Raw genomic sequence first — 230,686 nt, forward strand, 5'->3', positions numbered from 1 at the left:
CCGCTGATCATCACCGCGATCATGCTGCCGCAGGCCTATGCCTGGAACATGGTTATCATCACCTCCTGCGTATATACGGTGTTGATCGCCTATAACGTGCCTCTGCCGGCGATAGAGCCGCATCTCAATCACCAAGCGATGCAGGAAATGACGCCGGAAATGAGCTTGCAGATGCATTTGATGAACGACCGCCGCTATTTCAACCTGCACGTGTTCGGGATGTGGTTCGGTTTCGTGTTCAGCGCCGGATTGGTGGCGTTTTTCGTCGTCGAACTGTCGAAAACCTTGAAGGAACGCGAACGCAATCTGGCCGACGCACGCGAGAGTGCGCTACGCGACGAGCGAGTGGTGTCACTGGGCACGCTGGCGGCCAGCGCCGCGCACGACATGGGCACGCCGCTGGGTACCATCGCGATCTTGACGCACGAGATGCTGGAGGAAACCCCGGAGCATCGAAACCCGGATCTGTACCAAAAACTGATGATCGTCCAGCAGCAGATCGACCGCTGCAAGCAAGCCTTGTCGGTCATGTCGGCGTCCGCCGGCGAGATGCGCGCCGAGTCCGGCAAGGTCATGCTGGTCAGCGAGTACATCGACGAAGTGCTTAACCAATGGCGCGCCCACAAGCCGGCCACCAAACTGAAGTTGTTCGTATCGACCACCGTCGATATGGACGCCCGGATCATCGCCGAACGCACGGTGACGCATTCGGTCATCAATATTCTGAACAACGCCGCCGAGGCCTCTCCGGCCGACGCCGGCATCGAATTTCACGTAGAATGGGACGATCGGTCGCTGAGCTTGAAAATTCGCGACTTTGGACCAGGATTACCGCGCGAGTTATTGCAATTCGCCGGCCGGAAACCGGTAAAAAGCAACAAGCAGGGCATGGGCGTCGGCTTGTTTTTAACCTACACGACGATCAAGCGCCTGGGCGGCACCATCGTGTTCGACAATCCGGAAGCCGGCGGCGCCTGCGTCGAAATCAGCTTGCCATTACTAACTAAGGAGAGTACGGATGACAGATCTTACGGCTGACATACCCAATTTGCTACTGGTGGACGATGACGTCACTTTTTGTTCGGTGCTCAAGCCGGCACTGGAAAAACGCAATTTTCAGGTGACGGTGGCCAACGACGTCCAGACCGCGATGACGCTGGCCGAACAAACCGAACCGGAATACGCCGTCATCGATTTGCGGATCGGCCACGACTCCGGCTTGGAAATGGTCAAGAAGCTGATTTCGCTCGACGACAATACTCAGATCGTCATGTTGACCGGTTTTGCCAGTATTGCTACCGCCGTCGAGGCCATCAAGCTTGGCGCCATTCATTACTTGACCAAGCCGGCCAATGCCGACGAGATCGTCAATGCCCTGTACAAGGACAAAGGCGACGCCTCGGTGGCGATCAGCGACAATCCGCTGTCGATCAAGCGTCTGGAATGGGAGCACTTGCAAAAGGTGTTGATGCAGCACGACGGCAATATTTCCGCCGCCGCCAGAGCCTTGAACATGCACCGCCGTACCTTGCAGCGCAAGCTGGAGAAAAAGCCGGTCAAGGAATAGCCGGAAACGCCGGGGTTTCTTGGCTTTTGGCGGCGAAGACTGTAGACTAGTCAGAGTCCTTGAACGGTGAAACGTCTAAAGTGACGGTCAAACGGGTGCCGCGACGGCGGCGCTCCGAAAGTGACGGTCGCTTGGTCGGCGGTTCGAGCCCGTCCAGGGAAACAATGAATCAGGGCTTTGCAGCGATGCAAAGCCTTTTTTTTGGCTGGTGTTCGGTCGGCACGCGATCGGACATCATTGCAGTTCCGCCGGTTTTTCTGCTTTAGTGTTTTACCCGACTCTGAAAGACGCCGCCGCCGCGTTCGGCCGGTCCGCCGGCCATGGGATGGTAACCAACGAATCAGGAGCGCTAGGTTCGTCGCTTACCATTGCATTTTCAAGAGGTTGTGTTTTGAGTTTATCCAGTTACCAGTCCGTCGATCGCGAGCAGTTAGCGAAAGAGTTATCCGAGCTCCATCGACAAGCCCTGGCCGACATCGGCCCGGAAGATTACCGGCATATGAAGCGCATGGAGCGCTGGGGCCAACTGAGTTCGTTGGCCGGTTACGCCACGGCCTGGTTGGCGCCGAATCCGGTATCGGCCTTGTTGATCAGCCAGGGCAGTTTCACGCGTTGGACCCAAGTGGCTCATCCGATTCAGCATCGCGGCTACGATAAAGTGGATGCCGCCCCCAAGCACTATAAGAGCCGGCATTTCGCCCAGGGCTGGCGCCGCTTTCTGGATTGGCCGGATTGGATGACGCCGGCGGGCTGGCACCACGAACACGACGTGTTGCATCACTATCGGCTGGGCGAAACCGCCGATCCCAACAACGCCGAGCACAATATGCAATGGCTCAGGCAGTCGAGACTGCCGATGTGGCTGCGATACGCGATCGTCGCGGTATTTTCCGGCATCTGGAAGCTGAGTTATTACACGCCGCGTACCCATAAGGAATTGCGCTTGCTGGCCGCCCGCCAGCAAGATCGGCCGGCCCCGCCGATGACCCGCCTCGGCGCCTGGAGCTGGTTTACGCCGCAAGGCCGGGCGCTGTGGTCGCAAAGCATTTTGCCCTACATCGCTTACCGTTTCGTGTTGCTGCCTGCCTTGTTCCTGCCGCTGGGCAGCTTTGCCGCGACCAGCGTGTTGTTGAATTCCTTGCTGGCCGAAATCTTCACCAATATGCACACCTTTCTGGTGATGATCCCCAACCACGCCGGCGACGACGTGATGGGCTTCGACGATAAAGCCAAGGGCAAGGGCGAATTTTATTTGCGGCAGATTCTGGGCTCGGTCAATTATCCGACCGGCTCCAACTTCAACGACTTTTTCTACGGTTGGCTGAATTACCAGATCGAGCATCATTTATGGCCGGACCTGCCACTCAGCCAATACCAAAAACTCCAGCCCAAGGTCAAGGCGATCTGCGACAAGCACGGCATTCCGTATTGTCAGGACTCGGTCTTCAAGCGCTTATTGAAGGCGGTGGACATCATGGTCGGCAAAACCTCGATGCTGAAACCGGCGGCGGCGTGAGACCGACCGGTCGGTCCTGAGTCATGCGCTTGACACGAAGCCGTGCTGTAATCCTACCCGAACGCGTTTTCGGGTATTCTGTGGGTAGAAGGTTGAACCCTGACCGTTCGTTAGGGTTTCAGCGGATGGTTAGGATTCCGTCGACAATCACGTCCTTGTCAGATTTCCGGTAGTGCTCGTCATTTCGGCAGGGATTGCCGAAATCCAGACTTCACGGACGGATCGAAGCTTGCCATCCATGGCACTGGATGCCCGCATCCCGGCGGGCATGATGGCGTCGCTTAAATCTGACAACGCAGAATGAGCCGTTTGCAATTCACTAAAAGGAGATCGTCCGTGCATCACTTAAAAATCATGGTCTTGCTGGGCCTGTTGTTCACGCTCGATTCCGTCGATGCCTCGACGTCAGCGACGGCGACCGCCGGCGCCAGTTCGTCCGGCAATCAAGCCTGCGGCTTGGGCGAGGAATGCAGCGAGGCGCACGCGGTGGGCGGGCCGTATGCCTCGGCCGATGCGTTGGCGTGGTCGGGGCCCGGTAGCGCGAGAGCGGTCGCGACCGCGACTTCGATCAATTTGGGCATGCAGACCGCGACAGCATCGGCCAATACCGTCGTCGACGGCGGCGCCGTCTTGGTCAGGGGCGGAGGCGGCATCGGCGACGTCGTGACGCTACGCGGCCGCTTGGTTATCGAGTCGGACTTGGACTACGGACTTTCCGGTATCGCCGGCACCGGCGGCAGCTGTTGTTCGATCAGTTCGATCTTGGCGCTGAACGTCACGGTCGAGCGCAAGGACCCCGTGCATGGTTACGTCGGCGAGTCCGATTTCGAATTCGACATTACCGATCAATTCGAGTCGGTGGCGCCGCCGATCGACCGGCCGTTTTCCAATACTCAATCGATTGCAATACTGGAAAACGGGAGCGGCGCGCTCAGCCCGCTCGCCGAGAGTGCGTATTTAAACGGCGATCCGATCAGTTTTGCCTTCCAGATGAGCTACGCGGACGAGTTTCGGGTGCGCATGAATTTGGAGGTCAGCGTCAAGGCCGATGCCAGCACCAATCCGGGTTGCGTGATGTTCAATCCCGACGGCGGTTGCGTCGTGGATTCGACGCTCGACGACAATATTGCATGGATTTCGCTCGATGCCGGTCACTCGCTGTATTGGGCCGGCTTGGAAGCCAGCGACGCGGTGGGAAATCCGGTGCAAATTTTGTCGACCAGCGGTTTCGATCTTTCACAAAATTACTTCCCGCTGGTCAGCGTCCCGGTGCCGGCTTCGGTGTTTCTGTTCCCGAGCGGCCTAGCAGGGCTTTTAGCCCTGATCCGGCGCGATAGGCTCGCGCGGCTGTAGCTTGGAGCGAGGCACACGAACCTCAACGTTTACCGGTTTGACCGTTGCCTATGAATAACTGTTTTGTGGTCCCGTTGTTCCGCTGGGTTGGTGTCTGAACGCTGATCTTGTTCGGCTTCGTGCCTCATCAACCTATGGCTTTGTCGGCATATTGGGGGAGACGCCGGGCATTTTTTTCACAGGTTTCCCGATTAGCCTGATTTGCGCGGAGCGGAACCCCTGGGGCGGTCGCTAAATTCCGTGGGCTACATAGCGCCTCATCGGAACTAAACTCTGGGTAGGGAATTCCGCTAGTCGTTAGCTCTATAGCGTTTGCGCTATTCGGTCTCAAGCCCTCCAATGTGCCAAGATCCCAACAACTTAGGTGTGTTCGACAGTCAGCTATAGGGCGGAATTTCCGGGATCAAGCTTGACAACCCTAGCATCTATGATAATCTTCAACCCGGTTTGGGTACATATGCTGCAAAATACGAATAAATTGCTTTAAATCGTGAATAACTCTTCAATGATTAACTCTCGCTGCAATATTGTTTCAACATTGCGCCATGCTCGTTTTGTGTCGATGCGATAGCGGTAAATCGAAGAAAAACTGTGCCGAAGCTTGGTTCAGATAACACCCGGCGGAACTGGCAAAGAACTGATATTTTCCGTTCGAATAGTACAATACATAATCTTAAGGTTGAGATAATGGTATATCAAGAAGATGGAACGGTAGTGCCTTCATTAAATCATGCTTATTTGAATTTTCAGAACTCTAGTACGGTGGTTGGAGCGGGTGCTAGTGTTTATCTAAAAATAGATACTACCGGTTGGCGTTATGGTTATGTGCCTTAGAGTGGAAAACCTCCGCATGGATCAAGATGCCGTGGGATTGGTTGGCGTTAGGTAAAGACAGTAAGCCTCTTTTTGGCAATACTATATACCCGTCAATAAAGGCTCGCGACTCTAAAGAATCCCGGCTGCATCGGCATTAAAAAGTATTAACCTCAAAAGTAAGAATATCTACTTATGACACCGCACGAAATCAAAGAACAGGTTGACCGCTTAGCCCGCGACGCAAGTTGGCCGAATTGCCCGAACGGAGGATGGCAATATCCCTTTGGTTTCGGCTTTGGCATCGAAGCGCCAACGTACACGCCAACCCAGCGCGAACTTCATCCTTGGCGTCGGGCGGTTACGCTTTCGGCATTGGATCGATATTTCGAAGGCCGCTACGATCGAATTTCGGTTCTCGATCTTGGCGCCGGGGAGTGTGCGTTTGCCGCCGGGCTCTGGGAGAAAGGCGTACGCGATATTACCTGCGTCGAAGCACGCGATATTAATATCGACAAGGCTTTATTCGTGCAAAATGTATTAGGCTGCGAATTTAAGATAGTCAAGGAAGATGTCAATAAGTTCTTGGAAAATGACGAGCGTACTTACGATCTCGTGCTGTTCATGGGCTTGTTATATCACCTGCAAGATCCTTTTAACGTGACGAAGAAAATAGCCGAAAAGACCAAGGAAATTAGCGTTATAGAGACCGTCTTGGCTTGTCCGTCCGAGGTTGTTTTTTCAAATAACTCGGATTATCGCCCGAAATCCGCTGCCTATTATATACGGATAGAAAATAAAGACGGTCCGACGGCCGGTTTGTCCGATATTGAGTTATGGCCTACTCAATCGGCGCTGGACTATACCTTATATAATGCCGGTTTCAAACGGCTTGAAGATATTGTGCCCGAAGACGCGAACATCAATTTTTATTCGACCAAACAACGGACCTTATTATTAGCCCACAAATAATGCCGGATGAATTCGCCACATTCCAAAACGGTTAAATTCGCGAATGACGATGCCGTAGCCGGATTAGCTGATTTGTTAGCCGGCGTCCGGCCTAAACCCACAGAAATGGAATCCGGGATGAGGCCGAAAAAACCGCATTTCGCTCTGCCTCATCCAGGTTTCACCGCCTCATTGAACTCAAGCTGCGGCTAATCTTCCGGCTAAAACTCCCAAACCTCGACGTTCAGACTATCCGAGCCGCCGCCGGCCGGTTCGCCGGGCGGGGAGATGAACCATTCCCACTGGGCCGCCAAGCTTGCCGTGGCCGGTAACCGAGCCAGCAAGGGCCGGTAGTCGTTGCCGGATAGGCGTTGGCCGGCGGCGTCGTAGGTCGTGTCGCAGACTTCGGTGATCAGACAACACGGTACTTGCCAGGCAGTCAGCCAGTCCAAATGCGCTTCGACCAAGCGCTGGCCGAAGGCTTCCAGGTCGGCTTCGCCGATGCCGTGAGTCGCCAGCCAGGCGATCGGCATCAGCGGCAATTGCATCAGGCAATTGACCGAAGCTACCCAAGCCGGTTTGGCGGATAGCTCGGGGTGGGAGGGACGGGAAACCAGCACGTCGGGCGGAATACGGCGCCGTTCGGCCAACCATTCCACCGTGCCGGTCACATCCCAATAGCAACAACCGACGCGACCCGGCCAGCGCCGAGCCAAACGGCGAGTGGCTCGGCCGAACACAATGTCCAGCAACACCACCTGTTGAAACCGGGTCAGCAAATCCGCCAGCGGCAAGTCGCGGGCGATGCCGCCGCCGACGATCAACGCGGTTCCGCCCGCCGTTTCCAGGCGATCAGCGGAGGTCAGCAACGCGGCGCGGGTGGCCTGAATATGCGGCTGCCAGGCGTCACGGCAGCGCCGATGCCGGGTTTCCAGCGCGGCGGCTTCGCGGACGTATCCCAGGCGACGGGCGGCCGGACTGGCGGCGCGCGTTCCCAGATAGTGCCAGGCTTCCTCCAGCATGGCCGGCGGGTTTACTGGCCGGACAGGTCGGCAAGTATCTTGTCTCTGACCAATTGCCCCGACAACGTCACCATCGGCATGCCGCCGCCGGGATTGACGCTGCCGCCGACGAAATACAGATTACGCAATTCGCCGCTACGTTGCGGGGCCTTGAAGCCCAGGTTCAGATTGCGGTCGGCCACCACGCCGTAGATCGAACCCCGGTTGGAATAGTAGCGGGCTTCGATGTCGGGTGGCGTCCAGTATTCCTCGCAGACGATGTGGCGGCGCAGATCGGTCAAACCCATCCGTTCCAATTTGCTCAACACCCGCTCGCGCAAGGCCCAATAATCGTCGGCGCTCAGCGGTTTTTCCGGATCGATGTGCGGGATATGCGGCAGAATCTTGATGATTTCGCAGTCGGCCGGTGCCTGGGCCGGATCGGTCTTGCACGGCGCCACCAGATAAATGGTCGGGTCTTCGGACAAGTGGTGACTTTTAAACACCGCATCGAAATGCTCGCGCGGGTGATCGGAATAAAAAAAGTTGTGATGCGCCAGTTGCGGATAAAGCCGGTCCACGCCCAGGTGCAGCACCAGGCCGGAGCAACTCGGCTGGAAGCGCTGGACTTTTTTCAGCGCCGGGGCAGGGCTGTTCAGCAGTTTTTCCAGGCACGGAATCACTTCCATGTTGGATACCACCAGATCGGCGGCCAGCCGTTCGCCGCTTTGCAGGCGGATGCCGGTGGCGCGGCCGGCTTGGTGCTCGATGGCGGCGACTTCGGCATTCAGCCGAATCGTTACGCCCAATTCCAGCGCCAGTTTTTCCAGGGCCTGAGCCATTCCGTACATGCCGCCCTTGACGTACCACAGACCGTATTGGTATTGGATGTAGGGCAGCAGATTCATCAAGGCCGGCGCGTCGTAGGGCGAGGAACCGACGTATTTGATGAAGTAATTCAGAATGTCGACCAGTTTCGGATCGGAGACGAAGCGGCGCACGCCTTGATCCATGGTGCGGAATACGTCGAATTTCAAACTGCGCAGCGGACCGTAGAATTTCAGCAAGTCCCAAAAACCGTCCAGGCCCTTGGCAAAGTAACCGGTTTCGGTTTCCCGGCCCAATTCGCCGGCATAGGCCATGAAGCGTTGGAATTCGTCGTACACCTGGGGACCGAGCTTTTCCAGCTCGCGACGCTGGTTTTCCGGGTCGGCGCATAAATCGACGACGGTGCCGTCCTCGAAAAAATTCCGCCAATGGGTTTCGACCGCCTCGATCGCCACGTAATCGGCCATGCGTTTACCGACCCTGGTAAACAAGGCTTCGAAGATGTGCGGCATGGTCAGGATGGAGGGGCCCAAATCGAAGGTGAAACCGTCTTTTTCCAGAATGTTCAGCTTGCCGCCGACCTTGTCGTTTTTTTCGACCAATTCGACTTGGAAGCCTTCGGAGGCCAGTGAAATCGCCGCCGATAGGCCGCCCAAGCCGGCGCCGATCACGACGACATTGCGGTGCTTAGTGTATTGCTGCATGGTTAGCCTCGTTTGCCTGTCAACAGTAATTTAAGATTGTGCCAGCGCTGGGTCAGGTCGAAAGCCGAATACTCCCGAAACGCCTGCAAGGCCGGCCAATTGCGTTGGATGCGTTGTTTCAGCGTGCCGGCGCCGTGCACGAAGTCGATATAACCTTTTAAGTTTTGATAGTGCTGTTCGGAATAGGGAAACCAGTTCGGTTCCTTGGGCAAGCGGCTGCGGCTGGTCAGTCCGGCCACCGGATAGCTAAAGCTCAGCAAGCCCTCGGCGCCGTGATAGCGGCCGAAGCCGCTGCGCTTGACGCCGCCGAACGGCAGGCCGGGATGGCCGATGTTTTTGATGACGTCGTTGACCGCCCAGTTGCCGACCTGCAATTGCCCGGCCACCCGCTCGGCCTTGGCGATGTCGCTACTCCAGATACTCGCGTTCAAGCCGAACTCGCCGGCGTTGGCCGCCGCGACCGCGTCGGTTTCGCTGTCGAAAGCCTGGATAGGCAACAACGGGCCGAAGGTTTCCTCGCGCATCACCCGCATATCGGGTGTGACGTTCCACAACAGCGCCGGCGACAGGAAGCGGCCGTCGAGTTGCAACGCGCCCGAGGCTTGGGCGCCTTGGGCCAACGCGTCGTCGTAATGGGCTTGGACGATGTCGATTTGCCGGTCCGAGGTCATGGCCCCCAAATCGGCGTCCGCGCCGGTGCCGACTTCCAGCTTGGCGACGCCGTCCAACAACAAGGCCAGGAATTGGTCGTGGCACTCGCGTTGCACGTATAAGCGTTCGATCGACACGCACACCTGGCCGCTGTTGCTGAACGCGCCGTACAACGCGGCGTTGGCGGCGCGCGGCAAATCGGCATCGGCGAACACGATCATCGCGTCCTTGCCGCCCAGCTCCAGCAGCACCGGGATCGGATGTTGGGCGGCGCGGCGCATCGCGGCGCGGCCGGACTGCAAGCCGCCGGTGAAGAACAGCAGGTCGGGGCCGGCGTCGATCAAGGCTTCGCCGACCGCGCCGCCGCCGATCGCCCATTGCAGCAGGCCTTCCGGCAAATCCAGGCCGGCGAACAGCTCGACTATCAGTTGGCCGACCGGCAGACTCAACTCGGACGGCTTGATGATCGCGGCATTACCGGCGATCAAAGCGGTCAGTAGCGGTGCCACGGTCAGTTGCAGCGGATAATTCCACGGCGAAATAATCGCGGCGACGCCGTAAGGGCGGCGTTGGATTTGGGCGGTGGCGCCCGGAAACGCGAACGGCGAGGTCGGCATGCCGCGGCCGGCCAGAATCCCGGCGGCGTGTTTGCGGTAATAGCCCAGCAAATCCAACAACGGATAGATTTCGCCGAGCAGGGCTTCGGTGCGCACCTTGCCGGTGGTCAGGCGCAGGCAATCGACGATGGCGTCGCTGTCCGCCAATAGCCGCTCGGTCAGCGGCGCCAGTTTCGCCAGCCGTTGTTCGACGGACAGGCTGGCCCAGGCCGCGCCGGCGGTGCGGGCGGCGGCCATTTGTTCGGCCAGCGCGGCGGCGGTCGTGGTTTGGTATTTGCCCAACAGGCGGCCGTCCAGCGGTGAAACGGCGCGAATCGGCGTGGGTTCTATAGACATGGGTTGGCTGGACTCAGGGTCGGCAAGCAGTTAGGGCGAAGGCTGTCGGCCGAAACCGCGCTGGCGCGGCAAGTGGCGTTGGCTGTCACCGGCTCGGGCTAGTTTTTCAACCAACGGCTTTGATCGATGTCGCGGAACGCCACGCCGTGTTTTTGCGAAATCAGCCGCGCCGAAATCCGTGCCGATTCGTAAATCGTCGGCAGGCCGCTGCCGGGATGGGTGCCGCCGCCGACCAGATAGCAGTTGTCCAGCTCCTCGAAGCGGTTGTGCGGCCGCCAGTACAGCATCTGGCCGAAGTGGTGGGCCAGGCTGAAGGTCGCGCCCTTGTAGACGTATTCGTCGCTTTCCCAACTGCCCGGCGTGATGATTTTTTCGCATTCGATATGCTCGCGCAGATCGGTCAAGCCCATGCGTTCGGCCAAGGTATCCAAGACTTGCTCGCGCACGGTTTGGCAATGTGCCTGCCAATCCACGCTGCTATCGTTGTTCGGCATCGGCACCAGCACGTACAGCGCCGATTTGCCGGCCGGCGCCAGCGTGGCGTCGCTGGCGGACGCGTTTTGCACGTAGAACGAAAAATCCCGGCTCAGGGTTTTGTCGGCGAAGATATTGCGGATGTTGGTGCGATAGTCCTTGGCGAAGGCGATGGTGTGGTGGGGCAGGTCGTAGACCTTGTCCAAACCCAGATACAGCATGAAGGTCGAGCAAGAGTAATCGAGTTTTTTCAGTTTTTCCGGCGCGTACTTTTTCAGTTGGCCGGGTTGCAGCAAATGGCTCATCGCGTGGGCGAAATCGGCGTTGACGATCACTTCGTCGCCGCGAACCTCGTCGCCGTTGTCCAGCTTGACGCCCTGGACCGCGCCGTTTTCGACGATGAGCGATGCAACCCCGCTATTCAGGCGAATCTCGCCGCCGCATTCGCCGACGACCTTAGCCATCGCCTCGGCGATTTGATTCAAACCGCCCTTGACGTGATAGATGCCGTATTCGTGTTCCAGATAGGGCAGCATTGTGAATAAGGCTGGACATTCCCACGGCGACATGCCCAGATATTTGGATTGAAAGCAAAACGCCAACCGCATTTTTTCCTGATTGAAGTAGCGGCCGAGATTGGCGAATACGCTTTTCGGATAGGCCAGCCAGGGCAGGGCCTTGATCAAATCCCAGGACAAAAACGAAGCCAGGTCGGAATAGTCGCGGGTGATGCAGGGATATAGGGCTTTAAAGCGTTTGCGCTCGTTGACGATGAAGTCGTCGTAGCCGGCGGTGCCTTCGTCGAACACCCGGTTCAGTTCGGCCCGCATGTTCTCGCGGTCGGAGTACACCGAAATTTCGCGGTCGGCGTATTGCAGGCGGTACATCGGCGCCAGCGGCAGGAATTCCAGGTAGTCCGCGCTTTGCCGGCCGCACAATTCGAACATTTCGTCCAACACGCCCTTCATCAGCAAAAACGTCGGTCCGGTGTCGAAGGTAAAGCCGTTCATCCGAATCGCCCGGTTGCGGCCCCCGACTTCCGGGTGTTTATCGAATATCGTAACCTTGAAACCGCGCTGGCCGAGCAGCATGCCGGCGCACAGGCCGCCCGGGCCGGCGCCGACGATGATGATGTGTTTGGGCATGAGTGACTGAGGGGGAGCGTTGAAAAAAGCCGGTAATGTAACAGTATTTTTCGGCTTTGACCCAAGCGATGATGTCGGCCGCCGCCGCCGCTGTTCGGCCGGCGATGTGCCGGCTGGTCCGCTAGGCGCCGCCGGAGGCGGGTTCGATGCCGATTCGGCTCAGTAAGGCTAGGGCCGCGTCGTAATCGTAACCGGCTACCGCTCGTTGAAAATCGGCGTGCGATTCGCCGAGCGCGGCTTGTAAAGCCGCGTCCAGCTCGCGCGCCGAGCGATTGGCCAAGGCGTTGTTTTCGGCGAGCAAATCCGCCAATTCGCTCAGGCGCCGCCGCGCTTCGGTTGGGTCGATGGCGGCGGCGACCGAAGCGACGAACGGCATGTCGCCGATGTCTTGCAACAAGGGTTGCAATTCGGCCGCGCAGGCCTCGATCAGCGGCAGGCAGAGGTCGGCGCTCAGCCGGTCTCGAAGCGCGCGATCCAGCGGGGCTATCCGCTCGGCCAGCGCGACCGCGCCCAAGGTTGCCGCGACGCCTTTCAGGGTATGGCTCAGCGCCCTGGCCGATTTGTAGTCGCCGCGCGTCAGCAGTTGGGCGATGTCGGTCGGATCGTCGCGGTTATGCTCGGCGAATTGGCGCAGCAGCTGCAGATATTTGACCGGATCGCCGCGCAGCATCGCCAAGCCCCGCTCCGCGTCGAGGCCGCGAATTCCGCGTAGGCGCTCCAGGAGCTGACTCGTGTCGTCGCCAGCACCGGCGGACTCGGCAATCGGCTGCGGCGATGTCGGTTCCGGCGTCGGTGTCAACCAGTGCAGCAATGTCGCATACAGTGCCGTCGGGTTGACCGGTTTGGCGACAAAGTCGTTCATGCCGGCTTGCAGGCAGGCGGCGCGGTCTTCGTCGAAGGCGTTGGCGGTCATCGCCAGGATAGGCAACGCCGCGAACTCCGGCAGTTCCCGAATCGCTCGAACGGCTTCCAGGCCGTCCATTTCCGGCATCTGCATGTCCATCAGGACCAAATCGTAATGACGGCTCAGAATTTTCTCGACCGCCAGCTTGCCGTTTTCGGCGGTATCGACGATCAGGCCGACACCGTGCAACAGTTCCAACGCGACTTCGCGATTGATCGGGTTATCCTCGGCCAGCAGCAATCGGGCGCCGGCATGGTTGCGACGTAGCCGATTTTCGTGGTCGGTCGTCGGCGGCGGCAACGGACCCGCCGCCACGCCGTGACCGCGTTGCAAGCGGGCGGTAAACCAGAACCGGCTGCCGGCGCCGAGTCGGCTTTCGACGCCGGCATCGCCGCCCATCATTTGCGCCAGCTTTTTGGTGATGGCCAAGCCCAGACCGGTGCCGCCGTATTTACGGGTGGTGGAGGCATCGGCCTGGGCAAAGTATTCGAACAAGGTCGGCAATTGCTCGGCGGCGATGCCGATGCCGGTGTCGCTGACCTCGAAGCGGACCAGCAATCCGTCGTGTCGGTCTTCCAATAAACGCGCCACCAGTCGCACCGTGCCGGTTTCGGTAAATTTGATGGCGTTACCGGTGTAGTTGAGCATGGCTTGGCGCAGGCGGGTGGGGTCGCCGCGCAACCAGGTCGGTACGCCGGCGTTTTCGACCTCCACCCGCAGGCCTTTATGCTTGGCTTGGTCGGCGGTGAGCGAGCGAATGTGGTCCAGAACCGCTTCCAGCGCGAAATCGGTTTGTTCCAGTTCCAGCCGGCCGGCTTCGATTTTGGACAGGTCCAGAATATCGTTAATGATGGCCAGCAAGTGTTGGGCGGCGGCGTCGATCTTGTCCAGCCTTTCGCGTTGTTCCGGCGTGGGCAGACTTTGCCGCAAGATATAGGTCAGGCCGATGATCGCGTTCATCGGCGTGCGGATCTCGTGGCTCATATTGGCCAGAAAAGCGCTTTTGGCCTGGTTGGCGGCGTCGGCTTGCGCGCGCGCCGCAGCCAATTCGGCGGTGCGACTGGCCACCAGTTCCTCGAGGTGGTGGCGATAGCGGTCCAGTTCGGCGCCGATGCGTTTTTTCTCGGTGATGTCCTCCTGGACCGATACGTAGTGGCTGACGCCGCCGTCGCTACCGCGCACCGGAATCACGATGGCGAACTCGACGTATTCGCCGCCGTCCTTGCGCCGATTGACGAATTCGCCCTTCCAGGTTTCGCCGCGCGCCAAGGCCGCGTTGAGCGCTTGGTAGGTGGTCGCCGGAGTTTTGCCGGATTTTAGCAGTCCGGGCGTACGGCCAATGACCTCGTTCCGGCCGTAACCGCTACGTTCGACGAAGGCTTGATTGACGTATTCGATGTTGCGGTCAAGGTCCGTGATCAAAATCGCGTCGGGGCTTTGTTCGACGGTTTGCGCCAGTTTGTGCAGTTGTTCGTCGGCGCGTTTGCGTTCGGTAATGTCCAGATTGATGCCGGCCAAGCGGGCCGGCTGGCCGGCGGCGTCCAATCGGGCCTGGCCCTTGCTCGCCAGCCAGCGGATTTCGCCGTTATCGAGCCTTAGGCGGAATTCGACATCGAACGGTTCTCCGATTAAAACTCGAGACTCCCATTGCCGGTCGATTTCCGCCAAATCGTTCGGATGAATCAGATTGCGCCATTCCCGGTAGCTGACTTCGGTTCGGCCCGGCATCCCGTAAAGCCGGGCGCATTCCGGAGACCAGTAGCAGCGACCGCTGGTAATGTCCAATTCCCAGATACCGACGTGAGCGCCTTCCTGGGCCATCAGCAGACGCTGTTCGCTGGCCAGCAAGGCCGCCGCCGCGGCCTCGGCGCGCTGTTGGGCGGCCAGCGCGTCCTCCATCAGATTCAGCGCGGCCTGACGGGCTTGTTGCTGCTCGAGTAATGCTTGCTCTTGGTTTTCCAACAGGCGCGCTTCCGCCTGTTTTCTTTCGGTGACGTCGAAAAACGCCATCAATAAGTCGCTGCCCATCACAATGCCGGATACCACCGCGATGCGTTGACTGCCATCCTTGCAGCCGATGCGGTATTCCAACGCTTCGATGTCGCCGCCGCCGACGGTGGCTCCCAACACGGCGTCGCTCCAAGTGTTCATGGCCCAGATGCGGTAGTGTGGGTCGGGAAAGGCCAGTGTCCACCACAGATCGATGTGAGGGATGTCGGCGCGGGCATAGCCGAACGTGGTTTCGAAGCGGAGATTGGCGTCTAACAGCGTGCCGTCGCCGCCGACCAGACACAGCGGTAGCGGCGCATTGCGGAACAGGCTGCGGAAACGTTGTTCGCTGGCGCTGACCGCCGCCTGGGCGAGTTTGTGTTCGCTAATGTCCTCGACGCTGCCGCTCAAGCCCAGCAAGCCGCCGTCGGCGTCCAACTTCGGCACGCCTCTGGAGACGATCCAGCGGCGTTCGCCGTCGGGACGGACGATTTCGGCTTCGCATTGGTAAGGTTGATGCGAGGCCAACGCTTGCGCGATCGCCGCTTCCAGCCGGCGCCAACTGGCGGGTTCGAAGCGGCCGGCGATTTCGGCGAATTTCAGCGGCGCTAGGTCTGGCGGGTGGCCGAAGATGCGATACATTTCGGCCGACCAGACCGCTTGGTCGGTATGCGGGTCCCATTGCCAGCTGCCGACTTTGGCCAGGTGTTGGGCTTCTTGCAACGAGGCTTCGCTGTCCCTTAACGCAGCCTCGATGCGTTTGCGTTCCGTGATGTCTTCCACGACGCTCACGAAACAGCCCGCGCGATGTTCGGCGGCGGCGATCGAGCCGACCGTCAGGTTGACCCAGACTGGGGTGCCGTCCTTGCGCAAATAGCGTTTTTCCAGATTGTAGCGCTCGATGTCGCCGGCCAGCATGCGTTCGATTTGCGCCATGTCGTCGCGTAAATCGTCGGGGTGGGTGATGTCTTGAAACGACATGCGCGTCAGTTCGTCCGCCGAATAGCCGACGATTTCGCATAAGCGGCGATTCACGTACAACCATTGGCCGTTCGGCGCGACCAGGGCCATGCCCGAGGCGGCGTGTTCCAACACCAGGTGCCAGTGCGACTCGGCGGCGTTCAATTGACGGGCGCGTTCGGTTTCTCCGGCGCGGGAGCGCTGCAGTTTTTCGCTCAGGCCGCTGACCAGAACGCCGTTGACTATCAACAAGGTCCATTGCATGGCTTGGTGAGGGGTGCCGAATGCAAAGGTGCCGAGCGGCGGTATCAGGTAATACGCCGTGAACAGGCCGGCCGAAGCGGTGGCCAGCACGCCGGGGCCGAAGCCGCCGAGCAAGGCGCTGAGCGCGATCGGCAGCATGAATAGAATCAAGGTCGGAGCGTCGCCGAACTCCGCGGCCAGCGATAAACGCACCGCGATCGCCAAACCGGTCAGCCATGCCGCAATCCCGTAGGCGCGTAAACGGCGGTAGCGATTCTCGGGCATTAAGCGTCTCCGCTCGCGCCGCCAACCGCACCGCCGCAGTGGATAAAGTCGGTGCGGTAGAGCGGCGCTTCGCCCAATCGCGCGCTTAACTCGTTGACTTCTTGCTTCAGTCGGATCATTTCCAGTTCCCGGCCGACCATGGCCCGATTAAAGCGTTCCAGTTCGGCGTTGCGTCGCGCCAGTTCGCCGGTTTGGCGGAGCAGCAGTGCTTCGGCATCCTTTTGGGTACTGACGTCGGACATGACGCCCACCATCCGCAGGGGCTTGCCGTCGATCGTACGTTCGACGACTCGGCCCTTGACTCGGAGCCATTGCGTCGGGCCGGCCGAGTTCGCCAAGCGATAGTCGATATCCACGTCCTGAGTTTCGCCGGCGAAGTGGGCGTTGAACGCGGTTTGAACTCGTTCCCGATCTTCGGCCAACACGCCTTGCAGGAAAAAATCGAAATAGGGCATTGTCGAATCGGGCCGGTAACCGGTCATTTCTCGATAGCGATGGGTCACGTAGGCGCCGCCGTCGACGATGTCCCAGTCCCAAAGCCCGTCTTCGCTGGCCAACAGAGCCAATTGCAAGCGTTCCTGGTTGACCAGTAAATGCCGCTCGGCCTGCCTTTTTTCGGTAATGTCGCGGGTCAGGCCGCGATAACCCAGTAGATAGCCGTCGTCCCCGCGAATCGGAACGCCATTGGCCAGGACTTGCCGGTGTTGGTCTTGGCGGTTGCGGATGGTGTATTCCAGGTCTCGAAACGGCAGACCGTGTTCGGCGATTTCGGCGAGCGTTTCGCGCGGGCCGGCGGCGTCGCCGGCCAACAGATCGAAGAAACTGGCGCCCAGCATCTCGTCGGCGCGATAGTCCAGCTGGTCTTGGATACTGTCGGACACGTAGCGGAAACGCCAGTCCGCGTCCACTTCCCAGATCCAGTCGGCGGAAGCCTTGGCAATGTCTTGAAAGCGCGCTTCGCTAAGCCGCAAGGCGCGCTCCGCCGCCTTGCGCTCGCTGATGTTCAGCGCGTAAGCCACGCGCCGGAGCGGTTTGCCGTCGGCGTCCTTGGTGACGGTGATGTCGATCATGACCGGGAAACGTCGGCCGTTTCGGTCGATGTGCTCGGTCTCGAACATACCGTGACCGTTGCGATCCAGTTGCGGAAGCAAACGCTGGATTTGCGGCCAGACTTCGGGCGGATAGACCTTGGCGATGGGCTGGCCGATCAAATCCTCCGGTGCGTAACCGCGTTCGGCCGCGAATTTCGGGTTGACGGCCAGGAAGCTGTCGTCGGTGGCATCGGCAATCGCCAGCCCGAAATCGGCTTGATCGAAGGCGCGCGCCCACAGGCGCAGACCGGCTTCGACGCGGTCCCGGCCGCGTTTGGCGCGATAGGCGACCCAGCCGATGCCGAGCAGGGCGCAAGCCATCGTGCCCAATAGCCAACCGTAGTAACGGCCGAATGTCCGCATCCTCTCACCGAGGTTGGCGGCGATCAGATTGTCCAGCGCTTGGGCTTGACGCTCCAGCTCGAAAAAACGGATGCGTAACTCGGTTTGCAAGCGGGGATTGCCGGCGATACCGTCGCCGACACCGGCCAGCGTCTCTCGAAATTGGCGCATGGTTTCGGTGTAGGCGGTCAACTTTTGGGCGGCCGGATCGGCCTCGGCGGGCTTGCCGGCAGGCGATGCCGGCGCTTCCGCCAACGCGGCGGCCAGCGCCCGACTGGCTTGGTCCAATAGCGCCAAACCTTCGCGGCGGTCGAACGGCGATTCCGGCGTCGCCGACAAAAACACGTGTAGATAGCCCTTGGCCAAGTCGACTCTGGCATTGCGTAGCCAGGCTTGCTGACTGCCTACACGATCCAGCAGGTTTTGTTGTTCGGTCTGTATCCAGCCGAAGGCCATCGAAAACAAGGCCAACACGAACAGCACCGGACCGGGCCAGGCCAACCGGTCGGCGCGCCGGTCCGCGAGGGCCGGCCAGTCGCGCTGGATCTCGGTCGGTTTCATCGCGCCATCCGGCCAAGTATTTCGGCGGTGGTGGTCGAATCGGGTAGGGCGTCGGCGCCGAAACCGAATGCTATCAGCAGTTCGCGGTGGGCTGCGCCGCCGACGAAGCCGGCCAGTTGCCGATTCCAACGCGCCAGCAGTTCGTGGTCGCCCGGCCGAAATGCCATGGCGCCAAAACCGATGTAACCCAGGCCGTTGTGGCGCGGCGCTTGAAACGGCGCGGCAATTTCCAATTTGCCCAGACGTTGATCGGCGACCATCCGGTTGACACTGGGTTGCGACAAGGCCAGCGCGGCGGTCAGACCGGTTTCGACCGCGACTCGGCCGGTCAACGCGTCCGGGACCACGATGATTTGCCGGTCGGCGACGCCGCAGGCACGCAGCAGTTCTGTTTCGACGGCACCGTGCAGGACCGCGACCTTCAGCTCGGCTTGAGCGGCGAGGTCGGCATAGCTGTTCAAACGATGAGGATTGCCGATGCCAACCAGTAAGGTTGGGCCGACGTGGAAAGTGGGTTCGGAAAATGCCAATAGCGCGGACCGTTGGGGCGTCACGAACAAGCCCGCGGCGATCATGTCGAAGCGGCCGGCCAGCAGATCGGGGATTAGCGAATCGAAGGCGGTTTGTTGCCAGTCGATTCGGGTAATGCCTAGTTCCGCGGCGATGTGTTCGACGGTTTCCACTTCCAGGCCGGTCAGACGGCCGGCGTCGTCGAGATAGACGTAGGGTGCCTCCAAGGCCGTACCGACCCGTAGCGTGCCGTCGCGGCTGATGCGCGCCCAGCTGGTATCGTCGGAGTCGGCGGTTGAGGCGAGCCACCAAGGCGCCACGAGTGCCGGGATCAGCACTAACAGCGCTATCAATCGGATGGCGTGGGGCTGATGCACGCCGGGCTCCCGGATTGATGCCGCCAAGCGAGAAGCGCGGCGGCGGAGAGTGGTTTAAGGGTTGGCATCGTCGCGGTAGGTGTCGGCGATCGCGCGGAACGCGTCGAAATCGCCGAAAAACGCCTCGACCAGATCGGGGTCGAAATGCCGGCCCTTGCCTTCTTCGATAATGCGCCGGACCTCGGTAAGGGCTAGCGCTTCCTTGTAAACCCGCCGGGAAATCAGCGCGTCGAATACGTCGGCCAAGGCCATGATCCGCGCCGACAACGGAATGGCGTCGCCGCTCAAGCCGTCAGGATAGCCGCTGCCGTCCCATTTTTCGTGGTGCCAATGCGCGATTTCCTTGGCCAGATTCAAAAAGGCCACCGGACCGGCGCCTTCGCGTTCGGCCAATTCGATCGCGTCGCTGCCCAGTTTGGCGTGGGTTTTCATGATGCGCCATTCCTGAGCGTCCAACGGACCGGGCTTGCGTAAGATCGCGTCGGGAATGCCGACCTTACCGATATCGTGCAACGGCGCGGACTGGGCCAATAGTTTGATGTAGTCGTCGGTCAACAGCGCGGAGAAGCGGGGATTGGCCGTCAGCTTTTCGGCCAGGGTCCGTACATAACATTGAGTGCGCAGGATGTGGTTGCCGGTCTCGGTGTCGCGGATTTCGGCCAATCGGGCCAGCGCGCGGATGCTGACGTCTTGAATGGCTTCGTTTTCGCTCATGCGTCTGGCGATCTCCGACTCCAGCCGATTGTTGCGGATGCGCAGCCAATCGCGGGACTGTTTCAGTTCGAGTTGGTTGCGTACTCTGGCCAGCAAGATAGGCGCGGTGATCGGTTTGGTGATGTAATCGACCGCGCCCGCGTCCAGGCCTTGCAATTCGGCTTCGGCACTATCCATCGCGGTGACGAAAATGACCGGAATGTCGGCGGTTTGCGGTTGTCCGCGTAGTTGCTCGAAGACTTGGTAACCGTCCATGTCCGGCATCATCACATCCAGCAGCACCAAATCGGGACGAGGCCGGGTGCCGGCGATGGAAAGAGCCTTTCGGCCGGAATTGGCGACGAGTACCCGGTACAACGGCGCCAGCAATTCGCTAAGGACCGTTAGGTTTTCGGGCGCGTCGTCGACGATCAATACTGTTTTTCTGAGCATCGGTTGCGGATACTCCTTAATTTTTAATGTTTGCAATCGACAATGCGTTGCGCCGTCGGTGAATCACGCTGGGAACTCTATCACGATTTTTCCGAGCCGGTCCCGGCAAAACTGTGAGCGCAATCAAACTCCTGGGCTAGGTCGCCGAATACTGGAAACCGCTTAGGTCGGCCGGGCTCGACCGCTTCGATCGCGGGATTGGATAGGCTCAGGCGGCGGCGACCAAACGCCCCAATTTCTCGACCGCGCGTTCGATGTTCCGATCCCAGTCGCAGGCACAGTTAATTCGGATGAAGTTGCGGTACTTACCGGTCGCCGAAAAGACCGGACCGGGAGCGATACTGATGCCCTCGGTCAAGGCCCGCCGCGCCAACAGTAATGCGTCGACCGCGTCGGGCAATTCCAGCCACAGCACGAAACCGCCGGCCGGTTGAGTCAGTTTGGTGGCGGCCGGAAAATATCGGACGATGGCGGCGGTCATTCTCGCGACCGCCTCGGCATAGCGGCGCCGGGATTGGCGCAGGCCGCGTTCGAAACCGCTGTCGGCCAGCAATTCGGCGACCGCCAATTGCGTCAACGACGGTGTTGCCAGATTGGCGGTGTATTTCAGGTATTCGACTGACTTTAAATAGCGTCCCGGCGCGATCCAACCAATCCTCAGGCCGGGCGACAAGGATTTGGAAAACGACGAACAATGCAGCACCCGGCCGTCGTCGTCCCAGGCCTTGATGACCGGCGGCCGCTTCGCGCCATGACCCAAATCGCCGTAGACATCGTCTTCTATCAGCGCGAACCGATGCCGCTCGGCCAGACCCAACAGTTCGCGCTTACGCGATTCGCTCATTAAAAAGCCGAGCGGGTTGCTGTAGTTGGGTACCACCAAACAGGCCTTCACCGGCCATTGCTCGCAGGCCAGTTGCAGCGCTTCCAGGGATATGCCGTCGCGCGGGTGGGTGGGAATTTCGATAGCTTTCAAACCCAGGGCTTCGATGACTTGAAATTGACCGTAAAAGGTTGGCGACTCGATCGCGACAATGTCGCCGGTTTGGGTGACGGCTCGCAAGGCCAGCGCGATGGCTTCTTGGCAGCCGTTGGTCACGACGATGTCGTCCGCCGCCAGCGCGCAGCCGGCTTCCAGCATGCGCCGGGCAATCTGTCTGCGTAGTTCCGGATTGCCTTGCGCCATTTCGTAGCCGGCGATCCGGTTGCGATGGCGGCGGGCGCAACCGGCTAGGGCGCGTTCGATTCTAAGGACCGGCAGAAAAGACGGCGCCGGGACTGCGGCGCCGAAGGGTACGGTGCGGCGCTCGGCGGCGGCTTTGGCTAAACGCAGCACCAATTCTTGGCCGCTGACCGGCGACGGCTGCAGCACCGGTCCGGACTCCGCCGGTTCCGGCAATTTGGTCGCCGGCGCGGCCGGACGCACATAATAACCGGATCTCGGTCTGGCTTCGATCCGGCCGAGGTCTTCCAAGTAACGCAAGGCCTGCACCGCCGTCGCGGCGCTAACCTGTTGGGTTTCGGCCAATTGCCGCACGCTGGGTAAGCGTTCGCCGGGTCGGTAAACCCCCAAGGCAATGGCGCTGGCGAGACGTTCGGCGATTTCCTGGTATAGCAATGACATTGGGCGACCGTTACAGTTGTGGGTGGCGGTGACGAATACAGACAAGCATTCGCGGATTCTGTACGGGTTAAATTTAACACTTTTGGGTCTGTATCGGTTTTGATTGAGTCGGCTAGCATAAGCACGTCAATTGTCGGTAGGGCTTGCGGGTCCGATTCGCCGACGATTCGACGTTTCGCCAACCTATGAGAAACCATCATGAATCTACCGAATCAACCGCGCGGTGCCGACGGGCGTGCCGCGTGCTTCGGGATGCTCGGCATCCTGGGTTTCAGTTTAACCTTGCCGGCCACCAGGCTGGCTGTCGCGGACCTGGACCCGGTCTTCGTCGGCCTGGGCCGAGCCGTGGTCGCCGCCGGGCTGGCGGCCGTCGTGCTTTGGTGGGCGAAAGCGCCCCGGCCTTCCCTACGCCAATGCGGACGATTGGCCCTGGTCGCGGCGGGCGTGGTTGTCGGTTTTCCGCTGCTCTCGACGTTGGCCTTGCATACCGCCGCCGCCGCGCATGCCGCGGTCATCGTCGGTCTGGCACCGTTGGCGACCGCGCTCTGCGCGGCTTGGCTGGCCGGCGAGCGTCCCGGCATCCTGTATTGGACGGCCACCCTGATTGGCGGCGCGACGATCGTCGGTTTTTGCTGGTGGATAGGCGGGGGCGGGCTTAGCCGGGCCGATTGGCTGCTGCTCGGGGCGGTGGCCTCGGTTGGTTTCGGCTACGCCGAGGGGGCGCGGATGTCGCGCGAGCTGGGCGCTTGGCAGACCATCAGTTGGGCTTTGCTGTTGGCGGCGCCGTGTTTGTTACCGGCGGTCTGGCTGGCCGCGCCGGCGCATTGGGCGGCGGTCGGATGGACAAGTCTGGGCGGTTTCGCTTACGTCAGTCTCGTCAGCATGTATCTGGCCTTTTTCGCGTGGTATAAAGGTTTGGCGATGGGCGGCATTGCCCGGATCGGTCAACTGCAATTGTTGCAGCCGTTCCTGACGCTGGCCGGCGCGGCGCTGATCCTGGGCGAAGCGGTGGGCCGCTCGCAAATGATCGCCGCTTCCATCGTGTTGGTTTGCGTGATCTTGGGCCGGCGCGAGCCGCGCCGCTTGCGCGTTCCGGCCCTTTCACACTCTGACGCGAGGTCGCCATGAATAAATATTCGCCGATGTTAAAACGCTTGGCTTTGTTTTTGACTTGGCTGCCGTTCGCGTCGCCGAGTTGGGCCGATCCGCCCACTCTCGGCGGTCCGGCGCCACTGTTTCGCTTGCCTACCCACGACGGCGGCGCATTCGATTTGGCGGAGCGGCGCGGTAAGGGCTGGACCGTATTGTATTTCTACCCCAAGGCCGGCACGCCTGGCTGCACCACCCAGGCCTGTGCGTTCCGAGATGCCATCGACGTCATTCGCCGCCAAAATGCCGAGGTATTTGGGATCAGTACCGATAGCGTTGCCGCTTTACAGGCGTTTCACCGCGAGCATCGCTTGAATTTCACGCTGCTTGCCGACGTCGATGCGCTGACCACCGACGCCTACGGCGTAAAAATGCCGGTGCTGACGATGGCTAAGCGGCGCACATTCATACTCGATCCGGAACTGATCGTCCGGCGCATCGACGACGATGTCGATCCGGCCTTGGACGCGCAACGGGTGGCCGATGTATTGCAAAAATTGCAAGCCGGGCCTTAAACGGCCAAATCTCACGGAGTTATCACGGAGCGGTGAGTCTTTCGTGAATGGCGTCGCGGCCTGGATTGGCCGATAATCGGCGTTTTTTAAACATCCTGCCGTCGATGCTTCAAACCAAACACCTGCTGCTGGTCGAAGACGATCCCGACATTGCCGGCCTGTTGGCCGACAATCTGCGCGACGAAGGTTATCGGGTGGATGCCGTCGGCGACGGCGATGCCGCGCTGGCCGCGATCGCCGGCAATCGCTACGACTTGCTGTTGCTGGACGTGATGCTGCCCGGCGTCGACGGCTTGGAAATTTGCCGGCGGGTGCGAGCCGGGCCGGTGTATACGCCTATCATCATCGTCAGTTCCAAATCCAGCGACATCCAACGCGTGGTCGGTCTGGAAATGGGTGCCGACGATTACATTGCCAAGCCGTTCGCGCTGGCCGAAGTCGTCGCCAGAGTCCGCGCGCTGTTGCGGCGGGTGGCGGCGTTGAGCCAACCGGCCGCCGAACCGGCCGATGCTGTTCTGATCGCCGGCGGTTTGCGGATCGATGCGCAAAGCCGCGCGGTGGCGTTGGACGGTCAACCGGTAGCCCTGACCGCGCGCGAATTCGACTTGCTGCACTTCTTCGCCCGCCATCCCGGCCGCATGTTCACCCGGCTGGAATTGCTGAACCAGGTTTGGGGTTACAACCACGACGGCTACGAACACACTGTCAACTCCCACATCAACCGCTTGCGGGCCAAAATCGAAGCTGATCCGGCCAAACCGGCGCGCATCCTGACGGTGTGGGGCGTCGGCTACAAGTTCGCCGGAGCGGACGATCCCGGCGCATGACGCTGAGTTTCCAAAGCCGCATCGCCCTGTTGTTCGCCGCGCTGTTCGTCGCGGTGCAGGCGCTGACGGTGGTCTGTATTTATCTCGCGGTACGCGACAATCTGCTGCGTCAGCTCGACCAGGACTTGCGCTACGCCGAGCAAGCCTTCCGGCAACTGCTGGTCGAACGCGCCGAACGAGTCGCCGGCGAAACCGGCTTGCTGGTCGCCGATTTTGGCTTTCGCAGTACCGTGACCGGCGGCGACCCGGCCACCATCGCCTCGGCGCTGGAAAATCTGCTGTTGCGGGTCCGCGCCCAGCGCGGCATGTTTATCGACCCGCAATTCAACGTCGTCGCCGATAGCGCCGGACTATGGCAAGGCCGAACGTTTCCGTATGCGCAAACCTTGGCGGAGGCGGACGCCGACCGCCCGCTGGTCTGGTTCGGCCTGCTGAACGACCGCTTGCAGGAATGGGCACTGGTGCCGGTCCTGGCGCCGTTGCCGATGGGCTGGGTGGCGGTGGCGCAGGCCGTCGACGAACAGCGCATCGCCCGGTTTCGGCAAAACTCGCTGTTGCCGCTGCATATCGGTCTGGCCGAACTGAATGCCAACGGCAACCGCCTGCTGGCCGGTTCGGCCCCGGAGGCGGCCCTGGCTTTGCTGAACGACGCGACCGACCGGGCGCTGACCGCCACGGTCGATACCGGTCAAGGCCGTTATCTCGGCCGGGTACTGGCTTTGCCGGCGGCCGGCCGCGCGGAAGGCATCGTCGCGTTGCTGCAAATCAAATTCACCGACGCCTTCGCCGGCTACCGCCATATGCTGTTACTGGCGGCCGGGGTGTTGTTGCTCGGCCTGTTGGCGACGCTGTTCGGCAGCGTGATCATCGCCCGTAATCTGTCGCGGCCGCTGCGCGCGCTGGCCGGCGCCGGCGAACGGGCGGTCAACGGCGATTTTGCCGTCTCTTCGCTCACCGGCCGGAGCGACGAACTGGGCCGGCTGGCCGATACCTTCGTCCGCGCCGCGCAACTGGCCGGCCAACTGGGCGAACTGCGCCAGAAAGACCAGGAGCGGCGCGAGTTGGTGGCCTCGGTGTCGCACGATTTGCGCACGCCGCTGGCCGCGTTGCGCGGCTTTCTGGAGACCATGCAGCGCAAGGCCGATACCCTGCCGTCCGACGAGCAGCAACATTTTCTGGATACCGCGTTGCGTCAGACCGAAAAAGTCAGCCGCTTGGCGCAAGAGTTGTTCGAGCTGGCCAAACTGGAATGCGATGACGCCAGTCTGAATCCCGAGTCCTTCAACTTGGCCGAATTGCTGCAGGACGTCGCCCAAAAATACCGCTTGCAAGCCGAGCAGCGCGGCGTGACCTTGCAAGCCGAACTGCGCCCGGATTTGCCTATCGTCGCCGCCGACATCGGCCTGATCGAGCGCCTGCTGACCAATCTGATCGACAACGCCTTGCGCCACACGCCGAAAGGCGGCCGAGTCCGGCTGGACGCTTGGCCGGCGCGCGGCCGGGTGGCGGTGGCGGTCGGCGATACCGGCATCGGTATCTCTCCGGAATATCTGCCAACCTTGTGCGATTGGGACTCGCCGCTGGCCCGCCGGGCCAGGGCCGACGGCGGCGGTTTTGGGTTGATCGTGGTCGGCAAGATCGCCCAGCTGCACGGCAGCCGCTTGCAAGTGGAAAGTACCCTCGGCGTCGGTAGCGAATTTCGTTTCGACTTGCCGCTGGCGGATTCGGCGCGCGCGGCCGGCGGCAGCCGGTAACCGAACCATGCTCAGCAGACCGCCAACGTCGTTCCCGTTGAGGCCGGAGTCCGCGATTTCGGTCTGCCGCGGATTTTCTCTAGCGATGCTGACTGTTTCCGGCTTGCTGTCACCCGCCCGAGGAGCCGCCGACGGCCAATTTCCGGAAGTGACTTGGCACGGCCTGCTGGACCTGCGCTACCAACACAGCGACGCCGCGCCGGGCGAGCTGGAACACGGTCTGGGCAAGCTGCGCGCCGGCGGCGAGCGCGACCGCTGGCGTGTTAACGAAGCCGCCGCGACGTTGCAGGTACGCTTGGACTGGGATTGGATGCTCAACGCCACCGTCAAATACGCCGACCGCCAATCAACGCCGTTGGATTTGACCGAAGCCTATCTGGCCTACCGGCCGGTAGGCGCCGCCGGCTGGCGTTTGGCCGGCCGCCTGGGCATGTTCTTTCCGCCGATTTCTTTAGAAAACACCGGCACCGCCTGGAGCAGCCCGTACACCTTGAGCTCGTCGACGATCAACGCCTGGGTCGGCGAGGAATTGCGCGCGTTCGGCGGCGAGCTGCGGGTGGATTACCAAACCGAAGCCGGCGACAAACTCGGCGTGTTCGGCGCCGGCCTGGCTAACAACGACACCGCAGGCTTGACGTTGGCCTGGCGCGGCTGGAGTTTGCACGACTTCGAATCGACCTTGACCGGCCGTCTGCGTCTGCCGGATGGCATAGCCATACCGGCGCTGTTTCCTAAACAGGCCAATGCCAGCCAGAGCTTCGTCGAAGTGGACGGCCGCCCCGGCTTTTACGCCGGCATCGCCGCCGAACGGCCCCAGCGTTACAGCTTGCGCGCGCTGTATTACGACAACAACGCCGATCCGGCCGCGCTGTCCGCCGGCCAATACGGCTGGCACACCCGCTTCTGGAGTTTGGGCGCCAAAGCCGAATTGCCGTGGGAAACCACTTTGATTTCGCAAGCAATGACCGGGCGAACCAGCATGGGCGAATTGCTCGGCGACTTGCGCGCGGTCGACGTCGGCTTTTGGTCGGCAAGCTGGCTGTTGAGCCGGCCGCTGGGCGACGGCCGTTTCAGCGTGCGCTACGAACGTTTCGGCAGCGACGAACGCGATTACCTGCCGCAAGACCGCAACGGCGAACACGGTCAAGCCTGGACCGTCAATTACAACCTGACCTTTGCCCAGCACCATCAATTGAATGTCGAATTCAGCCGCATTTTCAGCGCCCGCCCGGCGCGGCAGGAACGCGGCGAAGCCGCTTATCAGGAGGACACACTGTGGCAAATCGCTTACCGGCTGTTTTTTTAACGGCTTGGGCCGTGGTCGCGCCGGCCGCGGAATTGGCGGGGAAAGCCTTGGCCGGCGGCAGGCCGTTGGCCGATATGGTGGTCGCAGCCCAAGCCTTGGACGCCGCCGGCCGGGTCAACGATCCGCCCGCGCCGGCCGCGATGGCGCTGGATCAGAAAAGCCGCGAATTCGTCCCGCACGTGTTGGCGGTGCGCAGCGGCACGCCGGTGTATTTTCCTAACAGCGACGCGATCAAACACCACGTCTACTCGTTTTCCGCGGCCAAGCGTTTCGAGATCAAGCTCTATAGCGGCGTGCCGCGCGAACCGGTACTGTTCGACCGCCCCGGCATCGTCGCGCTGGGTTGCAATATTCACGACTGGATGTTGGGGTATGTCTACGTCAGCGACGCGGATTATCTGACGGTTACCGACGCCGAGGGCCGCTGGACGCTGGATTTGCCGGACGGCCGCTACCGCTTGAGCTTCTGGCACCCTGACGCGTTGGAACAAGCGGCTGAGCAAATCGTCAGCGTACCGGCCGCCGAACTGACGCTGACGGTGGAATTAAAAACCCGCTTCCCCACCGGCAAGCCGCCGGCCAGTTTGCAAAATCAAGGTTACGGCGACGGGTTTTGACGCGGTGCGAAACCGGAGTACAAATCCAGATTTGCACTCCAAACCGGACGTGGGCAGCGGCGAAATGGGTCAGGGGGAATGCGCCATTTCGCCACCGAGTCCGAAAAATTAAAGCCAGTCGCTAGACATCAGCGATAGAACGACTCGGCTAGAGCCGGGCGCCGATCGGAGTACAAATCTAGATTTGTACTCCACCGAGTTAAGCCGAGCGCCTCAAGCCGGCAAAGCCGACGCAGGCGCCCGCCGCCGCAACCAGCCGAACAACGGCAACACGCTGCCGAACAACCAAGCCGCCGCCGGTACCGGCACTTGCGACACCGCGCTGATTTGCAGCAGCGGCGTATTGGCGCCGGGCAGGTCGGTAAAGTTGTAACCGGCCGCGGTCGCCAGACCGGCGTAGACCGCAAAGTCGTGGTTGGCCTGAATCGTGCCGTTTTGTGCCGGACTGTCCAAGGCATTGGAACCGGCCAGGAAAGCCGCGCCGGTGGTGCCGTCCAGTTCGGTGCCGGCGTCCCAAATGCTGCTGCCGTTCTCGACGAAGGTGCCGCCGGTGAAATGGCCTTGGGCGTCGAACAATTCGATTTCGGTCGGCGAGTCGTTGCCGACGAAACGGTCGTTGGACGGCACCACCATCGCGAAATAACTCAGGTAGCGGTTTTTAACCGGGTCTAGGTCCAGGGTGACGCTGCCTTTGGCGCCGGGCAGGAAAATGCCTGGGCCGAAGGCGTTGACCGACGCGGTCACCGTCGCGCTGGTACCGCCGGCCGCCGCCGCGCCGCTGGCCGCGAACGCCGACGACAAGCCGGCGCCGCTGCCTAACTCGGCAATCGCTTCGATGGCCGACGACGCCGTGGTGCCGACATCGAACGCGTCGAAGGTACCGTCGTGCAAGGCGATGAAAAACGGACTCAAGGCCGGCCCGTTGGCGGCGGACAGATTGCTGAAACTCAGCGTGACTTGAGCCGCCTCGGCCGAACTCAACGGAGCGGCGCCGGCCGCCAACAACAGCGCCGACAGCGCGAAAGCATGGTTTTTCTGCATCGTGATTCTCCTTAATGTGAATGCCAAATGGCGCGGCCATTGTGCAATCGGAAACATCACGAAATCTTCACGGGGAGGTCAAATGGGCGTGAGATGTGGGGCTGTCGGTCAGCCAGTCGTAGGGTGGGCAAATTGCCCACCGTTCCATGGTGAGGCTGTCACAGCATAGCCTCCCACGGATTGAGGATAGTCACGCCCGTAGCCTGGAAGTCGGCCACGTTGCGGGTAACCAGCGCCATACCATGCACCAGCGCCGTCGCCGCGATCAGCGCATCCCGCTCGCCGCGTTTGTCGGGCACATGGAGCTTGGCGCAACGCAGTGCAACCGCTGTATCGATCGGCAGAGTCCGTTCGGAGAACTCCGGCAAGACCTGCTGTTCCAGCCATGCCCGCGACACCGCACCTTGGCTGGCGTCCTTGCGCTCGATCGACAAAACGCCCAGCTCCAATTCCATCAGGGTGATAACCGACAAGAACAAGTCGGCGGCATCAACGCTGTCGGCCCAAGCCGCCACATTCGCATTCGCCTTGCCAATCCGGACTTTCCGCAATTCGGAAACCACGTTGGTGTCGAGAACATACATCATCCGAAATCTGCCGGCCTAGCCCCCACCGTCAAAGGCTGCGGCTCGAACTCGATGTCCGCCGCATCCGGCATGGCTAGCGAATCGGCAATGTTGCGGCGCTGCCTTGTCAGCCGCTGGTATTCCTCGATGCTCAATAACACGTGTGCGGGCTTGCCCCGATCCGTGATGAATACCGGTCCATTCTTGGCCGCCTTCTTCGCGCGGGTAACATCCTGATTCAGCTCTCGGCTGGAGATGGTCGTAATAGCCATGGCGACGCCCTCTATTTACAATGTATGAACATTACTACAAGCGAACCAGCGGCACCAGCTTCTTGCCGCCGCGCGCTGGAAAATTGGGTCGGCTTAGCGGGGTGTGGCGATTCAAATTGAATTAGAAAATGGTATACAAGGTATACGTGGCTTGAAAGCATGCAACGATTGCATCACAATCCCTAGCCATGCCAGTCGTTCAACGTTTTAGTTTTTGCCGGGTTCGGGTCAACGCCAAAGACCATCCGCCGCCACATTTCCACGTCCTGATGAACGACGGGCGCGAGGCTTGGGTCAAAATCGACACTCTGGAAATCATCCACGGCAAAATTGCGCTGCGCGAATTGTCCGAAGTGCTGGTGTGGGCAAGAGCCAATCGCGACAAGCTGACCAAGCTATTTGAGGAATTGCAACGATGAGTAAAGACCATTTTCAACTGACCAAGGTCGAGCCGTTAACCGAATACAAGCTACGCTTGCGTTACGCCGACGGCCAAAGCTTCGAGGTCGATTTGAACGCCTGGATCACCGAAACCGAAGCGCTAAGTCCGCTGAAAGATCGGGACTTATTTGCGCAAGCCAAAATAGGTTTCGCGGGACGGACGGTTGATTGGATCGAAGACGAACTCGATCTGGCCGCCGACAACCTGCGTAATCTGGCGGTCGAGCAGTTCGGCGGCATCGGCCACGAACGCATCTGGCATTGGCTACACGACACCGGACTCACGCTGGAGCAAGCCGCCGAGGCTTTGGGTATTTCCCGCCGCATGCTGATTTATTACCGAGACGGCGAAAAACCGATTCCCCGCGCGATCTGGCTGGCCTGCCTGGGCTGGGAAGCCGTACGCCCAACCGGGTCAACTTTGCCGCAACATATTCCTTCGGTTAAGGAATACGCGGCGTTGCATGCTTGATCCTAAAAAGAGCAGTTTGGCGATGAAAAATTCCGTTCGTCCTGAGCTTGTCGAAGGGCGCGCGGGATTTTTCATTCACCCGTTTGGTGAGTGTATTGCGAGCCGTCCATGCTTCGACGTTGCTCAGCACGAACGGCCCGCAATACACGCCAACTGCCGTTTTTAGGTTGATTGTTTAGCAAGAAACGGGCAGGTTGGTCGAATAATTTCGAATAGGCTCCAGTGTTGCCCGCCTTTTTATGCCACGTGGGCACAAACACCGTGCCCATCCAGGTTTGCATGAATTGCGTTAACTGGGTACCTATGCGGTTTTTTGCAAATCTTCCATGTCAACGGCAAGTGGTATTTCAACTTTAATTTGCCCTGTATCCATTAGCCAAGGAAAAACCGAAAACTGCCAAAGCAATCTTTCAACATGGATATTAAGAGCGGTTAATTCCGAAATGTCAGTCCATTTGCCTTGCTTGGAAAATATCTTTTCCAAATCCCGCTGATATACATAAATCCATTTTTTCAATCCCAATTCATCAAGGATTTTTGTTACTTGTTCTTCGTCGCCAAAAAATGATTTCCCAAGACCGTCACAATGACCAATTAACGATGCCGCGCAGCTTAAAGCATCTCCAATATTTTTAATAGCAAACTCTAAAAACGAATCCAGATCACCATCATGTCTGTAGGATAAACGCGCATTTGGAATAACTTCCTTGGCGTGTCTGAATGCAATAATCACTTGATCTCTATACCAATCTTCCTTATTTGGCTTACATCCTGCGGAAGTGCGGGCACAAAAATAGGAGCTGCATGCATTATAAATATGTTTAAAAAGAATCCCGCTCCAACGATCTTCCAGTGGCTTTATAAGAGAATCTGGCAGAGTAGTGTCTACTAATTCAATGAATGAAATGCCAGCTAATAACGTTACAAGCACATGCAACGCTGTTTGGAATAAATCTTCATTTTCTGGATTAAGTAATGCTTGTCCCAGCCAAGAAGAGGAAATTATAGATGACATAACTTTTTCATCAATTATCATTACATGAGCGGTAGCCAATCCAACGCTATGCTCTTCTTCAATTGGCTCTAGTAGCTGAGATATTAAAAATCGTTTATCGATTGTTTGAATTATTTCTGGGTGGTTAGCTGTAAAAACAACTGATTCAATTCGGTTTAGTGGCATAATTTTGGCCAACTCACAGACAATAGCTTCTATAACTGACGCTATTTTCTCTGCGCTTTCACGATCAACGGAATCAGGAAAAGAAACTGGGAAGCTAATGCCAGTTTTATCTTGAATATTGGCGCTGGTGACTTTTATTTCACCAGGAATTTCTATCGTTGACTCAAGACATGAGGTTTTACCCAGTTTCTCAACTGAGTTACGGGCAATGGACAGGATATTTTGCTTAGATTCTTTACCTATATCGGCTACGTAAGACGCAATTGCCGCTGTATTAATAGGACTTACGAAAAACTCTGCACTGCAAGCAGCAGCAAACCGATTGAATTTTTCAAATTCCACCCTCCTGTTAAGATCTCGACGGCCAACTAGAAGTTGATTGGTACTTATCGGAAGAAGTACTTGTTCAATATTTTCGACTTCGCTTCCAAGGACATGAGGAATCCACCGATTTTCCGAAACGCCAACAGATATCGCTACGCAATCGGGCAATATTAAATTGGCATCAGGTACTTTAATGACAGTCCAATTTAATTGCGTCAATGTCTCAATTCTTGGTTGTGGGGCGAGACTCTTTTCAAGAGCTTGTATATGGCTACCGCGAGCCAAAGTCGGTATTTTTGAACCAAAAACATTTAAAGCGTCAGGCAACCAGGAAAGACGTTGAGCATATATTGTTTCAAATTCTTATCTTGAGTAAAAAAGCGCAATTCGTTGAAGTAGTGTCTCCGGAATTTCGCAAGATAGATTTTGACGTAAAATTCTTAAATTCTCACTAAGTTCTTTAAAAAATTCTGAGTTCGATTGATTGTCGTCCAGGCCAATCATAGACCTTAACGACTCCGGTTCCGAGACCAATGTACTTGTTGTAGTAATAATCTCCTGAAACCCTAATCCGAAGACATTTCTTAAAAAGTCTCCACGAATTGTCAGGTGAGTAACAAATTCTGCAGCAAGAACGCAATCTACTGATTCATTTGTTGCCAAATCACGAAACTGCTGTAACACTTTTGCCAAAGACTTTTCGTAATTGGTTATCAAATCATCAAGAGTTATTTCCTGGTCACCAGATGGTAATTCTGAATAGAAGTGTCTTTCGGCAGCAACATTAACTGTATTAGTCAAATAGGGGGCTTGGCCTGCTTTGAAAACCCATACCTGAACTTTGTTACCACGTCGCTCTGCTGAAAAGCCTTTCAGCAAACATTGGGGTATATAATGTTGTTTTCGGCCGGACATAATTTCTTTAAATAAATATAATCAAAAGTGTGCGGCCAAATCACGACCGTTTTGAAAACAGCGAATAGCACGTACGATGCGGTGAACAAAGCGAATCACATCGATCGCGTCATTCTCTCCCCACTATCTTCGACAAATCACTTGGCTCTTGGAGATTGAAAACGGTGCCGTTGCTATTTTGTTCTTTTCTCGATCGATGCGGTTTGCTCCTCACCGCATCTACGGGCACGCAAATGGGTTCAGGTCTTTCAATCAAGCAACACATTAACTTGGCAGAACAACCTTAATTTATAACTTCACCACTAGCGTTAGTTATGCTGGCGTTCATAGTGGGTCCAGATGTCATGCTTACCTTAGCTGACCGTTTCAAAGACCGTATCGACTTTGCCTAATGTTTGTTGGCTTTCTTCAAGCATGTGTGTCTTGTATCTTTAATATCGCTCGTCTTGACAAACAATATCAAAGTGTTACGAAAGCTTGGCTAAAAAATTATCTTGAATCAGCCGGAAGATTATCTTGAAAAACGCCATTGAACAACTTCACGCCGAACCTTTGTCGGGTGCCGTGACGAGGGCCGTAGGGTGGATAAGCGAAGCGCCATCCACCTATTTGCGTTCCTATGGCGGATGGCGCTTCGCTTATCCACCCTACAACTTTTATTATTTGAATGGCTGATTTAAATTTTAAACCGACATCCAAGATAAATACACGAACTTCCGCAGAGGGTCGAAGCCGGCCATCTCTAAATGTAGATAATTCTTTCTGAAATCACAGGTATTCTGCCTGCCGCTCAATTAACAATTCCAGACCGTAATATCTCACAACCACCTCGCCTCCCGCTTCAACCGCTCGGCAATCAAATCCACGAAACTTCTGACCTTGGCCGAGGCGTAGCGGCCTTCGCGGTGCAGGACGTGGATCGGGACCGGCGGCGGTTCGTGGCGGTTTAGCACGGTTTGTAACTGGCCGCTGGCCAGGTAGAGGGCGACTTGGTAGGACAGCAGGCGAGTCAGGCCCAAGCCCAGCACGGCAGCTTCGATGGCGGCGTCTATCGTGGTCGTGACCAGCCGGGGTTGGACCCGCACGCTGAGCGCGTCCGCGCCGCTGCCGAAGCGCCAGTCCGGACCAGCACTGAGGCCGCCGGCGGCGATTAGGGCATGGCCGGCCAGTTCGCTCGGGTGGTTGGGGGCTTCGTGGCGCTTTAAATATTCCGGCGCCGCGCACACCACCGGCCGCACTTGGCCGACGCGTAACGCCCGCAAACTGGAGTCCGGCAATTCGCCGATGCGGATGCCGACATCCATGCCTTCTTCCAACAGATTGACCACCCGGTCGACGAACATCGCCGTCACGCTCATTGCCGGGTAGCGTTGCAGGTATTCGACGATGCCGGGCATCACGTACAACTTGCCGAACTGCGCTGGCGCGGTGACGGCCAGGTGGCCGGCAGGCTCGGCGTTGATACCGGCGGCAGCTTCGTCGGCTTCGTCGACGTCGGCCAGTATCCGCTTGGCGTCTTCCAGATAGCGCTGGCCGGCATCGGTAACCCGCACCAGCCGGGTGGTGCGCTGCAGCAGCTTGACCTGCAAACGTTCTTCCAACGCGGTAATCGCTCGCGTCACCGCCGGCGGCGACATCGTCAAACGCCGGGCGGCGCCGGCAAAGCTTTGCGCTTCGGCAACCGCGACGAACACCGTCATCGCTTGCAGTTTGTCCATCTTCTACCTCCTTGAATCGGTCCGAACCGGGGTCGGTAAGCGGCGCTTGAACGCCTATTTTATTCCGATAACCGGAATAGTGAATTGTAATTTGTCCGTATTCTGTTTATTCGAAGTAGTCAATACACTGTCCCCACGGTTGGCAAAGGCCGGCCGCAACGCAAATCCACTACGCCTAACATGACAGAGGTTTTTATGAAAATATACGAATTCCGCGCCTTCCCCAATCCGCTCCGCGCCCGGATGGCCGCCGCCGAAAAAGGCTTGACCGACCGTATCGAGTTTATTCAGGTCGACGTGCCGAACGGCGAACATAAACGTCCCGAGTTTTTGCAACTGAATCCGGTCGGCAAGGTGCCGGTGTTGGTGCTGGACGACGGCACGGCGATCGCCGAGTGCACCGCGATTACCGAGTATCTGGACCATAGCGCCGGCACGTCGGTTTTGACCGGCGAAACCGCCCAACAGCGCGCGCAAATCCATATGCTGCAACGCCGCGCCGAGGCCTTGGTGCTGGACGCCGCCAGCGATTATTTCCATCACGCCACGGCCGGTTTGGGCAAGCTGGAGCCGATCCAAATTAAGGAATGGGGCGAATACCAGCGCCAGGTGGCGATCAGGGGCATGCATTATTTCGACAGCGTGCTGCGCGGTAGGCGTTATGTGATGGGCGAACAGTTGACGATGCCGGACATCACGTTGTTTGCCGGTCTGGCCTTGATCGAGCTGCTGCAAATCGGCATTCCGGAAACTTGCACGAACTTGCGCGACTGGCGGGATCGGGTCGGGCAACGGCCGAGTGCGTCGGCTTGATCGGGTTTGATCATGCCGTTTGAGTGGGCGGGAGTCTATTGCTTGGCCGCTTGAGGTTTTAAGTTCCCTTCGGCTCCGCTCAGGGAACGGACCCTTCGGCTCTGCTCAGGGAACGCCCGGTGATACATTCGACTCCGTGCAGGGTACGGCCGGCGGTCCGTTCGGTTAAATTCTACTCCGTGCAGGGAAGGCCAGAAGGCCCTTTCGGTTAGATTCGACGCCATCCGGAGACGAACCGGCGAGTTCCGCGAGCGAAGGCGAACCGGTGGGATCCCTGAACGGAGTTGAACGGGCGCGTTCCCCGAGCGGAGTCGAACGTGCGCGTTTCCTGAGCGGAGTCGAAGGGAATGGCCCGGTTGGCCGAAGCCGCGAAGCTTCAACAAAAAACATCCATTATTTTCATCTTTCCGCAATCGAGGTAGATCGCCATGTCCAGAGCCTTTGCCGACATTTGTTTTACCGATTCGGTGCGCGCGGCGCAGAACCGTTACGGCAGCCGGGACGGCAATCTCGGTTTCGAAACCGCCGCCGATCCGCGCGCCGAACTGGGCGAGACCGAGCAGGCCTTCGTCGCCGAGCGCGACGGCTTTTATCAGGCCAGCGTCGGCGAAACCGGTTGGCCTTACGTGCAGTTTCGCGGCGGCCGGCCCGGCTTTCTAAAAGTGTTGGACCCACGCACGCTGGCTTACGCCGATGTGCGCGGCAACCGCCAGTACATCAGCGTCGGCAATCTGGATGCGGACGGGCGGGTGGCGTTGATCTTGATGGATTACGCCGCGAGGCGCCGGTTGAAAATCTGGGGCGTAGCCCACATCGTCGAATTGGGCGCCGCCGATTGGCCGACGGCGTTGCCGGCCGAAACCGGCGTCGAGCGGGCCATCGTCATTGATGTAAAAGCTTACGACTGGAATTGCCCGAAGCATATCACGCCGCGTTTTACCGAAGCGCAAGTCCAGCAGCGTGTTGCCGGCCTGCTAGCAGAAATCGAAGACTTGCATGCCGAAAACCGCCGATTGCGCGAAGGTTTGGCAGCCCGCGATCGCAATTGAACAACCGGCCGACTTTGCCGCGTCGGCGCGGTTTGCGGTATGCTGCGCGCCTCGTTTATTCGAATGCCGACAGCCGTTATGAAAGCCCCACTCAAGCAACCGCAACCGGCGGAGTTGCAAGCCATTCACCAACTATTTCAAGCCGGACAAGTCGCGTTGGCCGAGGTCCGGGCGCAAGCGTTGGCCTCGGCATTTCCCAAATCGCTGCCGGCCTTGAATTTATTGGGCATGTGTCAACAGGCGCAAGGCAAATTGCGCGAGGCGGCGGCCAGCTTTCGCAAGATGATCGCACTCGATCCCAACATCGCCGAAATTCACTTTAACCTCGGCGCGATTTACACCCAGCTTAACGATGCCAAGGGCGCGATGGCCGCCTATCGCAAGGCCTTGCAAATCAAGCCGGATTTGACGGTCGCCCACTTCAACCTCGGTGCATTGCTGCAACAGCAAAGTCAGTGGCAGGAGGCGGCGACGCATTACCGGCAGGCGGTGGAACATCAGCCCGGTTACTTTCAGGCCTGGGCTAATTGGGGGGCGGTATTGCAAACGATCGGCGATCTGAAAGCCGCCGAACAGTGTTACCGTAAGGCCTTGGAAATCAACGCCGACGCGCTGGGCTATTTCAATCTCGGTACCAATCTGTACGATCAAGGCGCCCACGGCCAAGCGATCGAAGCTTTCAACCAAGCCTTACAACTGGATCCGCAATTCGCCGACGCTTGGAACGACCTGGGCGAGATTTACCGCGATCAGGCCAATATGGACGAAGCGTTGCGCTGTTACCGCGCGGCGCTGCAAGCCAACGCCGAGCACGGCCGGGCCAATTACAATCTCGGCGAAAGTTATTGTCTGGGCGGCCAGTTCGAGCAGGCGATACCGTATTTTGCCGCCTCCGATTTTGCCGATGCCCAAGAGCGGGTGCTTTTATGCCTGTATAAAACCGGCCAGTTCGAGGCCTTTAAACAGTGCTTGGACCAGTTCATTGCTGAAGATCGTCATGGCTCGGTGTTGCTGGGCAGCCTGGCGACCCATTACGCCACCAATTTTCGCCAAGTGGACGCTTACGGCTATTGTCGCGACCCGATGAGGTTTGTCCGGCATACGTTTATCGAAGAATTGGCCGACCCGAATAGCGCATTGCTGAGTCAATTGTTGGACGACGTCAAACACCTGGCCATCGCCGAGCGCAAGCAGGGCCGTTTATATTACGGCATGCAATCGGCGGGGAACTTGCTGCAGCGGCCGGAAGCGTCGTTTCAACAATTGGCGATGTTGATCCGCGCCAAAGTCAAAGCCTACCGGGACCACTTCGCCGGTAGCGACGACGCGTTGATCCGGCGCTTTCCGAAAGCTCTGGAGTTTGCCAGTTCCTGGTATTTACGGATGAATCAGGGCGGCTATCTGACTTCCCACATCCACGAGGAAGGTTGGATCAGCGGTTGCGTGTATCTGCAATTGCCGGATAAATGCGATAGCCACGAAGGCAGTTTCGAATACGGCACCGATGGCGACGATTACCCGCGCCTGCACGACGACTTCCCGACCCAAATCGTCGATCAAAAAGTCGGCGACTTGGTGTTGTTCCCATCCTCGCTGTTCCACCGCACCATTCCGTTCAATTCCGACCAGGAACGCATCTGCATTGCGTTCGATATAAAGCCGGCTTGAATCGCGCGCGGCAAACCAGGGTCGCCGGCGTCGCCGTTTGGCGAAGACAAGCAGAAGGCTAAGTGCGCGTTAGTCGTTAACCGGTTGCCGAAGCAGGCATTAGGCCGGCTCGACTTAGCGCTTATGGCTTACTTCCGTCAGGCCGAGGGCTCGCCACTCGTCGACGAGTCGTTGCCGAACTTTCGGCGTTTCAGGTATGGGCTTCCGAATTGCAATAAACCGACGCTGCAGCGCGACGGCGGGCGTCGATTGACAGGCGAAGCGGTAAACCTAAAAAGGGCAGTTGGCGTGTATTGCGGGCCGTTCGTGCTGAGCAACGTCGAAGCATGGACGGCTCGCAATACACTCACCAAACGGGTGAATGAAAAATCCCGCGCGCCCTTCGACAAGCTCAGGACGAACGGGATTTTTCATCGCCAAACTGCTCTTTTTAGGGTAAACGATCGTGAACCATACTATTTCTCAGGTATTTTCAATGAAGCCTGTTATTCAATTTGTTCGCGGCTTAACTAAAAAGCTAACGATTGAATATATGTAAAAACCTATCGCCTTAGTCTGATGCCTTCCCCGTAGCCCCGATTGTCAGAGTAGCTTCCAGGCTCATGCTGGCAGTGGCTAGTCCAAAAAACCCGGATTGACAAACAATTTCGTTATAACTTATTGTGCATAACGTCGATATATTTTGACGGATATAACAAATCGAAAAAATTCTCGTCGCCAGGGTCATCTTAAATACAGGCTTTGTTTGGGACTTGGCGGCGGAACGGCATGTGGCTTCCTGCGCTTGGTACTTGGTAGAGGACTGCTGGGGACTTGGGCTAACAGCCGCGACTTTAAAAACGCACGGACCACTTTATTTGAACCAGAGGAAGAAAACCATGCAAAACCTGAAATCGATAGCTCGTACCGTCTTGGCCGCTTCGGTCATTGCACTGTCGCTGCCGGCAAGCGCCGAGGCGGATGTCATGCTGAGCGGTTACCTGAAAAGCGGTAGCCCGGCAAGTTTCAGCATCGCCGATCTGCAAGCTTTCGGCGCCGCTACGTCGGTAACGGTCGGCGGCAATACCTATACCGGCGTGTCGCTGTATAGTTATTTGAACAGCTATGTCGCCACGCAGCCCAACAGCGCGAACGGCCCGAAAAACGATCTCTTACGTGAATTTGTGGTTGCGACCGGTAATAACGGTAGCGCCGTGTACACGATGGGCAATCAGCTCGGCGGCAACTTTGGGGGAGCCCAGGACATCATTGCCTTTCAAGACAGCAACGGCGTCTTGGCCGCGCCCAGCCTGATCGCGGCCGACGGCACCAGCGTAACCAGTCTGACCAGTTTGGATGTCGGTCATGTCGCTTGGCAGGGAACAGGGAGTGGCGGTATAGCGAATTCATTCACGGTCGGTGGTGCGGTAAGCAATCCCGGTAGCTACTCGCTGGCCAACTTACCGGGCTCGCTGACCCCGATTACGACTTTCAGCAATTTGGCGACGGGTTCGGCGACCGGATTCACCGGCGTGTCGATGTGGGATTTATTGGTGGCGTCCGGTATCTCGACCAATCCGTCATCGCTGAAAACTTCCTATGTGGTCGCGACCGCTACCGATAATTACACCGTGGTCTACTCGCTCGGCGAGATCCTGGCGCGGCAAGCTAGCGGCACGCCCGACTTGATTGCTTACGCCGACGGCATAGGCAGTGGTTTGGGCAATGCCGGGGTCTTCCGCACGATCATTCCCGGCGATACTCGAGGCGGACGCTACATGTCCAACTTGAGCAGCTTGACCGTGGTCAACGCGGTACCGTTGCCGGCCGCGGCTTGGATGATGCTGAGCGGCGTGCTGGGATTGGCATTCCAATCGCGCAAACGCGTTATAGCCGCTTAAATCCTTCGGTTCGGCGCACGCCGGACCCACGCCGATCCCTTGGTGTGCGACCGGCTACGCCGAGTCACCTGATAACTTGTAAAAACAGTCGCGAGAATTTTCCATGCGTGCCATGTATCGAATGCTTTGCGGCGGCGCTCTGCTGTCCGCCGTGATGACCTTGCAGGCCGCCGGCCCTCTACCGGTGTCGCTGCGCGGGGTGCCGACGCCACCGGTGCCCGGCCTGCTGGACGGCGCCAATCCGATCGTGGTCGATCAAACTGCCGCGATCGCCCTGGGTAAGGCGCTGTTCTGGGACCAAAACCTCGGCTCCGACGGTCAGGCCTGCGCCTCCTGTCACTTCAGCGCCGGCGCCGACGGCCGGGTCAAGAACCAGATCAATCCGGGACAAAATTCGGCGCAACCGGCCGGGCAAAGCTTCGATGCCTTGCCGTCCGGCGCCGGCGGTCCCAATCACACGCTGGTGGCCGAGGACTTTCCGTTGCAACGCTTCGGCAATGTCACCGACAACAGCACGCTGATTTATAACACCGACGACGTGGCCGGCTCGGCAGGCAGCTTCGGCGGCGAGTTTCAAGGCACTTCGACCTTCAGTGGTGCCAACGACCAATGCCGGCGCGGCGCCAACGAGGCGTTCAACGTCGGCCACGTCGGTACCCGCAAGGTCACGCCGCGCAATGCGCCAACCGTGATTAACGCGGTGTTCAACCACCGCAACTTCTGGGACGGCCGCGCCAACAACAGCTTCAACGGCAGCAGTCCGTGGGGTCCGCGCGATCCGGATGCCGGCGTGTGGATCAAGCTCAATGCCAGGACCGTCGTCAAACAACGCTTGAATCTGATCAACTCGGCGCTGGCCTCGCAAGCGGTGGCGCCGCCGATTTTCAACGACATCGAAATGGGCTGTCACGGCCGCACCTGGCCGGACATCGGCCGCAAATTGCTCAATCGCCAACCGCTGCAAAGTCAGCCGGTACATCCGCAAGACAGCGTGTTGGGCGGGTTAAGCAACAGCAGCGCCGGCAACTTGAAGCCGGGCTTGAAAACCACCTACAAAAACCTGGTCATCCAGGCTTTCAACTCCCAATATTGGGCTTACAGCGGTGTCGGCAAATTCGGCGCCCCGGCCAACGGCGGTGCGGCCTACAACCAGATGGAAGCCAACTTCGCGATGTTTTTCGGCCTGGCGATTCAAATGTACGAATCGACCTTGGTATCCGACCAATCGCCGCTGGATTTAAGCCCGCTGGATGCGGCCATGATTCCGACTTGGTCCAATGTATCCGATCCGGCGCTGGTCGCGTCGCTGAAACGCGGCGTTAGTCTTTTCGTTAACAATAACTGCTCGTTGTGCCACGCCGGACCAACGCTTAGTTTGGCGGCAGTGGCGACGAACGCCGCATTGGTTGCGCCGACGCCGGGCGCGACCTTCGGCCCGCCCGCGACCCCCATCGCCTACGGCCCCAATGCCTTTGGCCCGAATAATATTGCCGCCGGCGCCGGCATCTCCCGCTATGTCAATCCGGTCACTCGCGATAATACCGGCCAGAACTTGCCGCGTCTGATGGATTTGGGCTACACCAATGTCGGCGTGACTAAGCCGGATACCGATCCCGGCGTGGCCGGCGTCGATCCCTTCGGCCAGCCGTTATCGTTTGCGGCCCAATACGTGGAATATCTGGCCGGTAATAGCGCCGGGGTCTTCGATTTGCCGATCGACAACGTGCGTAGCTGCGACTTCCTGATTCCGCTGGCGGTCAACTTGAACGCACCGCTCAGTAATATTTTCCTGCCCGGCGACGGCATCCAGGCCGACGGCAGCCGGGAAGGGGGGGCGCGTAACCAAAACTGCCGCAACGCCAATCCGGTCACGGCCTATATCCCGACCGTCGCCGCTGCTCAGGCTAACCGGAACGGTAGCAAAATGGCGGTCGCGACCAACGCCGCGTTCAAGGTGCCGACCCTGCGCAACGTCGAATTGACCGGGCCTTACATGCACAACGGTGGCATGGCGACGCTGGTGCAAGTCATCGAGTTCTACGCCAGGCACGGCAATTTCGCCAGTCCGGAATTGCACGGCGTGATCGGCCCGATCGCGGCGAATTTGATCAACCCGCAAAACACCGACGATCTGAGTAATTTCCTGAAAGCGCTGACCGACGAACGGGTGCGCTACCAAAAAGCCCCGTTCGACCATCCGCAATTAACCATCGCGCACGGCCACGTCGGCAACGATGTGCAAGTTGAAGCCGGCAATTCACTGGGTGCCGATTTGGCCAAGGACGAAACGCTGACCTTGCCGGCGGTCGGCGCCAACGGCGCGGCCGTGCCGATTACCCCGTTTTTAGCGCCGTCGCCCTAAGGCTGGCCCGCGCGCGTATCGACTCCCACCATTCGGAAACCACTATGAAAACAGCGTTTTTTAGACCGCTAAACCTAGGCCTAGCATTGGCGCTAAGCCTGTACCGGCTAAATTCTGCCCACGCATCCGCGAGCTACGACAGCATCGTCACGCTGAGCTACTCGATCGGCATTTTAGACAGCACCAATCCCACGGCCGGCGACAGGACGGGCTTGTCCATCCTCGGAACCTACCAGCAAGCTAGCGACGACCAAAACTTTTACGCAGTCGTCGGCGGCGACGGCCAGTACCAGTCTTACAGTCCCAATCCGGCCGCCGCTACGGTTAGCGGCAAGTTCACCGGTTTGTATTCCGTCGGCGGCAACGTTAACTCAGGCAGCGTCGACAGCTTGTTGACGGGATTATTCGGCCTGGAATTGAACAACAACGGTCCGTATAGCTACAACGTGGCCGTTGATTTTCAGTACGCACTGCAAGCGGCCGCTCACGGCGAATTCGCCAGCACCAACATTTTGTTCGATTACTGGGACGAGGGCGGCTCGAATTCCGGCTTCGACTATGTCTCGGCCGACGCGTTTAGCGGCGATCCGGACGATCAGCAATCGGCGGCGGATACCGCCACGTTTCATTTTGGCTTAGCAGCCGGCGCTACTCGACAGCTCTACGCCCAAGCCGGCATTAGTTCCCATCTGGAATCGGCGGACGCATCGCCGGTACCGCTGCCCGGCGCTGTCTGGCTGTTCTTAAGCGGCGCATCGGCGAGTCTCGGGCTTGCCGGCCGGAGGCAACGCGCCGAGGGCGCCCGCAAAGCTTAACGCCATATCCGCGATGACGGCCCGGACACCGAAAAACCGGTGGTTAACCCAGCGCAAGGACGCGCGCCTTTAACCGGCGGATTGTCGGGTTTGGCTAGTCCCGCCGCGCGAATCGGCCTCATGCGGCGGCAAGCCGGTGTAAGCGCGTGAAATCTCCGGGTGGGTTTCACGGGTGAGGGTGCGTTCATACTCGGGGGTGTCCGTCGCCACGACGCGAACAACGTATGAACAGCGCGGGCTAGGACGTTCCGCGTGGCATGGTCCGGAGGGCAATGCCGAGGAGGGGGAGCGATGATGCGCTCGGCCATGGACAGGCTGGCATTGATCGAACAGGCGAGTTCGATCGATGCCGACTTTGATTGCTGAACGCTACTTATCGTTAATTCATCGGACTTGAGTGATTTATGAAATTTTTATCATTGCAACACGGCGCGGCCCTAATGGCGGTGGCACTAACTTTCGGTAACGGCGCCGCGCAAGCCGGCATCGCCTATAACACCAACGGTTGGGACAGCGGCGATTTTCCCGGTGCGTCCGGATTCGTGCCCGGCACCTGGACAGGCGGCGGCGCGCCGGCATACAGCGGTAAACTGAATGCGGTTTGGTACGCGGACTTGGCGGCCGGCACCAGCGAAACGGTTTCCAGTGCAAACGGCGTCGCGGCCGGCGCCGATCCTTTATACGAATTGGCGGTCGGGCCGATGGGCTGGCAGCGCAACCCTGCAGCGACCTGTCCGCATCAAGGCATAGGCCACGGTTCGGATATAGGCCTGATTACCTTGGATACCACAACCGATCTGACCATCACCGTCGCCGCCGATTCCGATACGCCGTTGGACCTCACCACGGTCGTCAAACCCGGCTTCTCATTGTTTCAAGGTTGGGACACTGGGACCACCGCCAATCAAGTTCAAGCCTATTACAACAACCTCAACAATCCGCTCGGTAGCGTGGGCCTGACGTATTTGAACGGTGCCGGCGCCGCTACCGGCCTCACCTCGATCAGTCTGGTGTTCAGCCATCTGGCGGCCGGTAACTATACGTTGATCCTCGGCGGCAACGCCGGCGGCGGCCACGGCGCTTACAGCGTCGCCTTCTCCGCCGCGCCGGTACCGCTGCCGGGTGCGGTGTGGCTGTTCGGCAGTGCCTTGGCAGGTTTGGTTGGCGTTGGCCGCCGTAACGGGAATGTCGAAGCATAGGTGCGATTTACCCAAGAGCATAAAAGCGCAGCGTAATCGCACGCATGTCAGACCTTCGTTCCTCCGATTACGCTGCGCCAATCGGAGGAACGCGGACTTAAACCGGGACAGTTTGAGGTTAAGCCGTTCGCCCTGAGTTTGTCGAAGGGCGAACGGTTAAGCCCGGTAGGTTAGACACATGCTGCTCGTGCGCTGGTGGGTTTGATGGTTAATGGTGGGCAACATTGCCCGCCCTACACCTTGGGCATTTTTAGGCAATTACATGAATAGAGGAGGCAACATGCAATGTCATTCAACCCGAAGGCGGGCGCCGCCCGGTTTGGCGTTCGCGGTTTTGGGTTTCGCGCTGGCCGGCTTGCCGGTGGCCGGTGTCGGGGCCGCCACCATCACCCTGGGGGCGGGCAAGGTCTCGACGATTTTCGAAAATCAGCCGACCCACAGTATCGGCAAGGGCCCGGCCGTGTTTATCGGCGGCGATGCCGACGGCTCGCCGCGGCGCGGTTTGATCGATTTCAATATCGCCGCCAATCTGCCGGCGACGGCGGTCATCACCGGTGTGGAGTTGACCTTGTATCTGGTCGATGTGGCCGGTGCCGGCGGGAGTGAAGATGCCACGCCGCGCACTATCGAACTGCATCGGTTGACCGGCAATTGGGCTCACGGTCCCACCGCTTTGGGCGTTACCCAAATCGAGGGCACCGACCAAGGGTTTCCGGCGATTCCTCCCAGCCCGACCTGGCTGGACCGGCGCTATTTACAAAACCAGCCTTGGGCCACGCCGGGCGGCGATTTCCAGCCATTGGCCAGCGCCAGCACCTTGGTCGGCCAGGCTATCGGCGCGGCCTATACCTGGGCTTCCACGCCGGAGCTGGTCGCCGATGTGCAGGCCATGCTGAACGCGCCGTCCACCAATAACGGTTGGGTATTGCTGAATGCCGACGAATGGAGTCCGGACACCTACCGGGTGTTTTACTCGCAAGCCTGGGACGACACCGCGTTGCGCCCGCGGCTAAAAATCAGCTACGAGCTGGCGGCCGTGCCGCTGCCGGCGGCAGTCTGGCTGTTCGGCGTCGGCTTGTTGGGCTTGGTCGGCACCCTGCGCCCTTCGACTAGCTCAGGGCGAACGGTATTTAAAGGCCGAGTTAATAACTCGGAGATGAAGTCATGAAGCTGCTGACACAGTTTTCCCGAACAGCGGCGGTGTGCCTGCTGCTAGCCGATTCGGCGGCGGTATCGGCGGCGGTCGTTACCCTGACGCCCAGCAAGGATGCGACGATTTTTGGTACCAGCATCAATCAAGGCCTGCCCAATTCGTCCGGCCAGGATTTGTTCAATCACAGCAATGGCGCTGGACCCGGCATGTTTGCCGGCGGTAACGGCCAATTCGCGCCGCATCGCGGGTTGATTGCCTTCGATATCGCGTCGCAAATACCGGCGGGCTCGGTGATTACCGGCGTGCAATTGACGCTGTACATCGGCATCGTCGCCGGTTCGGGCGGCGCGGCCGGACTCGGCGACCAAACGCCGCGAACCATGGATTTGTTTCGCCTGACCCGCGACTGGGGCGAAGGCATTACCGGCGGCAACGCCACGCAAATCGGCGGCACCGGCCAGGGCTTTCCGGCCAATCCCGGCGACGCCACCTGGAACGCCGCCGCTTACCGGCAAACGCCGTGGACCACGCCCGGCGGCGATTACGTCAATCGAGCCAGCGCCACGCTGGCGGTCGGCAGCGAGTTTGGTTCCGCGCAAACCTGGACGACTACACCGACCTTAGTCCAGGACGTACAAGCCTGGTTGGACGACCCTTCGAGCAATTTCGGCTGGATATTGATCAACCAGGACGAAGATCTCAAGCAAACTCATCGCGCCTTTTATACCAGCGAATGGACCGATCCGGCGCAGCGTCCGCAATTGCAGGTCAGTTATCAACCGGCGCCGGTTCCGGTACCCGCCGCCGCCTGGTTGTTCGGTACTTGCATCACCGGTTTGTTGAGCCTGACTCAGCGTAAGGCCGATGGGGCCGGCAAACCATCGGCTTTTATTTTTAATCGTTCAACTCAAACAGGAAAGAAACCATGAAAAAGCAGACAGTTTTAACGCTGACGGCGGCAATGCTGGTGTGGGGCCAAGGCGCTTGGGCGGCGATATTAACAGGGGGTACCGGCACGTTTACCGTTGCCAATGACGCGGGCAGATTCTACAGCTCCAGCGTCGATAGCAGCGGCAACGCCCTTTTAAACAGCAACCCCGGTTACCGGGATTTTACCTACAACTTTACCTTGGGCGGCGGCGGTTTGAATCAACTCAAGATCAACTCTTCCGCCACTTCGGGCCAAGCGGGACAGCTCGCGGGCACCGCCACTTCGGGCATCTACGACGGTAATTTTTGGGTCACCACCAACGGTGGTAAGGGTGGCAATGACGACATGATTCTGGCCGTGGCGCTAACGGGTCCGATTTCCAGCGATTTTGCGCTGACCATTCAGTCCAACGGTTATGTCGTCGCGCCAAACCAAACCACGAGACCGACGGTATCGGCCGGCAACTGGCAAACCAATGTCGTGAATGAAACCTTTTATGGATCGGACTTTATCTATGGCCCGATGACCAGTAGGCCCGCGTCGGTGTACCAGCCGCTCTATAACGGCCAAGATCCCGCTACCACGGGCGCGCTGATGTTCATCGATCTTGGCGTCGCCAACCGGGTCGGTAATCTGTCGGATCAAGTCGTTTTCAGCGTTACCGGTCTCTATGCCGAAAATGTGTTGGCGTTCAGCACGTATGCCTACGACCTTATCGGCGGCAACACGGTAGCCAATGCGATCGGCTGGACAACCCCCACCGCCTCAACCGGCTATACCGTCATAGGCGCCGGCGTCGCGCCCGTTCCGCTACCGGCGGCCGTTTGGTTATTCGGCGGCGCGGTGGCGGGCTTGGTCGGTTTTGGCCGCCGAAACGGGCGTCCGACGGTTTGAAGGTGGTTGTAGGATGCCGCCGAGCGCAGGCAAGGCGCATCGTTCGTGAGCGATGCGATTCCCCCGGTGCCGGCACATCCTACGAAACTGCTCAGGCTGAGCGGTCATTGCGTACCCCACCGGGCTAAAAATTCCCTCGCCTTTATGCTCGGTGGGTCTAAGGAAAAAAGGTTTTTTCAATGTTCAGAGATTCCCTTTAATAAATTAAATTTGGAATTGGCAATGCGTAAACAGCATCAATGGTACCCGTTTATTTTGGCCGGTTTGTTGGCCGCGACCGCAAGGATGGCAACGGCAGACGGCCCGCTGCCGGTGTCGCTGCGCGGCGTGCCTCTACCGCCGGTACCCGGCCTGCTGGACGGCGCTAATCCGATCGTGGTTGATAAAACTGCCGCGATCGCCTTGGGCAAGGCCTTGTTTTGGGATCGGAACGTCGGTTCCGACGGACAGGCCTGCGCCTCCTGTCACTTCAGCGCCGGCGCCGACGGCCGGCTCAAAAACCAAATCAATCCGGGACAAAATTCGGCGCAACCGGCCGGGCAAACCTTCGATGCCTTGCCGTCCGGCGCCGGCGGTCCCAATCACACGCTGGTGGCCGAGGACTTTCCGTTGCAACGCTTCGGCAATGTCACTGACAACAGCACGCTGATTTATAACACCGATGACGTGGCCGGCTCGGCCGGCAGCTTCGGCGGCGAGTTTCAAGGCACTTCGACCTTCAGTGGTGCCAACGACCAATGCCGGCGCGGCGCCAACGAGGTGTTTAACGTCGGCCACGTCGGTACCCGCAAGGTCACGCCGCGCAATGCGCCAACCGTGATTAACGCGGTGTTCAACCACCGCAACTTCTGGGACGGCCGCGCCAACAACAGCTTCAACGGCAGCAGTCCGTGGGGTCCGCGCGATCCGGATGCCGGCGTGTGGATCAAGCTCAATGCCAGGACCGTCGTCAAACAACGCTTGAATCTGATCAACTCGGCGCTGGCTTCGCAAGCGGTGGCGCCGCCGATTTTCAACGATGTGGAAATGGGCTGTCACGGCCGCACCTGGCCGGACATCGGCCGCAAATTGCTCAATCGCCAACCGCTGCAAAGTCAGCCGGTACATCCCCAAGACAGCGTGTTGGGCGGGTTAAGCAACAGCAGCGCCGGCAACTTGAAGCCGGGCTTGAAAACCACCTACAAAAACCTGGTCATCCAGGCTTTCAACTCCCAATATTGGGCTTACAGCGGTATCGGCAAATTCGGCGCCCCGGCTAACGGTGGCGTGGCCTACAACCAGATGGAAGCTAACTTCGCGATGTTTTTCGGCCTGGCGATTCAAATGTACGAATCGACCTTGGTATCCGACCAATCGCCGTTCGATATGAGCCCGCTCGACGCCAATCTAGCGCCGACCTGGAGCAATATCAGCGCCGCCACGCCGGCCGAAACCACCGCCAAGATCGCTTCGCTAAAACACGGCTTCAACCTATTCGTCAACAACCACTGCGGCCGCTGCCATATTGGCCCGACGATGAGTTTGGCGGCGGTGGCTACCAATGCCGCACTGTTGACACCGACGTCGAGCGCCAGCTTCGGTCCGCCGGCCACGCCGATAGGTTATGGTCCGGATGCGTTCGGCCCGTTCGCGGCAGCCACCTTGTCCGGCGCCACCGCGTCGGCCAGTCCGATCACCCGGGATCTAAACATTTTGATACAGCCCAGGTTGATGGACTTGGGCTTCGCCAATGTCGGTGCGACCAAGACTGATGCCGATCCCGGCCTGGCCGGCACCGATCCGTTTGGTAATCCCCTGTCTTACGCCGCGCAATACGTCGGTTATTTGCTCGCCGATACCGCGGCCGTCATCGATTTGCCTATCGAAAAAGTCCGGGCCTGCGATTTTCTGGCTCCGCTGGCGATCAATCAAGCACTGGACGACCCCGGTTACTTTTCCCAAGGCGACGGCTTGCAGGCCGACGGCAGCCGCGAGGGCGTGCTGCGTAGCTTGGGTTGCGCCAATCCGGATACCGCATTCATTCCGACACAGGCAGCCGCGCGGGCCGCCGCGAACGGCGCCAAGATGTCCGTTGCCACCGCCGGCGCGTTTAAGGTGCCGACGCTACGCAACGTCGAATTGACCGGACCTTACATGCACAACGGCGGCATGGCCACCTTGGCGCAGGTGATCGAGTTTTACGCCCGGCACGGCAATTTCGCCAACGACGCGCAGAACTTCAACTTGGGGGCCAGCTCGCGCGGCTTGGCGTCCGTCCAGAACATCGCCGACCTGAGCAATTTCCTGAAAGCGCTGACCGACGAACGGGTGCGCTACCAAAAAGCCCCGTTCGACCATCCGCAATTAACCGTCGCCCACGGCCACGTCGGCAACGATGTGCAAGTTGAAGCCGGCAATCCGCTGGGTGCCGATTTGGCCAAGGACGAAACGCTGACCTTGCCGGCGGTCGGCGCCGACGGCGCGGCCGTGCCGATTACCCCGTTTTTAGCGCCGCTGCCCTAAGGCTGGCCCGCGCGCGTATCGACTCCCAACATTCGGAAACCACTATGAAAACAGCGTTTTTTAGACCGCTAAACCTAGGCCTCGTATTGGCGCTAAGCCTGTGCCGGCTAAATTCTGCCCACGCATCCGCCAGCTACGACAGCATCGTCACGCTGAGCTACTCGATCGGCATTTTAGACAGCACCAACCCCACGGCCGGCGACAGGACGGGCTTGTCCATCCTCGGAACCTATCAGCAACCTAACGACGAATTCAGTTTTTATGCCAACGCCGCCGGCGACGGCACTTATCTGGCCAACAGCCCCAATCCGTCGGCAAGCGCCGTCGCCAGTCTATTCAACGGCTCGTTCGCGGTCAGCGGCAATGCCTACGAAGGTAGCGTCGATACCTGGCATACCGGACGGTTCGGTTTGGAGCTCAGCAATGCCGGACCTTATAGCTACGACTTGTCGATCACCCTGGATTACGCCTTGCGTGCCGCCGTCGACGGCGCGTTTGCGACCAGCGCGATCCTGTTCGACTACTGGGACGCCGCCGACCAGCTATCCGGCTCGGATTACAGCGCGGCGGCAAGCTTTGCCGGACAGCTACAGGATCAACAATCCGCCGCCGGCTCGGCTGTTTGGACATTCACGCTGGCACCGGGCGCAGCGATCGGCCTCTACGCCCAGGCCGGGATCGAATCCCACCTGACTTCCACGGTGCCGGTGCCGTTGCCGGCGGCCATCTGGTTGTTCGGCGGCACCTGCTTGGGTTGGGTTGGATTTAGCCGGGCTAGGGCGGCCTTTGCGACCGGCAAAGTCTAGCCGCGCACAGCTTTAGGCTTTCGTTACACCGATTTTTTTTAACGTTACCCAAAAAGGATGATTCATCATGAAAACTGTTAAACCCCGATCCAAAGCTTCGACCCTGGCGCTGGTTGCCGTTTTAGGCGCGGCCTCGTTCCCCGGCCAGGCCGCCATTGTCGAATATCAATTGAATTTGACCGACAAACATAACGGCGCCATCGGTAGCGGCGCCTTTATCTGGAATAGCGACAGCGAAATCATGACCTCGCTGAATTGGACCATCAACGGCCATAGCGGCTCGGTGTTGGATAGCGCCCTGGCTTCCACATACCGCAGCTACGATCCGCTGGCCAACACCTACGGCGAATTGTTCTACCGCTATTTCACCGCCCCGCAAGCCTTCCTCGTCGCCGAACTTGGCCTGACCGGCCATAGCGTCGGCATGATGCCCTACAACGTGTCCAGCGATTTCTTCGGCTTCGTCGGTTTCGGCGCGGAAAAAACCAGCAGCGCCGGCACCTATCTGTTCTACGACAAAAATTGGAGCGTCAACACCGAGGGCTATCTGACCGCCACCGTGGTACCGGTACCGGCGGCGGTTTGGTTGTTTGGTGGCGCTTTGACCGGCTGGTTTGGCTTTAGTCGGCGCAGGGCCGTGATTGCGACTAGCGAGGGCTAATCGCGCGCACGGAGGATAACCGTCTCGGCCAACGGTTGGGATAGCCAAGGTCAAGGGAAGCTGCGGCCGTGCCGCGCACAAGGAAGACGCGGGGCGGGCGGCCAGGGTAGGCCGGCCAACCCGAATCCGCCGCCGCGCTCGAACGCGGCGCGATAGGCTTTTAACCGATTCAACTTTTAATCCATAGGTCATTCATGAACACATTGCGATTCAAACAAGCCGAACTGGCGCTCGCCGTCGGGGCGGTGCTGATAGGGCACACCGGTCTGGCCGCCGCCAGCACCTTAAGTGTGGAAGCCACGGCCGACACCTTTTTGACCAACTACACCTTACAAGCCGACTCCGACATGTCCAGCTACGGCGCGATGATGATTTCCTCGCCGCAAGCCGACTTGGTACAAGGCATCTCCCAGGTCCGCACCATGGAAAATCTGGTGTCGTATAACAGCGCCTCCATCAAGTCCGGCTTCGACAGCCAATTCGGCGCCGGCAACTGGCACGTCACCGACGTGCAACTGAAGTGGTACACCAACTTCGACGTGCAAGGCGTGCCGGCCAACAACAACCAATTCAACGTCCCGCACGCCGGTTACTTCGGCGTGTCCTATTTCAGTAACGACAGCTGGTTCAATCCCGCCACCGCCGGCCCTACCGGTTTGACCGTGAGCACGCCGAAAGTGACCTGGAATTCGGTGTACAACGGCGGCGCCTGGAGCAGTCTGTTCTCCGGCCAGCAAGCCTTGGGCACCTTTTACTATCCGACCGGTAATTCCAACGGCACCACCGACTGCGTTTCCCAACAATGCGCGCCGCGCTATTGGGATCTCAGCCTGGATGCGACCATGGTTGCCGACATCATGGCCGGCGGCTATCTGTCCTTCCACGGTTACGCCGCCGACGATCAAGTGGTTTATTTGGTTAACCAGTTGACCAAGCCCGGTGCTCATCCGCAAATCTTCGTCAGCGCCGAAGCGGGTCCGGCCGCCGTGCCGCTACCCGGCGCGGCATGGTTGTTCATCGGGCCGGCGTTATCGTTCCTGGGTCTGACCAAACGCAAGTTCACCGCCGGCTCGGTTCGCGCTTAGCGCCGTCCGACCTCCCAGCCGCCGCCATGCGCACCGTTCCGGTAACGACCCAACGCTCGAGCCGCGCCAAAACCGCCCGCCGGCGGTTTTGTTCGCGGCCCCGCGCGGCGGTCCTAGCCATCGGCGGCTCGATTTTCTCCAACCTACGGCAGCGCTTGCCGCAAGCGCTGCCGAGCTATCCCGGCCTTGAGGAGCGGCGACCATGAGCCGCAATCCGGTCTTTATCGCTTGGGACGCGGCATTCGCCGACGCCTCGCTGGCGATACGCCAACAACGTTACGCCCAGGCGCTGGCAGTGTTGCGTCCGCTAATCGGAGACGCCGCGCGCAAAGCCAAGCAGTGGCCGCCGTATCGCCACGCGCTGGCCGGCTATGCCCTGGCCCTTTATCGACACGGCGAGGTTAACGAAGCCTTGCTGCAACAAAGCCGCTTGCTGCTGCTGACGCCCAACGACGCCGAAGCTCGCGGCAACTTGTTGCTGTTATTACAAACCGAAGCCATCGAATTCCCCGATTCCGCCGAATTCCGCCGGGTATTGCACGGCGTGCTCAGCCAAACCGAACTGAGCGATTACGCGGTGCCGGCCTGCCGCGCCTTGCTGGCCGACGCCGCCTTCCGCCAGGCCTTGCGACGGTTGCGCGGCGACGATGCCGAAGTCGTCACCGCCTTGCGCCAGGGCCGCTTGCGTCCGCTGCTGCAAGCGCCGTTATTGCAATTGCTGCTGCGTAACACCTTGATACCGCAGCCTGACTTCGAACTGGCCTTGCGCCGCCTGCGCAAGGCGCTGTTGATGCACTACACCGCTGACCCGCACCGCCCGCCGCAAACCGGCAAGGCCGACTGGGACTTCATCGCCGCGCTGGCGCAGTATCAATGGCTGACCGAATACGCTTTCGCCGAAGACCCGGAAGAAAGCCAACGGCTGGCCGCGCTGGCGCTGCAGCTGCAAGCCGGCCGCGATCGTCCGGCCGAACCCGCCTGGCAATCGGCGCTGACTTATTTTGCGTTGTACCGCTCCGGCCTGGATTTGGCCGATAGTCGGTCACTGTTTTGCCAATCGTCCGTCAGTTGGAAGCCCCATCTGCAAGCTCTGGTTCGCGAATGGCAAGCCTGTTTGCGCGAGCGCACATTGGCGGCAACCGTCGAACGCCTCACCGACATCGCCGACCCGGTGTCCGAACAAGTCCGCCGTCAATACGAAGAACATCCCTTTCCGCGCTGGCGGCAAGACCCGCAAGCCCGCCAAGTGCAAAGCGCCGGCCAATGGCTGCGCGGCCTTGCCCCCGATTTGGCGCTGTCCGCCGATTTCGACGGCGACATCGCGGTACTGACCGCCGGCTGCGGCACCGGCTTGGAACCGATTTCGCTAACCCGGCAAATTCGTATCGGCCGTTATCTGGCGCTGGATCTCAGCCGAGCCAGCCTGAGCTATGCCCTGCGCATGGCCGGCGAACTGGGCCTGCGAGACCGCATCGATTTCAAACAAGCCGACCTGACCCGGCTCGACGGCTACCCGGAACGTTTCGACCTGATTACCGCCAGCGGCGTGCTGCACCACCTGGCCGAACCGCTGCACGGCTGGCGCATCCTCTGCAATCTATTGAAGCCCGGCGGGGTGATGTTGGTCAGTTTATACAGCGAAGCGGCGCGGCGGCCGGTCGCCGCCGCCCGGCAACTGATCGCCGCCAACGGCTGGCAAGCCGAGCCGGATCGCATGCGCCAACTGCGCCAAGCCATACTCGCCGGCGACTACCCGGAACTCGCGCCGCTGTTGCAATGGCGCGACTTTTACAACCTCGGCATGTTCCGCGACTTGGTGTTTCACGCTTGCGAGCATCGCTTCACGCTGCCGCAAATCGCCGCGCAACTGCGACAACTCAATTTGCGCTTCATTGCCATGCGCGGCCTGCCGCCGGCCTTGAACGCCTTGTACCACGCCGACTATCCGCACGACCCTAACGGCAGCGACTTGGCCAATTGGGCTAGCTTCGAAGCCCGCCATCCAAACGCCTTTCGTTCGATGTATGGATTGTTGCTGCAAAAACCGCCGCCGTGACCAAGCGGGCCAGCTTGCGGAACCGACGCACGAGGCTCCTCGACGCGGTTTTGTCCCATCTACCTCGGGAAGAGCGCTAGGAAGATGAGGAGCCAATCGCGTTGGTGGCTGTAAACCTCGGCAGCGAAAACCGGGGCGTGGGGAGAGAAAAGGCATTTCGACCGGATCAAGGAGGGGGTTGGCGATGGTTAGTGAACCGGGAACTTGCACTGATCGGCTCTTGGTGGGTTGCAGGGTTTTGCCGCTGCTCATTGCCGTCATACCGGCGCTGACCGCCGGTATTCAGCACACATGGAGGTGAAGGGCTTGCGCTTATTGGGTTCCGGCATCCCGTTGTGCCCTATAGGTAGGCCGAACGACGTGTATTCCGTTAACTCAATGGTCGCCGTTCCGCTTTGCGATTGAAAGGCTAGATACGTTACGCGCTTGGATGATTCCGCGTTTTATGCCCGTTAGCTAATTGGCGGAAATTTTAATAAATCGATGAGGAAACTTATGCAACACAAGCTGTTTAAACAATCCGCCTCGGCAACGCTGGCGGCGTTGCTGGCCGGGCCGTTCGGCGCCGCCAGTGCCGGGACGTTGAGCCTCGATTCGGTCGCCGATACCTATCTGAACAGCGATCCCGTGCTGTCCAATCGGGATTGGTCCAATTTCGGGGCGATGGGGATTTCGGCGAATCTGGCCAATCCGGCAAAGGGCATGACCACGCCCAGAACCATGGACGCGCTGATTGCTTACGACACGGCGGCGATCAAATCCGGTTTCGATGCCGAATTCGGCGCCGGCAACTGGCACGTCACCGACGTCAAGGTGAAGTGGTATTCCAATTACGACATCCTCGGCGTGGCCCCTACCAACCCTCAGCTGAATGTACCGGCCGCCGGTGCGTTCCATATTTCGTTGTTGACCGATAACGGCTGGTTCGACGCGGCCAGTGCCGGCGACAAGGGTTTTGCCAATACCGATTTGAATTGGGATTCGGTGTTCGGTGCCGGCGGCAAGTACGGCAAATTGCTGGATGGCGCGCAAGTACTGGGCACCTACAGCTACGGCGGCGGCAATTTCAACGGCGGTAACAATTGTCTGAACGAGGTCTGCGCGCCGCGTTTCTGGGATTTGGGCGCCAATGCCGATCTGTACGACAGCATCGCCAACGGCGGCTTCGTGTCGCTGTTCGGTTCGGCGGCGGACAGCAACGTGAGCTACATCGTCAGCCAACGCAGCGCCGCCGGCGCGCATCCGCAATTGTTCGTCAGGGCGGCGGCGGGCGTTGCCGCCGTGCCGCTGCCGGCCGGGCTTAGTCTGTTTTTGAGCGGGGGCTTGTCCCTACTGGGAATCGGCCGTCGCCGTGGGCCGCTCGTGCCGAGCAAAGTCCAAGTAGGACCGGCCCACAACGCGCCCACCCTCTGGGCGAACGAAAAATCCCGCTCGCCCTTCGACAAGGCTCTCCCGAGTGCAGCCGAAGGGCTGAGGACGAACGGGGTGTTGTATAGACCAACTGCACTTTCTAGGATCATTTCAAACACGTTGGAGCGATGCTCATGAACCTACTTTCCCTTCGCCGCGCCGCGCTGGCGGCCAGCTTGGCCGTGATATTCGCCGGCCAAACCGGAACCGCCTCGGCCGCCACCACGCTGAACATCGACGCGGTCGCCGACACCTTCCTTTCCAGCGACCCGGACTATGCCAATCGCGATATGTCGGCGTTCGGGGCGATGCAGATTTCCGCCGACTTGCCGGATTACGTGCAGGGCATCATGTACCCGCGTACCTTGGATTTACTGGTGGCTTACGATACGGCGGCGATCAAGGCCGGCTTCGATAGCCAATACGGTGTCGGCAACTGGCATGTCACCGACGTGCGGGTCAAGTGGTACAGCAATTTCGACATCCTCGGCGTGCCCGCGCACAATCCGCAGTTCAACGTGCCGGCCGCCGGGGTTTTCAATATTTCGCTGCTCGCGAACAATGGCTGGTTCGATAAACAGGCGGCCGGCCCGTTGGGTTTGGCCAATAACGATTTGAATTGGAATTCGGTGTTCGGCGCCGGCGGCAAGTACGCTAACTTGCTGGACGGCATCCAAACCTTGGGCACCTACAGCTATACCGGCGGTGATTTCAACGGCACCAACAATTGCAGCAACGACGTTTGCGCACCGCGCTTCTGGGATTTGGGCGACAGCGCCGATCTGCTGAACATCGTCGCCGGCGGCGGCACCGTGTCGCTGTTCGGTTCGGCGGCGGACGCCAATGCCACCTATCTGGTCAATCAGCTCACCAAGCCGGGCGGACATTCGCAAATTTTCGTCAGCGCGGAGGCCGGCCCCGCCGCGGTGCCGTTGCCGGCCGGCGTTTGGTTGTTCCTGAGCGGCGCTTTGCCGTTAATGGCCGGTTGGCGGAGCCAATCCGCCGGCCGCGTTCTTGCGGTTCGAGACGACGATTAAAGCGAGGCGGTCATGCGAGTCATTCCTTTAGTCATGTTGGCCGGCGCTTTGTTGGCGGCACAAGCGGCGCTGGCGATAGGCCCGGTGCCGGTATCCTTGCGCAACGTGCCGATACCGCCGGTGCCGGGCCTGCTGGACGGCGCCGCGCCCATCGTCGTCGATAAAAACGCCGCGATCGCGTTGGGCAAGGCCTTGTTCTGGGATCAGGCGGTCGGCAGCGACGGTCAGGCCTGCGCGTCCTGCCATTTCCACGCCGGCGCCGACGGGCGGGTCAAAAATCAGCTCAATCCTGGTGGGAACAGTGTCCATGCTAGCGGCCGGACATTCGATACCCTGCCTTCCGGTGGCGGCGGTCCGAATCACACGCTCAGCCTGGACGACTTTCCGTTGCATCAATTCAGCAATCCGGCCGACAACACCAGCCGGGTGGTGTTCAGCAGCGACGACGTGGTCGGCTCCGCCGGCAGTTTTAGCGGGCAATATCAAAGCGTATCGCAATTCGGTTCGGCCAACGATCGATGCGCGCGCTCCGCCGATCCGCTGTTCAAGGTCGGTTCGGTCGGTACCCGGCAAACCACGGCCCGCAACGCGCCCAGCGTGATCAACGCGGTGTTCAACCACCGCAGTTTTTGGGACGGCCGCGCCAATAATATTTTCAACGGCAGCAGCCCGTGGGGCGAGCGCGATCCGGACGCCGGCGTCTGGGTGAAAATGAATGCCAAAACCGTCGCCAAGCAACGGCTGCACTTGGTCAATGCTTCGTTGGCCTCGCAGGCGGTCGCGCCGCCGACCAACAGCGCCGAAATGAGCTGCGACGGCCGACATTGGCAGGACATAGGCCGCAAGGTGTTGTCGCGGCAAGTGTTGCGCGACCAACTGGTGCATCCCCAGGATAGCGTGTTGGGCGCGATGAGTCTGGCCGCGAACCGGAAGCCGGGCTTGAATACGACTTACCGCAATCTGGTCACCCGCGCCTTTGCTTCGCGCTATTGGTCCTACAGCGGCACCGGTCCGTTCGGCGCGCCGGTCGGCGGCGGCTTGCCTTACAACCAGATCGAGGCCAATTTCGCGATGTTCTTCGGTTTGGCCATACAGTTGTACGAATCGACCTTGATCTCCGACCTGGCGCCGTTCGATCTCAGCCCGATCGACGCCAACATGAAACCGACTTGGAGCAACGTCGCCGCCGCCACGCCGGCGGAAACCCAGGCCTTGGTGGCCTCGTTAAAAAACGGCGTGGAATTGTTCGTGAACAATCATTGCAATCTGTGCCATGCCGGCCCGGCGTTTAGTTTGGCGGCGGTGGCGGCCAATGCGGCGTTGTTGACGCCGACGCCCGGCGCCAGCTTCGGTCCCCCGGATACGCCAATCGCCTTCGGTCCGAATGCCTTCGGCCCGTTCGGCGCCGCCGCCAAGGGCGGCATCAATCGCTACGGCAATATCGTCACCCGCGACACAAACATTCAGCAGTTACCGAAATTCATGGACTTGGGCTACGCCAATAACGGCGCCGTCGATGTGGAAGACGATCCCGGCGTCGGCGGCACGGACGATTTCGGTAATCCCTTGTCCTATAGCGCGCAATATGTCGAGTATTTGTTGGGCAACGCGACGGGCTTGCTCGATCCGGGCGTGAACAGCATCCGCGCCTGCGATTTTATCAGCCCGCTGGCCTATAACGTTGCGGTGAATCTGCCCAATGTATTTTTGCCTAGCGACGGCTTGCAGGCCGACGGTAGCCGCGAAGGCGTGTTGCGCAATCAAAACTGCACGAATGCGGTGACGGCTTATATCCCCACTCCGGCCGCCGCGCTAGCCAATTTGTCCGCCAGTAAAATGGCCGTGGCAACCCACGGCGCGTTCAAAGTGCCGACCTTGCGCAACGTGGAATTGACCGGCCCTTATATGCATAACGGCGGCATGGCGACTCTACGGCAAGTGATCGAGTTTTATAGCCGGCACGGCAATTTCAGCAGCGATAGCCTGCATTTTCATCTGGCCGGTTTTTCGACGTTGACGACGACGGAACAAAATGTCACCGATCTGACTAACTTTTTGCTCTCGTTGACCGACGAGCGGGTCAGATACCAAAGGGCGCCGTTCGATCATCCTCAGCTCATCGTCGCCCACGGCCACCTCGGCGGCGACCTGCAAGTCCAAGCCGGCCACGTCTTGGGCGCAAACTTGGGCAAAGACGAGCTGCTGGCGATTCCGGCGGTCGGCGCCAACGGCTCTTCGGCACTGATCGCCCCATTTTCGGATCCGCGACCATGACCGACCGGAATGAGCAAGGTAATAGAGCGAACCCTTGCCATCAACGCCGGCGCCGTTTTCAGGAGAACGGGCCGCGAGCTAGACGCTTATCCGCCTTGGGTGCCGGCGCGGAGGGTGTGAATGCAGTTACGATTATTGGGAGGAGCTTGTCATGCAAAACGAAGATTTAATCGCGACCGAGAGCCAGATCGCCGATCTGGTACGGGTGTTTTACGAGCGGGCCAGCGCCGACTCGCGCCTGAAAGGTATTTTTGACGGCGTCATTGACGATTGGGACGCCCATCACCGAGTCGTCGAGAACTTTTGGTCGCGCACCCTGCTGGCTACCGACCGTTACCACGGCAGCCCGTATCCGGTGCATGCGCGCTTACCCATACAAATCGAAGACTTCGATATTTGGCTGGCGTATTTTCGGCCCGTTGCCCGGGAAGTACTGCCGCCGGCCGCGGCCGAGCAAGCCATCGCTCGCGCCGAACACATGGCGGAGAGTTTCAAGACCGGGATGTTTTTCGACTACACCCCGGCTAAAACCACGTCATGCCTGAAACCGGGCGATTGAGGCGACGGACGATGGACGCCGTAAAGGAGCAGGCATGCGGACTGAAGACGCTTTAGGCTTTTACGCGGCCCAGGCTCAAGCCTTTGCCGAGACGCTGGCCCGCTTTCGCGGCGGCGATTTGATCGGCGCGATATTGACCCAAGCGTTTTCCAGTTTCGACGGCAACGTCGGGTTCGAGGCCGGCGATTATCCGCCGGTCGATTGCGACAAGGGCTGCGCTACCTGCTGCACGTTGCGGGTCACCGCGACCGCACCGGAAGTGCTGTTAATCGAACGCTTTATTCGCCACGGTCAAGCGCGCGGCCGGGAATTGAATTTGGCGAAACGGGTGGTCAAGGCCAATGCGGAAACCGCCGGTCTGGACGAGGCCCGGCGGGTGGCCTTGCGTCGGCGCTGCCCGTTTTTGGAACGCGGCGTGTGCATGATTTATCCGGTTCGGCCCTTGGCCTGCCGCGGCCATGCCTGCTACGACCGCAAGGCCTGCGTCGTCGCGGCGAAAGGGCGGATTACCGAAATACCTTATTCCGAGCCGCATCGTCAGTTTCGAAGTTTGATTCAAAACGCCTTGCAGTCGACGTTACGCGATGCCGGTTACGGCTGGGGTTTGTATGAGCTGAACCACGCCGTGACCCTGGCGCTGGCGGATGCCGCGAATCCGGAACGCTGGTTGGCCGGCGAAAATTTGTGGCCCGGCGCGGCGATTAGCGACGTGGCGCCGGCGGACATGGCCGCTGCCTTCGATCGCTTAAAGCGGATGACGGAGTAGTTGTTTGGCCTGGCTGCGCCGGGTGTTGAGAGGATTTATGGCGGAGAATCCTTGAGCGTCAGTTGCTGGGCCGCAGGTACCGAGCAATAGACGGCTGTCGCCGTATCAGACCTTGGCCAGGTCGAGATGCCCGGAGATCAAGCTCAATGCGGCGCGGTTGGCGAGCGGATCGTAGGAAGCGGGTTTCAAGATCAAGGTATGCGGACCCAGCGCATGGTGCAGTGCCCGGATTTTATCCAGACATTCCGCGACGTCGCCGACGATGGCGTTCGCCAGGATGCGTTCCTCGGCAAACACTTCGGCTTCGACGCCGAACGGCAGTTCCGCCGATCCGCTTTGCGCGGCGCGTTGGATTGCCGCGCCCATGTTGCGGGCGAAATCGCGGACGAAGGGCAAGGCGGCGTCGATCGCCGCGTGCCGATGTTCGGCGCAAAAAAAGTAACGCGACAATACGAAGGGCGGCGCGGTTCGCGCGGCGCGGGCGCGGTAGGCCGCCAGCGCGGTTTGTAGCTTTTCCACCGGTGCGGCCGACGCCCCCATCAGTCCGTAACCGCGCGTGGCGGCCAGCGCGATACTTTCCGGCGACAGGGCGGCCAGCCAGATTGGAATTCGGGATTGCCTTGGGCGAGGGTAGATCGACACTTGTTGGTAGCGGTAATAACGGCCGTCGAAATCGACGTTCTCTTCGGTCAGCAATTTCTCCAGCAAAAGCGCGCCCTCCAACAAGCGCTCGCGGCTCGTCGCCTGATCGACGCCGAAATGTTGAAATTGCAGCGGAAACGGTCCGCCGCGCGCGACGCCTAACAGCAAGCGGCCGCCGGAGAGCGCATCGACGGTGGCGGCGTCTTCGGCAACTTGCAAAATATCGCGCATTGGCAGCAGTACCGCCGCGCTGCCGAGCCGGATCGTCGTGGTGGCGGCCGCCAGATAGCTCAAAAGCGGAAAGATCGCCGCGCTGACGCTGAAGGGGTTGAAATGGTGCTCGGTGATCCAGGCTTCGGCGAATCCCAGGCGTTCGGCATGCTGGACCGTCAGCACGCTTTCCCGCAGGGCTTCGGCACAGAAACCGCCGCCCGGATTCTCGAAATTGGCGAACAGGCCGAAGCGCATGGCTTGTTGATCGGCGGACGTCGAAAGCGGTTCGGTGTTCACGGCCAATCCCTTAGACGGCGACGGCCGCGACCCGTCGTTGCAAAGCCAGAGCGTCGGCCAATTCGGTGGCCGCGCCGGCCAGAGGGATGCGGCGCGGTGCCGCGCGCATCGTGCGCCGGTTGATCACGCGTATCGACAACGATTCCACCCAATTCCAGTATTCCTCTCTAACCTCGTCCGGAAAACCGACGTCGTCGAAGGCCGACAACAGTTGCGCCAGCCAAATCTCGCGGGCCAGTTCGTCTATCGTAAACGGAAAATGCCGGGAGCGCATGCAGGTATGACCGTGGTTGGCGGTAAACAAGGCCGGACCGCCGGTCGCTTCGACGATGAAATCGGCGGTTTTTTCGACGCCGGCCGCGAAGCGCGCGGGATCTTTCGGAAACAAATGTCCGATCGGCGTATTCAACAAGCGTTGGTGATGGCGGCGGACCAACGCTCTGAGCAGGCTTGCGCCGGCCACTTCGAAAACCCGCCGGGACGGAAACGGCACGGCCGGAAACTCCAGGCCGGTGGAAGCCGGCTTCCAGCGCACCTCGTCACCGACCTCCATCGGGCCGGAGGCGGCATGGCAATCGGCGTTCGACTCGCCGGCGGGTGCCGGCGACGCTGAATCAAAGTCGGATGCGGTCATGGTCTGTCTCCTGGGTAAGTGGGTGCGCAGGTGCTTAGCGTTGGCGAACGCCGGTCTTCGCATGGCTTAGCCGTCGGCGGACGCTTTGGGGCGTTTCAAGAAGTTTTCCTGCGCGGTTCGAAATTGCAGATAGCGTTGCTGCCATTCCGACGGCAACGCGACTTTAACGACCTGCACCGCGGTGACCTTGAATTCCGGGCAGTTAGTGGCCCAGTCGGAGTTGTCGGTGGTGATGACGTTGGCGCCGGAAAACGGGTGGTGGAAAGTGGTGTAGACCACGCCGGGCTGCACCCGGCTCGAGACTTTGGCGTGCAATACCGTTTCGCCGGCCCGGCTTTGGATGCCGACCCAATCGCCGTCGACGATGCCGCGTTCCTCGGCGTCGTGCGGATGGATTTCCAGGATGTCTTCCGGATGCCAGGCGGTATTCTTGGTGCGCCGGGTTTGGGCGCCGACGTTGTATTGCGACAGAATCCGACCGGTGGTCAAAATCAGTGGGAAGCGGCGGGTGACTTTTTCGTCGGTGGCGACGTATTCGGTGGTCATGAAGCGGCCCTTGCCGCGCACGAAACCGTCGATGTGCATCGTCGGCGTACCGTCGGGGGCACTGTCGTTGCAGGGCCACTGAATGCTGCCCATTTCTTCCAGTTTTTGGTAGCTGACGCCGTTGAAAGTCGGCGTCAGCGCGGCGATCTCGTCCATGATTTGCGACGGATGATCGTAGTGCATCGGGTAGCCCATCGCGTTAGCCAGCATCATCGTCGCTTCCCAATCGCCGTATCCGCCCAGCGGCGCCTTGACCTTGCGTACCCTGGAAATCCGCCGTTCGGCATTGGTGAAGGTGCCGTCCTTTTCCAGGAACGACGCGCCGGGCAACAGCACGTGGGCGAATTTGGCGGTCTCGTTCAGGAACAAGTCCTGCACGACGATGCATTCCATCGCCCGCAGTGCGGCTTCGACGTGTTGGGTGTTCGGGTCGGATTGGGCGATGTCTTCGCCCTGGCAATATAGACCCTTGAAGGTGCCGTCGAACGCGGCTTCGAACATGTTCGGAATGCGCAGGCCGGGTTCGTTTTGCAGTTCCACGCCCCAGGCTTGTTCGAACGTGGCGCGCGCCGCGTCGTTGGAGACGTGGCGGTAGCCGGGCAATTCGTGCGGGAAGGCGCCCATGTCGCAGGAGCCTTGCACATTGTTCTGGCCGCGTAACGGATTCACGCCGACTCCGGGCCGGCCGATGTTGCCGGTCGCCATCGCCAGGTTGGCGATGGCGATGACCATCGTCGAACCCTGGCTGTGTTCGGTCACGCCCAAACCGTAATAAATCGCGCCGTTGCCGCCGCCGGCGAACAAGCGCGCGGCGCCGCGGACCTGTTCGGCGGGCACTCCGGTAATCGCCGCCGTTTCTTCCGGCGAGTGGCGCGGGTCCAGAATGAAGTCCTTCCATTTGGCGAATTCCTGGCTGTCGCAACGCTGGTCGATAAAAGCTTCGTCGTACAAACCTTCGCCGACAATAACGTGCGCCAGTGCATTCGCCATCGCCACGTTGGTGCCGGGGCGCAGTTTGAGATGGAAATCCGCCTTGATGTGGGCGGAGTCGACCAGATTGATTTCGCGCGGATCGACGACAACCAGTTTGGCACCTTGGCGCAGGCGGCGCTTCAATTGCGAGCCGAACACCGGATGGCCGTCGGTCGGGTTGACGCCGATCAGCATCACCACGTCGGCATCCATCACCGAATCGAAGCTCTGGGTGCCGGCCGAGGTACCGAAGGTCGCGCTCAAGCCATAACCGGTCGGCGAATGGCACACTCGCGCGCAGGTGTCGACGTTGTTATTGCCGAACGCTGCCCGCACCAGTTTCTGTACCAGATAATCCTCTTCGTTGGTACAGCGGGACGATACCAGGCCGCCAATCGCGTTTTTGCCGTATTTGGCCTGGATGGCTTTGAATTTGTCCGCCGCAAACTGAATGGCCTGTTCCCAACTGGCTTCCCGCCACGGATCAGTGATTTTCTCGCGAATCATCGGCTTGGTCAGCCGGTCGGGATGATTGGCGTAACCCCAGGCGAAGCGGCCTTTGACGCAGGCGTGGCCGTGGTTGGCGTGGCCGTTCTTATTCGGAAACAGGTTGACGACCTGGTCGCCCTTGACCTCGGCGACCAGCGAACAACCGACGCCGCAATAAGCGCAAGTCGTGACGATGTGATCGTCGGTCTGGCCGTGTTCGATCAGCGTCTTTTCCATCAAGGTCGCGGTCGGGCAGGACAATACGCAGGCGCCGCAGGATACGCATTCCGAATCCAGAAACGGTTGATTCTGTCCCGCCGATACCCGCGATTCGAAACCGCGTCCGTCTATCGTCAATGCAAATGTGCCCTGGATTTGTTCGCAGGCACGCACGCAACGGTTGCAGACGATGCATTTGGACGGGTCGTAACTGAAATAGGGGTTTGATTCGTCCTTGGTCAGCGATAAATGGTTGTGGCCTTCGTAGCCGTAACGCACTTCGCGCAAGCCGACCCGGCCGGCCATGGTTTGCAATTCGCAGTGGCCGTTGGCCGGACACATCAGGCAATCCAGCGGGTGGTCGGAAATATACAGTTCCATCACACCGCGCCGAATGTTGGCAAGCTGCGGCGTTTGGGTCTTGATCACCATGCCGGCTTCGGCCGGCGTGGTGCAAGATGCCGGATAGCCGCGCCGGCCTTCGACCTGGACCAGGCAGAGGCGGCAGGAGCCGAACGGTTCCAGGCTTTCGGTCGCGCATAACTTGGGAATTTCGATACCGGCCATCGCGGCGGCGCGCAATAGAGAGGTGCCTTGCGGCACTTGAATTTTGACCAGATCGATTTCCAGTTCCACCAGCGTGTCCGAGATTTTTGCAGGCGTGCCGAAATCGCCGCCACAGCCGCAATTGCCGCATTGATGCGTCATCGAGTGTTCTCCAAAGCGTTTTCCGGACTGAGGTCCGGGTTATGTAGATCGAAATAGGTCGTTGCCCGCCGGATTCGAAACGAGCGAGACCGGCTGGGTGGGCGCTTATCCATAGAGCAAGGTGGGATGTGTCTATGGATATATCTTTTAGTATATATCGTATGGTCGCGCTCATCTACGAATGGGCAGTTTTGTTCGCAAATCGAGCCGCTGAGCGCGGCTGCCGAGATTCACGCGGCGCCGATTAGTCCACGGAGGTGGGTGAATTCTATAAAAATGTATAAAAAATAATTATTTACGGTTGATTGTTTCCTGTTGTGAGCCTGTTTTTAGCCGACGATTTGTTGAAAGCTCGGATAGAAGTCTGTCGGGTTTCGGTCATTTTTTACTCGTTGCGAATAGTAAATTTCCTAAATGTAATGGCTGTATCCCAATGTATTCTCTGGTTCGGTTGGTCTGAAGATGCGTATAATCGTCTAACGATATATCTTAATTAATATAAAGACTTGTAGTCGCACACGCCGGGAGGATAGAAAACCATGCAACATCGCATCTACGAACGGTTGATTTCGGCGCCGGCGCCGACGAAAACGCTGGAGCAACTACTCAACAATCTGAACGACGTGGGCCGGTTTTACGAAGCCTATCCGGAAGAAGAGGCCGTTCAGGGATTGGTGTCGCACATGCGGGAATTCATGGCGCCCAGTCTGCGCCGTCAAATCGTCGCCCATCTGAGTCATGGTGGCGTCGGGATGAAAACGATCGTGCGCACGGCGGTCAGACGACTGAAGGAATTGACTTGATGCATGTGACGTACGTTTTCGATGTGAGCCCCTGCGAATCAACCGCGCGCGATCGGGTTGGCAAACTGCGACATCGATAGCGGGCAAAGCACGCAGCCGGATCGCCGACTCGAACGCCGCGAGTCGGGTTTACCCTGTCGTTTGGAAAGCGGTTCCAGGGCCAGCCTTGCTTCAAGACATCGCGTCGCGAAGCGCCCCGCCGTTACGGTTACCGTTCGAGAGCCGACGATTTTGCCGAACAGGGAATTGTCTTCTATGCTGCATGCGGAGTAATCAGTCGTTGCATTCTTCATCAGCCCACCACTCGGTGACCGGGAGTCAGTCCATGCGGAACAGAACTTATCAATTTTGGGGACGGCTGTTTGCCGTTTTGTGCTTAAGCGGCGCGTTGCAGGATGTGTTGGCGGATGCCGGCGCGACGCCGATTCCGCCGGAAATCGGCGGCAATAGAGAGCGTGGCTATTTGCCGACCAACGCGATCCCGGACAGCTTGGGTTTGTTGCCGCCACCGCCGGCGGACGGGTCGGCGAGTTTTGCGTTGGATTTGATCTACGCCCAGAAAAGCTTTGCGTTGCGTAATACGCCTGCCTGGGCGCTGGCGATACAGGATGCCGACCTGAGTTTCCCGAATGCCGCGAGCGCCTATGCCTGCGCGCTGGGCGTGCCGGTGGACGAGCAACATACCCCCCATTTGGTGAAGCTGTTGAAGAAGGTCAAGCAGGACGCGGGCGCGGCCACCGGTGCGGCAAAGGATAGATACAAACGTCCCCGGCCGTTCATGGTCAACGACGCCCGGTTTTGCACGCCGGACGATCGTGCCCGTCTGGAGGCCGGCGGTTCCTATCCGTCCGGACACAATGCCATCGGCATGGCTTGGGGCTTGATTTTGGCCGAACTGGTTCCCGCGCGGGCCGATGCGATTCTAGCCCGCGCCCAGGCTTTCGGATTAAGTCGGGTGGTCTGTAACGTACATTGGTATAGCGATACTGTATGGGGACGCTACCTGGGCGCGTATACGGTCGCTAAGCTCCATGCCGATCGTCATTTTCAGGACGATTTGAGTCAGGCGAAAGACGAATTGGACGATTTGAGCGAGGAGGCCGTGGCGCCGAACCGCGATTGCGTCGCGGAACGGGCCGGCATCGAAGCGCAGAAGCCGTTGACTCAGTAAGATTCGGACGACTTGGTTTGCGGCTCCCAGATCGGCCTATCCTTACCGTGCTGAGTTTGGATTTCGCTGCCCGGCCGGTGGCGAATCGGCCGACACTCGCCCCACCACCGGTCCGTCCGGTTTCAGCGTTACGCTAAAGGCTTCCTTGAGGGTAATGTCGGTTTCGAAGCGGAATGCCCGAAAGAAGCAGGCGATGATCAGCAACATTTCCAGTTCGGCGAAATGCTTGCCGATGCAATTGTGCAGGCCGCCGCCGAACGGAAAGAACGCAAATTTGTGGCGTTGCGCAACGCTATCGTCCAGAAATCGGTTCGGATCGAATTCGTCGGGGCGAGGCCATAGGCGCGGATTGTGGTGGGTGGCGTGCATCGTCAACAGGAGGATGGTGTCCTTGGCGATGGCGTAGTCGCCAAGCTCGATGTCCGCCAGTGCCTGCGTGGTCAGCGCCGAGGTGGGCGGATACAAGCGCAGGGTTTCGTTCAAGGCCGCCTTGGTGTAGCTCAGTTGGGCCAGATGGCCGGCCTGGAGCGGTTCGTTCGGCAAGCCGGCGATTTCGGCGGCGATTTTTTCGCGCACCGCCGGATGCTTGCCGGTCAGATAAAAAAACCATAACAGCGTGTTGATCGTGGTTTCCTGGCCGGCAAAAAACAGCGTCACCGATTCGTCGCGCAGCAAGTCGTTCGGCATCCTATAGCCGGTGCTTCGGTCCTGGGCTTGCAGCAACAGTGAAATCAGGTCTTGTCCTGGATTCGCGCGTTTTTGTTCGATTTCGGCGTAGAGAAAGGTTTTCAGATACTCGACCGCCGCGCGGTAGTTTTTGGTTCGCAGCGGTATCCAGCGCTTCAGCCGCTGGCCGAAGATCAGATGTACGCCCAGTTGCAGCGGCAATTCCCGGCTGAGTACGTCGATGACGTTGATCAGCTGCGCGCCGTTGCTGAGCTGGTCCACCGATTTGCCGAGCAGGACTTGCAGAAAGATGCGCTGAATCAGACCGCGGAGCTCGGCGCTCAAATCGACATCGCCACCCGCCGCAAGCTTCACGCGTTCGGCGGCGGCGGCAGCTTCGGCGATGATCAGTTGTTCCCAGGTTTTGACGGCATCCTTGGTGAACATCGGCTGCATCAGGCGGCGTTGCTTGCTCCAGACCTCGGATTCGCTGTTAATCAGGCCGTCGCCGAACAGCGCTTGCTTGGCGTCGTACATGAAGTCGCGGTTCAGCAAGCCCTTGCCTTCCAGATTAAAAATTTGCTCGATGTATTCCGGCGCGCGGACGAACAGAATCTTCTTTTTGAATACGGTTCCCAGCGCCAAATCGCCGTATTTGGCGTGTATGCCGGCCATCGTCGAGAGCGGCTGGACAATCAAGCGCAACATCGAAACAATCATCGAATGCTCGGGTAGGGCGGGTTTGCGGGCGGGATTGGCGATTGTCGAATGGTCCATGAGTGTTCGTCTATTCGGTTAAGTGCCGACATTATCGACCGATTGGGCCGAAACGGTATAGTCGGGCCGTCTTCGAGTCGCGGCGCGATATTGGCGCTTTTAACAGGTTGGCAAAGCGGCCGTTCGGCCGGATGACGGAATGTCGGGTTTGCGACAAATGTGGGCTAGCCTGTCCGACGACGCATTGGCCGAGCAACTCGTTGGCTGGGGAAAATCCGCCGCCGACGACGCGCGCCGGGTATGGTTCGATTTTTGCTGAACTGTAGTCAAATTCATCAGCATAGGCCTCGACATGCGCTACGATCCCCATCCCGAAGAAATCGCCGCCGTTCCGGATATGAGTGACGAAGAACGATTGGAATATTTTCTGTATCGAATCTTCGAGACCGACGAAGTCTGGGGGCTGAAGGAGGGGCCGCAGCCTTTGATTCGGGAGCTCGATGGCCGGAATACGCTGCCGGTTTGGCCTTACAAGGGCTACGCGGCCGATGCCGTCACCGGTGAATGGGCGCATCTGGCGCCGGGTGTGGAATCGGTCGATTTCTTTACCTATCAGACCTTGAACAAGCTGGCTCGCGAGGAAGTCACGGTGGAAATCATGCCCAGACCGGGAGCGGCCGGGTGTTTGATTACGCCGCAACGTCTGTTCGGCATGCTGGAAAATATGATGGAGTCCAGGGATTACACGGTCGGGGATTAACGCAGTCGCGGGTTCTCGTTGGGCGGATTGTAAACCCGGTTGGCCGAACCTTAAGATCGCGGCCAACCGTATCCGGACTTATCGGCCGTTACCGGCAATCGAACTGCTTGGGCCAATCGCGGTAGTTAAACACCTGGCCTTCCCGGCGCACGGTTTCGACGGCGGCTAGATCCAGGTCGGCGTAAACCCATTGGGCTTGGTTGTACTCGCCGATCGCCAGAATGCCGTTGTTCGGAAAGCCGCGATCGACCGGCGTGTAAATGGCTGCCGCGCCGCGATTGACATCGACCGCTTCGGACCAGGGGGCGTCGCCGACCAGCGAGGCTTGCACGACGTAGCATTGGTTTTCCAGCGCGCGGGCCTGGCAACCGATCCGCACCCGGTAATAGCCGGCTTCGGTGTCGGTGCAACTGGGCACCAAGATCAACGTGGCGCCGCGTTCGGCTTGTTGGCGGGCGTAGTGGGGAAATTCGCTGTCGTAGCAGATGTTGATCGCGATCTTGCCGAATACGGTGTCGAACACTTTGATGTCCAGACCGCGCGAGATATGCCATTGCTCGTTCTCGAAACGGGTCATGGTCAGCTTTTCCTGATAGTCCACGTCGCCCTGCGGCGTGAAGAAATAGGCGTGATTGCGGAATTCGCCGTTTTCGTGTTTGACAGGAAACGTGCCGGCCTGGATATACACCCGGTGCTCGGCGGCCTGGGTTTTGAACAAATCCAGGTATGGCGGCAGCAGGGTTTGCAATGCATCCAGTTGGCCGTTCAAGGACGAATAAACATCCTTCGGAAACAAGGATGCCAGTTCCATGCAGGCGTATTCCGGGAACAGCAGGATGTCGGCTTTGTTGTCGGCCGCGTCTTGTACCCAGCGGCGGGTTTTGGCTGCGAAGTTTTCCCAGGTTTCCAGGAAACTGATGTCGTATTGGGCGCTGGCGATTTTAGGCACGGTCTTCTCTCAACCAAAAGGTCATCGGTTTGGGGGTTTCGGTCTCGTCGTCGAGATCTTTCCAGGTATAGGTGGTTTTCAGTTCCGGATGCTTGAAATAACCGCGTTTGTTCCAGAAGGCGTCCAGCGGCACATAGTCGGCCGGCCGGCGCGGATGATCGGCGGGGCGCTCGACGCAACAGAACGTGATGTGCCTGAAGCCGCCCAAATCGGCGGCATGGGCTTCGCGTTGCTCGAAAAATTTAACGCCGATGCCCAGGCCGCGATAGGCTTTGTTCAACACCGATTCGCCGCAGTAAAACACCTGCTCCGGATCGTAACGGTGGTCCACGAACGGCTTTTGGACTTCGGCGGTTTCGTATTTCAACGGGATCGCGGTCGAGGCGCCGATGATGGCTTCGCCGTCGAAGGCCAGCACGATCACGCTGTCCGGGCAGTCGATATAGGTTTGCAGGTATTTTTTCTCGTACTCGTAATCGCCGTCGTACAAGTAGGGGAAGTCGCGGAACACCTCGATGCGCAGCCGCGCCAGTTCGGGAATGTATTGAATCAAGGCCGCGCCGCTGAGGCGCTGAATGCGGATGTCTTTGCTCATGCTGGTTGCGGATTGAATGGATAAACAAAATATCGGCCGCCGGCAGGACGGTCGGGGCCGATATTGTATTGCAGGCGCGGTGCGATTGCCTATCGGGAACGCTTGGCGCGACCGAGTGTTTGACGTAAACAGGTTTTTCGATGACGAAAGGTACGCAAGTCGCGGCCTGCCATCGACAGTCCCGCGCTGCTGCGGGGCAACCGGGAATTCGGCCTTGCTGGCCGGATTGACCAGGCTTTTAAGCAATCCCGCCTAAAAGCCGTTGATTGAAGACTAACCAAACTGGAGGAGTATTTATGGCAAAAGACTTGAACGAATTGCGCGCGGTATTGAACAAGATGGAAGAGATCGTTAACAGCATGACCGAAATGGACGCGGAAATATTGGATTTTGTCGATGCGAATTATCCCGATGCGCTGAACGAACAAAAGCTGATACAAACCTTCAAAACCGTCGGCGACGCCGAAGACGAATTGCAAAGACAGATCGGTTTGCTGCGCAAGCATCTGGCCGCCGGTATTCCGGAATTGAATGCCTAACGCTCACGAAACAGTTGCGTCGCCCCGGCAAATGAAAGTCCCTGGCGTGGGAGCGGCTTTAGCCGCGATTGACAACGCTACGACACCGAATTGAGTGACCGCGTCGGGTGACTTTCAGAGTAAGTCCGAAAAATCGGCATTTCATTTAACTCAAGCGGTCAACGGATCATGAAACCGCTGGCCGTCGCCCAGGCAAATGAAAGTCAGTGGCGGAGCGGCTTTAACCGCTATTGACAGCGTTCCGACACCGGATTGGGTGGCGGCCGTCCAGTAACTTTCATAGGAGGGTGTCGTAAAAGTCGAAACAGAACCCCCTCCTCGCGGGAGAGGGCGGGGTGAGGGGGATAAAATCAATGTCTTACCGTGTATTTCCCCTCACCCCAACCCCTCTTCCGCAAGGAGAGGGGCTTTTACGACCCCCTCATAGTAAGGATTCCCAACGAATTTTGGGAATTCGATATTCGAAGCTACCGGGTTGAGATGCGCGGATTGACCATCCGGTAGCCATTGGGTTTTCGATTGGGCACGGCTTTATACCTGCAATTCGTCGATGCCATTGGCTCGAAATGCTCGGCAAGTGCGGCGATCAATAGTTGCACAGGTTCCGTAGTTTGACGACGATGTTATTGGTCGTCATGCGTTAAGGCTTGGCAAGAATTGTTCCGCCGTCAGAATCGGGCAGATAAAGGGTTCGGAAATCGTCAATAAGTCCTGGTCGCCAGTTATCAGAGCATCGGCTTGCCCGGCTATGGCGAGCTGCAGGAAAGGCAGATCAAACGCATCGCGGCATTCGGGTGTAACGGGTGGCGGTTCCGGGATGACGATGGTTTGGCAATACGGCAAATAATCGGCCAGCAGTTCCTGTTGGTCAGCGGTACTGAGTTTAAATTTGGGATAATTCAGCACTCGGATCAATTCCGCTACGGTGATTTTGGACAGCAAGGGAAGAATCTGCTGGCTTTGCCAGGCTTGGCGCAAGGGTGTCAAACGGCTTTGGGCAAATACCAAGGCAGACAGCACCAGATTGGTGTCGATGACCACACGCGGCGCATGGGTTGTACTGCTCATTTATCGTGGGTGGATGTTGCATCGACAGCCTGTCTGGCCCAAGCCACCGCATCGTTAATATCTTGTTCCTGGAGATTTAACTCAGCTAATTTTGCGCGCACCGCATCGCCGCGCTGAATACGCACTGGAGTCAGGATGATCTGGCCGTTACGGGTTTCCACGTCAAAGTATTCCTCGGCGCCGACGGCAGAGGTAATGCTTTTGGGGAGGGTGAGTTGGTTTTTTGAGGTCATTTTGGCAAGCATGGCAACCTCCGAGCTACAAAGTAAGGATTCCTTACTTTATGCTTTTGACTAACAAATTTCAAGCCGCGGCCGCACCGGTTTGTCGGAGCGGATCGTCGAAGGTTTACAGTACTTGCCGAAACGGCCGTAACCGCCGTCGAAATAGTCCTTTTCCAAACGATATCTGCTGCTGCGACATAGCGGGTCACAAACCCCGAATGACCGAGTCCGGATATTCAACCCGGCGCTTCGCAACCCGTTCGAAGACTTGGCAAAGCCGTCCGCTTGGCGCCGGTGCCACCTACCCGGCAAATTGCCGACCGGCGTGCTCTCCGACGACCGCACGCCGAATCCCGTCGTTACGATGGCGATCCGCGCGACAACCCTATAGCAAATCACGATCGATATGCCGGTTTAACCATACGCCATACGTTTTTCTGTTCGGAGCGTCGCGTGCAAGGTTTTTAGTGTTACGGGAATCACTATTTGCCTTGCGCGCAGGGCTTTTAGCGTTGCCCGCAAGGCTCGGACCCTTGCGTTTATTGCTGGGAGAGTTGCGAGCAAGGCTTTTAGAGTTGCGAGAGTTGCTTTTTGCCTTGAGCGCAAGGCTTTTAGCGTTGCCCGCAAGGCTCGGAGCCTTGCGTCTATTGCTCGGAGAGTTGCGCGTAAGTCTTTTAGTGTTGCGAGAGTTGCTTTTTGCCTTGCGCTCAGGGTCTTTAGCGTTGCCCACAAGGCTCGGAGCCTTGCGTTGATTGCTCGGAGAGTTGCGCGCAAGGTTTTTAGTGTTGCGAGAATTGCTTTTTGCCTTGCGCTCAGGGTTTTTAGCGTTGCCCGCAAGGCTTGGAGTCTCGCGTTAATTGCTCGGAGAGTTGCGTACAAGTCTTTTAGTGCTGCGAGGATGTCTATTTGACCGGAAATCAAGACTGGGAATATCGCGAATCGGCCAATTGCGGACGGCACTATAAATTTTGATCGTTCGGTAATGTGCCTTTAGCAGACGTAGGGTGGGCAAATTTGCCCACCGTTGACCATTAAATCCGCGTGGGCACTAAATCGTGCCGACCGGGCTACGTTCGGTATGCAAGGAATAATGTTTCAGCCGTATCACCCGACGCACATCGTCCAATAAGGCTGGCGATTTGGTGCTTGACATAAAACACCTACCTGATAAAGTCAGCGGCAACATAATACGCAGGCAGGATTGCCTGATTTACCGGCTAATAGCAAGTTATCAAGGCCAAACATGCCCACTTTTCCGGATACGCAGGCAAAACTGCCTGAAAAGGCGGTTAATATCAACTTATACGGGCAGATTTGCCTGATAATCAATAGTTAAATGCGGGGCCAATCTCGAAAGGCTTGGAAAGCAATTAATTTATCGTAAAGAAATAGCAAATAATGGCTGAAGAAATCATGAAAATATGTTATTACCTGGAGGGAAAAACCTTGCAGGTTAACATGCGTTCAACCTGACAAGGTTTTTCCCTCCAGGTTAAGCCATGATTTTCAGCGTCATTCGTGTTTCTTTGCTTGAATCAAAATTATTGTTTGGAAATGTCATCAAGGCATTTAACCAGTCGTTAAACCTGACCAAAACTCCGCTTCGCTCCGTTTTGGCAGGTTAACTCTATTCGTTAGACATCGGCATCATAAAAATTGGATATTCATGAATGGACTAGAAAAGTTTGCGAGTATAGACAAGAAGTTTGCTTGGTCTTTCCTTGGTTTTGTCCTGGCCGTATTTTTTGGCGGACTCACTATTTATAACGAATTCATCAAAGTACGCGATCCACAAATGGTTGTGGAGGTTCTAAGCGACACTAACGTTCTTGACCTAAAAGAAAACGTTCCAGAATTAAAAATTCTGTATGGTGACGTAGATATTAAGAGCGTTGGAAAAGACCTTTCCGTAATAGTTTTTAGAGTTAAAAACGTGGGGGGGGCATCTATTCTCGGAGGCTTTTATGACACAAACTCGCCCCTGACAATCAACTTGTCAAACGGAGAGTTCCTTAAATATGAAAAAATTAGCGCTTCTAATGAATACCTTGAAAATTTTGCAACGGTAACAAAATCTACTGCATCAAGTATTCAAATGCCTAGCGTAATAATGGAGCCAAATGAAAGCTATACTGTAAAAGCGCTGGTTATACATGCCGCTCAATCAGGTGTACTTCTAAAATCAAGCGGAAAAATTGCAGGAATGCGAGAAATTCCAATATTAAAGATCGAACCCGATAAAGACAATGAGTCTTTTTGGTCAAAAGTATTCTCGGGCTCGATTGTGGTTCAAGCAGCCAGAGCACCGCTGTACTTCTTTGCATTTATTTTTGGACTTGCTGGTTTGCTAGTCCCACAGACTGCCATTTCAACGGCTCTACAAAAGAGAAGCAGAAAGAAGGCGATTTCTCAGTTCCGCAACCATATCAACGAACCACTACCTGAAGGGCATGAGGTAATTTTTGAATACTATACCAGAGACGGGCTTGCACCTCTGGTTCGCGCAAGAGAATTATTAGGCGACGCTGAAAAACTAAAATCCGCGTTGGAAAATATCAAGAACAATCAGAAAACTGAATCCAGAAATGAACTCATATTCATTGACGATAATGACTTTCTCGAAAACCATGGCAGAAGCCATGTAATACTGAACAGGGGAATAGCCATTTCCATCCTAAAGAAAACAGCGATTGCAAAAATTGATCAAAACGGATCAATTCAGATTGATTCACCGAAGGAAAAATTCCTTGGGAAGTTTATTGATTACATTACCATCAAAGAAAGTTAATTCACGATGAGGTCTAACATGGCGCTCAACCGGAGCGCGGTTATAATGCGGTTTTGTTTTTCAGCTTTCCGGGCCGCGCCCGGTTAGCTTTACGTTAGGCTCTTAAAATCTGCGCCAAACAAAATATTGCTATGCACACATTTACTCACCACACGATACTAATGCTGGAAGACTGCGGAATGTCATTGGGATACCCAGAAATTCAGCATTTGCATATCAACAGCGATGGCACGTTTACAAGGCATATCCAGCGTTCCTTGATGACTGGACGAAGGGTCAGCATTGAGCAGAACCAAATATCCAAATTTATCATAATGTTTTCCCTACTAGATGCCTTCATAGATGAAAAGCACCCTCATCTCGAAGGCAAAAGCTTCAAACAAAAATATAATGACCTCCCGGCAACAAATGACTACGAGAAAATTTTAAAAGAGCTTTTCAGGGTTGCAAAAGTTCTTAGAAACGCTTTGGTTCACAACCCTTCATCCTACAGCGAGTCGGCCACACATATTCAAGCGAACTACACATTTAAAGGCACGACTTTTTCTCTAGCCATATCAACCACAGCCCTAAAGCAGTTTTATACCGCTATTGTAATGTACATTAGAGGCGATATAGGTCATGGCGCATACTTTATAGCAATGACTGTGGCTATATACAAAGAAATTGTTGCGGGTATAACGACTTTTAGCGATGATGTCGCTGGAGCCTTGCATCAATCTTTAGGGACATTTTTCATTAACCCTTACCGAAGGGTTGTAGTTATGAATCCACCATTTTCAAATGAGAACACAAACATCAGAATTCTCTTTGATAAAACCAGCCAAGTCGCACCTTGTGAAGGACTCGATTTTTATATAACCCACAAGGGAGAAAACCTACTTATTCCAGCAGAATCCCTAGATGCTGGCATGAGCATAGGTGAGGTTGATGCCCTTACCCAGTGGAAATACCATGGCACTTTTCCGCCAATACTAAATCTGCCACATTGATTACTATCGTTATGAGTGGCTCAATCATAAAAGCTCGTGGCTCGTAGGATGGGTAGAGGCGTTAGCCGAAACCCATCAAACAAATGTACGTTAAGTGATGGGTTTCGCTTCGCTCTACCCATCCACATTGCATTATTGTTCTATTACCAATGTTCGAAATACGCGCTAAAGCTGTCATTCGAATTTTTAATGCAATGGCCGCAACAGGGCGTTTTCCGCCGAACGCGGATGAAGCCGGCGAGTGGTGTTCTCGGAAAACCCGAAAGGATAGTGTTGTGTCAAGGGAAATTTGTCCTTACACAGGCGGGGCTCGCGCGATGGTTTTCAGCGGACTCTTGTAAACGACAATTCGCCCGGACTTTCGCGCCGCAACGGTCGGTTTTTAGCTTCGGTCTGCTAAGGTTAAGTCGGCCGATATTTTCCGCCGGCTCCGTTCGGGGATCTCGTCAGTTGCCCCTTGTGGCCGCGAAGGAAATTTCGTCATCACCAAGCCTGTTCGACCGAACTTAATCCCAAAAAGCGCGGATGGGCGGTTTCGCGGGGGCTTATTGCTTAGATCGTTGCCGCCGCGCATCCATCGGATTTTGTTTCAGCGGCCGATAAATCTCCACCCGGTCGCCGTCGGTCAGCGTTGCGTTGGGTTTGGCGACGATGCCGAAAATGCCGAACTTTTGAACGGTCAAATCGATTTCCGGATGCCGGGCCAAGATGCCTGATGCCTGGATGGCTTGTTCGGCGGTGGCGTCCGGCGGTAGGGTTAGCGCGATCAGGGTTTGCCGCTCGGGCGTCGCGTAGGCGACTTCGATGCGGATGTCAGCCATACACCGCTTTGGCGCGTTGGGTGAAGGCGCCGACCATGGTGTTGCAGATTTGATTGAAGACCGGGCCGAAGGCCAGGCTGGCGAAGGTGCTGGCGATTTCGAACTCCAAATCCAGCGAAATCTTGCTGGCGTCTTCGCGGAGCGGCATGAAGCTCCAAAAGCCTTCCAGCGATTTGAACGGCCCGTCCAGCAGGCTGATTTGAATCTTACCGCCTTGATCGGATTTGTTGCGGGTCGTGAACGATTTATGGAAACCGGCCTTGGCGATGTCGATTTGGCCTTCGACGATGTTGCCCTCGCGTTTCAGCACCTTGCTGCCGGCGCACCAGGGCAGGAATTTGGGGTAGGACTCGATGTCGTCTACCAAATCGAACATCTGTTTGGCCGAGAATTTGACCAACGCGCTTTTTTGCACGACGGTGATCATTACAGTACCCCCAAGACATGCAGGAATACCAGGAAAACCGAAGCCGGCGCGACGTAGCGGATCAGAAATTGCCAAGCTTGAAAACCTTGCGGCGGCAGTTCCAGTTCCTGTTCGGCGTGGGCCGGTTTCATTTTCCAGCCGGCGAATACCGCGATCGCCAAACCGCCGAGCGGCAGCATCAGGTTGGCGGTCAAATAATCGAGCAGCTCGAACAGATTCTTGTCGAACCATTTATGTTCCGACCAGATATTAAACGAAAACACCACCGCCACGCCCAGCGCCCAGCAGGCGCCGCCGGCCCACAGACAGGCTTCGCGGCGTTGCAGATCCTTGTTTTCCACCAACCAGGCCACGGCGGGTTCGATGATCGAAATCGACGAGGTCAGCGCGGCGAAGAACAGCAGCACAAAAAACAACAGCCCGAACAGCCAGCCGCCGCCCATGTGGCCGAAGGCCAGCGGCAGGGTCTGGAAGATCAGGCCGGGGCCGGCGGCGGCTTCCAGGTGGTTGGCGAACACCAGCGGAAAGATGGCGATGCCTGCCAGTAGCGCGACTATGGTATCGGCGCCGGCGATATAAAAGGTGGTTTTGGCGATGGAAACATGGCCGGGCAGATAGGAACCGTAGACCATGATCGCGCCCATGCCCAAGCTCAGTGTGAAGAAGGCGTGGCCCATCGCGGTCAAGACCGCGTCGGCGTCGATTTTGCTGAAATCCGGGTTGAACAAAAATTCGATGCCTTGCTCGTAACCGCCGGAACTCATCGCATAGGCCACCAGGATCAGCAGCAGGAAAAATAAGGCCGGCATCAGAAATCGCACCGATTTCTCCAAGCCGCCTTGCACGCCGCGCATGACGACCTGCATCGTCGCCAGCATGAATACGGTGTGCCAGAAAATTTGCTGGATCGGGCTGGCCATCAAGTCGTCGAACAGGGCCTTGATGTCGCCGGCGTCCGAGCTAAAAAATTGGCCGGTGAAGGATTTGACGATGTAGGCCATGGACCAGCCGGCGATGACGCTGTAGTAACCCAGGATCAGGAATCCGCCGAGCATGCCCAGCCAGCCCATGTATTGCCAGCGCGGGTCGGCGCCGGCTTCGACGGCCAGACTCTGCATGGTGTTGATCGGGTTTTGCCGGCCGCGCCGGCCCAGCATGATTTCGGCGATCATGATCGGCACGCCGATCGCCGCCACGCAAAACAGGTAAACCATCACAAAGGCGCCGCCGCCGTTTTGGCCGGTGATGTAGGGAAATTTCCAGATGTTGCCCAAACCGACCGCCGACCCGGTGGCCGCCAAAATAAAGGCGAAGCGGGACGACCATGCGCCGTGGATGGATTGGGTTTTGTCGCTCATTGCTGCTGGCCCTGTTATTTAAAGTGTTATTTGATGGGGGTGCGGGTAAAATATCAAAATTACAGTTTACAGTCAGTTTAATCATCGTCGCTAGTCATGGCCGCCAAGAAAAAAAAGGACAATAAAGCCACCGATAACACTATCGCCGTCAATCGCCAAGCGACTCACGAGTACACGATAGAGGAGCAGTTCGAAGCCGGTTTGGTCTTGGAAGGCTGGGAGGTCAAGAGCTTGCGCGACGGTCGCATCCAGCTCAAGGAAAGCTATATCGAGATTCGCCGCGGCGAGGCTTGGTTGTGCGGCGCACACATTTCGCCGATGCTGTCGGCGTCCACTCATGTCAATCCGGATGCGGTACGCCGCAAGAAATTGCTGCTGCATGCCCGAGAATTGGCCAAATTGATCGGTTCCGTCGAGCGCAAGGGCTATACCTTGATTCCGCTGTCGATGTACTGGATACGCGGTCGCGCCAAGCTGAAATTGGGTTTGGCCAAAGGCAAGAAATTGCACGACAAGCGCGTCGCCTCCAAGGAAAAGGATTGGCAACGCGAGAAAGCCCGCATCATGAAGCACGCTTAAGCGATGGCGTCCCATCCCGATTTGGCCGATTGCGCCGATAGCGCGCTGGTCGTCGTCGATTTGCAGGGCCGCTTGAGCGCGGCCATGCCGGCCGACGAGGCCGAGAGGGTCGCTAAGGCGACGCTTCGCTTGCTAAAGGCCGCCGATTGTTTGGGCGTGCCGGTGCTGGCGACCGAACAATATCCGCAAGGTCTCGGGCCGACTCAGGCCGAAATCGCCGCTGCTTGGCCTTCCGCGACGTCGGTCTTCGCCAAGACCGGATTTTCCTGTTGCCGGGCTCCCGGTTTCGCCGAGGCACTGGCCGAGAGCGGCCGCCGACAAGTACTGCTGGTCGGGCAGGAAGCCCACGTCTGCGTCTTGCAATCGGCCTACGACTTATTGCAATTGGGTTACCGGGTGCAGGTGGTCGGCGATGCGGTCTGTTCCAGAAATCCCGAGCATAAAGCATCGGCGCTGCGGCGTTTGCAGTCTCGGCAAGTGATCGTCACCAATCATGAATCGGTCTTGTTCGAATGGTTGGGCGATGCCGCTCATCCGCAATTCAAAGCAGTGTCGGCGCTTTTGCGCGAAAAAATTTAATAATAATCGTCACGGATAAACGAAAAGGGGGATGCATGCGGTACGTGTGGATGGTGGGGCTGCTGGAAGCGTTGATGTTGGTGGGCTGCCAGGAGCCGCTACCACCAATCGAAAAATTGAGCGGCTTCGCGCAGGGCACGACCTATAACATCAGCTATTGGTCGCCCGAGCCGGTCGACTTCAAGCAAGTAGAGGCTGAGGTCAATCAAGCGTTTGCCGACCTGGATAAAGTCTTATCCAATTACCGGCCGGATTCGTCGATAGAACAATTTAACGCCAATCCCTCCACAGAAAGTCAAACGGTCGATCCGCAAGTCGTCACGCTGGTCAAAATCGCACGTACCGTCAGCGAGCTGAGTCACGGCTGTTACGACTTGACCATCAAGCCGCTGTTCGATTTATGGGGTTTTAAGGACGACAAATTGGTCATCCCCGAGGATGCCGCGATTCAAGACGCAATGGTTAACGTCGGCATGGACAAGCTTGCGGTGGTCGACGACAACCACATCCGTAAGCATTTGGCGAAGGTCAGGGTAGACTTGTCGTCGATCGCCCAAGGCTATAGCGTCGGAAAAATCAGCCAGGTCATGGAACAATTGGGCGTGGACAATTATCTGGTGGAAATCGGCGGCGAATTGAAAACCCACGGCCACAAACCGGACGGCAAATCCTGGCGCATCGCGGTGGAAAAGCCGTTGCCGGGCGAGCGCGAGTTGCACAAGGTGGTGACCTTGCCCAAGGACGAGGCGATGGCGGTAATGACCTCCGGCACTTACCGGCACTTTTTCGATGTGAAGGGCCAGAGATACAGCCATATTTTGGACGCTCGCACCGGCCGGCCGGTCAATCATGATCTGGTTGCGGTCAGCGTGTTTCACGCCGACCCGACGATCGCGGATGCCTGGTCCACCGCCTTGTTGTGCTTGGGGCACGAAGAGGGCATGAAAGTAGCCGACGAAGAAAAATTGCAAGCGCTGTTCGTGCGCCAGCAAGGCACCGAATTTACCGAAAGCAAGACTCGGGCACTCACGACATCGGCGCAAATCGCAATCAACTGACGATTCGGGCGGGAAAGCCCGGATCGATATAGGCTCAACGAAAACGGGGGACGTATGTTGGGATGGCAACAGCATTTGACGATGGCGGTGCACGGCGGCGCCGATAGTGGCGGCGGGTTTGCGGGCAGCGTGGCCGGCTGGCTGGCCGCGATTGAGAGGGCGGCGGGGCGATCGCCCGGCGAGAATTTCGCCGATTTGCTGCCTGGCATTGCCGCTATGGAGAACTGGCATCCGTTGCTGGTGCATTTTCCGATTGCGCTGTTGCTCTTGTTCGTCGCGATCGACATCGTGGCCAGTTTGGCGGGCAAGCCGGCTTGGCGCGGCGCGGCGAGCTGGTTTCTGTATGCCGGTACGCTATTCGCGGCGGCGACCGTCGCGGCGGGTCTGATCGCGGCGGCCAATGTCGCGCACGGCGGCAATGTCCATGAAATCATGGAAAAACACGAACACTTGGGAATTTCGGTATTGGTCTTGGCAGCGCTGTTGTCGGTCTGGCGTATAGCGGTTAAAGGGGTGATCGGCGGGCCGGCCAATCAAGTGTTTGGTTTATTGGCCATGCTACTTGCCGGTTTGTTGGTGTTTACCGCCGACTTGGGCGGCTTGATGGTTTATAAGTTCGGCGTTGCGGTGCGGGCCGCCGACCCAATCAACCAAGGCGCCGCCCAGCAGCACCGGCACGAGGGCGGGGCGGAGGACGCGGACGATCATTCCGCCGAAGACCACGGCGGTCATGCCCATTGACGGTACGTCGGCAAGAACGCGGGTTAGGGGCTAAGCGGCCCCGGCCTTTTTTGATTTCGCCTAGCCCGACTCGGCGGGCAGTTGTGTTATCCTACGCCGCTTTTTTTCAGAGACGTTTCGATGCGGACCCGCGTTAAAATTTGCGGATTTACCAGGGTAGACGACGCGCTTGACGCGGCTGGCTTGGGGGTCGATGCGATCGGCTTGGTGTTTTATCCACCCAGCCCTCGCCACGTCGAGATCGGGGCGGCCGCGGCGATAGCCAGAGCCTTGCCGGCCTTCGTTTCGGTGGTCGGCTTGTTTGTCGACGCGGAACCTGACTGGATTCGAAGCGTATTGGGCCAAGTTCGGATCGACTGCCTGCAATTTCACGGCGACGAAGCGCCGGAGGCTTGCCGAATCTACGACAAATCCTACATCAAGGCAGTGCGGATGAGGCCTGAAATCGATCTCGACGGCTTGCAGCGCCAATACCCGGATGCGGCCGGGCTGTTGTTGGATGCTTATCATCCGGGTTTGCCGGGCGGTAGCGGCCAGCGCTTCGATTGGGATTTGATTCCGGCCAGCCGGCATCTGCCTGTGATTCTGGCCGGCGGATTGACGCCGGACAATGCCGGCGACGCGGTGCGAGCGGTGCGGCCTTATGCGCTGGATGTCAGCAGCGGCGTCGAGGCGGGTAAGGGTGTCAAGGACGCAGCGAAAATGGCTGACTTTATAAGAACGACCAACCTAGCGACATTAGAATTATGACAGACAAGTACCAAATGCCGGACGCCCGGGGCCATTTCGGGCCTTACGGCGGTATTTTCGTGGCGGAAACGCTGATGCCGGCGATTACCGAGCTCAACGAAGCCTATCAACGCTATATTCAAGACCCCGAATTCGTTGCCGAGCTCGATGCGGACTTGCGCGATTACGTCGGCCGGCCGTCGCCGCTGTACCATGCCCAGCGCTGGAGCCAACATCTGGGCGGCGCTCAAATTTATCTGAAGCGCGAAGATCTGAACCACACCGGCGCTCATAAGGTCAACAATACCGTCGGCCAGGCCTTGCTGGCTAAGCGCATGGGCAAGACCCGTATCATCGCCGAAACCGGCGCCGGCCAGCATGGCGTGGCGACCGCGACCGTCGCGGCGCGGTTGGGTTTGGAATGCGTGGTCTATATGGGCGCCGTCGATGTCGCCCGCCAAGCCTTGAACGTGTATCGGATGAAATTGCTCGGAGCCACCGTGGTGCCGGTCGAATCAGGCTCGAAAACCCTGAAGGACGCGTTGAACGAAGCCCTGCGCGATTGGGTGACCAATATCGACAATACCTTCTATATCATCGGCACCGTGGCGGGTCCTCACCCGTATCCGGCGATGGTTAGAGACTTTCAGGCCGTGATCGGCCGCGAAGCCCGTCAACAATGTCTCGCCCAAGCCGGTAAATTGCCGGACGCCTTGGTGGCTTGCGTCGGCGGCGGTTCCAATGCGATCGGCTTGTTTTATCACTTTATCGACGATGCCGGCGTGAAAATGTACGGTGTCGAAGCGGCCGGCGACGGCATCGCCACCGGTCGCCACTCCGCGCCGTTGTCGGCCGGACGGCCCGGCGTGTTGCACGGTAACCGCACCTATCTAATGGCCGACGACGACGGCGAAATCATCGAAACCCATTCGATTTCGGCCGGTCTGGATTATCCCGGCGTCGGACCCGAGCATGCTTGGCTGAAGGACACCGGCCGCGCGGAATATCCCAACATCACCGACGACGAAGCCTTGGAGGGCTTCCACGCCTTGACCCGGATGGAAGGCATCATTCCGGCATTGGAGTCCAGCCACGCCCTGGCCTACACGATGAAATTGGCGCCGACGATGGCTAAGGACCAAGTGATCATCGTCAATTTGTCCGGCCGCGGCGACAAGGACATGCACACCATCATGCAACGCGAAGGAATTAGTCTATGAGCCGTTTAGCCGCCAAATTCGCCGAACTGAAGGCGTCCGGCCGCAAGGCCTTGATTCCGTTCATTACCGCCGGCGATCCTTATCCCGAATTCACCGTGCCCTTGCTGCACGAGATGGTCGCCGCCGGTGCCGACGTGATCGAACTCGGCGTGCCGTTTTCCGATCCGATGGCCGACGGTCCGGTGATACAGCGAGCCAGCGAACGCGCCTTGGCCCACCATGTCGGTTTACGCAAGGTATTGACGATGGCCATGGAGTTTCGCAAAACCGACCAAACCACGCCGCTGGTGTTGATGGGCTATTTGAATCCTATCGAAATCATGGGTTACGAAGGCTTTGCCAACGCGGTACAACGCGCCGACGTGGACGGCGTTTTGACCGTCGATTTGCCGCCGGAGGAGTCCGATGAGTGCGTCAAACTGTTGCGCGAGCGGGGCGTCGATCAAATCTTTTTGTTGGCGCCGAATACCACCGCCGAGCGCATTCAAAAGATGCACGCGGTCGGTAGCGGTTATTTGTATTACGTATCGTTGAAAGGCGTGACCGGCGCCGGCCATCTGGATACCGCCGACGTCGAGGATAAATTGCAATTGATCAAAGCCAACACCGACCTGCCGGTTGGCGTCGGCTTCGGCGTTAAGGATGCCGAAACCGCGAAAACCATCGCCAATATCGCCGACGGCGTGGTGGTCGGCAGCGCGTTGATCAGCAAGATCGAGGCGAATCTCGACGATCCCGAGCAGGCCCGGCGTGAAATCATCGGCTTGTTGAAGTCCATGCGCCAAGCGATGGACAGTTAAACAGTGGTTAGCGGAGTAGTTTACGCATGAGTTGGTTTGAAAAATTAGTTCCCTCGGTGATTAGGACCGAAAGTACCCCGAAACGTACCTCGGTGCCCGAAGGCTTGTGGAGTAAGTGTCCGCGTTGCGATGCAATCTTGTTCAACGCCGAGTTGGTCAAGAATTTCCATGTGTGCCCGAAATGCAGCCACCATCTGCGCATTTCGGCGCGTGCCCGCCTGGATATCTTTTTGGATGAAGGCGAGCGCGTCGAAATCGGTGCCGGCCTGAAACCCAGCGATCCTCTGAAATTCAAGGACAGCAAGAGTTACAAGGACCGCATCAAACAGGCGCAAAAACAAAGTAACGAAAACGATGCATTGGTGACGATGCGCGGCAAACTGATGGGCGAGGGCATCGTCGCGGCGGCTTTCGACTTCGGTTTCATGGGCGGCTCGATGGGTTCGGTGGTCGGCGAGCGTTTCGTGCGAGGCATTAACGAAAGCTTGCGCACCGGTTTTCCGTTCATCGTGTTTACCGCCAGCGGCGGGGCGCGGATGCAGGAGTCGCTGTATTCGTTGTTTCAGATGACTAAAACCAGCGCGGCGTTGACCAAATTGGCCGAGGCCGGGATTCCCTATATCTCGTTCATGACCGATCCGACGATGGGTGGCGTGTCGGCCAGTCTGGCCATGCTCGGTGATATCAACGCGGCCGAACCGGAAGCTTTGATCGGTTTCGCCGGTCCTCGCGTGATCGAACAGACCGTTCGGGAAAAACTGCCGGAAGGATTTCAGCGTAGCGAATTCTTGCGCGAGCACGGCGCAATCGACATGATTATCGACCGACGGGAGATGCGCGAAAAAATTGCATCGATACTGGCGATGCTATGCGTCGGCCGTTCGACTGGGGCGGCGCCGGGCGGCGAAAGTTATGCCGATTCCGGAGACGCCGGAGCGGGCCAGGGGTAGTCGCGGTCGCAATGGCGCGCTTCGAGACGCTTCAGGCATGGCTAAACTGGCAGGAACAACTACACCCCAAGTCTATCGATCTGGGACTGGCGAGAGTCGCCGGCGTGTATGCCCGGCTTCGATCAGACCGTCCGGCGCCGCTGACCGTGACCGTGGCCGGGACCAACGGCAAGGGTTCCTGCGTGGCGTTTTTGGAAGCGATCTACCGAGCGCAGGGTTATAAAGTCGGGGCCTACACCTCGCCGCACATTCTGCGGTATAACGAACGTATTCGCATCGCCGGGCGATCGGCCGGCGATGCGGAGATTTGCGATGCTTTCGCCCGCATCGATGCCGCACGGGGCGAGACCAGTCTGAGTTATTTCGAATTCGGTACGCTGGCGGCCCTGGATTTGTTTGCCCGCGCCGATGTCGATGTGCAGTTGCTGGAAGTAGGGCTTGGCGGCCGACTCGATGCGGTCAACATTGTCGACCCGGACGCGACTTTAGTGACGACGATCGCGCTGGACCATGTCGATTGGTTGGGCAACACTGTCGAAGCTATCGCTCGGGAGAAGGCCGGGATTTTTCGGCCGGGTGTTCCGGCCGTCATCGGCGACCAACAACCGCCGGCTTCGCTATTGGCGACCGCAGCGGAAATCGGCGCCGTGACCTTGCGCATCGGCGCCGCCTACCGTTATCGCAAACGGGGCGAAGTCTGGGATTGGCTGGGCGAATCCGCCGAACTGCTGGGATTGCCGGTGCCAGCCTTGCAGGGCGAACATCAGTACCGCAACGCTTCGGCGGTCATCGCCGCCGTCCAGGCGTCGAACGGGCGGCTGCCGGTCGGGGCAGAGGCGATACGGAGAGGCGTGGCCGAGGCCCGTTTGAATGGGCGGTTTCAGCTCATTGATGGCAGCCATCCGGTGTTGCTGGATGTCGGTCATAATCCGCAGGCGGTGGGGACCTTGCTGGAGTATCTCAGCGAAAGCTTCCCCAATGCCAAGATACGCGCGGTGTTCGCGATGATGAAGGACAAGGACATTGCCGGCGTGATTCGGATCATGGCCGATCGGGTCGCCGAGTGGCATCTCGCGCCGCTGGCCAATCCGCGCGCCGCGCCGCCCGAAACGATTGCGGCACTGTTTCCGCCCGAACTGCGCGACCGCGTTCGCGACGGCTATCCGGATTTTTCCGCCGCCTACCGAGCGGCCAGCGGGCAGGCCGGGCCCGGCGAACTGACGCTGATTTTCGGTTCTTTTTTTCTGGTATCCGAATATTTATCTAATTTTCCCAGAGGTGCTTGAGTATGGATCAGGAGTTAAAGCAACGATTGATTGGCGCTGCGGTAATTACCGCGTTGGCCGCCATCTTCGTGCCGATGTTGTTCGACGACCCAATCGACGAAACCGGTAAAACCATCAACGAATTGAAAATCCCGGAAGTGCCCGCCAAGACTCAGGATGTAGAATTCATGCCGCTGCCCGATAAGCCGGAAGCGGTGGCCGAAACCGCGCCGGCTGGCGAGCCGCCGGTCGGCGAAGTCCCGGCGCCGAGAGCGGTGGCGGAGGAAGGTGAAGGGGAAGCGGCGCTCGAGGCGCCGAAACCTCAATTGAAACTGGGCGCTCGGGAAACCTTGCCGCTTCCCAAGAAAGCGGCGCCGGCTCCGACGCGCGCGCCGACGCCTGTCGTGGGTGACGACGAAGAACCGGTGGTGGCCGAGGCCGAAGACGTACCGCCGCCGCGTCCGACCAAATTGCCGGCGCCGACCGCGGCACCGGCCGTACAGCCCTTGGCTCAGGTCGCGCCCAGTGCCATCGCCAAGCCGAAGCCGACAAAATTACCGGAAACCAAACCCGAGACGGTCGTTGCACCGGCGACCGCGCCGGCCGTTAAGGCGCCGGTCGGCGGAGAGGAAAGCAACCGCTGGTATCTGCAAGTCGGTACGTTTAGTCAGAAACCGAACGCGGCTGCATTGCAAGAAAGTCTGAAACAACAAGGTTTCGCCGCGTCGGTCAAGGAGTTCGCCAGCGATAAGGGGTCGGTGTTCAAAGTCCGGATCGGCCCGATCGTCGATAAGGCCAAGGCTCAAGCGATCAAGGCTAAACTGGCGCAAATCAACGTAAACAGTTTTGTTTCGCCGGACGAGTAAGCTAACGATCCCGGTTTAAGCGATGCTGGATTTTGTGCCTTGGCAGCAAATGCTATGGGTCGATTACCTGATTATCGTCATCGTCGGCGGTTCGGCCTTGATGGGTTTGTTTCGCGGCTTCGTCAAGGAGGCGTTCGCGCTGACGATATGGTCGGTCGCGGTCTGGGTCGGTGTGCACTACAGCCGCGATGTGGCGGTATTGTTGCAGTCGACGATCAGTTATCCGTCGGCTCGCGCCGCCGCGGCGTTTGCGCTGCTGTTTTTCGCGACCTTGATTCTGGGCAGTTTGATCAGCTTTTTATTGAGCCAGTTGATCGAATCCACCGGATTGACCGGTAGCGATCGCTTGTTAGGCATGCTGTTCGGCATCGTGCGCGGTTCGGTGCTGGTGGCCTTGCTGGTGATGATGGCCGGCGTGACGCCGCTGCCGGAAGACCCTTGGTGGAAACAGTCGGTTCTCATTCCGCCGTTCCAGGCGCTGGCCTTGTGGTTGAAAAACCATATGCCTGCAGGTTTGGCGGATTACATTCATTATCGTTAAATCGGATCAGCTATGTGTGGTATTGCGGCAATCGTTTCTCATCAAAGCGTTAATCAGGATCTCTACGACGCCCTGACGGTGTTGCAGCATCGCGGCCAGGATGCCGCCGGCATCGTCACCTGCGACGGCGGGCGCTTGCATTTGCGTAAGGATAACGGGCTGGCACGCGACGTGTTTTCAACCGAGCAAATGATGAAGCTGAAAGGCAATATGGGGATCGCCCACGTGCGTTACCCGACGGCCGGTTGCACCAGTTCGGCCGAAGCCCAACCGTTTTACGTCAACTCGCCGTTCGGCCTGACGCTGGCGCACAACGGCAACTTGACCAATACCGAGGAATTGAAGCGGCAGGTGTTCGTCGACGATCAGCGCCATATCAACACCGACTCGGACTCCGAGGTGTTGTTGAACGTGTTCGCTCACGAGCTGCAACAATTCGGCAAGCTGCGTTTGACCGTCGACGACGTGTTCCAGGCGGTCAGCGCGGTCCACAAACGCTGCCGAGGCGCGTATGCGGTGGTCGTGATGATCGCCGGTTTCGGCGTGTTGGGTTTTCGCGATCCGCACGGCATTCGGCCGATCGTGTATGGCGAACGCAAATCGGATGAAGGCATCGAATACATGATCGCTTCGGAAAGCGTGGCCTTGGACGTGTTGGATTTTCGCTTGATTCGCGATTTAGCGCCCGGCGAAGCGGTGTTTATCGAGGCTTCCGGCAAACTGCATACCCGGCAGTGTGCCGAAACCACCGATCATTGTCCGTGTATTTTCGAATACGTCTATTTCGCCCGGCCCGATTCCATTATCGACAACATTTCGGTGTACAAAGCCCGGATGCGGATGGGTAAGAAACTGGCCGAAAAAATTCAGCGGGAATGGCCGGATCACGATATCGATGTCGTGATTCCGATTCCGGATACCAGCCGGACCGCCGCCTCGCAGATCGCCCACGATCTGGGCGTCAAGTTTCGTGAAGGCTTCATGAAAAATCGCTATATTGGCCGGACCTTCATCATGCCCGGCCAGAAGATGCGGAAGAAGTCGGTCAAGCAAAAGTTGAATGCGATTTCGCTGGAATTCGACGGCAAGAACGTGTTGCTGGTCGACGATTCGATCGTGCGCGGCACCACCTCCGAGCAGATCATTCAAATGGCCCGCGATGCCGGCGCCAAGAAAGTCTACTTCGCATCGGCCGCGCCGCCGGTGCGCTATCCCAACGTTTACGGCATCGACATGCCGGCCGCGCGCGAGTTGATCGCCCACGACCGGAGCGAGGAGGACGTTTGCAAGGCCTTGGGCGCCGATAAATTGATATTCCAAGATCTGAGCGATTTGATCGAAGCGGTCGGCAGGGGTAATCCCAATATTAAGCATTTCGATACTTCGTGTTTTAGCAGCGAATACATCACCGGCGACATCGACATGGCGTATCTGGCCCGTATCGAGGCCCTGCGCAACGATCACGCGCAGTCGCAGCGCAATGGCAGCAACTTCATCATCGATATGCAGGTGGCGAAATAATGAGCGAATTCGATTGGCAAGACTTCGGGCCGGAGACCCAGGCGATTCGGGCCGGCCAGCGCCGAACCCACGAAGACGAACATAGCATGCCGATTTTCGCGACCTCCAGCTACGTGTTTCAGTCCGCCGAACAAGCGGCTTTGCGCTTTACCGGTCAGCAAGCGGGCAATATTTATTCGCGCTTCACCAACCCGACGGTCGCCGCCTTCCAGGCGCGTTTGGCCCTGTTGGAACAGGGCGAACGCTGCTTGGCGTTTGCATCAGGGATGGCGGCCATCATGGCGGTCGGGATGGCTTTGCTGAAGGCCGGTGACCATGTGGTTTGCTCGCGCAGCGTGTTCGGCAACACCGTGTTGGCGTTTCAAAATTACTTCGGCAAATTCGGGGTCGAAACCGACTTCGTGGCCTTGACCGATCCGGCGGCCTGGGAGGCGGCCATCAAGCCGAATACTCGGCTTTTGTTCCTGGAAACGCCATCGAATCCGCTGATCGAGATCGCCGACATTCGCGTGTTGGCCGACATCGCCCACCGCCACGGCGCCTTGTTGGTGGTGGACAACGTGTTTTGCACGCCGATCCTGCAGAAGCCGTTGTTGCTGGGTGCGGATCTGGTCGTGCATTCCGCTACCAAATACATCGACGGACAGGGCCGTTGCGTCGGCGGCGCGGTGGTCGGCAGCGAAGCCTTGATCGAAAAACAGGTCTATCCCTATCTGCGGACCGGCGGCGCGACGATGAGTCCGTTCAACGCCTGGGTGTTTTTGTCCGGTCTGGAAACCTTGGCCGTGCGAATGCAGGCGCATTGCGACCGAGCTTTCGAACTGGCTCAATGGCTGGAAAGCCAGCCGGCGGTCGCCAAGGTGCATTATCCGGGTCTTAGCTCACACGCCCAGCACGAACTGGCTAAACGCCAGCAAAGCCATTTCGGCGCGGTCGTCAGTTTCGAATTGCGCGGAGGCAAGGACGAGGCGTGGCGGCTGATCGATTCTACTCGGATGCTGTCGATTACCGCCAATCTGGGTGACGTCAAAACCACGATCACCCATCCCGCCACCACCACGCATGGCCGCCTGTCGCCGGAGGCTCGCGCCGAAGCCGGCATCAAGGACAGCTTGGTACGGATTTCGGTCGGTTTGGAGAATCTCGACGATATCAAAGCCGACTTGCTGGCGGGTTTATCGGCCGCGAACGTCGAGAACGCTGGTCGCGCGACGGTCGCCGATTCGGCGTAGTGCGAAATATCGGCTATCTTTGTCCGAACTATCACCTGGATTTTCAGTATGTTTCAAGACCGCAAGGAATACCGGAAAAACTTTAGCGCCGAAGGTTTTTTATATGTCGGCGGCGAGGTATTGAAACTCGGTTGTTACGATGTCTCGTTGAAAGGCGCGATGATCGAGGTGGAACCCGGCGAACTGCTGAGCGGTATTGCCGAGTTCGAAAGCCTGCTGGCCGAGGACCGCCGTGCCGAGATCTTCGTCGAGGCCCTGTCGCTGGCCGGCGAAGTCGATATCGTCTGGGTCAAGCGCGAACGCCAACGGATCATGATGGGCTTGGAGTTTCGCGATGTGGTCCACAACGCCCAAAAACTTTGGCGGCGGAGGCGGGGCTATCGGAAAACGGAAAGCTTCGAGGTCGATCTGTTCATCGATAAGGATCGCTACAGCGCGGAAGGTATCAACCGTTCTACCGAAGGCATGTGCTTGCGCGTCCAGGCGCCGGCTTCGGTGAAGATCGGCGCCCCGGTCAAGCTACAAGTCAATCAATTGGGTTTTAGCGCGCTCGGCAAAGTGGTTTGGGTGGAAGCCAACGATTTGGCTTGCCGATTCGGCGTGCAATTGGTGATCATTAAATAGTCGAGGCCTTCAAGCCTGCAACAAAGGGTCGAGTTCGCGGCCCACATCCAATGCATAGAGATCGTCGAAGCCGCCGATGTGGCGGTCGCCGATGTATATTTGCGGCACGGTGCGGCGGCGGGTCTTCTCCATGACTTCCTCGCGCAAACCCGGTTCGCTGTCGACGTCGATTTCGGTGTAACTCGCGCCTTTCTTGTCGAACAAACGCTTGGCCATCGTGCAATACGGGCAGAGTTTCGCGGTATAGATGATGATTTCCGGCATGATAAAATTAATAAATGCTAATGAATGCTGCATTTTAGCGGGCTGGCGGGCATTGCTCAATAGCCATCGCTCGGCTCAATTGGCAAAGCAGCTGGCAAGCGGCGTCGGCCAAGCTGGTTCCGAAGGCGACGACACCGTCGAGATGGCCCAGCATTGTAAATAACGGTAGGGCCTGCAAGTCGCCGTTGGCGAACAGTTCGGCGACAGCCTCCGCCATTCGCGGCGTGCCGTACGGAATGTCGGCGCCGGTGTGGGGCAAGGCCAGCGCGGCGGTTTGCCGCCAAATTTCCGGGCTGTGCACATGGATGACGGCTTGCGCGTCCGGGCATTCGCGGTACACGCCGGCATGGGTCAGCGCTTCCGACGACGGTTGGCAGGCGCCGCGCGAACACAGCCGATTTTGTTCGGGAACGGCCCCGACGACCCAGACGAATTGCCACGCCTCGAGTTGCGGCAAGTCACCGGTTTGGGTGCCGGAGATGATAAATTCGTCGCGGCCGGGAACCAGTCGCCGGCTGATGTTGCCGAAACCCAAGCCATCGTAACGGTCGGGGACCCGGCCGATCAGACCCAAACGATGCATGATCGATCGCCAGGCGTTCAGTTCGGCGAAGCCGAAGTCGACCGGTAAATCGGCGAGCTGATGCTCGAGCCGGTATTTGATCACGCCTTCGCGGTCGCTCATGATGTTTTTCCGTTTATTTTCACGTTTTCCCAAGCGCGCATGAAGCCACATTCGTTCAAAATCGGCCTGGTTTGGCCGCTGTTATTTTTGTTTTTCAGTGTAACGCTTGCTCATGCCGCAAATCAAAAGGCGGCGATCAAGCCGGCGTCGATCGCAGACATCAAACAGCGGATTCAGTTCGTCAAGGATAAGCAGAATCTGGGCGAGGACTTGAAAAATCGCATCTTGTCCGCTTATTACGAAAGCGAGGATAACCTTAACGAAACCGAAGCTCAGGACGCTCAAGCCGAGTCGTTCAAACAGGCTTTGAACAGCTTGCCGCTGGAAACCAAGCGCATTGCCAAGCAGATCGAAGAAGCCGAAGCCAACCTGAAGAATCGCCGGCCGGAACGTTGGTCGCTGTTTCCGACCGACGAGTTGGAGCAGCGTTTAATCATCGAGAAAACCAAACTTAGCGATTTGGATGCCGAAATCAGCCGCGTGGAAGCGCAGATCGGCGAGTTGATGAATCGGCCGCAATTGCTCAGGGAAAAGGTTTCGGAACTGAAGGGCAAGCAGGCCAGCAGCCAACAGGAACAGCAATTGCTCGCCAGCCGGGGCGGGGACAATCTTTACGAGAAAGAAGCCAGCCAAATTCAGTTGGAAACTCGCGTCAAGTTGCTGAACAGTACCTTGAAGACGCTGGAACTGGAAAACATCAGCAATCCGCTGCGCTTACAGGCGCAAAAGGACAGGATGCATTTGTTGAATTTGCAGCGAGAGCAACTGGCCATGCTGATCGCCGATCTGGACAATCACTTGCTCGACCGTCGTCAGCAATTGATCGACAAGGAGCGTGACGAGTTGTTGCAGGCGGAGAAGGACGCCGAGGGCAAGCATCCGTTGATCCGCGAAGCGACTAAGGAAAACATGCGCTACAACCGCAGTTTGCAGGCGGTCAATAAGAACATGGAGCAGTACCTGATTCAAAAAAACGAGATGGATGCCCGATACAAGCAGTTGGAAAAGGACTACCAGAGCGCCGAGCAAAAAATCTCGCTGGCCGGCTTGAGTCCGGCGCTGGGCAATCTGTTGCGCGAGCAGCGTCGTAACATTCCGCAACATAAGCAGTTCGGCGCGCTGAACGACGAGATTCAAGATCAGATCGCGCTGACCAGTCTGGAAAGCTTCAAGCTCGACGAAGCCAAGAAAAATCTGTCCGATATCAATCAGACCTTACTGAACCGGGTGGCCCAATTGCCGGCCGATACCGACGACGCCGAGAAACTCCGAATCCGTGCCGAGTTGCGCCTGTTATTGAACGACCAGAAGGATTTGGTGGTTCGCTTGGCCGGGGCTAACACCGAATACGCCCGCGTGTTGGGCGACGTCGATTTCAGTTTGCAGCAAATGCTGGGTATCGCCGATAAATTCGGCGCCTACCTCGATCAGCGTTTGCTATGGGTGCCGAGTGCGCCGGTTATCGATCAGCAGTATCTAAAGGATATTGTGCACTCGGTCTTTTGGTTTTTTGACCCCGGTAATTGGCGGCAAGTCGCTCAGGGATTTTGGGATGGCCTGGTTCATAATCCGGTATCGGTGCTGGTCGGCTTGGCGATCGTTTTGCTGCACTGGCGGTTTCGCAAGTCGGTCAAACTTCGGCTGGAAACCTTGCTGCGCGGCAATGCCGCCAACGCCAGTGTCGGTGAAACTTTGTCGGCACTGGTTTACCTGGGGCTGCTGTCCTTGTACGGTGCGTTGCTGATGGCGTGGATAGGCGGCGTGCTGGCATTGAACGCCCGTGCCGATTTTTTCAGCCGCTCGTTTGCCGAAGGATTGCTTTCCACTGCGTCGGCCTTGTGCGTGGTGCAATTTTCGTTTCGCTTGTTCAAGCCGTCCGGGGTCGCGGAAACCTTGTTTCAATGGCCCAACCAAGTCGCGCAGTTGCTGTACCGCCAGATCAAATGGTTGCGTTTTTTGCTGGTGCCCAGCGTTTTCGTGACCGCGATGACCGGTAGCGATTTGTTTTCGGAGCACAGCTATGCGTTGGGACGCACCGCGCTGATTGTGCTGATGCTGGCGTTTACCTATGTGTTTCATTGCCTGGCCCATCCGCAAACCGGTTTGGCCAAGAGTTTTTACCGGCTGTCGCACGGCTGGCTGAGCCGCTTGCGCTTCGTTTGGTACGCGATCGCGGTATTGACACCGTTGGTCATCGTCGGTTTCGCGGTGGCGGGTTATTACCAAAGCGCGCTGGAACTTTACGAAAAACTGGTTTACAGCCTGCGGTTGATGTTCGCGACCGCGTTGTTGTATGCGCTGATCTTACGCTGGTTTCGGCACACCGAGCGCCAACTGGCCTTGCGCAACGCCAAGCAAAAGCGCAAGCAGGCCGAGCAAGTGCAAACCAGTAGCGCCGCCGACGAGGCCTTCGCGCCCGACAAGGACTTATTGGACATCACCAAGATCAATCAGCAGGGACGCAAATTGCTGACAACGCTGGTCATGGCGACGATGCTGGTCGGCTTCTGGGCGATCTGGAGCGATATTTTGCCGGCCTTTTCGGTGTTCGATAACGTCGTGCTCTGGCAATACGGGCAGATGATCGACGGCAAGGACGCGCAGCAACCGGTGACGTTGATTAATTTGTTGATCTGCTTGCTCTACGGCGGTTTGGCGTTTGTGTTTGCCAGCAATTTTCCCGCTTTGGTCGATCTGCTGACAGTCGGCAAATTCGCGATGACGGCCGGCAGCCGCTACGCCTTGATTCAACTGGTGCGTTACACGTTGACCGCGATTACCTTTCTGGCCGTGGCCAATGAACTCGGCGGCAGTTGGTCGCAAGTGCAATGGCTGGTGGCGGCGCTATCGGTGGGCTTGGGTTTCGGCTTGCAGGAGATTTTCGCCAACATGGTATCGGGTATCATCTTGCTGTTCGAGCGGCCCATCCGGGTTGGCGATACCGTCACGGTTGGCGATGTGACCGGTCGGGTCAGCCGCATTCAAATGCGCGCGACCCATATCGTCGATTGGGATCGCAAGGAATTGGTGGTGCCGAACAAAACCTTCATCACCGACCGATTGATCAACTGGACTTTGTCCGATACCGTGACGCGGGTGATGGTTCCGGTCAGCGTCGCCTACGGCAGCGACATCGAGATCGTCGAGCGGATTTTGCGCGAGGCCATCAAGGCAACCGAGCTGGTGTTGCCTGAGCCGGAGCCTGCAGTGAATTTCGTCGGTTTCGGCGAAAGTTCGCTGGATTTCAAAATCCAAGTGTTTGTCAGCGAACTCGCCGAGCGGGCAACGGTGACCCATCAACTGCACGTCGGCATTTACAACGCGTTGCAATCCCATCATATCGAGATTCCTTATCCGCAACGCGACGTACATATCCGCTCGATCGCCGACGGAATTCTGCCGGATCGCGGGGTGTCTTGAGCGAACGATTTCGAGATAACCCCGTTCTGTAATAGAATGGCCGACTTTTAGCCTAGATAGTTTGCCGATATGCGTTGTCCGTTTTGTGCCGCGCAGGATACCCGCGTCATCGATACCCGCCTGGCGGACGATGGCGATCAGGTCAAGCGCCGCCGCGAGTGCGTGGCTTGCAAGGAGCGCTTTACCACCTTCGAAGTGGTTGAATTGGCGCTGCCACGCATTGTCAAGCGCAGCGGAGCTAGGCAGAGTTTCGACGAAAATAAATTGCGGGCCGGCATGCTACGCGCTTTGGAAAAGCGGCCGGTTCAAGTCGATGCGGTCGAAGCGGCGATCAGCCGGATCAAGAAAGTACTGGTTACCCGCGGCGAGCGGGAAATACCGGCGCTGGCGCTGGGCGAACTGGTGATGCAGGAACTCAGTCAGCTCGATCACGTCGCCTTCGTGCGTTTCGCCTCGGTCTATCGCAGTTTTCAGGATGTCAGCGAATTCACCCGGATGATAGAGACACTGCAGCAACATGATCCAGGCTAGTTCGGACGCCTATTTCATGGCGCGCGCGGTCAAATTGGCCGAGCGCGGGCTGTATACCACCGATCCCAATCCCCATGTCGGTTGCGTATTGGTCAAAAACGGCGAGGTTCTGAGCGAGGGCTGGACTCAGCGGGCCGGATTTGCTCATGCCGAAGTCGACGCGCTGAATAAAACCCCCGATGCGCGCGGCGCGACCGCGTACGTGACCTTGGAGCCGTGCAGCCATCACGGTAAGACCGGCCCTTGCACCGATGCCTTGCTGGCGGCCGGCATCGCCAGGGTGGTCGTGGCGATGGTGGATCCCAATCCGCTGGTGGCAGGACGCGGCTTGCAAAAATTGCGCGAAGCCGGCGTCGAAGTCGTTTGCGGCGTGCTGCAACAGGAAGCCGAAAAGCTCAATCCAGGTTTTTTCAAACGGATGCGACTCGGTTTGCCGTGGATACGCAGCAAACTGGCGATGAGTTTGGATGGTCGCACCGCGATGGCCAGCGGCGAAAGCCAGTGGATCACGTCGCCGCAAGCTCGCGCCGACGTCCAACGCTGGCGGGCCGCAAGCAGCGCGATCGTCACCGGCGTCGCGACAGTGTTGGCCGATGACCCGCGCTTGAGCGCCCGCGTCGATTTCGATGCGGAACAGCCGGTCAAGGTGGTGTTGGATTCCGGCTTGCGTTTACCGCCGACCGCCAAGCTGTTCGATGCCGGTGCCGAGGTCTGGGTATTGACTTGCAGCCAAGACACCGAGAAGGCCGATCGCCTGCGAGCCGCCGGCTGCCGGATTTTTCAGATCGGCGCCAGCGGTGGACATGTCGATTTGCCGCAAGCCTTTCGTTTGTTGGCCGAGCAGCAAATCAACAGCGTCTGGGTCGAAGCCGGCGCGACCTTGAATGGTGCCTTGCTTGACAGCGGGCTGGTCGACGAATGGTTGTTTTACATGGCGCCCTGCGTGTTGGGCAGCGAAGGATTGGGCTTGTTTCATTTACCCGGCCTGCAAGGTCTGGCGGACAAAAAGTCCTTACGTTTGCTGGAAACTCGCCAAGTGGGTCCCGATCTACGGCTGCGTTATCGCGGCGAAGCCTGATATAGTCATCTCTTAAGTTCACCGGAATTTCATCATGTTTACCGGAATCATCCTGGCGGTCGGCCGAATCTCGGCGATACAGGCCCGCGGCGGAGACTGCCGTCTGCAAATACACACCGGCAAATTGTCGCTGGCGGGTGCCGCGCTCGGCGACAGTATTGCCGTCAACGGCGTCTGCCTGACGGCGGTTGAGTTGGGCGAACACCATTTCGTCGCCGATGTGTCCAACGAAACCTTGTCGCGAACCACCTTGAAAAACGCCGTGGCCGGCACCCCGGTCAACCTGGAACTGGCGCTGATGCCGTCCAGCCGCCTCGGCGGCCACATCGTCAGCGGTCACGTGGACGGCATCGGCGGCGTCGTCGAAAAGCAGCCGGACGGCCGGTCGATCCGTTTCAAGTTCAAGGCGCCCGACGAGCTGGCCAAATATATCGCCGAGAAAGGTTCGATTTGCATCGACGGCATCAGTCTGACCGTCAACAGCGTCGACGGCGCGTTTTTTTCGGTCAACATCGTGCCGCATACCTTGGCCGAAACCACGCTCGGCCAGATTGAAGTCGGCGGCAACGTTAACCTGGAAGTCGATTTGCTGGCCCGTTACCTGGAGCGACTGATGAAAGGCGAAGCGGCCGCCCGCTGCGGCGGTGGCGTCACCGAAGCTTTGTTACATAACGCGGGATTCATGCAATGAACACAACCGAAGAGATTATCGAAGACCTGCGACGCGGCAAAATGGTCATCATCATGGACGACGAGGATAGGGAAAACGAGGGCGATTTATTGATGGCCGCCGCGTTTGCCCGCCCGGAGGACATCAATTTCATGGCCAAATACGGCCGGGGCCTGATCTGTCTGACCCTGACCCGCGAGCGCTGCCAGCAATTACGCTTGCCGCTGATGGTTAATGACAACAAAACGCCTTACACGACCAATTTCACGGTATCGATCGAGGCGGCCGAGGGCGTCACCACCGGCATATCCGCCGCAGACCGGGCCTTGACCGTGCAACGCGCCGTCGCGCCGAACGCTCAGCCCGGCGACTTGGTGCAGCCCGGCCACATTTTTCCGCTGATGGCCCAGGCCGGTGGCGTGTTGAACCGGGCTGGTCACACCGAGGCCGGTTGCGATCTGGCGCGCCTGGCCGGCGTTGAGCCGGCGGCGGTCATCGTCGAAATCCTGAATGACGACGGTTCGATGGCGCGTCGTCCCGATCTGGAAGCCTTCGCCGAGCAGCACAATCTGAAAATCGGCACGATCGCCGATTTGATCCATTACCGGATCAAGCACGAAAACACGTTGGAACGGATTGCCGAATGCGCGTATCCGACCGAGTTCGGCGATTTCCGGCTCTACGCCTATCAAGACCGTAACGACGACAATGTCCATCTGGCTCTGGTGTTGGGCGAGGTGGCTGGCGACGAACCGGTTCTGGTGAGGGTGCATGCCCGCAATGTCGTCGACGATTTGTTTTGCTCCAAGCGTAGCGATTGCAGTCTGCCGATCCGCGAGGCCATGCGGCGGATCGCCGAAGCTGGGCGCGGCGTGCTGGTGTTGATTCGCCAGAATGAGAACAACAAGGCGCTGGTCGAACTGATCCACGCTTACCAGATGCAGGACAACGGCATCAAAAGCCAAGCCAGCGCAGAAGTCGGTTGGCGCACCACCGGTACCGGTTCGCGAATCTTGGCCGATTTGGGCGTGCGTCGCCTGAAGGTGATGGGTGCCAAGAAAAATTACATCGGCTTGGCCGGCTTCGATTTGGAAATTGTCGAGCAAGTCGAGTTCGGCGTTTGATCGCGATTTTTTCGGGGCGCCGCACGCCGAAACCGCGTAAAATTAGCGGCCTTTTTATTTGCGCGGCGACCGGTGTTTCGGTGCCGGCCGCCGCGTCGTCATCGCTCAAACCCATTGGATAAGTTATGTCAGTCAGTATTGTAGAAGGTCATTTGTCGGCCCAGGGCGGCAAGTTTTGCATCGTTTCCTCGCGTTTCAACAGCTTCATCGTCGGCCAGTTGGAAGCCGGCGCCATCGACGCGTTGGTCCGCCACGGCGCCGCCGAAGCCGATATCAAGTTGATCAAAGTGCCGGGCGCTTTCGAATTGCCGGTGGCGGTGCAACGCATCGCGGCCGCGAAAAAATACGATGCGATCATCGTACTGGGCGCGGTGATTCGCGGCGGGACGCCGCATTTCGAATATGTGGCCGGCGAATGCGTCAAGGGCATCGCCCAAGTTGCGTTGCAGTACGACGTGCCGGTCAGCTTCGGCGTGTTGACGGTCGACAGCATCGAACAAGCCATCGAGCGGGCCGGCACCAAGGCCGGCAACAAGGGCGCCGAAGCGGCGATGTCCGCCATCGAAATGGTCAGCCTGTTCAACAACCTGAGCCTTTAATGAGTCAAGCCAAAACCAACGCCAGAAAATGCGCGGTTCAGGCGCTGTATCAATGGCAGATGTCGGGCGATAGCCTGAGCCGCATCGAAACCTATTTCCTGGAAGAAGAGCATCTGAAGGGTGCGCAGAAAAGCTATTTCAACGAGATTTTTCACGGCGTGCCAACACAACTGGATGTCGTCGATGCGGCGTTGGCCGGTTTTGTCGATCGGCCCATCGAAAAAATCGATCCGGTTGAGCGAGCGATATTGCGGATAGGCGCTTACGAGTTGATTTACCGGTTGGAAACGCCGTACAAAGTCATCATTAACGAAGCCGTTAACTTGGCCAAGTGTTTCGGCGCGGAAGGTAGCCACAAATACGTCAACGGCATTCTTGACAAAGTTTCCCAGACTCAGCGAGCGGTCGAAATCGCCGCTAAGCAGAAGCAAGGGTTGCCGAAAGTCTGACGACCGGTGCGATGGCGATTTCTTGGGTGGCTCATGCCTGAACGACTAGGCGAATTCGATCTGATTCGCCGTTATTTCGCGGCGGACGCGCCGCGCCATCCTCACAACAAACTCGGAATCGGCGACGACTGCGCGCTGATGAGTCTGCCGCCCGGCGAGCACTTGGCGATCACCGCCGACACCATGGTCGAAAACGTGCATTTCTTCGCCGATGCCGCGCCCGAGGATTTGGGTCACAAGTTGCTGGCCGTGAACCTCAGCGATTTGGCGGCGATGGGTGCAGAGCCGTTTGCGGTGACCTTGGCCTTAACCCTGCCCAAAGTGGAGCCGACTTGGTTGGAAGCGTTTTCGCGCGGTTTTTTGACGCTGGCTCGCCGCTTTAATGTCGATTTGATCGGCGGCGATACCACGTCGGGACCGTTGACGCTGACCGTGCAGGCGATGGGCACGGTGCCGAGCGGGGCGGCGTTGACCCGCTCGGCGGCCAACGTTGGCGATTTTGTGTATCTGAGCGGACCTGTCGGCGATGCCGGGTTGGGTTTGAAGATCAAGCAAGGTTATCGCTGCGCGTTCCCTGAAATCCCACTACGCTGTTTTCATCGGCCCGAGCCTAGAGTCGAACTGGGGTTGGCGTTGCGGGGCATCGCTCACGCCTGTATCGATATTTCCGACGGATTGGCGGCCGATTTGGGGCATATTTTGACGCAAAGCGGGGTCGGCGCCTGTCTGGACTGGTCGGCCTTGGCGTTTTCCGATGCGATGGACGCCTATTTGGCCGAAACCGGCGACTGGCGGCTACCGCTCACCGCCGGCGACGACTATCAACTTTGCTTTACGGTGCCACCGGATCGGTCCGCCGCGCTACCGGCCGGTTGCCGGAAAATCGGCGTCATCGAAGTCGAATCCGGCCTCCGTCTGCGCCGCGCCGGGTCTATCGAATTGTTGGAGTTTACCGGTTATGAGCATTTTCTTTAGAGCGTCCTACGGTAAGGCTGGCTTATCGGCAGGCGACATCTTGCGCGATGTCAGGCTATTCTTGGCGTTCGGTTTCGGCGCCGGCTTGGCCAAGCGCGCGCCGGGGACCTTCGGCACGTTGGCGGCCGTGCCGGTTTACGCGGCCTTGTTGCAAACCGGTTTTTGGGGCTACTGGTTGGCGACGGCGGTAGTCATCGCGGTCGGCATTCATTTGTGCGATTACGCCGCCGCGCGCCTGCAAGTTCACGATTTCGGCGGCATCGTTTGGGACGAAATCGCCGGCTTGTTGTTGGCGATGGCCTGGGTGCCGTTTTCGTGGCGGAACTTGGCGCTGGGTTTTGCGTTGTTCAGATTTTTCGACATCGCCAAGCCTTGGCCGATCGGCTGGCTGGACCGTCGCGTCCACGGTGGTTTGGGCATCATGTTGGACGATGTCGTCGCCGGGTTGTTCGCGGCGCTAGTATTGGTGTTGTGCGCGCCGTGGATGTCGCAATATTAGCGCCAGCTAAACCGTTAGACAGGATGGCGGGCCTTTGCTATAAATAAATTCCCGCTCAACGCGCGGGGCCATTCCAGAATAATCAAATAACGAGAGAAGCAACTATGAAAACAAAAAAACTGTTGGCCTTAAGCCTGGGTAGCGCCGCGCTGGTATTGTCCGCGCAAACCGTTTCCGCGGCTTGCAGCGATGTTTCGCGCTCGGCGTTGACCGACGCGATCAGTGCCGCGGAAGCCGCAAGCACTGGAGGTTATGGACTGAATATGTGGGTGACCGTGGTCGACGAGACCGGCAAGGTGTGCCACGTCGCCACCAGCGGCACTACCGGCTCGGCGGCAGGTAACTCCGAATGGCTCGGCAGTCGGGTCATTTCGGCTCAAAAAGCCTTTACCGCCAACGCCTTCAGTCTGGACGGCTACGCCATCTCCACCGGTAACTTGTACTCGGCGGTGCAGCCTGGCGGCAGTTTGTACGGTCTACAGCACAGCAATCCGGTTGATGCCAGCCGGGCTTACGCGGGCAGTCCGAATGCCTACGGCACTAACAGCGATCCTTTGAAAAACAAACGGGTCGGCGGGGTGAACGTATTCGGCGGCGGATTGGCTATCTATAGTGGTGGCCATAAAGTCGGCGCAATCGGCGTCTCCGGCGATACCTCCTGCCGCGATCATGCCTACGCTTGGCGGGTTCGCGAAGCATTGGGCATGCATCCGGCCGGTACCGGCATCACCACGTCCAACATGAATGCCGCCGGTACCGCACAAACGGCGTTGACCGGCGCGGCCAAGGGCGACGAATTGATTCTGACTGGAACCGGCGGCTATTGGGACGCCTGGTCGCAGCCGGCTTGCCCGAATTCCACGCCGACGGCAACGACGGCCAACGGCACTTTGCAAGCGCCTTGATTGCTTGAGGCAGGTGCCGCGCGACCTGCCGCCATCGGCGTGAGAGTGTCGCTAGTCCTGGTTGGGGCGTTGCTTATGGCGCCTTATCTCGCATTGGGCCTGTTGCCGATTTGGCAACAGGTCCGCGTCGTTCGGCCTTGCCCGGCGGCGGGAGGAGTTCCAATTCAGGCGTCCCGGTCCATGCCGGACTTGCACCAGCTTGCTTCGTCAGCCGAATCCGGCGGTGGAGCGTCTACCCCGGAGCAGATCGCCGAAGAAGAGAGTGTCGACCTCGAACAGGTGGAAACCGCCAGACAGTGGCTCGGCGATCACGATCCCGCGCAACGTATCGCAGGCGCTCAACAACTGGCGGCCTATCCGACTCCGGAGGCCGGTCGCTATCTATTGGAAGCCTTGCGGCAAGATCGAGTCGGGAAAGTTCGTGCGGCGGCGGCGGAAAGTCTGGGTTATTTCGATCAACCAGCGCTGCCGGTCTACGATGCCTTGATAGCGGCATTGAACGACCCTGACGAAGCGGTTCGATTCAATGCCTTCAGCGCCCTACAAACACTGATGGATAAGCTGGTGGACCAGCCCAGGTTGCTGGCGCGACTGCAGGCAAAATTAAAACAAACCTTGAAGTCCAAGAAACTGCCGGCCGATAGCCGTGTAGCGGTCGACAGCTATTTGCAAGATCAGTCGCCTTGACAGCCGTGTTGTCCGGCTGTCTGGCGGGGCGAGAGGTGCGAGTATTTCGGCCGAATTAGGTCAAGCAAAATACGTAGTAACTGTAGTAAAACACGATAAAAAACAACAGTACGTTCAACAGTCTCTCTACGGCCAAATGCCCGGCCGATACTTTGGATGTTTTAGTTTTCAAGACTCCCTCCCGAACTTTAGTGCCGCGAAAGCGGTTTTGATCTATCAAGGCTTAGCGGCCGATGCCGTTGCCTATCCACGCGCCGGCGGCAGCGCCCAAACCCGCGCCCAGCGGATCACCCTTGCTGATTTCGTAGCCGACCGCGCTACCGAGCGCGCCGCCAACCAAGCCTTCGGTCGAACGTCGATCATTGCTTGGATTAGTGCCGGGCATTTGCGCGTAACGCGGTTGTAATGCGGGAGCCGGGCGGTAAACGTGCTCCACGACGACCGGCTCGCGATGATGGTGACCGTGTTTGCGGTGCCCGTGCCCGTGGTCGTCGGCCATCGCAAAATTAGGAAAAACGAATCCGACGCAGACTACCAGCGTGGTTTTCAACATGATGACTCCATTTCAAGATTGTTAAGGAAAAGTCTAGTCACGCAAGCTGAATCCCGAATGAATAAACCATTAGGAATCGATTAAAACTAAAGAGGCTTGGCCGATAGGTCGGGACTGTTTACCGAATTTGGCTTCAATGTACACGAAAGTCAAAAAACGTGTTAGCATTTTTGCTCAGTTGACAGGTGGCTGTTCAACGCCATCATTTTCAGCGATGTCAAACGGTGCGACCGATTTTTTGGCGGGCTTGATGGTAGCGAATCGATTATACTGCAACTGTTCCGGTGCCTCGTTTTTTGCGGCGGCTAAGCTGCTGCGTAAACGTTTGGTTTTCAATGATTTCTAGGAGCTGTTCATGTTGATAAGTAGTCGAAATCGAGTAGTTGCAGGAATTAGCCGGGTAGTGCTAGTGGTGGCGGGTGTCTTATTGATATCACTAGGTTTGTCTCCCAGTATTCGGGCCGATAATCTATCGGAGCCGCCATTCGGCGGGGCGGGAGTCGGGTGTCCAACCAGTTTCCGGTAAGGCGATACGCTGAGCAAGGAGACTAGCGTAGTTCTTGGCTCGTAGAGGTGACTCTACTTGAACAGTTCGGCCATCGAAATCACGTTCTTCGCCATTTCGCCGATTGCCATGTTGCGGTCCATCGCCAATTTACGCAAGGCATGGTAAGCCTGTTCTTCGCTAAAGCCCTGCGATTTCATCAGGATCGCTTTTGCGCGGTCCACCAGCTTGCGATCTTCCAATTGGGTCTTGGTTTTTTTTAATTCGTCCTTGAGCGCCTGATGTTCCTTGAAACGGGCGATTGCGATATCGACGATGGATTTGATGCGTTTCGCTTCCAGGCCGTCCACAATGTAAGCGCTGACGCCGGCCTTGATGACTTTGTTGATGGTTTCGGTTTGCTGGTCCTCCGCAAACATCACCACCGGCAACGAATAGCTCTGATTGATTTCGACGATGGTTTTCAGAATCGGCTCGGTAGGGGTGTAAAGATTGAGTACCACCACGTCCGGGTGCAAGGTTTGCACGATGCGCAGCATATCCAACTCCTGCAGCTTCAACGTGGCGACTTCGCAGCCGTGTTGGCGTAGTGTGCGTTCCAGCACGCGGTCGCTGTCGAATTCGTCCACGACTAAGACATTCAACACTGTCATCGTCAATCCAGCTCGATTTGTACCAAGCTGCCGTCCGGCATGATTTCGGTGATAAAGTTTTTTGGTTCCCTTAGAAAATAAATCAACCCGAGTAGGATCGCGCACGCGCCGCCCAACATCAGAAAAAAGCTGAATGTGGAGACGAAGGTCAGCAAGATTAGAAACACGATGGCGCCGGCATTACCGTAAGCGCCGATGATACCGGCGACTTCGCCGGTGATTGAACGCTTGATCAACGGCACGAACGCAAAGATGGCGCCTTCGGCCGCTTGCATGAACACCGAACAAATCAACGTGACGGCCACGCTCAAGGCGATGGACCAGTCCGGCGAAATCCAGGCCATCGCCAGATAGCCGACCGCAAGTCCGGCCACGAACAGCGTCAACGAGAGTTTGCGGCCGATCTTGTCGCTGAGCCAGCCGCCGGCCGGCCGGGCGACGACATTGGTCACCACGAAGCTGGAGGCCAGCAGGCCGGCATCAAGCATGTCTATGCCCTGGGTCTCGTGAAAGGTATGGAAAAAAAACATCGGTAACATCGATAGCACCGCCAATTTGGACCCGAACGTGACCAGATACGCGATCGCTAGTATGAACACTTGCTGGTAGCGGTAATGGTGGATGCTGGGAATGGGGGCGCTCAGTTTGTCGGCGTTGTTGTTGACGAGTTGATGAGCGTGAGCCAGAAACAGCAGCCACACCGTCAACTGGATTCCCAGATGCCAATCCTGGCTCAACACCGGCGTTGCCGGCATCGCCAGCTTCCAGGCCAGTAGCGAAATCGTCGCGTACAACGGTATCAGGCTGAACATATACAAAAACAGATCGCGGATGCTGGAGACTTCCATCGCCAGCGGACGTCGGGTTTTCAGGCCGGCCAATTCCGGAGGCAAATTCTCCACGCTAAAGTAATAAACGATCGAGTAAAGCAGCGCGATTGCGCCGGTTAGCGCCACCGCGTAGCGCCAGCCGTGCTCTGCGCCGAAATAAAACGCCAGGCCTGGCAGAAAAATGGCCGCGAATGCCGAGCCGAAATTGCCCCAGCCGGCATAAATACCTTCGGCGGTGCCGACCTGGCTGGCCGGAAACCAGTCGCCGATGATACGCACGCCAACCACGAAACCGGCACCGATAAACCCTAGCAAGAATCGCGACCAAGCCAATTCTGCGAAATTGTCGGCGGCGGCGAACATAAAGCACGGAATGCTACAAACCGCCAACAACACGCTGTAGCTGATTTTTGCACCAAACCGGTCCACCAGCATGCCGGTCGCGACTCTGGCGGGAATCGTCAGCGCCACGTTCAGTAGCAACAAAATGTCGATTTCGGTTTGACTGATGCCCAGGTCTTGCTGAATCAAAACCAGCAGCGAAGCATGGTTAAACCAGACCACGAAGCTGATGAAAAAGGCCATCCAGCTCATGTGTAGCACTTTGGCCTTGCCTTGTAGCGACAGTAACTTGAACGGCGTAAAAGTCATGAAAGATCCGAACGATTGAATTTGGTAAGCGGAAAGCAGATTGCATGCCAGCGACTTCAACGAGTCAAGACGGTTGCGGTGTTGATACGGCCGCGCGACCGTGTGCTCAAGCGATAGACGGAGAGGGAAGCGTTGGACATTGGGCATGGGTCTTGGTCAATCGTGGGCCAGTTTGGTGCGAATATTTTGTTGGTTTGCATTGTTTGGGTGCGCTGATCGTCGCGGTCGAGCGCCGTGAATTTTATAAAATCGTTGTAAATCAATAGAAAGAGAGTTGTGGCATGGAATTTGATTGATACTAGTCAAGTCTCGTCGTTGGACTTGCCCCCGTATTAGACCTGGACAAAGGCGTCCTGCGCGAATGATGTTAATCATTCGCCAGGGCGCCTTTTTTTTGGCCTGAACAAAAGTTTCCACGACGACTGTACCCGAGTTCGTTCGCAAAGTGAGCGGATTCGGAGCAATTCAGCCCAATTAACAGGAGTCGCGGATGAGCACGCAACAAACCTTGGTCGTGATCGGTAACGGTATGGTCGGCCAGCATTTTTTAACCGGCTTGGTCGAAAGCGAAATCGCTGGCCGCTACCGTGTGGTGACGTTTTGCGAGGAGCCGAGGCCGGCTTACGATCGGGTGCATTTATCGGCCTTCTTCGCCGGTAAGACCGCCGACGATTTGTCGTTGGTCGAGACAGGCTTTTTCGAACGGCACGGTATCGAGATCCATCTGGGCGACAGAGCGATCGGTATCGATCGCCAGCGGAAACACGTGATTTCCGCAAACGGCCAGATCATCCAATACGACAAACTGGTCTTGGCGACCGGTTCCTATCCGTTCGTACCGCTGATCGCCGGCCGGGATCGCCCGCGTTGTCTGGTGTATCGCACGATAGAAGATTTGGAGGCCATCAAGGCCGCCGCCGCCGAATCCCGAATCGGTGCCGTGATCGGCGGCGGGTTGTTGGGATTGGAAGCCGCCAAGGCCTTGAAGGATTTAGGCTTGGAAACCCATGTCGTCGAATTCGCCTCGCGGCTGATGGCGGTGCAACTCGACGACGGCGGTGCCGCGATGTTGAAGCGGAAAATCGAGGCCTTGGGCGTCGTTACCCATTTGAATAAAAACACCACCGCGATCATCGACGGCGAAACGGCCTTGCACCGGATGACCTTTGTGGACGGCAGTCATCTGGAAACCGATATCGTGTTGTTTTCCGCCGGGATTCGACCGCGCGATGAACTAGCTAGCGCCAGCGGTCTGGCGGCCGGGTCGCGCGGCGGGATTGCGATAGACAATCAGTGCCGGACTTCCGATCCGGATATTTACGCGATCGGCGAATGCGCTTGCTGGAACGGCCAAATCTTCGGTTTGGTCGCGCCGGGTTACGCGATGGCCAGAACCGTGCTGGCCGACTTAGCCGAGGCCGACGCGGCCTTTACCGGCGCCGACATGAGTACCAAATTGAAGCTGATGGGGGTCGATGTCGCGAGTATCGGCGACGCTCAGGCCAGGACCCCCGGTGCGCTGGTCTACAGCTATCAGGACGGTGCCGGCGAAATCTACAAACGGCTGGTCGTCAGCGCGGATAACCGGCGCTTATTGGGGGCGGTGCTGGTCGGCGACGCGGCCGATTACGGCACCTTGCTGCAATATTGTTTGAACGGTATAGAACTGCCGGCGCAACCGGATACGCTGATTTTACCGGCGCGCGGCGATGCGCCGGCCGGACTCGGCGCGGATGCCTTGCCGGCCAGTGCCCAAATCTGTTCCTGTCACGACGTTAGCAAGGGCCAAATTTGCGATGCCGTCGCCGCCGGTTGCGTCAGCATCGGCGATTTAAAAGCCGCCACCAAGGCCGCCACCGGCTGCGGCGGTTGCAGTGCCTTGTTGAAGTCTGTGCTGGATAGCGAACTGACCAAACTCGGCGTCGCGGTCAGCACCGATCTTTGCGAGCATTTTCCGCATACCCGCCAGAACTTGTACCATTTGGTGATGGTCGGCCAGATCAAGACCTTCGACGAGTTGTTGGACCGGCACGGACACGGCTTGGGATGCGATGTCTGCAAGCAAGCGGTTGGCTCGATCTTGGCTTCGTATTGGAACGACTACATATTGGAAAAACCGCATGTGGGTTTGCAGGATACCAACGATACCTTTTTGGCCAACATCCAAAAAGACGGCACTTATTCGGTGGTTCCGCGCATCGCCGGCGGCGAAATTACCCCGGAAATGTTGATCGTGCTCGGCCAAGTCGCTAAAAAATACCGTTTGTATACCAAAATCACCGGCGGTCAGCGCGTCGATTTGTTTGGTGCCAGGGTCGAGCAATTACCGGCGATTTGGCGGGAATTGATCGCGGCCGGCTTCGAGTCCGGTCATGCTTACGGCAAATCCTTACGCACCGTGAAATCCTGCGTCGGCAGCACTTGGTGCCGCTACGGCGTCGACGACAGCGTCGGTCTGGCGATCGAATTGGAAAATCGCTACAAAGGCTTGCGGGCGCCGCATAAAATCAAAATGGCGGTGTCCGGTTGCACCCGCGAATGCGCCGAAGCGCAGGGTAAGGACATCGGCGTGATCGCCACCGAAAACGGTTGGAACTTGTATGTGTGCGGTAACGGGGGGATGAAGCCGCGCCACGCCGATCTGTTCGCGACCAATCTGGACAGGGAAACCTTGATTCGCTATATCGACCGGTTGCTGATTTTTTACGTGCGCACCGCCGCGCGTTTGCAGCGTACCTCGGTGTGGCTGGAAAACCTGGACGGCGGCTTGGCTTACTTAAAAGAGGTGGTGATGGCCGACAAGCTCGGGATCGCCGCCGATCTGGAGCGGCAAATGCAGCATGTCGTCGACACGTATCAATGCGAGTGGAAAACCACGCTGGCCGACGAAACCCGCTTGAAACGTTTCCGGCACTTCGTCAACAGTGATTTGGGCGACGACGATGTCGTGTTTGTCGAGGAACGAGGTCAAATTCGGCCGGCCGATCCTGACGAACGCAAGCATTTTAAACTGATCGAGGAGGCTGCCTGATGAGCCGTTGGACAGAAGTATGCCGAGTCGAGGATTTGCAAGCGGACTCCGGCATTTGCGCCCGCTTGGCCGACCAGCAAGTCGCGTTGTTTTTTCTGCCCCGTTTGAACGCGGTGTTCGCGATCGGCAACCGCGATCCCTTCAGCCAAGCCAACGTATTGTCGCGCGGGATGGTGGGCGACATCGGCGGTGAGCCGATGGTGGCCTCGCCGATGTACAAGCAGCATTTTAGTCTGCGGAGCGGGATTTGTTTCGAGGACGCCGCGGTGCGGGTACCGGTATTTCAGGCCCGCATCGAACAAGGCCGGGTTGAAGTCAACAGTTCGGCGGACTGACCGGGGGGAGGTCGGTCCGCCGCCGGGGTCATTCCTGCGGTTTGGCGCGTTTCGACGGCGAACCGACCCGCTTTTTGCTTTTAGCCTTCTTGATGGCTGCCGGGTCGAAGTGGGAGATATTCAGCGGCTTGCCGACGACCCGGACCTTTTTCAGTGCTTGAAACAAGTCCTTGGGCATGCCGGCCGGCAATTCGACGGTGCTATACGTTTCCTCGATTTTAATCCGGGCGATATGTTCGCCGTCGATGCCGGTTTCGTTCGCGATCGCACCGACAATATTGCCCGGTTTGACGCCGTCGTTACGGCCGATTTCAATTCGGAACAATTCCATTTCGACTTGACTGGCGCCTCGGCCGCGTTCGCGCTGCGGGCCGCGCTCGCCTCGTTCGCGCGGTTTGTCGTCGGCCGGCCGGGCCGGTTTTTTCCCCGAGTCCTTGAGTAGCAGCGGGGTGTCGCCCTGCAGCAATTGCGCCAGCGCGGCGGCAATGTCGATGGCCGGTACGTCGTGTTCGACTTGGTACTGACTGATTAGTTGGTGGAAAAAGCTCAGCTCCGCCGACGCCAGTGTGTCGGTAATCCGCTGTTTAAAGCGGATCACGCGGGCATTATTGATAAACTCGGTGGAGGGCAATTGCATTTCCGCGACTTTCTGGCGGGTGGCTTGTTCGATATTGGCCAGCAAGCGTTTTTCGCGCGGCGAAACGAACAGTATCGCGTCGCCGGTGCGGCCGGCGCGGCCGGTACGGCCGATCCGATGCACATAGGATTCGGTATCGTAGGGAATGTCATAGTTGACGACGTGAGTAATCCGGTCCACGTCCAAACCGCGCGCGGCCACGTCGGTGGCAATCAATATATCCAGTTTGCCGCTTTTCAGATGATCGATCGCCCGCTCGCGCAGGGCCTGCGACATGTCGCCATTGATCGCGGCGGCGGAAAAGCCGCGCGCTTCCAATTTTTCGGCGACTTCGACCGTGGCGGTCTTAGTTCGGACGAAGATGATCATACCGTCGAAATTCTCGGCTTCCAGAATCCGGGTCAAGGCATCCATTTTGTGTTGGCCGTTGACGAAGCAATAGCGCTGGCGGATGTTCTCGGCGGTCGTGGTTTTGACCTTGATCGTGATTTGCTCTGGCTGATTCAGGTAGCGCTGGGCGATCTTGCGGATTTCGGCCGGCATCGTCGCCGAGAACAGCGCGGTTTGCCGGGTCGGCGGGGTTTGCTCCAGAATCCATTCGACGTCGTCGATGAAGCCCATCCGCAGCATTTCGTCGGCTTCGTCGAGCACTAGCGTCGTCAATTGGTCCAGTTTCAAAGTCCCGCGCCGCATATGATCCATGACCCGGCCCGGCGTGCCGACGATGACATGCGCGCCGCGATTCAGTTGCCGCAATTGGCTGGTGTAATCCTGGCCGCCGTAAATCGGCAACACGTGAAAGCCCTTGATATGCGCCGCGTAGCTTTGAAAAGCCTCGGCGACTTGGATGGCCAGCTCCCGGGTGGGGGCTAGCACCAAGGCTTGCGGGTCTTTTTGTTTCAGATCGATTCGGGTCAGAATCGGTAAAGCGAAGGCGGCGGTCTTGCCGGTACCGGTTTGGGCCTGGCCCAACACGTCGCGGCCGGACATCACGAAGGGGATAATTTGGGCCTGAATCGGCGAGGGGGTTTCGTAACCGATGCCCTCTAGAGCTTTAAGAATGGGGTCGGATAGCGCTAGATCTTTGAAGGAAGGCGTGGCGGCGGGGGTTTCGGACATTAAATTTACCTGTGGAAAAAAAGAGATCGCCCCGGTTGATACCGGGTCACTCGACCATTGTACCTCAGTTTGCCGGGTTTATTTTTAACTTATTGATAATTTGGATAAAACGTCCACGGATTAGGCAGGGCGCCCAGATGCGTATTTCAGACAAATCCAAATGAAAAATTGAGCGCCGAAAATCAGATTCGCCATCAGCAGATGTAGCGGTTGGGCGGTGGCCGGAAAACCCAGGCGATCTAGGCTGACGCCGGCCAGAATCGCGGTCACGATCAGAACGCACAGGGCATAGGCCATGCGCCGCAACAGACTGCCGGGCGAGGTGTGCGCGACGATTTGCCAGGCCAACCACAGATTGGTGAACAGGATGATCGACGAGAACGAGCGGTGTACGTAAAAAATGATGGGAAAGCTATCCCGCCAGAATTGGCGATCGATATAGCTGTGCTGGTGAGCGATGAAATCCACCGATTCCCTGACTTGGGTTCCCATCGCAACCTGCAGCAAGGTCATGCCGATCGCGATTTTCAGCAAGAGCGCGAATCGCGGGGTTTGCCACCCGCCGTCCAATTGCGCCAACAGCGGTTGTTGCGAGCGGGCGATGGCGTAGATCAACAATGCGACAATGCCCAGCGCCAACAACATGTGCAGGGTGATCATCAACGGCTTTAAATTGCTGGCGACGACGGCCGATCCCAACCAACCCTGGAAGCCCACCAGCAGAAACACCGTCACAGCCAGATAGAAGATCCCCTTGTCGCCTTTCAGGTAAATGCGCGAAGCCCAGGCGGTCAGCAATATCAGCAGGCCGGTGCTGGCGCCGATCAAGCGATTAGTGTATTCGGTCCAGGTTTTTACCGGGTTGAAAGTGGTGTTCTCGTAGCCGCGTTGGGCGTAGATGTCGTGATAATTGGCGGGTAACTGCGCTTCGTCGGTTGGCGGTACCCATTGGCCGAAGCAGGTCGGCCAGTCCGGGCAGCCCATGCCGGCTCCCGAGGCGCGGACGATGCCGCCGACCAGAATCACGAAGTAGACGGCAAAAATGGTTAATGTGCCCAAGCGGCGAAAGCGGGCGGCGGCAAGCGGGTCTATCATCGTGATTTAAAAAAATAGGGATTGAGCTAATTCGATTTCTTCGGACACGCCTTCGATTTCGAGAATTTCGGCATCGCCGGCCAGTCCGAGCTTGGCGAAGGCCGGTACGGAATGCCAATCGACCCGGCAGGCCGGGTGGTCGGTGCCGGCCACGCTTTGCAGAAACGCGACTTGCACTAAATCGACGTAATCGGCTTTCGGACCCGCGTCGCGTTGAAAGTCGACGTATTCGGAAGGCACCGGTTTAAGTTCCTCGGGAAAATGCCAGGTGTCCATGATGATTTTGCCGACGTGCGGGTGGGCTTTTTCCAATAACTTGTCGAGGCGGGACGGACTGTCGCGAAATTCGGGGATATTCTCGACCAGGCTGAGTATCGGCAATTTGCCGATTTGGTGTATCAAGCCGGCCAGCATGGCTTCGTCGGCGTTCAGATGCGGAGCAAAACCGGCCAGTGCCCGGCAGATCGCCGACACGTTGACGCCTTGCTCCCAGATCGTTCGGAAGTAACTTTCCAGCAAGGCCGATTTGGGGGCGAACATTTGCTGCATGATCAGGCTGGTGACTAAAGTTCGGATGGTGTTGTTACCCAGGCGAGTCACCGCCATCTGGATGTTTTTGATTTCCATCGCCCCGCGATAGAGCGGGCTGTTGGCGACTTGTATCAGCCGCGCGGAAATCGCCGCGTCGGTGGCAATGATCTCGGCCAGACTTTGCGCGGTCACGTCGCCCTTGCTGACGGCGTCGCGAACCTTGATCGCCACGTCCGGCAGGGTCGGCAGCACCAAACGATTGGCGTCCAGTTCCGCTTGGACATGGGCTAAAAAGTCGTTGACGGATTTGAATTGCATGATGCTGTGCCCTATTCGGCGAGGATTAAACTAAGCGGCGTCTGATGTTCGTCGCCAAGTATAAAGCGTTTTGACTCGCCTTCAAGCGCGTGTAATACCAGCAGCAAGCGGGTGTCGCCGTTGTGAGCGGAGCTCAGCACGCTGCCGACGGTTTGACCTGTGTCGCCATCCAACACCGGTGTACCCGGTGCGATCGTCAATTCGCCGGCACAGCCGCCAACAAGCAATTGCCGTTTCACCTTACCAAGATAATGGCTTCTGGCGACGATTTCCTGGCCGGTGTAACAGCCTTTGGTGAAGCTGATGCCGCCGAGGCCGTCGATGTTGAGCATTTGCGGCAAGTGTTGTTCGGATTGAGACGCATCGAACCAAGGCAAACCGTCAAGCATATCCTGGTAGCGCCAATCGGTTTCAGGTCGGCTAATTAAGTCTGTTAGTATGGCGCTATCGTGCTTTTCCAAGATCAAAAACCGGCGGCGGCCGGGCAGTTTGACTATCGTTAGCGGTGCGTGGCCGACCGACCAATCCTTCTCCGGCAACGGAAGCGAGTGGAATTCGTGGCCGGCCGCAATCGTCAGCCCGGCGACGCTTAGACGGTCGCTGGCGTCGCCGAGAGTCACGGCGGCGCGCAACACGTATTTGCGCAGTTTTTCGATAACCGGGGTGACTAGCGAGGTTGGCATTACCAACCAATAGCCGTTGGTTTTTTTTATCACCAGCAAGGTACTGATGACCCGACCCTTCGCGTTGCAAAAAGCCGCGATACTGGCTTGGGTTTCGCTGATCTGCTGAATGTCGCACGTCAGCTGACCTTGCAAAAACCGGGCGCTGTCGGCGCCGATGACCTCGATCGCGGCTAGCCCGGTGGCCGGGTAAAGAGTGGCATGCTCGTCACGCGGATCAAGATTGTCGGGCAGTTTGTCGATCGTATCGGTGTTCATGTTTAAGTTTAAAGGTGGCATTCCGCTATTAGTTTACCGTAGCCTGATCGCGAGATCGTTTTAATGAAGCGAAATTTCGAACCTCCGTTGCAGTTTGCCGTCCGCGAGTCGCGATCGGCGCTCAAGTTGTTGTGTGGCCTGCACGCCGCGGCACTGTACGCTTGCTTTGAGAACGGCATGCCGTTGGTCTATCGGTTGGCGGCGGCCGGCTTATTGATTTTGACGGCGGTTAACAGCGGGGTGTTTCGAAAAACACGGCCATTTTTTCTGCGCTATACTCCGGGCGGCGGCTGGGAAATATCGGCGGACCTTGAAGCATTTCAGCCGATACGAATCGAATCAACTACGGTGACAACTCGGATGCTGACTATTTTGCATTATCGGACGGATGGCGGAAGTGTCGAGAGGTTGCCGATTTTTCGGGATGCACTGCCCGAGAACGACTATCGCAGATTGGTCGTCAGTCTAAAAATTTCCGGCTTTTCGCGAGATAGACGCTAGTGAATGCGATGGAAACCTTGCAGTTGCAAGTCGGGGCGCTAAAAAATTTGCCGGTATTGCCCCAAGCCAGTTTGCAAATTTTGCAGGCGATTAACACGCCGGATATTTCCATTGACCGCCTGGTCGCGGCGCTTTCGACGTCGCCGAGTTTAGTGGCCCGCCTGTTGGGATTGGCTAATTCCGCGTATTTTTCGCGAGGCAAGACGACTACCGACATTCGGAGCGCGGTGTTTCAGGTTTTGGGGCTGGATTTAGTCAAGGGCTTGGCGTTAGGGGTCATTTTTAACGTCCAGTTCGATACCGGTAAATGTCAAACTTTCGAAAGCGACTATTTTTGGATGCGTTCCCTGGTCACGGCGGTCGCCGCGCAAAAGCTGGCCTCGGAAATAGGCGCGCTGCAACATTTGGCGCCGTCTACCGTATATACCAGCGGCTTGTTATTGGACATCGGTATATTGGCCTTGGGATTTCTGGCGCCGGATCAACTTAACCAGATCTTTATCACCGCCGAGCGTGGTCCGGAACGAGTGACCGATTTGGTCAGCGGTCAGTTTGGTCTCAGTCATTTTCAAATTGGCGCGGCCTTATTAAAAAAATGGCATTTGCCGGAGTTGTATCAGTCGGTTTTGTCTCAGTATCAACGCCACGATGATGTCGGGCAGGAGCAGTCGTTGTTGGATTTGTTACGTCTTTGTCGACGGTTCAGCGCGGAGTTCGCCTCTGGCGTCGAATTCGAGCCGGCCGCTTATTTGCAGAATTGTCAGGCGTTGCGGTTGCCGATCGAGACGTTGAACGCGATAGCCGAGCAGTTGCTGGAAAGCCGGGTGGCAATGCAGCAATTGGCCTACGTGATGGGGAACTGATGGCCGACAATAGTTATGGTTCCGGGACGAACGGCGGTGCTTACGGATTCGGCATGCACGATCTGGTGGTGGACTTGTTCAACGCGCTTTCGACCGTTAAAGAACTGTCGGAAGTCAGCTATCAGGCCGACGATGAAAAACAATTGATTCGCCGGGCCTTGGCCAGTTTGATCCAAAATCAGGACATGGAACGTTGTTCTTTTTTTGCGGTGGACGGCGATGGCTGGTTAACCAATGTGGTCGGCCTGAGTTTTGTCGAACTGAACTTGCCGGAGGTGCCGGCCGGCGACACGACCCGATTCAAGGTCGGGGACGGCGTGATCGGTTTGGCCGCTTCGACCGGGCAATTGCAGTATTGTCAGAACTGCCTTGAGGACGAACGCTTCAGCTCGGAAAGCGACAGCGCCGCGATGCCGGGTTCGTTGATCAGTGTGCCGGTGTTTACTTGCGACGAGCAATTGATCGGGGTCTTGAACGTTTCGCATCCGCTGCCGTATTTCTTCACCGATTGGCATATGCGCTTACTGGAAATCTACAAGAACATGTTGGGCCAATTGATAACGACTCGGCGATTGCTGCGACAAATGGATCAGCAGATTGCGCTAAGAACCTCGCAATTGGAGTCATTGGTTGCCGAGACCAAGCAACTCAAAGACCATTTCGCCAGTATGTCGATGCTCGACCAACTGACGGGATTGCACAATCGCCGCTACTTTTACGACCAAGTGGAAATCGCAATCTCGCATCACAAGCGCTACCGGAACAGCTTCTGCCTGCTGGTAATGGATATCGATTTCTTCAAGCGCATCAACGATCTCTACGGGCACTTGTTTGGGGATGAAGTTCTGGTAGGGGTGTCCGAAGCACTCAAAAAACTGGTCAGGGCCAGCGATATCCTGGTTCGGTTTGGCGGAGAAGAGTTCGTGCTGGTATTCACCAATACTTGCTGCGAGGGCGGCTACGCGTTGGCGGAACGTATCCGGCAGGAAATCAAGACCTTGCGCTGGCATGTCGGGCTGGAATCGGTCAGCGTCACGTTGAGCGTGGGTTTGCATTGCGTCGATAGCGGTTACCACGATACCCACGAAGCCATCGATATCGACGACATCATTCATTGCGCCGACTTGGCGCTTTATCAAGCCAAAACCAGCGGCCGGGACCGTATCGTGGTGTACTCCAACGGTTTGACCAAAGACGGTTGAATTCGCCGCGGCACTCGTTAAAGGCGCCGGTTAAGCGCCTTTAACGAGTGCCGGCCTGGCGCTATTTTACTTTCAACGAACCGCCGGTACCCAAACCGTCTTGTACGTCTTGCGCTTTATAGTTGCGTACGGCGATGACCATATTGTTGTAAGCGTCGAAGAATGCCGCCGCGATGGCTTGGCCTTCCGGCGTGCGCGAGAAGGAACTGACACCGCCGCCGACCCCGCCTCCGAGCAGATAACCCCAGCCGCCGATACCGGCGGCCGCGGAAAAATTGGTATTGTTGGCGGTCGCGCTGCCAGAGGAAATCGCGACTTGTACCGTCGAACGGATATCCGTCAAGGTCAATGCCACATCCGAGGTTCTGGTCTCCACCGAGTTCGACAAGGCGCCAGCGGCCGCGCCCAGCGCGCCCAGGCCGGCCGCGCTCAGACCAATGCCGACCAGACCGGCGCCGATGTTGTTGCTATTGCCGCTCGTGGCTTCGTTGGCGACAATGACTTGCGGATCGAGCAGATAATCGGCGGCGACGCGTTGACCTTTGTGTTGCTTGGAGCCTGAGCGGTATTCGCCGGAGTCGCGCTGTTCGCCGGTAATTTCATTGATCAGCGCCCGGGTGGCGCGGTTGCCGATAGAGGTCAAAACAAAGCAATTCGATTGTTGCACCGCCAGCCGAATCAACGGTTCGACCGTAGTTACGTTGCTGGAGCCGCTGAAGCGGCCGTCGGCGACGGCCAAGGTTCCCAGCGGGGTAGTGCAACGCTCCAAGGATTTATTCGCATTCACACTGGTTGCTCCCCCCGCGGAACCGGTTACCATTTGGCTGCTGCCGCCCGTTTGCAATCCCGCTTGTTGCGTGGCGCAGCCGCTTAGGGTCGCCATGACAGCCGATAGCCAGATTTTGTTAGTGGGCCGTTTGCTCATAAAAACTCCTCAGTTGTGTGGGTCAATTCTCTTTGAAAATACACGGGGGTGAACGTGAAAACCAGTTGTCTAACGCGCCGATTAGCAAATAAGATAGGCCGGCATGATAGCTCAAGTTAGAAACTAACGCGATAACGAGACCGACAAATATGAAAGCATCGTTCTGGATAGCAATTCTATGGGAAATCGCGACTTTGCCGGGGTGTACGCAGACGCCGCCGCCGGTTGCAAACGTCAACACCGTTACCATTTGCGACGAAAGCGGTTGCGCCGACCGGCCCAGGAATTACGCAAGCTTCGACCCGGCCAAACGCAGTCCGGAGGAGGAAGCCGCCAATCAGCGGATGGTTGATCTGGAAGCTCTCGCGGAAAAAGACCCTTCCGCCGCCTACGATTTAGCATTACGGTTATTTCGCGGCGATGGCATCAAGCAAAACACGCATAAATCCGTGGAATGGATGCGCAGCGCCGGCGAGCGCGGGCATTTCGAAGCCCAGAAAGCGCTGGGACGTTTGTACTTGACCGGCTTGGGCGAAATGGGGTCGGACCCCGGCGAGGCCGAAAAATGGCTGAGCATGACCGCGAGCAAGGGCGACAAAGAGGCGCGTACGCTGCTAAAGGAAGCTACCCAAGCTCGGCAAACCTTGCAAAGCAACTACCGCTATTGGGATCGCTGGCGTTCGACCTTCTATAACTATTGGTCTAGCGGATATAACTACCACTGGCGCTGGGACACCGGGCGTTGGTATTACAACTACTAAGCGTTAGGCGGCTATTGCCGTCATTGTTTTCGTGGCGACCGCTTAAATCCAGTGGCTTTCATCCGGAGATTTGGCATCGAGATACCGCGTTTGTCCTGATGTTTGCTGGCCCATTCCTTGCTATAATTCCGGGCTTTTCGTACTCCGGCCCCGCCGGGTTTCATCGACTCTCATCACTGCTGAATTATTGCCATGGCACTTCATTGCGGAATCGTTGGCTTGCCCAACGTCGGTAAATCGACTTTATTCAATGCGTTGACCAAAGCCACGATCGCCGCCGAAAACTATCCCTTTTGCACCATCGATCCCAACGTCGGCGTGGTCCCGGTCCCCGATCCGCGCATGGATAAACTGGCGGAAATCGTCAAACCCGAGCGCATACTGCCGACGACGATAGAATTCGTCGATATTGCCGGACTGGTGGCCGGTGCGTCCAAGGGCGAAGGCTTGGGTAACCAATTTCTGGGAAATATCCGCGAAACCGATGCCATTGTTCATGTCGTCAGATGTTTTGAAGACGACAACGTTATTCACGTGGCGGGCAAGGTCGATCCGATCGGCGATATTGAGGTGATCAATACCGAATTGGCATTGGCCGATATGGCATCGGTCGAAAAGGCATTGCAGAAAGCGGCGAAAATCGCTAAGTCCGGAAACAAGGACGAATTGGCCCGAAAAGAAGTGTTGGAGCGGGTGTTGGAACAATTGAATCGGGGGGAGCCGGTCCGCACGCTCGGCTTGAGTGACGATGAAGTCAAGTTGATCAAGGAGTTATGCTTGATCACCATCAAGCCGACTCTATACATCGCCAATGTACAGGACGACGGTTTCGACGATAACCCGATGCTGGATCAAGTCAGGGCATTCGCGGAAAAGGAAGGCTCCTCGGTTGTCGCGGTCTGCGCAGCAATCGAAGCCGAGATCGCTCAGCTCGAAGACGAAGAGAAAAAGGAGTTTTTGCAGGATCTGGGTTTGGATGAACCAGGGCTGGATCGCGTCGTTCGCGCCGCCTATCAGTTGTTGAATTTGTCCACTTATTTCACAGCCGGCGTCAAGGAAGTCCGCGCTTGGACCATTCCCGTGAACGCGACCGCGCCGCAAGCCGCGGGCGTTATCCACTCCGATTTCGAAAAAGGCTTCATCCGGGCCGAAGTGATCTCTTATCAAGATTTTGTCAGCTACAATGGCGAACAGGGCGCTAAGGATGCTGGAAAATGGCGTTTGGAAGGTAAAGAGTACAAGGTGCAAGACGGCGATGTCATGCATTTCCGTTTCAACGTTTGACACAAAAACCAGCTTGTCATACACTATGCGGCTCTTGAGTTGATGTCAGTGGCGACATAGCTCAACCGGTTAGAGCGCGGGATTCATAACCCCGAGGTTCCAGGTTCGATTCCCGGTGTCGCCACCATTTCTCGATTCAGAGAAACTCAAGGAAGATCAGAAACCCGCAAGCTGTAAGGCTTGGCGGGTTTTTTATTGCGTTATCGGAAAATTACCGGCCAGTCCCAGAACTGCACCAATGGCGCGGACGGTGTATGCGCTGTTGCTAATGGGCAGATATATAAGCTCCTGTAATCTCTACCCTTGGCGCTTAAACGGTGACGATGCCGCGCACCAAGATCATTCACTGTAAGTTTGAGCGTTAACCTGAAGGAAGCGATCAAAACCGACGTCAGTTCGAAAGGGCCTTACGCCATGTCGCGGACACCAATTACGCAGATGGCAATGAATAACGCGTGGTTAATGTCGGAGGGATTAGTGTCGATCAAAGACCAGTGGGTACGTTGTCATTACCGTGTTTCATCTACTTGCACAGCGGACCCGCATAGGTCGTGTGGGGAGGATCCGAGAGAAACTCGCCCTGACTCGTTTGGGCATGGAATTACCAGCTTTCATACCAATACCACCATCGTCCATAAATATGTTTATAAGAATCTTCGCCCAGCTTCAGTGGTGGATTATTTGGTGAATTAGCAAAACCAGCTTTATCCATAACCGAATGTGAAGATGTAATCATTCTTACCGTTCCATCAGCCAGTAAATCTGTGACCGTCACCGTGTATAAGCCGACTTGACGCGGCGGGTGTTGAAACTCAAAAGCAAGATCAACTTTTCCGGCACGAACATGCTCCGCATAGTTTGTAAGAGCCTGTTCGCTTGCCATAAATCGAATATAAGAAAAAACGCCAAAATTCGATAAAACCAAAGACACTATTAGCGTGGCTGGTTCTAATGCCCAATAAATCCAAGTATATTTCGTGCCGATATTTTTATTTTTAGCCTGGTATTGGCGGGACCGATAAATCATTAATCGCACGAACCAAACCATCCACCATATACCGGCAATTGGTAAAGCAATAAGAAAAAAAATATTAAAGCCCGCATTGCTAAATGCAACAGCGCAAAGTGCAAACCAAAGTATGCAGGCTATGGCAGTTTTCTTTGAGGTACTCAAGTCTTTATCCATTTTAGCGCATGCCTAACGAATGAAATGGACTTTCCTAACCCTGCCAGAGAGAAATATGTTAGATCGAAGGTAAGTAACTCGTTCAATCAACAAACAACTCGCCAGATGAAAGTCGGCCACACTGCGGATAAAACTTCGGATCTCGCGAAATTGATTGAACTGACCCCAGTGGGTATTGGGGTCCCAGATCAGCGGTTGACCGATGTTGTTGTAGAGGATACCGTCTATGGGGATGTTAGTTTGGATTCCAATTTTTTGATTTTGGTAGGCTTGATATGTATCTATTAACTCCGGCGTATAGGCTGAATCGATATGCTGGTTGATTTGATATTCCAAGCGGAGTTGCAGGCGTTGGGCTTCGAATAGAGCGGGAGAGTCGCCTTTAGAATAAATTTTTATTGTGTTGTTAACGCTAATATAGTTCTGACGTAATTGGTTGTATTGATTTGTCCATTGTTGAACCTAAAAAGGGCAGTTGGCGTGTATTGCGGGCCGTTCGTGCTGAGCAACGTCGAAGCATGGACGGCTCGCAATACACTCACCAAACGGGTGAATGAAAAATCCCGCGCGCCCTTCGACAAGCTCAGGACGAACGGGATTTTTCATCGCCAAACTGCTCTTTTTAGGTTGAACGGTTTGACCTGTCATATCCAGTTCCTTGTATAAATATTTAATCAGTTAGTCAGTTTGGTTTCACACCATTGCTTTGGGTCGTAATGTTCCGAAATATCGATGCCTTTTCCTCGCGCCTGTTGGGTTAACCAAATCAAATTGGATTTTTCTGTCAGAGTTCCACCCGTATCTGCTTGTTCTGCCGAGCTAAGCCAACACGTTGCTTTACCAATATTTAATGGATAACCTTGAATCCCCTGTGAAAAAAACTCACCAGATATAATTGTGCTGTTTCTACCCCCATCTTTGCAGCCAATAGCTTTAATTCTCTGCCTTTGAGATCATTCTGGGGAATCGTTTGCCAATAAGGTGTTGGTATAGGCTCTTGTGGGCCAATATGTATGGTCAACAACCCACTCAATATATTGGTGCAATAAGGCTGCCCGGCATTCGCCGCCTGCACGACATAACGTTCGTAATTCCGCATGTCCAAATCCCAGCGGGCGATCACCAACGCCGCCAAACATTGCGCCGATGGGTCGCCGGCGTCGGCCAGCCTGCGCAAATGGTGGTAAGCCGAGCGCTCCCACGGCATCAGCCAATGCCGACCGGAATTAACGGTGGGGCCGATATTCAACAGTTGATACGCCAGATCGGCTACTTCGAAGCCTTGTTTGGCCATGTCCAGGATCAATTGCCGGCGCCTTTCGACCGTATAAAGCGGCGGCCTTGAACCGTTGACCGCCAGCTCGTTGAACAACTGCAAATCCATGCGTTGCCGATCGGCTTCCGCTAGCGGCGGATACTCGCGCGGTGAATGGTAAGGCGGCGTGTAGATGTACCAACCCAGTACCGACAGGGCCATAACGCTAAGAACGAGCAGTATTTTTTCGAGGGGCATGTTGGCGCGAATAAGCGAACCGAATGAAGATGTGCAAAAGAGCGTATTTTATAAAAATGACAAATCAATGACATCGGCTGAAGTCAGCTGATTCAAGCATTGGTCTATTCGCTAGTCGTTGATTTATAATTATTTTACGTCAGTGCTCGTCCCGGGGCGAATAGGATTAAATCCTTCCTGCTTACCCACGGCCGTGGCGTGAACCGAATGGTCGTGGGTATCGACGAAATGGGCGCTTTGATTGCCGATTAAATCGGGATGGTTCAAATCAGCGGCTTGCCGGCCGACGGCGAATTGGCCGCTGGGCTCCAGTACCAAGACCTTGACGCCTTGTCCGCGATTGCCGTTTATTCCAATACGCAACTGCCCGTCGGCGTCAGGATCGCGTCGTTGGGGTCCAGGTCCAGGAAGGTGGGCAGCGGGTGGTGGGAGCCGCTCGCGCCGACCGCGCCGATTCTCGCCAGCGGTTGGTAGGGGCGGCCGTCGATCGGCAGACGCAGTTCCGGATGGTCGAACGGCGCTTTTTGGTAGCGCACGCGTTGGTCGGTCAACGACACCAGAAAGGCGACCAGTTCTTCCTCTTGCCGGTCGGTCAAGCCCAACGGTTTGATGTTGGGGGCGAGGTCGGACGCATTGAAGTGGCAGAAGTTGCCGCCGCGATTGTAAAACTGCACCACCTGCCGTAACGTCGCGACGCCGCCGTTGTGAAAGTAGGGGCCGGTCAATTGGCTGTTGCGCAGGCCGGGGGTTTTGAAAGCGCCATCGACCGCCGCCCGTTTAAAGTCCCGGTTAAGGATTTCGTCGGGATCGCAGATCTGATTATGGTTGGCATCCGTGCAGACCGCGCTGTTGCCGTCTTCGCTCAGCGCTGGAATCGCATCGTTGCCCAGAATTGGGAACGGAATCGGGTCGGGTTTTCGCGGCTCGTCGGCCGGCAAGGCTTGATTGGCTTCGAAATTCCGGCGCTGCATCAGCGCCTGCCGAGCAAACGCCAGCGGCAGATTGGCATTGTCCGAGCCGCCTCGGCCCAAGTCGTCGGTGGTTGGCGTCACCGCGATATTGTAGAAGCCGCTATCGTAAAGGGCGCTGCCGTCGGCCATAGTCATCGGCCGAATCAGGTTTTTACCCTGGTTGGCGGCGCGGATGGAGGCTTTGGTCAGTTCCGGACCGGCGTGGCATTGCACGCACTGGCCCTGGTTGACGAACAGATTCAAGCCGGCCAGTTCCTTGTCGCCGAAGCCTGCATTAAATCGGCCGGTTTCCATCCAGACGTCGAAATAACTGCGGTCGGAGACCAACGTCGATTCGTACAGCGACACCGCCAGCCCGAAAAACAGGCTGAAGTTGTATTCCATTTGGTTGAAGACGATGCCGGGCGCTTCGATGGCTTCGTCGGATTCCCAATATTGGTCGTTAAACGCGGCCTTGATCAAATCGGCGTAAGTCGTATCCAGGCCGCGATAGGGCGCCTTGGCGAGGCCGCCCAGCACCGAATCCTCGGGATGCACGACTTGTTGTCCCAGCGGCGTCAAGGGTTTGCCGGACGCGGCGGACGCCGCCAACAGCTTTTTGCCGATTTCCGGAAAGCTGCGGCCGTTGGGCAGGCTGGGGTCGGACGTGGATTTTTGATGCGGGTCGCCGAACGACATTTCCGCGAAGCTGACGGTCGGGTCCATCGCCTGCGACGCCAAGCTGGCCTGGGCCAGCGAGATTTGTTCCAGGGCCAATCCGTCCGGCGTGTTGACGACGATGGCGGCGTTGGGATTTTGGTCGCCGAAACCGTCCTGGCCGTTGAAATGCGGATTGGCGCGGCCGTCCCAGAAGTTGCTGAAATTAAACACCGCGTTGATCACCGACGGCGCGTTGCGCGGGACCGAGCGGCGCACGTTCTTCTTGCCGAACAGGTTCCAGACCGGGTCCTGGACCGGCGTGCCGCTATCGACGGCGAGGCCGGGGTTTACGTGGTCGAAAAAGGTGTACAACATGCCCATCGAGCCGGCGATGTCGTTGCTGTTACCGGTGCTGGGATCGATGGCGCTATTGGCGCCTTGGACCACGCTGTCGATGGTCTTGACGAACGGGAAGTCCTGGCGGGTTAACCTGGCGTTCGGGCCCTTGATTTCGAAATCGGCGGCATTGATTTTGTTTGCGTTGGCAAAACCGTCGATCGGATTGGTTTTGGCATTGGCTACCGCGAGAAAGCCGGGGTTGAGTTGATTTTTAGCGCGACTGTCGGCACCGGCGTGAAAATGGCAACTGGCGCAGGCCTGCACGCCGTCGCTGCCGATTTGGCTGTCCCAGAACAGCGCCTTGCCCAGTTGCAGGGCCGCTTCGCGGTTCTTGACGAAGCGGTCCAGTCCTTCCGGCAGCGGCGCGCCGCCGTCTTGTCGCACGGCCAGACGCAAGGATTCCAAGCCGAACGAGCGAGCGTCGGCCGGCGCTTGCACGATGGTGGTATTGGCGGAGACGCCGGCATCGGCCAGCAGGCCGGTTATCAAGGCGGTGTTCAGAAAAATCCTGGCGGCTCGGGAATGGGCGGCCGGTTCGATGGTGCGTGCGCTAAACAGGTGGCGGTACATGACAGTCCTCTTGATGTTTATTCGATCATGTCCCGGAATGCTTGGATCGCAACCCCTGCGAGACCGGGTTGCCGTGACGAAGGATGGCTTGCAATCTCGCCGTTGATTCCGCGGTTTGGGTTTGGAGAAACCGGTCCGGGCGTTATTAGTGTTTCAAAATAAGGTTGGCTCGGCCGGCTGGTGGCCGGCCGAGCCAAGAAGCGAGGGACGTCCTTTTCCCTCTAGGGTTTTGGCTTAGGCCAGTACGATGCCGCCGCTGCAACGGCCGCCGACTGAACTGCCCAATTTGACAGCCAAACCAGCACGAATGTTGGATTTTACTTTCATGACACTCTCCTCTTTATACCCGTGCCCATCGCACGTCGATTCGCCGGCCCCATGCCGACTGATCCGGTTCGAGTTTGACCGCCCGCGATCCGCTACACCGGCGCGGTCCGACCATCCTCTAAATTCAAAATCGCTGGCGCCACGCCGGAATAGGGTTGACGCCCCGTTAAACCATCCGGCCGATCCGCCCGCGCGTCCGGCCCCAACTCGATAGGCCTGCCCGAAAGGCTATGTTCGCGTCAATCGTCGCCGCCGTCCCGGTATCGATCGCTCAGGCCCGGTAGCCGCGGATGGCGATGGCTAAGCGTCCTGCCAGCCGAGTCCTGGCTAAGCGATGCCAGAGGCGACGGTCGTGCATCCCTGCCGTGATTAACGCGAACATAATCGTTACAGGCGCTCGGCCATCCCTAGCCGAGGCCGCGTGCCGGGCTAGCCGTGCTCGCGAATGTCGATGTTGCTCTTGGTCACCCGTATCTCAACGTGGAACAATTGCTCGAAGACTTCGCCGATGTGCGGAATACGCTGGACTTCGCCGAGCAGCAGGTTGTAGATATTCAAATCCGCCGCCGAGAATTCGCGCTCGGGTTGCGGGCGGCCGAGCAGCCGATTGATCGCTTGCTGGGTTTGTTCGGCGGCGGCCAAAATGCCTTGCTCGCGGCGGAAATATTTCATCAAGCAGCGAATCAAGCGCTCGAACGCCGCCGCTTCGTAGGCCGGTCGGCCGAATTGCGTACTCAAGATGCCGCGCAATTGCGCCTCGGCGATCCGGTGATAGGCGCTAACCGCCGGCGGCGCGATGCGTTCGGCCAAGCTGTCGGCATTCGCCGTCAGTCCCAAACCTTCGCAGGTTTTTTGATACATGTCGGCGTAGACCTTTTCCCGATCGGCCCGCCATGCTTCGCTAGCGATCAGCGATTTGGATTGCAACTGTTTGATCTGAGTTTGCACTAGCGCCTTGAACGCGTTAAATCGCTCGGAATCGACGTTCGGCCAGGTATCCAAAATCGTCCACATCTCTTCGTAATGGCGGCTCATCAGCGGCCATACCGAGAAAGCGATGGCGTGGGCCTGCAAGCCGTACAGACCGTAATCCAGCGCGGCCGGCAATGCGTCCAGCGCGGCCGCGACCTCCGGGGCTTGCGGAACGTCGTCCATGCCGGCCAGCGTCGTGCCGTCGACCAGCACGCCCAAAAATTCTTCGATCATCTTGCGCGGTCCTGCGCAAACGCCGTGCGCGGACTGAAACACGTAGTTGCGTTCGGCGTAGTCGTAAATGCCTTGGGCTGTCATCGGCGCGTCCGGGGCGAGCGTGGTTTCGACGACCGGCAGGAACAGCATTTGATGGGTGGTCATCCGCACACCGTCGGTGACGCGGTACATCGACGACAACACCGGATGCAACTCGCCGTTCGCGACGCGGGGCGCGGTTTTCATCAGTTGGTAGGCCGGAACCGCCAGCACCAGCGCCGACAAGCGCTCCAAATGGCCGACGGTCCAGCCGGCGCGGGCTTCCGGAAAACGCCGCAGATAGGCTTCGCGGATTTGCAGCAAGGCGGCCATCGCCGGCAACCAATGCTGGCCCATGCTTTTCAGCGCGGTCAAATTCATCGGCCGCTCGTTTTGGTAGCGGCTGCCGGGGTAGGGGCAGGTCGTCCATTCGGTCGGCACTTCGACGCGCAACGGTTTCGGGAAGACGTTGGATTCGCCGACTTGGCGGCCTTCGTTATCCATGGCGATATGAGCCACCCGAAATACCGGGATCATCAATTCCAGATAGCCCAATTCCACCGGTCGGCCGGTCAGTTCGGCCATGATGGCCTCGCATTCGAACCAAGTGCGCGGCGATTGACCGGGAGCCGTTGGTAGTAGGTGGTTGGCGCCGGTTTGCGCCATTTTAGGGGCGGGTGCCGGGTTGGTGGTTTGCAGGATGCCTTGTAGAATCAACTCTTCGAGCAGATCCTTAACCACCGGCCAATCGTAGCCCTGGCCCCAACCGGTGGCGCTTATGGCTGGAAAGCTGGCTTGCTTGGCCAGGTTTTCGCCGAATGCGAACAACTCGGGTTCGTCGAAGCTGATTTCCTTGTCTTCGTAATACAGGCGTAGTTCGGTGGCGCCGGTCTCGTTGGTGACGTATTGGGCGATCGTGCGTTTGTGCATCGGCAGAAACAGCCAATCGTCCTGGCTCAGTTCCGCCAGTTCCGGCGTTTCGGTCAAGTCGGCGTGAAACGGGCAGCCGCCGCTGTGTTGGGTGTCGTCGGTCCGAGACCTTTCCAAAATCGGCTGGCTCATCGCGCATGTCTCCGGAATGGGTTGAGTTCGAATGGCACGCTTGGCAACGACGCGCCGGCTCTAAGGACTGGAATCCCGTGCCGCCGGTCATTTCTACTGATATCCGCAACCGTGTCGGCGTGATGAAACAATAAATCCAGCGCCGGTTGGTGTCTGTGAATAACGGCATCGGCGCGTTGCGAGATAACTCACTTGACACCGGAAAGTGGGCGTACAGTGTTCGTCAGACCGTGTGGCGTAAGTCGTTCCGCTGCTTTGCGTAGCTCGAGGGGGAGGCGACTGCTTGGGTGTGGTGAAACTGGTTCGGATCAACCAATTGCGCCGGTTGAAATCAACCAAAAGTTTCGCTGGAGCGTCGATTAAGCGCACGACGATGATGCGGTCGCTTGTTTTGTAAGGGTGTTGGCGCGATTGGCTCGGGTATTGCCTGAGCGCATCTGTCGTAACACAAGATCGGCGAGGTGTGGCAATGAGCGATTCGGTAGCGAATCCGGCTGAAAACGGAGAGATAGCCTCATGGTGTTGATATTGGCCTATGCCGCGGTGCTGTTGAGTTTTGCGTCCGGGCTGCTGGCGCTGCTGGTCAACCGCCGCGCCGGTTTGCTTCGGCTAGGCCACGCCGCGTTCCGGCGTTGGCCGGCCGGCAGGCGATGTTGGACTAGCGCCGATGCCTGGCTGGAAGAAAGCCGATACGCGGCGTTACTGAAAACCACGGTATTCAGGTTGCTGGGTGCGGCGGGCGTCGCCGCGATTCTGGCCGGTTTGTGGGTGCTGTTGGGTCAAACCTCGGTGGTCACCGACCGAATTGGCTTGGGCTTGCCGTGGTTGCCTTGGCATGTACGTTTCGACGGTCTGTCCGGTTTCTTCTACTTGATAATCGGCATCGCCGTTGGCGCGGTCAGCCTGTACGGGCCGGGTTATGTGGCGGCCTATCAAGAAGAAAAACATCCGTTCGCGGTGTTGGGCTTGTTCACCGGTCTGTTCGTTGCCGGTATGTTGTTGGTTCTACTGGCGGACGACGCCTTCTTTTTCATGATCGCCTGGGAGCTGATGTCGGTCGCCAGTTATTTCCTGGTGGCGTTTCAGCACGAACACCCGGCCAACCGCCGCGCCGCTTTTCTGTATTTGCTGATGGCCGAGGTCGGCGCGCTCGCCATCATTCTGGGATTTGGGGTGTTGGCGGCCTTTACCGACGGCTTTACCTTCGACGCCTTGCGTCAAGCGCAACTGTCCTCGAATTGGGCGACCTTGGCTTTCGTGCTGGCCTTGTTGGGTTTCGGCATGAAGGCCGGCATCGTGCCGATTCATGTTTGGTTGCCGGAAGCGCATCCGGTCGCGCCGTCGCATATTTCCGCGCTGATGAGCGGCGTCATGCTGAAGGTGGCCGTCTACGGACTGATCCGGTTTTGCTTCGATTTGCTGGGCGACGTGCATTGGCAATGGGGCGTCGTGCTGTTGGTGCTGGGCACGTTCTCGGCCTTGGGCGGCATTCTGTACGCGATGATGCAGCCTAACCTGAAACGCCTGCTGGCGTACAGTTCGGTGGAAAACATCGGCATTATCTTCATGGTGCTGGGCTTGGCGGTGATCTTCATGGCCAACGGCTTTCCGCAGCTGGCGGCCTTGGGCTTATTGGCGGCCTTATTTCACGCCTTCAATCACGCCTTGTTCAAAAACCTGCTGTTTTTAGGGGCCGGCATACTGCAGCATCAGGTTCACGATTTGAATATCGATACGATGGGTGGGCTGATCCAACGCTTGCCCAAGACCAGTTTCCTGTTCCTGATTGGCTGCATGAGTATCTCGTCGTTGCCGCTGTTCAACGGCTTTGTGTCGGAGTGGCTGGCGTTCCAGACCGCACTGCAGGTGGACGCGCTGGAAAACGGCGTGCTGCGCAGTCTGATACCGGTGTCGGCGGCGGCCCTGGCGTTGACCGCGGCCTTGGCGGCGGCTTGCTTCGTCAAAGTGTTCGGCATGATTTTCCTGGGGTTGCCGCGTTCGCGCAACGCCGAAAAAGCCCAGGAAGTGGACGATCGCGGCATGCTGTTGGCCTTGAAATTGTTGGCTGGCTTGTGTTTTTTCATCGGGATTTTTCCGGCTTTCATCATTGACTTACTCAATCAGGTGGCCAGGCAATTGTTGGGTCAAGCCTTGCCCAACGACACCGCGCTGAGCTGGTTGCGGCTGGCGCCGGTGTCGCATCAACAGGCATCCTACGCGCCGCTGTTGGTGTTGATCAGCGTTTTGTTGGCGTCCGGCGCGGCGTTCTGGTATCTGCGCCGCAACCCGGAAACTAAAACCATGCGCCGCGCGCCGGCTTGGGATTGCGGCTTCGGCGGTTTGAACGCGCGCATGCAATACAGTTGCAGCGCGTTTACGATGCCGTTCCGGCGCATTTTCGCCAAGGTCTGGTTGATCGACGAGCAAATCGATAAAGACCTGCACGGTGCCGGGGACATCGAGGTCGCGGCGATTCATTACCGCCTGCAAGTGCAGGATCACAGCTGGCCCAGGCTCTATCTACCCATTGCCCATGGCATCAATCAACTGGCCAGGCTGGTTGGCCGCATCCAGACCGGTAATATCCGGGTTTATCTCGGTTACTCGTTTGCTACGTTAATTTTGATGTTGTGGGTGGTCAGCCTATGAACTGGTTCGTTGCCGTGATTCAAACCACGCTGTTCGTGGCCTTGGCGCCGCTACTGAGCGGTTGGTTGAAATGGTGCAAATGCCATTTGCAAAATCGCCGGGCGCCGTCCTTGCTGCAACCCTATCGCGATTTGCTTAAGTTAACCCGTAAACAGCCGGTTGTGGCCGAACATGCTTCGTGGCTATTCATCTACACGCCGTATATCGTGTTTTCGGCGATGGTGCTGGCCGCATCGGTGGTGCCGTTGATAGCGGTGGACTTGCCGACCTCGGCCAGCGCCGACGTGATTGTGTTGGTCGGATTTTTTGCGTTTGCCCGGTTTTTTCTGGCGCTGGCCGCGTTGGACATAGGGACCGCGTTCGGCGGCATGGGCGCGTCGCGGGAAATGACGATTTCGTCGCTGGCCGAACCGGCAATGCTGATGGCGGTGTTTACGCTGACGATGACCGCATCGACCACCAATCTGTCGCTGGCGATCGAACATGTACTCTACGAAGGCTTGGTGTTAAGGCCGTCCTTCGTGTTCGCGATGTTCGCGCTGATGCTGGTGGCGATTGCCGAGACCGGCCGGATTCCGGTCGACAACCCGACCACTCACCTGGAGCTGACGATGATCCACGAAGCGATGATCCTGGAATACAGCGGCCGCCATTTGGCGTTGATCGAGTGGGCCAGTCAGTTGAAGTTGGCGTTGTACGGGGTGTTGCTCGCCAATATCTTCGCGCCTTGGGGTATCGCGCGGGAATTGACGTTGCCGGCGCTTGGCTACGGCTTGCTGGCGATTGCGGGCAAGTTGGCGGTGTTGGCGGTGTGCTTGGCGATTTCGGAAACCCTGGTGGCGAAGATGCGCTTGTTTCGGGTGCAGGAATATCTCAGCTTCGCCTACCTGCTGGGTTTGTTGGGCATGTTGAGTCACATCATCTTGGAGGCGGCGCGCTGATGAATCTCGAACAACAGGATTTTTACACCCAGGCGATTTTGTCGATGGCCGCGCTGGTCGGTTTGACTTCGTTTCTGATGCTGGGGCAGGGCCGTTTGTTGCGGCTGATCTTCGTGTTCGCGCTGCAAGGTTTGCTGTTGACGCTGACCACGGCCTTGGCGGCCTACAGCCTGGATAGCCATCATCTCTACATTTCCGCGCTGTTGACCTTGGTACTGAAGGTGTTGTTCATTCCGTGGATGCTGCGGCGGCAGGTGCTGTTGCTGAATTTGCACCGCGACGTGGAGGCTTTGAAGAATAACACCTTCGTGATGCTGGGCGGCGCGGCGCTGATGGTGTTCAGCTATTACGTGCTGCATCCCATCGTGCAGACCTCGTCGGCGGTGATGTTGAATGCGTTGGCGGTCAGCCTGTCGGTGGTGCTGCTGGGGATGTTGTTGATGATTTCGCATCGCCAGGCGATTGCCCACGTGGTCGGCTTCATGTCCATCGAAAACGGATTGTTTTTCGCCGCCATCGTGGCCACGCGCGGCATGCCGATGGTCGTCGAATTGGGGATAGCCTTCGACGTGCTGGTCGCGGCGGTGTTGTTCGGGATCTTTTTCTTTCATATCAGCACCAGCATCGACTCGCTGGATGTCGATCGCATGAACCGTTTGCACGAGGTGGACCGATGATCGCCGCTTATCTGGTCATGCTGATTCCGCTGATCGGCATCCTGTTTTTCGCGTTTGTCGGCCACCAGCGCGAAACCGGCCAACTCAACGTGCGCTTCAACGCCGTTACGTTGCTGGCGACGATTTGGCTGGCGGTCAATGTGTTGAACAACGGCACCATCCTGTCGGCCGGCAAGGCCTTCATCGTCGATTCGTTCAACGTGTATCTGATCGTGTTGACCGCCTTTGTCGGCTTGACCACCTCGATTTTTTCCGCGCCTTACATGGAGCACGAAAAGCACCGGGGTAAATTGACCGAGAAGCGGCTGAAGCTTTACTACTCGATGTATCAAGGCTTTATGCTGGCAATGTATCTGGTATTGACGACCAACAACATGGGGGTGATGTGGGTGGCGATGGAGGGGGCGACGCTGGCGACCGTATTATTGGTCAGCCTTTACCGCACACCGGAATCGATAGAAGCCGCCTGGAAATATTTCATTCTGTGCGGGGTCGGTATCGCTCAGGCCTTGTTCGGCACGATCTTGCTGTATTACGCGGCGGTGCAGATCGGCGACGGCGATAACGCCTTGCTGTGGTCGGTGCTGTTCGACAACGCCGCGCGTTTGAATCCGGAAATTTTGGAGTTGGCCTTCGTGTTCATGTTGATCGGTTACGGCACCAAGATTGGTTTGGTGCCCTTGCACAACTGGTTGCCGGACGCCCATTCCGAAGGCCCGACGCCGATGTCGGCGGTGTTGTCCGGATTGTTGCTCAACGACGCCTTGTACGCGGTGGTGCGCAATAAGATGCTGGTGGACGGCGCCACCCACACCAACATGGCCGGTTTGTTGATGATGGGATTCGGCTTGCTGTCGTTTTTGGTGGCCGCCTTGTTTTTGCACCGGCAAAAAGACATCAAGCGCTTGTTCAGTTACTCGTCGATAGAGCACATGGGCGTGATGACCTTTGCCTTCGGCATGGGCGGCGCATCGGCGACCTTCGCGGCGCTGCTGCACATGACGGTGCATTCGTTGACCAAATCGGCGATCTTCGTGACAGTGGGCCATGCCGCGCAACTGGCGGGCACCCAGCAGATGGAGAAAATCCGCGGGTTGATCAAAACTCAACCCGAGATCGGTTGGGGGCTGTTGATCGGTACCGTGGCGATTGCCGGCTTTCCGCCGTTCGGCGTGTTTACCAGCGAATTTTTGGTATTGGTGGCGACGATGCATAGTTATCCGTGGCTGGCGCCGGTATTGTTGCTGGGAATAGGCGTCGCCTTCGCCGGGCTGTTTCGGCACATTCAACCCATCGTCTACGGCGAGCGCCCCGAGGGCCAGCAGCCGATTAAAGCCAATCTGTGGCCGGTGATGATTCATCTGGCGCTGGTATTGTGGTTGGGTCTGGCAATTCCCGATTTTCTGGCGAATTGGTTTTCGCAAGCCACGCAGTTGATTTCCGGGAGCGTGCCGCTATGAGCAATCCGAATTGGACCGAAGCCTTGCGCTCATCCCTCTCGGCGGCCGGCGTCGCCGTCGAATCGGATGCCGCCGGCGACGCCATTTTCCGTTGGCGGGTGGCTTCCGAACATTGGCGCATGTTGGCCGAGCTGGCGCTAGCCGATAGCGTGCGCTGGTCGGCCGGCTGGGCCGAACAACGCGCGGCCAGTTTTGTCGTGCATGTATTGCTGGAAAAACACGGCGTTTATCTTTGGGCGCAAACCGAGCTGGGTCCGGCAAAGCCGGAAGTGCCCAGTCAGGCCGGCGTGTATCCGGCCGCCAATCGCAGTGAGCGCAACACCCAGGATATGTTCGGCATCCAGTTCGTCGGCCATCCGGATAACCGGCCGTGGACGCGCCACAAGGCGTGGGACAAACACCAACATCCGTTGCGCAAGGATTTTCCAGTCGAGGGCCGCCCGGAAAGCGTGACGCCGCCGGACATGGATTATGCCTTCGTGAAATCGCACGGCGCCGGCACCTACGAAATCCCGGTCGGTCCGGTCCATGCCGGCATCATCGAACCCGGCCATTTTCGGTTTCAGGCGGTCGGCGAATTGATACTGAATTTGGAAGAACGCCTGGGTTACGTGCATAAAGGCATCGAAAAAATCGCCGAGGGCCGCGATCCGCTTAGCTTGGCCAGGTTGGCCGGCCGGGTGTCCGGCGATACGACCGTCGGACACGCCTGGGCCGCCTGCATGGCGATGGAGCGGGCGGCCGGTGTTGACATTCCGCCGCGCGCGGCGCTGATACGCGGCATTCTGGCCGAACGCGAGCGGGTCGCCAATCATCTTGGCGACATCGGCGCGATCTGCAACGACGTGGCGTTTACGTTCGCGCAAATCCAATTTACCCGATTGCGCGAAGACTGGTTGCGCACCCAGGCCGCGATGTTCGGGCATCGGCTGATGATGGATTGCGTCGTTCCTGGCGGCGTGACATCGGACTTGTCGGCTGAGCAATGCCAAGCCATGCGCGTCGGTATCGTCAAGCTCAGAGACGAATTGGCCGACCTAATGACCACGCTGGATTTGAATTCGTCGCTGGAAGACCGGCTATATACCGCCGGGTTTTTGTCCGAGGACATCGCCGCCGCCTACGGCGTGGTCGGCTACGTCGGTCGGGCCAGCGGTCAGGATTTCGATGTCCGCCGCGACGCAGCCTATCCGCCCTACGACGCGGTCGGGTTCAAGGTGGCGTTGGAAAATCAGGGCGATATCGCCTCGCGCTTTTGGGTGCGTTACAAGGAAATCATCGCCTCGATGAAGCTGATCGAACAGTTTATCGACCGGCTGGCGCCGGGCGCGCTGGTCGGCGAGTGGCTCATCCCGGCCGCCGGCAGCCGGGGCCTGGGCATCGTCGACGGCTGGCGCGGCGAGATCGTCAGCTTCGTGGCTTTCGAAGCCGGCAACCGCATCGCCCGGTTCTATCCGCGCGATCCCAGTCAGTTGAACTGGCCGGCACTGGAAAGATTGGTGTTGAACAACATCGTGCCGGATTTTCCGGTGTGCAACAAATCCGTGAACGGCTCCTATTCCGGCAACGACTTATAGGTAGCGGCCATGCTGAAACAGTTTAAGAAAATCCTGACCACCGGCATCGTCACCGAGCGGGTGAGCGTGCCCAAGGACGCGGAGTTGGAGGCCCTGGGCATTGAAATCAAGCGGCACGTCGACCGCAAGTTTTCCGGCAGCATCGCGATTCGTCAGGTGGATGCCGGTTCCTGCAACGGCTGCGAGTTGGAAATTCACGCGCTGAACAACCCGTATTACGACATCGAGCGCTTCGGGATTCACTTCGTCGCTTCGCCGCGCCACGCCGATGTGTTGTTGGTGACCGGGCCGGTATCGCGGCACATGCAGACCGCGTTGATCCGGACCTACCAGGCCACGCCGGATCCTAAGTGGGTAGTGGCGGTCGGCGATTGCGCGACTTGCGGCGGCGAGTTCGGCGTGTCCTACGCCAGTTGCGGCGCGGTGGCGAATGTAATTCCGGTCGATGCGACGATTCCCGGCTGTCCGCCGACGCCGTTGGCGTTGATGCAAGGCTTGTTGGCGTTGATGACGCGCTAGTCCCGGCCTTGCAATGCCGGCCCGACCAGGGCTGTTCGCGCGGCACGGCGAAGTCCGCTCTTCGTGGCCTAACCGTCGCCCGACTTCTCGTAGCCGATCAAAATCGGCGCCGTTCAATGCCAAACTCGGGAAAATCGCCGCCTGAATAATTGACCCGGCCCGCGCCGGATGGGTTAAGCTTAACCGGTTGCCGTCCGAGTCGTCGCGGCCGTTTGGCCGCTGCTACGTCGCCGGGCAACGTTGAAGTTTGGTTAGCCATATTCCTCCCTATAACAACGACAGGAGACAACATGAGAATCGGCGTACCCAAAGAAATTCACGACGGCGAAAAACGCGTCGCTACCACGCCGGAAGCGGCGGAAAAAATTATTAAGCTGGGCTTCGAAGTCGGCGTGGAATCCGGCGCCGGCGCGGCGGCGAACATCAGCGACGAAGCCTACCAGGAAGTCGGCGTCAAGATTCTGCCGGACGCCAAGGCAGTCTGGCAGGAGTCCGATATCGTTATGAAAGTCCGGGCGCCGGAACGTCACCCGGAACTGGCGATAGACGAAGCGGAATTGCTGAAAGACGGCCAGACCCTGATCAGCTTTATTTGGCCGGCCCAAAACGACGCGCTGATGCAGCAATTGGCGGCTAAAAACGCCACAGTGTTGGCGATGGATAGCGTGCCGCGCATGTCGCGAGCCCAGAAAATGGACGCGCTCAGCTCGATGGCCAATATCGCCGGCTATCGGGCGGTGATCGAAGCCGCCCAGCATTTCGGTCGTTTTTTCACCGGTCAGATCACCGCCGCTGGCAAGATACCGCCGGCCAAGGTCTTGGTCATCGGTGCCGGCGTGGCCGGTTTGGCGGCGATCGGCGCGGCCAAGGGCATGGGCGCCATCGTCCGCGCCTTCGACACTCGCCCAGAGGTCAAGGAACAAATCGAAAGCATGGACGCCGAATTTCTGATGCTGGATTTTCATGAAGACGGTTCCGGCAGCGGCGGTTACGCCAAAACCATGTCCAAGGAGTTTATCGAAGCCGAGATGGCGCTGTTCGCCCGTCAGGCGATGGAAGTGGACATCATCATCACCACCGCGCTGATTCCCGGCAAACCCGCGCCGGAACTGATTACCGCCGGCATGGTGAAATCGATGAAGCCCGGCAGCGTCATCGTCGATTTGGCCGCCGAGCAAGGCGGCAACTGCGCGCTGACCGAAAAAGACCGGGTGGTGGTCAAGCACGACGTCACCATCATCGGCTACACCAATCTGCCCAGTAGGCTGGCCAACCAGTCCAGCCAACTGTATGCCACTAACTTGCGCCACTTGCTGACCGACTTGTGTCCGACCAAGGACGGCACGCTCAACGTCAATTTCGACGACGAAGTGATCCGTGGCGCCACCGTGATCAAGGAAGGCAAGATCACCTGGCCGCCGCCGCCGCCGAAACTCTCCGCCAGCCCGAAACCGCTGACCGAAGCGCCGGCGGTCGAGCCCAAAGTGGAGAAACCCCAATCGGCGCTGGCGCAACTGCTGCCGATTCTGCTGGCGGGCGCCGCCTTGTTCGGCATGGGCGCGGTCGCGCCGGCGTCGTTCCTGTCGCATTTCACCGTGTTCGTGCTGGCTTGCTTTGTCGGTTATCAAGTGATCTGGAACGTCACCGCTTCGCTGCATACGCCGTTGATGAGCGTGACCAACGCGATCAGCGGCATCATCGTCATCGGTGCCTTGCTGCAAGTGTCGACGCCGAATAATTTAGTGATTACGGTATTGTCCGGCGTGGCCATCTTGATCGCGTCCATCAACATCGCCGGCGGCTTTCTGGTCACCCGGCGCATGCTCGAAATGTTCAGAAAATAAGGAGTAGGCAACATGGCACAAGGTTTAGTTACGATGTCTTACATCTCGGCATCGATTCTGTTCATTTTAAGCTTGAGCGGTCTCAGCCGGCAGGACACTTCCCGGCGCGGCAACTATTTCGGCATGCTGGGCATGGCGATCGCGATTGTCGCGACGGTGTTCGGCGGTCACGTTACAGCGTTCGGCATTCTGGCCGGCGCGCTGTTGATCGGCGGCTCGATCGGCGCCTTCGCGGCGGCGCGGGTGGAAATGACGCAAATGCCGGAACTGGTCGCGCTGATGCACAGCCTGGTCGGTATGGCGGCGGTGTTGGTCGGTTACGCCAGTTTCCTCGATCATAATTCCACGTTGGTCGGCGTCGAAAAAACCATACACGAGCTGGAAATCTACATCGGCGTGTTCATCGGCGCGGTGACCTTCTCCGGTTCGGTAATCGCGTTCGGCAAACTGTGCGGCAAGGTCACCGGCAAACCGGTATTGCTGCCGGCCCGGCATTGGTTGAATCTGGCGCTGTTCGTCGCCACCTTCATTCTGGGCCGTCAGTTCTTGGTTAACGCCGAAGCCGGCGACGCGTTGACGCCGCTGCTGATCATGACCGGCATCGCGCTGGTGTTCGGCGTGCACATGGTGATGGCGATCGGCGGTGCCGACATGCCGGTGGTGGTGTCGATGCTGAACAGCTACTCGGGCTGGGCGGCGGCGGCGACCGGTTTCATGCTCAGCAACGACTTGCTGATCGTCACCGGCGCGCTGGTGGGTTCCAGCGGCGCGATTCTGAGTTACATCATGTGCCGGGCGATGAACCGCCATTTCCTCAGCGTCATCGCGGGCGGTTTCGGTACCGCCGGCGGCGGAGAGGCGGCGGAAATCGAAGGCGAAGTTCAGCCGATCGAAGCCGAGGAAACCGCGCAACTGCTGCGCGAATCCAAGAACATCGTCATCATTCCCGGTTACGGCATGGCAGTCGCTCAAGCCCAGCATACCGTCAACGAAATCACCAAGTTGCTGGTCGGACAGGGCAAGAAGGTACGCTTCGCGATCCACCCGGTCGCCGGCCGGATGCCCGGCCACATGAACGTGTTGCTGGCCGAAGCCAAGGTGCCTTACGACATCGTGCTGGAAATGGACGAAATCAACGACGACTTTCCGGACGTCGATGTGTCTATCGTCATCGGCGCCAACGACATCGTCAATCCATCGGCATTGAACGACCCGAACAGTCCCATCGCCGGCATGCCGGTGCTGGAATGCTGGAAGGGCGGCACCACCATCGTCATGAAGCGCAGCATGGCCTCCGGCTATGCCGGCGTCGGCAATCCGCTGTTCGTGCTGGAAAACACCCGCATGTTGTTCGGCGATGCCAACGACCGGTTACAAGCTTTGTTGAAAGCCTTGCAGGCTTAATCTGAACGGCCGCTGTCCGGACCGCGCTGATTGGCGGGCGGGCGCGACATTCGGTAGTAGCCCCCGACCGGCACCGTTACCGGTGCCGGTCGGGGCTATCGTCATTCCTTCTCTTCAATACGAGCCGGAACCCCTGTCAAATCCGGTCTACGGCTCACTCCCGCCTTAGTCGGCAGGCGCTGCCCCAGTCGAATGGGTTGATTTAGGGCGCGGCGGCGAGTTGTTGGTGCGGCGCGCAGGCCGGACAACTGACTTCCGCCAATTGGCCGCTATGGCGATGGCGCAAGGGCCGGGCAAGACCGTCCTCTTGGTTCATGGAGCGGTACAGCCGGTTTTCCTCGGCGATGACTTCCCGCTCGTGTTCGAAAGGGTAAAGATTTTGCGCCATGCCGCCGCCGGCGATGAAATGGCCGCTATCCAACAGCATCAGTTTGGCGTGCAGCAGTTCGTGCAGCAGCGCGTCGGCCGGCGATACGCCGCAGGCCGGGTTGGCGTCGCAGCCCGGTTCGGCCAGTAGTTGCGCGCCTAGTCGGGTATCGAAATAAATCGTCACGCTATCGACCCGGTATTGGTTGCCCCAGGCTTGCGCCTGCCAGGTGTTCTTGCGGTATTTCAGCAGCACTTTTTGTTGGTCCAGATCCCTGATTAGTGCCGCGACCGCCGGATAATGGGCGTAGTATGCCGCGATGCTCTCGAAATCGGCGGCGACGCTGGCCGGTTCGCCAAGCTCGGGTCGATAGGCGTTTTTCAGAAAATCCAGTATCGCGGCTGCCGCGTCGGCCGGCGCCGGTTGCGGATTCGCGACCTGTTGATAGGCGTTGGCGATGTCGGCGGCGCTCGGCGGTTGGGTTCTTCGCAACTTGATCAAGGTATGGTTGGCTTCGTCTCGACTGGCGATCGCCTGCATCGCGCCGGCCGGTGGCGCCACCAACTGCGCGGCGGGACTTGGCGGAGGCGTGAGCAAGTCGTCGGCGCTGACCGCCCGCGACCAACCCAGCAAGCCGATACAAAACGTCAATACCAAGCCGACGTCGCGGCGGCGGTTGCCGTGCGCCGGAGGACAGTCCGACGAACGCCGGTCTTGTCTCAGGAGTACGCCGTGCGCCTCGGCGATTGCCAGCAGTTCGCGATAAGCGTCCGCCGCCGAGACGCTCAAGTCGGCTTGACAAACCAGCGCGGCCTTGCCGTCGATGACGCAGGGATGCAGGAAATTGCGCGTCGGCCAGCGCTGGTACCAGTCGTTGAGTGCTTGGGCTAGGCGCTCGGGGTCGCGCGGCGGCTGGACGGCGGTTTGGTAGGCTTGTTGCAGCGTGCGGGTTTCGCTCATCGTGACCGTGGCATTGCTCGAATATTCAAGGGACAGCGCATTATAAAAATTTCCATAGACTCGCCACAAAATAAATGACCGTGAACGACGGCGCGGATTTGCCGTCGTTTGGCGGAGTCGTGCTTAAGGATTGCAAGTATCCGATTCGAGCCACTGCTCAGTGCCGACTTGCCAAACCCGAAAAAATATTTAGACTATACAATAATTATTGAATAGTTAAACCGATGGATAAGGAATCAGCCGCTAAATTGTTCGAATCTCTGGCTTCCGGTGTGCGTTTGGACGTGTTCCGGTTGCTGGTCAAACACGCGCCGCAGGGCTTAGTTGCCGGCGAAATCGCCGCGGAACTGGGTTTGCCGCCGACCAATCTATCGTTTCATTTAAAAGCCCTGACCCATGCCGGGCTGGTTGACGCCACCCAGGAAGGCCGCTTTCAACGCTATCGGGCTGATTTGAACCTGATCCGCGAGTTGATCGGCTATCTGACCGAGGAGTGTTGCGCCGGCAGCCCGACGGCCTGCTTCGGACCGGAGCAAATGGCGTGCGGCGACGGCGAGTCTTGAATCAAACCCATAACATGGTCATCCGTATGAACGTTTTATTTCTGTGTACAGGCAACTCCTGCCGCTCGCTGATGGGCGAAGCGATCTTCAATCACTTGGCGCCCAAGGGCTGGCACGCGATCAGCGCCGGCAGCCGGCCGATCGGCCGGCTGAACGACGGCGCGATGGCGATACTCGAAGAAAAAGGGATATCCACGGCCGGTTATTTCAGCAAATCCTGGAACGATTTGCCGGTGACCCCGGATATCGTGATCAGCGTCTGCGCCAATGCCGCCAACGAAACTTGTCCTGCTTATCTCGGCCCGGCCTTGCGTAGCCATTGGGGCGTGGACGATCCGGCGCACGCCGAAGGCAGCCCGGAACAAATCAAAGCCGCTTTCGAAACTGCCTACGGGATCGTGCGTTACCGGATCGAGCGGTTTCTGGACTTGCCGTTGAATGAATTGAAAAACGATCCCGAGCGTTTTAAGGCCGAACTGGATCGCATCGGCGCCTTGTTACCTTAACCCCTCTCGCGGAGAAAACAGCCTTATGAAACGTTTCCATATTCACCTTGCCGTCGACGATCTACAACGGAACATTGCGTTCTACAGTGCGCTGTTCCAAGCCGAACCCAGCGTCGTCCACGACGATTACGCCAAATGGATGCTGGACGATCCGCGCATCAACTTCGCGATCTCCAACCGGAGCCGAGCAGCGGGCGTGGATCATCTCGGCATTCAAGTCGAATCGGAGCAGGCCTTGACCGAAATTCAGCAGGTGCTGCAACAGGCGGCGTTGCCGATCATGGAGCAAAAACAGGCCGCCTGCTGCTACGCCGAATCGGACAAATACTGGACGGTCGATCCGCAAGGCGTCCCCTGGGAAGCTTTTCATTCGTTGAAAAGCATTCCGATATTCGGTAAAGACGCCGATTTGCCGACCGATAGCGCCGCGAGTTGCTGCGGTCCTTCGTCGAATTGCAGCCCTATCTGATCGAACAGTTCGAGGTTTTCCACGATGAATTTGCCAATCTGCCCGCAGCCGCGCTTGTCGTTTTTGGACCGCTTCCTAACCTTGTGGATATTTCTCGCGATGTTGCTGGGTGTGGGCATCGGCTTTGCGTTTCCGGAACAGGTGAATCGCCTGAACGCCCAGGCTTCGGTCGGCACCACCAACGTCCCGATTGCGATCGGTTTGATTTTGATGATGTATCCGCCGCTGGCGAAAGTGCGTTACGAGGAACTCGGCGACGTGTTTCGTAACGGCCGGGTGTTGGCGCTGTCGCTGGTGCAAAACTGGCTGATCGGTCCGCTGTTGATGTTCGGCTTGGCGATCGGATTTTTAGCCGACTATCCGGAATACATGACCGGCTTGATCCTGATTGGCCTGGCCCGTTGCATTGCGATGGTGATCGTCTGGAACGAACTGGCGCGCGGCGATAACGACTACTGCGCCGGGCTAGTGGCCTTTAACAGTGTGTTTCAAGTGCTGTTTTTCGGGGTTTATGCCTGGTTGTTCGTCACCGTGTTGCCGCCGCTGTTCGGTTTGCCGGGCAGTTTGGTGGCGGTGACGGTCGCCGATATTGCCCAAAGCGTGTTTATTTATCTGGGGATTCCGTTCATCGCCGGTTTCGCGACGCGTTGGCTGTTGGTCAGAGCCAAGGGCAAGGATTGGTACCAGCAGCGTTTCGTACCCAAAATCAGCCCGCTGACGCTGATCGCGTTACTGTTTACGATCGTGACGATGTTCTCGTTGAAGGGCGAATTGATCGTGCAATTGCCGCTCGACGTGTTGCGCATCGCGTTACCGCTGCTGATTTATTTCGTCGCGATGTTTCTGGTCAGTTTCGCGATGGGCAAACTAATCGGCGCCGACTACGGCCAAACCACGACCTTGGCCTTTACCGCCGCCAGCAACAACTTCGAATTGGCGATCGCGGTGGCGGTGGCGGTGTTCGGCATCGACAGCGGCGCGGCTTTCGCGGCGGTGATTGGGCCGCTGATCGAAGTGCCGGTCATGGTCGGCTTGGTGAACGTCGCGTTCGCGATTCAACAGCGCTGGTTTGTCGGGCGCTAGTCCCGGCAGGTTTCGGCGTTCTCGCCAGCACCGGCTTTTTCGAACGATCGATCCCCCTGTAACCTCGGTTTCGGTCAATTTCTCGCAATTCGGCGTCAGCCGCCGCATGCCCTCTACATCCGGCCCTATTTCTCACTGGTGTTTCTCGGGCTGAGCCGGTCTAAGTCCGGACCGGCGTGCCCTTCGACAGGGCGAACGGTATTTAAGAGCCGGGTTAATAGGTCCCGCTCCGGCGGGGAAGCACAAACACGCCATTCCCAATGCCACGGGCATCCTGACTTTGCAAGCTATAGTTTTCCCGTTTGGGAAACTCCGGTAGGCGGCGTTTTAGCGGCGACCGCGTGTTTAGCCGCGAATCGCCGATAACTGCGGTTAGCGCGTTTGCAACGCCGGGCAAAGTCAGTCCATCAGTGCTTGGTCCCCGCGACAGCGTCTAACGATTAGCACAGTTGCCCTCTCGCCGATATTCGTTTCCGGCCAATGTTAAGTCCTGCAATCGTTGGGCGGGCGGCCGATGCCGCACGCCAAATTCGACAGTCCATGTCGGATGCGCCCAATTTAGCCTGTTAGGTACGCGGTCCGTGGCGGCAACGATTCGCCCTTGAAAAACAACGTGCTGCGGCATTCGGCGATGTTTCGGCGTATCACGCATGTAATACATTTCACGATTCTTTAACAGAGCTGTAACGGAAACTTATTGATTTGTTTGGAATAATTCGCCGCAACTGAGATGGCAGGGAGCCGCGGGATCTTGGTTGACGCGGAATTACAGGGAACAGGGAAGACCAGCGAAGGGAGCGGCAAGAGGAAGAAGGTAGGGAGTAGGTTGCAATACGGACACATGGTAGCGGGGATAGCGACACCACTCGACGTGTTAGAAGTTTAGTGAGCAGGTAAGCGTGTAAAAGCCAAACTCGCCGCGAGGCGGGGACGGAAAGTTTCAGGTCTTGGCTTGGGTCGGTCGCCGGGGATGGCGGCGGGCGGTAGGAAGCCGACAAGCCAAGACGGCTGGGCTGTCACCTTATGTATTTTTAAATCTTAAACATAAGGAAACCATTATGAAATCTTTAAACAAAGCCTTGTTGGCGGCGGCGATGTTCGCTGCCACCGGCGCGGCGAATGCGGCGATCAACAATACTAGCGCCGCCACAGCCGAGGCCTATTTGTCGGTTTACGACAAAAGCCAAACCTTGACGTTCACGCTGGATTTGGGGTTGTTGATGAGCGATCTGATCGCCAACGTCAACAACGACAGTTATACGCTGAGCTACGATTTGAGCCTCAATGACAACTGGAATACCTTCGCCAGCGGCATGGATGCCTCTCAGACCAAGTTCGCGATTGCCGTCGGTTACGGTTCCAAGCAGTTGATCACCGGCATGACCGAGATCGCTAAATACAACAGCTTGCAACAATCCACAGTCCCTGGTACTGCGATCAAAAACCATGCAAACCAGATCACTACCGGTCAAGTCAAAGCTACCCCTGGTGCTTCCGCCAGCGACTATGCCGCGAATCTGAGTTCACTGGTGTCTGACGCAGACACCCCGAATACCGGACAACACAATGACTTCAACAGCATCTTCGGTACGGTCAGCTTGGCCCAAGCCAATATCGCCTACGGTACCTCCGGCGACTTCTGGTACTACAACGGCACTCAAGCCCATACCCTGGCCGCCGGTAAATGGACCCTGGCCGGCAATCTGCTGAGCTTCGGTCCGGCCCCGGCCAACGTGCCGCTGCCGGCCGCGGTTTGGATGTTCGGCGCCGGCCTGATGGGCATGTTGCGCGCGACTCGCCGCAAATACGCCGCCGCATAAGCGGTATTCGGAGCGGCGTTGGCGCCGCTCCGGTTTTCACGATTGATAACTCGAGGAACTACCCATGAAAAACTTAGTATTAGGCACCGCGATCAGCGCTCTGTTGGCCGCATCAGGTGTGCAAGCCGCGACCGTCAACGATCCGATTCCGGTCGACGGCAACAACCTGCCCATCATTGATGCCAGTCAAACCAACGTGTTGTATCTGTCCGGCGCCTCCGCGGCGGTCAACTTCATCGAAAAACTGATCACCGATTCATCGGTACCGGCCGCCGATAAAGTCTGCGACACCACTAAAAAAGTCTGGAAATACAAAGATAGCCTGACCGGTTCCGACCAAAACGCTTATTTGTGCACTCGCGCTACTACCAACAGCAATGTGCCGACCAACAAGCCTTACATCTTGGTCTACAAACGTAGCGCCGGCGGTTCCGCGTTCGGCGTCAGCCCTATCATCGCCGAAGCCAACGGCGACACCGCCGCCGCCACGATCGAGTATTTGAAAATCAGCTCGGCTTGCACCTCCAATACCTTGCCGGTCGCCGGTTCGACGCTGGGTTTGATCACCTGCCCTTACGACTTGGCCGACGCCAGCAAATACAGCACCCACATCTCCGACTTCGGCATTTCCGACGTCGACCCGGGGCAATTTATCGGTAACAACGCTCCGGTCGGTTATTCGGATGTAACATCCGACGATGTCGCTAAAATGACCGTGAAAAGCGCTTCGGCGGTGACCTTCGGCGTGCCCGTCACCAAAAAACTGTATTTTGCATTGCAAGCCGCCCAAATCGCCAACGGTTCCTTGGCGGGCTGCGCGGTTGGTGCCGAAACCGAGGCCTGCATGCCTAGCCTGAGCTCGGCTCAAATCGCATCGATTCATGCGGGCAGCTGGGCGGACTGGAACCAATTGAAAGTGACCGGTTCCACCGGTTTGTACGATTGGGTCCAAGCCAATGCCGCCGCTTACTTGCCGGGTTCCTCGTTGTTGCATACCTGCCGCCGCGAAAACGGTTCCGGTACCCAAGCTCAATCCAATATCAAGTTCCTGCATGATCCTTGTACTTCGGCTGCTTCCGCGACGGCTCCGGCTTCCGACGCACTGGCCTTGGGTTTCGGCGAAGGCGACGGCTATCCGATGATCCACGAGAACAACACCTCGGGTTCGGTCGGCAACTGCTTGGACGAGCTGAACGACGGCAGCAACGCCGCCAACGGTTTCGATAACACCTACGGTGTGCGCTGGGCGGTCGGTATCCAGTCTCTGGAGAAAAAGACCGCCGTATCCAGCAACTTCCGTTTTGTTAAAGTCGATGGCGTAGCGCCGACCCTGGCTAACGTAGTCAACGGCAAATACAAGGACTGGGCGGAAAACACTTTCCAATATTGGACCGACCACTTTTCCGACGCTAACCTGAAAAAACTGACCAACGCGATCATTACTTCAGCCGGCGCGCCGGAAGTGATGGCGGCGCTGAACGCCGGTTTCACCCACACCTTTACCGCTACTCCAGGTGCATTCTTGGCCGTACCGACCAGCTTCGCTCCCGAAGCCAACGGTGCGTTTAACGCCAGCCGTCCGGTCAATCCATACAGTCATGCGACAGCAGCCGCATCGACTAATGCCTGCCGCGCACCAACCATTTACAACAACGGCGATGCCAAACTGTAAGGGTTGATTAGGGGCAATCCCGAACCAGGTCAGGGACGACCGCCTTAAAAAGTGACCGGGGCAGTCGCGGCAACGCGGCTGACCCGGCCGCTTTTTCGGTTTTAACGCGATTGCCGTTTTCGGGGCGACGCGGCCGATTCGTAGTAGGCCGGTTGCCGGTGCGAATGCCCGCCGCGCGTCACCGGTTTGTCATAAAAGCTTAACCTGGGCTACCTAAAATGGCGGCTCGCAGGCCTTCATAACGAAGGCCGTTTAGGTTTCATCGGAATTCAATGAGTTTGAACACTGTCCGCTTCCGCCGGGTTTGGCGCGAAGTATTGATGGCTGCATTGCTGGCTAGCGGCTCGCTGTCCGCGCTCGCGGCCGACCAGGCCTCTACGCCTTCAAACGGCAGCCAGACCGACCAAGCCGGCGCGCCGGCCAAGTTCGATTTGCTGGAATTGCGGGTCAAGGGCAATACGCTGTTGGACAAAAAGCAGCTCGAGCGCACGGTGTATCGGTTTTTGGGGCCGGACAAAAGCATCGATAACGTCGAATTGGCCAGGGCCGCGCTGGAAAGTCTGTATCAAGCCAACGGTTTTCAAACCGTCTCGGTGGATATTCCCGAACAGGACGTTAAAAACGGCGTGGTTTATCTGCAGGTCGTCGAAGGCAAGGTGTCCAAGCTGCGGGTCAAGGATTCGCGCTATTTCGCATTGGGCAAAATCAAGGCCGGTGTGCCCGAGTTGGCCGAAGGCAACGTTCCCAACATGCCGAAAATGCAGCAGCAACTGGCCGAGTTGGCCGGCCAATCGCCGGACCGCCAGATTCAGCCGATTCTGCGGGCCGGCGAAACGCCCGGCACCTTGGAAGTGGATTTAAAGGTCAAGGACGAAATGCCTTTGCACGGCCGCGTCGAACTCAACGGCCGCAACACCTCGACCACCTCGCGGTTGCGGCTGATTTCGTCTTTGCGTTACGACAACCTATGGCAGGCCTTTCACAGTGCGTCGTTGATGTATCAAGTGTCGCCGGAAAACAACGCCGAAGTGGACGTTTGGGCCGGCACCTATGCGATGCCGCTGTTCGACTCGCCGACTCGGTTGGCTGTTTATGCGGTCAGTTCGTCGTCGAATGCCCAGATTGCCAGTGCCGGCGCCTTGTCGGTGATCGGTATCGGTAACATTTACGGCGCCCGGTTGGTGCATCCGTTTAAATCCCTACCCGACTACTACCACAGCGGTACCTTGGGCGTGGACTACAAGGACTTTAAGGAAGATTTGAATTTGATCGGCGCCGACTCGATCAAGACTCCGATCAGTTACACGCCGTTCCTGGCTCAGTACAGCGGTACGCTGAACGGCGATGGCCGTCAGACCAGCTTCGATTTGGGCGCGCACTGGTCGTTTCGCGGCTTGGGCAACAGCCAACGCGAGTTCGAGAACAAGCGCTATTTGGCCAAGGCCAGCTATCTGTATTTGACCGGCGATTTAAAACATCGGCACGATTTGCCATGGGGCATGAGCTTGGTCGGCCATTTCGCCGGTCAGGCGGCCGATAGTCCCCTGATCAGTAACGAGCAATTCTCGTTGGGCGGCGCGCAAAGCGTGCGCGGCTATTTCGAAACCCAGGCCTTGGCCGACGACGCGGTGTTCGGTTCGTTGGAATTGCATAGCCCGCATTTAGGTTTGGCCGATTGGGAAGCCGTCGATGAGTTGAAGCTGTTGGCGTTTCTCGACGCCGGCAAGGGCTGGGTCAAGAACCCTTTGAAAGGCAACGCCAAGGGCAATTTCTTGAGCAGCGCCGGCGTCGGTTTACGCTTTCAGGTGTGGAAGCATTTGAGCGGGGCTTTCGACGTAGGCATACCGTTCAGCGGGTTGGCGCCGGTCAGTAGCGGCGATCCGCGCGTGCATTTCAATATCGCCACCGATTTTTAAATGCTGTTCCGTGTTCCGCTATGCGAAGCGCGACGCTCTATTTGACGAGTCGCGGAGAAACTCGCGGATTTTTTCGATTGTTGAAGGGAGTACAAACCTAGGTTTGTACTCCGGCTGGTTTCTGGAGTCGATAAATAGATGCGTTTAAACGGTATTTAAAACATCGGCTTGAACGTATGGAAATTCGGCGTATTTATAGATTTTTTTGAACGGCGGCGCGCGAACGACGAAATCGGCAATGTTGGTTGTTACGATAATATGACCTAATTTTTATACTATTAATTTTCAAGATTATCCCGGCGATTTATTTGCTATAAACAATTAATTAATAAGGTATTTAATTGGATGTTTTTTGTTCGGCGATGAGTTTGGATTTTGGGTGTAATAGACTCGTCATGTTCCGAATGGCTAAACAATTTGATTGCTACTTTAGTACAGTTTTTGGCGACCGTTAGTCGGATAGATTAATAAATAGTCACTATTCGCCGGGCATTTGGAAAAGGGTGGTTTATTCCTTCTCCGCGGGAAAGAAATTCGTGCCGCGCGCTGAATGGTTGCAATCAATAGAACATTAATTCGGCGAAGTCGCTGTTTGCGCTAATCTGTTTGCGCTTATTTGGTTAATTCCCCGCCGGCGCGTAATTTTATTTGAAGGGCTAATTCCATGACCAACAAACCATCGGCTAAATCCCAGGACGTTCAATTTCGATTGAAACCGCTCGCGGCTCGCGTGAGCTACGCATTGGCCGGCGGCCTGTTGGTGGGTAACGGCGCCGCGTTGGCCGAATTACCGATACCGGCGGCCGCTTGGATCAGTAGCGGTAGTGCGCAAGCACCGGTCGTGGACGGGAATACGATGGTGATCAAGCAGCTTTCGGACAAAGCAGTCTTGAATTGGCAAAAATTCAACGTCGGCAAGGAAAATACCGTCAAGTTCGAGCAGCCCGGCACCTCGTCGATCGCATTGAACAAGATAAACGATCCAGATCAAGATCCCAGCAGGATCATGGGTCAGATCGTCGCCAACGGCCAAATCTATCTGTACAACAAAAACGGCTTTATCTTCGACAAAGACTCGGTGGTGAACGTCAACAGCTTCATCGCCACCACGTTGAAAGTTACCGACGAAGCCTGGGCGCGCGGCATCACCCGCGTCTACGACGAAAGCAAGGGCGCGGCCTTGGTCATCGAACCCAAATCGCCTGACGATAAGCTCGATCCGAAAACCGCCGAAATACTGATTAACGCCGGCGCCAAGATCACCACCGACAAGGCCGGCCGCATCATCATCGCCGCGCCGAAAATTACTAACGAGGGGACCGTGAGCGCCGGCGCTCAAGGCCAAATCATCATGGCGGCCAGTGAAGACAAGGTGTATCTGCAGGCCGCCGACGATAAAAGTCCGTTCGCCGGCTTGCTGGTCGAAGTCGGTACCGGCGGCAAGGTGACCAATCGCGGCGACATTTCGGTGCGGCAGGGCAATGTGACCTTGGCCGGTTTCGCGGTCAACCAGGAAGGCCGAGTCAGCGCGACGACGTCTGTCAACGTTAACGGTTCCATTCGTTTGATCGCCAGGGAGAAAATCAAGGAGAACAATCCGGTATTGCTCGCTACGCAGACCGTCCGCGACAATGCCGGCGACGGGGCCGAAACCAAGGCCAAGGTTCGCTTGGGTGACGGCAGCGTCACCGAAGTGGTGGCCGATAGCGACGGCGGTAGCGCGATCGACGAACAGACGCAACCGGCGTCTTATATCGAGATTGGTGCCCACACGGTGGCCTTGGAGTCGGGTTCGACGATACACGCGCCCGGCGCGACCGTTGCCGTTAACGCGACCGACACTCCGGAAAACGCCGGCCTTGGCAAGTCCGGCCGAATATTGATTGATAAAAACGCCAAAATCGACGTGGCCGGCTATAAAAACGTCAAGGTAGCGATGGAGCGCAATGTCGGCGAGATTTCGGTGCAGAGTTACGACTTGCGCGATTCGCCGCTGCAGCGCGGCGGGATTCTAAAAGGCAAAACAGTGTATGTCGATTTGCGCAAGGGTACCGAGCTGGTCGATGACGACGGCGCCTTGGCCAGGATCAGCCGAACGGTGGAAGAGCGATTGGGCACGGGCGGTAAAATCACGTTGACGTCCGGTGGCGACGTGATCGCCAACGACGGCTCGCAATTCGATATTTCCGGCGGCTCGCTGCAATATCAGGATGGTTACATCAAGACCACCAAGCTGCTGACCAGCTACGGTGAGGTTGTCGATATTAGCGATGCCGATCCTACGGCACAGTATGCCGGCGTTTTCGGTAGCGTCGAGGAAAATCATGCCAAATGGGGGGCCAGTAAAACGTGGAACTTGCTGGGGTCGTTCGGCAAAGGCGTTTTTGAAAAAGGCTATACCGAGGGTCTGGCCGCCGGCAGCTTGAATATCTCGGCACCTCGGCTGGCGTGGGGCGGCACTCTGACCGCTGGTTCCGAGGTCGGTGTTTACCAGCGAGCTTCGGCGAGTGCCGCCGCGAACGGCAGCTTTGAGATCGATTTGGCGACGTTTCAGGACGCTCAAAAAACTCTGCAGAACGTTCAATTCGTCGATCGCGCCGGCGCGTTGGCCTTGGCGTTGAACGACGAATTCCCCAAGAACGGCGAGACCGATATCGATTTGAAAATCGCGGCCGCCACGCTAACCCGCTCCGGCGTCGGCAACGTGTCGGTGAAGACCCGCGGCGACGCTTCCCTAGACACCGACTTGGCGATGGGGCCGGGCGGCAAATTGAGCGTCGAGGCGACCAACATCGCCGTCAACGGCGATTTCAAAGCGGCCGGCGGCGCTCTAAATTTGCAAACCGATATTTCAGCGGTGGCGGATGGCGTCGATCTAGCGCAACAGGGGCGGATAGTCGTGGCGTCCGGAGTCAAAGTGGATGTATCCGGCGCATGGGTCAACGATTTGCGTAGTGGTCTGCATGGAACCCCGACCGATCCGTTGCTGATCGACGGCGGTAAAGTGGTGTTTCGCGCCAACGGCGACGTGCTTGTAAACAAGGGTGCCAAAATTTTGGCCGACGGTGGCGCATGGTTACCGGTCAACGGCAACCTGCGGTCCGGTCGCGGCGGCGAGATTACGTTGGCGGCCGAAGGCAGCACCGGCGACTTGATTTCGACGCTGACCTTGGCTGGCGAAATCTCCGCCTACGGTTTGGAACAAAACGGCGTGCTCAATCTGACGAGCGGCAAAATCCTGGTGGGATTGCCCGACGCCGCCGCCGACGTGACCGATACGCTAGTGCTGGGTACTTCAGCCGGATCGTTCGACCTATCCAAGCAGTTGGCCTTTCGCGAAATCAATCTGAGCGCCGACTTCGGCGGATTGACGGTAAAACGCAACGTGGACTTGAACTTGAGCCAGCGCAATCTGGTATTGACTGCCGGTTACCAGAACGCGGCGACCGGCAGTTCGATACGCCGGTTTAGCCGGACCGTCGAATTGGCCGACCATTTGCGCCAGTCGGTCACGCTAACTTTAAAAGGCTATGCCGGCGTCGTGATGGAAACCGGCAGCCGCATCGTCGCCGATACCGGTTCTACGATCGGACTGACCGCGACGGCCGGCAGCGTCTTTATCGATGGTGCGTTGAAGGCGGCGGCCGGAAAAATCAATTTGATCATCGACCCGGCCGCTGGCTTGCAATACGATCCCACTCAAACCATTTGGCTGGGCAACCATGCCAGCTTGGACGCGCGCGGCGTCGCGGTGAAGGAACTGGCGGACGCTTACGGGAACCGGGGCGGTCAAGTGCTGGACGGGGGCACGATCGCTTTCGATGCCAAACGCGGCGCCGTGGTGATCGCCGAAGGGGCGGTCCTGGATGTTTCCGGTACCGTGGCGACCGTCGATGTCGAGCGTTCCGATACGGTTTCGGCGGCGGCCTTCGTCAAGCGAACCTTCGCCTCCAATGCCGGCAACATATCGATCAAAGCGGCCGACGGTATCGTTATCGATGGTGAAATGCGAGCCTATGCCGGTTCGGCCAGCATGCACGGCGGGCGATTGTCGCTGCGCCTCGATCGTTCGGAATTAAACCGTCCGGAAATTCCGGTCGTGCCGTTTCCCGACGGACCGTTGGTCATTAACGTCAGTCAGAGCGGCAAGCGCCAATCCGAAGAGGATCTGAAGTTCGGCGACGCCTACCCGGAAGACGGCATCGGCTTCGCAAGTATCGGCGCGGATCAGATTAGTGCCGGCGGTTTCACCGACCTGAGTCTGGCCGTGAACGGGACGTTAGGCGACGCGGCGGTGGCCTTCGTCGGCGACGTCAATCTGACCGCGGCGGAACGCATCCACATCGATGCCGCCGAGCTGCGCGCGGTCGGATCGAACGGCGCCGACGCCGGCTCGGTTGTGTTGAATACCACTTTTCTAGAGCTCGGTTCCGATAAGCTACGCACTATTGCCGACAGCGCCGAAACCGGTAGCGGACAGTTCGCCGGCAATGCGCAATGGATACAACTGACCGGCGCTAGTCTCTGGAACGGCTTCCAGAAGGTCACGCTAAACAGCGCCCACGATATACGCACGATAGGCGTCCGCGAGGAAAGCGACGAGCAACGCGATTATGTCGGTGCCCTGGTGACGGCCGGCGATTTGTATTTGCACGCCAGCCAAGTATATCCCAGCACACTGACCGACTTCACGTTCGCGGTGCGCGGCAATCCGGACGGAAAAATCGTTATCTCCGGCACTAACACCGATGCGACGCCGTTGTCGGCGGCCGGTTCGTTGACTTTCGAGGCGCCCTTAATTAGCCAGCAAGGCGTGGTCAAGGCGCCGCTCGGGAAGATTACGTTCCAGGCCGGCGATACGCTAACGCTGGCCTCCGGTAGCGTGACTTCAGTCTCGGGTATCGATCGGCTGACCGCTACGGAGCTATTGATTCCATTCGGTGTTGTTCAGGGCGGAACCGACTGGTTATATACCTTGGATAATGTTCGAAATCTGGTTTGGGGCGCCGCGCCGGAAAAACGCATCGTCATGGACGCGCCGGAGATCGATGTCGCCAGCGGCAGTCTTGTGGATTTGGCTGGCGGAGGCGATTTGCTGGCCTACGAATTCATACCGGGTGCCGGCGGCTCCTACGATTATTTAACGTCCGGTAGCGGCAGCTATCAGGGCGGCTTCGCGATTTTGCCGACCTTGGGGTCGTTGCTGAGTCCGTACGACCACTACCAAAGTAGTAGCTTCGATTATTCGCTCGGCGCTACGATTCATTTGGAAGCGAGCGGCGATCTGCCGGCCGGCGACTACGCGATTTTGCCGGCGCATTATGCATTGCTGCCGGGCGCCTATCTGATCACACCGGTCGCCGACACTCAGGACCAAGTCGTCACCCAATACACGCCTGACGGTAGAACCATCGTGTCGGGTTATTTCGCCCAGGCCGGCGGCAGTATTCGCGATGCGCGTTCCAGCGGTTTTCTAATCGAAACCGGCGCCGACGTTCGTAAGTACTCGGAATATCAAACCTACACCGCCAACAGCTTTTACCAGGAGCGAGCTAAAACCAACGAAACCGCAACACCCAATTTACCGATGGACGGCGGCCAGGTTTCGTTGATCGCGCAAACCCGGTTGGTGATGGAAGGGGAGTTCATGCTGCAAGCCTTGCAAGGCGGCCGCGGCGCTCGAATGGATATCGCCGCCAATAACATCCGCATCGTCGCCGACCGCTCCGGCGAGGCTGCCGGCACCGGCGTCTTGGAAATTCTGGCCGACGACTTGAGCGCGCTGAATGTGGAAAGCCTGTTGCTCGGCGGCGCGCGAGACCGCGATGTCGAGACTGGCGAGACTGCGGTTGATGTCAGTGCCGATAGCGTGGTGTTCGCCGAGGGCGTCAATCTGCGCGGCGGCGAGATTATCGCGGCGGCCAAAAACCTGGTCGAAGTGCGTACCAATGTGAGCTTGGATGCCGATCGCCGTGTGGTCGGCGGGGACAGTGTGTTCAATCTGGTCGGTAACGGGGCCTTGCTACGCTTGTCCGGCGGCGATCAAATCGAACTGAACCGTACCGAAACCGACGGTTCGGCGGGCGATTTGTTGGTCGCCAAGGATGCGTTGTTGCACGCCGCCGCTTCGATGTTATTGGATGCTTCGCACTCGACCGAGTTGCAGGGCGATATTCGGATGGAGGGGGGGTCGTTGAATCTGGCGGCCAATAGCGTCAATCTCGGTGCCGTGGACGGCTTGGCCGGCGGCGCATTGAATCTGACCAACGCCAAATTGGCCCAGTTAAACGTGGACGAATTGGTGCTGACCGCGCGTGATAGCCTCGGCTTTTACGGCAATGTGGATTGGCGGGGCGAGCGTTTGGCGATTAACGCCGCGGGTATGACCGGTCACGGCGCGGCCGGCGACGTGGCGTCGATCAGCGCCGGAACGCTGGTCTTGGCGAACAGCGGAGCGGCGGAAAATCTACAGACTGTTGACGGCGGCGGTCGATTGGCTATCGTTGCCGATAGACTGGAAACCGGTGCCGGCCGGTTTTCGATACTGGGTTTCGACGCGGTCGATGTCAACGCGAGCGAGCAAGTCCGCGCCACCGGTGACGGCGAATTGCGCGTCGCGGCCGATTTGCGGCTGGCGACCGGCGGTTTCGGCGCCGACGGCGGCGCCAGCTTGAACATTGACGCGAGCGGGCATGCGGCGGAATTCGCCGGTCTAACCGGTAACGCGGCTATCGTCAGCGGATACGGCGCCGAATTGGCCGTTACCGCCGACAATATCGACTTCGATAGTCGGGTGGTGTTGCCGTCCGGCGCGTTGAGCCTGCACGCGTTGAGCGGTGACGTGAGCTTGGGCGAACATGCCCAGCTCGATTTGGCGGGGCGGGCCGTTAAATTCGGCGACGTCGAGCAATACAGCCAGGGCGGTCGCTTCTCGGCGGTGGCGGATCACGGCGGCATCGCCGCCAAGGCCGGGTCATTGATCGACGTGGATAGCGGCGGTGGCGATGCCGAGGGCGGAAATGTCGAAATCCGGGCTCTGGAAAAATCGGCTTCGTTGCAAGGCGAACTGCAAGCCAAGTCCGGCAGCGCGACGGTCGAGGTCGGCGAGTTCGCCGCCGGCCAGGGTTTCGACGCGTTAACGCAAAAATTGAACGGCGCCGGTATCGATCGTTCGATATACATCCGAGTCGGACAAGCCGATATCGTGCAAAGCCAGTCCGGCTCGGTCCGCGCCGAACAAGTGACGCTGGTCGCCGATACCGGTTCGATCGAACTGGCCGGCACCGTGAACGCCGACGCCGCCGACGCCGGCGGTAGCATCAAATTGTATGCCGGCGACGATGTGGTTCTGAACGCCGGCGCTACGCTGTCGGCGCGCGGTACCGGTGACGGCGCCAAGGGCGGTTCGGTGTTGTTGTCCAGCGTCGATAGCGACGGCGACGGGATCTCCGGCGTCGCGGTGGGCGAAGGTAGTCAAATCGACGTGCACGGCACCGGCGCGGAAGGCGGCGACGTGACGCTACGGGCCTTGCGGGACGGCAACGGGGTGCGGATACAGCCGGTCGCCGGCTCGGTCAGCGGTTACAAGACGTTTTATGCCGAGGGCGTCGCCAAATATGCCAACGCCGATTTGGGCGACGACGGCCGAATCGACGCCGCCGACATCGCCAAAATCAAGGCCGATACCGCCGCCTACATGACCGAAGCCAACATGGCGGCGGTCGCCGACCGGTTGGGCCAAGGCATCCGGTTGCTGGCCGGCGTCGAGATCGATTACAGCGGCGACCTGACCTTAAAGGACAAGTGGGATCTGGCCGACTGGCGCTACGACGAAAACAGCGACGACAATGTTTGGGACGACGTGCCGGGGCGCTTGGTGATTCGGGCCAGCGGCGATTTCACACTGGATCAGTCGTTGAGCGACGGGTTTAAAAACGTCACGTTTCAATACGACAATTTCGACGGCACTACCAAGTCGGTCTCGATTATCGACAAATTGCAGAGCGGCGCGTCCTGGTCCTACCAACTGACCGCCGGCGGCGATTTGACCAGCGCCGATTCGGACAAAACCTCGGGTGCCGGCGATCTGACGCTAACCAGCAACGTCAAGGTTAGAACCGGCACCGGCGACATTCAGTTGAATGCCGGCGGCGATATAGTGATTTCAGGCGGCGACAGCGCCACCAACCGGCTGGCTTCGACCGCCGCGAAAAGCAGCACGGTTTTGGCGGTCAGCGATGCGTCGGCCTGGAAAGCCGGCGGTTATCTATCGGGTTCGGGGATTGTCGCCGGGACCTATATTACCGATGTAGCCGCGGGCGGAATCGCGCATGCGACGTCCGCTTCGGCAATCAATCGCAGCCTATCGTTACGGCTGGGCGACAGCGACGCGTCCGGGTGGCGGGTTGGCGATTATTTGACTGGTAACGGCATCGCGTCGGGTACCACTATCACCGGTATTAATCCGGCCGGCGTCGCGGCGCAAACCACGGCTTTGGCCGCCAAGAACACCAAGAGTCTGAAAGTCGCCGATGTCGGCGGTTGGGTGGTTGGCGACTACCTGTCCGGCAACGGTGTCGCGGCCGGGACTCAGATTACCGCGATCAACGTCAACACCAAGACAGTCACGATCAACAACGCACTGACTGCGGCGGTTTCGGCCAATTCGACCTTGACGACCCTGCCTTCGGTACATTTAAGCACCGCGACGACCAAAATAATGACCGCCGACACGGCCATTTCGACGTTGCCGACCGTGACGCTTAGCCAAGCCACGTCGTTGCAGATAGCCAATAATACTCAACTAACCGCCACTTACACGCCGGCATCCATCTACAGCGCGGGCACAACGACGCAAGTCGCTCCTTACGGCACGCTCAGCGACCGGGCGGTTGCCCTGTTTGCCTATAGCGAATATCCGGTGGACGGCGGTAATGTCGGTCTGGCGGCGGCTGGTAATATCCAAGGGACGGTCAGCAATAACAACTATAACGATTGGTTGCTACGCATCGGCCAGTGGTCGGATCAGGCTCAGGAAAAACCAACCGCCTGGGGCGTGGCCTTGGGCTATATTCCCGGCGCCGCCAGTAACACCCAACCGGGTAAGGCACCAATGCCGTTGTTCCAGCAAAACGTCGGCGCTTTCGGCGGCGGCGCGGTTAAGGTCACGGCGGGCGGCGATATCAACGATCTGGAAGTGGTCATGCCGACTACCGGCAAGCAGGTCGGCGACGCCAACGGTAGCCCGAACCTGAGCGGATTTAACAGTAACCAAGTCGAGGTCGGCGGCGGCGGTACTCTGGCGATACAGGCCGGCGGTAACGTCAACGGCGGTGTGTTCTATGTGGGTCAAGGCGAAGGCTCGCTGAGCGCTGGCGGAAGCATAGGCGGCGGCAGTCAGTTTGCCGACGGTCCGGTACTGTTGATGGGGGATACCCGTTTCGACATATCGGCTGGAAACGACTTGTCGCTGGCCGGCGTCACCGATCCGATGATAGCGGACGACGGCGAAGTGAATTTTTTCAGCTACGGCGCCGACAGTGGTTTGACCTTGGCCACTCTGGCCGGCGACATTGGCTTATATAGTAGTACCTCGAAATTGATTTCCGTGTTGATTCCCACTGGAACGAATGAGCAACAGTCGTTGGCGGCCTTATATCCCGGCTCCTTGAATGCCACCGCGTTTGGCGGAGACATCGTATTGAACGACGAAATCATCCTGTTTCCGGCGGCGACCGGTAGCTTGAATTTGTTGGCGGAAGGCGACATCAGCGCGGCCGATCTTACCGATCGCCTGGGAGTATCCGATGCCGACCCGGCGTTGGCGCCCGGCGCCACCGCACCGCTGGCGCGGACATCGATGGCGGATTTGGCCGGCGCCTTCAATCCGCTCGGGAATTCGCCGCTGGCGCATGCCGCCACGCCGATCCACGCCGGCGACAAGCAACCGGCGCGCTTGGTGACGCGCAGCGGCGACATCAAGAATATCGAATTGGTGTTGGCGACCAAAGTCTTGGTGGATTCGGGGCACGACATCCTGAATCTAGCGGTGTCGGCGCAACACGCCAACGTCGACGATGCCAGCCTAATCAAGGCCGCCCGCGATATTCGCTTTAGCAGCGCTCGCAATGCGAATGGTTCGCTGTTGGATAACAGCGCTAGTATCGAGATCGGCGGCAGCGGTGAGGTGCTGGTAAAAGCCGGCCGCGACATCGATTTGGGGGCTTCCAACGGGATATCGACGGTCGGCGACGTGACAAATGCCAATCTGCCGGACCAGGGTGCCAATCTGACAGTGATGGCCGGCGTCGGCGGCGAGATCGACTATGCCAATTTCATTGAGGTTTATCTGCAAGGTCCGACGCGTTACATCCAAACCTTGTTGGCGTTCGCCGATTATTACGAGCGATTGAATAATTTAAAAAATGCCGACTTGTTTAGTGACGTATCCGGCGCGGCTGGTCTGGACGCCGCCAAGTACCAGAAGTTGGAAACCTTGATTTCGGCGGTTTACCAAGCCCATGAAAAGGAGCATGCCGACGCCAGGCAGGCGATCGGCGCCTTGGTAACCGACTTTATGCGGACGCGCACCGGCGAGGCTAATTTAAGCGAAGCCGACGCGCTAACGGCGTTCGCTAGCCTGTCCAACGACGATTTGGTTGCGATAGAACCGCAACTGAGCAAAATTCTGATGCCGCTGTATTTCCAACAAATTCAATCCACCAGCGGAGAAGCGGTTATCAAGGTTTTGGGTGAATCCAAAGTGCAGGCATTGTTCCCCGGCGCCACTTGGAAGACCGATCTCGGTAAGGCGCTGAATGTGTTGGGCTACGCGTCCGAAGCCTTTCTGTTCCCCGGTGCCGCGACTCAATCCAAGCTTATCGATGCGACGCGGTCGCTGACGGGCGACACTACGCTAACTTCGGCATCGGCACTGGAAGCTTTTCGCGAGTTGCCGACGCAGCAAGTAGCGGCGGCACGGAAAACCTTCGATCTGATTAAAACGCAGTTTTTCAGCGGCTTGAAGTCGGGCGACGGCGCCTTGGCCGAAAGTGCTTTGCAAGCGCTGTTCCCGGAAGGCGATTGGCTTGGTGCCGACGGTCTTGCGCAGGTCTCGTTTCCGTGGCAGGGTAACTTGCGGATGGTGTTCAGCAAAATGCATACGCTGGATGGCGGAAACATCAATCTGTTGGTGCCGGGCGGCGAAGTCAACGCCGGTCTGGCGGTATCCTTTCAGGGCGCTAAGCCGGCGTCGGACCTGGGTATTGTCGTGCAGCGCGCCGGCAGTGTGAACGCTTTCGTGCGCGATAATTTTCAGGTCAACACGTCCAGGGTGTTCGCGTTGGACGGCGGCGACATTATGCTGTGGTCGTCCAAGGGTAATATCGATGCCGGCCGCGGTGCCAAATCGGCTATTTCCGCGCCGGCGCCGAAAATCAGCTTCGACGAAAAAGGCAACATGGTCATCGAGTTTCCGCCGGTGGTATCCGGCAGCGGTATCCGGACCGCGGGCAGCTCGGAAGGCGTGGTCGGCGGCGACGTGTATTTGTTCGCGCCGCAAGGGGTGGTCGATGCCGGCGAGGCTGGGATCGGCGGTACCAACGTCACCATTTCGGCGACGGCGGTATTGGGCGCGCAAAACATCCAGGTCAGCGGAATTTCCACCGGCGTGCCGGTGGCCTCGGTTGGTAGTGTCGCCGCCGGCTTGACCGGCACCAGCAATTTGACCGCCGGTGTCAGCCAAATGGCCGAAAGCACGGTCGGCGGCGACGTGGCCGGCAAGAACACCGCCGCCGCGATTGCCAAGGCTATCCTCGGCATACTCAGCGTCGAAATCCTCGGTTTCGGCGATTGATAGCGGTACCGGCGGCAAGCTGCCGCTGATTGGCTCGGCGGAGCGCGCCGTCCGAGGCTTTGGCGTCATTCCCAAGGTGTCATAAAAATGTAAGATTTGGCGGGGATAATTCGCGATATGTTTTGATTTGAGAGTAAACATGAAGCGGATAGTCCTGGCAGTATTGACCTTGTTGAGTTTATCGCAGCCGGCCCTGGCGTGGTGGAACGACGATTGGGGTTACCGGAAGAAAATCACCCTGGATGCCAAGCAATTGCAGCAGGAAGGCGTCAAGCCGGTCGGCGAGGCTTTGATACCGGTACGGCTGCATACCGGCAATTTCGGCTTCTTTACCGATCTGGGCGAAAACGGCAAGGATGTGCGCTTTATCGCCGGCGACGACAAAACCCCGCTGAAGTTTTACATCGAGAAAATCGATGCGATCAACGAGATGGCGCTGATCTGGGTGAAATTGCCCAAGGACATCGCCAATGCCGACGAGCCGGCGATCTGGATGTATTACGGCAATCCCAAGGCCGTGGACGGCCAGGACGGCGCCGGCTTGTTCGATGTCGCCCAAGGTCTGGCTTTCCATTTCGAGGCCGATGCGGTCAAGGATGCCACCGCCTACGCCAGCCAACCGAGTAGCGCCGGCTCCAGCCGGATCGAGGGCGGCGCGATCGGCGACGCGGCGGGGTTTAACGGCGGAGCGGTCATCAAGGTGCCGGCCACGCCGGCGATCCAAACCGCGACCGATCCCGGCTGGACGCTGTCGATGTGGGTCAAGATCGATCAGCCGCAGGCCGACGCGGTCATATTTCAACGCGATAAATTGACTTTATCCGTTAGAGGTCAGGCGCCGGTCTTGCAAGTGGCCGGCAAGGAATTCGTCAGTCCGGCCGGCTTGAATCTGGCCGCGTGGCAGTTGTTGGCGGTGACCGGCAACGCTGGCGGTTACACCTTATATGTCGACGGCAAGGCGGTCGGCAACGTACCGGCGACGGTGACTGCGCTGGACGGCGAGTTGGCGATCGGCGCCGCGCTAGACGGTAGCCGCGGCTTCGTCGGCGCGCTCGACGAATTCGGCATTGCCAAAACGGTGCGCGACGGCAACGCCTTGCGCTTCACCGCCTTGTTGCAAGGCCAAAACTCCACGTTGTTGAGTTACGGCGAGGACAGTACGCCGGACAGCGAGGAGGGCGGCGAGTCGTATTTTACCGCGACGCTGAACAACGTGACCGTGGACGGCTGGGTGGTGATCGGCATCCTGATGGTGATGTTCGTGATCAGTTGGCTGGTGATGATTGCCAAGGCCATCGTGCTGGGCCGGACCCAGTCCGAAAACAAAAAGTTCGAAGCGGCCTTCAGCCGGTTAGGTCAGCGCGATATTGCCACGTTGGACCACGCGGACGAAGACGGTCAAAGCGACTTCGACGAGTCGCCGTTGCTGTTGTCGTTGACCGGTCATCACGCCGCGTTCGCCGGGTCGTCGATCTACCGGGTCTATCACGTCGGCGTGCAGGAAATGAACAAGCGTCTGGCCAAGGCGGTCGGCGCCGATGTCGCGGACCGAGCGTTGTCGGCGCAGGCGCTGAACGCGGTCAAGGCCTCGATGGACGGCGCGCTGGTCCGCGAACTGCAAAAACTCAATTCGCAAATGGTGTTGTTGACCATCGCCATCTCCGGCGGACCGTTTCTGGGGCTGCTCGGGACCGTGGTGGGAGTCATGATTACGTTCGCGGCGATCGCGGTCAGCGGCGAAGTCAACGTCAACGCCATCGCGCCGGGTATCGCGGCTGCGTTGACCGCGACAGTCGCCGGGCTGGGCGTCGCGATTCCGGCCTTGTTCGGATACAACTATTTAGGTAGCCAGATTAAGGTGATTACCGCCGATATGCAGGTGTTCGTCGACGAGTTCGTCGCCAAATTGGCCGAACAGCATAGCTGACCACCCATTCGTAGGGTACGCATTGCGTACCTTGCAATTTAGCCGGTACGCAATGCGTACCCTACGAAAACGCGAGAAGTTTCCATGAAAGTTCAAGAAGAAAATGCCGCTTACGACGAGATCAACATCACGCCGATGCTCGATCTGGCTTATGTGCTGTTGGTGGTGTTTATTTTGATGACCACCGCGGCGGTGCAAGGCGTGCAAGTTAACCTGCCTAAGGCCAGTAATACGCCCAGCCTGTCCAAGCCGCAAACTAAAGCGATTACGGTCACCGCCGACGGTACGATTTTCTTGGATACGTTTCCGGTGACGATGGAACAGCTGGAATCGACCTTGTTGCAATACAAGGCCGCCAATCCGGAACTGCCGGTGGTCGTCAAGGGCGATGCCACGGTGCAATATCAAAGTGTTGTGGACATTCTGGCCTTGTTGGGCCGCTTGGAAATCACCCAGGTCGGCTTGGTAACGCAGAGTTTGGTCAAGTAACGTCTTATGTCCGGACACAAACATTGGCGGGTGTATATCCCGCGTCTGATCGGTTTTGCGCTGGCGGCCTTGGCGATCTATTACATCGTCAAGGTGATCGGCGAGTTCATCAACGAAAAGCCGGCGCGCGGCGAAAAGAAGATTCAGCCGATTACCTTGCTGAAACCGCCGCCACCGCCCCCTCCGCCGCCCAAGGTCGAAAAGCCGCCCGAGCCGGAAATCAAGGAAAAAATCGAGGAGCCGGAGCCCGAGCCGGAAGCCAAACCCGAGGAAACGCCGCCCGACGAAGCGCCGGCCCGTGATTTGGGTTTGGATGCCGAAGGTTCGGCGGGTTCCGACGGGTTTGGGCTGGCGGCGCGCAAGGGTGGTACCGGCCTGTTCGGCGGAGGCAGTCCCTACGCCTGGTACGGCGGCTTGATCAAGAGCGACATCACCAACTTACTGAGTAGTCACGACGATTTACGGCGCAAGGGTTATACCGCCATCGTCAAAATTTGGCTGAAGTCGGATGGGTCGGTTGAACGTCTGGAATTGGCGAAAGGCAGTAACGACGCGGAGATCGACGAATTGCTGACGCGCTCGCTGGAGAAATTCAAGCGCGTCGCCGAGCCGCCGCCGCCCGGCATGCAGCAACCGATCAAGTTAAAAATTTCATCACGACTATAAATCTAAACAGGTAGATCCATGGCGAACAAAAAACGGCTGATGGCCCTGGCATTGTCCGGGCTGATCGGCACGGCGCAGGCCGGCGAAAAGGAGGAGTTGCTGAAGCTGCGAAACACCACCACCAATTTGATCAAGCAATTGGTCAAGCAGGGCGTGATTACCGATAAGATGGCCAATGAGATGATCAAGCAGGCCGAGGTCGACGCGGAGCAACAGGTGGCGCAAGCCAAGGCGGCCGGCGCCAAGGAAGCTGTGCCGGCCGACGAGGTCAGGGTGGCCTACGTACCCGATTTCGTCAAGGACGAGATTCGCCAGCAGGTGCGTAGCGAGCTGCGTGAAGAAGTCGTCGGCGACGTGATGCAAAAAGCCAAGAACGAACAATGGGGCTTGCCGAACGCATTACCGGAATGGACTAAGCGTTTCAAGCTGTCCGGCGACATTCGCTTGCGTTCGCAGCATGAGTATATGGCCCAGGACAATATCGCCGACTCGTATTTTAACTACCAAGCCTTGAATGACGCTGGCGGCTTCACCAATGCGCAAGATAACTTAACGTTGTTTCAAAACTCGACCAATGATCGCCAGCGTTTCCGCGAGCGCTTGCGCTTGGGTATAGACGCTAGTATTACCGATAGCGTCAAGGCTGGTGTGCGTTTGGCGACCGGTAACCAGCGCGATCCGGTTTCAACCAACCAGACCTTGGCCAATTTTGGTAATCGTTACGAATTCACGGTCGATAGAGCTTATCTGCAGTACGACGGGGTTGACGACAACAAATTCAAGTGGCTGACCTTGAGCGGTGGCCGGATCAAGAACCCTTGGTATACCGGCGGCGGCGAATTCAGCGGTGGTAGCGAGTTGGTATGGGATACCGATTTGTCGTTCGAGGGTTTTGCCGCCACGGTCAGGCAGCGCCTGGGTGGCTCGGACAGCTTACTGGAGAATACCGATCACTCGGATTCGGTGTTTATAACGGCAGGCGCGTTTCCGTTGCAGGAAACCGCGTTCAGCAACGATAAATGGCTGTTCGGCGGTCAGGCCGGTCTCGAATTGGGATTCGACAACCAAGATAGTTTGAAGTTGTCCGGCGCGTATTTCGATTATGTGAACGTCGAGGCGAACCAAAACACCTCGACCACATTTACTTGCGATAACAATACTGCGGCTAATAACGCTTCGAGGCCGAGTTTCTTGCAAGGAGGCAATACGTACGCGACGATCTGCGCGGAGGGCAACCGTAACGACCTGGCGTCGCGAACGGGTTTTCCGGCCATGGTCGGCTTAGCCTCTGACTTCAACATCGTCAATATCAACGCATCCTACGATATGGCGGTGTTTGCGCCCTACCACCTAAGGTTTAGCGGCGATTACGCGAAAAACATCGGCTTCAACAAAGCTTTAGTTAGCGCTAGATACGGTTTGCCGGTCGATGAAAAAACCAACGCCTGGCAATTTCGCGCCGACTTCGGCTGGCCGAAAGTGGAAGTGGCCGGCAATTGGAACGTGTTCGCGGCCTACAAATACGTTGGGCGCGACGCGGTGTTGGATGCCTTCACCGATTCGGACTTCCATTTGGGCGGTACCAACGTCAAGGGCTGGTTCGTTGGCGGCAATTACGGCCTGATGAAAAACGTCTGGCTGACCGGCCGCTGGCTCAGCGCCGATATGATCAGCGGTCCGCCCTGGGGTATTGACGTGTTGCAGATGGACATCAATACCCAATTTTAGGAGGCTGGCATGGGATCGGCAATGAAAACGGGTTTGATGGCGGCCATTCTAGCCACGACGGTCGTTGGCGCAGCGCAGGCGGCACCGCGCGAAGCCAAGGGGGATAGCGCGGCGGTGTTGAAGTTGCAGGCGCTGGTTAAAAGCTTGACAGGCGAACGCGACGCCGCGCAAGCCGATGCGGCCAAACTTTCCCAGGAAATCGACCGTTTGAAAAAGGAGAAATTGGCGGCGCAGGCGGCCAAGGACGAATTGAGCGGTGCGTTGGCGGCCCAACGCAATGCCGTCGGCGATGCCAAGCAACGTTTGGATAGGTCCCAAGCCGCGTTACAGGACTGGCAAGACAAACATCGTCAGCTCAGCCAGACTCAGGCAGACTTGACCAAACAGTTGAACGTTTCGCGCGGCAAGCAGCAGGATGTCGAGCAGCATTTGCAAGAATGCGCCAGGCGTAACGTTAAACTTTACCAAGCCGCCAGCGAGTTGCTGGAGCGCTATCAAAATCGCGGTACCTTGACCGCGCTGGTCGGCGACGAACCTCTCTTGCAATTCGACAAAGTCGAAATGGAAAGTCTGGTACAAGATTACCAAGACAAGTTCGACGCGGAAAAGCTGAATTCTGACGAGTCGCAGTCCGGGCGTTAGTCCCGAGGGCAATACTTTCGGGCCGGTTTTATCCTGTAGCGATAGCGGCTCGCGAGGAATTGCATTTATTCTCAGGTCAGCCGCTTATGCTGGCTAGGCGCCGGCACGGGTGGTGATGAGCGACGGTATGGCTTGGCGTTCGATACCGTCGGTTTGCCGACTTTGGCGCCAAAATCCTCATGCAAATCCCCTGCCGCTTTACGCCGTTGCTGGGTGCGTCATCATGTCGCACCCAGCAACGCACGGTTTTTGCCGATTCCGGCACTGCTTGACCTTGCAAATACGTTAAAATTTGAACAGGCACCTTCACTTGCCGGCAGTTATTCATCAAACGCAGGAACTAGCGAGATACGCAATGACGACAAAAACAACCTTTTTAAAGACTCTGGGCATTGCGGTGCTGACCACGGGCTTGGTAGCCTGTAACGGCGCCGAAGAGCGTAAAGCCAAATACATGGACGAAGGTAAGCAGTTGCTGCAGGCCGGCGATTTCGAGAAAGCCCAGCTTGCTTTCAAAAATGTGTTGCAAATCGATCCCAAGGATTGGGAAAGCCGTTATCAAATGGCCGAGGCTCTGAGCAAGCAAGGGAAAATTGAAAACGCTTTCAAGGAATATAGTACCGTTGTCGCCAACAGTGAAAATCATGTAATGGCGCGCGTTAGGGTTGGCCAGCTGTTATTACTGAATCGGGCGGTGGACGAAGCTGAAAAAATGGCCGGCGAAGCCCTGGCGAAGCAACCGGACAATGTCGAGGCCTTGGTGTTGTTGGCGGGCGTTCAGGCGGCGAAAAACAATGACGACACCGCGATTGCCACGATCGAGCGTGCGTTGAAACAGAGTCCGGACGACGTGTCGGCCACGCTGATGATGGCTTCGATTCAAACCAAATTGAATCAAGTCGATAAGGCTATTGGTTTGCTCAAGCAAGCCAGTGAAAAGAAGGCCGACAGCGTGCCGTTGCGCAGCATGCTGGCCGGCCTTTACGCCAAATCCGGCCAACTCGGCGAAGCCGAGACTTTGCTGGCTTCATTGATCAAACTTGAGCCGCAACAACTGCAGCATTACCGAACCTTGGCTTTGTTCCAAGTCAGTACTCAGCAACTGGATAAAGCCGAGGCGACATTGCGCGACGCGGTTCAACAGCTCCCGGACAACGATACCGCCAAATCCTATTTGGTGGATTTCTTGCTTGAAAAGCGCAGTCCGGAAGTGGCAACCGCCGAGTTGTTGCCGATGATCGAAAAGAAACCGGACGCTTACGATTTGCGCTTCAAACTGGCCAACATCCAGCTAGGGCAGAAGCAAGTCGATAAGGCCGAAGCCACGTTAAAAGAGGTGGTCGAGCTCGATAAACTGGGAGCCAGCGGTATCAGTGCCCGCAACAAGTTGGCCGCGTTGTATTCGATGACCAAGCGCGTCGATGAAGCGAAGGTCTTGAACAAGGAGGTGTTGGACAACAATCCGCGTGATGCCGAGGCGTTGACCTTGCGGGGCCAATTCGCGCTGAACGACAACAAAATGCCGGAAGCGATTTCCGATTTCCGTTCGGTACTGGTCGATCAGCCCAACAATATTGCGGTCTTGAAATTGCTGGCCGCGGCACATCTGCGTAACAATGAAGATGAACTGGCTAGGGAAAACATGGAAAAAGTCGTCGCGGCGGCTCCCGCCGACGAGGTCGCGCGCATGGATTTGGCAGGCTTGTTCATGAAGGCGGGTCGGCAGGATCAAGCCAAGCAGCAGTTGGAAGCGTTGATCAAGGCCAACCCTAAAAGTTTGAAAGGTTTGGAAGCATTGTTTAAGTTCGAACTCAGTCAAAAGCACTGGGATAAAGCCCAGGATGTCGCGACCCAGGTACAGCAACTATCCGATAAGGATGCCACCGGTTTTTATATGTCGGGATTGGGTTATCAGGCTGAAAACAAACTGGAGGCCAGTGTCGAGGCCTTTCAAAAAGCCTTGGACCGCAAACCCGATGCCATCGAGCCGCTAACCGAGATGGTCAAAAGTTTGTTGGTGTTGAAGCAACCCGAGAAGGCGGTCGCCAAACTACAGCAAGTCATCAAACAGCAGCCCGACCATTTCGTCGCTTACAATTTGCTCGGCGGCGTTTATTTGAACCAACAAAAATTCGCCGACGCCAAAGCCATTTATCAAAAGGCGTTGACGATCAAGCCGGAGTGGTACAGCCCGTATCGGAACTTGGCGCTGATCGAACTCGCGCAGAAGAATCAGCCTGAAGCCGAAGCGATCTACCGCAAAGGTATCGAAAAAACCAACGGCGCGTTGGAACTGGTCGACGACTTGGCGCGGCTGATACACCGCAGCGGTAATCACGAGAAGGTTTTGGCTCTCTACGAAGAGTCTTATAAAGCCCATCCGGATTCGGCGGTGGCGGTCAATAATTTGGCCAGCTACATTTCCGATTTCGCGGCGACGCCCGAGAATTTGCAGCGCGCCGAGAAAATGGCCGAACCTTTGGCTAAGGCGAACAACGCGAACTTGCTGGATACCGTCGGTTGGATTGCTTACAAACAGGGTAAGTTCGACAGAGCCAAGGAGTTGTTGCTACAGGTTGTCGAGAAAGCGCCGAATGCCGCGATCAGCCGCTACCATTTAGGTATGGTGTATTTCAAACTGAACGATACCGTTAATGCCAAGGAGCAATTGCAAAAGGCGGTGGACGGTAAGGTTGAATTCGACGGCTTAGCGGAAGCCAAGGAAACGTTGGCGAAGCTTTAAACCGGCAAGTCGCCAAACTAAAAAGGCTAGTTCCGTTGGGAACTAGCCTTTTTTATTGTTTGATGGTCTGGAAAGTTTCTTTAGCCGATCGGGTTTAAAGTGTCGGAGCGGTAAGTTGCGCCTAAAACCGTAATCGACTCGAAAGTCATTTCAACGAGCTTTAAAGCGCGGCATTCAGACTTGTTCGAAAGAGAGTGTCTCGTCGGTGGCTTTATTGAATACGCTGCCGAGCAAGTCTATGCCTTTCAGCAAATTTGCGGCGTGTTTTAGCTCCTCGGTTTTGGTATGTCCTTCGTCAACGACCAGCAACACGCAATCGACGTAGGGCGAGAAACCCAAGGTGTCGTCGTGCGACAGTATCGGCGGCATGTCGAATATGATAATCCGCGACGGATAGCGGCTTTTCAGTTCGTTAACCAGACGAACCATTTTCGGAGAACGCAACATCTCGGTCGAATTGAACAGCGGTTTGCCGGCCGGCAAAACCACTAGGCGTTCGATACCGGGGTTGACCAGCATCGTGCTCAATTCGCTGTCGTTGAGGAGATAGTCGCTGAGGCCGGCGCCTTGTGGAAAGCCGAACAACTGATGCTGGCTGGGATTTTGCAAATTGGCGTCCACCAATAATGCGGTGCGGTCCAACTCCATCGCCATGCTGATGGCTAGATTGGCGGCGGTGAGGCTATTGCCGGTTCCGGAGCCTGTGCTGGTGATGGCTACGGTTTTCCATTCCATCGCATCCATTTGCTGCAAGCAACGGGTGCGCAGCATGCGATAGGACTCCAGCCATTTGCCCTGAGGGAAGGCGGATATGATCCGATTTTGCTTGAGCAGGCGCTCGTCGGCTTTTTGTACCTTGGTTTGGGTGTAGGCGATGTTGACTTTATCGCTAGGCAGCCCGGCGGCCGGGTTTGCGGTATTTTTATCCGCTAAATTTTCGATGGAGTTCATGGCGGGTTCCCTGGTGTTTTAAGCGTTGCCCGCGACGCGCAGCAGTTTGTACCAAAATACGTCGAGCGGCATGACGATGAAATGAAATGCGATTAACGCGGCAAGACCGGCGCCGATCGCCGCGATAATCAGAATTAACCGATGCTTGCTTTGCTGTTGTTTCTCCTGCTGGCTTTCCAAATACGGTATCGTAGCCAGCGGCTCCGAGCCTAGAATCGCCGCGACGGCCTTTGGGCTATTGATTGTGGAATCCACCATTTCAGTTAACGCAACGGCGCCGAAACCGCAGGCGCCAGCGAAGACTATGCCCAGCACCAAGATTGCGATGCGGTTGGGGCTAAAGGGCTCCAGCGGCTCTTGCGGCGGGTCGATCAGGGTAAAGCGCTCGCCCTTGCGTTCTAATTCCAATTGTTGCGAGATTTGCGCTTCCATCTCGCGGGCGCTCACTTCGCGGTAGCGCAGATTGGTGTTGTCCAGTTCTTGGATCAAATCGCTGTATTCCTTTTCGACCAAAGGCGCTTGGCGCAGGCTACTACGCAGATCCTCCATTTTGGTTTGGATTTTTCCGCGAGTGTAATTGAGCGATTCGATTTCGGTATTGACCGAATCAAGCTGCGATTTCAATGTGATATAGGCCGGATTGTCCGGTTTTAGCGAAACATTGCTGTAGCCCGACGATTTAGCTTCCACCAGGCTTTGTTGCAACGCGGTGATCTGCTTCTGCAATTTTTGTACATCCGGGTGTTTCTCGGAGTATTGCTTCAATAGCAGGGCTTGCTCGGCTTTTTTGTCGGTCAGCTCGGCGTTCAATTTGTTAAGGTCGTCGTTAGAGCCGATTTCTTTCTGTAAGGAATCGATTTCGCGCTTGATTTTAATGACGTCCGGATGGCTTGCGGAATGGGTCGATAAAACCGAGGGATATTGCGATTGCAGTTCCTTCAAACGGTCTTTCATATCGAAAACCCGGTTGCCGGTGGCATTGACCGCCAGCGCATTGGGATCGAGTTGAGCCAGTTCGCCCTCCAGATAAAAACGCCGGTCATGTAGCGAGCGCTCCTGACTGTCCAGCGACAATAGTTGGTTACTTAGGGACGTCAGTTCTTGTTGGTTCAGGGCGCTAATTTGCGGCAATTGATTCAGGTTTTTTTCCTTGAAGTTAGCCAAGGCATTTTGAATTTCCTGGATCTTGACCTTCAGGCGCTTGGATTCCTCACTGAGGAACATCGCGGCATTTTCAGCGGATTCGGTACGCGCTTTGATGTTTTCTTTCAAGAACAACGACGTCAGTTCGTTGGCGACTTTTTGCGCCAAAACCGGCGAACGATCATCGAATGTCAGCGTAAAGGCGATCGTCGCTTGAGTGGGTTTTCCATTACGTTGGTCGGCCACGTCGGCGCTGATGGTTTCGACCTTAATTCGGCTGCGCATTTTCTCCAGGATTTTTTCTTCTGGTTCGCTCTTGCGGTTGTCGGCATAGAGATCGTACTTTCTAATGATTTCCGACAGGTTGGGCCGGGTCATGATGCGCTGGCTGATAATTTGAATCCGCTGGTCGGCGAAGGTTGTCACAGTCGAGCGTACTAAGTCGACCGGAATTTCCTGGGCTTCGATCAAAATCGTGGAAGTCGAGCGATAGGTGGCCGGCAAGGCTACGGCGAGAACGGCGGCGATACATGCAATGATCAGGAAGGGAATATATAAAAACCGCCTGCGCCGCTTGATGATTTTTAGGTAGTCCTTGATGTCGAGGGTTTGATTGTCCACGCTATTTCACCTGACGATTGATTTGCGGTTGATAAGAAAATTGTAGTTGTACGCTGTTGCCTATCGAAGTCTGATTTTCGGACGCGAAGGAGCGGTCTCGATAGGTATAAGACAAATCAAGGTCGATATCCTCGGTCCAGCGCCAGCGTAAATTCGGGGAGATGGTTAAATAGGTTCGGCTAGTATTGGTGTTTGCCGAGCTCAGAGTCGACTGAGACTCCGAGATCAAGTAGTTCGCGTTAAATCCGGTGCTGAGGCGCTCAGTTAAGTTGTATTTGCTTCGCAACCCGAATGTAGTCGATTGTTGTTGGGTGCCGCTGCTGGCCGGGTTCAATTGCTGGCCGGCCGATAGGTTAAAGTTGCCCCAATCTTCTGCATGAGTCAGGTTGGCGGAGAACACATGCCCGATTTTGCTGGAAGATTGCGAGAACGCGCTGCCGGGGATGGTTAATCCGCGGAGCTGATTTGCGCTCGACGTTTGAGTATTGGTGTCCCTCAGACCGGCCGACAGCGAGACTTGAGTGGCTTCGTCAAAGGTGTATTGCATGCCCATTTGATAGGTAAGCGTTTGAGACCCTTGTGAGTACGCTCGAGTGAAGGTGGGTAACAGTGGGTTTATCGGCGAATTGCTGCTCGACTTGAAGTCCGCGTAGCTCGTGGACACGTTGGCGGAGAGCCGCTCGCTAAAATTGTGCACGGCAGTTAACGAATATTGAGTATTATCGTAATCGGAATACCGAATCGCGTTGGTCAGATTTGGCTTGCGATCGAAGGCCACTTCTACGTAAGCGAAACTGAACTGTAGTGTGTCTTTCTCTGTCAGGCTGTAGCTAATGTTAGGGGCGATTGATTTGGTATTACGCGGCACTTGAGTTTGTACATCGCCGGAGCCGGTTAGGTCCAACTGGGTGTTGATCGACGATTCTTCGGCATAATTGGCCGAGATGTCGGTTTTAAAGCGCTCGCCCTTGAACAAGTGATTGATGTCCGCAATCTTTTCGGAAAAGTCCAACTCCGAGTTGCCGTGGTAAATTAACTCATTCCATCTGAAGCTGGATTTCAATTCGTTGTCGTCGGCCAAATACCCAAAGGTCAGGCTGGGCGAAACGGTGCTGATCCAATTGTCGCGGCTAGGCTTGGGCTGCATGCGCAAGTTGTCTTCATAGCGTTCCTTGAGCCTGAAATCGGGTTGCAGCAGTAATTCGAGAGCATAACTGCCGGCTGGACAAAGCGCCATCGCAGTTACCAGTAAATCCTTTTTGATAGTCATAGATAGTCGTTTCTATCTAGGTCCTTAAGGTACGGTAACAGTGTCTCCGGGTTCCAGCAGTATGTTCTGTTCCAGATCTTCGCCATCGATGACATCGCCGTAGTCAAAAGGAAACACTTGGATTTCATTGCCGTTTCTGCGCAAGATACTGATAGAGCCTTCCTTCGCAAAAATCGACAAACCGCCCGCCAAACTGAGTGCTTGCAGAACGTCCAGGCGCCGGCCGGAAAACACTTGACCGGGTTTGTTGACCTTGCCGATAACGAACACTGAATTACCTTGATTGTTGAGCAGCTTGACGCTGACCGACGGGTCGGAGATGTAATCGGCCAGACGAGCCGTCAGATTGTCCTTCAATTCGGAGATGGTTTTGCCGGACGCGGCGACGGTGCCGATCAGCGGGAATACGATGGTCCCGTCGGGAGCGATCAGGATCTGCAATTGTTGCAAGCCTTCTTCCTTCCACACCGTGACTTCCAGGGCGTCGCCGGGAGACAGTTGGTAAGCCGCGTAGTCGGTGGTCTCGACGATGACGTTGGGTGCTGGCGGCGGGGTTGGGCTAACGGCCGGTTCGCTCGGAATCGCGGTGGCTTGGAGTTCGGGCTCGGCGCGGGTTACCGCCGGAAAAAGCAGACAAAACGACAAAAGAGTAATTACCTGTTTCAAAATGTTTCCCTTATGATGTTATTGAGGTTGCGATCCGTACGGTCCCGACAATTCTACGCCGCCGTCGCGGATTGTATGGACAAAATGTAACAGCAATGCGTCTTGGATAAATTTAGCCGGTTGCAGCGCGAATGGCTAGATATTTCATTCAATTATAATCTTTTATGCCTGCGTTTTGGGCGATATGGTCTCTAATTGTCTCAACTATAAAGGAGTTTCATGAGTAAGCCAATGATGCTTAACGAATTTTTACTGAAGATTCGAGATGACCAACCGGTGACATTTCAAGATTCGATCACCGTGATTTCGGAAAATTATCACTACCAGCCGACCGAATTCAGTAACGGGTCAATAGAGCCCTTGCTCAATCGCGCCGGGCAAAACGAAGGGTCGTGTAAGCTGTTTGCGTTCGGCGCGTTGCAGGGTTTGACGGTAGAGCAGACCTTGAGTTTGTTCGGCGATTATTATCGCAAGGACGTACTCGAACACCCGGATGGCGACGATCATCAAAATATTCGCCGTTTCATGCGCGACGGTTGGGACGGCATCCGCTTTAGCGGAGAGGTCTTGACGGCCAAATAAGTGAAAATCGACGTTTTGATCGTCGGTCAGGGTTTGGCCGGCAGCCTGCTAGCCTGGACTTTACTGCGGCGCCGGCTGCGCGTCGTGTTGGTTGACGACGGTCGGGAGAGCGCGTCGAAAGTCGCGGCGGGTTTGATTAACCCGATCACCGGTCGGCGCTGGGTAAAGGCGGCATATCTGTCGCAGATGTTGCCGGCGGCGATGTCTTGCTACCAGGCGTTGGCGAATCACTTTGGGCAAGCGTTTTTCGTCGAAATGCCGATGTTGCGGCTGTTGCGGGATGAGCGCGATCGTCAGCGGGTGGTCGCTCGGCTGGAAGACCCAATATACGAAGGCTTTCTGACCTTCGACGCAACTTTGCCCGTAGGCTTGCGATCGCCGTTTGGCGCGGTCCTGCAAACTAGCACCGGTTTTTTAAGGACCGAGGCTTTGTTGGGGCAAATTCGCGAAGCCCTGCTGGCGATGGGCGTTTATCGTACGGCCGAGTTCGATTGTCGGGAAATCGCGTTGGCATCCGAACTTCGCTGGCGAGAGCTGGCTCCGCGCTGCATCGTATTCTGCGAGGGACATCGCGCCCGTTTTAACCCGTGGTTCGGCGGTTTGCCGTTTCAGCCGGCCAAAGGCGAAATTCTGACCGGCGTAACGACAGGGCCACTGCCGGAGACCATGTTGCATTACCGGCATTGGTTGGTGCCGGTGGGCGATGGACGTTTTAAAACCGGCGCGACCTACGATACCACGCAACTGGACGCGGTTCCGACCGAAGCCGGCAAGCAAGCGCTGCTGGCTGACTTAAGGAACGTGTACCCCGCGTCGGTCGACATTCGAATCGAACAGCATCGGGCCGGTATTCGCCCGACCACGTTGGACAAGCAGCCATTTCTGGGATGTCATCCCCGGCACCGGAATCTCTATATATTCAACGGTTTCGGCAGCAAGGGTAGTTTGACCATTCCCTGGCTGGCCGAACGCTTTGCCGACTTTTTGCAGCAGAAGGCGGATTTGCCGGCTTGGTGCGACGTGTCTCGATACCATGACTCGCATTTCCCTGGTTGAGCGCGCGCACGCCCTGGTGGGCGAATGCGTTAAGCCCGGCGACGTCGTCGTCGACGCAACGTTGGGTAACGGTCATGATGCCGCATTTCTGGCGCAATGCGTCGGAGCGGGCGGCACGCTGTTCGGATTTGATGTGCAAGCGCGCGCTTTGGAAAACACTCGGTCGCGCTTGCGCGAGGACGGTTTTCAAGGGCGGGCGGCGTTGACGCTGGCGAGTCACGCCGAAATGGCGGTTCACATTCCGCCACAATGGCACGGCAAGTTGGCGGCGGTGATGTTCAATCTCGGTTATCTGCCGGGCGGCGACAAAGCGGTCGTCACGACGGCGGCAGCGACGTTAACCGCTTTGGAAACGGCTTGTCGCTTGTTGGCCTCCACCGGGATCTTGACGGTATTGGCTTATCCCGGTCATCCGGGCGGGGATATCGAAACCGAACGGCTGACAACGTGGTGCCATGCGCTGGACCCGGCCGGTTTTGCCGTCGAACGGGTTGCCAGTGGATCGGACAAGCCGACTGCTCCCCGGCTTTTTGCGATTCGAAAGCGAGTCGATCTGATATGATTGCGCTCCTTTTTTACCCACGGACTCGTAATATGACCGAATTCAACAACGTATCCATCGTCAAGCAAGCCAACGTCTATTTCGACGGTAAGGTTAACAGCCGGACCATTCTGTTTGCCGACGGCAGCCGCAAAACCCTGGGCTTTATGCAGCCCGGCGAATATACCTTCAACACCGGTGCGCCGGAGTTGATGGAAATTCTGGCCGGCGAACTGGATGTGCGCTTGCCGGGCAGCGATGCTTGGCAAACCGTCAAGGGCGGCGAGTCGTTTAACGTGGCCGGCAATGCCGAGTTTACGATGAAGGTTCGGGTGGCCAGCGACTATTGCTGTTCGTTTCTGGGCTGAGCCGGATGGAGAAGATAGCGATATTTGTCGATGTTCAAAACATTTACTACACGACTCGGCAACGCTATCAACGTCACTTCGATTACACCGCGTTTTGGCGTTTGGCGACCTCCGATGCGCAAGTCGTTGTCGCCATCGCCTACGCGATCGAGCGCGGGGACGGCAAGCAGCAGGCGTTTCAAAACATACTGAGAAATATCGGTTTCACGGTAAAACTAAAACCCTACATCTTGCGTCGCGACGGGAGCAGCAAGGGCGACTGGGATGTCGGCATCACGTTGGATGTGTTGGATTACGCCGCCGAAGTGGATCGGGTGATTTTACTGTCCGGCGACGGGGATTTCGAACCTCTGTTGCAGAAAATTCGTCGGGATCACGGTACGGCCAGCGACGTTTACGGCATTTACGGATTGACCGCGCCGGCGCTGATCAAGGCCGCCGACAATTTCATCGCGATCGCCGGTGGTTTGTTGAAAGCCGACGACAATCGCAAATCCTGAGTCGCTCGGCTTATTGTTCGACGTCCTCTTCGAGGATTTCCTTGCCTTTTTCCGCCGCCGCTGGCTCGGGTTTGGCGTCGGTGGAGTTCGCGGCGCCGGTCCGGCGCGGCAAGGTATCCGGCTCGTCGCTAAAGATGCCGCTGATTTTTTCCCACATCGACCGGTCCAGTTCGCGCTTGGGTAAATCCACGCTGGTTTCGGTCGATTCCTTGACGACCGGCAGGGAACTGGGGCGGAAGTCGCCTTGGACCCCCATCAGATTCTCGCCGTTGAAAAATAGCGAAATGCGTTTTTGCACGCGATCTTCGCCGCTGGGTTGTTCGGAGTATAAGTAATCCCAACGCCGCTCGTGAAAGGCGTCGGCCAGCATCGGCGAACCCATGATGTAAAGCACTTGGCGTTTGGTCATGTTTGGGCGAAGTTGATCGACCATGCTTTGGTCGATGATGTTGCCTTGCTCTATATCCAAAGAGTAAACGCCGGGGAGGTTGTTCAAAATGGTGGAGCAACCCGGCAGCGCCAGGCCGGCGGCGAGCAAAACGGCCAGTTTTTTCATTGCATCATCCAGTGAATTCGGTCGGAAACGGACGACCATTATCCCATAATTCACCCAGCGCCTGACCGTAAAAAACGATACAATGCCGGGATTGACTGTTAGACGGGGATAGGCTTGTGGAAACTAAGGATTTGCGTAACGCCGGGTTAAAAGTGACGTTGCCCAGACTGAAAATTCTGGAAATACTCGAAAAACAGCAAGACGACCACCACCTATCCGCCGAAAAACTCTACAAGATTTTGCTCGCCGAAGGCGAGGAAATCGGTCTCGCCACCGTATACCGGGTTCTGACCCAATTCGAGGCGGCTGGTCTAGTCAATCGCCACCATTTCGAAGGCGGCAACTCGATATTCGAATTGAACAGCGGCAGCCATCACGACCACGTCGTCTGCATGAAATGCGGCAGGGTCGACGAGTTTACCGATGAAGTCATCGAAAAGCAGCAGGACGCAATCGCTCGCCGTCTGGGCTATACCTTGACCGACCACAGCTTGTACCTCTACGGCTATTGCGCCGAGTGCAGTAAAAATCCCTGATTCCCCACTTATGTTCAAACCCCTGATCCTGTACATCGGGTTGCGCTACACCCGTGCCAAGAAGCGTACCCAATTCATTTCATTCATCACTTTGACCTCGGTGCTCGGCATTGCTCTCGGGGTTACCGCGTTGATCACGGTGCTGTCGGTGATGAACGGGTTCGAGGCCGAACTGCGCGAGCGGATCCTGGGCATGACTGCCCATAGCACGATCACCGGTCGCTACGGGCAATTGGAGGACTGGCGGCTGTTGGAAAACCGTACCCACGGTTTGCCGCATGTATTGGGGGCTGCGCCGTTCATTCACGGCCAAGTGATGATCAACGCGGATCGCCAAGTCAGCGGAACGTTGTTGCAAGGCGTGTTGCCGGAATTCGAAAGCAAGGTTTCCGAAGTCGCCGCGAATATGAAATTCGGCGCGTTAACCGATCTGAAACCAGGCGAATTCGGCATCATACTCGGCGCGGAACTCGCCAGTTATTTGGGCGTGATGATGGGCGATAAAGTCACTGTGATTACTCCGCAGATCAATTCGACGCCAGCCGGGATTTTGCCCAGGATGAAGCGCTTCACCGTGGTTGGCGTGTTTCAGGTAGGGATGTACGAATACGACCGCAACATGGCCTTGATGCATCTGGACGACGCCGGCAAGTTGTTCCGAATCGAGCCGGCGGTGTCGGGCCTGCGCCTGAAGCTCGACGATTTGTTCAATGCCCCGCGCATTACTCAAAGCTTGGCCGATACCTTGGGCGACGACTATCGGGTCAGCGATTGGACGCGCGCCCACAGCAATTTCTTTAAAGCGGTGCAGACCGAAAAACGCGCGATGTTCGTGATCCTATTACTGATCGTCGCGGTGGCGGCTTTCAACATCGTTTCGACCTTGGTGATGGTGGTTACCGACAAACGCGGCGATATCGCCATTTTGAAAACCCAGGGTCTGAGCAACGGATCGGTCATGGGTATCTTTATCGTATTGGGCTGCGTGATCGGCAGTATAGGAACTTTGTTAGGAATTGTCGGCGGCGTGTCGCTGGCCTTGAACGTCGAAACGATAGTGCCAGCCATCGAAAAAACCTTCGGTGTCAATTTCATGCCTTCGGACGTCTATTACATCAGCGAGGTGCCGTCCAAACTGATTTGGGGCGATGTGTATTGGATCGCTTGCGCGGCATTTTTGTTGTCGTTGCTGGCGACCTTGTATCCGGCCTGGCAGGCCGCCAAAGTGAATCCGGCCGAGGTGCTGCGCTATGAGTAATCCCGTGATTTTGCAATGTGCCGGTCTGACCAAGCGTTACGTGCAGGGCGATTTGAATGTCGAAGTGTTGAAGGGTGTCGATCTGTCGATAGCCGCTGGCGAGCGCGTGGCGATCATGGGGGCGTCGGGATCGGGCAAGAGCACCTTGTTGCACTTGCTGGGCGGTTTGGAAAAGCCCAGTGCCGGTTCGGTGGTACTCGACGGGGCCGATTTAAATAAGATCGGCGCCGGCAAACTCAGCCAATTGCGTAATCGAGCCCTCGGCTTTATTTATCAGTTTCACCATCTGCTGGGCGAATTTACGATCCTCGAAAACGTGGCGATGCCGCTGCTGATCGGAAATCAGTCGATTAAACACGCTAGACAGCAAGCGGTAGAACTGTTGAAAAGAGTGGGGTTGGGGCATCGTATGGCGCATAAGCCCGGCGAGTTGTCCGGCGGCGAACGCCAGCGCGCCGCCGTGGCGAGAGCATTGATCAATAAACCGAAATGCGTGTTGGCCGACGAACCGACCGGTAATCTGGACAGCAAAACCGCCGAACAGATCTATCAACTGATGCTGGAGTTGAATCGGGAGCTGCAAGTCAGCTTTTTGGTGGTCACTCACGACCCCGATTTGGCCGCGCGCATGGATCACGTGCTGTACATGGAAGACGGTTTGATCGTGTCAGAGCGCAGCCATCATGAGCAGGGTTAGCGCTGGAACGATTTTCGACGGCGACCGGTAAGTAAAACGGTTACCGTCCTTGTAAGTCGCTGGCTGAGCGGAGTCGAAGCCAGCGGCATAACGGACATTGAGGTTTATCCCCCTCCGTAGGGAGAGGGATTTTTTTACTTCGAGTTGTATCGTTACAGCGGATTAACCCTTCACGCTAGTATTGCGGTTACGACGTCCGAATATCGCCAATAAACCGGGCGCAAACAAAAAAGCGGCAGCCGGCACAGGTACCGGTGCGGGATCTTGAGCGGGGATAATGGTCACATTCGCGCCGCGCAACGAACCGGCCAGCGAAGTACCGTCGAATGAATACACAATTGGGTTGGTAATATTCAGCGGGTTATTCAGCGCGGCGTTTAGCGCTTTGAATTTGACGGTGCCTAGTAGCGTCGGAGCGGTAATGTTTAAACCCGCTTCCAGCGTGGAAGTCGCCGAAATAGCTTCCGCGAAATGAATTTTGCCGCCGCCGACCGTCGAGATGGAATTGGCGAAGGTTTCGGTATCCGCGCCGAAAATACTGGCGCTGGTCAGTAATTCGGCGGACAGGTTGGCGCTGTTATACGTTAGATTGAAATCGAATCCGCCGAAGTCCGCCAGACCATCGACATAAATATTCGCATCGAAAAACGAGCCTACCTCGGCTGTGTAAAGATCGGTATTGCCAGGTAACTCGATGGTCAAGGTTGTGGCGTTCGCGTTGGAAACGAAGGCCGCGAATCCAAGTGCAAGCACTTTAGAGAACAGGTGTTTGTGCATCATCATAAAAGAGTCCGTCGTTAAATTGGCCGGGAGGAATGTTCCCGGCCTTGGCTGAATGAGTGTTAGCGATTAGGGTGTCGGCGTGACCAAGGCGCATTGCGGTTTGGTGCAAAGCGACGCGGCTTTCCGATAGTCGGCGATATTAACCTTGCGGTCGTTGTTTAAATCTGCCGGGTCATTTGCCGCGACCGCTGCGCCGTACTTGGCTTTAATCGTTGCCAAATCGGCGGAGTCGATGTCGTTGTCGGCGTCGGTATCGCCGGGGCCGGTCACTTTAACGGTGTAGTTTTTGTTAACGATGCTGCCGTCGGCATCGGTGGATTCAACAAAAAAGTTAAATACGCCGACTTTGGATGGGGTGCCGGACAATACGCCGGTACTGGAAGCGATCGTCAAACCGTTAGGCAGGGTACCGCCGGTCGTCGTCACGTATGGTGTGTTGCCGCCAAAAACGACCGCACGTTGCGGGAAGGCTTGGCCAACGTTGCCGCTTTGAATTTCGTTAATCGTCGAAAGCGGTGCGGCTGCATTGAATTCGCCCATTTGCGCACCACGGTATGCGCCGACGATGGCCACGCTAGCGCAGTCGAATTCGGTGTCGTTACCGTTAGCGTCGGTAACGGTCACAACGTCAACACCGCTGACATTGTCGGCACCCACCGCATCGCACATGGCTTCGCCGCTTTCGCCGTCTATCGAAGCGGCCGGACCCACATATTCATAGAACTCGTAGCGTCGGGTCACGACATCCCGTCCGTCCTTCATGTCCTCGGCCTTGCCGGCCAGTTCGGATTTGTTTTTATTGTTTTTATTGTTGGTTTGCAACAGATACCATTCCGACTCTACTTCGTCGGGTTCGCCATTGGTCCAATCGGAATGACCGTCGTTATCTTTGTCATCGCCTACCAATTCTTCCAAGGCCAATACCCGGACTTTATGCGTTTTGGTTTTAATGACCTTCACCCAGCTCGGCTCGCCGAATTGCTTTGCCGGCGGAATAGGTGCTACCGGTGCCGGAATCGCCGCGACGACTTGCGCCGGAAATTGCACGACGGCCGGAACTTCGACGATGGGCGGTTGATTCGGAACCGGATTCGGTTTGATCACCGGCGGTTGTACGAAAACCGGCGGCTGATAAGTGTATGTCGGGGTGCCGACGTTCACCGCGGGACCGAGGACGACTTTGCCGGTGGCGTCCTTGACCAGCCAGTTATATTTGATCGTGCTGTAAGAGCCGTAGATCCCAACGCCAAAATGCTCGCAACCCTGGTTGACCGAGGGATTGGTGCACATATGGCCATTGGTCGGAGAAATGGCGCCCGGCGTGGCCGGGTTGGTAAAACCTGTCGTGGTGCCGCTCGCTGTCGGGGCTTCGTAGCGCACGAAGACTTTTGGGTGGTTGGGGTCGCTATTGTCTTCCCGAATCTTCGGTATGCCGTAATGATTCCATGAGTAAGTGCCGCCGATACTGGTGCTGTGGATGTCGTCAATTTCGATCTCGAAGCCATGGCAGGTTTCGCCGGTATCGTTGACCGCGTCGAAATTGCCGAGCGAACCGTATGCAGTCGACGCGCCGGCGTCGTGGGTGCTCAGCAAAAAGATTGCCGGCAAGATCAGTTTTCTCATGAGTGGATCCTTGGGAGTGGGTTGCAGTAGAAAATGCTCAATTGAGTGTTTAAAACGGACCGTATTGAAGCACACGAAGATAAGTTTTTAATTAAAATGTGATTAAGATAGCACTATGGGAAAATAATTCGCGCTTCGGCTTTTGACGCGAGCCTCGGGTTTGGTATCCCTGTCCAAGGCGAGTTCGGGAACATTCATGCCGGCGGCAGACCGAGTTTGGCTGGACGCCTGTCAAGGTGATAATATCCCGAATTGTTCAATACTGAATCAATCAATGCCTCTCACACTCTTTCCGCACGCGTTCGTTCGACTGATTTGTTTTCGATGTGGCCTCGGTGTGGAAATCACTTCGAGATGCGGTGCACCTAGTCCACTATAAAATCCACATGCTACCCAACGATTCCAGCGAGACCGGTCCGGACGCGGATTTCGCGGAGACCTTTTTGAAGCTGATGGTCGATCAAGGTGTTATCGACGCGGCCAAACTCAAATACGCTTTGCGCGTGCAAAGTAAATTGGAATCCGCCAAGCCGATCTTGGTCGTGCTTTGCGATTTGGGTTATGTGACCCAGCCTCAATTGGCCGAGTTGTTCCGTCGCCATCCGGTTAAAGTCAAACTCGGGCGTTTCCTGGTCGAATTCGGCTATATCGGCAACACCGACTTGCAACTGGCATTGGCCGCGCAACAGCAGGAGTTGGGCCGCAAGCGATTGGGCGAAATTCTGGTCGAGCGCAATCTGATCGCCGAATCCAAAATGCTGGAAGTGTTGGCGGACTTGATGGGGATTTCGGTCATTGATCTTAGCGTTGCCAATGTCGATCAAACCCTGATGTCCAGGCAGATGCTTAAGTCGGCCAATAAACACTGCTTCTTGCCGATCGAAAAACAGGAAGACGGCGTTTTGGTAGCGTTCGGAGATCCGCTGGACCACGCGGCCATTGAAATGGCCAGACATGTGCTCGGCAGCGAGATTATCCCGGCGGTCGGGCGCTATTCGCAGATCATGCGTCTTTTGTTGAATTTCGAGCGCAACGCCGGCGCCGAGAAAGTTTCGGTTTCCGAACAATCGGTGGTGGCGATCGTCAACAGTATCTTCAACGAAGCGATCCGCCTGGAGGCCAGCGATATCCACATCGAGCCGCTGGAGCACAAATTGCGGGTTCGTTTCCGGATCGATGGCATGATGGTGCATTATCGCGATTTCTCGTCGAAGCTGGTTCAGTCCTTAATCAGCCGGATCAAGGTGATGGCCGGTGCCGACATCGCCGAAAAGCGGCGCCACCAGGACGGCCGCGTCCAGTTCGAACAAGCCGGGACGAGTCATGTCATCGACATGCGGGCCTCGTTTTTCAGCACGCTCAACGGCGAGAAAATCGTTTTGCGGCTATTGAACCGCAAGACCGAATTGCTGGATATACACGAAGTGGGCATGGCACCGCTGATGTTGGAGCGCTTTGTCCAGGATTCGCTGGACGTGCCAACCGGCGTCGTGATCATCACCGGTCCGACCGGCTCCGGCAAAACCACGACCTTGTACAGTGCCGTGGATTATTTGAATGTGCCGGAAGTCAGTATCGTTACCGCCGAAGATCCGGTCGAGTACGTCATCGACGGCGTCGCTCAGTGCTCGATCAATCCGAAGATCAATTTGACCTACGAAGAAACCTTGCGTCATATTGTGCGTCAGGATCCGGATATCATTGTACTCGGAGAGATTCGCGACCGGTTTTCCGCCGATACCGCGATACAAGCGGCGCTGACCGGCCACAAGGTATTGACCACGTTTCATACCGAGGATAGCATTGGCGGCCTATTGCGTTTGCTCAATATGGAAATCGAGGCATTCTTGATATCTTCGACCGTGGTATCGGTGGTGGCTCAGCGTCTGTTGCGACGGGTCTGCCGTCAGTGCGCGGAACCCTTCCGTCCCGATCCGGCCTTGTTGCGACGCTTGAACATCACTCTCGACGATTTGACAGGCGGAGCCTTCATGTTGGGTAGGGGCTGCGAAAAATGCCGTTATACCGGTTATGCCGGTCGGGTTTGCGTCTTCGAATTGTTGTCGATGAACGAAATGGTCAAGGATGCGATCCTGCAACGCAAAACCTCCTACGAAATTCGCCGGATTAGTCTGGAGACGGCCGGTTTGGTGACGCTGGTCGAGGACGGCTTGGTTAAGGCCGCGGCTGGCGCGACCTCGTTGCAGGAAGTCATTCATAATTTGCCGCGTTTCGGCAAACCCCGTCCACTTTACGAATTGCGGCGCCTGCTGGGTAGCCGTTGATAGCAAACACGACTAAAAAATGAGCGATAAGTCCCTCGCGGAGTTGATTGACGAAGCCATCGCGTCCGGAACTGCCGGCTTGCCGGTATTTCCACGCGCGGTCACCGAACTGCGGCTGGCACTAAAAGACGAGAATCGCTCGCTGGACGCTATCGCCAAGCAAATTGCGATGGATGCCAGTTTGGCCAGTCAAATTTTGAGGGTCGCCAACTCGTCGTTTTATGCCAGTCTGAGCAAAATTAATACGGTTAAGGATGCCATTGTCCGATTGGGCTTACCAAAGATTGTGCAAATAGCCACTTTGGTGATGCAAAAGGGGCTATTCACGACCAAGGATCCGGCCACCACGCAATTCATGACCAAACTGTGGCAGCACAGTGTCGCGGTGGCGCTGGGCAGCGAATGGTTGGCGAAACGCCTGGCTTTTCAGGCTCAGGCCGAAGAGGCCTTCATGGCCGGATTGTTTCACGACATCGGTGAGTTGTTACTGATACGCTGCTTGGAAGACCTCCGTCTAAAGGAGCCCGATCTAAACTTGCCGGACGACTTAATACAAGAAGTTATTTCGCGCCAACACGAAGCAAAAGGCGCTTGGTTATTGCGATCCTGGAATTTGCCGGAAATTTACTGCAAGGTCGCCGGTTCTCATCACCATGCCGAATGCGCCGATAGCGGCACGGTCGAGTTGATCGTTAGAGTGGTCGATATGGTCTGCTACAAGCTCGGTATCGCACCGCGCGCGCAGCCGGACTTAATGGTTTCGAGCAGCGAGGAAGCCGCGCGCTTGGGCTTGTCCGAGATTACGCTGGCCGAATTGGAGATTGCGTTGGAAGATTCGTTGGCCTTGTCGGCCTAGCGTTTGGATGGGGCTGCCTTTGCGTTCGAACTGATCGCATGCCGCGCGGCGAGGGCTTGAGCGTCGAACGATGCCTACGTTCACGAACTTGCCGGGCACTTGGAATGTCGGTTGCCGCGCCAACCGCAAGCGGCGCGGCAACCGGTTTGCTTAGACCGCCTCGATTAAACTCGGGTCGTAGTCGTCCGGCGCTTCGAAGCCCAACAAATTCAGAATAGTCGCGGCCGAATTCGACAAGCCCGGCGCCGCGATGTCGCCGCGCAATCTGTAGCCGGGATTCTCCCCTGACACCAACACGAACGGCACCGGATTCAAGGTGTGAGAGGTTTTGGCCTTGGTGCGGCCCTCGGCATTTCTGACCACATTACCTTTTTTGTCTAGCTCGTACATTTCGTCGGCGTTGCCGTGATCGGCGGTGATGATCGCCGTACCGTTCATTTCCAGAATCACCGGAATCAAACGCGCCAATTGCAAATCCAGACCTTGCATCGCGGTGACCGCCGCTTCGAAATTGCCGGTGTGGCCGACCATGTCGCCGTTGGCGTAATTGACCCGCAGGTATTTGTAGTTACCGCTGCGCACCGCGGCTATCAACGTATCGGTAATCTCGGCGCACTTCATCCACGGCCGTTGTTCGAACGGCACCACGTCGCTGGGGATTTCGACGTAGGTTTCCAAGGAATCGTCGAATTTGCCGGAGCGGTTGCCGTTCCAGAAATAAGTCACATGACCGAATTTTTGGGTTTCGCTGATGGCGTATTGGCTGATGCCGTTTTTGGCGAGATATTCGCCCAGTGTGCGATCAATGGTGGGCGGCTCGACCAAAAAGCGCGGCGGTAGTTTGGTGTCGCCGTCGTATTGCATCATACCGGCGTAAGTCACTTTCGGCAGCGGGCCGCGCTCGAACGGGCTGAATGACTCTTCGGTAAAGGCGCGGGAAATCTCGATGGCGCGGTCGCCGCGAAAGTTGAAGAACACTACCGCGTCGCCGTCCACGATGGTACCCAGCGGCTGGCCGTCTTTGGCAATGACAAAGCCGGGCAAATCCTGATCGATGACGTTGGCTTCGTTGCGGAAGGTTTCGATGGCTTCGTGGGCGCTGGCAAACTGCCGGCCCAAACCCAGCACGTGAATGTCCCAGCCGCGCTTGACCATGGACCAATCCGCTTCGTAGCGGTCCATCGTGATTTGCATCCGCCCGCCGCCGGACGCAATCGCCACGTCGAAATCCGCGCCGCGCAAGCCGTCCAGATAAGCTTCGAACGGATCGACGTACTCCAAAGCCGAGGTTTCGCCGACATCGCGGCCGTCAAGTAGGATATGCAGGCGAACTTTCGCAACACCTTCTTGCTTGGCACGCTCGATCATCGCTTTCAAATGGTCGATGTGCGAATGCACGTTGCCGTCGGAGAACAGACCCAGGAAATGCAAGGTGCCGCCTTGTTTGGCGGTGGCGACCACCTCATGCCAAGCATGGCCTTGCCATAAGTGGCCGCTGGCGATGGATTCGGCGACCAGCTTGGCGCCTTGGGCAAATACCCGGCCGGCACCGAAGGCATTGTGGCCGACTTCGCTGTTACCCATGTCCTCGTCGCTGGGCATGCCGACCGCGGTGCCGTGCGCGCGTAGCGCAATCATCGGATAACTGGCCATCAGCTTATCCAGGGTTGGGGTACGGGCGGTTTTGACCGCATCGCCGTCCTCGCGCGGCGAAATACCGACGCCGTCCAGTACGATGGTGACCACGGGGCCGGGACAGGCGGAAAAGCGGGAAGATTTTTCGAGTTTCATAAGGTTTCGATAGTGTGGAAAATCAGCGAATGGAGGAATTTGCGCCTTGGCGGCAATGGGGGCGTATTTTATCAGTTGTGCCGCTCGCCGGGAAAACCGGCAAGGGCTAAGTACCGGCCGAGTTGGCAATTCGTCCCATTTGGCGGAGGCCGTGTACGCCGCGAACCGCTTTGTTGTTGAATTCGGCGATGCGGCGCTGGCGAATTCTCGGCAATGCCATTACGATGGCGCGCCGCGTCCGCCGGATGGGCGCGGCGACTTTTTACGATAAAAGCTTAAGGAGCGCCTGATGGCATTAGCGTCGTTACGACAAATTCTGGATTATGCGGCGGAGTACGGTTTCGCGGTGCCGGCCTTCAACGTCAGCAATATGGAACAAGTGCAGGCCATCATGGCGGCGGCGCATGCTTGCGACAGCCCGGTCATCATGCAAGGCTCGGCCGGTGCCAACCGTTATGCCGGCGAAGTATTCCTGCGCCATTTGGTTTTGGCCGCCGTCGAACAATATCCGCATATCCCGGTCGTCATGCATCGCGACCATGCACCGGCGCCGGCGATTTGCGCGCAAGCGATCCAATCCGGTTTTAGCTCGGTGATGATGGACGGCTCCTTGTTGGAGGATATGAAAACGCCGGCTTCTTTCGACTACAACGTCGAGGTCACCCGGCAGGTCGTCGCGATGGCGCACGCCTGCGGGGTGTCGGTGGAAGGCGAGATCGGTTGTCTGGGCGCGCTGGAAAACCGTCCTGACGATGAACACAGCCGTTTGCTGACCGATCCCGACGAGGCGGTCGAGTTCGTCGCGCGTACCGGGGTCGATGCGCTGGCGGTCGCCATCGGCACCAGTCACGGCGCTTATAAGTTCAGCAAGCCGCCCACCGGCGAAGTATTGGTGATCAGCCGTCTGAAGGTATTGCAACAACGGTTGCCGAATCTGCATTTCGTCATGCACGGTTCCAGTTCGGTGCCGGGGGAATGGTTGCAAGTCATCAACGAATACGGCGGCGCGATTCCCGAGACCTATGGCGTGCCGGTCGCAGAGATCGTCGAAGGCATCCGATACGGCGTCCGCAAAGTCAATATCGATACCGATCTGCGGATGGCGTCCACCGGCGCGATGCGCCGGTTTCTAGCTCAGCCGGAACAGGCCGCCGAACTGGACGCCCGCAAGACCTACCAAGCCGCCAGGGACGCGATGCAGGCTTTGTGTCAATCCCGTTACGAAGCGTTCGGCTCGGCCGGGCACGCCGGAAAAATCAAGGTCGTGCCGCTAAGTGCCATGGCCGAGCGGTACCGGCTGATTAAGGCTTAGCCAGGATGATCGCTGGCCGGCGTCCTCGGACATTCGGCCAGCGGCTCGTCGATGCCGGCGACGACCACGGTCCATCACTTTCCGATTGGCGAACACTGATGAACGATTCATACCGCAACGCCAAAACCTTCGACACGCAAGGCTATTTGCTGGTCCGAAGCCTGTTTTCCCAAACGCAGATCGCGGAGCTGAAAGCGATAGTCGAACGGATTTATCGAGCGTGGTTGGCTGAAAACCGGGCGTTGATGATCGCCAATCGCTTGGCGAATATGTATGGTTTGACCGACACTCGCTATTTTCTCGGAGAACCGGAACAGCGCTTAGCCTTGTTTGACTGGATCGCTCAGCCTTGCCTTGCGCTCTGGCTGGAAAGCCTATTCGGCGACACGCTCTACTTTCACAATACCCAGTTGTTTTTCAATCCCCACGATCCCGGCCAGGCGCCGTACTGGCACCGGGATCTGCAATACAGCGACGTGGACGATAGCACGCAACGCGCGGAGCAGGGCAGGTTATTGGCCTTGCACGTACGAGTGCCGTTGATCGCGGAACGCGGCGTGGCGTTGGTGCCGGGCAGTCATTGCCGTTGGGACAGCGAGCTGGAGCGGAATGTGCGCTTCGAAACTAACGGTTATCGTCAAGGCGACGATCTGCCCGGCAGCCTATTGATCGGGCTGGAGCCCGGCGATGCCTTGCTATTCGATGCGCAAATGCTGCATCGGGGACATTACCGGGACAATGCCGAGCGCTTGGCCTTCGACATTTGTATTGGTCGTTATCATCCGGCCACTGCTTCGTTTTTGGATGCGGCGGTTTTACCCAGCGAAGCCGAGATGGCGCGGCTGGTCGACGATCGTTGGTATCGCCGAGCTTGGCGGGTGGCCGCCGGTATGGACCGAGTTCGAATTTTGGCGGGTTTGGGGGATGAGTGCGCGTGGCCCTAGGACCGGAGAGGCTAGGGCGAGACGATCGATTGGTACCCGGCCGATGGCTTCGAGCATCAAACCCACCGCCGAGGGCTCTCGAAAACCGGCAAAACGTTCAAGCCGTTATACCGGTGCTAAAGCAGTTGGGGAGGCGGCTGAGCTTGTATTAAATCCCCGTGACGGAGATACGTCTGATGACAGCTCGCCTCGCGCCTAGGGTGTATTAAAGCGATTTATACAGCGCTATCGCTTTGTTTAATTCTTCAGTGGCTTTTTGGATGTCGCCTTTCTTGGCTTGAATTTGTCCTTGCATCAAGGTTGCGTGGGCTTTCTTAGCGGTTTCGGAGCTGCCGGCAATCGCTTCTGAGGCAAAGCGCGCGGCTTTTAACTGAACTTGAGCGGCCGAGAAATCGCTTTTGCTGACTTCGACCAAGCCTTTTTCGATCCGCGAAATGATTTCGGCGGTGGCTGCCGCCGGGCTGCTGGCGGTTTCTTCGGCAAGCGCCGCAGTGCTGCTCGCCGCGAATGAGGTTGCGAAAACGAAAATGAGTGCTGCAATTTTGAGTAGATTCATGATGTATGCGTTTTATGAAAAGTAGGAAGGAGCCAATGACTAAAAATTGCGCCGTTTCAGCATATAGGCTGAAGCATGGACACCATGAGTGGCAATGGGGTTCACGTCCGTGCGAATGGGATAGGCGTTCTGCCCGAGCGTCGATGAAGACCCTGAGAACGTAAAGCGAATCCGTGCTGCTTGAAGGTTTGGTTTATCGCATTGGGTTAGGTAAGGTGTCTGCCCTACCGAGACCCATCATATAGGAAAACTCGATGCGCGGTACGGACAATTTGACAGTCCCTGGAGCGAATTTGATGTTGTGGAGGGGTAGGGTGGTTTCATTGGCAAATTCGGCCAAATCCCCTTTAGGTCGAGCAAAAACGTTTCTTGGTGTTTGCCGAGATTTTTGATGTTAGAGGTCAAGGCGTTTATGCTAAACCTTCGTTGCCTACCCTTGGGAGAACCACCTTGAAGCTCTACGATATGCTGCTGTCCGGCAATTGCTACAAAATCCGCTTATTTTGCGGTTTGCTGGGACTCGAATACGAAACGGTGCCTATTGATTTGGCTAGGCAAGAAAATCGAAGCCCGGAATTCTTGCAACTCAATCCGCGCGGTCAGATTCCGGTTTTGCAGGACGGCGAGATCAGGCTTTGGGATTCGACGGCCATTTTGGTCTATTTGGCCAGGCAATACGGCGCGCCGCATTGGTTGCCCCTGGAGCCTTCTGCCTTAGCCGAAGTCATGCAGTGGTTAGCGCTCGCTCAAAACGAGCTGCTATACGGCTTGGCGCGGGCCCGGGCGGCTAATTTGTTCGGTAGGCCGTGGGACATCGGCCAATGCCAAGAACTGGGCAAGCGTGGTTTGGCGGTGTTGGAGCAACGGTTGGAAAACCGCGAGTGGCTGGCGAACGGCCGCATCAGTATCGCCGACGTCGCTTGCTATCCTTATGTCGCGCTGGCTTCGCAGGCCGGCATAGCGTTAGACGAATACCGGCATATTGGCGCGTGGTTGCAGCGAATCGGCCGTCAACCGGGTTATGTCGGCATGCCGGGGCTTTAGCCGTCCGCCGGTTACAGTGGCGCGCGCCCTACAGGCTGATGTTTCCGATGGGTGGATGGGCTGAGGTCGGCGAGGGCCTGACCGAATTCGCCGTTCACATTTGGCAATCGCGGATTTCCCCGAAACCTATGCGCCGCGGACCGGCTTGGTCGCTTGAAATGCTTGCGGGACGCCGACTGAATTAGCCTTGAAGGACGATGCCTCGACCAAAACGAGCAGGCTAGGCCACGGTATCGATATTGCCGCCGACACCGGTTGCCGAAGTATCGCCGGCCGTCGTCGTCAAACCCGACGCCGAATAGGTCGCCGGCTGTACTTCGGCTTCGTTGACGATTTTGGTCACTTGCTCGCCGGCTTGGCGGAAAGCGTTGCTCAGCGTCAAACGGTTATTCAGGTCGTCCGATTTGACTTGCGCCTGATTGGCTCGGCTATCCAACGCCAGCGCTTTTTCCTCGTATTTATCCGCCATGGCTTGAGCGGAATCGGCTTGTTTCCTTAAGGATTGGGCCAGCTGTTCGGCTTGCTCGGCATTTCGTTTGGCCGAGACCGAACTCAGCTGTTGAAAGCCGGATTGCAGCGCGCTGGTAACGGACAAATCGCTCATGAGGAGACTCGAAATGACTAGGGAAACCCGAAACTCCAACGGTTGAAACCAAGATCAACCGACTGAATTACTCCCGCTTGTTACGCCGATTTGTTGGTTAAGTCAAGTCGATTGTTTGTCCGCTGCCACTCGAGGGCCAATCTTGGTTTTATCCGGGTTTCTCCATGGAGGACAGCGCCCGGCGGGAGATGTCGTCGGGCGCTCGGATCGCTGGTTTCGGCTTAAAACTCGTACTTCAACGAACCCATCACATTGACCGGATAACCGGGAATCGCGCCCAGACTGCTGCCGTCGGAGTTGGCGTAATAGCGTTTGTCCAACAGGTTGTTGACATTCAACTGAGCCGTCAAGCGTTGTTGGCCGAAACGTTGGGTATATGCGGCCATTGCATCCAAACGGACATAGCCGGGCATGTAGTAAGAATTATCCGAATCGCCTGGTCGCTTGCCGACCGTTACGACGCCCAGGCCCGCTTTAAACGCGTCGTTAAATTGCCACGTGCCCCACAAACTGCCTTGGTGCCTGGGTACGTTTTCCAGGCGTTTGCCTTGCAGTCCGTCGAAGTCCTCAATGTAATTGGCTTGCGTATACGCATATGTGCCAAGCAGATGCAGTTGGTCGGTAACTTGTCCGGCCAAGTCCAGTTCTATGCCTTTGCTACGGATCTTGCCGGCCAGAATCTGAAAATTGGGATCGGCTTGATGGGGATCGTCGGTCAGCAGATTGCTTTTGGTCAAATGGAAAAACGCCAAGGTCGACGAAAATTTCCGATCGGCCGATTCGGTCTTGATGCCGACTTCGTACTGTTGGCCTTGCTGCGGATCGAAGCGTTGGCCAGTGCCGGAGAGGCCGTTGTTGGCGCTGAACGACTCGGTGTAGCTGCCGTACAGCGATAGCCAGTCTTGGGCCCGGTAGACGACACCGGCGCGGGGGCTGAAGGCGTTGTCTTCTTGCTTGACCCGGCCGGCTTGGGCAGCCGCCAGCGAGACCGGCGAAAACCGGCCGCCGGTGCTGACGTTGTCGTATCGGCCGCCGAGCAGGATGTGCAGGCGGTCGAACAGCGTGATTTGGTCTTGAACGTAAGCGCCTATCCAGGATTCCTTACGGTAGAAGAACGCGTTGTCGGCGGGCAGGGCGTTGAAATCGACTTGGCCGTAAACCGGCGCGAAGATGTCGATTCCCGCGACCGCCGCTCGCGCCGAATTCGACTCGGTTGTCGCATGAAAACCGTCGACGCCGATCAGCAGGTTATGCCGGCTGCCCAGGATTTCGAATTTGCCGTTCAAGTCGATATTGCCGGAATGGGTCATGATGTCCTGCACGCCTTTGGAGGCGGTGCGGTCTAAAAACAAGTGTCCGTCTTCCTCGCGCAGACCGCCGAAATTGAACAGGGTCGGTCCGCTCAAAGACCAATCCTTGAATAAATAACGCTGGGTGATTTTCCAATCGTCGTTGAAATGATAGGTCCAGTCGAAGCCGACTAGCTTGCTTTCCATCAACTGGCGTTGCGCGCCGTCCTTCAGCGTGCGGGTGATCGGAATCGGCGCCGGGCGATGGTCGATGGCCGGAATCCCGAAGTCGGCGTTGAAGCGGTCGCGCTTGTATTCCAGCTCCAGATTGGTTTCGAATTTTTCATTGGGCCGCCAGCTGAGTTTCGGCGCCACGAAATAGCGTTCGTTACCGACAAACTCCCGGAACGATTGGCTGTCCAGGTAGGAGCCATTCAGGCGGTACAGCACGGTTTTGTCGGCATCCAGCGGGCCGGTCGCGTCGATCAGCGTGCGGTATTGATCGTAACTGCCGAATTGTTGCTGGACCGAATAATACGCGGTATCCAACGGCTTTTTGGTCACGTAATTGACCAGGCCGCCGGGTTCGATGCGTCCGTACAATACCGCCGCCGGCCCTTTGACGATTTCCACCTGCTCGATATTGGCGATGTCGTAAACGTCCTGGCGGTTGAACAAGCCGTTGCGGTAGGCATCGCCGAATCCCGAGCCGGCCAGGCCGCGGATGATGAAATTGTCGTACAGATAGCCGCCGCCGGTGCGGCCCAGCACGCCGCTGACGTGGCCGTTGACCGCATCGGGCAGGGTGATGGATTGTTTGTCGGCCAGTACGGCCTTAGGTACCACTTGGATCGACACCGGCGTGTCCATGATGGGCGTGTCGGTCTTGGTGGCGGTGGTGGCGTTGGGAAGGCGGTAATCGGTGTTGTAGGGATCGCTGGAATCGTAAGCGGCTTTACCGATTACATTGACCGGCGCCATCATCGTCGCATCGCCGCCGAGCGGCTTAATCGCCAGCGAGCCGTCCCCGGCAACCGAATAGCTCAGGCCGGTGCCGGCCAGTAATTTGGCGGCGGCCTCGGCTAAGGTTATGGAACCTTGCAAGGCGGGCGCGCGGCGGCCGGCGACACTGTCGTGAGCGTAAAAGACTTGCTTGCCGGATTGCGCGGCCAGTTTTTGCAGCGCGCCCGCCAGATCTTGCGCCGGGATGTCGAAGGCGTAGCTCGGGTCGGCGGCGCGCACTTCGCAAGCCAGCAACGCGGCGGTCAATAAGAGCGGATGTTTTAGCGATGCGGTCATAGGGTCTCCTTGAGTTTAGGGTTTCCTATGAAACGCACCAGCATCGAAAAGACGCCAAACCGTCCGATTTATTTTGACAAGCGCTTACGCGGCCTGTAGGTGCGGGCTTTAGAGGTTGTACTGTGTTTTCGGATTGCTATTGCGGCTTGGTCAGGGGGAGAGATACGTCTGGTCGATTCTCCCGCGAATCCTGAGACGCCTCTAATCCAATTTCGGGTTAGAGGGTGGTTGCCCCCCTGAATTCATAAGTTCCCGTTGGACTGCTTGTCGACGCGATATTAGGCGCGTGACGACGCAAAAAAAATTCGAATGGAGTTGGGGGATTTTCGTTTCTCAATCGTCTTACAAAATGTGCGCCGCTGATTAAACGCGTTAATACGGGTGCTGCCGTTTGGATAAATACTGATTAAGGAGACAACATGCTTGCTACCCTGTCTAGTCGATTGCTGATAATAGTCGTTGGAATGTGCTTGCTTTCGGCTAACGCGTATCCCGATCCCGGTTTGCCTTACGAGCAATTGGCGGGACAGATGCAAGTCGAACAATCGGACAAGAACCGCGTACCTCAAGTGGAATTTCAAACCGAGCCGCTGTATGGCGCGACACTGCTGAAGGAAACCGACTATCGGGGCGAAGGCCAGTTTCCATAGGAGTTTACCCGGTTCAGTACCTCGCCGCGAAGCATCATGGCGGAAGACTGCGACTATCAAGCCGCCATGAATGGGGAGTGGACTCATAGCTACTCCAGTTGTCTGATAGACCATCTCAACTATGGTGGATCCTCCGGCAATCGAACTATCAGTGTTTGCACGATGGGGATTTGCACCAAGTTCATGGAGAACCTGAAGCCTTATGCCAGAGACATACACGATACTCTGGTTAAAAACGGGTCTGTTAACGGCGTCACCTACAAATGGGTATATACCAATTTTAAAACCGGGATTCGCGAAGCGTACGACAGTAAAAGCCGCTTGGCGGCCCGGTTCGATCGTTCCGGGATAGAACACCGCGTCACCTATCAAACCAGCTCGCCGTACCGCGTCAGCGAAGTGACTCACATACCGAGCGGCCGCCGCTTAAGTTTTCAATATACCTCCGCCGTGCTGTCGTCGGTCACCGATCCGGACAATCAGGTTTACCGTTACAACTTCACCGCTAGCCCGCGAACCATTACATTGCCCGCCGCCGATGGGGCTTCGGCGGCGCTCGTCAGGACTTATGCCACGGTGACGACCGTCGATTGTAATTCCAGTCCTGGCGGGATACCTAACGCGTTTTCTTATCTGAGCAAAGTTCAAGAAGCCGGGCAAACAGTCTTGGATGTCAAATTTGATTGGCTCTGCGGGACTCTTTTTCCAACCTACTCTCAAATCACCCGTGCCGGCCATAACGCGAAGAACTTGCTACAAAAGCGCGGTTTAGTTCTTAACTCGAGTCCCACCAAATACAAACTGACCGAGCAATTTACCGATTCAGATTCGAGTGCCTATCGCTCGGTACCCTATTTCCGATCCTTCAAATGCATCAATTGTACCGACACCGACGCGGCTTTTCTTTATAGACCGGTCGCCGTCAGCACCCGTTGCGCCGGCTGCGACGCCGACTACCAAGGCTACACCTGGCAGAAAAACGGCGACATGCTGACCCGCACCGATTACCTCAACCGGGTCACCCGCTTTACCTACAACAGCAACGGCCTGCCTCTGACCGAAACCGAAGCCGACGGCACCGCCGAAGCCCGCACCACCACCCGTACCTGGGACAGCCGCTTCCCGCTGAAAACCTCGGAAGTGGTTGGCGAAGTCGCCAAGGATTGGCGCTACAACGATCAAGGCCACCTCACCCGCGAAATAGTGCGCCCCGCCTCGGAAGCCTTGGTCAACGACGCCTGTCCGGCCAATTCCAAAACCTGCCACCAAACCGATGTCAGCTACAACTACGATCCCAACACCCATGTCACGCTGCGCGTCGTCAAAACCGGGCCGCGCCCGGAAAACGGCGCCAGCGTCACCGACTACCGCAGCAACGGCGACCTGTGGAAAACCACCGACGCGCTGGATCACGTGAGTGAAGTCGTAAGCGTCAACGCCCACGGCCAAGTTACCGATCAGTCCGACATCAACGGCGTTCACACCGTCACGTCGTACAACGCGCTACGTCAACCCAAGACCGTCACGGTCGGCAACGACGTGACCCGTTACGACTACTACACCGACGGCCGTTTGAAAACCCTGACCCGGCCGGACAACAGCGTACTCCACTACACCTATACCCCGGCCGGTTCGGTCAAGACCGTCAGCCTGACCCACGACGGCATTACCGACAGCGTCGAATATCAACGCGATAGCCGGGGCAAGGTCCTGCACACCGTCGCCAGCCGTAGCGGCGACAACCCACAGACCTGGCACCAATCCTTCGACGACAAAGGCCTGCTGTTGACCGCCTCGGACGGTAGCGGCGGCTGGAACCGGGAACTGAAACACAACGCCAACAACCTGCTGGAACGCAGTTGCCTGAGCGGTGAAACTTGCGACCTGAGCTTCTACACCGGCCTCGATCAAATCAGCGACCGGGCCAGGGCGCCGCTGCTGAGCAATGGCACGCTGGGCGCGCAAACCCCGCTATTCAGCCTGGACTACGACGTGGCCGGCCGAGTCAAGCAAGTCGTCGATCCGGTGAACGCCACCACGCTATTAAGCAACAACGAACTCGGCAAGCACACCGACGAAGACTCGCCGGACTTCGGCAACCGCGGTTCGGAATACGACAAGGCCGGCAACGAAACCTACCGGGCGGACAGCGACGGCCATAGCGCGGTCAAACAATACGATGCGCTGGACCGCTTGACCCGGATTGACTATTCGGATGGCGGTTCGCTGGTGCAAGTTTGGGATGTGCAAATGGTCGATAGCAATCCCCTTGATCCAACGGCGTACATCGGGCGGTTGAGCGCACGGACAAAAACACACGCAGCGTCCCATGGCGGTTTAGTGGTTACCGATCGTTTTAAATACAACGGTCGGGGCGATCTACTCGAAATGGAACAAGCGATTCCCAACGGCGGAGGCACGGACAAATTGTCCGTTCAATACGGCGTTGGCGCGGACGGTCAAGGGCGACCGGAGCGCTTAACCTACCCCGGCGGGTTGGCGATTCAATACGGATACGGGAACGATGGCCGGATTGCCACGGTGCGCGCGCTATTCCCGTCGGGCGGTACCAATACGTTAGCAGCCGAAATCACATACCAACCTTTGATCGGGCGGCTTCGGAGCATGGTTCTCGGCAACGGCATACGCTACCGGCGGGATCGCGATGCCGGTGGTCGCCTATCGTCGATTAGTGCCAACAAAGCTGACGGAACCCCTGTTTATGCTTACGACGTCAGATACGACGACCGTAACCGTGTATCGGGCTATGGGAGTCTTAGTTTTGGTTATGACGATTTAGACCATCTGAACTTGCAAACCACCACGCAAAGTCAGCAACGTACCGTGCTCGACCACGACAACAACGGCAATTTACAGCGCCTGGAAAATTACAATGCCGCGGGTGCCCTCATGCGCGGCGACACTTTTCGTTACATCGACAACCGCTTGAGTACCGAAACCTTTAATCCGGCGCCGGACGGCAGCGTCAACGTCAGCTACGGCTACGACCTGTCCGGCTTCGTGACCGGCATAGCCGGCAACGAATACGGATACGGCGCGGATCGGACCATGACGTACTTCAAAAACGCGTCCGGGCGAGAGAACTACTACTATGATGGCGCTCGGCGTAGAGTGTATAAAACCGGCGGGTCGGGTACCGTGCGGTATTTTTACGACCAGTCCGATCGTCTAATCTACGAATACGGATCGGGTCGGCAACGCAATTATATTTGGCTAGGAGATATCCCCGTGGCGGTGATTGATCTGGACGCCAACGGCTCGCATATCGCGACACATTACATCGAAACCGACTTCACCAACACCCCGCGTTATTTGAGAAAAGAAGGGGGTGATCCTGGAAAAGCAGTTTGGGCCTGGCCGATCGCCCCCTACGGCGACACCCCGGCCCTGGAAGACCCGGACGGCGACGGCGTGAAGACCACCTTCAACCTGCGCTACCCCGGCCAATACTACGACGCCTTCTCCGGCCTGCACTACAACCACACCCGCTACTTCTCGCCCCGCGCCGGCCGCTACCTGCAACCCGACCTGATCGGCCTGGAAGGCGGCACCAATGTCTATACTTACGCCAACGGCAATCCGGTCAGCTATACCGATCCGACCGGGACTGAAAGTATTTTGGGAGAATTCACCTCATTTTTTTCTTCAATGTTCTCTTCAATATCATCGGGTTTTAGTTCAATTTCTTCGGGTTTTCAAGATGGTGTAGGCAGTTTTGTAGGTAAAATATGGAATGGCGCTAATACAGTTATTGGCGGTATTTGGGGTGGTATTGGGGCGTTGTTTGGGGCTAATGTTAGTGCCGGTAACAATGCAATTGAATTTACCAACCATCCATTCATGCGAAGCGGAAGTGCAATTACTATTGGAAATACAATTTCATATGCATCTGATTTTGGTCCTACTAAGAAATTTAAAAATGGCAATTTAGTAGGTAATCACGAGTTTCAACATACAATACAAGGTGAACAACTTGGCCCCTTATATCTGCCATCAAATCTTTTAGGTGGTACAGCAGGATTAATCTTCAATGGGTTATGGGGAGGGAGTGCGAACTGGAATGAAGTTGGGCCGTATTCGTCCCCTCAGTCTCCGTGGTGACAATTATGATGTGGATGCATTTTCTAGAAAATGAAACTTTGTAATAACCTTTGGTGCTAGTTCGTAAATTATTTCATATAAAGTTCAATGATATATAGATTATTGGGTATGTTGCATAGGACTGCATGACCCGCACAAGCTATTGATGCAACCGATAAAAATACAACTAGCACTAAATAATATAAAAAGTAATGAATGCAGATAGACCCTCTTTCAGAAGAATGTGTGTATTAATGCTGTTATCAATTTTTACGGTTACCGCTTATGCCTAGGTTCTGGTTTTTTATTTTAATAATTAGCTTGAACGGGTGTGATGTTTTTTATATTAAGCGGCTTGATTTTCAAAGGCCTAGCGAATTTTCATTTGTTTCTCGCTATGAAGCAAATAAAGCTGAAATCATTTCAGCAGTGGAAAATTATGCTTTGGCAAACAATATGTCTTGTAGCGTAAAACCCAGTGTGCTTTTGGATTGTAGCTTACAGCCTAAAGATGTTGTGGTTTTTGAAGATGCAAATGGAGTTTCTATTTGCTTATTTATGCTTGGAATTAGTTGGGAGGCTGGTGATTTTAATCAATTCACCGAATTAATTAAAAATTTAATACACGAAAAGTTACGTTATGCAACACTAAATAATTTTAGTGAAAAAGACGATTGTAATAACATACCAATGCCGTAAGAAGTGTTGCCGGCTGGGTAAATCTCGTAAGGTGGAACGAATCGCGGTTCCGCCGTATGTGGCATTTCGATTGCGGCTCGCCTACGACCGCGCGGCGGATTATTGTGATTTTGCCGGGTGATTCGCGGCGCAATCCACCTGTTGCTATAGGACCGTAGGTCCGATTAGCGAAGCGTAATCGGACGCATGTATTTAATTCATTCCTCCTACGCAAGTTGGGCGACATCCCGCTGGCGGTCATCGACCAACGGCCGGACGGAAGTCTGGTCAAACTGGCCTACATCGAAACCGACTTCACCAACACCCCGCGCTTTTTGCGCCGGGCGGCCGGCGAGCTGACCCAAGCGATCCGGGCCTGGCCGATCGCCCCCTACGGCGATACCCCGGCCCTGGAAGACCCGGACGGCGACGGCGTGAAGATCGCCTTCAACCTGCGCTACCCTGGCCAATACTACGACGCCTACTCCGGCCTGCACTACAACCACACCCGCTACTTCTCGCCCCGCGCCGGCCGCTACCTGCAACCCGACCTGATCGGTCTGGAAGGCGGCACCAATGTGTATACTTACGCCAACGGCAATCCGGTCAGCTATACCGATCCGACGGGGACTTGGGCGGAAGCGAGCTTGATGCGGCAAATCGGCGGCTATTTAGATGCGCGTTATCGTGGTTTGGTAGGACGCCGTTTCCCAGTTACTACGGGCAATCGAGTAGCTTGGCTCAAGACGTATTCCAACTGCCTGGTGTCCAAATGTCCTTGTTGCCGGCGATGTTTACGCCGCTGGGCCTTGAGGAAGCGGGAGTTTGGAGTGTTACTAGGACTGTAGCCACTAAGGTTGATGATGTTCTAAAAGTTGGTGAATTCAATTACACTAAAACTGTTGGAAATCATATCAATGACCTCGTTAAAAAGGGCGCGAATAAAGGGGAGTTAGCTAGGCCTTATATGAACTCACCAAACACAATTAAAGAGATAATTTCTTCAGGCAGGGGTATTGCTGATCCAGGTGGTGTGCCAGGAGCTCTTAGATACGATGTTCCAGGATCTTTTAGGGGATCTAACGGCACGTGGGAATTAGTTGTCCATCCGGAAACTAAAACGATATATCACTTTAATTTTGTGTATTAGGATGGCTGTGGAATTTAATGTTGGTGATAAATGGTCAAGTAAAGAAATAGAAATTAGGTACGATGTAGCTGAATATTCCTTCGATTTTACGCCTAGGTATGATAGCTATTCACCGTTACTTATTAATGATCTTAACTTGTCATTGAGTAGCGATGGCTTGTTGTTAGGTGTATGGGGGTTTTGTCCCCATACGACGTGGAAAAGCACCAGCAATGTTCCACCCGAGACAAAAAAATGCGATCTTTACGTGAAAAGTGGATGTTTGCCTGACACAGGTGTTTCAACCAGGATAAACGAAACTAATTGGGATGCTTATTTCAACGAAATGGAACGATGGTTGTGCATAGGTAAGTCTGATGCCTTTGGTAAAGCTATTGAATTTGCTCCAGGAGCGATTTTGGTTTTGTTGGAAAATGGCGATGTGGTATCGCTGTGGATTCGCGTAATCTAAATTTAAAGACCGTAGATCCGATTACGCTTCGCTAATCGGAGCAGGCTGGGCGATACCCCGGCCCTGGAAGAACCCGGACGGCGACGGCGCGAAGACCACCTTCAACCTGCGTTACCCCGGCCAATACTACGACGCCTTCTCCGGCCTGCACTACAACCACACCCGCTACTTCTCGCCCCGCGCCGGCCGCTACCTGCAGCCCGACCTGATCGGCCTGGAAGGCGGCACCAACGTCTATACTTACGCCAACGGCAATCCGGTCAGCTATACCGATCCGACCGGGACTTTCGCGTTGTTGGGGGCGTTTGTTGGCGCAACCTTTGATTTTGGTTTGCAGATGTTCAGCAACGGCGGTGATATTGGCGCCGTCAACTGGGGAGATGTTGGTATTTCCGCTGCTTTGGGGGGCGACGGGTGGCGGTCTCCTAGGAAAAGTTGGCAAGATTACCGATACAATTAGGGATACGAGTAAAGTTGCAAACAGTGGAAGTGCATTAGCTAATGCATCTAGCTCTGCGTTTAAAGCCGCTGATAACGTTGTGGCATGGACACCGAAAAATAAGCATTTATTAGACTCCACTGCTCAACGAGCAGCGAAATTTAATACAAATAGTTTTGATGATATTCAATCAGTCGTAGCTGAAGCGTTACGTTCACCTAATGCTAAATTTATGACAAATAACGTTGATGATTCTTTCCGTGTTGTTATTGATTTAGGAAGGGAGATTGGTTCAAAAGGCCAAACATCAGTTAGAGTAATAGTTGGTAATGACGGTAAAATATGGAACGCTTTCCCTGTAAATGCACAATAGATTTTGAAATTGCGCAAAAGCCTTGTTTGCCAATAACAAACAAGGCTTTCTCTGAGACTGAAGGTCGATTGGTAATTTCAGTTGATGAAAATATTATTTTCGATGAGGAAGATATTTTATTGGCTGAGTTGTATTCGGCGCTAAAATCTTGGGTTTCTCGGGGTTGTTCAGAGGATTTCAAATATGACTCGATGGATTATGAGGAGTCGCCGATCCTTGAAGTCAGAGTGAAAGATGCTTTTATATTTATCTCATCTGTTTGGATGGATAAGAGTTTCAGCTTGCCATTTGAGATTGGAAAACAAGAATTTATAGATGCAGTTAAACTATTTGTCTGCCGGTTTGAATCTGAGTTACCTGAAATAAAAGCAGTTTCTTAGCACAAGGACCGTAGGTCCGATTAGCGCGGCGTAATCGGACGAATGGTTGGTATGTCTCCGATTACGCTTCGCTAATCGGAGCAGGCTGGGCGACATCCCGCTGGCGGTCATCGACCAGCGGCCGGATGGCAGTCTGGTCAACCTGGCCTACATCGAAACCGACTTCACCAACACCCCGCGCTTTTTGCGCCGGGCGGCCGGCGATCTGACCCAGCAGATCTGGGCTTGGCCGGTCGCCCCCTACGGCGATACCCCGGCCCTGGAAGACCCGGACGGCGACGGCGTGAAGACCACCTTCAACCTGCGCTACCCCGGCCAATACTACGACGCCTACTCCGGCCTGCACTACAACCACACCCGCTACTTCTCGCCCCGCGCCGGCCGCTACCTGCAACCCGACCTGATCGGCCTGGAAGGCGGCACCAATGTGTATACTTATGCCAACGGCAATCCGGTCAGCTATACCGATCCGACGGGAACTTGGGCGGAAGCGAGCTTGACGCGGCAAATCGGAGGCTATTTAGACAGCGCGTTATCGTGGTTTGGTAGGACGCCGTTCCCCAGTTACTACGGGCAATCGAGTAGCTTGGCTCAAGACGTATTCCAACTGCCTGGTGTCCAAATGTCCTTGTTGCCGGCGGTGTTTACCCCGGTGAGTTTGGAGGAGGCTGGGTTATTTGCTATTAGCGGGGGATTTAAGAATACAATTCCAACTGGAAAACTGGCGAATCATATTTTCTCTGGAAAAGAAGGAAAATTAGAAGATTCCATCGCAAACCGTGAGCTTTTAACTAAGTTATCAAATGAGATCGCCAATTTTATAGGTGTTGATAAATATGGGAAAAGCTGGTTTTCGCAGACAATGCCGGATGGCTCACAAGTTTATTCCTATACTCAGAATGGAGTGATTAAGGGGGCGGGCAGAAATCCCGCATTTGTCGATTTGGTAGTGCGCTATGGACTCAAATAAAATGAAAATATTCAGTGATAACACAATTACTGAGAAAGAGGGATATGAAGCGATGCTTTATATGCTTAATTATTATTGGGAGTTGACGGGGTCGAATGATCTGACAGATATTCTTAGTGGTGGTGAGTATGTCGTTGAAGACACGCCTGCTGATAGTGCTTTTTGGGAATATTGGTTGGATGCCGTTAAAAAGGTAAGGAGAGAAGGCCCACCACCATTAAAAACTCTTATACGGTAAACATGGTGCATTGCCGAAGGTCCGATTGGTGAAGCGTAATCGGACGAATGATTGGTATGTCTCCGATTACGCTTCGCCAATCGGAGCAGGCTGGGCGAACACCGCCGCTGGCGGTCATCGACCAACGGCCGGATGGCAGTCTGGTCAACCTGGCCTACATCGAAACCGACTTCACCAACACCCCGCGCTTTTTGCGTCGGGCGGCCGGCGACCTGACCCAGCCGATCTGGGCCTGGCCGATCGCCCCCTACGGCGACACCCCGGCCCTGGATGACCCGGACGGCGACGGCGTGAAGACCGCCTTCAACCTGCGCTACCTAGGCGAATACTACGACGCCTACTCCGGCCTGCACTACAACCGCACCCGCTACTTCTCGCCCCGCGTCGGCCGCTACCTGCAACCCGACCTGATCGGTCTGGAAGGCGGCACCAACGTCTATACTTACGCCAACGGCAATCCGGTCAGCTATACCGATCCGACGGGGACTTTCGCGTTGTTGGGGGCGTTTGCTGGCGCTACCTTTGATTTTGGTTTGCAAATGTACAGTAACGGTGGTGATATTGGCGCCGTCAACTGGGGAGATGTAGGCATTTCCGCTGCTTTGGGGGCAGTGGGTGGCGGTTTCTTAGGAAAAATTGGCAAGATTACCGATACAATTCGGGATACGAGTAAAGTTGTAAAGAGTGGAGCCGAGAGTGCGAAGCAAGCGGCAGATCTTTCAAGACACCTTGGTTACACGGAAAAATACGGCCAAGCTGGCCTCAAGGAGTTGGAGAATGGCCGGATTCGCTACTATGGTGAATTGCAGCCCGCCGACAAGGCTGGAGAAATGGCGGGTCGTCGCTACGTTCATGAGTTCGACCCCGCAACTGGCGGTTCTCGCGGATGGCACGAAACGCTTGATCACAGTGGTAGCGTTCGGCAAGTCCGACCGGAGCTGAATAACGGCATCAAGCAGCACTACAAGTTTGACCGTAACGGAAATTATACGGAGAGCTGGTAAGTGGAAATTACTTTGGAAGTAGTGAGATCGGTCTTCGTTGATGTGTTGGAAGGCCGGATGACGCGAGAGGCAGCAGACCGCTGGGCTTATGCAATAACCCGTGAGTCTGAATCAGGAACGTTGACTTTCGCACCTCACGAAGAAATGGCGCGTATTTGGGCAGGCGTGATGTATCTCTACGGGATCGACACGATGGAGGAGCCGGGCGAGTATCTTCATACTGAAGAAGACATTCGTACAGCGATGCAAGAAAAGGTGGGTGGCCGTTAACGGAATGGTTGGTATGTCTCCGATTACGCTTCGCGAATCGGAGCTACGCTCGTTGCTAAGTTCCAAGAGCACTGTTTAGGCACCTGCACAAGCATTGGATACTGGTAACTTTGCTCGAACAATAACGACAAATAATACTGTTGGAACCTTGGCAGACAAGATGGGTGGAGGTTTAACAAATACCTTTACGGTAATAACCGATAAGTATGGCAATTTACAAACGGCATTCCCTGGAGGGCTTTAATTCGTGAGTACTGAAGCTAGAAGAATTGAGTTGACTAAGAAAGAAATTGTCGATGTCAATGCAAAGTTTCACCAAAAAATACTGCTTGAGAGTGAGTTTTATAGGCAGTTAATGCAAGCGGGGTGTGTCTTTAATCAGTGTATATTGATTTCGATTTTTCCTGATGGAAGCAACATGTACTGCGGAAAAGTTATCAGACAAGATGGGCGGGTTATCGATTTTGATATCGATTTTGATGCAGCTGATTATTCAATATGGACAGATACTACTGACGCGTTTCATGAAATATATGAAAAGAATAAGAGTAGTAAGCCTTGGATGAAAGAGGTGATTGCTTATGATCTAAGCGCTTAACAACAAATCACCATGCATTAAAATAGCGAGATTTCAGGTGTGGTGGTAGCGACAGAATGCGGGCAAGAGCAATAGAATTGAACGAAAGCGAACGAGAGCAGCTCCAGCAAATTATCAAAAAAGGGAGCGATTGGCGAGAACGGGAGCGGGCACAGACCATTTTGATGTTAGCCAATGGCCAGACAGTCATTGCGATTGCAGAACAGCAAGGCGTGAAACCGGAAGCTATACGGGAGCGGCGGCGGAAGTGGTGGAGAAATGGGCTGAACAGTTTACCGGATCAACCCCGCAGTGGTGCACCAAGTAAATTGACTGACGCGCATCGATGCCGGCTCAAAGAATGGATCGATGCGGAACCTTTAAACTGCCGGGCATTGGTCAGTCGTCTAACGACGGAATGCGACGTGACGATTAGCGCCAGCACCTTGCGGAACGAGTTAAAACGGATGGGCTATGTATGGAAGCGCACCCGTTACAGTTTAAAAAAAAGCGTGATCCCGAGCGCTTCGAGCGGGCCCAACACGACATTGCCGCACTGATTCAGCAAGCGCAAGCCGGCGAAATCGAATTGGCCTATGTGGATGAGGCCGGATTTGCACCACAACCACCGAATCGTTCGGCTTGGACCAAAAGCGGAGAAGTTCATGCCATTACCGCTAAACGCGCGCAGCGGATGAACGTCATTGGCGCTTTGCTTTCATCGGGTCGATTAATGCTGACTAAGCTGTGGCAAAGCGTCAATGGTCTGTGGTTTTTTGGCTTTCTGATGGCATTGGTCCAACGCGTCAGCAAGCCATTGGTGGTGATTTTAGATAATGCGTCCATTCATACGGCCAAAAAACTGAAGCCGTATTGGGATTTGCTGGAAGAGAAAGGTATTCGATTTTATTTCCTGCCGCCCTATAGCCCTGAGTTGAATCGGATTGAATTGCTGTGGCATAAAATGAAATATGAATGGCTGCCATTCAAAACATTTATGCCGGATGAGCTTGAGCAGGCTATTGACGAAATTGGCCGAGGGTTTGGCTCACAATACACGCTAACTTTTTGCTAAGAGCTTATTTCATGAATTGGAGAGAGTGAGTACTTCTAAAAGGTAGACCACCAAGTGGCGGCGCGCTTGATTCAGGATAATCTGGGTAATTTGAAGAATGGAGCCATCTCAGTGCCAGTCCCGAATGGGTTTCCCGCCCGCGTGATTATGCCAGATGGGTCGTAAGCGGTCCTTTAACAGCATCTGTATAAACAGCTCGAAAGGAACGAAGATAGTGTCCACTTATAATCAGGTGGACACCTATGAAGGAGCATAACACGCGATTATCGCGGCCATTAATCGTGGGGCACGGGCGAGACGGCCGTTGCCTTTATGATCCGGAAGCCAAGCGGGAGCTAGTGAAAGTTTGCTTGCATTCGGGCACATCGGTTGCCAAGATCGCTCTGCAATACGGTATCAATGCCAATCTGCTGCGCAAGTGGATGGGGCATTACCGAGAAACAGGACATCCGAATCCGAACAGTCCATTAACGTTGCCGGCTTTTGTGCCCGTTCAGTCGCTGAGCGCAGAGAAACCGGCTGAGTCAGCGCTCAGTGCGGAGTTGCCCAACGGCGTTAAACTCGCGTTACAGCCTGTCGCACTGAGCGACCTGCCGGTGATTTTGAAGGCGTTGGCCGAGCTGCCATGTTTCGTTTCGACGCAGGATTGAAGGTCTACCTGCACCGCGAGCCGGTCGACGGCCGCAAGGCCATCAATGGTTTAGCGCTGCTGGTTGAGCAGGCATTAGGCTTGAATCCGTTCGAGCCGGCCATCTACGTGTTCAGCAACCGCCGGCGGGATCGGATCAAACTGCTGTTGTGGGACCGCACCGGTTTTTGGTTGATGCTCAAGCGGCTGGAAGCCGACCGTTTTCACTGGCCGAAAGAGGCAGCAGTTGTGATGTTGACGGTCGAGCAACTCCACTGGTTGTTAGCCGGTATTGACTTGGCCGCGATGCGGCCGCATCCGGCACGAACCTATACCCAAGTGGGCTGAAACGCGGATGTAAAGCCGGTAAAATAACGGCATGACGCCCACCATCACGCTGTCCACCGAAGACTACCAAGCCTTGCTGGCCGAGCAGCAACGGCTGGCGAGTCAACTGCGGTTGGTGACGGTCGAGCGGGATTTATTGAAAGAACGTGTGGATGCCTTTCTGCATAGGCTGTATGCCGCAAAATCCGAGGCGCGGGCCAATCCGGCCCAGCGCGACCTGTTCCTGAACGAAGCCGAAGTGTTGGCGCCGAACGGTGCTCCAATCGCCGAGGAAGCCACGCCCGAAGCGGTCGAGGTGGCCGGTCACCGCCGTAAGAAACGCGGTCGCAAACCGCTCGATCCGCATCTGCCGCGTGAGATCGTGCGCCATGAATTAGCGGAAGCCGAACGCATCTGTGCGCATGACGGTACTCGTCTGGTGGAAATCGGCGCTGAAATCAGCGAGCAGCTCGACATCGTGCCGCAACAGGTGCGAGTCATTCAACATCACCGCGTCAAATATGCCTGCCCGTGCTGCGATGAAAGCATTCGCGTGACGCCGGCACCGGTTCGCATCATCCCCAAAGGCTTACTCACCGAAACGGCATTAGCCTGGGTCGTCACCGCCAAATACCAGGATAGCCTGCCGCTGTATCGGCAAGCCGCGCTGTTGAGCCGTTTCGGCGGCGATCTGTCGCGCAACACGCTGGCGGCTAGCATGGTGCGGGTTGGCGACGCAGTGCAACCCATCATCAACTTGCTGCGCGACCATCTGCTCGATGCCGATCTGATCCTGGGCGACGAAACCGTGGTTCAAGTGCTCAAAGAATCCGGCCGAGCCGCGCAAAGCAAAAGCTATCTGTGGGCACAAATGACCGGCTCCGGACCGCCGATTCGGCTGTTCAGCTACACGCCGGGGCGCGGCGGAACGCATGCGCAGCCGTTGTATGAAGGCATCAAACCCGGCGCGGTACTGATGAGCGACGGCTATGAGGTGTATAACGCCATTGCAGCCAGCCGGGGTGCGATTCACCTCGGCTGTTGGGCGCATGCGCGGCGTTATTTTGTCGAGGCCGAAGCCGCCATTCCTAAAGCCGCGCGCGGCCCGGAGCAACTGGCGACGCAGTTTATCGCGGCGATGGGTGAACTGTACGCGATTGAAACTCAGACGGAAGACCTGAGCGTCGAACAGCGTGGGCAGCGGCGCCAGGAGCAAAGCCGACCGGTTTTGGTCAAAATCGAAGCCCTGCTGCTACAACATCTGCATGCGGTAATCCCCGGTAGTTTGCTGGGCAAGGCTTTGCATTACTTGTCATCGCAGTGGTCCAAACTGATCCGCTTCGTCGACAACGGCGCTTGGCCCATCGACAACAACCTCTGCGAAAACGCCATACGCCCCTTCGTGGTGGGCCGCCGCAATTGGTTGTTTTGCGATACGGTGGCCGGCGCCCGTGCCAGCGCTAATCTTTACTCGTTGATCGAAACCTGCAAGGCCAATAGCGTCGACCCTTACACCTATCTGGTCGATCTGTTCCGAAAGCTTCCCACCGCAAAAACTGTCGAAGAGTTCGAAGCGCTGTTGCCTTGGAATCTCGACGCCCTAACGGACTAATCGCACGCCAACGGTTAAGTCATTGTCCGTTTCAGTTCTAGTGCGTCCTTCAAAGATCGCTTACGATGGGTCGTTCGCTCCCGCATCGACTATTCGCTTGGTTCCAAGTGGTAACGGTGTAAAGACAGCCTATCTGGAGCTTTGACCTATGTCGCGCGAGTTTTATGGCCCAAAGGCGGATGCGGAAAGCGTCATCAATCAATTATTGAGCCTCCCCGCTACCGGAAGGGAGCAGGATTGGGAGATTGAGCTTGCCGATCCAGCGAGAATCGACGAGATGCTTGACATACTTGAATCGAAAGATATTGATTTCGAGTGTAAAAGTGCGCTTGCTCTATTGGCAATAAGCTCAATGGAAGAAGCTAATGAAGCAGGTATGCTTGAGGCCGCACAAGTACGACGGGCCTATCAACTCTTTTTCAAAAGGGATGAGCTGCGCGAAAGAATGTGTTTTTACTGGATCGAATTGGGAAGAGCGAACAATATTGAATTGGTAAAAAGCGTTATTGCTTGTTGATTCCTTGCTGGTCGAGCTGATAACCGGTGCACGGCCGTAACCAGACTAAACGAATATGTCGGTGACCGGCCTTGGACAGCCGCATTTTCTTGCGCACACTTTTGCCGGATTCAAAGGACCGATTAGCCTGGGTGGGTACGGTTTTTGTGCCCACGCGGATTTTAACGGTGGGCAAATTTGCCGATCCTATCTGCTCGTATATGCGCTGACGCAGGGTGCCGGTAAGGCTGGGCGGCATCCCGCTGGCGGTGATTGACCGAAGCCCGGTAGGGCGTTTTTACTTCGCGCTGAATAGTTACTAAAGCCCGAATCAATCGTTGCCGCGCTTGTCGAGCACGGCTTGCCGCGGATTGGGTCGGCGAATGTCGATGGGCAGCGTCATCGCGATGATGTTCAAGGTGTTGTCGAGATTGTCGGTATGAAACGTGCCGCTGACCTTGAGTTTGGCCAAGGCCGGGTCGGCCAGGGTCAGGCGGATGTCGTGGTAACGCTCCAGCTCGGCCAAAACCTCGTCAAGCCGGCGGTTTTCGAAGATCAACCGGCCTTCGCGCCAAGCGGTCTGCATCGCGATTTGGTTGGCGGGCAATTCGCGAAACCGGCCCTTACGGTCGAAACTCAACGCTTGGTTGGCGTGGATTTCCCGACTTTCGATGTGATCGACTCGAACCGCGCCTTCGACGACCGCGACCGTCACTTCGTCGTTATGCAGACGCACGTCGAAGCAGGTGCCTAAATCGACGACGCTAGCGCCACCGACTTCGATTTGGAACGGGCGGTCCCGGTCGTGCGCGACGTCGAAGTAAGCCTCGCCCTTGATCAGCACCAGCGAGCGATGCCAGCGGTCGAGGTGTACCGTCAATTCGCTGTCCGGACTCAATTCCAGCCGGGAGCCGTCCGCCAATTGAACCGTCCGGCTGGCGCCGCGCTCGGTCGCGTAAACCGCGTTGCGCCCGTACCAGCCTCGTTCGGAGAAGGTCGCCACGCCCAGACCCAACATCAGACAGGCCGCCAACGCCGATTCGGCGAGCCGGCGGCGCGGGCGCCGGTAGGTCAGCGCGGCGGCGCGGACCGGAAAGTCCTGGCCCTTAAAGCGGTCAAGTTGTCGCCAGCGCCGCGCTATTTGCCGGTAGATCCGCTCGTGACCTTCGTCTCGCGCCAGCCACGCTTCGAAAGCCGCGCGCTCGGCCGGCGTGCAGTCGGCCGATTCCAGACGCAGCAGCCAGTCGATCGCTTGTTGCTGCAAGGTGGGCGGAGATTCGGGCATGCGCTTCAAGACGGTTGGCGAGTCGGGTAGGAAGGGCATTGTAAACCCTTGGGTTGAGCCATCGCGACCATGCTCGCGCCTTGAAAAACGCCAAATCCGCTCGCGAGAGCGGCTTCGACGCCAATTTCTCTCGGTCCGGCGCGGTATCGACGCGAGGGCGGGCAAAACCCGTTGCCGCCTTGATTTGCAGGCTGTACGCAGCGGACGTTCAATATGTCGCGATTCGGTTTGCCAATGGTGTCGCGACAATCGACTCGCGGTTCGTCGCGCCGGACTAAGCTACTGGAGGTACCGCGCAAGCTAGTCGCCGCACATTGACCGCGACCGGAGTCTTGGCGCCCGGCGAAGGGCTCGGGGGAGGCGGGAAAGGTCATTGTTCGCTCCAGTCGGTAAAGCGCGTCAGTACGTGATGAGCGGCGATGCCCACCAGCCGGACCGAGTTACGTTCCGAGATGCCGAGGCGCCGGCCGATTTCCCGATGCGATAGTCCTTCCAGGCGATACAGCACGAAGGCGTGGCGGGTGTTTTCCGGGAGCTCCAGCAAAATGTCGTTCAGGGTTTGCAACGCTTCGCGGCTGGTCAGGCGGTCTTCGGGTAGCGGCTCCGCGTCGGCGATTTGCGCCAATAGCGCGTCATCGGCGCCGGCATCGTGGTGAAAACGCTCGCGGACCGACTGACGGCGGTGTTGATCGATACTTAGGTTGGCTATAGTCCGGTACAGAAAAGCCCTGGCGTTATCGATCGATTGCGGGTCGGGACATTGCAGCAGCCGCAAATAAGCCTCCTGCACCAAGTCCTCGGCGCTGTCCTGCCCGCCGCGCTGCCCGGCAAACACCCGCAACTCTTGACTGTGGCGTTGAAATAATCTGTCGAACAGCGATCGTTTGGATTTTGGCACGCGGCGGTCCGGAAGGGCTGGGTCGGCGGTCGACTTTGGGTTAAAGTCCCGTTTCAAGCAAGGTTCGTACCCCAATTGGATCGCTGTCGCGGATTGAGTTGCTGTTGTTTAACAAATCCAACGGTTTGGCGGAGTTTGACGAGGGCGATTTTTCGAACCGGCGACGTTCGCGGCGGAGAGCAAGTGCGGCATATCCCGCAACAGCGGTCGCGCGTTACGGCAAGTCGCGCGTTTGGGATGGCCGGGCGGCGAACGCCATTTGAATACCGATGCGGGCGCTTTGTCGCCAACCGATCCGGTCGTTACAGCTTGTCAGACGCCTCGACGACGATTTCCCGCTCGCCGAGACGCTTGATTTTCACCGGCAGCAGCGTGGCGACGGCATTTAACAAGTTGTCGAGTTGCTCGGTGCGGAAATTGCCGTTCACCCTTAGGCCGGCCAGTTTGGGATCGCGCAGCCGGATGACCACGTCGTGGTAGCGGCCGATTTCGGCCATCACTTCGCCGAGCGGCCGGCCGCGAAACAGCAATTGGCCCCGGCGCCAGGCGGTAGCGGCGGTGATGTCGGTTTGGCCGGCGGCCACGAAGCGGTCGTCGCTGTCGTAGGCCAGTTGTTCGCCGGCGCTCAACTCGCGCCGTTGTTGGCCGCCGGCCATTTCGACCTTGCCTTCTTGCACCGCCACGCTGACCCGACCGGACTGTTGGTAAACGTCGAACGCGGTGCCGATGTCGCGCACCGTTAGATTGCCGGCGGTCACGCTAAACGGCCGAGTCGTGTCGTGGCGTACTTCGAAGAATGCCTCGCCGCGTACCAGATCGACGTGGCGCCGGTTGCGGTTGTAGCGTACTCGAACTTCGGTATCGGTATTCAATTCCAAATGGGAGTCGTCGGACAAGGTCACCGTCAGCCGCTGGCCCTTGCCGGCGCTGTAGGTGCTGGACCAACCATACCAGCCTTGCGGCGAAAACACGGCCCAGCCCGCGCCCAGCAATACGCTCGCGGCCATGGCCCAAACGGCCGGCCGGCGGCGGCGAACGTCGTTCCGGGCCGCGCGGTAGCGCAACGCGGCGTCGCGAGCCGCAAAGGACTGCCGGGTAAAGGGTTCCATCCAAGCCCACTGCGCCTCGGCTTCGCGATAAGCGTCCGGATGGGCCGGATCGGCGGCCAGCCAAGCCGTAAAGGCCTGGCGCAGCGCCGGGTCGGTCGGCGTTTCGCGCAGTCGCAACAGCCAAGCGATCGCTTGGTCGCGTTGAGCTTGAGTACAGGCCGAGGACTGGGTCACGCGGATGTCGGAGTCGAAGTTCGAAGGAAGCAGTTTAACCAAAGTCGGGCGGAGACGGTCGGCTGGGATTAGAGTCGCGCCGCGTCGGCGGCCAGCCGGGCGCTGATGTGCTGCATCGCCAGCATCACGTAACGTTCCGAGCCTCGCACCGAAATTCCCAGCCGGTCGGCGATTTCTCGGTGCGAACAACCTTCGATCCGATACAACACAAAGGCGTGGCGTTGCAATTCCGGCAACTCGTCCAGCCAGGCCGAGAAGCGCTCGAGCTGCTGGTGGGCTTGCCAGTAATGTTCCGGCGACAAGCCGCGATCGGGAATCAGCTCCGGCTCGGCGTCGGCATCGGCCAAGCGTTCGCGTATCTCGCGGCGGCGATGCCGATCGACGGTCAGATTGGCGGCGGTTTGCAGCAGAAAGGCTTTCGGATTGCGGATGGTCTCCGGCGCCGGATATTGCGACAGTCGCAAAAAGGTTTCCTGCACGATGTCGCCGACGTCCGGTTCCTTAGGCCAGCGGCCGCGCACGAAGGCGCCGATTTCGTCGGCGTGCCTCAAGAACAGAGTTTTTAAAAAACCGGAAGATGCGTCGGACATGGACGGCTTGGCTGGATTTTAGGATGGTCGAGCGCCTTAGGCAGCAAGAAACACGCCACGGGTTGGCGTTGGCTGGGAAGACTGCATTGTCGTGTCGGCAGCCGGTCAGAGTCGAAACGCTTGGCGAGCGGAGCGAATCGCCCGGTGCCGGTTGGCGACGGGGCGTGATAGCTCGCTGGGGCCGGCTTTCACCGCGCTGGAGGGCGTTTAGCCGAGAATCGGCGCAACGATTCGAGTGTCACCCAAGACGTGCGGGGGTAACAGGCGTCGGTCGAATCATTTCTCGGCAAACCCTTGGAACTAAAGTGCGTGATATGCCGTATTATTTGGAAAAATGCGGCATATCACGCATAGGGAGCGCGCCGGCCAGACACGGCGGGCGACCGGGTTTGCCGTGAATTCACGGTTTGGCGGCGAGTAACGTGGCTGGCGACTTTCGCGCCACCGGAAAGTCAGGCATCCGCTCAGGCTGCGACCGGTAGCTTCCGTTTTTTCAGTTCCATGCGTAAATCAGCTGTCGATGCAGCGGGAACGCGCCGGATGTTCAAATGCGTTAATCCTCGGAGGGGCACGGACTCCGGCCGAACCCATCCGTACCAGTACAAATGTACTGTTGCATATCGCCTATGATTGGACGATCATCGCCAACGCAACGGTGTCGATGCCGGCGGTCGCCGGCATCGGAAACTCGCTACCCATCGCGCGAAACGACCGGCGTCCCTCGGTCCGCCATTCAAGTGAGGTTTGGCCATGCCTGTCTCGAGAACCAGCGTCAATTTGCCCGGCTTTGTCGGCGGCGTTTTCGCCACCGTCTTTCTGACCAAGGCGGCCAGCTATCTGACGCCTTACAAACTGTATTTTTCGTTCTCTTCGTTTATGTACAGCGAGAACGGCGCTTTTCGTTGGGAGTCGTTGACGATAAAGCTAGCCATTCCTTGTTTAGTGGGCTTTCTGCTGTTCTATTTGCCGTTCAAATGGATGCAAGTCACCAAGGGTAGCCGGATCAATTACCGAAACATCTACCGTTATTTGGCTCAACAAGCGGCATTGACCGCGCGTACCGCCGGATTTTTCGCGGCGCTGTTATTGGCTTGGCCGTTCATCGTGTTTTGGGACGTGTTGCAGCAGCCGGTTCTGCATCATCTGCAATTTCAATTCGCCTGCGTGTATTTTTTGTACTTCGTGTCCTTCTCATACTTTGCCGGTTTGGGGGTCGATCTGGCCAAGCTATTATTGCGCGAGCAATTGCCGCAACCGGCGACCCACGATGTGGCGGGAAATCTCGCTTGGCTGGAAACCGTTCGTACATCTTTCATGGGGATTGTCACCAGTGGGATCGCTACTTATTTCGCCGCTATCTTGGGCCGCGCTACTTAAAAAAACCGGGCGCGAATTGCTGCTGTTCGCCGGTTTGGGCGGCTTATTCGCCGCCGCGGCTTTTTTCGAGCCCTTCAACAACGAAAAACCCTATACCGGCCAAACACCGGATCAAGTGGTTCGCGATCATTTGACCATGCCGGAGCGCTTGGGTTACGCAATTCTGTTGCGATCCGGCTATGCTCAAGTTCAGTTGTACGACGAGGGCGAAGGAACGGCCATTTCGCTGTCGGAACAGAAAAACAGACAGAATATCGCGCTTCACCTGAGTATCGCCTCGTCGCATCCGGAGCTGGCCTGCTTGCGTCCGGATTACACGGTTGCGGTGGCCGACATCGGCGGCATCGATATTCATAATTTGACGATCGCGATCTTGGCGGCGGAAAAATACAACCGTTCCGCATTCGAGCGGCGCATCGAATTCGGTTTGGCCGACATCATCTTGCGATTGACGGGGCGACTGCCGAATTTCTCCTACGGATTGGCGCAACTACGTCCGGAAATCGCCAGGCAGGTCCTGCGGAACGAGTTGGGGGACGCGCTATCGGACCGGGATTTGCTGGCCTTATTGGACAATCCCTGCCAGAACGCCAGACTGGCATCGCAATACCTCGAAATATTGGTCAAACAGGCCGGTGCGGCGAAAACCCTGGAAGCGTTGATTGCCCAAGTGGCTCGGACCTACAACGGTGCGGTGACGCCGACGATACAAGGTCTCCGTTACGCGGACGCGGTTATCGGCGCATACGGCCTGATACCTTCCGATTACGTCGGTGACCCGGCGCCCAGCGTTGCCGCCGACGTCGACATCCATTGTTTGACGTACGAACCGGGCGCGGTCGCGTTCAGCGACGCCACGATGCTGAAGTCGGCGATGCTGGGCTCCGGCGATGCAGCAGAATCCGAGCAGGATAAGAGCGCTCCGGTGTCTAAAAAACCGGTAGTGCCGCCGGCGGAGCGAGACATTCAACTGAAATTTTCGACCACCGATCCGGGACCCGGCGCTTATACGGAATTATTAGCTCAGCGCCGCAAGCTATGGTTGGTCGAGCAATTGACGGCGTTGGGTTATAACAGACAACGAATCTCTATCGCCGACATCCGGCCGGAGGAATCGTTGTCGGCCGCGTGCGGCGATTCCGAATCGAAGTCCGATTTGGAGCCGAGCGTCGAAATCGATGTTTCCAAACCGGTTTCCGAGGCGGCAGCGGAATAGCCGTGGCGAATGCCATCGACATGGCGGATCGCGAGTAGCACGATAAGACCTCAAGTTCGCCAGCGCTATGGGTTTTCCGCAAACAGTGCTTAGCGGCTTGATTCGACACTGACGGGGATACTTATGCAGATGCTCGGGGCGATTCCTATCGGCATTTGGGCACCGTTGCTGGGCTTGGGCGTGGCGGTATGCGCCGGGGTGTGGCTTGGCGAACGGAAGGCATTTGCCCGGCGCGGCAAAGTCGCGGCCTGGCGCTGGGTCCGGCTGGCGACTCTGCCTATCTTGGCGGCGACCGCCGCAATCGCCTGGCTGCCGGCGCAAGCGGTCGGAGGCCCGGAAGCCTTGGCGGTGTTTTACCTGTGTTTGTTGTTCGTTTGCCCGGTCGTGTATTTTGGCTTGCATGTCTGGCTGGGACGATGGGTTTCGCCGGCACTGATCGGCGGCGAAGCCTTGGGCATCGCCGCCACCGGATTACTGCCGATCGCGGTGCCGGTCGCCGCCGCTCATCTGTTGCAACCCTGGTATTTCGAAGCACGCGCGGCGGTCGCCGAGGCCGGGCGATTGCGAGCGCCGGTGCGGCCCAGGCCGCATCGCATTGTCGACGAGCGTCGGTTTTTACTGCCGGAAATAGGCGAAGTGTGGGCCGAACATTGGGCGGCGCCGGGCGGGGTTCGGGTCGAACGTATCGAGTCGCGGCACGGCGGCGAGTTTTCGCGAGCCGACGATAGCAGCGGCGGCGGCTTGTGCCGGGCGGGCGATGACGTGTATCTGTTTTGGTCCGCCGCCGCGCCGACGCCGCATTGGCGAATGTTTTGGCGCGACGAGAGCGGCGAGTTGTTGCAATCGGAATGGACTTCGCAGCCGGCCGCCGGGCCAGCCGAGCATTTTGAGTTGCGTTGGTCGGACGCCGGCTTGCGTTTGCCGGCGCGGATTCCGTTGGGCATGGTTGCTTTGGCGCGTGTCCCGGACGGCGGGGCGGAGTCTTTCGACGGTTTGTTGGGACCGGGGGCGGTTTACGATCCTCTCGACAATTGTCTGCCGCTGGATTTGCGCTGGCCGGCCAAGCCGGGTTGGTCGGCGCCGCAAGCATTGCGGATCGCGCAGTGGCGCATCGACTTGCAAGCGATGCGTTTCGCGACCTTCCGCCGACCCTAGCCCAAATCCCGGACAACCCCAACACCACCCCAGCCGACCGTGGCTGCGGTGGTTAGCGTCGAGGTATGCCGTGGCAAGCGTAAGGCGCTTGTCCGGCGCAGATGCCCCAATAGCGGCCGAACAAACCTTCGTTGCCCGGCTTCCAGTTTTCGGCGAAGGCCTCGAAGACCACGCCGGACCAGCCTTTTTCGGCCAGTTTCGCCAAGGTCGACGTCACCACCAGGGCCTGATTGGCGGGACTGGCCACGCCGCAGTGCTGACCGGTATGGGCGTTGACTTCGGTGCCGTTTTCCGGGCCGCTGGGCCAGCCGAATTCGGTGACGACCACCGGTTTGTCGGGATAGGTCTTACGCAATTGGTTCAGGCGGGCGATATGAAAGTCGGCGGCTTGTTCGGCGCTGGTGCAAGGATACAGACCGGAAAACTTGTTCTCCCACCACGGAAAGATATTCGCGCCTATCCAATCCACCTTGGCCGCGAACTCGGTGGGCTGACACTCGGCCGCGCGGTCGCACCATTCCCACCAGGTATCGATCGTCGTCAGCGGCTGACGGACGCCGGCCTCGCGGAAGGCGTCCAGGCAACGCAGGATCTCGCCGTCCAGGGCCTTGGCGTGGCGGGTGCGCACTTCCGAGCCGCAAGCCAACTTGATGATGGTGTCCGAATAGGTTCGGGCGGCGGCGATGCCCTCCGAAATCGACTGAGAGTTCATCGCAATATCCCGGTCCAGCCAGATAATGGCAATCACCTTGAGTCCGCGAGCGCGGGCGGCGGCGAAGGTGTGCTCCAAGCCGTTGGTGACGCCGTAGGTCATGATGCAGCGAAACGGGGTTTGCGCGATCAGGCGGTCCAGCAAATTGTCTATCAATTCCGGGCTGGGATGGGCGCCCCAGTCCGGGTTCAATTGGCCGACGTAGGGACTGAAGGCCGCGCAGCGCATCATGTCCGCGCTAACGGCCGAAGTCGGGGCGGGACTATCGGCGGCGCGGCCGGAGCCGGCGGACAGGCTTAGAATCAGGATCAACCACATCCAACGTGACATGAGAACTCCTCGGCTGCAAGGTCAGCCGCTGTTTAAAGAGGGATTGCCGTTAGCTTGAGCGCCCGAACGGCTGCCTGGGATGCGGGAGGTTCGCGTGCATCCGGAGTGCAGGTTAAAGCCTATCAGCGCGCCGCTTAACGCCGAATTAACGCAGTTTTCGGCGGTCGCTCCGCCGGCGGCGTTGTAACTATTCAGAGGGCGTTTGGGGGAGGGGTTACCTGTGGCGTTAAGTTAAACCTAAAAAGGGCAGTTGGTATGTATTGCGGGCCGTTCGTGCTGAGTCCTTCGGCTGCGTTCAGGAGAGCCCTGTCGAAGCATGATGACGGCTCGCAATACACTCGCCAAATGGATGAATGAAAAATCCCGCGCGCCCTTCGACAAACTCAGGACGAACGGGATTTTTCATCGCCAAACTGCTCTTTTTAAGTTAAACGGTTACAGTCAATGTAAGCCGCTGGTTGAGCGGAACAGAAATAAGGCGTTGGCTGAGCGGAGTCGAAATAAGGCGGTGGCCGGGCGGAGCCGACGTAAGGCGGTGGCTGAGCGGAGCCGAAGCCGGCGATTTCGCTTCGACGCCGCTCAGCGAACGGCATAGCCGACATTGAGGTGTTCATCCCCCGCTCTGTTGGGAGAGGGCGTTTTTACTTCGCGCTGAATAGTGACGCGGCGTTTTCGGCGCGGTTTGGGTTCGGCCTAAAACGCCACTTGCAGTTTCGCCAACAGCGGCTTGAGTTCCGGATTGGCGGCGTTCGGCGCCGGATAAATCGCCGAGACGGTCCGACGAATGTCCGGGTCGGACAAATAGCGCCATTTCAAGCGCTCCGCTTGCTTGGGTACGTTGAATTCCGGCAGCAGCGCAACGCCGATGCCGGCGCTAGCCATCGCCAGAATCCAGTCTTCGCTGTTGCTGCGATAAGCGGCGTAGAGATCGATTTGCCGGCCCAGGCACACGCCGCGCAAGGTTTCGCGCAACTCGCAATTCAGCCGGTCCAGATAGGGTTCGGCTTGTATTGCCGCTAGATCGATGGCCGGCAATTGATTGAAACGGTGCTGGTCGTTAAACACGACGACGTAACGCTCCTGGTACAAGCTCAAGGTCTGCAAAGGCGCGGGCGGCGGCAGGGTGGGGGCGCTGATCACCAGGTCCAAGGTTTGTTCGTCCAGTTGCCGCAGTAACTGGGCCTCGCCGTCCACGACCAATTCCAGTTCCAAATGCGGGTGTTCTCGCTGGAAATCGGCAAAGAAAGGACTCAAATGCCGGGCGGCGATGGTCGTCATCACGCCGAGCCGCAGAGGCACGGTATTCAAGCGGCTGAAACGAATAGCCTCGGCTTTGACGGCTTGGGCCTCGCGGAAAATCTGACGCAAGGTCGGTTCCACCAAGCGGCCCAACGAGGTCGGTCGGCAACCGCTACGGTCCCGGCTGAACAGTTCGCCGCCCAACTCGTCTTCCAATTTTTTGATGGCTTGCGTCAACGACGGTTGGGCGACGTAGCTGGACTGGGCGGCGCGAGTAAACGAGCCCTTGTCGCAAACCGCCAGGAAATAGCGGATTTGTTGCATTTCCATGTTCGCTCTCCGGATAATGAATAGGTAATACCTATTGTTTCATAGGTAGTCGGTATTTTACTACTGGGATAAAAAGGCGTTTCATATGTGCTCCCATTCATCAAAACATTGGAGTTACCTATGAAAGCAGCAAAATTAATCGTGATGTACCCCGTTCCGACCGATCTGGAAACCTTCGAGCGGCTGTATGCCGACGAGCACGTGCCGATGGCCGTCGAAAAATTGGCTGGGAAAACCCGTTTCGTGGCCTCGCTGATCTTGTCCAACGCCGACCAAAGTCCGGCGGCCTTCCACCGGATCGCCGAAGTTTATTTCCCCAGTCTGGCGGATTTGCAAGCCTGCTTGAGCTCGCCCGGCGGTCAGGAAACCGCCGCGCACGCGGTAGCGATCTCCAGCGGAGGCGCGCCGGTATTCATGATTTCAGAAGTGGAAACGTTCGACTTTTAATCGAAACAACCGGCCGGAAAGCGCCGAACCGGCTTATCCGCGATTGAGCGGGATAGGGCGGCGGCGTTTTTCGGTGCCGGATTCGAAACCCAACGGAGGAATCGAATGAATACCCGATACCGCAAATATCCCTGGCGCCGCCGGCTGAAAAGCCGATGGCCGCCCCGCCTGCTATTGCTGGCGCTGGCCGGCTTGCTGAGCGGCTTGGTCTACGCCCGGCGCGGAGAGGTTCAAGTAGAGCCGGTTTGTGGTCCCGGTGGAGGCTTTCCGGCGGATGGCGGCAACGCTTACGTCACGCCGCCGCCGGTTAACGCGGCGGCGGTGATCGACGCGGTTTACCGGGCCGAACCCGGCCAAACCGCTTGTCGGACTCAGCGGTCGGACGGGGCGGCTGCCTGGACGTATTAAGATAGATTCGGCCCAAGATGGATGATGGTCATGCCGGCTCGCGTCGCTGCGACGCTGGCTGGGCGTTACGCGGGCTTCGGGGATAGTTCGTTTCGGGATCGTCGGACTGTAAGCCGGGTGGTAGATTCGGCCTGCAGCCATTCTAGGTTCCTTTCGGCCCCGTTCGGGGAACAAATCGGCCGGTTATCACCCAAACGCCGCCTCTCTAACGGCGGCGTTCGAAGGGTCAGGAATCGGTGCGGATGTCGGTGGCGCGGGTCGTTGATTGCGGCGCCTCGGCCGCGGGAGCGATCGATTGTTTGGCCGAGTTCAGCCAGGCGGTCCAAACCGCGTCCAATGAGCGGGTGGTCAGCCATTCGTAAAACCGGTCGGCTGGCATCGGCCGGGCGATGCCGTAACCTTGCGCCAGTTCGCAACCGTTTTCCAGCAGCACTTCGGCGTGAGCCAGGGTTTCCACGCCCTCGGCAATCACCAGACGCTTAAACGCGGTGGCCAGACCGATCACGCCCTTGACGATGGTGAGGTCGTCCGGGTCCTCGAGCATGTCGCGGACGAAGCTTTGGTCGATTTTCAGAATTTCGGCCGGAAATCGGCGTAAATAGGTCAACGACGAGAAGCCGGTACCGAAATCGTCCAACGCAAATTGTACGCCGAGCCGGCGGCAGGCGTGCATCGTGTCGATGACCGCCGCCATATCCTGCAAGGCGCTGGTTTCCAGAATTTCCAGTTCCAGCGCGGTCGGCGAAACATCCGGAAATGCCGACAACAGCGCCGCCAGCCGCGCCGGAAAGTCCGCTTGTTGCAAGTGGAAGGCGTCGATATTCACGCTGACCGTCAAATGCACGCCGACCGCCGCCCAGGCCCTGATTTGCGACAGCGCGGTGGTCACGACCCATTCGCCCAGCGCCACGCACAGCGGATGGTTGTCGATGTGCGGCAAAAACAGGGCGGGCGCCAACAAGCCTTGCTCGGGGTGCCGCCAGCGGATCAGCGCTTCGGCGCCGACCACCTCGCCGCCGCGCAAATTCACCTTCGGTTGGTAGTGCAGGCAAAATTCGCCTTGATCCAAGGCCAGACGAATCCGCTCGATATTTTCGAAGCGCACCTTGACCGCCGCATCCCGGCCGACGTCGAACACGTGATAGCGGTTCTTGCCGGCTTGCTTGGCGATGTACATGGCCTGATCGGCGTGGCGCAAGAGTTGGTCGGTATCGGCTTGATCGTCCGGATACAGTGTGATGCCGACGCTGGCGGATACTTGTAGCGGGATTTGGTCGATCGTCACCGGATTGGAGGTGGCCCGCAGCAGACGCTCGACCACCGCTTCGAAATCGCCGGCCTGGTTTAAGTCGACCAGCACCGCGATGAATTCATCGCCGCCGATACGCGATAACGAGTCGCCCTCCCGTAACGTATCCTTTAAGCGGTTGGCGACCGCGATCAGCAGTTGATCGCCCAGGTCGTGACCGTAGCGGTCGTTGACCGCCTTGAAACCGTCCAGGTCGATATACAGCACCGCCAGCGAGGTCGCATGCCGTTCGCATTGCAGCATCGCTTGCTGAAGCCGGTCGGTCAATAACACCCGATTGGGCAGCCCGGTCAGCACGTCGTAATGGGCGATATGCTCGAGTTGTTGTTGGTGCTCCTTGATCGCGGTGATGTCGGTAAACAGCGCCACGTAATTCTGAATCCGGCCGTCGCCGTCGTGAACCGCGCTGATCGTCAGCATTTCGGCAAACTCCCGGCCGTCCTTGCGCCGGTTCCAGATCTCGCCCGACCAATAGCCCTTGGAGATCAGCTCGGCCCACATCATCGCGTAGAAGGCTTGCCCCTGCCGGCCGCTATGTAAAAAACTGGGTTTTTTACCCAGGGCTTCGGCGTTGCTGTAGCCGGTGATATGGCTGAAGGTATCGTTGACTTCGACGATGACGCCGGCGGCGTTGGTAATCATGATGCCTTCGCGGGCATGGCTGAACACGCTGGCGGCCAATTGCAATTTGGCCTCGCCTTGCTTGCGCTTGGAAATGTCCTCGACGATGGACCAAATATATTCCCGGCCGTCCGGGCCGTGCACCAGCCGGCCGTTCAGATTGATCGGCACCAAACTACCGTCCTTGCGCCGGTAGTGTTTTTCGTAAGGTCCGTAGCGGCCGGAATGTTTTAGCGACTCCAGTTGCAAGGATTCCTCGTGCCGGTACTCCTTGGGCGTCAGCGTCCAGTAATCGATATCCGTCAATTCGTCGGCCGGATAGCCGCAGATGACGCGAAACGCCTCGTTGAACTCGATGTAGCGGCCGTCCATGTCGGTCAAGGCGATGCCTAGCGGCGCTAGTTCGTACAGGCCGCGCAATTTTTCCTCGCTGGCGCGTAGCGATTCCTCGGCGAGCTTACGCTCGGTGATGTCGGTGTCCATGCACACGTAGCCCAGCCGATTGTCCTCCAACGGTATCGTAAACAACGTGGAAAGCATCCAGCGCATTTGGCCGTCGCGGGTGTGCAACCGCACTTCGTAAGGACCTTGCGGGCAACGCTGTAGATGGGCCAGCAACAGCCGGCGACGAAAATCGGCGGTGGCTTCCGGCGTGAGGATCAATTGATCCAGGGTTTTGCCGAGCGCCTCCTCGGAACGCCAACCGTACAGCTTCTCGGACGCGGGATTCCAGTAAGTGACCCGGCCGGCGGCGTCGTACCACTGCACCGCGATATTCGGGGTATTGTCCAGCGTGGCGCGCAATTGCGCCTCGCTGCGAATCAGTTCGGCGGTGCGCGCCGACACCCGGTCTTCGAGCGCCGAGATCCGGGTCCGCGCCTGTTTGCGCAGCAAGCGATGCCAAATTAAGAACGCCGCGATCAGCGACAGCGCTGCAAACGCGACTTGGCCGGGGGTAAACAACCCGTCGGGTTGAACGGCGTTGCCCGAAGCGGGGTTGCTAAGCGCCGACGGGTTGCCTTGGTCGGTTAAGGTATTGCCGAGCCGGAGGGTGACACGGTCGGGTAGGCTGCCGGGGAGCGGTAGGGCGTCGACCCGGCCGAGGGCCAGTAAGGCCAGCGCAGCCATCCAGCGCCGCGCGGCCGGCTTGCCGGCGCGGCCGGTGGTCCGCAATCGGGAGATCAGCATGAACGAAGACGGTTTAGTAATGGGCGGCTGGATTTTTCCATGCTCAAGTCGGGTGCCGATGAACGCGTTTGCCCAAATTTTTACAGGAAACCCTTGCAAATTGATAGGGGGAATTTTCCGCGCGGCGACGATCAACGCGCAATTCGCCGCGCGGGAAATGGTGGCTGGTTTCGCGCCGCGAGAACCGGACGACAGGCGTCCGCGCGGTGTTTACCACGATCAGCCGCGAGCCGGCACCACGGCTACGGCCTCCAATATCCGCAGCCCAACGCTCAGCAAACGAACTCTGCCTAGCAGCGGAAAACTCTGCCGTGGAACCGCTGCAGCCGCGCTAGGCCGCGTCCCGCACGGTATTGAATTGTGCGCGGCCGACCCTACCAACATTTCGGTCCACCGCACGGGATTCTCGTCCGACCGCGCCAACATTTCGGTCCACCGTACGGGATTTTCATCCGACCGCGCCCACGCTTCGGTCCACCGCGCGGGATTTTCGTCCCACCGCGCCCACATTTCGGTTTACCGTACGGGACTCTCGCCCGACCGCGCCCACGGTTCGGTCCACCGCACCGGATTTTCGACCGACCGCGCCAACTGTTCGGTTCACCGCACTGGATTTTCGTCCGACCGCGCCAACTTTTCCACCCACGGCCCGGCCTTTGCCGCGCTCCAGGCCCTATTGGCCGACAACGTCCCCGATTTTGCCGTCCACGGCGGGGCGGATCGCGAAAACCGTCGAATATTGGGCGGGGTTTATGCTAACCGGCGCGAAGTTGTTGGGCTATTCGCAAATTAGGGTTGGAAACAACCCGCTGATCGATGTCATGGAGTCGAATCAACTGCTTGGAATTCGGTTATCGGGAAGTCATCGGCGTGGTTAGGTAGGGCACGATCGTCTTGTCTCGACCCTAAGCGGTCGGATTATGTGTGATTTTGATTGGCTGCTCAGTTTCGTATTGCAGACCCAGAGAAGATAGCCCAACAATGTTCCTGATTTTATTGCCTAGCGTCTGGTTATCATGGAAGATATTGCCGTTTTTGGGCTTCGGTCAGAATGTCGTTTTTATCAACACCAGTTGGGGCGTTGAAATCCGGGACTGGCTTCAAATCAATTGCTTAAAATTTATCATTTAAGTTATGCGACATACGAACCGAATTATAAGACATCAAATGTCGTATATATTACGTTATGCCTACTGGATACATCATGACGCGAGTCGATAAGCTGACAAGACTGGTCGCTGTATTCGATCAGTTCCACAACGCCATTGCGGCGCTCGACGATCCATTGGCCAAGCAGTTAACAGGGAACTGGGCGGGGCTTCGGAACCAATATGTCACACCGAACGGTGCTCCTCGCTCTGCTTTTGTCGCTGGAATGGAGCAGGGTCTGCGTGAAACGCCGATGCTCCTGCAATCCATGCGGTCCGAGACTAGGAAACTCGCGGCCGAAGCTCTCGCGGCAGCGATTACAACGCATTACCCCGAGTTCTTGACCAAGGATGCCGCGCGGCTCGAGAAGATAACAGCACGTGGCTCCATCCGGGGCGAGAACGAGTACTACTTGGTTCGTCACCATATCGACATCCTAGAGGGAGAGCCAAGTCGAGAAGAAGAGCTTCGACTGTTGTATGAACTCGTGGATCGATTTGAGGCGCGAGGCACATGAGGCATAACATGGCGATCAACCGGAGCGCGGTTATAATGCGGTTTTATTTTTCAGCTTTCCGGGCCGCGCCCGGTTAGCTCTACGTTAGGCGGCTCCACGCACACCATGAAACGAACCTTTGGAAACCTTTTCGAGCGGTTGCTCGGAGGCGGCACCACCCTCACCGAGGTCGAGTTTCAGTTGCTTCAGCACTTGGTTGGCGCGTTGCCGCTGCAACTCCGTTCCGTGGTTGACGCGCAGTTCAGTGCTTACAATCTCGTTCAACGGGAGAGCGATGGGCGCGCACTGAATTTCTACCGAAAGAAGGCAGGACGGGCGAATAACATGGATGGCTTGCCGCTTCTCCAGATGTCCGTGGATGAGGCGCCGCTCATCCGATTGACAGCTACGCTCGCCGGAGACGCCGAACCACTCCATGCCACGCTCAATGCCGTAGGCGGGCGTGTGTTTTGTATGGCGCTCAGTCGCGCCGTGCGTGCTGAGGGCGCTGTGACAGTTTCGGATTTTAAGCAAGCATGGCGCTCAAATTTTCGTTATGAAACCGCTGCCGCCTAACCATGCGCTGCAGCGAACCCGGCGGGAGCGTCGCGGTTGCAAGTGTTGCGTCTTGTGCGCCGGGTCGCTGAGCTTGGGTCGTTATGCACCATGACTGAAACTATCTCTGCCGCTGCCGCCGAAAACAATGAACGCCTTCTCGCTAGGGTCGAAGGCCTTGGCGGGGGATACTGCTGGGATGCCGAAATTTTCGCTGTAACGCTGATAGACGTTGCTGTCGCAGATACCGACGCAGCAATCCTTTGTGGGCTTGTTGGTGTTCAACAGGTGGCACTAAATGCCTCTTTACTGTCTTTCCCTGTGCTCGAACGAATCGCTCAAATACCAGGACTGCAATCGTTGGTCCTGAATGTTCCAGCCGTATCGGAATCGGAGCTTGATGCGCTGAAACGCTTTGTTCCAGAAGTCCTCGTGGTTGACGAATAAGGCATAACATGGCGCTCAACCTCGCTCCCTTCGGTCGCTGGACGCCGCGCGATACAGCTGCGCAGCGCCGGTTAGCTCTAGGTGTGTGCCGGGCATGGCGCGTTACTATGTAGGTGAAAGTCCGGCAGCCAGGTTTTCGTAGAGCCGAAGGCTAGGGAAACGGCAAGGGCGTTGTCGCGAGGCAGGGTCTGGAAGAAGCCGAACCCAAAGCTGCGGGGCGATGAACAAGAACCGGATATGAGGCGTGATACATCCGGGGCGAGCGGGCACGTGACCGCGAAGCCCTCGGCTTTGGCATCCTGCGTCGCCCTACCTCCTGCATCCCTGCAGTCGTCCATCTACGATCGGGATGTGTTTTGTAAATCCGGCGTTCGCGCAGCGAAAGAAACGTGTCTTACCCCGGGAGGTCTCCAAACTGCTTTTGGAATGAAGCTGGACGACCGGCAACGGTTGTTGAACCGTTTGGAGAAGACAGACAATTGCTCTTGCATTGTCTGCATACATGCCATCCATGGCATTATCAGCAAATGGCATAGTAGGCGGCTGGCCGCTGCCGAAGGCCTGAACGATGAAAGAGGACAACGCTTTGCAATGAATCAAGTTATCGCATCAGACTCCCTGCGTGAGCGGGCTGTGGCTATACCGCAGGATGAAAGCCTGATTGGAGCGCAAAGCAAGTTGGACTCCATCCAACCCAAGGCGAACTTGCAGGCGGTGCTGGACCGCGCCAACCTGCAACGCGCGCTGAAGCAAGTCCGCCGGAACAAAGGCGCGCCGGGTATCGACAGTATGACCGTCGATGAATTACCGCAGTACCTGAAACAGCATTGGCCGGCCATTCGCGAACAACTGGAAACGGGGCGTTATCGGCCTCAACCGGTAAGACGCGTGGAAATACCCAAGCCCGACGGTTATAGGCGATGTTACTTTGAGAATAAGTGCCATAGGCCAATAACCAGAAATGGGGTGATGCAATAGGCTATAAATAATCCCACATACTTTAGCAACGATTCCCTATGCCTATTTCCATCTTCGGTGAAGAAACTCGGGAACAAAACACAGAACGGAAAATAGCGGCCCCAACCCATGTTTGGTTTGAAACCATTTAGTAATCCAAACATGTGTCGTGTAGCCATTACCCATAGGTAAAGGCCAACACCAAACAAGGGTAGACCAATAACCATCACCAAAATGTTGATCGTTTCTTCCGACATCACTATGCGCTAGCTTATAACGCCCGCGTTAACAGGTGGCAAGCCGCGAAGCGGGTTGACGTCTTGTTGAACAAATAGTCATGCACCTGTTCGAACCTCACGCAGAAGTCGAACAATCTGCCATTCAAACTCATTAAGCCCCAGCCAATAGCTCGATGTGACAGGAAAAAAATGTCTGTGCTCAGCGAAAAAGGATTTAAATTTAACTTTTTCTTCTTCAGTAAGCGATCCACTCTCCAACCCCTCCTGCGCCGACTGGATTATAAGCTCGGCCAAAGCTTCTGGCTCCCAAGGATGGCTGGAGACATGCTGCTCAAAAAATTCTATGAGTTCAATAACTCGGCTTGGGTCTGAGTTCTCTATTCCCCAGTCTTGCCCTTCACTTCGTAAGCCGAGCAAACTATTAAGTTCTCGCTGCCAATTCATAGTGCATAACGTGGAGATGATGAGCGGCCGGAGCCGAAGGCGGGTAAGCGATCTTTGAAGGACGCACTAGAACTGAAACGGACAATGACTTAACCGTTGGCGTACGATTAGTCCGTTAGGGCGTCGAGATTCCAAGGCAACAGCGCTTCGAACTCTTCGACAGTTTTTGCGGTGGGAAGCTTTCGGAACAGATCGACCAGATAGGTGTAAGGGTCGACGCTATTGGCCTTGCAGGTTTCGATCAACGAGTAAAGATTAGCGCTGGCACGGGCGCCGGCCACCGTATCGCAAAACAACCAATTGCGGCGGCCCACCACGAAGGGGCGTATGGCGTTTTCGCAGAGGTTGTTGTCGATGGGCCAAGCGCCGTTGTCGACGAAGCGGATCAGTTTGGACCACTGCGATGACAAGTAATGCAAAGCCTTGCCCAGCAAACTACCGGGGATTACCGCATGCAGATGTTGTAGCAGCAGGGCTTCGATTTTGACCAAAACCGGTCGGCTTTGCTCCTGGCGCCGCTGCCCACGCTGTTCGACGCTCAGGTCTTCCGTCTGAGTTTCAATCGCGTACAGTTCACCCATCGCCGCGATAAACTGCGTCGCCAGTTGCTCCGGGCCGCGCGCGGCTTTAGGAATGGCGGCTTCGGCCTCGACAAAATAACGCCGCGCATGCGCCCAACAGCCGAGGTGAATCGCACCCCGGCTGGCTGCAATGGCGTTATACACCTCATAGCCGTCGCTCATCAGTACCGCGCCGGGTTTGATGCCTTCATACAACGGCTGCGCATGCGTTCCGCCGCGCCCCGGCGTGTAGCTGAACAGCCGAATCGGCGGTCCGGAGCCGGTCATTTGTGCCCACAGATAGCTTTTGCTTTGCGCGGCTCGGCCGGATTCTTTGAGCACTTGAACCACGGTTTCGTCGCCCAGGATCAGATCGGCATCGAGCAGATGGTCGCGCAGCAAGTTGATGATGGGTTGCACTGCGTCGCCAACCCGCACCATGCTAGCCGCCAGCGTGTTGCGCGACAGATCGCCGCCGAAACGGCTCAACAGCGCGGCTTGCCGATACAGCGGCAGGCTATCCTGGTATTTGGCGGTGACGACCCAGGCTAATGCCGTTTCGGTGAGTAAGCCTTTGGGGATGATGCGAACCGGTGCCGGCGTCACGCGAATGCTTTCATCGCAGCACGGGCAGGCATATTTGACGCGGTGATGTTGAATGACTCGCACCTGTTGCGGCACGATGTCGAGCTGCTCGCTGATTTCAGCGCCGATTTCCACCAGACGAGTACCGTCATGCGCACAGATGCGTTCGGCTTCCGCTAATTCATGGCGCACGATCTCACGCGGCAGATGCGGATCGAGCGGTTTGCGACCGCGTTTCTTACGGCGGTGACCGGCCACCTCGACCGCTTCGGGCGTGGCTTCCTCGGCGATTGGAGCACCGTTCGGCGCCAACACTTCGGCTTCGTTCAGGAACAGGTCGCGCTGGGCCGGATTGGCCCGCGCCTCGGATTTTGCGGCATACAGCCTATGCAGAAAGGCATCCACACGTTCTTTCAATAAATCCCGCTCGACCGTCACCAACCGCAGTTGACTCGCCAGCCGTTGCTGCTCGGCCAGCAAGGCTTGGTAGTCTTCGGTGGACAGCGTGATGGTGGGCGTCATGCCGTTATTTTACCGGCTTTACATCCGCGTTTCAGCCCACTTGGGTATAGGTTCGTGCCGGATGCGGCCGCATCGCGGCCAAGTCAATACCGGCTAACAACCAGTGGAGTTGCTCGACCGTCAACATCACAACTGCTGCCTCTTTCGGCCAGTGAAAACGGTCGGCTTCCAGCCGCTTGAGCATCAACCAAAAACCGGTGCGGTCCCACAACAGCAGTTTGATCCGATCCCGCCGGCGGTTGCTGAACACGTAGATGGCCGGCTCGAACGGATTCAAGCCTAATGCCTGCTCAACCAGCAGCGCTAAACCATTGATGGCCTTGCGGCCGTCGACCGGCTCGCGGTGCAGGTAGACCTTCAATCCTGCGTCGAAACGAAACATGGCAGCTCGGCCAACGCCTTCAAAATCACCGGCAGGTCGCTCAGTGCGACAGGCTGTAACGCGAGTTTAACGCCGTTGGGCAACTCCGCACTGAGCGCTGACTCAGCCGGTTT

General features: G+C 57.4%; 200 protein-coding genes, 1 tRNA gene, 1 pseudogene and 1 riboswitch (2 of these 203 only partly in view). Of the genes and pseudogenes, 137 read left to right on the plus strand and 65 right to left on the minus strand.

Going from position 1 to position 230,686, the window contains the following annotated elements:
* The 5 genes from ACQE3D_RS06030 to ACQE3D_RS06050 form a co-directional block, all read left to right on the plus strand.
* Positions 1–1,038, plus strand: partial view of an ATP-binding protein gene (locus ACQE3D_RS06030; protein ID WP_064027755.1) — the 3' portion only. 333 nt of this gene lie to the left of the window's left edge; 1,038 of the gene's 1,371 nt are visible here — the last part of the coding sequence; its start codon lies beyond the left edge, outside the window; the stop codon is at positions 1,036–1,038.
* The gene (locus ACQE3D_RS06035; RefSeq protein ID WP_064027753.1) at positions 1,019–1,567 is read left to right on the plus strand and encodes a response regulator transcription factor; all 549 of its coding nucleotides are present in this window, start codon (positions 1,019–1,021) and stop codon (positions 1,565–1,567) included. Before ACQE3D_RS06030 ends, ACQE3D_RS06035 begins: the two co-directional genes overlap by 20 nt.
* Positions 1,568–1,958: 391 nt before the next feature.
* Positions 1,959–3,083 (plus strand): fatty acid desaturase family protein, encoded by a 1,125-nt coding sequence (locus tag ACQE3D_RS06040; RefSeq protein ID WP_313728722.1) that lies wholly within the window; start codon positions 1,959–1,961, stop codon positions 3,081–3,083.
* Between the two features lie 336 nt (positions 3,084–3,419).
* Complete coding sequence (locus ACQE3D_RS06045) at positions 3,420–4,436, plus strand: hypothetical protein (RefSeq protein ID WP_313728721.1); 1,017 nt, start codon at positions 3,420–3,422, stop codon at positions 4,434–4,436.
* A 1,008-nt stretch (positions 4,437–5,444) separates the two neighbouring features.
* Positions 5,445–6,221 (plus strand): class I SAM-dependent methyltransferase, encoded by a 777-nt coding sequence (locus tag ACQE3D_RS06050; protein ID WP_313728720.1) that lies wholly within the window; start codon positions 5,445–5,447, stop codon positions 6,219–6,221.
* Positions 6,222–6,421: 200 nt separating this feature from the next.
* On the opposite strand, the gene ACQE3D_RS06055 is transcribed toward ACQE3D_RS06050, so the two are convergent.
* From ACQE3D_RS06055 to ACQE3D_RS06095, 9 genes are all read right to left on the minus strand, one after another.
* Positions 6,422–7,222, minus strand: a complete 801-nt coding sequence (locus tag ACQE3D_RS06055) for a hypothetical protein (protein WP_313728719.1) — start codon at positions 7,220–7,222, stop codon at positions 6,422–6,424.
* An 11-nt stretch (positions 7,223–7,233) separates the two neighbouring features.
* The gene (locus ACQE3D_RS06060) at positions 7,234–8,733 is read right to left on the minus strand and encodes a phytoene desaturase family protein (protein WP_313728718.1); all 1,500 of its coding nucleotides are present in this window, start codon (positions 8,731–8,733) and stop codon (positions 7,234–7,236) included.
* Positions 8,734–8,735: 2 nt separating this feature from the next.
* Positions 8,736–10,337, minus strand: coding sequence for an aldehyde dehydrogenase family protein (locus ACQE3D_RS06065; protein WP_313728717.1), 1,602 nt, complete (start codon positions 10,335–10,337; stop codon positions 8,736–8,738).
* A 98-nt stretch (positions 10,338–10,435) separates the two neighbouring features.
* Positions 10,436–11,956 (minus strand): phytoene desaturase family protein, encoded by a 1,521-nt coding sequence (locus ACQE3D_RS06070; protein WP_313728716.1) that lies wholly within the window; start codon positions 11,954–11,956, stop codon positions 10,436–10,438.
* Between the two features lie 121 nt (positions 11,957–12,077).
* Positions 12,078–16,337 carry a PAS domain S-box protein gene (locus ACQE3D_RS06075; RefSeq protein WP_313728715.1) on the minus strand — a complete coding sequence of 1,420 codons (4,260 nt, stop codon included), beginning with the start codon at positions 16,335–16,337 and terminating at the stop codon, positions 12,078–12,080.
* Positions 16,337–18,331 carry a PAS domain-containing protein gene (locus tag ACQE3D_RS06080; RefSeq protein WP_313728714.1) on the minus strand — a complete coding sequence of 665 codons (1,995 nt, stop codon included), beginning with the start codon at positions 18,329–18,331 and terminating at the stop codon, positions 16,337–16,339. Before ACQE3D_RS06080 ends, ACQE3D_RS06075 begins: the two co-directional genes overlap by 1 nt.
* Positions 18,328–19,218 (minus strand): transporter substrate-binding domain-containing protein, encoded by an 891-nt coding sequence (locus ACQE3D_RS06085; RefSeq protein WP_313728713.1) that lies wholly within the window; start codon positions 19,216–19,218, stop codon positions 18,328–18,330. The genes ACQE3D_RS06080 and ACQE3D_RS06085 overlap by 4 nt, the downstream gene beginning before the upstream one ends.
* A gap of 54 nt (positions 19,219–19,272) precedes the next feature.
* Positions 19,273–20,364: a response regulator gene (locus ACQE3D_RS06090; protein WP_064027733.1), complete on the minus strand. Its 1,092-nt coding sequence runs from the start codon at positions 20,362–20,364 to the stop codon at positions 19,273–19,275.
* 208 nt (positions 20,365–20,572) lie between these two features.
* Positions 20,573–21,988, minus strand: coding sequence for a PLP-dependent aminotransferase family protein (locus ACQE3D_RS06095; RefSeq protein WP_313728712.1), 1,416 nt, complete (start codon positions 21,986–21,988; stop codon positions 20,573–20,575).
* Positions 21,989–22,186: 198 nt separating this feature from the next.
* On the opposite strand from ACQE3D_RS06095, the gene ACQE3D_RS06100 reads away from it, so the two are divergent.
* The 6 genes from ACQE3D_RS06100 to ACQE3D_RS06125 all read left to right on the plus strand — a co-directional run bounded on the left by ACQE3D_RS06100 (position 22,187) and on the right by ACQE3D_RS06125 (position 28,156).
* Complete coding sequence (locus ACQE3D_RS06100; RefSeq protein WP_313728711.1) at positions 22,187–23,116, plus strand: DMT family transporter; 930 nt, start codon at positions 22,187–22,189, stop codon at positions 23,114–23,116.
* Positions 23,113–23,652: a peroxiredoxin gene (locus tag ACQE3D_RS06105; protein WP_313728710.1), complete on the plus strand. Its 540-nt coding sequence runs from the start codon at positions 23,113–23,115 to the stop codon at positions 23,650–23,652. Before ACQE3D_RS06100 ends, ACQE3D_RS06105 begins: the two co-directional genes overlap by 4 nt.
* Positions 23,653–23,756: 104 nt before the next feature.
* A complete protein-coding gene (locus ACQE3D_RS06110; RefSeq protein ID WP_168032281.1) occupies positions 23,757–24,479 on the plus strand; it encodes a response regulator transcription factor in 723 nt (240 codons plus the stop codon).
* Positions 24,476–26,233, plus strand: a complete 1,758-nt coding sequence (locus tag ACQE3D_RS06115) for an ATP-binding protein (RefSeq protein WP_313728709.1) — start codon at positions 24,476–24,478, stop codon at positions 26,231–26,233. Before ACQE3D_RS06110 ends, ACQE3D_RS06115 begins: the two co-directional genes overlap by 4 nt.
* A gap of 85 nt (positions 26,234–26,318) precedes the next feature.
* Positions 26,319–27,539 carry a hypothetical protein gene (locus tag ACQE3D_RS06120; RefSeq protein ID WP_313728708.1) on the plus strand — a complete coding sequence of 407 codons (1,221 nt, stop codon included), beginning with the start codon at positions 26,319–26,321 and terminating at the stop codon, positions 27,537–27,539.
* Positions 27,509–28,156: a methylamine utilization protein gene (locus ACQE3D_RS06125; RefSeq protein ID WP_313728707.1), complete on the plus strand. Its 648-nt coding sequence runs from the start codon at positions 27,509–27,511 to the stop codon at positions 28,154–28,156. Before ACQE3D_RS06120 ends, ACQE3D_RS06125 begins: the two co-directional genes overlap by 31 nt.
* 213 nt (positions 28,157–28,369) lie before the next feature.
* On the opposite strand, the gene ACQE3D_RS06130 is transcribed toward ACQE3D_RS06125, so the two are convergent.
* The 3 genes from ACQE3D_RS06130 to ACQE3D_RS06140 form a co-directional block, all read right to left on the minus strand.
* Positions 28,370–29,197, minus strand: coding sequence for a spondin domain-containing protein (locus ACQE3D_RS06130; RefSeq protein WP_071157480.1), 828 nt, complete (start codon positions 29,195–29,197; stop codon positions 28,370–28,372).
* 158 nt (positions 29,198–29,355) lie between these two features.
* Positions 29,356–29,784, minus strand: a complete 429-nt coding sequence (locus tag ACQE3D_RS06135; RefSeq protein WP_313728706.1) for a type II toxin-antitoxin system VapC family toxin — start codon at positions 29,782–29,784, stop codon at positions 29,356–29,358.
* On the minus strand, positions 29,781–30,035 hold the full coding sequence (locus ACQE3D_RS06140) for a type II toxin-antitoxin system Phd/YefM family antitoxin (RefSeq protein WP_313728705.1): 255 nt from the start codon (positions 30,033–30,035) through the stop codon (positions 29,781–29,783). Before ACQE3D_RS06140 ends, ACQE3D_RS06135 begins: the two co-directional genes overlap by 4 nt.
* A gap of 188 nt (positions 30,036–30,223) precedes the next feature.
* On the opposite strand from ACQE3D_RS06140, the gene ACQE3D_RS06145 reads away from it, so the two are divergent.
* Together ACQE3D_RS06145 and ACQE3D_RS06150 are read left to right on the plus strand one after the other, a co-directional pair.
* A complete protein-coding gene (locus tag ACQE3D_RS06145; RefSeq protein ID WP_071157486.1) occupies positions 30,224–30,454 on the plus strand; it encodes a DUF4160 domain-containing protein in 231 nt (76 codons plus the stop codon).
* Positions 30,451–30,948, plus strand: coding sequence for a DUF2442 domain-containing protein (locus tag ACQE3D_RS06150; protein WP_313728704.1), 498 nt, complete (start codon positions 30,451–30,453; stop codon positions 30,946–30,948). Before ACQE3D_RS06145 ends, ACQE3D_RS06150 begins: the two co-directional genes overlap by 4 nt.
* A 301-nt stretch (positions 30,949–31,249) precedes the next feature.
* On the opposite strand, the gene ACQE3D_RS06155 is transcribed toward ACQE3D_RS06150, so the two are convergent.
* The 3 genes from ACQE3D_RS06155 to ACQE3D_RS06165 all read right to left on the minus strand — a co-directional run bounded on the left by ACQE3D_RS06155 (position 31,250) and on the right by ACQE3D_RS06165 (position 35,085).
* Positions 31,250–32,779, minus strand: coding sequence for a hypothetical protein (locus ACQE3D_RS06155; RefSeq protein ID WP_313728703.1), 1,530 nt, complete (start codon positions 32,777–32,779; stop codon positions 31,250–31,252).
* A gap of 36 nt (positions 32,780–32,815) precedes the next feature.
* A complete protein-coding gene (locus tag ACQE3D_RS06160; protein WP_313728702.1) occupies positions 32,816–33,367 on the minus strand; it encodes a DUF4238 domain-containing protein in 552 nt (183 codons plus the stop codon).
* 818 nt (positions 33,368–34,185) lie between these two features.
* On the minus strand, positions 34,186–35,085 hold the full coding sequence (locus ACQE3D_RS06165) for a LysR family transcriptional regulator (protein ID WP_313728701.1): 900 nt from the start codon (positions 35,083–35,085) through the stop codon (positions 34,186–34,188).
* A gap of 195 nt (positions 35,086–35,280) precedes the next feature.
* Here ACQE3D_RS06165 and ACQE3D_RS06170 point away from each other — a divergent pair, with 195 nt between their 5' ends.
* From ACQE3D_RS06170 to ACQE3D_RS06270, 21 genes are all read left to right on the plus strand, one after another.
* Positions 35,281–35,898, plus strand: a complete 618-nt coding sequence (locus ACQE3D_RS06170) for a glutathione S-transferase family protein (RefSeq protein ID WP_071157494.1) — start codon at positions 35,281–35,283, stop codon at positions 35,896–35,898.
* A gap of 428 nt (positions 35,899–36,326) precedes the next feature.
* Positions 36,327–36,947, plus strand: a complete 621-nt coding sequence (locus ACQE3D_RS06175) for a pyridoxamine 5'-phosphate oxidase family protein (RefSeq protein ID WP_313728700.1) — start codon at positions 36,327–36,329, stop codon at positions 36,945–36,947.
* A 78-nt stretch (positions 36,948–37,025) separates the two neighbouring features.
* Positions 37,026–38,615: a tetratricopeptide repeat protein gene (locus tag ACQE3D_RS06180; protein WP_313728699.1), complete on the plus strand. Its 1,590-nt coding sequence runs from the start codon at positions 37,026–37,028 to the stop codon at positions 38,613–38,615.
* 123 nt (positions 38,616–38,738) lie between these two features.
* Positions 38,739–39,128, plus strand: a complete 390-nt coding sequence (locus tag ACQE3D_RS06185; protein WP_313728698.1) for a hypothetical protein — start codon at positions 38,739–38,741, stop codon at positions 39,126–39,128.
* A 365-nt stretch (positions 39,129–39,493) separates the two neighbouring features.
* Entirely contained in the window at positions 39,494–40,495 is a 1,002-nt protein-coding gene (locus ACQE3D_RS06190; RefSeq protein WP_313728697.1) for a VPLPA-CTERM sorting domain-containing protein, read from the plus strand.
* A 103-nt stretch (positions 40,496–40,598) separates the two neighbouring features.
* Complete coding sequence (locus ACQE3D_RS06195; protein WP_427501322.1) at positions 40,599–42,857, plus strand: cytochrome c peroxidase; 2,259 nt, start codon at positions 40,599–40,601, stop codon at positions 42,855–42,857.
* 44 nt (positions 42,858–42,901) lie between these two features.
* Positions 42,902–43,672, plus strand: coding sequence for a hypothetical protein (locus ACQE3D_RS06200; protein ID WP_313728695.1), 771 nt, complete (start codon positions 42,902–42,904; stop codon positions 43,670–43,672).
* 404 nt (positions 43,673–44,076) lie between these two features.
* Positions 44,077–44,871: a hypothetical protein gene (locus tag ACQE3D_RS06205; protein ID WP_313728694.1), complete on the plus strand. Its 795-nt coding sequence runs from the start codon at positions 44,077–44,079 to the stop codon at positions 44,869–44,871.
* 280 nt (positions 44,872–45,151) lie between these two features.
* Positions 45,152–46,039 carry a DNRLRE domain-containing protein gene (locus ACQE3D_RS06210; RefSeq protein ID WP_313728692.1) on the plus strand — a complete coding sequence of 296 codons (888 nt, stop codon included), beginning with the start codon at positions 45,152–45,154 and terminating at the stop codon, positions 46,037–46,039.
* Positions 46,036–46,953 (plus strand): DNRLRE domain-containing protein, encoded by a 918-nt coding sequence (locus ACQE3D_RS06215; RefSeq protein WP_313728690.1) that lies wholly within the window; start codon positions 46,036–46,038, stop codon positions 46,951–46,953. The genes ACQE3D_RS06210 and ACQE3D_RS06215 overlap by 4 nt, the downstream gene beginning before the upstream one ends.
* A complete protein-coding gene (locus ACQE3D_RS06220) occupies positions 46,950–47,849 on the plus strand; it encodes a VPLPA-CTERM sorting domain-containing protein (protein ID WP_064026671.1) in 900 nt (299 codons plus the stop codon). The genes ACQE3D_RS06215 and ACQE3D_RS06220 overlap by 4 nt, the downstream gene beginning before the upstream one ends.
* Before the next feature lie 222 nt (positions 47,850–48,071).
* Entirely contained in the window at positions 48,072–50,351 is a 2,280-nt protein-coding gene (locus ACQE3D_RS06225; protein ID WP_313728688.1) for a cytochrome-c peroxidase, read from the plus strand.
* 44 nt (positions 50,352–50,395) lie between these two features.
* Positions 50,396–51,157 carry a hypothetical protein gene (locus ACQE3D_RS06230; RefSeq protein WP_313728686.1) on the plus strand — a complete coding sequence of 254 codons (762 nt, stop codon included), beginning with the start codon at positions 50,396–50,398 and terminating at the stop codon, positions 51,155–51,157.
* 67 nt (positions 51,158–51,224) lie between these two features.
* A complete protein-coding gene (locus tag ACQE3D_RS06235) occupies positions 51,225–51,818 on the plus strand; it encodes a PEP-CTERM sorting domain-containing protein (protein ID WP_313728685.1) in 594 nt (197 codons plus the stop codon).
* Positions 51,819–52,012: 194 nt separating this feature from the next.
* Complete coding sequence (locus ACQE3D_RS06240) at positions 52,013–52,903, plus strand: hypothetical protein (RefSeq protein ID WP_313728684.1); 891 nt, start codon at positions 52,013–52,015, stop codon at positions 52,901–52,903.
* Between the two features lie 202 nt (positions 52,904–53,105).
* On the plus strand, positions 53,106–54,959 hold the full coding sequence (locus tag ACQE3D_RS06245; protein WP_313728683.1) for a class I SAM-dependent methyltransferase: 1,854 nt from the start codon (positions 53,106–53,108) through the stop codon (positions 54,957–54,959).
* Positions 54,960–55,454: 495 nt separating this feature from the next.
* Positions 55,455–56,507: a hypothetical protein gene (locus ACQE3D_RS06250; protein ID WP_313728682.1), complete on the plus strand. Its 1,053-nt coding sequence runs from the start codon at positions 55,455–55,457 to the stop codon at positions 56,505–56,507.
* Complete coding sequence (locus ACQE3D_RS06255) at positions 56,504–57,406, plus strand: hypothetical protein (protein ID WP_313728681.1); 903 nt, start codon at positions 56,504–56,506, stop codon at positions 57,404–57,406. The genes ACQE3D_RS06250 and ACQE3D_RS06255 overlap by 4 nt, the downstream gene beginning before the upstream one ends.
* Positions 57,407–57,418: 12 nt before the next feature.
* Entirely contained in the window at positions 57,419–59,680 is a 2,262-nt protein-coding gene (locus ACQE3D_RS06260; protein WP_313728680.1) for a cytochrome c peroxidase, read from the plus strand.
* A gap of 151 nt (positions 59,681–59,831) precedes the next feature.
* Positions 59,832–60,239, plus strand: a complete 408-nt coding sequence (locus tag ACQE3D_RS06265; RefSeq protein ID WP_064025871.1) for a group III truncated hemoglobin — start codon at positions 59,832–59,834, stop codon at positions 60,237–60,239.
* Positions 60,240–60,273: 34 nt separating this feature from the next.
* Positions 60,274–61,005: a YkgJ family cysteine cluster protein gene (locus ACQE3D_RS06270; protein ID WP_313728679.1), complete on the plus strand. Its 732-nt coding sequence runs from the start codon at positions 60,274–60,276 to the stop codon at positions 61,003–61,005.
* Positions 61,006–61,110: 105 nt separating this feature from the next.
* On the opposite strand, the gene ACQE3D_RS06275 is transcribed toward ACQE3D_RS06270, so the two are convergent.
* The 3 genes from ACQE3D_RS06275 to fdhF all read right to left on the minus strand — a co-directional run bounded on the left by ACQE3D_RS06275 (position 61,111) and on the right by fdhF (position 65,725).
* Complete coding sequence (locus ACQE3D_RS06275; RefSeq protein WP_313728677.1) at positions 61,111–62,157, minus strand: LLM class flavin-dependent oxidoreductase; 1,047 nt, start codon at positions 62,155–62,157, stop codon at positions 61,111–61,113.
* A 10-nt stretch (positions 62,158–62,167) separates the two neighbouring features.
* Positions 62,168–62,791, minus strand: coding sequence for a hypothetical protein (locus ACQE3D_RS06280; RefSeq protein WP_313728675.1), 624 nt, complete (start codon positions 62,789–62,791; stop codon positions 62,168–62,170).
* Positions 62,792–62,857: 66 nt separating this feature from the next.
* Positions 62,858–65,725: a formate dehydrogenase subunit alpha gene (gene fdhF, locus ACQE3D_RS06285; protein WP_313728673.1), complete on the minus strand. Its 2,868-nt coding sequence runs from the start codon at positions 65,723–65,725 to the stop codon at positions 62,858–62,860.
* 539 nt (positions 65,726–66,264) lie between these two features.
* Here fdhF and ACQE3D_RS06290 point away from each other — a divergent pair.
* Both ACQE3D_RS06290 and ACQE3D_RS06295 read left to right on the plus strand, forming a co-directional pair.
* The gene (locus ACQE3D_RS06290; protein WP_313728672.1) at positions 66,265–66,528 is read left to right on the plus strand and encodes a formate dehydrogenase subunit delta; all 264 of its coding nucleotides are present in this window, start codon (positions 66,265–66,267) and stop codon (positions 66,526–66,528) included.
* Between the two features lie 325 nt (positions 66,529–66,853).
* The gene (locus tag ACQE3D_RS06295) at positions 66,854–67,699 is read left to right on the plus strand and encodes an acid phosphatase (RefSeq protein WP_313728670.1); all 846 of its coding nucleotides are present in this window, start codon (positions 66,854–66,856) and stop codon (positions 67,697–67,699) included.
* A gap of 42 nt (positions 67,700–67,741) precedes the next feature.
* On the opposite strand, the gene ACQE3D_RS06300 is transcribed toward ACQE3D_RS06295, so the two are convergent.
* Positions 67,742–69,142, minus strand: a complete 1,401-nt coding sequence (locus ACQE3D_RS06300) for a cytochrome P450 (RefSeq protein WP_313728668.1) — start codon at positions 69,140–69,142, stop codon at positions 67,742–67,744.
* Positions 69,143–69,434: 292 nt separating this feature from the next.
* Between ACQE3D_RS06300 and ACQE3D_RS06305 the strand changes: the two genes are divergently transcribed.
* On the plus strand, positions 69,435–69,842 hold the full coding sequence (locus tag ACQE3D_RS06305; RefSeq protein ID WP_313728667.1) for a DUF2750 domain-containing protein: 408 nt from the start codon (positions 69,435–69,437) through the stop codon (positions 69,840–69,842).
* A gap of 88 nt (positions 69,843–69,930) precedes the next feature.
* On the opposite strand, the gene ACQE3D_RS06310 is transcribed toward ACQE3D_RS06305, so the two are convergent.
* Both ACQE3D_RS06310 and ACQE3D_RS06315 read right to left on the minus strand, forming a co-directional pair.
* Complete coding sequence (locus ACQE3D_RS06310) at positions 69,931–70,791, minus strand: carbon-nitrogen hydrolase family protein (protein ID WP_313728666.1); 861 nt, start codon at positions 70,789–70,791, stop codon at positions 69,931–69,933.
* Complete coding sequence (locus ACQE3D_RS06315) at positions 70,784–71,386, minus strand: GNAT family N-acetyltransferase (RefSeq protein WP_071158553.1); 603 nt, start codon at positions 71,384–71,386, stop codon at positions 70,784–70,786. The genes ACQE3D_RS06310 and ACQE3D_RS06315 overlap by 8 nt, the downstream gene beginning before the upstream one ends.
* Positions 71,387–71,682: 296 nt before the next feature.
* On the opposite strand from ACQE3D_RS06315, the gene ACQE3D_RS06320 reads away from it, so the two are divergent.
* Entirely contained in the window at positions 71,683–71,925 is a 243-nt protein-coding gene (locus ACQE3D_RS06320; protein WP_064026653.1) for a hypothetical protein, read from the plus strand.
* Between the two features lie 633 nt (positions 71,926–72,558).
* On the opposite strand, the gene ACQE3D_RS06325 is transcribed toward ACQE3D_RS06320, so the two are convergent.
* Entirely contained in the window at positions 72,559–72,993 is a 435-nt protein-coding gene (locus tag ACQE3D_RS06325) for a putative toxin-antitoxin system toxin component, PIN family (protein ID WP_313728663.1), read from the minus strand.
* Positions 72,990–73,238, minus strand: coding sequence for an AbrB/MazE/SpoVT family DNA-binding domain-containing protein (locus ACQE3D_RS06330; protein WP_313728661.1), 249 nt, complete (start codon positions 73,236–73,238; stop codon positions 72,990–72,992). The genes ACQE3D_RS06325 and ACQE3D_RS06330 overlap by 4 nt, the downstream gene beginning before the upstream one ends.
* Positions 73,239–74,883: 1,645 nt before the next feature.
* Between ACQE3D_RS06330 and ACQE3D_RS06335 the strand changes: the two genes are divergently transcribed.
* Together ACQE3D_RS06335 and ACQE3D_RS06340 are read left to right on the plus strand one after the other, a co-directional pair.
* Positions 74,884–76,005, plus strand: coding sequence for a hypothetical protein (locus tag ACQE3D_RS06335; protein ID WP_313728660.1), 1,122 nt, complete (start codon positions 74,884–74,886; stop codon positions 76,003–76,005).
* Between the two features lie 161 nt (positions 76,006–76,166).
* A complete protein-coding gene (locus tag ACQE3D_RS06340; RefSeq protein ID WP_313728659.1) occupies positions 76,167–76,997 on the plus strand; it encodes a hypothetical protein in 831 nt (276 codons plus the stop codon).
* Positions 76,998–77,542: 545 nt separating this feature from the next.
* Here the strand turns inward: ACQE3D_RS06340 and ACQE3D_RS06345 are convergent.
* From ACQE3D_RS06345 to ACQE3D_RS06355, 3 genes are read right to left on the minus strand one after another with little or no spacing between them, the layout of a single operon-like run.
* Positions 77,543–77,809, minus strand: a complete 267-nt coding sequence (locus ACQE3D_RS06345) for an RnfH family protein (RefSeq protein ID WP_217631656.1) — start codon at positions 77,807–77,809, stop codon at positions 77,543–77,545.
* A gap of 1 nt (position 77,810) precedes the next feature.
* Positions 77,811–78,245, minus strand: a complete 435-nt coding sequence (locus ACQE3D_RS06350; RefSeq protein ID WP_082885402.1) for a type II toxin-antitoxin system RatA family toxin — start codon at positions 78,243–78,245, stop codon at positions 77,811–77,813.
* On the minus strand, positions 78,245–79,603 hold the full coding sequence (locus tag ACQE3D_RS06355; protein WP_313728658.1) for a sodium-dependent transporter: 1,359 nt from the start codon (positions 79,601–79,603) through the stop codon (positions 78,245–78,247). The genes ACQE3D_RS06350 and ACQE3D_RS06355 overlap by 1 nt, the downstream gene beginning before the upstream one ends.
* A 96-nt stretch (positions 79,604–79,699) precedes the next feature.
* On the opposite strand from ACQE3D_RS06355, the gene smpB reads away from it, so the two are divergent.
* The 14 genes from smpB (at position 79,700) to ACQE3D_RS06425 (ending at position 92,308) form a co-directional block, all read left to right on the plus strand.
* Complete coding sequence (gene smpB / locus ACQE3D_RS06360; RefSeq protein ID WP_064026282.1) at positions 79,700–80,182, plus strand: SsrA-binding protein SmpB; 483 nt, start codon at positions 79,700–79,702, stop codon at positions 80,180–80,182.
* A gap of 3 nt (positions 80,183–80,185) precedes the next feature.
* Positions 80,186–80,761, plus strand: coding sequence for an isochorismatase family protein (locus tag ACQE3D_RS06365; protein ID WP_313728657.1), 576 nt, complete (start codon positions 80,186–80,188; stop codon positions 80,759–80,761).
* A gap of 35 nt (positions 80,762–80,796) precedes the next feature.
* The gene (locus tag ACQE3D_RS06370) at positions 80,797–81,819 is read left to right on the plus strand and encodes an FAD:protein FMN transferase (RefSeq protein WP_313728656.1); all 1,023 of its coding nucleotides are present in this window, start codon (positions 80,797–80,799) and stop codon (positions 81,817–81,819) included.
* Between the two features lie 54 nt (positions 81,820–81,873).
* Positions 81,874–82,560: a DUF2231 domain-containing protein gene (locus tag ACQE3D_RS06375; protein ID WP_168033746.1), complete on the plus strand. Its 687-nt coding sequence runs from the start codon at positions 81,874–81,876 to the stop codon at positions 82,558–82,560.
* A gap of 120 nt (positions 82,561–82,680) precedes the next feature.
* Positions 82,681–83,310 carry a phosphoribosylanthranilate isomerase gene (locus tag ACQE3D_RS06380; protein WP_313728654.1) on the plus strand — a complete coding sequence of 210 codons (630 nt, stop codon included), beginning with the start codon at positions 82,681–82,683 and terminating at the stop codon, positions 83,308–83,310.
* Positions 83,307–84,509: a tryptophan synthase subunit beta gene (gene trpB, locus ACQE3D_RS06385; RefSeq protein ID WP_071155012.1), complete on the plus strand. Its 1,203-nt coding sequence runs from the start codon at positions 83,307–83,309 to the stop codon at positions 84,507–84,509. The genes ACQE3D_RS06380 and trpB overlap by 4 nt, the downstream gene beginning before the upstream one ends.
* Positions 84,506–85,309: a tryptophan synthase subunit alpha gene (gene trpA, locus ACQE3D_RS06390; RefSeq protein ID WP_313728653.1), complete on the plus strand. Its 804-nt coding sequence runs from the start codon at positions 84,506–84,508 to the stop codon at positions 85,307–85,309. Before trpB ends, trpA begins: the two co-directional genes overlap by 4 nt.
* A gap of 26 nt (positions 85,310–85,335) precedes the next feature.
* A complete protein-coding gene (gene accD, locus ACQE3D_RS06395; protein WP_071155013.1) occupies positions 85,336–86,259 on the plus strand; it encodes an acetyl-CoA carboxylase, carboxyltransferase subunit beta in 924 nt (307 codons plus the stop codon).
* Positions 86,260–86,270: 11 nt separating this feature from the next.
* Entirely contained in the window at positions 86,271–87,545 is a 1,275-nt protein-coding gene (gene folC / locus ACQE3D_RS06400) for a bifunctional tetrahydrofolate synthase/dihydrofolate synthase (RefSeq protein ID WP_313728652.1), read from the plus strand.
* Positions 87,546–87,547: 2 nt separating this feature from the next.
* Positions 87,548–88,390 (plus strand): SPOR domain-containing protein, encoded by an 843-nt coding sequence (locus tag ACQE3D_RS06405; RefSeq protein WP_071155015.1) that lies wholly within the window; start codon positions 87,548–87,550, stop codon positions 88,388–88,390.
* A gap of 22 nt (positions 88,391–88,412) precedes the next feature.
* Positions 88,413–88,931, plus strand: a complete 519-nt coding sequence (locus ACQE3D_RS06410) for a CvpA family protein (RefSeq protein WP_175463627.1) — start codon at positions 88,413–88,415, stop codon at positions 88,929–88,931.
* Positions 88,932–88,943: 12 nt separating this feature from the next.
* Positions 88,944–90,452: an amidophosphoribosyltransferase gene (gene purF / locus ACQE3D_RS06415; RefSeq protein ID WP_071155016.1), complete on the plus strand. Its 1,509-nt coding sequence runs from the start codon at positions 88,944–88,946 to the stop codon at positions 90,450–90,452.
* Positions 90,452–91,684 carry an O-succinylhomoserine sulfhydrylase gene (locus ACQE3D_RS06420; RefSeq protein WP_168033738.1) on the plus strand — a complete coding sequence of 411 codons (1,233 nt, stop codon included), beginning with the start codon at positions 90,452–90,454 and terminating at the stop codon, positions 91,682–91,684. Before purF ends, ACQE3D_RS06420 begins: the two co-directional genes overlap by 1 nt.
* Positions 91,685–91,732: 48 nt before the next feature.
* Positions 91,733–92,308, plus strand: coding sequence for a PilZ domain-containing protein (locus tag ACQE3D_RS06425; RefSeq protein WP_168033736.1), 576 nt, complete (start codon positions 91,733–91,735; stop codon positions 92,306–92,308).
* A 9-nt stretch (positions 92,309–92,317) separates the two neighbouring features.
* Here the strand turns inward: ACQE3D_RS06425 and grxC are convergent, their stop codons facing one another.
* Both grxC and ACQE3D_RS06435 read right to left on the minus strand, forming a co-directional pair.
* A complete protein-coding gene (gene grxC, locus ACQE3D_RS06430; RefSeq protein ID WP_064029016.1) occupies positions 92,318–92,572 on the minus strand; it encodes a glutaredoxin 3 in 255 nt (84 codons plus the stop codon).
* A gap of 34 nt (positions 92,573–92,606) precedes the next feature.
* Entirely contained in the window at positions 92,607–93,257 is a 651-nt protein-coding gene (locus ACQE3D_RS06435; protein ID WP_168033734.1) for a class II aldolase/adducin family protein, read from the minus strand.
* Between the two features lie 39 nt (positions 93,258–93,296).
* Here ACQE3D_RS06435 and ACQE3D_RS06440 point away from each other — a divergent pair, with 39 nt between their 5' ends.
* From ACQE3D_RS06440 to ACQE3D_RS06490, 11 genes are all read left to right on the plus strand, one after another.
* Complete coding sequence (locus ACQE3D_RS06440) at positions 93,297–96,677, plus strand: mechanosensitive ion channel domain-containing protein (protein ID WP_168033732.1); 3,381 nt, start codon at positions 93,297–93,299, stop codon at positions 96,675–96,677.
* A 69-nt stretch (positions 96,678–96,746) separates the two neighbouring features.
* The gene (gene nrdR / locus ACQE3D_RS06445; protein WP_064028947.1) at positions 96,747–97,208 is read left to right on the plus strand and encodes a transcriptional regulator NrdR; all 462 of its coding nucleotides are present in this window, start codon (positions 96,747–96,749) and stop codon (positions 97,206–97,208) included.
* Positions 97,195–98,286, plus strand: coding sequence for a bifunctional diaminohydroxyphosphoribosylaminopyrimidine deaminase/5-amino-6-(5-phosphoribosylamino)uracil reductase RibD (gene ribD, locus ACQE3D_RS06450; RefSeq protein ID WP_313728649.1), 1,092 nt, complete (start codon positions 97,195–97,197; stop codon positions 98,284–98,286). The genes nrdR and ribD overlap by 14 nt, the downstream gene beginning before the upstream one ends.
* Positions 98,287–98,320: 34 nt before the next feature.
* On the plus strand, positions 98,321–98,977 hold the full coding sequence (locus ACQE3D_RS06455; protein ID WP_313728648.1) for a riboflavin synthase: 657 nt from the start codon (positions 98,321–98,323) through the stop codon (positions 98,975–98,977).
* Positions 98,974–100,080, plus strand: a complete 1,107-nt coding sequence (gene ribBA, locus ACQE3D_RS06460; RefSeq protein ID WP_313728647.1) for a bifunctional 3,4-dihydroxy-2-butanone-4-phosphate synthase/GTP cyclohydrolase II — start codon at positions 98,974–98,976, stop codon at positions 100,078–100,080. Before ACQE3D_RS06455 ends, ribBA begins: the two co-directional genes overlap by 4 nt.
* 125 nt (positions 100,081–100,205) lie before the next feature.
* Positions 100,206–100,679, plus strand: coding sequence for a 6,7-dimethyl-8-ribityllumazine synthase (gene ribH, locus ACQE3D_RS06465; RefSeq protein WP_064028955.1), 474 nt, complete (start codon positions 100,206–100,208; stop codon positions 100,677–100,679).
* A complete protein-coding gene (gene nusB, locus ACQE3D_RS06470) occupies positions 100,679–101,128 on the plus strand; it encodes a transcription antitermination factor NusB (RefSeq protein WP_313728646.1) in 450 nt (149 codons plus the stop codon). Before ribH ends, nusB begins: the two co-directional genes overlap by 1 nt.
* Positions 101,129–101,161: 33 nt before the next feature.
* Positions 101,162–102,103: a thiamine-phosphate kinase gene (gene thiL / locus ACQE3D_RS06475; protein ID WP_313728644.1), complete on the plus strand. Its 942-nt coding sequence runs from the start codon at positions 101,162–101,164 to the stop codon at positions 102,101–102,103.
* Complete coding sequence (locus ACQE3D_RS06480) at positions 102,087–102,602, plus strand: phosphatidylglycerophosphatase A family protein (RefSeq protein WP_313728643.1); 516 nt, start codon at positions 102,087–102,089, stop codon at positions 102,600–102,602. Before thiL ends, ACQE3D_RS06480 begins: the two co-directional genes overlap by 17 nt.
* Positions 102,603–102,706: 104 nt before the next feature.
* Positions 102,707–103,507 (plus strand): GlcG/HbpS family heme-binding protein, encoded by an 801-nt coding sequence (locus ACQE3D_RS06485; protein WP_064028963.1) that lies wholly within the window; start codon positions 102,707–102,709, stop codon positions 103,505–103,507.
* Between the two features lie 180 nt (positions 103,508–103,687).
* The gene (locus ACQE3D_RS06490) at positions 103,688–104,194 is read left to right on the plus strand and encodes a HEAT repeat domain-containing protein (protein ID WP_313728641.1); all 507 of its coding nucleotides are present in this window, start codon (positions 103,688–103,690) and stop codon (positions 104,192–104,194) included.
* Between the two features lie 223 nt (positions 104,195–104,417).
* Here ACQE3D_RS06490 and ACQE3D_RS06495 read toward each other — a convergent pair whose 3' ends face one another.
* From ACQE3D_RS06495 to ACQE3D_RS06510, 4 genes are all read right to left on the minus strand, one after another.
* The gene (locus ACQE3D_RS06495; RefSeq protein ID WP_064028967.1) at positions 104,418–104,747 is read right to left on the minus strand and encodes a hypothetical protein; all 330 of its coding nucleotides are present in this window, start codon (positions 104,745–104,747) and stop codon (positions 104,418–104,420) included.
* 174 nt (positions 104,748–104,921) lie between these two features.
* The gene (locus tag ACQE3D_RS06500; RefSeq protein ID WP_157197878.1) at positions 104,922–105,083 is read right to left on the minus strand and encodes a hypothetical protein; all 162 of its coding nucleotides are present in this window, start codon (positions 105,081–105,083) and stop codon (positions 104,922–104,924) included.
* A gap of 243 nt (positions 105,084–105,326) precedes the next feature.
* Positions 105,327–105,905 carry an ANTAR domain-containing response regulator gene (locus tag ACQE3D_RS06505; protein ID WP_313728639.1) on the minus strand — a complete coding sequence of 193 codons (579 nt, stop codon included), beginning with the start codon at positions 105,903–105,905 and terminating at the stop codon, positions 105,327–105,329.
* 2 nt (positions 105,906–105,907) lie between these two features.
* On the minus strand, positions 105,908–107,386 hold the full coding sequence (locus tag ACQE3D_RS06510) for an MFS transporter (RefSeq protein ID WP_313728638.1): 1,479 nt from the start codon (positions 107,384–107,386) through the stop codon (positions 105,908–105,910).
* A 490-nt stretch (positions 107,387–107,876) separates the two neighbouring features.
* Here ACQE3D_RS06510 and nirB point away from each other — a divergent pair, with 490 nt between their 5' ends.
* Complete coding sequence (nirB, locus tag ACQE3D_RS06515) at positions 107,877–110,417, plus strand: nitrite reductase large subunit NirB (RefSeq protein WP_313728637.1); 2,541 nt, start codon at positions 107,877–107,879, stop codon at positions 110,415–110,417.
* Complete coding sequence (gene nirD / locus ACQE3D_RS06520; protein ID WP_064028975.1) at positions 110,417–110,752, plus strand: nitrite reductase small subunit NirD; 336 nt, start codon at positions 110,417–110,419, stop codon at positions 110,750–110,752. Before nirB ends, nirD begins: the two co-directional genes overlap by 1 nt.
* 28 nt (positions 110,753–110,780) lie before the next feature.
* Here the strand turns inward: nirD and ACQE3D_RS06525 are convergent, their stop codons facing one another.
* The 4 genes from ACQE3D_RS06525 to ACQE3D_RS06540 all read right to left on the minus strand — a co-directional run bounded on the left by ACQE3D_RS06525 (position 110,781) and on the right by ACQE3D_RS06540 (position 115,393).
* The gene (locus ACQE3D_RS06525; protein ID WP_313728636.1) at positions 110,781–112,508 is read right to left on the minus strand and encodes a DEAD/DEAH box helicase; all 1,728 of its coding nucleotides are present in this window, start codon (positions 112,506–112,508) and stop codon (positions 110,781–110,783) included.
* A 120-nt stretch (positions 112,509–112,628) separates the two neighbouring features.
* Entirely contained in the window at positions 112,629–113,603 is a 975-nt protein-coding gene (locus tag ACQE3D_RS06530; RefSeq protein WP_313728635.1) for a COX15/CtaA family protein, read from the minus strand.
* A gap of 6 nt (positions 113,604–113,609) precedes the next feature.
* On the minus strand, positions 113,610–114,452 hold the full coding sequence (locus tag ACQE3D_RS06535) for an HDOD domain-containing protein (RefSeq protein WP_064028981.1): 843 nt from the start codon (positions 114,450–114,452) through the stop codon (positions 113,610–113,612).
* Positions 114,453–114,463: 11 nt separating this feature from the next.
* Positions 114,464–115,393 (minus strand): YgfZ/GcvT domain-containing protein, encoded by a 930-nt coding sequence (locus ACQE3D_RS06540; protein WP_313728634.1) that lies wholly within the window; start codon positions 115,391–115,393, stop codon positions 114,464–114,466.
* 63 nt (positions 115,394–115,456) lie between these two features.
* Between ACQE3D_RS06540 and ACQE3D_RS06545 the strand changes: the two genes are divergently transcribed.
* From ACQE3D_RS06545 to ACQE3D_RS06555, 3 genes are read left to right on the plus strand one after another with little or no spacing between them, the layout of a single operon-like run.
* Entirely contained in the window at positions 115,457–115,894 is a 438-nt protein-coding gene (locus tag ACQE3D_RS06545) for a protein YgfX (RefSeq protein WP_064028986.1), read from the plus strand.
* An 8-nt stretch (positions 115,895–115,902) separates the two neighbouring features.
* Positions 115,903–116,757, plus strand: coding sequence for an HDOD domain-containing protein (locus ACQE3D_RS06550; protein WP_313729453.1), 855 nt, complete (start codon positions 115,903–115,905; stop codon positions 116,755–116,757).
* Complete coding sequence (locus ACQE3D_RS06555; RefSeq protein ID WP_313728633.1) at positions 116,757–117,959, plus strand: sensor domain-containing diguanylate cyclase; 1,203 nt, start codon at positions 116,757–116,759, stop codon at positions 117,957–117,959. The genes ACQE3D_RS06550 and ACQE3D_RS06555 overlap by 1 nt, the downstream gene beginning before the upstream one ends.
* Before the next feature lie 61 nt (positions 117,960–118,020).
* Here the strand turns inward: ACQE3D_RS06555 and ACQE3D_RS06560 are convergent, their stop codons facing one another.
* Positions 118,021–118,884, minus strand: a complete 864-nt coding sequence (locus ACQE3D_RS06560) for a hypothetical protein (protein ID WP_281022643.1) — start codon at positions 118,882–118,884, stop codon at positions 118,021–118,023.
* A gap of 149 nt (positions 118,885–119,033) precedes the next feature.
* Between ACQE3D_RS06560 and ACQE3D_RS06565 the strand changes: the two genes are divergently transcribed.
* The 3 genes from ACQE3D_RS06565 (at position 119,034) to ACQE3D_RS06575 (ending at position 121,056) form a co-directional block, all read left to right on the plus strand.
* Positions 119,034–119,645: a tetratricopeptide repeat protein gene (locus ACQE3D_RS06565; RefSeq protein WP_064028996.1), complete on the plus strand. Its 612-nt coding sequence runs from the start codon at positions 119,034–119,036 to the stop codon at positions 119,643–119,645.
* A gap of 192 nt (positions 119,646–119,837) precedes the next feature.
* Positions 119,838–120,929 carry a redox-regulated ATPase YchF gene (gene ychF, locus ACQE3D_RS06570; protein WP_071155038.1) on the plus strand — a complete coding sequence of 364 codons (1,092 nt, stop codon included), beginning with the start codon at positions 119,838–119,840 and terminating at the stop codon, positions 120,927–120,929.
* Between the two features lie 50 nt (positions 120,930–120,979).
* Positions 120,980–121,056 (plus strand) — tRNA-Met (locus ACQE3D_RS06575).
* 474 nt (positions 121,057–121,530) lie between these two features.
* Here the strand turns inward: ACQE3D_RS06575 and ACQE3D_RS06580 are convergent.
* The 5 genes from ACQE3D_RS06580 to ACQE3D_RS06600 all read right to left on the minus strand — a co-directional run bounded on the left by ACQE3D_RS06580 (position 121,531) and on the right by ACQE3D_RS06600 (position 128,823).
* Positions 121,531–122,115: a hypothetical protein gene (locus ACQE3D_RS06580; protein ID WP_313728631.1), complete on the minus strand. Its 585-nt coding sequence runs from the start codon at positions 122,113–122,115 to the stop codon at positions 121,531–121,533.
* 847 nt (positions 122,116–122,962) lie between these two features.
* A complete protein-coding gene (locus ACQE3D_RS06585; RefSeq protein WP_313728630.1) occupies positions 122,963–123,628 on the minus strand; it encodes a hypothetical protein in 666 nt (221 codons plus the stop codon).
* A 129-nt stretch (positions 123,629–123,757) separates the two neighbouring features.
* Positions 123,758–123,991 carry a hypothetical protein gene (locus ACQE3D_RS06590; RefSeq protein WP_313728628.1) on the minus strand — a complete coding sequence of 78 codons (234 nt, stop codon included), beginning with the start codon at positions 123,989–123,991 and terminating at the stop codon, positions 123,758–123,760.
* Complete coding sequence (locus ACQE3D_RS06595) at positions 123,976–126,207, minus strand: cytochrome-c peroxidase (RefSeq protein WP_313728627.1); 2,232 nt, start codon at positions 126,205–126,207, stop codon at positions 123,976–123,978. The genes ACQE3D_RS06590 and ACQE3D_RS06595 overlap by 16 nt, the downstream gene beginning before the upstream one ends.
* Before the next feature lie 756 nt (positions 126,208–126,963).
* Positions 126,964–128,823, minus strand: a complete 1,860-nt coding sequence (locus tag ACQE3D_RS06600) for a hypothetical protein (protein ID WP_313728625.1) — start codon at positions 128,821–128,823, stop codon at positions 126,964–126,966.
* Between the two features lie 516 nt (positions 128,824–129,339).
* On the opposite strand from ACQE3D_RS06600, the gene hyfB reads away from it, so the two are divergent.
* From hyfB to pntB, 8 genes are all read left to right on the plus strand, one after another.
* Positions 129,340–131,472: a hydrogenase 4 subunit B gene (gene hyfB, locus ACQE3D_RS06605; RefSeq protein ID WP_168033694.1), complete on the plus strand. Its 2,133-nt coding sequence runs from the start codon at positions 129,340–129,342 to the stop codon at positions 131,470–131,472.
* Entirely contained in the window at positions 131,469–132,413 is a 945-nt protein-coding gene (locus ACQE3D_RS06610; protein ID WP_064029005.1) for a respiratory chain complex I subunit 1 family protein, read from the plus strand. The genes hyfB and ACQE3D_RS06610 overlap by 4 nt, the downstream gene beginning before the upstream one ends.
* Positions 132,413–133,090, plus strand: a complete 678-nt coding sequence (locus ACQE3D_RS06615) for a formate hydrogenlyase (RefSeq protein WP_313728623.1) — start codon at positions 132,413–132,415, stop codon at positions 133,088–133,090. Before ACQE3D_RS06610 ends, ACQE3D_RS06615 begins: the two co-directional genes overlap by 1 nt.
* On the plus strand, positions 133,087–134,550 hold the full coding sequence (locus ACQE3D_RS06620) for a hydrogenase 4 subunit F (protein WP_071155045.1): 1,464 nt from the start codon (positions 133,087–133,089) through the stop codon (positions 134,548–134,550). Before ACQE3D_RS06615 ends, ACQE3D_RS06620 begins: the two co-directional genes overlap by 4 nt.
* Complete coding sequence (locus tag ACQE3D_RS06625; RefSeq protein WP_313728621.1) at positions 134,547–136,127, plus strand: NADH-quinone oxidoreductase subunit C; 1,581 nt, start codon at positions 134,547–134,549, stop codon at positions 136,125–136,127. The genes ACQE3D_RS06620 and ACQE3D_RS06625 overlap by 4 nt, the downstream gene beginning before the upstream one ends.
* Before the next feature lie 9 nt (positions 136,128–136,136).
* Positions 136,137–136,646, plus strand: a complete 510-nt coding sequence (locus ACQE3D_RS06630) for an NADH-quinone oxidoreductase subunit B family protein (RefSeq protein WP_168033688.1) — start codon at positions 136,137–136,139, stop codon at positions 136,644–136,646.
* A gap of 290 nt (positions 136,647–136,936) precedes the next feature.
* Positions 136,937–138,490 (plus strand): Re/Si-specific NAD(P)(+) transhydrogenase subunit alpha, encoded by a 1,554-nt coding sequence (locus tag ACQE3D_RS06635; protein WP_168033686.1) that lies wholly within the window; start codon positions 136,937–136,939, stop codon positions 138,488–138,490.
* 12 nt (positions 138,491–138,502) lie between these two features.
* Positions 138,503–139,894, plus strand: coding sequence for a Re/Si-specific NAD(P)(+) transhydrogenase subunit beta (gene pntB / locus ACQE3D_RS06640; RefSeq protein ID WP_313728620.1), 1,392 nt, complete (start codon positions 138,503–138,505; stop codon positions 139,892–139,894).
* A gap of 202 nt (positions 139,895–140,096) precedes the next feature.
* Here pntB and ACQE3D_RS06645 read toward each other — a convergent pair whose 3' ends face one another.
* Positions 140,097–141,221: a hypothetical protein gene (locus ACQE3D_RS06645; protein WP_064025888.1), complete on the minus strand. Its 1,125-nt coding sequence runs from the start codon at positions 141,219–141,221 to the stop codon at positions 140,097–140,099.
* 224 nt (positions 141,222–141,445) lie between these two features.
* Here ACQE3D_RS06645 and ACQE3D_RS06650 point away from each other — a divergent pair, with 224 nt between their 5' ends.
* From ACQE3D_RS06650 to ACQE3D_RS06715, 14 genes are all read left to right on the plus strand, one after another.
* Positions 141,446–141,784 (plus strand): ArsR/SmtB family transcription factor, encoded by a 339-nt coding sequence (locus ACQE3D_RS06650; protein WP_071155051.1) that lies wholly within the window; start codon positions 141,446–141,448, stop codon positions 141,782–141,784.
* Positions 141,785–141,810: 26 nt separating this feature from the next.
* On the plus strand, positions 141,811–142,290 hold the full coding sequence (locus ACQE3D_RS06655) for an arsenate reductase ArsC (RefSeq protein ID WP_313728619.1): 480 nt from the start codon (positions 141,811–141,813) through the stop codon (positions 142,288–142,290).
* Between the two features lie 25 nt (positions 142,291–142,315).
* The gene (locus ACQE3D_RS06660) at positions 142,316–142,759 is read left to right on the plus strand and encodes an ArsI/CadI family heavy metal resistance metalloenzyme (RefSeq protein WP_064025883.1); all 444 of its coding nucleotides are present in this window, start codon (positions 142,316–142,318) and stop codon (positions 142,757–142,759) included.
* 24 nt (positions 142,760–142,783) lie between these two features.
* The gene (gene arsB / locus ACQE3D_RS06665; protein ID WP_064025881.1) at positions 142,784–143,842 is read left to right on the plus strand and encodes an ACR3 family arsenite efflux transporter; all 1,059 of its coding nucleotides are present in this window, start codon (positions 142,784–142,786) and stop codon (positions 143,840–143,842) included.
* An 897-nt stretch (positions 143,843–144,739) separates the two neighbouring features.
* A riboswitch (cyclic di-GMP riboswitch) is annotated at positions 144,740–144,863 on the plus strand.
* Positions 144,864–144,900: 37 nt separating this feature from the next.
* On the plus strand, positions 144,901–145,662 hold the full coding sequence (locus ACQE3D_RS06670; protein WP_281022658.1) for a VPLPA-CTERM sorting domain-containing protein: 762 nt from the start codon (positions 144,901–144,903) through the stop codon (positions 145,660–145,662).
* 64 nt (positions 145,663–145,726) lie between these two features.
* Positions 145,727–147,334, plus strand: a complete 1,608-nt coding sequence (locus ACQE3D_RS06675; protein ID WP_281022659.1) for a hypothetical protein — start codon at positions 145,727–145,729, stop codon at positions 147,332–147,334.
* Between the two features lie 272 nt (positions 147,335–147,606).
* Positions 147,607–149,250 (plus strand): ShlB/FhaC/HecB family hemolysin secretion/activation protein, encoded by a 1,644-nt coding sequence (locus ACQE3D_RS06680; RefSeq protein WP_281022660.1) that lies wholly within the window; start codon positions 147,607–147,609, stop codon positions 149,248–149,250.
* 664 nt (positions 149,251–149,914) lie between these two features.
* A complete protein-coding gene (locus tag ACQE3D_RS06685) occupies positions 149,915–161,104 on the plus strand; it encodes a filamentous haemagglutinin family protein (protein WP_313728618.1) in 11,190 nt (3,729 codons plus the stop codon).
* Positions 161,105–161,243: 139 nt separating this feature from the next.
* Positions 161,244–163,031, plus strand: coding sequence for a DUF2341 domain-containing protein (locus ACQE3D_RS06690; RefSeq protein ID WP_313728617.1), 1,788 nt, complete (start codon positions 161,244–161,246; stop codon positions 163,029–163,031).
* Positions 163,032–163,115: 84 nt separating this feature from the next.
* The gene (locus ACQE3D_RS06695; protein WP_071155059.1) at positions 163,116–163,520 is read left to right on the plus strand and encodes an ExbD/TolR family protein; all 405 of its coding nucleotides are present in this window, start codon (positions 163,116–163,118) and stop codon (positions 163,518–163,520) included.
* 6 nt (positions 163,521–163,526) lie between these two features.
* Positions 163,527–164,186, plus strand: a complete 660-nt coding sequence (locus ACQE3D_RS06700) for an energy transducer TonB family protein (protein WP_313728616.1) — start codon at positions 163,527–163,529, stop codon at positions 164,184–164,186.
* 18 nt (positions 164,187–164,204) lie between these two features.
* Entirely contained in the window at positions 164,205–165,914 is a 1,710-nt protein-coding gene (locus tag ACQE3D_RS06705) for a putative porin (protein WP_168033661.1), read from the plus strand.
* A gap of 9 nt (positions 165,915–165,923) precedes the next feature.
* Positions 165,924–166,556 (plus strand): hypothetical protein, encoded by a 633-nt coding sequence (locus ACQE3D_RS06710; RefSeq protein WP_313728615.1) that lies wholly within the window; start codon positions 165,924–165,926, stop codon positions 166,554–166,556.
* A 355-nt stretch (positions 166,557–166,911) separates the two neighbouring features.
* On the plus strand, positions 166,912–169,299 hold the full coding sequence (locus ACQE3D_RS06715) for a tetratricopeptide repeat protein (protein ID WP_313728614.1): 2,388 nt from the start codon (positions 166,912–166,914) through the stop codon (positions 169,297–169,299).
* 174 nt (positions 169,300–169,473) lie between these two features.
* Here ACQE3D_RS06715 and ACQE3D_RS06720 read toward each other — a convergent pair whose 3' ends face one another.
* The 4 genes from ACQE3D_RS06720 to ACQE3D_RS06735 are packed head-to-tail and all read right to left on the minus strand — an operon-like array spanning position 169,474 to position 173,950.
* Entirely contained in the window at positions 169,474–170,250 is a 777-nt protein-coding gene (locus ACQE3D_RS06720; protein ID WP_168033655.1) for a CpsD/CapB family tyrosine-protein kinase, read from the minus strand.
* 18 nt (positions 170,251–170,268) lie between these two features.
* Entirely contained in the window at positions 170,269–172,014 is a 1,746-nt protein-coding gene (locus tag ACQE3D_RS06725) for a lipopolysaccharide biosynthesis protein (protein ID WP_313728613.1), read from the minus strand.
* Position 172,015: 1 nt separating this feature from the next.
* Positions 172,016–173,284 (minus strand): hypothetical protein, encoded by a 1,269-nt coding sequence (locus ACQE3D_RS06730; protein WP_168033653.1) that lies wholly within the window; start codon positions 173,282–173,284, stop codon positions 172,016–172,018.
* 24 nt (positions 173,285–173,308) lie between these two features.
* The gene (locus tag ACQE3D_RS06735; RefSeq protein ID WP_313728612.1) at positions 173,309–173,950 is read right to left on the minus strand and encodes a polysaccharide biosynthesis/export family protein; all 642 of its coding nucleotides are present in this window, start codon (positions 173,948–173,950) and stop codon (positions 173,309–173,311) included.
* Between the two features lie 219 nt (positions 173,951–174,169).
* On the opposite strand from ACQE3D_RS06735, the gene ACQE3D_RS06740 reads away from it, so the two are divergent.
* The 5 genes from ACQE3D_RS06740 to ACQE3D_RS06760 are packed head-to-tail and all read left to right on the plus strand — an operon-like array spanning position 174,170 to position 176,997.
* Complete coding sequence (locus tag ACQE3D_RS06740; protein WP_313728611.1) at positions 174,170–174,532, plus strand: HopJ type III effector protein; 363 nt, start codon at positions 174,170–174,172, stop codon at positions 174,530–174,532.
* A complete protein-coding gene (locus ACQE3D_RS06745) occupies positions 174,533–175,588 on the plus strand; it encodes an NAD(P)/FAD-dependent oxidoreductase (protein ID WP_313728610.1) in 1,056 nt (351 codons plus the stop codon).
* Complete coding sequence (locus tag ACQE3D_RS06750; protein WP_313728609.1) at positions 175,566–176,150, plus strand: class I SAM-dependent methyltransferase; 585 nt, start codon at positions 175,566–175,568, stop codon at positions 176,148–176,150. The genes ACQE3D_RS06745 and ACQE3D_RS06750 overlap by 23 nt, the downstream gene beginning before the upstream one ends.
* A gap of 32 nt (positions 176,151–176,182) precedes the next feature.
* Positions 176,183–176,497, plus strand: a complete 315-nt coding sequence (locus tag ACQE3D_RS06755; protein WP_168033646.1) for a pyrimidine/purine nucleoside phosphorylase — start codon at positions 176,183–176,185, stop codon at positions 176,495–176,497.
* A gap of 5 nt (positions 176,498–176,502) precedes the next feature.
* The gene (locus ACQE3D_RS06760) at positions 176,503–176,997 is read left to right on the plus strand and encodes an NYN domain-containing protein (protein WP_064026749.1); all 495 of its coding nucleotides are present in this window, start codon (positions 176,503–176,505) and stop codon (positions 176,995–176,997) included.
* A gap of 10 nt (positions 176,998–177,007) precedes the next feature.
* On the opposite strand, the gene ACQE3D_RS06765 is transcribed toward ACQE3D_RS06760, so the two are convergent.
* Entirely contained in the window at positions 177,008–177,553 is a 546-nt protein-coding gene (locus tag ACQE3D_RS06765; protein ID WP_313728608.1) for an outer membrane protein assembly factor BamE, read from the minus strand.
* Positions 177,554–177,669: 116 nt separating this feature from the next.
* On the opposite strand from ACQE3D_RS06765, the gene fur reads away from it, so the two are divergent.
* The 3 genes from fur to lolD are packed head-to-tail and all read left to right on the plus strand — an operon-like array spanning position 177,670 to position 180,044.
* Entirely contained in the window at positions 177,670–178,089 is a 420-nt protein-coding gene (gene fur, locus ACQE3D_RS06770) for a ferric iron uptake transcriptional regulator (RefSeq protein WP_064026744.1), read from the plus strand.
* 10 nt (positions 178,090–178,099) lie between these two features.
* A complete protein-coding gene (locus ACQE3D_RS06775; protein ID WP_313728607.1) occupies positions 178,100–179,347 on the plus strand; it encodes a lipoprotein-releasing ABC transporter permease subunit in 1,248 nt (415 codons plus the stop codon).
* Positions 179,340–180,044 (plus strand): lipoprotein-releasing ABC transporter ATP-binding protein LolD, encoded by a 705-nt coding sequence (lolD, locus tag ACQE3D_RS06780; RefSeq protein WP_313728606.1) that lies wholly within the window; start codon positions 179,340–179,342, stop codon positions 180,042–180,044. The genes ACQE3D_RS06775 and lolD overlap by 8 nt, the downstream gene beginning before the upstream one ends.
* Positions 180,045–180,206: 162 nt before the next feature.
* Here lolD and ACQE3D_RS06785 read toward each other — a convergent pair whose 3' ends face one another.
* Together ACQE3D_RS06785 and ACQE3D_RS06790 are read right to left on the minus strand one after the other, a co-directional pair.
* Positions 180,207–180,827 carry a cohesin domain-containing protein gene (locus ACQE3D_RS06785; RefSeq protein ID WP_064026812.1) on the minus strand — a complete coding sequence of 207 codons (621 nt, stop codon included), beginning with the start codon at positions 180,825–180,827 and terminating at the stop codon, positions 180,207–180,209.
* A 66-nt stretch (positions 180,828–180,893) separates the two neighbouring features.
* Entirely contained in the window at positions 180,894–182,450 is a 1,557-nt protein-coding gene (locus tag ACQE3D_RS06790) for a putative Ig domain-containing protein (RefSeq protein WP_064026814.1), read from the minus strand.
* Between the two features lie 386 nt (positions 182,451–182,836).
* On the opposite strand from ACQE3D_RS06790, the gene ACQE3D_RS06795 reads away from it, so the two are divergent.
* Positions 182,837–184,735: a GspE/PulE family protein gene (locus ACQE3D_RS06795; protein ID WP_427551427.1), complete on the plus strand. Its 1,899-nt coding sequence runs from the start codon at positions 182,837–182,839 to the stop codon at positions 184,733–184,735.
* Positions 184,736–184,754: 19 nt separating this feature from the next.
* A complete protein-coding gene (locus ACQE3D_RS06800) occupies positions 184,755–185,591 on the plus strand; it encodes an HDOD domain-containing protein (RefSeq protein WP_064026818.1) in 837 nt (278 codons plus the stop codon).
* Between the two features lie 150 nt (positions 185,592–185,741).
* On the opposite strand, the gene gpmI is transcribed toward ACQE3D_RS06800, so the two are convergent.
* Positions 185,742–187,382, minus strand: a complete 1,641-nt coding sequence (gpmI, locus tag ACQE3D_RS06805) for a 2,3-bisphosphoglycerate-independent phosphoglycerate mutase (RefSeq protein WP_313728604.1) — start codon at positions 187,380–187,382, stop codon at positions 185,742–185,744.
* Between the two features lie 289 nt (positions 187,383–187,671).
* Here gpmI and fba point away from each other — a divergent pair, with 289 nt between their 5' ends.
* Together fba and ACQE3D_RS06815 are read left to right on the plus strand one after the other, a co-directional pair.
* On the plus strand, positions 187,672–188,694 hold the full coding sequence (fba, locus tag ACQE3D_RS06810) for a class II fructose-bisphosphate aldolase (protein ID WP_313728603.1): 1,023 nt from the start codon (positions 187,672–187,674) through the stop codon (positions 188,692–188,694).
* A 98-nt stretch (positions 188,695–188,792) separates the two neighbouring features.
* A complete protein-coding gene (locus ACQE3D_RS06815; protein WP_313728602.1) occupies positions 188,793–189,638 on the plus strand; it encodes a phytanoyl-CoA dioxygenase family protein in 846 nt (281 codons plus the stop codon).
* A gap of 205 nt (positions 189,639–189,843) precedes the next feature.
* Here the strand turns inward: ACQE3D_RS06815 and ACQE3D_RS06820 are convergent, their stop codons facing one another.
* Entirely contained in the window at positions 189,844–190,194 is a 351-nt protein-coding gene (locus tag ACQE3D_RS06820) for a hypothetical protein (RefSeq protein ID WP_064026826.1), read from the minus strand.
* A gap of 450 nt (positions 190,195–190,644) precedes the next feature.
* Between ACQE3D_RS06820 and ACQE3D_RS06825 the strand changes: the two genes are divergently transcribed.
* Positions 190,645–191,238 carry a glutathione S-transferase family protein gene (locus tag ACQE3D_RS06825; protein WP_083385560.1) on the plus strand — a complete coding sequence of 198 codons (594 nt, stop codon included), beginning with the start codon at positions 190,645–190,647 and terminating at the stop codon, positions 191,236–191,238.
* A gap of 220 nt (positions 191,239–191,458) precedes the next feature.
* Here the strand turns inward: ACQE3D_RS06825 and ACQE3D_RS06830 are convergent, their stop codons facing one another.
* Together ACQE3D_RS06830 and ACQE3D_RS06835 are read right to left on the minus strand one after the other, a co-directional pair.
* On the minus strand, positions 191,459–191,842 hold the full coding sequence (locus ACQE3D_RS06830; protein ID WP_064026830.1) for a hypothetical protein: 384 nt from the start codon (positions 191,840–191,842) through the stop codon (positions 191,459–191,461).
* Positions 191,843–192,063: 221 nt separating this feature from the next.
* On the minus strand, positions 192,064–194,430 hold the full coding sequence (locus ACQE3D_RS06835; protein WP_313728601.1) for a TonB-dependent siderophore receptor: 2,367 nt from the start codon (positions 194,428–194,430) through the stop codon (positions 192,064–192,066).
* A 419-nt stretch (positions 194,431–194,849) separates the two neighbouring features.
* On the opposite strand from ACQE3D_RS06835, the gene ACQE3D_RS06840 reads away from it, so the two are divergent.
* The 19 genes and pseudogenes from ACQE3D_RS06840 to ACQE3D_RS06930 all read left to right on the plus strand — a co-directional run bounded on the left by ACQE3D_RS06840 (position 194,850) and on the right by ACQE3D_RS06930 (position 209,870).
* Entirely contained in the window at positions 194,850–195,080 is a 231-nt protein-coding gene (locus ACQE3D_RS06840) for a hypothetical protein (protein ID WP_427551429.1), read from the plus strand.
* 36 nt (positions 195,081–195,116) lie between these two features.
* Positions 195,117–199,202 (plus strand): RHS repeat-associated core domain-containing protein, encoded by a 4,086-nt coding sequence (locus ACQE3D_RS06845; RefSeq protein ID WP_427551430.1) that lies wholly within the window; start codon positions 195,117–195,119, stop codon positions 199,200–199,202.
* A 264-nt stretch (positions 199,203–199,466) separates the two neighbouring features.
* Positions 199,467–199,880: a hypothetical protein gene (locus ACQE3D_RS06850; RefSeq protein ID WP_157197877.1), complete on the plus strand. Its 414-nt coding sequence runs from the start codon at positions 199,467–199,469 to the stop codon at positions 199,878–199,880.
* A gap of 215 nt (positions 199,881–200,095) precedes the next feature.
* A complete protein-coding gene (locus ACQE3D_RS06855; protein ID WP_313728599.1) occupies positions 200,096–200,707 on the plus strand; it encodes an RHS repeat-associated core domain-containing protein in 612 nt (203 codons plus the stop codon).
* A gap of 303 nt (positions 200,708–201,010) precedes the next feature.
* Positions 201,011–201,460, plus strand: a complete 450-nt coding sequence (locus ACQE3D_RS06860) for a hypothetical protein (RefSeq protein ID WP_313728598.1) — start codon at positions 201,011–201,013, stop codon at positions 201,458–201,460.
* A 145-nt stretch (positions 201,461–201,605) separates the two neighbouring features.
* Positions 201,606–201,683, plus strand: a pseudogene (locus tag ACQE3D_RS06865) (hypothetical protein); the annotation flags it as partial.
* 85 nt (positions 201,684–201,768) lie between these two features.
* Positions 201,769–202,272, plus strand: a complete 504-nt coding sequence (locus ACQE3D_RS06870) for a hypothetical protein (protein ID WP_313728597.1) — start codon at positions 201,769–201,771, stop codon at positions 202,270–202,272.
* Positions 202,242–202,652 (plus strand): hypothetical protein, encoded by a 411-nt coding sequence (locus tag ACQE3D_RS06875; RefSeq protein WP_313728596.1) that lies wholly within the window; start codon positions 202,242–202,244, stop codon positions 202,650–202,652. The genes ACQE3D_RS06870 and ACQE3D_RS06875 overlap by 31 nt, the downstream gene beginning before the upstream one ends.
* A gap of 184 nt (positions 202,653–202,836) precedes the next feature.
* Entirely contained in the window at positions 202,837–203,622 is a 786-nt protein-coding gene (locus tag ACQE3D_RS06880) for an RHS repeat-associated core domain-containing protein (RefSeq protein WP_427501413.1), read from the plus strand.
* A gap of 1 nt (position 203,623) precedes the next feature.
* Positions 203,624–203,860, plus strand: a complete 237-nt coding sequence (locus ACQE3D_RS06885; protein ID WP_313728594.1) for a hypothetical protein — start codon at positions 203,624–203,626, stop codon at positions 203,858–203,860.
* Positions 203,861–203,916: 56 nt separating this feature from the next.
* Positions 203,917–204,864, plus strand: a complete 948-nt coding sequence (locus ACQE3D_RS06890) for an RHS repeat-associated core domain-containing protein (protein WP_313728593.1) — start codon at positions 203,917–203,919, stop codon at positions 204,862–204,864.
* Complete coding sequence (locus tag ACQE3D_RS06895; protein WP_071155113.1) at positions 204,865–205,134, plus strand: hypothetical protein; 270 nt, start codon at positions 204,865–204,867, stop codon at positions 205,132–205,134.
* Positions 205,135–205,381: 247 nt separating this feature from the next.
* Positions 205,382–205,732: a hypothetical protein gene (locus ACQE3D_RS06900; protein ID WP_313728592.1), complete on the plus strand. Its 351-nt coding sequence runs from the start codon at positions 205,382–205,384 to the stop codon at positions 205,730–205,732.
* A 77-nt stretch (positions 205,733–205,809) separates the two neighbouring features.
* The gene (locus ACQE3D_RS06905) at positions 205,810–206,271 is read left to right on the plus strand and encodes a helix-turn-helix domain-containing protein (RefSeq protein WP_427550980.1); all 462 of its coding nucleotides are present in this window, start codon (positions 205,810–205,812) and stop codon (positions 206,269–206,271) included.
* Positions 206,190–206,786 carry an IS630 family transposase gene (locus ACQE3D_RS06910; protein ID WP_313728407.1) on the plus strand — a complete coding sequence of 199 codons (597 nt, stop codon included), beginning with the start codon at positions 206,190–206,192 and terminating at the stop codon, positions 206,784–206,786. Before ACQE3D_RS06905 ends, ACQE3D_RS06910 begins: the two co-directional genes overlap by 82 nt.
* Positions 206,787–207,028: 242 nt before the next feature.
* Positions 207,029–207,436, plus strand: a complete 408-nt coding sequence (locus tag ACQE3D_RS06915) for a transposase (protein ID WP_231883784.1) — start codon at positions 207,029–207,031, stop codon at positions 207,434–207,436.
* Positions 207,412–207,762, plus strand: a complete 351-nt coding sequence (tnpB, locus tag ACQE3D_RS06920) for an IS66 family insertion sequence element accessory protein TnpB (protein WP_313727828.1) — start codon at positions 207,412–207,414, stop codon at positions 207,760–207,762. Before ACQE3D_RS06915 ends, tnpB (ACQE3D_RS06920) begins: the two co-directional genes overlap by 25 nt.
* Before the next feature lie 31 nt (positions 207,763–207,793).
* Positions 207,794–209,353, plus strand: coding sequence for an IS66 family transposase (gene tnpC / locus ACQE3D_RS06925; RefSeq protein WP_313728405.1), 1,560 nt, complete (start codon positions 207,794–207,796; stop codon positions 209,351–209,353).
* 148 nt (positions 209,354–209,501) lie between these two features.
* Positions 209,502–209,870 (plus strand): hypothetical protein, encoded by a 369-nt coding sequence (locus tag ACQE3D_RS06930; protein ID WP_064031642.1) that lies wholly within the window; start codon positions 209,502–209,504, stop codon positions 209,868–209,870.
* A 310-nt stretch (positions 209,871–210,180) separates the two neighbouring features.
* Here the strand turns inward: ACQE3D_RS06930 and ACQE3D_RS06935 are convergent, their stop codons facing one another.
* From ACQE3D_RS06935 to ACQE3D_RS06950, 4 genes are all read right to left on the minus strand, one after another.
* Entirely contained in the window at positions 210,181–211,173 is a 993-nt protein-coding gene (locus ACQE3D_RS06935) for a FecR family protein (RefSeq protein ID WP_427551431.1), read from the minus strand.
* Positions 211,174–211,504: 331 nt separating this feature from the next.
* Positions 211,505–212,032 carry an RNA polymerase sigma factor gene (locus ACQE3D_RS06940; protein WP_313728590.1) on the minus strand — a complete coding sequence of 176 codons (528 nt, stop codon included), beginning with the start codon at positions 212,030–212,032 and terminating at the stop codon, positions 211,505–211,507.
* Positions 212,033–212,334: 302 nt separating this feature from the next.
* Positions 212,335–213,315: a FecR family protein gene (locus ACQE3D_RS06945; RefSeq protein WP_313728589.1), complete on the minus strand. Its 981-nt coding sequence runs from the start codon at positions 213,313–213,315 to the stop codon at positions 212,335–212,337.
* 68 nt (positions 213,316–213,383) lie between these two features.
* A complete protein-coding gene (locus ACQE3D_RS06950; protein WP_313728588.1) occupies positions 213,384–213,905 on the minus strand; it encodes an RNA polymerase sigma factor in 522 nt (173 codons plus the stop codon).
* A gap of 750 nt (positions 213,906–214,655) precedes the next feature.
* Between ACQE3D_RS06950 and ACQE3D_RS06955 the strand changes: the two genes are divergently transcribed.
* The 3 genes from ACQE3D_RS06955 to ACQE3D_RS06965 all read left to right on the plus strand — a co-directional run bounded on the left by ACQE3D_RS06955 (position 214,656) and on the right by ACQE3D_RS06965 (position 217,653).
* Entirely contained in the window at positions 214,656–215,282 is a 627-nt protein-coding gene (locus tag ACQE3D_RS06955; RefSeq protein ID WP_064028153.1) for a hypothetical protein, read from the plus strand.
* The gene (locus ACQE3D_RS06960; protein WP_313728587.1) at positions 215,236–216,498 is read left to right on the plus strand and encodes a hypothetical protein; all 1,263 of its coding nucleotides are present in this window, start codon (positions 215,236–215,238) and stop codon (positions 216,496–216,498) included. Before ACQE3D_RS06955 ends, ACQE3D_RS06960 begins: the two co-directional genes overlap by 47 nt.
* A 123-nt stretch (positions 216,499–216,621) precedes the next feature.
* Positions 216,622–217,653 (plus strand): hypothetical protein, encoded by a 1,032-nt coding sequence (locus ACQE3D_RS06965; protein WP_313728586.1) that lies wholly within the window; start codon positions 216,622–216,624, stop codon positions 217,651–217,653.
* Positions 217,654–217,705: 52 nt separating this feature from the next.
* On the opposite strand, the gene ACQE3D_RS06970 is transcribed toward ACQE3D_RS06965, so the two are convergent.
* Both ACQE3D_RS06970 and ACQE3D_RS06975 read right to left on the minus strand, forming a co-directional pair.
* A complete protein-coding gene (locus ACQE3D_RS06970) occupies positions 217,706–218,695 on the minus strand; it encodes an exo-beta-1,3-glucanase (protein ID WP_313728585.1) in 990 nt (329 codons plus the stop codon).
* A 693-nt stretch (positions 218,696–219,388) separates the two neighbouring features.
* The gene (locus ACQE3D_RS06975) at positions 219,389–220,264 is read right to left on the minus strand and encodes a LysR family transcriptional regulator (RefSeq protein ID WP_313728583.1); all 876 of its coding nucleotides are present in this window, start codon (positions 220,262–220,264) and stop codon (positions 219,389–219,391) included.
* 120 nt (positions 220,265–220,384) lie between these two features.
* Between ACQE3D_RS06975 and ACQE3D_RS06980 the strand changes: the two genes are divergently transcribed.
* Together ACQE3D_RS06980 and ACQE3D_RS06985 are read left to right on the plus strand one after the other, a co-directional pair.
* Positions 220,385–220,711 (plus strand): EthD family reductase, encoded by a 327-nt coding sequence (locus ACQE3D_RS06980; protein ID WP_064028162.1) that lies wholly within the window; start codon positions 220,385–220,387, stop codon positions 220,709–220,711.
* A 105-nt stretch (positions 220,712–220,816) separates the two neighbouring features.
* On the plus strand, positions 220,817–221,119 hold the full coding sequence (locus ACQE3D_RS06985; protein ID WP_071155129.1) for a hypothetical protein: 303 nt from the start codon (positions 220,817–220,819) through the stop codon (positions 221,117–221,119).
* Positions 221,120–221,345: 226 nt separating this feature from the next.
* On the opposite strand, the gene ACQE3D_RS06990 is transcribed toward ACQE3D_RS06985, so the two are convergent.
* Complete coding sequence (locus ACQE3D_RS06990; RefSeq protein ID WP_313728582.1) at positions 221,346–224,237, minus strand: sensor domain-containing protein; 2,892 nt, start codon at positions 224,235–224,237, stop codon at positions 221,346–221,348.
* Between ACQE3D_RS06990 and ACQE3D_RS06995 the strand changes: the two genes are divergently transcribed.
* From ACQE3D_RS06995 to ACQE3D_RS07015, 5 genes are all read left to right on the plus strand, one after another.
* Complete coding sequence (locus tag ACQE3D_RS06995) at positions 224,236–225,030, plus strand: hypothetical protein (protein ID WP_313728581.1); 795 nt, start codon at positions 224,236–224,238, stop codon at positions 225,028–225,030. The genes ACQE3D_RS06990 and ACQE3D_RS06995 overlap by 2 nt on opposite strands.
* A gap of 411 nt (positions 225,031–225,441) precedes the next feature.
* Complete coding sequence (locus ACQE3D_RS07000) at positions 225,442–225,903, plus strand: hypothetical protein (RefSeq protein WP_168028030.1); 462 nt, start codon at positions 225,442–225,444, stop codon at positions 225,901–225,903.
* Between the two features lie 105 nt (positions 225,904–226,008).
* On the plus strand, positions 226,009–226,458 hold the full coding sequence (locus ACQE3D_RS07005; RefSeq protein ID WP_168028029.1) for a hypothetical protein: 450 nt from the start codon (positions 226,009–226,011) through the stop codon (positions 226,456–226,458).
* A 90-nt stretch (positions 226,459–226,548) separates the two neighbouring features.
* Entirely contained in the window at positions 226,549–226,884 is a 336-nt protein-coding gene (locus ACQE3D_RS07010) for a hypothetical protein (protein ID WP_168027946.1), read from the plus strand.
* Between the two features lie 426 nt (positions 226,885–227,310).
* Positions 227,311–227,862: a hypothetical protein gene (locus ACQE3D_RS07015; protein WP_313728579.1), complete on the plus strand. Its 552-nt coding sequence runs from the start codon at positions 227,311–227,313 to the stop codon at positions 227,860–227,862.
* Between the two features lie 314 nt (positions 227,863–228,176).
* Here ACQE3D_RS07015 and ACQE3D_RS07020 read toward each other — a convergent pair whose 3' ends face one another.
* The 4 genes from ACQE3D_RS07020 to ACQE3D_RS07035 all read right to left on the minus strand — a co-directional run.
* Complete coding sequence (locus ACQE3D_RS07020; protein WP_168027944.1) at positions 228,177–228,524, minus strand: hypothetical protein; 348 nt, start codon at positions 228,522–228,524, stop codon at positions 228,177–228,179.
* Positions 228,525–228,631: 107 nt separating this feature from the next.
* Positions 228,632–230,191, minus strand: coding sequence for an IS66 family transposase (gene tnpC, locus ACQE3D_RS07025; RefSeq protein WP_313728405.1), 1,560 nt, complete (start codon positions 230,189–230,191; stop codon positions 228,632–228,634).
* Between the two features lie 31 nt (positions 230,192–230,222).
* Complete coding sequence (gene tnpB, locus ACQE3D_RS07030) at positions 230,223–230,573, minus strand: IS66 family insertion sequence element accessory protein TnpB (protein ID WP_313727828.1); 351 nt, start codon at positions 230,571–230,573, stop codon at positions 230,223–230,225.
* Positions 230,549–230,686: the end of a transposase gene (locus ACQE3D_RS07035; RefSeq protein ID WP_231883784.1), read on the minus strand. Its footprint extends 270 nt past the window's final position; 138 of the gene's 408 nt are visible here — the last part of the coding sequence; the start codon falls outside the window, past its right edge; it ends in the stop codon at positions 230,549–230,551. Before ACQE3D_RS07035 ends, tnpB (ACQE3D_RS07030) begins: the two co-directional genes overlap by 25 nt.

Source organism: Methylomonas sp. MS20, from assembly GCF_050275925.1.
In the GTDB taxonomy this organism is placed as follows: Bacteria; Pseudomonadota; Gammaproteobacteria; order Methylococcales; family Methylomonadaceae; genus Methylomonas; species Methylomonas koyamae_A.

Coding starts and splice junctions, on each gene's coding strand:
- ACQE3D_RS06035 (WP_064027753.1), top strand. CDS start 1,019: ATGACAGATCTTACGGCTGACATACCCAATTTGCTACTGGTGGACGAT.
- ACQE3D_RS06050 (WP_313728720.1), top strand. CDS start 5,445: ATGACACCGCACGAAATCAAAGAACAGGTTGACCGCTTAGCCCGCGAC.
- ACQE3D_RS06055 (WP_313728719.1), bottom strand. CDS start 7,222: ATGCTGGAGGAAGCCTGGCACTATCTGGGAACGCGCGCCGCCAGTCCG.
- ACQE3D_RS06060 (WP_313728718.1), bottom strand. CDS start 8,733: ATGCAGCAATACACTAAGCACCGCAATGTCGTCGTGATCGGCGCCGGC.
- ACQE3D_RS06065 (WP_313728717.1), bottom strand. CDS start 10,337: ATGTCTATAGAACCCACGCCGATTCGCGCCGTTTCACCGCTGGACGGC.
- ACQE3D_RS06070 (WP_313728716.1), bottom strand. CDS start 11,956: ATGCCCAAACACATCATCATCGTCGGCGCCGGCCCGGGCGGCCTGTGC.
- ACQE3D_RS06075 (WP_313728715.1), bottom strand. CDS start 16,337: ATGCCCGAGAATCGCTACCGCCGTTTACGCGCCTACGGGATTGCGGCA.
- ACQE3D_RS06080 (WP_313728714.1), bottom strand. CDS start 18,331: ATGAAACCGACCGAGATCCAGCGCGACTGGCCGGCCCTCGCGGACCGG.
- ACQE3D_RS06090 (WP_064027733.1), bottom strand. CDS start 20,364: ATGCTCAGAAAAACAGTATTGATCGTCGACGACGCGCCCGAAAACCTA.
- ACQE3D_RS06095 (WP_313728712.1), bottom strand. CDS start 21,988: ATGTCATTGCTATACCAGGAAATCGCCGAACGTCTCGCCAGCGCCATT.
- ACQE3D_RS06100 (WP_313728711.1), top strand. CDS start 22,187: ATGAATCTACCGAATCAACCGCGCGGTGCCGACGGGCGTGCCGCGTGC.
- ACQE3D_RS06105 (WP_313728710.1), top strand. CDS start 23,113: ATGAATAAATATTCGCCGATGTTAAAACGCTTGGCTTTGTTTTTGACT.
- ACQE3D_RS06110 (WP_168032281.1), top strand. CDS start 23,757: ATGCTTCAAACCAAACACCTGCTGCTGGTCGAAGACGATCCCGACATT.
- ACQE3D_RS06115 (WP_313728709.1), top strand. CDS start 24,476: ATGACGCTGAGTTTCCAAAGCCGCATCGCCCTGTTGTTCGCCGCGCTG.
- ACQE3D_RS06120 (WP_313728708.1), top strand. CDS start 26,319: ATGCTGACTGTTTCCGGCTTGCTGTCACCCGCCCGAGGAGCCGCCGAC.
- ACQE3D_RS06130 (WP_071157480.1), bottom strand. CDS start 29,197: ATGCAGAAAAACCATGCTTTCGCGCTGTCGGCGCTGTTGTTGGCGGCC.
- ACQE3D_RS06135 (WP_313728706.1), bottom strand. CDS start 29,784: ATGATGTATGTTCTCGACACCAACGTGGTTTCCGAATTGCGGAAAGTC.
- ACQE3D_RS06140 (WP_313728705.1), bottom strand. CDS start 30,035: ATGGCTATTACGACCATCTCCAGCCGAGAGCTGAATCAGGATGTTACC.
- ACQE3D_RS06145 (WP_071157486.1), top strand. CDS start 30,224: ATGCCAGTCGTTCAACGTTTTAGTTTTTGCCGGGTTCGGGTCAACGCC.
- ACQE3D_RS06150 (WP_313728704.1), top strand. CDS start 30,451: ATGAGTAAAGACCATTTTCAACTGACCAAGGTCGAGCCGTTAACCGAA.
- ACQE3D_RS06160 (WP_313728702.1), bottom strand. CDS start 33,367: ATGTCCGGCCGAAAACAACATTATATACCCCAATGTTTGCTGAAAGGC.
- ACQE3D_RS06165 (WP_313728701.1), bottom strand. CDS start 35,085: ATGGACAAACTGCAAGCGATGACGGTGTTCGTCGCGGTTGCCGAAGCG.
- ACQE3D_RS06170 (WP_071157494.1), top strand. CDS start 35,281: ATGAAAATATACGAATTCCGCGCCTTCCCCAATCCGCTCCGCGCCCGG.
- ACQE3D_RS06175 (WP_313728700.1), top strand. CDS start 36,327: ATGTCCAGAGCCTTTGCCGACATTTGTTTTACCGATTCGGTGCGCGCG.
- ACQE3D_RS06180 (WP_313728699.1), top strand. CDS start 37,026: ATGAAAGCCCCACTCAAGCAACCGCAACCGGCGGAGTTGCAAGCCATT.
- ACQE3D_RS06185 (WP_313728698.1), top strand. CDS start 38,739: ATGGCTTACTTCCGTCAGGCCGAGGGCTCGCCACTCGTCGACGAGTCG.
- ACQE3D_RS06190 (WP_313728697.1), top strand. CDS start 39,494: ATGCAAAACCTGAAATCGATAGCTCGTACCGTCTTGGCCGCTTCGGTC.
- ACQE3D_RS06195 (WP_427501322.1), top strand. CDS start 40,599: ATGCGTGCCATGTATCGAATGCTTTGCGGCGGCGCTCTGCTGTCCGCC.
- ACQE3D_RS06200 (WP_313728695.1), top strand. CDS start 42,902: ATGAAAACAGCGTTTTTTAGACCGCTAAACCTAGGCCTAGCATTGGCG.
- ACQE3D_RS06205 (WP_313728694.1), top strand. CDS start 44,077: ATGAAATTTTTATCATTGCAACACGGCGCGGCCCTAATGGCGGTGGCA.
- ACQE3D_RS06210 (WP_313728692.1), top strand. CDS start 45,152: ATGCAATGTCATTCAACCCGAAGGCGGGCGCCGCCCGGTTTGGCGTTC.
- ACQE3D_RS06215 (WP_313728690.1), top strand. CDS start 46,036: ATGAAGCTGCTGACACAGTTTTCCCGAACAGCGGCGGTGTGCCTGCTG.
- ACQE3D_RS06220 (WP_064026671.1), top strand. CDS start 46,950: ATGAAAAAGCAGACAGTTTTAACGCTGACGGCGGCAATGCTGGTGTGG.
- ACQE3D_RS06225 (WP_313728688.1), top strand. CDS start 48,072: ATGCGTAAACAGCATCAATGGTACCCGTTTATTTTGGCCGGTTTGTTG.
- ACQE3D_RS06230 (WP_313728686.1), top strand. CDS start 50,396: ATGAAAACAGCGTTTTTTAGACCGCTAAACCTAGGCCTCGTATTGGCG.
- ACQE3D_RS06235 (WP_313728685.1), top strand. CDS start 51,225: ATGAAAACTGTTAAACCCCGATCCAAAGCTTCGACCCTGGCGCTGGTT.
- ACQE3D_RS06240 (WP_313728684.1), top strand. CDS start 52,013: ATGAACACATTGCGATTCAAACAAGCCGAACTGGCGCTCGCCGTCGGG.
- ACQE3D_RS06245 (WP_313728683.1), top strand. CDS start 53,106: ATGAGCCGCAATCCGGTCTTTATCGCTTGGGACGCGGCATTCGCCGAC.
- ACQE3D_RS06250 (WP_313728682.1), top strand. CDS start 55,455: ATGCAACACAAGCTGTTTAAACAATCCGCCTCGGCAACGCTGGCGGCG.
- ACQE3D_RS06255 (WP_313728681.1), top strand. CDS start 56,504: ATGAACCTACTTTCCCTTCGCCGCGCCGCGCTGGCGGCCAGCTTGGCC.
- ACQE3D_RS06260 (WP_313728680.1), top strand. CDS start 57,419: ATGCGAGTCATTCCTTTAGTCATGTTGGCCGGCGCTTTGTTGGCGGCA.
- ACQE3D_RS06265 (WP_064025871.1), top strand. CDS start 59,832: ATGCAAAACGAAGATTTAATCGCGACCGAGAGCCAGATCGCCGATCTG.
- ACQE3D_RS06270 (WP_313728679.1), top strand. CDS start 60,274: ATGCGGACTGAAGACGCTTTAGGCTTTTACGCGGCCCAGGCTCAAGCC.
- ACQE3D_RS06280 (WP_313728675.1), bottom strand. CDS start 62,791: ATGACCGCATCCGACTTTGATTCAGCGTCGCCGGCACCCGCCGGCGAG.
- fdhF (WP_313728673.1), bottom strand. CDS start 65,725: ATGACGCATCAATGCGGCAATTGCGGCTGTGGCGGCGATTTCGGCACG.
- ACQE3D_RS06290 (WP_313728672.1), top strand. CDS start 66,265: ATGCAACATCGCATCTACGAACGGTTGATTTCGGCGCCGGCGCCGACG.
- ACQE3D_RS06295 (WP_313728670.1), top strand. CDS start 66,854: ATGCGGAACAGAACTTATCAATTTTGGGGACGGCTGTTTGCCGTTTTG.
- ACQE3D_RS06300 (WP_313728668.1), bottom strand. CDS start 69,142: ATGGACCATTCGACAATCGCCAATCCCGCCCGCAAACCCGCCCTACCC.
- ACQE3D_RS06305 (WP_313728667.1), top strand. CDS start 69,435: ATGCGCTACGATCCCCATCCCGAAGAAATCGCCGCCGTTCCGGATATG.
- ACQE3D_RS06315 (WP_071158553.1), bottom strand. CDS start 71,386: ATGAGCAAAGACATCCGCATTCAGCGCCTCAGCGGCGCGGCCTTGATT.
- ACQE3D_RS06320 (WP_064026653.1), top strand. CDS start 71,683: ATGGCAAAAGACTTGAACGAATTGCGCGCGGTATTGAACAAGATGGAA.
- ACQE3D_RS06325 (WP_313728663.1), bottom strand. CDS start 72,993: ATGAGCAGTACAACCCATGCGCCGCGTGTGGTCATCGACACCAATCTG.
- ACQE3D_RS06330 (WP_313728661.1), bottom strand. CDS start 73,238: ATGCTTGCCAAAATGACCTCAAAAAACCAACTCACCCTCCCCAAAAGC.
- ACQE3D_RS06335 (WP_313728660.1), top strand. CDS start 74,884: ATGAATGGACTAGAAAAGTTTGCGAGTATAGACAAGAAGTTTGCTTGG.
- ACQE3D_RS06340 (WP_313728659.1), top strand. CDS start 76,167: ATGCTGGAAGACTGCGGAATGTCATTGGGATACCCAGAAATTCAGCAT.
- ACQE3D_RS06350 (WP_082885402.1), bottom strand. CDS start 78,245: ATGATCACCGTCGTGCAAAAAAGCGCGTTGGTCAAATTCTCGGCCAAA.
- ACQE3D_RS06355 (WP_313728658.1), bottom strand. CDS start 79,603: ATGAGCGACAAAACCCAATCCATCCACGGCGCATGGTCGTCCCGCTTC.
- smpB (WP_064026282.1), top strand. CDS start 79,700: ATGGCCGCCAAGAAAAAAAAGGACAATAAAGCCACCGATAACACTATC.
- ACQE3D_RS06365 (WP_313728657.1), top strand. CDS start 80,186: ATGGCGTCCCATCCCGATTTGGCCGATTGCGCCGATAGCGCGCTGGTC.
- ACQE3D_RS06370 (WP_313728656.1), top strand. CDS start 80,797: ATGCGGTACGTGTGGATGGTGGGGCTGCTGGAAGCGTTGATGTTGGTG.
- ACQE3D_RS06375 (WP_168033746.1), top strand. CDS start 81,874: ATGTTGGGATGGCAACAGCATTTGACGATGGCGGTGCACGGCGGCGCC.
- ACQE3D_RS06380 (WP_313728654.1), top strand. CDS start 82,681: ATGCGGACCCGCGTTAAAATTTGCGGATTTACCAGGGTAGACGACGCG.
- trpB (WP_071155012.1), top strand. CDS start 83,307: ATGACAGACAAGTACCAAATGCCGGACGCCCGGGGCCATTTCGGGCCT.
- trpA (WP_313728653.1), top strand. CDS start 84,506: ATGAGCCGTTTAGCCGCCAAATTCGCCGAACTGAAGGCGTCCGGCCGC.
- accD (WP_071155013.1), top strand. CDS start 85,336: ATGAGTTGGTTTGAAAAATTAGTTCCCTCGGTGATTAGGACCGAAAGT.
- folC (WP_313728652.1), top strand. CDS start 86,271: ATGGCGCGCTTCGAGACGCTTCAGGCATGGCTAAACTGGCAGGAACAA.
- ACQE3D_RS06405 (WP_071155015.1), top strand. CDS start 87,548: ATGGATCAGGAGTTAAAGCAACGATTGATTGGCGCTGCGGTAATTACC.
- ACQE3D_RS06410 (WP_175463627.1), top strand. CDS start 88,413: ATGCTGGATTTTGTGCCTTGGCAGCAAATGCTATGGGTCGATTACCTG.
- purF (WP_071155016.1), top strand. CDS start 88,944: ATGTGTGGTATTGCGGCAATCGTTTCTCATCAAAGCGTTAATCAGGAT.
- ACQE3D_RS06420 (WP_168033738.1), top strand. CDS start 90,452: ATGAGCGAATTCGATTGGCAAGACTTCGGGCCGGAGACCCAGGCGATT.
- ACQE3D_RS06425 (WP_168033736.1), top strand. CDS start 91,733: ATGTTTCAAGACCGCAAGGAATACCGGAAAAACTTTAGCGCCGAAGGT.
- grxC (WP_064029016.1), bottom strand. CDS start 92,572: ATGCCGGAAATCATCATCTATACCGCGAAACTCTGCCCGTATTGCACG.
- ACQE3D_RS06435 (WP_168033734.1), bottom strand. CDS start 93,257: ATGAGCGACCGCGAAGGCGTGATCAAATACCGGCTCGAGCATCAGCTC.
- ACQE3D_RS06440 (WP_168033732.1), top strand. CDS start 93,297: ATGAAGCCACATTCGTTCAAAATCGGCCTGGTTTGGCCGCTGTTATTT.
- nrdR (WP_064028947.1), top strand. CDS start 96,747: ATGCGTTGTCCGTTTTGTGCCGCGCAGGATACCCGCGTCATCGATACC.
- ribD (WP_313728649.1), top strand. CDS start 97,195: ATGATCCAGGCTAGTTCGGACGCCTATTTCATGGCGCGCGCGGTCAAA.
- ACQE3D_RS06455 (WP_313728648.1), top strand. CDS start 98,321: ATGTTTACCGGAATCATCCTGGCGGTCGGCCGAATCTCGGCGATACAG.
- ribBA (WP_313728647.1), top strand. CDS start 98,974: ATGAACACAACCGAAGAGATTATCGAAGACCTGCGACGCGGCAAAATG.
- ribH (WP_064028955.1), top strand. CDS start 100,206: ATGTCAGTCAGTATTGTAGAAGGTCATTTGTCGGCCCAGGGCGGCAAG.
- nusB (WP_313728646.1), top strand. CDS start 100,679: ATGAGTCAAGCCAAAACCAACGCCAGAAAATGCGCGGTTCAGGCGCTG.
- thiL (WP_313728644.1), top strand. CDS start 101,162: ATGCCTGAACGACTAGGCGAATTCGATCTGATTCGCCGTTATTTCGCG.
- ACQE3D_RS06480 (WP_313728643.1), top strand. CDS start 102,087: ATGAGCATTTTCTTTAGAGCGTCCTACGGTAAGGCTGGCTTATCGGCA.
- ACQE3D_RS06485 (WP_064028963.1), top strand. CDS start 102,707: ATGAAAACAAAAAAACTGTTGGCCTTAAGCCTGGGTAGCGCCGCGCTG.
- ACQE3D_RS06490 (WP_313728641.1), top strand. CDS start 103,688: ATGCCGGACTTGCACCAGCTTGCTTCGTCAGCCGAATCCGGCGGTGGA.
- ACQE3D_RS06495 (WP_064028967.1), bottom strand. CDS start 104,747: ATGTTGAAAACCACGCTGGTAGTCTGCGTCGGATTCGTTTTTCCTAAT.
- ACQE3D_RS06505 (WP_313728639.1), bottom strand. CDS start 105,905: ATGACAGTGTTGAATGTCTTAGTCGTGGACGAATTCGACAGCGACCGC.
- ACQE3D_RS06510 (WP_313728638.1), bottom strand. CDS start 107,386: ATGACTTTTACGCCGTTCAAGTTACTGTCGCTACAAGGCAAGGCCAAA.
- nirB (WP_313728637.1), top strand. CDS start 107,877: ATGAGCACGCAACAAACCTTGGTCGTGATCGGTAACGGTATGGTCGGC.
- nirD (WP_064028975.1), top strand. CDS start 110,417: ATGAGCCGTTGGACAGAAGTATGCCGAGTCGAGGATTTGCAAGCGGAC.
- ACQE3D_RS06525 (WP_313728636.1), bottom strand. CDS start 112,508: ATGTCCGAAACCCCCGCCGCCACGCCTTCCTTCAAAGATCTAGCGCTA.
- ACQE3D_RS06530 (WP_313728635.1), bottom strand. CDS start 113,603: ATGATAGACCCGCTTGCCGCCGCCCGCTTTCGCCGCTTGGGCACATTA.
- ACQE3D_RS06535 (WP_064028981.1), bottom strand. CDS start 114,452: ATGCAATTCAAATCCGTCAACGACTTTTTAGCCCATGTCCAAGCGGAA.
- ACQE3D_RS06540 (WP_313728634.1), bottom strand. CDS start 115,393: ATGAACACCGATACGATCGACAAACTGCCCGACAATCTTGATCCGCGT.
- ACQE3D_RS06545 (WP_064028986.1), top strand. CDS start 115,457: ATGAAGCGAAATTTCGAACCTCCGTTGCAGTTTGCCGTCCGCGAGTCG.
- ACQE3D_RS06550 (WP_313729453.1), top strand. CDS start 115,903: ATGGAAACCTTGCAGTTGCAAGTCGGGGCGCTAAAAAATTTGCCGGTA.
- ACQE3D_RS06555 (WP_313728633.1), top strand. CDS start 116,757: ATGGCCGACAATAGTTATGGTTCCGGGACGAACGGCGGTGCTTACGGA.
- ACQE3D_RS06560 (WP_281022643.1), bottom strand. CDS start 118,884: ATGAGCAAACGGCCCACTAACAAAATCTGGCTATCGGCTGTCATGGCG.
- ACQE3D_RS06565 (WP_064028996.1), top strand. CDS start 119,034: ATGAAAGCATCGTTCTGGATAGCAATTCTATGGGAAATCGCGACTTTG.
- ychF (WP_071155038.1), top strand. CDS start 119,838: ATGGCACTTCATTGCGGAATCGTTGGCTTGCCCAACGTCGGTAAATCG.
- ACQE3D_RS06580 (WP_313728631.1), bottom strand. CDS start 122,115: ATGGATAAAGACTTGAGTACCTCAAAGAAAACTGCCATAGCCTGCATA.
- ACQE3D_RS06585 (WP_313728630.1), bottom strand. CDS start 123,628: ATGCCCCTCGAAAAAATACTGCTCGTTCTTAGCGTTATGGCCCTGTCG.
- ACQE3D_RS06595 (WP_313728627.1), bottom strand. CDS start 126,207: ATGTACCGCCACCTGTTTAGCGCACGCACCATCGAACCGGCCGCCCAT.
- ACQE3D_RS06600 (WP_313728625.1), bottom strand. CDS start 128,823: ATGAGCCAGCCGATTTTGGAAAGGTCTCGGACCGACGACACCCAACAC.
- hyfB (WP_168033694.1), top strand. CDS start 129,340: ATGGTGTTGATATTGGCCTATGCCGCGGTGCTGTTGAGTTTTGCGTCC.
- ACQE3D_RS06610 (WP_064029005.1), top strand. CDS start 131,469: ATGAACTGGTTCGTTGCCGTGATTCAAACCACGCTGTTCGTGGCCTTG.
- ACQE3D_RS06615 (WP_313728623.1), top strand. CDS start 132,413: ATGAATCTCGAACAACAGGATTTTTACACCCAGGCGATTTTGTCGATG.
- ACQE3D_RS06620 (WP_071155045.1), top strand. CDS start 133,087: ATGATCGCCGCTTATCTGGTCATGCTGATTCCGCTGATCGGCATCCTG.
- ACQE3D_RS06625 (WP_313728621.1), top strand. CDS start 134,547: ATGAGCAATCCGAATTGGACCGAAGCCTTGCGCTCATCCCTCTCGGCG.
- ACQE3D_RS06630 (WP_168033688.1), top strand. CDS start 136,137: ATGCTGAAACAGTTTAAGAAAATCCTGACCACCGGCATCGTCACCGAG.
- ACQE3D_RS06635 (WP_168033686.1), top strand. CDS start 136,937: ATGAGAATCGGCGTACCCAAAGAAATTCACGACGGCGAAAAACGCGTC.
- pntB (WP_313728620.1), top strand. CDS start 138,503: ATGGCACAAGGTTTAGTTACGATGTCTTACATCTCGGCATCGATTCTG.
- ACQE3D_RS06645 (WP_064025888.1), bottom strand. CDS start 141,221: ATGAGCGAAACCCGCACGCTGCAACAAGCCTACCAAACCGCCGTCCAG.
- ACQE3D_RS06650 (WP_071155051.1), top strand. CDS start 141,446: ATGGATAAGGAATCAGCCGCTAAATTGTTCGAATCTCTGGCTTCCGGT.
- ACQE3D_RS06655 (WP_313728619.1), top strand. CDS start 141,811: ATGAACGTTTTATTTCTGTGTACAGGCAACTCCTGCCGCTCGCTGATG.
- ACQE3D_RS06660 (WP_064025883.1), top strand. CDS start 142,316: ATGAAACGTTTCCATATTCACCTTGCCGTCGACGATCTACAACGGAAC.
- arsB (WP_064025881.1), top strand. CDS start 142,784: ATGAATTTGCCAATCTGCCCGCAGCCGCGCTTGTCGTTTTTGGACCGC.
- ACQE3D_RS06670 (WP_281022658.1), top strand. CDS start 144,901: ATGAAATCTTTAAACAAAGCCTTGTTGGCGGCGGCGATGTTCGCTGCC.
- ACQE3D_RS06675 (WP_281022659.1), top strand. CDS start 145,727: ATGAAAAACTTAGTATTAGGCACCGCGATCAGCGCTCTGTTGGCCGCA.
- ACQE3D_RS06680 (WP_281022660.1), top strand. CDS start 147,607: ATGAGTTTGAACACTGTCCGCTTCCGCCGGGTTTGGCGCGAAGTATTG.
- ACQE3D_RS06685 (WP_313728618.1), top strand. CDS start 149,915: ATGACCAACAAACCATCGGCTAAATCCCAGGACGTTCAATTTCGATTG.
- ACQE3D_RS06690 (WP_313728617.1), top strand. CDS start 161,244: ATGAAGCGGATAGTCCTGGCAGTATTGACCTTGTTGAGTTTATCGCAG.
- ACQE3D_RS06695 (WP_071155059.1), top strand. CDS start 163,116: ATGAAAGTTCAAGAAGAAAATGCCGCTTACGACGAGATCAACATCACG.
- ACQE3D_RS06700 (WP_313728616.1), top strand. CDS start 163,527: ATGTCCGGACACAAACATTGGCGGGTGTATATCCCGCGTCTGATCGGT.
- ACQE3D_RS06705 (WP_168033661.1), top strand. CDS start 164,205: ATGGCGAACAAAAAACGGCTGATGGCCCTGGCATTGTCCGGGCTGATC.
- ACQE3D_RS06710 (WP_313728615.1), top strand. CDS start 165,924: ATGGGATCGGCAATGAAAACGGGTTTGATGGCGGCCATTCTAGCCACG.
- ACQE3D_RS06715 (WP_313728614.1), top strand. CDS start 166,912: ATGACGACAAAAACAACCTTTTTAAAGACTCTGGGCATTGCGGTGCTG.
- ACQE3D_RS06720 (WP_168033655.1), bottom strand. CDS start 170,250: ATGAACTCCATCGAAAATTTAGCGGATAAAAATACCGCAAACCCGGCC.
- ACQE3D_RS06730 (WP_168033653.1), bottom strand. CDS start 173,284: ATGACTATCAAAAAGGATTTACTGGTAACTGCGATGGCGCTTTGTCCA.
- ACQE3D_RS06740 (WP_313728611.1), top strand. CDS start 174,170: ATGAGTAAGCCAATGATGCTTAACGAATTTTTACTGAAGATTCGAGAT.
- ACQE3D_RS06750 (WP_313728609.1), top strand. CDS start 175,566: ATGACTCGCATTTCCCTGGTTGAGCGCGCGCACGCCCTGGTGGGCGAA.
- ACQE3D_RS06755 (WP_168033646.1), top strand. CDS start 176,183: ATGACCGAATTCAACAACGTATCCATCGTCAAGCAAGCCAACGTCTAT.
- ACQE3D_RS06760 (WP_064026749.1), top strand. CDS start 176,503: ATGGAGAAGATAGCGATATTTGTCGATGTTCAAAACATTTACTACACG.
- ACQE3D_RS06765 (WP_313728608.1), bottom strand. CDS start 177,553: ATGAAAAAACTGGCCGTTTTGCTCGCCGCCGGCCTGGCGCTGCCGGGT.
- ACQE3D_RS06775 (WP_313728607.1), top strand. CDS start 178,100: ATGTTCAAACCCCTGATCCTGTACATCGGGTTGCGCTACACCCGTGCC.
- lolD (WP_313728606.1), top strand. CDS start 179,340: ATGAGTAATCCCGTGATTTTGCAATGTGCCGGTCTGACCAAGCGTTAC.
- ACQE3D_RS06785 (WP_064026812.1), bottom strand. CDS start 180,827: ATGATGATGCACAAACACCTGTTCTCTAAAGTGCTTGCACTTGGATTC.
- ACQE3D_RS06790 (WP_064026814.1), bottom strand. CDS start 182,450: ATGAGAAAACTGATCTTGCCGGCAATCTTTTTGCTGAGCACCCACGAC.
- ACQE3D_RS06795 (WP_427551427.1), top strand. CDS start 182,837: ATGCTACCCAACGATTCCAGCGAGACCGGTCCGGACGCGGATTTCGCG.
- ACQE3D_RS06800 (WP_064026818.1), top strand. CDS start 184,755: ATGAGCGATAAGTCCCTCGCGGAGTTGATTGACGAAGCCATCGCGTCC.
- gpmI (WP_313728604.1), bottom strand. CDS start 187,382: ATGAAACTCGAAAAATCTTCCCGCTTTTCCGCCTGTCCCGGCCCCGTG.
- fba (WP_313728603.1), top strand. CDS start 187,672: ATGGCATTAGCGTCGTTACGACAAATTCTGGATTATGCGGCGGAGTAC.
- ACQE3D_RS06815 (WP_313728602.1), top strand. CDS start 188,793: ATGAACGATTCATACCGCAACGCCAAAACCTTCGACACGCAAGGCTAT.
- ACQE3D_RS06820 (WP_064026826.1), bottom strand. CDS start 190,194: ATGAATCTACTCAAAATTGCAGCACTCATTTTCGTTTTCGCAACCTCA.
- ACQE3D_RS06830 (WP_064026830.1), bottom strand. CDS start 191,842: ATGAGCGATTTGTCCGTTACCAGCGCGCTGCAATCCGGCTTTCAACAG.
- ACQE3D_RS06835 (WP_313728601.1), bottom strand. CDS start 194,430: ATGACCGCATCGCTAAAACATCCGCTCTTATTGACCGCCGCGTTGCTG.
- ACQE3D_RS06840 (WP_427551429.1), top strand. CDS start 194,850: ATGCTTGCTACCCTGTCTAGTCGATTGCTGATAATAGTCGTTGGAATG.
- ACQE3D_RS06845 (WP_427551430.1), top strand. CDS start 195,117: ATGGCGGAAGACTGCGACTATCAAGCCGCCATGAATGGGGAGTGGACT.
- ACQE3D_RS06850 (WP_157197877.1), top strand. CDS start 199,467: ATGCCTAGGTTCTGGTTTTTTATTTTAATAATTAGCTTGAACGGGTGT.
- ACQE3D_RS06860 (WP_313728598.1), top strand. CDS start 201,011: ATGGCTGTGGAATTTAATGTTGGTGATAAATGGTCAAGTAAAGAAATA.
- ACQE3D_RS06875 (WP_313728596.1), top strand. CDS start 202,242: ATGGAACGCTTTCCCTGTAAATGCACAATAGATTTTGAAATTGCGCAA.
- ACQE3D_RS06885 (WP_313728594.1), top strand. CDS start 203,624: ATGAAAATATTCAGTGATAACACAATTACTGAGAAAGAGGGATATGAA.
- ACQE3D_RS06890 (WP_313728593.1), top strand. CDS start 203,917: ATGTCTCCGATTACGCTTCGCCAATCGGAGCAGGCTGGGCGAACACCG.
- ACQE3D_RS06910 (WP_313728407.1), top strand. CDS start 206,190: ATGGAAGCGCACCCGTTACAGTTTAAAAAAAAGCGTGATCCCGAGCGC.
- ACQE3D_RS06915 (WP_231883784.1), top strand. CDS start 207,029: ATGAAGGAGCATAACACGCGATTATCGCGGCCATTAATCGTGGGGCAC.
- tnpB (WP_313727828.1), top strand. CDS start 207,412: ATGTTTCGTTTCGACGCAGGATTGAAGGTCTACCTGCACCGCGAGCCG.
- tnpC (WP_313728405.1), top strand. CDS start 207,794: ATGACGCCCACCATCACGCTGTCCACCGAAGACTACCAAGCCTTGCTG.
- ACQE3D_RS06930 (WP_064031642.1), top strand. CDS start 209,502: ATGTCGCGCGAGTTTTATGGCCCAAAGGCGGATGCGGAAAGCGTCATC.
- ACQE3D_RS06935 (WP_427551431.1), bottom strand. CDS start 211,173: ATGCCCTTCCTACCCGACTCGCCAACCGTCTTGAAGCGCATGCCCGAA.
- ACQE3D_RS06950 (WP_313728588.1), bottom strand. CDS start 213,905: ATGTCCGACGCATCTTCCGGTTTTTTAAAAACTCTGTTCTTGAGGCAC.
- ACQE3D_RS06955 (WP_064028153.1), top strand. CDS start 214,656: ATGCCTGTCTCGAGAACCAGCGTCAATTTGCCCGGCTTTGTCGGCGGC.
- ACQE3D_RS06965 (WP_313728586.1), top strand. CDS start 216,622: ATGCAGATGCTCGGGGCGATTCCTATCGGCATTTGGGCACCGTTGCTG.
- ACQE3D_RS06970 (WP_313728585.1), bottom strand. CDS start 218,695: ATGTCACGTTGGATGTGGTTGATCCTGATTCTAAGCCTGTCCGCCGGC.
- ACQE3D_RS06975 (WP_313728583.1), bottom strand. CDS start 220,264: ATGGAAATGCAACAAATCCGCTATTTCCTGGCGGTTTGCGACAAGGGC.
- ACQE3D_RS06980 (WP_064028162.1), top strand. CDS start 220,385: ATGAAAGCAGCAAAATTAATCGTGATGTACCCCGTTCCGACCGATCTG.
- ACQE3D_RS06985 (WP_071155129.1), top strand. CDS start 220,817: ATGAATACCCGATACCGCAAATATCCCTGGCGCCGCCGGCTGAAAAGC.
- ACQE3D_RS06995 (WP_313728581.1), top strand. CDS start 224,236: ATGAACGAAGACGGTTTAGTAATGGGCGGCTGGATTTTTCCATGCTCA.
- ACQE3D_RS06990 (WP_313728582.1), bottom strand. CDS start 224,237: ATGCTGATCTCCCGATTGCGGACCACCGGCCGCGCCGGCAAGCCGGCC.
- ACQE3D_RS07000 (WP_168028030.1), top strand. CDS start 225,442: ATGACGCGAGTCGATAAGCTGACAAGACTGGTCGCTGTATTCGATCAG.
- ACQE3D_RS07005 (WP_168028029.1), top strand. CDS start 226,009: ATGAAACGAACCTTTGGAAACCTTTTCGAGCGGTTGCTCGGAGGCGGC.
- ACQE3D_RS07010 (WP_168027946.1), top strand. CDS start 226,549: ATGACTGAAACTATCTCTGCCGCTGCCGCCGAAAACAATGAACGCCTT.
- ACQE3D_RS07015 (WP_313728579.1), top strand. CDS start 227,311: ATGAAGCTGGACGACCGGCAACGGTTGTTGAACCGTTTGGAGAAGACA.
- ACQE3D_RS07020 (WP_168027944.1), bottom strand. CDS start 228,524: ATGAATTGGCAGCGAGAACTTAATAGTTTGCTCGGCTTACGAAGTGAA.
- tnpC (WP_313728405.1), bottom strand. CDS start 230,191: ATGACGCCCACCATCACGCTGTCCACCGAAGACTACCAAGCCTTGCTG.
- tnpB (WP_313727828.1), bottom strand. CDS start 230,573: ATGTTTCGTTTCGACGCAGGATTGAAGGTCTACCTGCACCGCGAGCCG.